General features: G+C 45.1%; 162 protein-coding genes, 1 tRNA gene and 2 pseudogenes (1 of these 165 cut by a window edge). 116 read left to right on the top strand and 49 right to left on the bottom strand.

Annotated elements, in window-relative coordinates; genetic code table 11:
* Nucleotides 1–315 precede the first annotated feature (315 nt).
* The 3 genes from IEV16_RS02065 (at nt 316) to IEV16_RS02055 (ending at nt 4,857) form a co-directional block, all read left to right on the top strand.
* Nucleotides 316–2,877: an N-6 DNA methylase gene (locus tag IEV16_RS02065; RefSeq protein ID WP_188363995.1), complete on the top strand. Its 2,562-nt coding sequence runs from the start codon at nt 316–318 to the stop codon at nt 2,875–2,877.
* A gap of 254 nt (nt 2,878–3,131) precedes the next feature.
* Nucleotides 3,132–3,929 carry a DODA-type extradiol aromatic ring-opening family dioxygenase gene (locus IEV16_RS02060; RefSeq protein WP_188363994.1) on the top strand — a complete coding sequence of 266 codons (798 nt, stop codon included), beginning with the start codon at nt 3,132–3,134 and terminating at the stop codon, nt 3,927–3,929.
* A gap of 262 nt (nt 3,930–4,191) precedes the next feature.
* Nucleotides 4,192–4,857 (top strand): hypothetical protein, encoded by a 666-nt coding sequence (locus IEV16_RS02055; protein WP_188363993.1) that lies wholly within the window; start codon nt 4,192–4,194, stop codon nt 4,855–4,857.
* Nucleotides 4,858–4,917: 60 nt separating this feature from the next.
* Here IEV16_RS02055 and IEV16_RS02050 read toward each other — a convergent pair whose 3' ends face one another.
* Nucleotides 4,918–6,375, bottom strand: coding sequence for a phospholipase D family protein (locus IEV16_RS02050; RefSeq protein WP_188363992.1), 1,458 nt, complete (start codon nt 6,373–6,375; stop codon nt 4,918–4,920).
* A gap of 181 nt (nt 6,376–6,556) precedes the next feature.
* Between IEV16_RS02050 and IEV16_RS02045 the strand changes: the two genes are divergently transcribed.
* From IEV16_RS02045 to IEV16_RS02000, 10 genes are all read left to right on the top strand, one after another.
* Complete coding sequence (locus tag IEV16_RS02045) at nt 6,557–6,748, top strand: DUF924 family protein (RefSeq protein WP_188363991.1); 192 nt, start codon at nt 6,557–6,559, stop codon at nt 6,746–6,748.
* A gap of 239 nt (nt 6,749–6,987) precedes the next feature.
* A complete protein-coding gene (locus tag IEV16_RS02040; protein ID WP_188364015.1) occupies nt 6,988–7,359 on the top strand; it encodes a DUF924 family protein in 372 nt (123 codons plus the stop codon).
* A gap of 103 nt (nt 7,360–7,462) precedes the next feature.
* Nucleotides 7,463–7,966 (top strand): hypothetical protein, encoded by a 504-nt coding sequence (locus IEV16_RS02035; RefSeq protein WP_188363990.1) that lies wholly within the window; start codon nt 7,463–7,465, stop codon nt 7,964–7,966.
* A gap of 127 nt (nt 7,967–8,093) precedes the next feature.
* A complete protein-coding gene (locus tag IEV16_RS02030; RefSeq protein ID WP_229728207.1) occupies nt 8,094–8,435 on the top strand; it encodes a hypothetical protein in 342 nt (113 codons plus the stop codon).
* Between the two features lie 109 nt (nt 8,436–8,544).
* The gene (locus tag IEV16_RS02025) at nt 8,545–8,991 is read left to right on the top strand and encodes an NnrU family protein (RefSeq protein WP_188363989.1); all 447 of its coding nucleotides are present in this window, start codon (nt 8,545–8,547) and stop codon (nt 8,989–8,991) included.
* 333 nt (nt 8,992–9,324) lie between these two features.
* Nucleotides 9,325–10,746: a rhomboid family intramembrane serine protease gene (locus IEV16_RS02020; RefSeq protein WP_188363988.1), complete on the top strand. Its 1,422-nt coding sequence runs from the start codon at nt 9,325–9,327 to the stop codon at nt 10,744–10,746.
* Nucleotides 10,746–12,086, top strand: a complete 1,341-nt coding sequence (locus IEV16_RS02015) for a hypothetical protein (protein WP_188363987.1) — start codon at nt 10,746–10,748, stop codon at nt 12,084–12,086. The genes IEV16_RS02020 and IEV16_RS02015 overlap by 1 nt, the downstream gene beginning before the upstream one ends.
* Nucleotides 12,087–12,238: 152 nt before the next feature.
* On the top strand, nt 12,239–12,541 hold the full coding sequence (locus tag IEV16_RS02010; protein WP_188363986.1) for a type II toxin-antitoxin system HigB family toxin: 303 nt from the start codon (nt 12,239–12,241) through the stop codon (nt 12,539–12,541).
* Complete coding sequence (locus IEV16_RS02005) at nt 12,538–12,909, top strand: helix-turn-helix domain-containing protein (RefSeq protein WP_425562593.1); 372 nt, start codon at nt 12,538–12,540, stop codon at nt 12,907–12,909. Before IEV16_RS02010 ends, IEV16_RS02005 begins: the two co-directional genes overlap by 4 nt.
* 23 nt (nt 12,910–12,932) lie before the next feature.
* Nucleotides 12,933–13,331: a hypothetical protein gene (locus IEV16_RS02000; protein WP_188363985.1), complete on the top strand. Its 399-nt coding sequence runs from the start codon at nt 12,933–12,935 to the stop codon at nt 13,329–13,331.
* A gap of 36 nt (nt 13,332–13,367) precedes the next feature.
* Here IEV16_RS02000 and IEV16_RS01995 read toward each other — a convergent pair whose 3' ends face one another.
* Complete coding sequence (locus IEV16_RS01995; RefSeq protein WP_188363984.1) at nt 13,368–14,033, bottom strand: hypothetical protein; 666 nt, start codon at nt 14,031–14,033, stop codon at nt 13,368–13,370.
* Between the two features lie 83 nt (nt 14,034–14,116).
* Nucleotides 14,117–14,995: a phosphoribosylaminoimidazolesuccinocarboxamide synthase gene (locus tag IEV16_RS01990; RefSeq protein ID WP_188363983.1), complete on the bottom strand. Its 879-nt coding sequence runs from the start codon at nt 14,993–14,995 to the stop codon at nt 14,117–14,119.
* A 60-nt stretch (nt 14,996–15,055) separates the two neighbouring features.
* On the opposite strand from IEV16_RS01990, the gene djlA reads away from it, so the two are divergent.
* The 6 genes from djlA to mazG all read left to right on the top strand — a co-directional run bounded on the left by djlA (nt 15,056) and on the right by mazG (nt 19,925).
* Nucleotides 15,056–15,844, top strand: a complete 789-nt coding sequence (gene djlA, locus IEV16_RS01985) for a co-chaperone DjlA (RefSeq protein ID WP_188363982.1) — start codon at nt 15,056–15,058, stop codon at nt 15,842–15,844.
* Between the two features lie 71 nt (nt 15,845–15,915).
* A complete protein-coding gene (rpe, locus tag IEV16_RS01980) occupies nt 15,916–16,599 on the top strand; it encodes a ribulose-phosphate 3-epimerase (RefSeq protein WP_188363981.1) in 684 nt (227 codons plus the stop codon).
* A gap of 11 nt (nt 16,600–16,610) precedes the next feature.
* A complete protein-coding gene (locus IEV16_RS01975; protein ID WP_188363980.1) occupies nt 16,611–17,081 on the top strand; it encodes a hypothetical protein in 471 nt (156 codons plus the stop codon).
* A 9-nt stretch (nt 17,082–17,090) separates the two neighbouring features.
* A complete protein-coding gene (locus IEV16_RS01970) occupies nt 17,091–17,768 on the top strand; it encodes a response regulator transcription factor (protein ID WP_188363979.1) in 678 nt (225 codons plus the stop codon).
* Between the two features lie 3 nt (nt 17,769–17,771).
* A complete protein-coding gene (locus IEV16_RS01965) occupies nt 17,772–19,130 on the top strand; it encodes an ATP-binding protein (protein ID WP_188363978.1) in 1,359 nt (452 codons plus the stop codon).
* A 12-nt stretch (nt 19,131–19,142) separates the two neighbouring features.
* A complete protein-coding gene (gene mazG / locus IEV16_RS01960) occupies nt 19,143–19,925 on the top strand; it encodes a nucleoside triphosphate pyrophosphohydrolase (protein ID WP_188363977.1) in 783 nt (260 codons plus the stop codon).
* Here mazG and mutT read toward each other — a convergent pair.
* From mutT to IEV16_RS01945, 3 genes are all read right to left on the bottom strand, one after another.
* Nucleotides 19,913–20,353 (bottom strand): 8-oxo-dGTP diphosphatase MutT, encoded by a 441-nt coding sequence (gene mutT, locus IEV16_RS01955; RefSeq protein WP_188363976.1) that lies wholly within the window; start codon nt 20,351–20,353, stop codon nt 19,913–19,915. The genes mazG and mutT overlap by 13 nt on opposite strands.
* Nucleotides 20,332–23,067 (bottom strand): preprotein translocase subunit SecA, encoded by a 2,736-nt coding sequence (secA, locus tag IEV16_RS01950; RefSeq protein ID WP_188363975.1) that lies wholly within the window; start codon nt 23,065–23,067, stop codon nt 20,332–20,334. The genes mutT and secA overlap by 22 nt, the downstream gene beginning before the upstream one ends.
* Nucleotides 23,068–23,185: 118 nt before the next feature.
* A complete protein-coding gene (locus IEV16_RS01945; RefSeq protein ID WP_188363974.1) occupies nt 23,186–24,118 on the bottom strand; it encodes a M23 family metallopeptidase in 933 nt (310 codons plus the stop codon).
* Nucleotides 24,119–24,193: 75 nt separating this feature from the next.
* Between IEV16_RS01945 and IEV16_RS01940 the strand changes: the two genes are divergently transcribed.
* The 14 genes from IEV16_RS01940 to IEV16_RS01875 all read left to right on the top strand — a co-directional run bounded on the left by IEV16_RS01940 (nt 24,194) and on the right by IEV16_RS01875 (nt 36,322).
* A complete protein-coding gene (locus IEV16_RS01940; RefSeq protein WP_188363973.1) occupies nt 24,194–24,502 on the top strand; it encodes a DciA family protein in 309 nt (102 codons plus the stop codon).
* 89 nt (nt 24,503–24,591) lie between these two features.
* Nucleotides 24,592–25,410, top strand: coding sequence for a 2,3,4,5-tetrahydropyridine-2,6-dicarboxylate N-succinyltransferase (dapD, locus tag IEV16_RS01935; protein ID WP_443093936.1), 819 nt, complete (start codon nt 24,592–24,594; stop codon nt 25,408–25,410).
* Entirely contained in the window at nt 25,407–25,712 is a 306-nt protein-coding gene (locus IEV16_RS01930) for an ArsC/Spx/MgsR family protein (RefSeq protein WP_188363971.1), read from the top strand. The genes dapD and IEV16_RS01930 overlap by 4 nt, the downstream gene beginning before the upstream one ends.
* On the top strand, nt 25,709–26,842 hold the full coding sequence (gene dapE, locus IEV16_RS01925) for a succinyl-diaminopimelate desuccinylase (RefSeq protein ID WP_188363970.1): 1,134 nt from the start codon (nt 25,709–25,711) through the stop codon (nt 26,840–26,842). Before IEV16_RS01930 ends, dapE begins: the two co-directional genes overlap by 4 nt.
* Nucleotides 26,839–27,822 (top strand): tRNA dihydrouridine(20/20a) synthase DusA, encoded by a 984-nt coding sequence (dusA, locus tag IEV16_RS01920; protein WP_188363969.1) that lies wholly within the window; start codon nt 26,839–26,841, stop codon nt 27,820–27,822. The genes dapE and dusA overlap by 4 nt, the downstream gene beginning before the upstream one ends.
* Nucleotides 27,800–28,720 carry an arginine deiminase-related protein gene (locus IEV16_RS01915; RefSeq protein WP_188363968.1) on the top strand — a complete coding sequence of 307 codons (921 nt, stop codon included), beginning with the start codon at nt 27,800–27,802 and terminating at the stop codon, nt 28,718–28,720. Before dusA ends, IEV16_RS01915 begins: the two co-directional genes overlap by 23 nt.
* Nucleotides 28,721–29,320: 600 nt before the next feature.
* On the top strand, nt 29,321–30,199 hold the full coding sequence (locus IEV16_RS01910; protein WP_188363967.1) for a GIY-YIG nuclease family protein: 879 nt from the start codon (nt 29,321–29,323) through the stop codon (nt 30,197–30,199).
* An 11-nt stretch (nt 30,200–30,210) separates the two neighbouring features.
* On the top strand, nt 30,211–30,546 hold the full coding sequence (locus IEV16_RS01905) for a hypothetical protein (protein ID WP_188363966.1): 336 nt from the start codon (nt 30,211–30,213) through the stop codon (nt 30,544–30,546).
* 258 nt (nt 30,547–30,804) lie between these two features.
* Complete coding sequence (locus tag IEV16_RS01900; protein ID WP_188363965.1) at nt 30,805–31,896, top strand: hypothetical protein; 1,092 nt, start codon at nt 30,805–30,807, stop codon at nt 31,894–31,896.
* Between the two features lie 165 nt (nt 31,897–32,061).
* The gene (locus IEV16_RS01895) at nt 32,062–32,337 is read left to right on the top strand and encodes a hypothetical protein (protein ID WP_188363964.1); all 276 of its coding nucleotides are present in this window, start codon (nt 32,062–32,064) and stop codon (nt 32,335–32,337) included.
* A gap of 153 nt (nt 32,338–32,490) precedes the next feature.
* Nucleotides 32,491–33,354: a mechanosensitive ion channel family protein gene (locus IEV16_RS01890; RefSeq protein WP_188363963.1), complete on the top strand. Its 864-nt coding sequence runs from the start codon at nt 32,491–32,493 to the stop codon at nt 33,352–33,354.
* Complete coding sequence (locus IEV16_RS01885) at nt 33,347–34,303, top strand: CorA family divalent cation transporter (protein ID WP_188363962.1); 957 nt, start codon at nt 33,347–33,349, stop codon at nt 34,301–34,303. The genes IEV16_RS01890 and IEV16_RS01885 overlap by 8 nt, the downstream gene beginning before the upstream one ends.
* A gap of 10 nt (nt 34,304–34,313) precedes the next feature.
* Entirely contained in the window at nt 34,314–34,622 is a 309-nt protein-coding gene (locus IEV16_RS01880) for a 7(1) septoil knot domain-containing protein (protein WP_188363961.1), read from the top strand.
* Nucleotides 34,623–34,630: 8 nt separating this feature from the next.
* Nucleotides 34,631–36,322, top strand: coding sequence for a SulP family inorganic anion transporter (locus tag IEV16_RS01875; RefSeq protein WP_188363960.1), 1,692 nt, complete (start codon nt 34,631–34,633; stop codon nt 36,320–36,322).
* On the opposite strand, the gene IEV16_RS01870 is transcribed toward IEV16_RS01875, so the two are convergent.
* Nucleotides 36,268–38,673, bottom strand: coding sequence for a M14 family zinc carboxypeptidase (locus IEV16_RS01870; protein ID WP_188363959.1), 2,406 nt, complete (start codon nt 38,671–38,673; stop codon nt 36,268–36,270). The genes IEV16_RS01875 and IEV16_RS01870 overlap by 55 nt on opposite strands.
* 316 nt (nt 38,674–38,989) lie before the next feature.
* On the opposite strand from IEV16_RS01870, the gene IEV16_RS01865 reads away from it, so the two are divergent.
* Entirely contained in the window at nt 38,990–39,862 is an 873-nt protein-coding gene (locus IEV16_RS01865; protein WP_188363958.1) for an NIDO-like domain-containing protein, read from the top strand.
* Nucleotides 39,863–39,937: 75 nt separating this feature from the next.
* Here IEV16_RS01865 and IEV16_RS01860 read toward each other — a convergent pair whose 3' ends face one another.
* Together IEV16_RS01860 and typA are read right to left on the bottom strand one after the other, a co-directional pair.
* On the bottom strand, nt 39,938–41,218 hold the full coding sequence (locus IEV16_RS01860; protein ID WP_188363957.1) for an amidohydrolase: 1,281 nt from the start codon (nt 41,216–41,218) through the stop codon (nt 39,938–39,940).
* A 127-nt stretch (nt 41,219–41,345) separates the two neighbouring features.
* Entirely contained in the window at nt 41,346–43,163 is a 1,818-nt protein-coding gene (gene typA, locus IEV16_RS01855; RefSeq protein ID WP_188363956.1) for a translational GTPase TypA, read from the bottom strand.
* A 148-nt stretch (nt 43,164–43,311) separates the two neighbouring features.
* Between typA and IEV16_RS01850 the strand changes: the two genes are divergently transcribed.
* Entirely contained in the window at nt 43,312–43,743 is a 432-nt protein-coding gene (locus IEV16_RS01850; protein ID WP_188363955.1) for a hypothetical protein, read from the top strand.
* Between the two features lie 70 nt (nt 43,744–43,813).
* Complete coding sequence (htpX, locus tag IEV16_RS01845) at nt 43,814–44,707, top strand: protease HtpX (protein WP_188363954.1); 894 nt, start codon at nt 43,814–43,816, stop codon at nt 44,705–44,707.
* Nucleotides 44,708–44,870: 163 nt separating this feature from the next.
* Here htpX and IEV16_RS01840 read toward each other — a convergent pair whose 3' ends face one another.
* The 3 genes from IEV16_RS01840 to IEV16_RS01830 all read right to left on the bottom strand — a co-directional run bounded on the left by IEV16_RS01840 (nt 44,871) and on the right by IEV16_RS01830 (nt 47,426).
* A complete protein-coding gene (locus tag IEV16_RS01840) occupies nt 44,871–45,134 on the bottom strand; it encodes an alpha-ketoglutarate-dependent dioxygenase AlkB (protein WP_188363953.1) in 264 nt (87 codons plus the stop codon).
* 235 nt (nt 45,135–45,369) lie between these two features.
* The gene (locus IEV16_RS01835; RefSeq protein WP_188363952.1) at nt 45,370–45,756 is read right to left on the bottom strand and encodes an alpha-ketoglutarate-dependent dioxygenase AlkB; all 387 of its coding nucleotides are present in this window, start codon (nt 45,754–45,756) and stop codon (nt 45,370–45,372) included.
* Complete coding sequence (locus IEV16_RS01830) at nt 45,756–47,426, bottom strand: aminotransferase class V-fold PLP-dependent enzyme (RefSeq protein ID WP_188363951.1); 1,671 nt, start codon at nt 47,424–47,426, stop codon at nt 45,756–45,758. Before IEV16_RS01830 ends, IEV16_RS01835 begins: the two co-directional genes overlap by 1 nt.
* A 351-nt stretch (nt 47,427–47,777) precedes the next feature.
* Between IEV16_RS01830 and IEV16_RS01825 the strand changes: the two genes are divergently transcribed.
* From IEV16_RS01825 to IEV16_RS01815, 3 genes are all read left to right on the top strand, one after another.
* Complete coding sequence (locus IEV16_RS01825; protein ID WP_188363950.1) at nt 47,778–48,602, top strand: MipA/OmpV family protein; 825 nt, start codon at nt 47,778–47,780, stop codon at nt 48,600–48,602.
* Nucleotides 48,603–48,807: 205 nt separating this feature from the next.
* Nucleotides 48,808–49,209 carry a GFA family protein gene (locus IEV16_RS01820; RefSeq protein ID WP_188363949.1) on the top strand — a complete coding sequence of 134 codons (402 nt, stop codon included), beginning with the start codon at nt 48,808–48,810 and terminating at the stop codon, nt 49,207–49,209.
* A 432-nt stretch (nt 49,210–49,641) separates the two neighbouring features.
* A complete protein-coding gene (locus IEV16_RS01815; RefSeq protein ID WP_188363948.1) occupies nt 49,642–50,145 on the top strand; it encodes a hypothetical protein in 504 nt (167 codons plus the stop codon).
* 60 nt (nt 50,146–50,205) lie between these two features.
* On the opposite strand, the gene IEV16_RS01810 is transcribed toward IEV16_RS01815, so the two are convergent.
* The 7 genes from IEV16_RS01810 to metK form a co-directional block, all read right to left on the bottom strand.
* Nucleotides 50,206–50,502 carry a type II toxin-antitoxin system RelE/ParE family toxin gene (locus tag IEV16_RS01810; protein WP_443093934.1) on the bottom strand — a complete coding sequence of 99 codons (297 nt, stop codon included), beginning with the start codon at nt 50,500–50,502 and terminating at the stop codon, nt 50,206–50,208.
* Complete coding sequence (locus IEV16_RS01805; protein ID WP_188363947.1) at nt 50,489–50,710, bottom strand: TA system antitoxin ParD family protein; 222 nt, start codon at nt 50,708–50,710, stop codon at nt 50,489–50,491. Before IEV16_RS01805 ends, IEV16_RS01810 begins: the two co-directional genes overlap by 14 nt.
* Before the next feature lie 128 nt (nt 50,711–50,838).
* Complete coding sequence (locus IEV16_RS01800) at nt 50,839–51,156, bottom strand: helix-turn-helix domain-containing protein (RefSeq protein ID WP_188363946.1); 318 nt, start codon at nt 51,154–51,156, stop codon at nt 50,839–50,841.
* Nucleotides 51,143–51,481, bottom strand: coding sequence for a type II toxin-antitoxin system RelE/ParE family toxin (locus IEV16_RS01795; protein ID WP_188363945.1), 339 nt, complete (start codon nt 51,479–51,481; stop codon nt 51,143–51,145). The genes IEV16_RS01800 and IEV16_RS01795 overlap by 14 nt, the downstream gene beginning before the upstream one ends.
* A gap of 87 nt (nt 51,482–51,568) precedes the next feature.
* Nucleotides 51,569–52,411: a methylenetetrahydrofolate reductase [NAD(P)H] gene (metF, locus tag IEV16_RS01790; RefSeq protein ID WP_188363944.1), complete on the bottom strand. Its 843-nt coding sequence runs from the start codon at nt 52,409–52,411 to the stop codon at nt 51,569–51,571.
* A gap of 72 nt (nt 52,412–52,483) precedes the next feature.
* Entirely contained in the window at nt 52,484–53,905 is a 1,422-nt protein-coding gene (gene ahcY, locus IEV16_RS01785) for an adenosylhomocysteinase (RefSeq protein ID WP_188363943.1), read from the bottom strand.
* Nucleotides 53,906–53,937: 32 nt separating this feature from the next.
* Entirely contained in the window at nt 53,938–55,098 is a 1,161-nt protein-coding gene (gene metK / locus IEV16_RS01780) for a methionine adenosyltransferase (protein ID WP_188363942.1), read from the bottom strand.
* A gap of 171 nt (nt 55,099–55,269) precedes the next feature.
* On the opposite strand from metK, the gene yihG reads away from it, so the two are divergent.
* Both yihG and IEV16_RS01770 read left to right on the top strand, forming a co-directional pair.
* Entirely contained in the window at nt 55,270–56,157 is an 888-nt protein-coding gene (yihG, locus tag IEV16_RS01775) for a 1-acylglycerol-3-phosphate O-acyltransferase, YihG family (protein ID WP_188363941.1), read from the top strand.
* On the top strand, nt 56,138–56,803 hold the full coding sequence (locus IEV16_RS01770; RefSeq protein ID WP_188363940.1) for a hypothetical protein: 666 nt from the start codon (nt 56,138–56,140) through the stop codon (nt 56,801–56,803). The genes yihG and IEV16_RS01770 overlap by 20 nt, the downstream gene beginning before the upstream one ends.
* Nucleotides 56,804–56,817: 14 nt before the next feature.
* Here IEV16_RS01770 and IEV16_RS01765 read toward each other — a convergent pair whose 3' ends face one another.
* Both IEV16_RS01765 and IEV16_RS01760 read right to left on the bottom strand, forming a co-directional pair.
* Nucleotides 56,818–57,549 carry a sulfotransferase-like domain-containing protein gene (locus tag IEV16_RS01765; protein WP_188363939.1) on the bottom strand — a complete coding sequence of 244 codons (732 nt, stop codon included), beginning with the start codon at nt 57,547–57,549 and terminating at the stop codon, nt 56,818–56,820.
* The gene (locus IEV16_RS01760) at nt 57,546–58,472 is read right to left on the bottom strand and encodes an aminotransferase class IV (RefSeq protein ID WP_188363938.1); all 927 of its coding nucleotides are present in this window, start codon (nt 58,470–58,472) and stop codon (nt 57,546–57,548) included. Before IEV16_RS01760 ends, IEV16_RS01765 begins: the two co-directional genes overlap by 4 nt.
* Before the next feature lie 277 nt (nt 58,473–58,749).
* On the opposite strand from IEV16_RS01760, the gene IEV16_RS01755 reads away from it, so the two are divergent.
* The gene (locus tag IEV16_RS01755; RefSeq protein ID WP_188363937.1) at nt 58,750–59,358 is read left to right on the top strand and encodes a DUF2238 domain-containing protein; all 609 of its coding nucleotides are present in this window, start codon (nt 58,750–58,752) and stop codon (nt 59,356–59,358) included.
* On the opposite strand, the gene IEV16_RS01750 is transcribed toward IEV16_RS01755, so the two are convergent.
* Genes IEV16_RS01750 through gshB form a run of 5 tightly spaced genes read right to left on the bottom strand, consistent with a single transcriptional unit; the run spans nt 59,347 to nt 62,983 of the window.
* Nucleotides 59,347–60,243: an aspartate carbamoyltransferase catalytic subunit gene (locus IEV16_RS01750; protein ID WP_188363936.1), complete on the bottom strand. Its 897-nt coding sequence runs from the start codon at nt 60,241–60,243 to the stop codon at nt 59,347–59,349. The two genes, IEV16_RS01755 and IEV16_RS01750, sit on opposite strands and share 12 nt — an antisense overlap.
* Nucleotides 60,240–60,662 carry a Holliday junction resolvase RuvX gene (gene ruvX, locus IEV16_RS01745; RefSeq protein WP_188363935.1) on the bottom strand — a complete coding sequence of 141 codons (423 nt, stop codon included), beginning with the start codon at nt 60,660–60,662 and terminating at the stop codon, nt 60,240–60,242. Before ruvX ends, IEV16_RS01750 begins: the two co-directional genes overlap by 4 nt.
* Nucleotides 60,655–61,200 (bottom strand): YqgE/AlgH family protein, encoded by a 546-nt coding sequence (locus IEV16_RS01740; RefSeq protein WP_188363934.1) that lies wholly within the window; start codon nt 61,198–61,200, stop codon nt 60,655–60,657. The genes ruvX and IEV16_RS01740 overlap by 8 nt, the downstream gene beginning before the upstream one ends.
* Nucleotides 61,197–62,048, bottom strand: a complete 852-nt coding sequence (locus IEV16_RS01735) for an energy transducer TonB family protein (RefSeq protein WP_188363933.1) — start codon at nt 62,046–62,048, stop codon at nt 61,197–61,199. Before IEV16_RS01735 ends, IEV16_RS01740 begins: the two co-directional genes overlap by 4 nt.
* Nucleotides 62,045–62,983 carry a glutathione synthase gene (gene gshB / locus IEV16_RS01730; protein ID WP_188363932.1) on the bottom strand — a complete coding sequence of 313 codons (939 nt, stop codon included), beginning with the start codon at nt 62,981–62,983 and terminating at the stop codon, nt 62,045–62,047. Before gshB ends, IEV16_RS01735 begins: the two co-directional genes overlap by 4 nt.
* A gap of 348 nt (nt 62,984–63,331) precedes the next feature.
* Here gshB and pilG point away from each other — a divergent pair, with 348 nt between their 5' ends.
* The 7 genes and pseudogenes from pilG to IEV16_RS01695 all read left to right on the top strand — a co-directional run bounded on the left by pilG (nt 63,332) and on the right by IEV16_RS01695 (nt 74,802).
* The gene (pilG, locus tag IEV16_RS01725) at nt 63,332–63,712 is read left to right on the top strand and encodes a twitching motility response regulator PilG (protein ID WP_188363931.1); all 381 of its coding nucleotides are present in this window, start codon (nt 63,332–63,334) and stop codon (nt 63,710–63,712) included.
* Between the two features lie 5 nt (nt 63,713–63,717).
* A complete protein-coding gene (locus tag IEV16_RS01720; RefSeq protein WP_188363930.1) occupies nt 63,718–64,260 on the top strand; it encodes a chemotaxis protein CheW in 543 nt (180 codons plus the stop codon).
* A 1,023-nt stretch (nt 64,261–65,283) separates the two neighbouring features.
* Nucleotides 65,284–66,300, top strand: a pseudogene (locus tag IEV16_RS13580) (methyl-accepting chemotaxis protein); the annotation flags it as partial.
* A 29-nt stretch (nt 66,301–66,329) separates the two neighbouring features.
* A complete protein-coding gene (locus tag IEV16_RS01710; protein WP_188363928.1) occupies nt 66,330–67,181 on the top strand; it encodes a CheR family methyltransferase in 852 nt (283 codons plus the stop codon).
* Nucleotides 67,182–67,183: 2 nt separating this feature from the next.
* On the top strand, nt 67,184–73,390 hold the full coding sequence (locus IEV16_RS01705; protein ID WP_188363927.1) for a hybrid sensor histidine kinase/response regulator: 6,207 nt from the start codon (nt 67,184–67,186) through the stop codon (nt 73,388–73,390).
* Nucleotides 73,383–74,324 (top strand): chemotaxis protein CheB, encoded by a 942-nt coding sequence (locus tag IEV16_RS01700; protein WP_188363926.1) that lies wholly within the window; start codon nt 73,383–73,385, stop codon nt 74,322–74,324. The genes IEV16_RS01705 and IEV16_RS01700 overlap by 8 nt, the downstream gene beginning before the upstream one ends.
* A gap of 4 nt (nt 74,325–74,328) precedes the next feature.
* Nucleotides 74,329–74,802, top strand: a complete 474-nt coding sequence (locus IEV16_RS01695) for a chemotaxis protein CheW (protein ID WP_188363925.1) — start codon at nt 74,329–74,331, stop codon at nt 74,800–74,802.
* Nucleotides 74,803–74,808: 6 nt separating this feature from the next.
* On the opposite strand, the gene IEV16_RS01690 is transcribed toward IEV16_RS01695, so the two are convergent.
* Nucleotides 74,809–75,546, bottom strand: coding sequence for a 16S rRNA (uracil(1498)-N(3))-methyltransferase (locus tag IEV16_RS01690; RefSeq protein ID WP_188363924.1), 738 nt, complete (start codon nt 75,544–75,546; stop codon nt 74,809–74,811).
* 71 nt (nt 75,547–75,617) lie between these two features.
* Between IEV16_RS01690 and gspG the strand changes: the two genes are divergently transcribed.
* From gspG to IEV16_RS01650, 8 genes are read left to right on the top strand one after another with little or no spacing between them, the layout of a single operon-like run.
* Nucleotides 75,618–76,064 (top strand): type II secretion system major pseudopilin GspG, encoded by a 447-nt coding sequence (gene gspG / locus IEV16_RS01685; RefSeq protein ID WP_188363923.1) that lies wholly within the window; start codon nt 75,618–75,620, stop codon nt 76,062–76,064.
* Nucleotides 76,058–76,561 (top strand): prepilin-type N-terminal cleavage/methylation domain-containing protein, encoded by a 504-nt coding sequence (locus tag IEV16_RS01680; protein ID WP_188363922.1) that lies wholly within the window; start codon nt 76,058–76,060, stop codon nt 76,559–76,561. Before gspG ends, IEV16_RS01680 begins: the two co-directional genes overlap by 7 nt.
* On the top strand, nt 76,554–76,913 hold the full coding sequence (gene gspI, locus IEV16_RS01675) for a type II secretion system minor pseudopilin GspI (RefSeq protein ID WP_188363921.1): 360 nt from the start codon (nt 76,554–76,556) through the stop codon (nt 76,911–76,913). Before IEV16_RS01680 ends, gspI begins: the two co-directional genes overlap by 8 nt.
* Nucleotides 76,906–77,535, top strand: coding sequence for a PulJ/GspJ family protein (locus IEV16_RS01670; RefSeq protein WP_188364012.1), 630 nt, complete (start codon nt 76,906–76,908; stop codon nt 77,533–77,535). Before gspI ends, IEV16_RS01670 begins: the two co-directional genes overlap by 8 nt.
* A complete protein-coding gene (gspK, locus tag IEV16_RS01665; RefSeq protein ID WP_188363920.1) occupies nt 77,529–78,506 on the top strand; it encodes a type II secretion system minor pseudopilin GspK in 978 nt (325 codons plus the stop codon). Before IEV16_RS01670 ends, gspK begins: the two co-directional genes overlap by 7 nt.
* 4 nt (nt 78,507–78,510) lie before the next feature.
* Nucleotides 78,511–79,266, top strand: coding sequence for an NAD kinase (locus IEV16_RS01660; RefSeq protein WP_188363919.1), 756 nt, complete (start codon nt 78,511–78,513; stop codon nt 79,264–79,266).
* Between the two features lie 3 nt (nt 79,267–79,269).
* Complete coding sequence (locus tag IEV16_RS01655) at nt 79,270–80,172, top strand: 5'-nucleotidase (protein ID WP_188363918.1); 903 nt, start codon at nt 79,270–79,272, stop codon at nt 80,170–80,172.
* Entirely contained in the window at nt 80,169–81,194 is a 1,026-nt protein-coding gene (locus IEV16_RS01650; protein WP_188363917.1) for a peptidylprolyl isomerase, read from the top strand. Before IEV16_RS01655 ends, IEV16_RS01650 begins: the two co-directional genes overlap by 4 nt.
* Here the strand turns inward: IEV16_RS01650 and gluQRS are convergent.
* The 3 genes from gluQRS to epmB form a co-directional block, all read right to left on the bottom strand.
* Nucleotides 81,176–82,069, bottom strand: a complete 894-nt coding sequence (gene gluQRS, locus IEV16_RS01645) for a tRNA glutamyl-Q(34) synthetase GluQRS (protein WP_188363916.1) — start codon at nt 82,067–82,069, stop codon at nt 81,176–81,178. The two genes, IEV16_RS01650 and gluQRS, sit on opposite strands and share 19 nt — an antisense overlap.
* A complete protein-coding gene (locus IEV16_RS01640) occupies nt 82,062–84,116 on the bottom strand; it encodes an EAL domain-containing response regulator (RefSeq protein WP_188363915.1) in 2,055 nt (684 codons plus the stop codon). The genes gluQRS and IEV16_RS01640 overlap by 8 nt, the downstream gene beginning before the upstream one ends.
* A 127-nt stretch (nt 84,117–84,243) precedes the next feature.
* Entirely contained in the window at nt 84,244–85,209 is a 966-nt protein-coding gene (epmB, locus tag IEV16_RS01635; protein WP_188363914.1) for an EF-P beta-lysylation protein EpmB, read from the bottom strand.
* A gap of 138 nt (nt 85,210–85,347) precedes the next feature.
* On the opposite strand from epmB, the gene efp reads away from it, so the two are divergent.
* The 10 genes from efp (at nt 85,348) to gspN (ending at nt 98,455) form a co-directional block, all read left to right on the top strand.
* Entirely contained in the window at nt 85,348–85,920 is a 573-nt protein-coding gene (gene efp, locus IEV16_RS01630) for an elongation factor P (RefSeq protein ID WP_268234388.1), read from the top strand.
* Between the two features lie 2 nt (nt 85,921–85,922).
* Nucleotides 85,923–86,888: an EF-P lysine aminoacylase EpmA gene (epmA, locus tag IEV16_RS01625; protein WP_188363912.1), complete on the top strand. Its 966-nt coding sequence runs from the start codon at nt 85,923–85,925 to the stop codon at nt 86,886–86,888.
* A 204-nt stretch (nt 86,889–87,092) separates the two neighbouring features.
* Nucleotides 87,093–89,201: an Ig-like domain-containing protein gene (locus IEV16_RS01620; protein WP_188363911.1), complete on the top strand. Its 2,109-nt coding sequence runs from the start codon at nt 87,093–87,095 to the stop codon at nt 89,199–89,201.
* A gap of 46 nt (nt 89,202–89,247) precedes the next feature.
* Nucleotides 89,248–91,110, top strand: a complete 1,863-nt coding sequence (locus IEV16_RS01615) for a DUF1302 domain-containing protein (protein ID WP_188363910.1) — start codon at nt 89,248–89,250, stop codon at nt 91,108–91,110.
* Nucleotides 91,111–91,125: 15 nt separating this feature from the next.
* Nucleotides 91,126–92,490 carry a DUF1329 domain-containing protein gene (locus IEV16_RS01610; protein ID WP_188363909.1) on the top strand — a complete coding sequence of 455 codons (1,365 nt, stop codon included), beginning with the start codon at nt 91,126–91,128 and terminating at the stop codon, nt 92,488–92,490.
* Nucleotides 92,491–92,652: 162 nt separating this feature from the next.
* Entirely contained in the window at nt 92,653–93,597 is a 945-nt protein-coding gene (locus IEV16_RS01605; RefSeq protein WP_188363908.1) for a WD40/YVTN/BNR-like repeat-containing protein, read from the top strand.
* A 12-nt stretch (nt 93,598–93,609) separates the two neighbouring features.
* Nucleotides 93,610–95,979: an efflux RND transporter permease subunit gene (locus IEV16_RS01600; RefSeq protein ID WP_188363907.1), complete on the top strand. Its 2,370-nt coding sequence runs from the start codon at nt 93,610–93,612 to the stop codon at nt 95,977–95,979.
* A 69-nt stretch (nt 95,980–96,048) separates the two neighbouring features.
* On the top strand, nt 96,049–97,218 hold the full coding sequence (gspL, locus tag IEV16_RS01595; RefSeq protein ID WP_188363906.1) for a type II secretion system protein GspL: 1,170 nt from the start codon (nt 96,049–96,051) through the stop codon (nt 97,216–97,218).
* Nucleotides 97,215–97,697: a type II secretion system protein M gene (locus tag IEV16_RS01590; protein WP_188363905.1), complete on the top strand. Its 483-nt coding sequence runs from the start codon at nt 97,215–97,217 to the stop codon at nt 97,695–97,697. Before gspL ends, IEV16_RS01590 begins: the two co-directional genes overlap by 4 nt.
* Nucleotides 97,694–98,455 carry a type II secretion system protein N gene (gspN, locus tag IEV16_RS01585; protein WP_188363904.1) on the top strand — a complete coding sequence of 254 codons (762 nt, stop codon included), beginning with the start codon at nt 97,694–97,696 and terminating at the stop codon, nt 98,453–98,455. The genes IEV16_RS01590 and gspN overlap by 4 nt, the downstream gene beginning before the upstream one ends.
* On the opposite strand, the gene lgt is transcribed toward gspN, so the two are convergent.
* A complete protein-coding gene (lgt, locus tag IEV16_RS01580) occupies nt 98,449–99,339 on the bottom strand; it encodes a prolipoprotein diacylglyceryl transferase (protein WP_188363903.1) in 891 nt (296 codons plus the stop codon). The two genes, gspN and lgt, sit on opposite strands and share 7 nt — an antisense overlap.
* Nucleotides 99,340–99,616: 277 nt before the next feature.
* On the opposite strand from lgt, the gene IEV16_RS01575 reads away from it, so the two are divergent.
* The 3 genes from IEV16_RS01575 (at nt 99,617) to IEV16_RS01565 (ending at nt 103,650) form a co-directional block, all read left to right on the top strand.
* Complete coding sequence (locus IEV16_RS01575) at nt 99,617–101,662, top strand: sodium-translocating pyrophosphatase (RefSeq protein WP_188363902.1); 2,046 nt, start codon at nt 99,617–99,619, stop codon at nt 101,660–101,662.
* Nucleotides 101,663–101,739: 77 nt separating this feature from the next.
* The gene (locus IEV16_RS01570; protein ID WP_188363901.1) at nt 101,740–102,900 is read left to right on the top strand and encodes an EAL domain-containing protein; all 1,161 of its coding nucleotides are present in this window, start codon (nt 101,740–101,742) and stop codon (nt 102,898–102,900) included.
* A 267-nt stretch (nt 102,901–103,167) separates the two neighbouring features.
* Nucleotides 103,168–103,650: a glycine zipper 2TM domain-containing protein gene (locus IEV16_RS01565; RefSeq protein WP_188363900.1), complete on the top strand. Its 483-nt coding sequence runs from the start codon at nt 103,168–103,170 to the stop codon at nt 103,648–103,650.
* A gap of 66 nt (nt 103,651–103,716) precedes the next feature.
* On the opposite strand, the gene tkt is transcribed toward IEV16_RS01565, so the two are convergent.
* Nucleotides 103,717–105,714 (bottom strand): transketolase, encoded by a 1,998-nt coding sequence (tkt, locus tag IEV16_RS01560; RefSeq protein ID WP_188363899.1) that lies wholly within the window; start codon nt 105,712–105,714, stop codon nt 103,717–103,719.
* Nucleotides 105,715–105,868: 154 nt separating this feature from the next.
* Complete coding sequence (locus IEV16_RS01555; protein ID WP_188363898.1) at nt 105,869–106,381, bottom strand: hypothetical protein; 513 nt, start codon at nt 106,379–106,381, stop codon at nt 105,869–105,871.
* Between the two features lie 115 nt (nt 106,382–106,496).
* Between IEV16_RS01555 and IEV16_RS01550 the strand changes: the two genes are divergently transcribed.
* Nucleotides 106,497–106,808: a hypothetical protein gene (locus IEV16_RS01550; RefSeq protein WP_188363897.1), complete on the top strand. Its 312-nt coding sequence runs from the start codon at nt 106,497–106,499 to the stop codon at nt 106,806–106,808.
* A 128-nt stretch (nt 106,809–106,936) separates the two neighbouring features.
* Here IEV16_RS01550 and IEV16_RS01545 read toward each other — a convergent pair whose 3' ends face one another.
* Nucleotides 106,937–108,691 (bottom strand): GGDEF domain-containing protein, encoded by a 1,755-nt coding sequence (locus IEV16_RS01545; RefSeq protein WP_188363896.1) that lies wholly within the window; start codon nt 108,689–108,691, stop codon nt 106,937–106,939.
* A gap of 306 nt (nt 108,692–108,997) precedes the next feature.
* On the opposite strand from IEV16_RS01545, the gene IEV16_RS01540 reads away from it, so the two are divergent.
* Nucleotides 108,998–109,615, top strand: a complete 618-nt coding sequence (locus tag IEV16_RS01540; RefSeq protein ID WP_188363895.1) for a phasin family protein — start codon at nt 108,998–109,000, stop codon at nt 109,613–109,615.
* A 37-nt stretch (nt 109,616–109,652) separates the two neighbouring features.
* Here the strand turns inward: IEV16_RS01540 and IEV16_RS01535 are convergent, their stop codons facing one another.
* The gene (locus tag IEV16_RS01535; RefSeq protein WP_188363894.1) at nt 109,653–110,861 is read right to left on the bottom strand and encodes a patatin-like phospholipase family protein; all 1,209 of its coding nucleotides are present in this window, start codon (nt 110,859–110,861) and stop codon (nt 109,653–109,655) included.
* A gap of 709 nt (nt 110,862–111,570) precedes the next feature.
* Here IEV16_RS01535 and IEV16_RS01530 point away from each other — a divergent pair.
* From IEV16_RS01530 to dnaE, 23 genes and pseudogenes are all read left to right on the top strand, one after another.
* On the top strand, nt 111,571–112,224 hold the full coding sequence (locus tag IEV16_RS01530) for a response regulator (RefSeq protein ID WP_188363893.1): 654 nt from the start codon (nt 111,571–111,573) through the stop codon (nt 112,222–112,224).
* A 212-nt stretch (nt 112,225–112,436) separates the two neighbouring features.
* The gene (rpsP, locus tag IEV16_RS01525) at nt 112,437–112,688 is read left to right on the top strand and encodes a 30S ribosomal protein S16 (protein ID WP_188363892.1); all 252 of its coding nucleotides are present in this window, start codon (nt 112,437–112,439) and stop codon (nt 112,686–112,688) included.
* A gap of 4 nt (nt 112,689–112,692) precedes the next feature.
* Nucleotides 112,693–113,214: a ribosome maturation factor RimM gene (rimM, locus tag IEV16_RS01520; RefSeq protein ID WP_188363891.1), complete on the top strand. Its 522-nt coding sequence runs from the start codon at nt 112,693–112,695 to the stop codon at nt 113,212–113,214.
* Nucleotides 113,204–113,896 carry a tRNA (guanosine(37)-N1)-methyltransferase TrmD gene (gene trmD, locus IEV16_RS01515; protein ID WP_188363890.1) on the top strand — a complete coding sequence of 231 codons (693 nt, stop codon included), beginning with the start codon at nt 113,204–113,206 and terminating at the stop codon, nt 113,894–113,896. The genes rimM and trmD overlap by 11 nt, the downstream gene beginning before the upstream one ends.
* Before the next feature lie 72 nt (nt 113,897–113,968).
* Nucleotides 113,969–114,325 (top strand): 50S ribosomal protein L19, encoded by a 357-nt coding sequence (gene rplS / locus IEV16_RS01510; protein WP_188363889.1) that lies wholly within the window; start codon nt 113,969–113,971, stop codon nt 114,323–114,325.
* 20 nt (nt 114,326–114,345) lie between these two features.
* The gene (rpmB, locus tag IEV16_RS01505; RefSeq protein ID WP_188363888.1) at nt 114,346–114,582 is read left to right on the top strand and encodes a 50S ribosomal protein L28; all 237 of its coding nucleotides are present in this window, start codon (nt 114,346–114,348) and stop codon (nt 114,580–114,582) included.
* A gap of 2 nt (nt 114,583–114,584) precedes the next feature.
* On the top strand, nt 114,585–114,740 hold the full coding sequence (rpmG, locus tag IEV16_RS01500; RefSeq protein WP_188363887.1) for a 50S ribosomal protein L33: 156 nt from the start codon (nt 114,585–114,587) through the stop codon (nt 114,738–114,740).
* A gap of 154 nt (nt 114,741–114,894) precedes the next feature.
* A pseudogene (gene rpsB, locus IEV16_RS01495) lies at nt 114,895–115,686 on the top strand (30S ribosomal protein S2); the annotation flags it as partial.
* Nucleotides 115,687–116,002: 316 nt separating this feature from the next.
* Nucleotides 116,003–116,881: a translation elongation factor Ts gene (gene tsf, locus IEV16_RS01490; protein WP_188363885.1), complete on the top strand. Its 879-nt coding sequence runs from the start codon at nt 116,003–116,005 to the stop codon at nt 116,879–116,881.
* Complete coding sequence (pyrH, locus tag IEV16_RS01485; protein ID WP_188363884.1) at nt 116,871–117,602, top strand: UMP kinase; 732 nt, start codon at nt 116,871–116,873, stop codon at nt 117,600–117,602. Before tsf ends, pyrH begins: the two co-directional genes overlap by 11 nt.
* A gap of 14 nt (nt 117,603–117,616) precedes the next feature.
* Nucleotides 117,617–118,174 (top strand): ribosome recycling factor, encoded by a 558-nt coding sequence (gene frr / locus IEV16_RS01480; protein ID WP_188363883.1) that lies wholly within the window; start codon nt 117,617–117,619, stop codon nt 118,172–118,174.
* A gap of 16 nt (nt 118,175–118,190) precedes the next feature.
* Nucleotides 118,191–118,904, top strand: a complete 714-nt coding sequence (uppS, locus tag IEV16_RS01475) for a polyprenyl diphosphate synthase (protein ID WP_229728206.1) — start codon at nt 118,191–118,193, stop codon at nt 118,902–118,904.
* Nucleotides 118,897–119,691: a phosphatidate cytidylyltransferase gene (locus tag IEV16_RS01470; protein WP_188363882.1), complete on the top strand. Its 795-nt coding sequence runs from the start codon at nt 118,897–118,899 to the stop codon at nt 119,689–119,691. Before uppS ends, IEV16_RS01470 begins: the two co-directional genes overlap by 8 nt.
* Nucleotides 119,688–120,860: a 1-deoxy-D-xylulose-5-phosphate reductoisomerase gene (gene dxr, locus IEV16_RS01465; protein WP_188363881.1), complete on the top strand. Its 1,173-nt coding sequence runs from the start codon at nt 119,688–119,690 to the stop codon at nt 120,858–120,860. Before IEV16_RS01470 ends, dxr begins: the two co-directional genes overlap by 4 nt.
* 4 nt (nt 120,861–120,864) lie before the next feature.
* Nucleotides 120,865–122,229, top strand: coding sequence for an RIP metalloprotease RseP (rseP, locus tag IEV16_RS01460; protein WP_188363880.1), 1,365 nt, complete (start codon nt 120,865–120,867; stop codon nt 122,227–122,229).
* Between the two features lie 10 nt (nt 122,230–122,239).
* Nucleotides 122,240–124,711 (top strand): outer membrane protein assembly factor BamA, encoded by a 2,472-nt coding sequence (gene bamA, locus IEV16_RS01455; RefSeq protein WP_188363879.1) that lies wholly within the window; start codon nt 122,240–122,242, stop codon nt 124,709–124,711.
* A gap of 44 nt (nt 124,712–124,755) precedes the next feature.
* Nucleotides 124,756–125,238 (top strand): OmpH/Skp family outer membrane protein, encoded by a 483-nt coding sequence (locus IEV16_RS01450; RefSeq protein WP_188363878.1) that lies wholly within the window; start codon nt 124,756–124,758, stop codon nt 125,236–125,238.
* Between the two features lie 8 nt (nt 125,239–125,246).
* Nucleotides 125,247–126,260, top strand: coding sequence for a UDP-3-O-(3-hydroxymyristoyl)glucosamine N-acyltransferase (gene lpxD, locus IEV16_RS01445; RefSeq protein WP_188363877.1), 1,014 nt, complete (start codon nt 125,247–125,249; stop codon nt 126,258–126,260).
* On the top strand, nt 126,253–126,714 hold the full coding sequence (gene fabZ, locus IEV16_RS01440) for a 3-hydroxyacyl-ACP dehydratase FabZ (protein WP_188363876.1): 462 nt from the start codon (nt 126,253–126,255) through the stop codon (nt 126,712–126,714). Before lpxD ends, fabZ begins: the two co-directional genes overlap by 8 nt.
* The gene (gene lpxA, locus IEV16_RS01435) at nt 126,711–127,481 is read left to right on the top strand and encodes an acyl-ACP--UDP-N-acetylglucosamine O-acyltransferase (protein WP_188363875.1); all 771 of its coding nucleotides are present in this window, start codon (nt 126,711–126,713) and stop codon (nt 127,479–127,481) included. Before fabZ ends, lpxA begins: the two co-directional genes overlap by 4 nt.
* Nucleotides 127,481–128,620, top strand: a complete 1,140-nt coding sequence (gene lpxB / locus IEV16_RS01430; RefSeq protein WP_188363874.1) for a lipid-A-disaccharide synthase — start codon at nt 127,481–127,483, stop codon at nt 128,618–128,620. Before lpxA ends, lpxB begins: the two co-directional genes overlap by 1 nt.
* Entirely contained in the window at nt 128,617–129,183 is a 567-nt protein-coding gene (gene rnhB / locus IEV16_RS01425; protein WP_188363873.1) for a ribonuclease HII, read from the top strand. The genes lpxB and rnhB overlap by 4 nt, the downstream gene beginning before the upstream one ends.
* Nucleotides 129,180–132,638: a DNA polymerase III subunit alpha gene (gene dnaE, locus IEV16_RS01420; protein ID WP_188363872.1), complete on the top strand. Its 3,459-nt coding sequence runs from the start codon at nt 129,180–129,182 to the stop codon at nt 132,636–132,638. Before rnhB ends, dnaE begins: the two co-directional genes overlap by 4 nt.
* 1 nt (nt 132,639) lies before the next feature.
* On the opposite strand, the gene IEV16_RS01415 is transcribed toward dnaE, so the two are convergent.
* Together IEV16_RS01415 and hemH are read right to left on the bottom strand one after the other, a co-directional pair.
* Nucleotides 132,640–133,212, bottom strand: coding sequence for a hypothetical protein (locus IEV16_RS01415; protein WP_188363871.1), 573 nt, complete (start codon nt 133,210–133,212; stop codon nt 132,640–132,642).
* Nucleotides 133,213–133,215: 3 nt separating this feature from the next.
* Nucleotides 133,216–134,298, bottom strand: coding sequence for a ferrochelatase (hemH, locus tag IEV16_RS01410; RefSeq protein WP_308610915.1), 1,083 nt, complete (start codon nt 134,296–134,298; stop codon nt 133,216–133,218).
* Between the two features lie 142 nt (nt 134,299–134,440).
* On the opposite strand from hemH, the gene IEV16_RS01405 reads away from it, so the two are divergent.
* The 6 genes from IEV16_RS01405 to IEV16_RS01380 all read left to right on the top strand — a co-directional run bounded on the left by IEV16_RS01405 (nt 134,441) and on the right by IEV16_RS01380 (nt 144,904).
* Nucleotides 134,441–135,115 (top strand): arylesterase, encoded by a 675-nt coding sequence (locus IEV16_RS01405; protein WP_188363869.1) that lies wholly within the window; start codon nt 134,441–134,443, stop codon nt 135,113–135,115.
* On the top strand, nt 135,112–135,789 hold the full coding sequence (locus IEV16_RS01400) for an ABC transporter ATP-binding protein (RefSeq protein WP_229728205.1): 678 nt from the start codon (nt 135,112–135,114) through the stop codon (nt 135,787–135,789). Before IEV16_RS01405 ends, IEV16_RS01400 begins: the two co-directional genes overlap by 4 nt.
* Nucleotides 135,786–138,290 carry an ABC transporter permease gene (locus tag IEV16_RS01395; RefSeq protein ID WP_188363868.1) on the top strand — a complete coding sequence of 835 codons (2,505 nt, stop codon included), beginning with the start codon at nt 135,786–135,788 and terminating at the stop codon, nt 138,288–138,290. The genes IEV16_RS01400 and IEV16_RS01395 overlap by 4 nt, the downstream gene beginning before the upstream one ends.
* 68 nt (nt 138,291–138,358) lie before the next feature.
* Complete coding sequence (locus IEV16_RS01390; RefSeq protein WP_188363867.1) at nt 138,359–139,351, top strand: branched-chain amino acid aminotransferase; 993 nt, start codon at nt 138,359–138,361, stop codon at nt 139,349–139,351.
* 276 nt (nt 139,352–139,627) lie between these two features.
* On the top strand, nt 139,628–142,855 hold the full coding sequence (locus IEV16_RS01385; RefSeq protein ID WP_188363866.1) for a TonB-dependent receptor plug domain-containing protein: 3,228 nt from the start codon (nt 139,628–139,630) through the stop codon (nt 142,853–142,855).
* 36 nt (nt 142,856–142,891) lie between these two features.
* A complete protein-coding gene (locus IEV16_RS01380) occupies nt 142,892–144,904 on the top strand; it encodes an alpha/beta hydrolase family protein (protein ID WP_188363865.1) in 2,013 nt (670 codons plus the stop codon).
* 62 nt (nt 144,905–144,966) lie between these two features.
* Here IEV16_RS01380 and IEV16_RS01375 read toward each other — a convergent pair whose 3' ends face one another.
* Nucleotides 144,967–145,575: a fasciclin domain-containing protein gene (locus IEV16_RS01375; protein WP_443093933.1), complete on the bottom strand. Its 609-nt coding sequence runs from the start codon at nt 145,573–145,575 to the stop codon at nt 144,967–144,969.
* Between the two features lie 80 nt (nt 145,576–145,655).
* Here IEV16_RS01375 and IEV16_RS01370 point away from each other — a divergent pair, with 80 nt between their 5' ends.
* Nucleotides 145,656–146,135, top strand: coding sequence for a CIA30 family protein (locus IEV16_RS01370; protein WP_188363864.1), 480 nt, complete (start codon nt 145,656–145,658; stop codon nt 146,133–146,135).
* 14 nt (nt 146,136–146,149) lie between these two features.
* On the opposite strand, the gene IEV16_RS01365 is transcribed toward IEV16_RS01370, so the two are convergent.
* A complete protein-coding gene (locus IEV16_RS01365) occupies nt 146,150–147,352 on the bottom strand; it encodes an MFS transporter (protein ID WP_188363863.1) in 1,203 nt (400 codons plus the stop codon).
* Between the two features lie 148 nt (nt 147,353–147,500).
* On the opposite strand from IEV16_RS01365, the gene IEV16_RS01360 reads away from it, so the two are divergent.
* Nucleotides 147,501–148,385 (top strand): cation diffusion facilitator family transporter, encoded by an 885-nt coding sequence (locus tag IEV16_RS01360; protein WP_188363862.1) that lies wholly within the window; start codon nt 147,501–147,503, stop codon nt 148,383–148,385.
* Nucleotides 148,386–148,605: 220 nt separating this feature from the next.
* Here the strand turns inward: IEV16_RS01360 and IEV16_RS01355 are convergent, their stop codons facing one another.
* Both IEV16_RS01355 and IEV16_RS01350 read right to left on the bottom strand, forming a co-directional pair.
* Nucleotides 148,606–150,078 carry a potassium/proton antiporter gene (locus IEV16_RS01355; RefSeq protein WP_188363861.1) on the bottom strand — a complete coding sequence of 491 codons (1,473 nt, stop codon included), beginning with the start codon at nt 150,076–150,078 and terminating at the stop codon, nt 148,606–148,608.
* Nucleotides 150,079–150,187: 109 nt separating this feature from the next.
* Entirely contained in the window at nt 150,188–151,627 is a 1,440-nt protein-coding gene (locus IEV16_RS01350) for a bifunctional 2-methylcitrate dehydratase/aconitate hydratase (protein WP_188363860.1), read from the bottom strand.
* 144 nt (nt 151,628–151,771) lie between these two features.
* Between IEV16_RS01350 and acnD the strand changes: the two genes are divergently transcribed.
* The 4 genes from acnD to IEV16_RS01330 all read left to right on the top strand — a co-directional run bounded on the left by acnD (nt 151,772) and on the right by IEV16_RS01330 (nt 159,847).
* A complete protein-coding gene (acnD, locus tag IEV16_RS01345; protein WP_188364008.1) occupies nt 151,772–154,369 on the top strand; it encodes a Fe/S-dependent 2-methylisocitrate dehydratase AcnD in 2,598 nt (865 codons plus the stop codon).
* 167 nt (nt 154,370–154,536) lie between these two features.
* Entirely contained in the window at nt 154,537–154,776 is a 240-nt protein-coding gene (locus IEV16_RS01340; RefSeq protein WP_188363859.1) for a type II TA system antitoxin, ParD family, read from the top strand.
* A gap of 693 nt (nt 154,777–155,469) precedes the next feature.
* Nucleotides 155,470–156,933: a right-handed parallel beta-helix repeat-containing protein gene (locus IEV16_RS01335; RefSeq protein ID WP_188363858.1), complete on the top strand. Its 1,464-nt coding sequence runs from the start codon at nt 155,470–155,472 to the stop codon at nt 156,931–156,933.
* Between the two features lie 124 nt (nt 156,934–157,057).
* Complete coding sequence (locus IEV16_RS01330) at nt 157,058–159,847, top strand: InlB B-repeat-containing protein (protein WP_188363857.1); 2,790 nt, start codon at nt 157,058–157,060, stop codon at nt 159,845–159,847.
* Between the two features lie 93 nt (nt 159,848–159,940).
* On the opposite strand, the gene IEV16_RS01325 is transcribed toward IEV16_RS01330, so the two are convergent.
* Nucleotides 159,941–162,013, bottom strand: coding sequence for a cadherin-like domain-containing protein (locus tag IEV16_RS01325; protein ID WP_188363856.1), 2,073 nt, complete (start codon nt 162,011–162,013; stop codon nt 159,941–159,943).
* 182 nt (nt 162,014–162,195) lie between these two features.
* Here IEV16_RS01325 and IEV16_RS01320 point away from each other — a divergent pair, with 182 nt between their 5' ends.
* Both IEV16_RS01320 and prpF read left to right on the top strand, forming a co-directional pair.
* Entirely contained in the window at nt 162,196–164,481 is a 2,286-nt protein-coding gene (locus IEV16_RS01320; protein ID WP_188363855.1) for a winged helix-turn-helix domain-containing protein, read from the top strand.
* A gap of 23 nt (nt 164,482–164,504) precedes the next feature.
* Nucleotides 164,505–165,674, top strand: a complete 1,170-nt coding sequence (prpF, locus tag IEV16_RS01315) for a 2-methylaconitate cis-trans isomerase PrpF (protein ID WP_188363854.1) — start codon at nt 164,505–164,507, stop codon at nt 165,672–165,674.
* 205 nt (nt 165,675–165,879) lie between these two features.
* Here prpF and IEV16_RS01310 read toward each other — a convergent pair.
* From IEV16_RS01310 to IEV16_RS01290, 5 genes are all read right to left on the bottom strand, one after another.
* A tRNA-Val gene (locus tag IEV16_RS01310) sits at nt 165,880–165,954 on the bottom strand.
* 61 nt (nt 165,955–166,015) lie between these two features.
* Nucleotides 166,016–167,179: a PDZ domain-containing protein gene (locus IEV16_RS01305; RefSeq protein WP_188363853.1), complete on the bottom strand. Its 1,164-nt coding sequence runs from the start codon at nt 167,177–167,179 to the stop codon at nt 166,016–166,018.
* A 15-nt stretch (nt 167,180–167,194) separates the two neighbouring features.
* Nucleotides 167,195–167,665 carry a hypothetical protein gene (locus IEV16_RS01300; RefSeq protein ID WP_188363852.1) on the bottom strand — a complete coding sequence of 157 codons (471 nt, stop codon included), beginning with the start codon at nt 167,663–167,665 and terminating at the stop codon, nt 167,195–167,197.
* Nucleotides 167,662–168,222: an RNA polymerase sigma factor gene (locus IEV16_RS01295; RefSeq protein WP_188363851.1), complete on the bottom strand. Its 561-nt coding sequence runs from the start codon at nt 168,220–168,222 to the stop codon at nt 167,662–167,664. The genes IEV16_RS01300 and IEV16_RS01295 overlap by 4 nt, the downstream gene beginning before the upstream one ends.
* Nucleotides 168,223–168,289: 67 nt before the next feature.
* Nucleotides 168,290–169,369, bottom strand: a complete 1,080-nt coding sequence (locus IEV16_RS01290; protein ID WP_188363850.1) for a glycosyltransferase — start codon at nt 169,367–169,369, stop codon at nt 168,290–168,292.
* An 85-nt stretch (nt 169,370–169,454) separates the two neighbouring features.
* On the opposite strand from IEV16_RS01290, the gene IEV16_RS01285 reads away from it, so the two are divergent.
* Genes IEV16_RS01285 through IEV16_RS01270 form a run of 4 tightly spaced genes read left to right on the top strand, consistent with a single transcriptional unit; the run spans nt 169,455 to nt 173,365 of the window.
* Nucleotides 169,455–170,135: a glycosyltransferase family 2 protein gene (locus tag IEV16_RS01285; protein WP_188363849.1), complete on the top strand. Its 681-nt coding sequence runs from the start codon at nt 169,455–169,457 to the stop codon at nt 170,133–170,135.
* Nucleotides 170,132–170,497: a DUF2304 domain-containing protein gene (locus tag IEV16_RS01280; protein ID WP_188363848.1), complete on the top strand. Its 366-nt coding sequence runs from the start codon at nt 170,132–170,134 to the stop codon at nt 170,495–170,497. The genes IEV16_RS01285 and IEV16_RS01280 overlap by 4 nt, the downstream gene beginning before the upstream one ends.
* A gap of 7 nt (nt 170,498–170,504) precedes the next feature.
* Nucleotides 170,505–171,644 carry a glycosyltransferase gene (locus tag IEV16_RS01275; RefSeq protein WP_188363847.1) on the top strand — a complete coding sequence of 380 codons (1,140 nt, stop codon included), beginning with the start codon at nt 170,505–170,507 and terminating at the stop codon, nt 171,642–171,644.
* Entirely contained in the window at nt 171,641–173,365 is a 1,725-nt protein-coding gene (locus IEV16_RS01270) for a DUF8614 domain-containing protein (protein WP_188363846.1), read from the top strand. Before IEV16_RS01275 ends, IEV16_RS01270 begins: the two co-directional genes overlap by 4 nt.
* A gap of 16 nt (nt 173,366–173,381) precedes the next feature.
* On the opposite strand, the gene IEV16_RS01265 is transcribed toward IEV16_RS01270, so the two are convergent.
* Both IEV16_RS01265 and IEV16_RS01260 read right to left on the bottom strand, forming a co-directional pair.
* Nucleotides 173,382–174,698, bottom strand: coding sequence for a hypothetical protein (locus IEV16_RS01265; protein ID WP_188363845.1), 1,317 nt, complete (start codon nt 174,696–174,698; stop codon nt 173,382–173,384).
* A gap of 80 nt (nt 174,699–174,778) precedes the next feature.
* A complete protein-coding gene (locus IEV16_RS01260; protein WP_188363844.1) occupies nt 174,779–175,924 on the bottom strand; it encodes a hypothetical protein in 1,146 nt (381 codons plus the stop codon).
* Between the two features lie 244 nt (nt 175,925–176,168).
* On the opposite strand from IEV16_RS01260, the gene IEV16_RS01255 reads away from it, so the two are divergent.
* The 3 genes from IEV16_RS01255 to rpmA all read left to right on the top strand — a co-directional run.
* Nucleotides 176,169–176,918 carry an FHA domain-containing protein gene (locus tag IEV16_RS01255; RefSeq protein ID WP_188363843.1) on the top strand — a complete coding sequence of 250 codons (750 nt, stop codon included), beginning with the start codon at nt 176,169–176,171 and terminating at the stop codon, nt 176,916–176,918.
* A gap of 95 nt (nt 176,919–177,013) precedes the next feature.
* Nucleotides 177,014–177,322 carry a 50S ribosomal protein L21 gene (rplU, locus tag IEV16_RS01250; protein ID WP_188363842.1) on the top strand — a complete coding sequence of 103 codons (309 nt, stop codon included), beginning with the start codon at nt 177,014–177,016 and terminating at the stop codon, nt 177,320–177,322.
* 10 nt (nt 177,323–177,332) lie between these two features.
* Nucleotides 177,333–177,379, top strand: the beginning of a protein-coding gene (gene rpmA / locus IEV16_RS01245; RefSeq protein WP_188363841.1) for a 50S ribosomal protein L27. It continues 214 nt past the right edge of the window; the window shows 47 of its 261 coding nt (coding positions 1–47); the start codon lies at nt 177,333–177,335; its stop codon lies off the right edge, out of view.

The raw sequence follows: 177,379 nt of genomic DNA, 5'->3' as shown, positions 1-177,379 counted from the left end.
TGTCACTTGTTTTGCCAAAAAGCCGGCAAAACAAGCGCCAATTTTGTCGGCAGCTGTGCCAGGCGTTACAGGAGACGCTTTCGCGCCTCCTGTAACGAGCCCCGCTGAATGCCTTCAGGTTGTCCCGTCGCGCAAGCGCTCCGTAACAACCTGAACCAGCAGACATGACCTGTGCTAAAATCAAGATTTTAACTCAAGCCATGCTGCTGTTCAGCGTGACTCGTTATGCCCCTAATTAGCCAGCGCAGTCATCTGTCGCCTAATGCCCTCATTAAAAGTACAATACGTTTTTATCGATAATCAGTAAGGTCGGAAATGTCAGCAGAAATAGATAAGTGGCTTGAAGCCCAAGAATTCCAAGTCCCATTAAATGAAAAAGGCCTAATAGTCGATTATTTGGAGCCAGAAAAGACTCGTGAGAATAAGCCGGAGGAGAGAGTTCGTCAGAAAACCACCCACATTCTCCACGAGGAAATGGGATACCCCAAAGAGCTAATTGCTCACGAGAGAACAATAAATATGGGGCGAGAGAAAAAACGAGCGGATATTATCATTTATGAAAATAAAAGAGCCTGTATAGAAAATGACCAGGGGCAAATAAGGCTAATCATCGAGGTTAAAGCCCCGAATGAAAAGGAGCCTGATGGTCAGCTTCTTGGATATATTTCTTCCACTTCGGCAGATGGTGGCTTTTGGACAAACGGCGAAAAAATTGTCTACTTCAAGAAAGATAGCTCAACGAATAATGTTTTAAAGTGGATTGGAATTCCACGTTATGGTCGAACGTGGGACAGCATAGGTCGTTTTACAAAATCTGAATTAATTGCACCTGTTGACCTTAAGTTGGCCTTTAAACGCTGCCACAATGCAATTTATAGGACAGGAATTGACTCTGAAGATGTAGCGTTGGACATGGTTCGAATAATCCTGGCTAAACGAGAGGATGAATCTAGCGCTGACGAAGAATGTAAATTCTATATCACTCCTGAAGAATTTGAAGATGAGAAATTAAAGCAGGCCGCTTGTGCGCGTGTTAGAACTCTCTTTTCCATCGTAAAAGACCAATATCCAGACGTATTTTCAGAGCATGAAAAGATCACTGCGTCAGATAATCAATTAGCGACCGTAATATCGTATCTGCAACAGTATTCATTTCTGGATGCAGAGCATGACGTTATTGGAACAGCGTACGAAGTCTACGTTGCTTCTCATCTAAAAGGTGAGCGAGGTCAGTTTTTTACGAATCGTCTTGTCGTGGATATGATGGTAAAAATGCTTGACCCTGATGACAAAACAGTGCTTCTAGATCCATCCTGTGGCTCTGCAGGGTTCTTAATTACCTCTATGAATTATGTCTTCAAAAAAATTGATAGTTCAAAAAGATCTGATTCGGCAAAAGAGATATTAAAACGAAATGTAGTACATCAGCTCTTTGGTTTAGACATATCTCCAAAGCTAGTGAAGATTGCTAAAGCCAATATGCTTATCGGAAAGGATGGACATGGCGGCATTGAGCAAGCAAATAGCCTAGATGCTGTTACCAAGCTATCAGCTAGCTTTCAGGAAAAGGCTGGGCTAGAGAAGCCCACAATGATTCTTACCAACCCTCCATTTGGTGCAGGTCACGACCTAAGAATAAAAGAGCCAACAATTCTAGCTCAGTATGACAATGGCTATGCTTGGTCAACGAATGAAGATGGAAAAATTGAATTTGATGACAAACTAAATTCGAAGCAGGGGTTGGCGCCAGAAATATTGTTCTTGGAGAAATGTGTTCGCTGGCTAAAGCCAGGCGGGGTTCTAGGTATCGTTATGGCAAAGGGCCAGCTTGATAATAGAGAGGCTCTAAGTATAAGAAAGTGGGTTCTAGAAAAGTCACAGCTCCTTGCTGTAGTCAATCTTCACGAAGATACTTTTGAACCATTTTGTGGGTCAAAAGCGTCCGTCATATTTCTTAAGAAAAATGAAAAGAAACAAACTAAAAACTATAAAGTTTATATGGCAATCTCAAATAAAGTTGGCCAAACAAGTAGAGGAGAACCAATTTTCAAGAGGGATTCTGAGGGAAGGCCAGTTGTTGTCAATGGTGGCTTTCTAATTGATCAGGATCTATCTTTGATAGCCGATGATTTCAAAGCCTTCCAGTCTGGCATCTTGGATGAAAGTGCATTTAGATTTTCTGTTGATGTGAGTGCAATAAAGACTGATAGCTACTCCTTCAACCCAATTCAGTATCTACCAAAACATAATGCTGCTTTTGAGAAAGTGCTTAAGCTTGGAGATAGAGATGATTTCGAAATCCATCGATTAGCGGACTTAGGATTGGTTTTCAATGGTCCTCGTTTTAAAAGGCCTTATGCTGAAGTGGGGGTAACAGAAGGTCCGACTATACGAAAGTACTTTACAGGCACGGCTTTAACTCAGCTGAATTCGGATAATGTTAAGTATCTAGATGAAGCTGTTGCGAACAAGCAAACAAAAGCTCATTTAGAAAAGTTAACTATCTATAAGGGTTACATCCTTATTTCCGACTCAGGAACTTTAGGTAGGGTTACATATGCGTTAAATCAGCATGATGGTCATGTGGCAACGAACAACCTAATACGAGTTGTCATAGATGATCTAGCGCTTAGGGGATATGTATATCAGTTTTTGAAAAGCGAAATTGGTCAGAGCCTAATGCTTAAAAGCGCTTACGGTACAAACCAAGAACATTTAGAGCCAGATGTCATTGGTGAAATACCGGTTCCAGTTCCTAAGTCGAAAAAAATAATTAGCAAGATTGGAATGCAGGTTATCAAGTCTATCGACGAATTAGAAGCCTCAATTAAGGACAATACTGAGTCGTTAAAGTCTCTTCTTGATATGCTGGAATAGTCTGGCATAACAAGGCGCTGCACACGGACAATTTTACGCTGCGCTCCAAATTGCCGGTGAGCGCGGCGTTACCGGAGACGCTTGCGCGCCTCCGGTAACGAGCCCCGCTGAATGCCTTCAGGTTGTCCCGTCGCGCAAGCGCTCCGTAACAACCTGAACCAGCAGACATGACCTGTGCTAAAATTAAAATTTTAACCCAAGCCATGCTGCTGTTCAGCGTGACTCGTTAGCATTTACCAAATAAGGAAGTCATTATGAGCTCTAAACCTCAAATATTGTTCTTGTCGCATGGCGGCGGGCCAATGCCTCTTTTGGGCGATGCTGGGCATACAGAAATGGTTGATTGCTTAAAAAGCATAACATCTTTATTACGTAAACCATCGGCCATTGTGGTTGTGAGTGCACATTGGGAAGAGAAATTGCCAACAATTACTGCTGGCGAGAGCCCATCGCTTATATATGATTATTATGGATTTCCAGAAGAATCTTACAGTATTACCTATCCCTGCAAGGGCGAGGCACTGCTTGCAAATAAAATCCACGAAAAGCTAGAGCGTGTTGGCATTGCTTGCAATCTCGATAAACAAAGGGGCTTTGATCACGGTTTGTTCATACCGCTAAAAATAATGTACCCAGATGCTGATATTCCTTGTATTCAGTTGTCGCTTCTTAATAACTTAAGTCCTGCCGAGCATATTAGTATTGGTCAGGCGCTACAGGGCTTAGACTATGAAGAATTACTTTTGATAGGGTCAGGATTTTCTTTTCACAATATGAAGGCCTTTTTTGCTCCAGAAACTACGGAGTCAAAAGATTTGAATGAAGCATTTGAGTCTTGGTTATTGGATACTTGTTCAAACACAAATATCTCTGAAGAAGAAAGAAAACAAAGACTGTGTGAATGGGTAAAAGCGCCGGGTGCTCGGTTTTGCCACCCTCGAGAAGAGCACCTATTGCCTTTGCATGTCTGCTACGGCTTAGCAGGCGGCGCATGTGCAGAATCGTTCGAGCTGAAGATTCTCAATAAGAAGTCAAGTATGTACCTATGGTAAGCAGAATGCTAACAAGGCGCTCAAAATCGGCCACAAAATACGTGGCCTCGGACGCTCACAGCTTTAACGTTACAGGAGACGCTTTCGCGCCTCCTGTAACGAGCCCCGCTGAATGCCTTCAGGTTGTCCCGTCGCGCAAGCGCTCCGTAACTCCAGCGTTAAGTTCAGACCATAAAATAGATACCAATTAAAATTGTAAACATGAAGTCGGATAAAATATTAAAATGTAAACCAGCATTTTAATCTGTGGGGCTTCGGTCTTATGAACGACATTGAAAATAAAAACCAGGACGAACATGCTCAATCAATCGATGTGAGAGAATCAATTGATATTAAAGAATCGATTATAGAAATTGAAAATAGATTTTTAAAGCTGGCCTCTATTCAGACAATACTTTCTGTTGCGGCTGTTTTCACCGGAGCGATTGCACTTTACGCTGCATTAACTGAGTCACATGCTGTTCGAAAACAAACAGCAGCCTCTGTTTGGCCTTATGTGCAGACCGTCATTAATGATACGAACACCAGTGAATCGGCTTATATAAAAATATCGCTGAATAATGTCGGTGTCGGACCGGCCAAAATGCAAGGGGTCTTATTACATTACAAAGGCGAGTTTATGCGTGATTGGGATTCTTTTGTCCGGCAATTAGATGATAACGCTGAATTGGGCGTGACTTACGGGAAAAGTGATGTCAATGATCGGGTTCTGGCACCGGAAGAATCCCTGGTTATATTTCAAACCAGTGAGCGTAAGCTGGTGCAGCGTTTGCAAGATACGATATACCAGGGAGAACTTGGATTGAGTTATTGCTACTGCTCTATATTTGATGACTGCTGGCTTAAACCACTGCCCGATTCAGAGGGCACGCAAAAAATAGAGTCTATTGATCAGTGCCCTGACAACGCGGATGATAATTTTCTTTAATGTTAGTTAGAATGTGGGCACAGACCAGCCTACGTCTTATACTCGGTCCAGAACAAATCTCTAAAACGTCGATAAACCGGTGAATTCCATTAACCGATAACGCCAGTAGCGCCAGCGGCTGTCATCGGCGTAGTATTCATAGGAGCGGCTGAAGTTTTGATTGGGGGCGTTATGCCAGCGGAGATTAAAGAAGGCTGTGGCATCTTTGATGGCTGGGGTGTCCGGGGCGCCGACCAGGACGACATTGGTTTCGAGGTTTAAATCGTCGAGATTTCGGCGGGTGAAGTTGGCGGAGCCTAATAGCAATTCTGCGGGACCATTTATCGGGCGGGTTAGCATTAATTTGCTGTGGCATTGTTCGCCGTGGGTATCGCACCAGCGGATCGGAATCCCGATCTTGGTTAACGCCAAGGCGACCTGTCGGTTCGGGATGCCGTTTTTCTTGTTGCCAAAAGCATCTTCATTTGGATCGAGCAATAGGCGCAGGTTTACGCCACGTGAATGGGCGTCGATAAGTGCTTTAATGATGCCACGATGGGACAGGTAAAACATGGCCAGATCAATGCGGTCACCCGAGTTACTTTTATTTAAAGTTTGAATAACCCGATCACGGATTTTAGCTTCGGTCAGGACTTGTAGGGTTGGCGATGCGAATGAAGGTAAATTGATTTTAGGGCTTATTGACAGGGGTTTTATATCGGTATCGGAAAAATTTAAGACCGCCTGTTCAGTGGCCAGTAAATCGCGAACGCTTGGCCCCATAAACTCAAGGGCGATATTGCCATGGACGCTGCTGGCGTCGTGTGGATTGCCGGACGTGACTAAGCCAACAAGGCCTTGATCTGAGTCCGCCACCAATGTCTTACGATGGTTGGCTTTGAAGTTGACCAGTTTCAGCCAGGTGCGCAAAGTGACTTTGCCGGGTCCCACCGGGTTCGGTAACCAACCGCCGTTACTCGAATTACCCAGCCACCGGCAGCACAGGCGCCAGAATCCCGACCAGAGCGGGTTGGAATCCCGCAAGCGATCTAAATCGGTGATGACCACTTCAACACCGGTTTCGCGCAAGGCGTTAAATCGTTCTGATTCCAGGCCGCCGTATAATTGATTAATTGGATCGGTTATTAGGACGATACGCAGATTGGTGACTTGGGCTTTACGTTCAATCAGGGCCGCTGTCAGCTCGGCAGACAGTGGCCGTAAATTAGCGTCCATCTTGGTTGCCTCTGAATCCCCGGCAAAGTCATTGTATAAAAACATATCCAAGACAATCAGTCGCTCGGCCTTGTTAATCAATTCGAAAATCCGGTTAAAAATACGCTGATCGGTATGTCGCACATCGTTCGCATCAACCCAGGTGTAGTCGGCCAGAAAACGCACATTCTGAACCGGTAAGGCCGGCGTTGCCACGCTGATGCCCGGTGGCAGCGGTTTATAGCTGTGATAGATACCCAGGCTAATCCAGAGCAGGAAAAAAACCAGCAGTAGCCAGCGAATAATGGACTTAAATTTTTTCATCCAATTATTGTAACTGAAATTTCAAAATCATGATTAAGAGAAAAGGAAGAAAATGGATGACACAGATGGTTTTAGGTGGTGCCATGAAAATTATCAGTTGTGGCCTGTGCTAAAATAAAAATTTAAGTCATTCGATTATGCTATTCAGCAGGGGGCTGTTAATAATATTTATGAATCAATCGTGTTAGAAGAAATATTAAAATTTTGGTTTGAGGACATCGATGCAGATCAGTGGCGGCGTTTTGATTCGGCTTTTGATGATTTACTGAAGGAACGCTTTTTACCTGTCTTGCAGCAAGCCGCTGCAAGTGAGTTGTTTACCTGGCGTGATACAGTTAAAGGTCGTCTGGCTGAAATTATTATCCTAGTGTAGTGTATTGAACTAATATGCCCTATGAGTGAATCATAAAATAGTCAGCTACAAGGCTTGTTTTCTTCGTAATAGTTATTCATATTACATGGAAACATAACGCCGTAGATGGCTGTTTTAGGGTTCACCCTTCGGGAGACTGCCACAAGCCTCATTACGGCGTTATCGTTCTTGATAAGGACTATGGCCATTATCTGCAAACGATGCCTTGTTATGAGACTTGTGGCGGTCTCTCATAGGGCATATTAGTTCAAAACACTACACTATATCAGTTTTCACGGAATATTTATCGCGACACGCCCCTGGCTTTTGCTCAAGATGGTATGGCGCTGGTGTTGACGCAAGAAGCCATCACTGCCGAGGCTCTATCCGAACTGAATGAAATGGAGCGCAATTTCTTTTTGATGCCTTTTATGCACAGTGAGTCCCGGGTGATTCATGCCCAGGCGGAAGCATTGTTCAAACAATATGCACCGGCTCGTTATGAAGCTGAATTAAAGCACAAGGTGATTATAGATCGATTCGGCCGCTATCCTCATCGAAATAAGATATTGGGACGTGTTTCGACACAAGAAGAAATTGAATTCCTGAAATTGCCGGGTTCCAGTTTTTAACCGTTTTATCATTTTATGACTGTTTGCTGATAGTCACACATTAATTGAATGCGCATAATCAATGTCTTACAATAAATTTAATAATTTTTTCAGGTGTTAATAAATGCTTAGATATCTATTCATTGTCTTCATTGTCATGTTTTTGTCAAACGAGCTTTTGGCTTGTAGCTGTGTAAATACAACAGAAATGGAGTTGGTCGATGATGCAGAATTAGTTTTTGTGGCGAGAATTACTGCTGCCCATGAAATAGCTAATTCGGAACATGACTCAAAATCAATGGGTGTAAAAGCTGAGTTTGAAATTATCGAAGTCCTCAAAGGAAATAGAGCTGAAATTCCGCATGTTATTGAAGGCGGTTACGGGGGTGGAGATTGTGGACTGCCTTTTATTATTGGTCGTCACATCTTGGTACATACCGATTACACAGGGCAAGTCAATATTTGTAATGGGACGAGGTATGTTATTAGCGATAATAAATTTCGGAAAGATCCAGTCCTCGAAAAGTATCGCAGATATATCATTTATAAAGAACCAATAGTTATTGAGCCTGTGGATGACATTCTTGACGAGAAAAAGAATGAAAGTTGTGGAATTAAAAATAATTAAAAAAGATTATTGCTCTTTAGCTAATCATGTTTCAAGCTAATGTGCGGAACATCCAAAACTAATAATTTTGAGGTATTTTGATCAAAGGACAGCTCTTTATCAACCATAATAAAACAGACGGTTTAGTATGAAAATTATTAGTTATTGTCTGTTTATTATACCCATCACAATCATAGGTGTTACGCTGAGTGCTTGCGACTCAGGTATCGGAAAAAGCATGGAGGTCACCGCAACTGCTTACACTTTGCGAGAAGCTGAAACTAAAAAGGGGCATAAAGGCTTAACTGCCTGGGGCGATCAACTTAAACCGGGGATGAAGTCCATTGCAGTATCAAGGGATCTCATTAAATTAGGATTAAGTCATAAAACAGAAGTTAAAATTGAAGGATTTGAGGGTACTTACATTGTTCGCGATAAAATGAACAAACGGTGGAAAAAAGAATTGATATCTTTATGGGAAAAGACTTAGAAGCCGCGCGTCAATGGGGTAAACGCAAGCTTGTTATCAGGTGGTATGAAGACAAGAGTGAGTAAATCAGTTAAGATTATTTCTTAATATATTTTGGAGACATATTGTTATGTGGAAACTCATTCTTGGTTTGGTGTTGTTTTTGGGGATTCATTCAATATCCATTGTGGCCTTGTCTTTGCGTAATAAGTTCGCTGCGAAAAGTGAGCTTGGCTGGAAATTGTTTTACAGTGTTGTTTCATTGGCAGGCATTATCCTGATCGTAAAAGGCTATGCTGAACTTCGGCAAACGCCGACATATTTGTATGTAACACCGCTCTGGTTACGGCATGTAGCCGCCACTTTAATGCTGCCCATTTTTATACTCTTTCTGGCGCCTTATTTCCCCGGGCGAATCAAGAATGTGATTAAGCATCCGCAATTGCTGGCGGTGGCGCATTTACTGGTGAACGGCACAATGGCTGATGTTATTGTGATTGTAGCTGGTTTAGGCCTGTATCTGGTCATGGCCTTTTGGTTGCATGAGGTGCTGTTTGGCGTCAGGGCGTTTGTTTAAGTTAAATACAATCCAATCATTCAGGATGTACGTATCGATTAATTTGTTTTTGATGGGTCAAAATATGCGAAATGGTTTTAAAATAGCCGGTCTCAGAAGGAACAAAAATAACCGGCAATCGGCTTGTTAGTCAGTATCGGTTGTCAAGGGTGTTGTATATCTTTGCCATTATCGCTCCTGAAAACAGATGGTAGTATCTAACTAATTAAACGCTTATCAAAAATAGCTATTTTAAAAATTTATTACGAAAACCAAGCCGAATCCAATAATTGTATGATTTATTGCCCTCAGCTAAAATAAAACGCTTTCACAGCACGCCTTCTTAAATCCGGCATGATTATTGTCCCCACTGAAAAGCGTTTTGATTGGCAGAACGCCCCCGTCGTTTTGTTTTTTATTGTGATTTTGAATGTGCTGGTTTTTTATGCTTACCAAAGTGGTGATTCAGATCATTTTGAAGAAGCGCTGCGTATTTATGTCAGCGACGGCATCTATGAAAAAGAATTACCGCATTACCGGGATTTTTTAAAGCAGGAAGCGAATCAGGAAAAAACCGCGTATTTTAACAAGATGGTCGAACATCCGAACCCCGGCTATGCGGCGGCTTTTATTTTGCAGGATGAAACATTTTACGATCATATACTCAGCCATGGTACTGAATATTTTACGGCTGATTATTACACCTATTGGCGCTATCAGCGTGAATACATTCATGAGCTCATCTATGAAGTCAGTTTTAAGAAATACGGGCTGGTACCCAATGATATGAGCGTAACGACCCTGATTACCCACCAGTTTTTACATGGTGGTGTGATGCATTTGCTGGGCAATATGTTCTTTTTAATTATCTGTGGCTTTGCGGTTGAAGCGAGTTTAGGACACCGGAATTTTCTGGTTTTTTATTTGTTGTCGGGTGTCGGTGCCGGCCTGGCGCAGTCTTTGATGGATTTAAGCAGCTCCATGCCCTTGGTCGGTGCATCGGGTGCCTTGTCCGGTGTGATGGCCATGTATTTAGGCATTTTCCGCTTAAAGAAAATTGAGTTTTTCTATTGGTTTTTTGTATTTGTGGGCTATTTTCGTGCCCCGGCCTTGCTGATATTACCCTTTTATATTGGTAATGAATTGTTTTCACTGTGGATGAATCCGGAATCGAATATCGGTTTTATGGCCCATGTGGGTGGCTTTGTTACCGGTGCGGCTTTAATTGCTTTTGTGCTTTGGCGCAAACCGGAGGTCTTAAATGAGGATTACATCGAACAGGATCAAGTTGCCACACCGGAACAATTGAGTCTGGATAAAATCTATCAATCACTGGATAAATTTCAGTTTGAAATGGCGCTCAAACAGCTTAACAAACACCTGGCCAACTTTGAGGGTGATTTTTATTTAAAAGTGTTAAAACTAAAATTATTACAGACATTGAACCCCGATGAGGGGCGGCTTTATTTTAGTCAATGGATGAAAACCGTACGACCGAACAAAACACAATTACAGAAAATCGGTGCCATTTGGCAGGATCTACCCAAAGAAAACAGACACTTTGACCGGGATACCCGTTATAAGCTGGCCTGGCACTTTATCACTTCTGCGGAGTATGTTGAACAGGCAGTTAAGCTGTTTGAGGATTTGTACCATGAAGAAGACAAGCACCCTTCATTACATCTGCTGGCCCAGAAGCTTGCCACGGCATATAAGCGTCTTGAGAATCACACGGAAACACAGAAGTACCAGAATCTGGCACAGGAGCTTAGCTGATGGAACAAAGCTGCCAATTCCACCCCTTAGAACCGGCCACCTATTTCTGTGTGGAATGTGACATCAATTGTTGCGATGAATGTGTCGATGATTCGCGGTTTAATCCGGAGCCCCGTTGTTTTCGATGTAACCGCACACTTGACACTTTGGGGCCGGGTAATATTGAGCCCTTTTGGCGACGCTTACAACAAAGCTTTCGTTATCCGCTGTCGACCCAATCACTGTGGTTTATTTTGATTTTATCGGTGTTGTGCTCGGTGGCCTTTTACATACCATTTGCCCTGTTAATTTATCTGGCCTTGTTCGGATCGGTTTTTAAATATTGTTTAAGCTGCTTAAGTTTTACCGCTGAGGGCTATTTAACGCCGCCGGATATCACCGAAGCCTATGAAGGTGGTTTCAGGAAAATGCTGGTCTTGATTGCCATGCTGTTTGTCACCGGGCTGGTGGTTAATTTAGCGAATACCTTCTTGGGCTCCGCCATCGGCGGCATTGTGGCTTTGTTGGTGACCTTGTCTTTTCCGGCCATTATTATTCATTACGCCATTTCTGAAAGTATGATTGAGTCGTTGAATCCACGCAATATCTTTGATTTGATACATTCAATCGGTCTGCCCTATGGCTTAATTTTGGCTTTTATTTTCATCATGATGGGTTCAGTGGCCGTGCTGTATCAACTGGTGATCATCATTCCATCCAGCCTCGATGCCATCTTTTTATTTGCTGTCACCTTTTACTATGCCATTGTTCTGCATCATCTGATGGGCTATATGGTGTTTCAGTTTCAGACTGAACTCGGTTACAGCGCCCGCCTGCAAGATGGCTCGAACACACGGCGCGGTGGCCACGCCATCACCATGGCAAAAATATCGACTCTGATTAAACAGGCTGAATTTAAAGATGCGACAAAACTATTTCAGGAACAAATCAGTTTAAATTCCGATAAACTTTCACTGCACAACCGGTTTTTTGATTTTCTGCTGGCCACCAAAAACTCAGAAGTCATGGCTGAATTTTTACCCAAGTATTTTCGACTGCTTGAAAACAACAACCGCCGTGACTTGATTAGTCGCAGTTATAAACGTTTAATGGCTAAAATTCCCGATTTTGAACTGAGCGATCCTGATCTTAAATTCATCATATCAAAAGCAAGCTTTCACCAAAATGACGCCCGAATCGCCATTAAATTACTCCACCGCATCCATAAAAAACACCCGGATTTTAAAGACCTGATCCCGGCATTAACCTTACTGGCACAAGCGCTTGATGAATACCCGAAATATGAAAATCATGCCACGGCTTGTCGGAAGTTGATTGGTAAGTTAGACAATGCTCAATAAGGTAGTCAAGAACTGTGGTAGGTTGGCGCTGAGCCTTGCGAAGCCCAACATGGTGTGCGGCAAACCGTTGGGTTCCGCAAACTCAGCGCCAACCGTTAGCATTAAATGATTTGTTACTTGCTCCCATATCGGGAACAGTGTAAACTCAGAAAATGCGTGTTATTTCAAAACGGACGTTACGAGAATTTTGGGAGTCCTCTCCGAAATACCTTGATGCAAAGCCTGCCATTGAAGCGTGGCATGCAGAAGCGCTGAAAGCCGAATGGCAATCGCCGCAAGAACTGAAGGCTCAATTTAGACATGCCAGTATATTGAAAAACAGTCGTGTTGTTTTCAACATTGGCGGCAATAAATACCGACTGGTTGTTGCTATAGATTATCCGCGGCAAGTCATGTTCGTTAAGTTTATTGGCACACATGAACAATATGATCAAATTAATGTAGATAAAGTATGATGAAAATTCGACCCATAAAAACTGAAGCCGATTATAAGGAGGCCCTGAGTGAAATCAACCAACTGTGGGGCGCTGAAGTCGATACGCCGCGTGGTGATAAATTGGATGTTTTACTCACCCTGGTAGAGGCATATGAGGATAAACATCATGCAATCAATCCGCCCGACCCAGTCGAAGCCATTAAATTTCGAATGGAGCAGTTGAGTTTAAGCCGCAAAGATTTGGAATCTTCAATCGGCTCACGAGGCCGGGTTTCTGAAATTCTGAACCGCAAACGGGATTTATCACTTAAAATGATTCGTCAACTTCACCATAATTACAATATCCCATTAGAAAGTCTTATCGGGGATCCGCATGCAAACAGTTAAAGAAAAAAATTATAAGTATTAAAATGGCCCCATCGTCAGAAATAAAATTCTCTGTTCGCTATGGTCTTGGTGAATACTTAGGCATTGTGAAGGAACATGCTTTTGATACAGCGGATGCGCTGCGAGAGTTGAGAGGCTTTAAACGTAAGTTGAGTTTATTCTTTCTTCAATCATTTGCTACAGTCATGTTTTTGTATAAATCGGCTCGTGTGGGACAGTGTGATTTCACGATTAATTCTGAAAGCGTAACGAGGCAATCTAAAAGCGCAACAGGATCTGTCTCTTGGTCCAAAGTGAAAATTATTCATAGCTATAACTTGGGCTATCTTATTGAGCTAGAAAGTGGCGCTATGCCAATACCTTATCGTGTATTGAGTGATATTCAGCGTGATCATTTTTTGAAATCTTCGCAGGAGATTTGATGGTCGATTAGCGTCAAGTTACAGAAGCGACTAAAATTATTTCCACCCACAAACAACAATCACCGCCAGCGCGCAATTAATCTTGGTGCCGTATTTTGTGGTGAAGGTTTTGGTGAGGATGACTTTGTCGAAAAAGCGTTCAATGTCGCCGCGGTAGCCGGCTGAGTAGAAATTCATATCAACAGCGAGCTCGTGGATGGGTAGGTAGGGGATGTCGTCGTAGGGATCGTGGGCTTTAATCGTGGGCTGTTGGAAATTTACTTGATGAGCTGCTTTAAATTCATCGGTGATTTGGACGTCGGTTAAGGACTTTGCCCGGCTAAGTATTTGTCCGGTACTGATGGTGACATTGGATTGGTTTTCGTTATCGATGGGTTCCGACGTCGGCTTGGGTTCTTGTTTCGGTTGCTGTTTGACCGGTTCTGACTGTTTTAGTCGGGGGCTTGTGACGGTTTCGGTTTTGGCTTTGATTTCGGTTTCAGCTGCGGGCTTGGGTTTCGCTGTTAACTTTGGCGGTGCTGTTGGCTGAGTGTGCGGTTGTGTTAGGGTAATATTCAGGGTGTTTTGTGATGTTCTGTTTATTGTTAGAGGTTCCAGCCACAGAAAAAGACCCGCAAAGACCATCAACGGCAACCAGAGATGCGGCAGCCAATGTCGAATGGGGTGGGGTTGATGCCAGTTGTGGCCGGATGGATGGGACAAGTCACGTTAATTTTTAAACAAACGTCATTATAGCCATGGCGGGTTAAAAGACTGTAAAACCAATGGCTGTTACATTGCCTGTGTCATCCATTCACGCGGTCAAAATCAATGCCGGTGATTCGTCGGTAAGCTTCGCGGTATTTGTCGGCAGTTTTGTTAATCACACCGGTGGGTAAATCAGGGCCCGGCGGGGTTTTGTCCCACAGCACAGTTTCTAAATAATCCCGCACAAACTGCTTGTCAAAACTATCAGGGCTGGTGCCGATTTGGTAATGGGCTTTGTCCCAAAAGCGTGATGAGTCGGGGGTAAAGACTTCATCCATTAAGTGTAATTCGCCGTCTTCATCCAAGCCAAATTCAAATTTTGTATCAGCAATAATCAGTCCGTTTTTATCGGCATGTTGTTGCGCCTGTCGATAAAGTGTTAAAGAAACGTCGCGAACCTGTTCGGCACGTTTCTGGCCAATTAAATCAACCAATTGAGCAAAAGAGATGTTTTCATCATGACCGCCGACGGCTGCTTTGGACGAAGGTGTAAATATGGCCTCTGGCAATTGTTCGGCTTGTTGTAAGCCGGTGGGTAGTTCAATGCCACAAACTTGGCCGGTTTCCTGATAATCTTTCCAGCCTGAACCGATAATATAACCACGAACGATGGCTTCGCAGGGCAGGGGTTTAAGTTTTTTCACCACCACTGCCCGTTGTTGTAAATCTTTATCAGCATCGGCTATGACTTTTTTCACTGGTATATGGGTGAGGTGATTCTTTATAATAGGCGCCAACATTTGGAACCAGAAATTAGACAATTGAGTCAAAATGGCGCCCTTTGCCGGAATGGTGTCCGGTAACACCACATCAAAAGCACTGAGTCGGTCGCTGGCAACCATAAGTAAATGCTTGTCATCGATTTGATAAACATCACGGACTTTACCTTGATGAATTTTGGGCAGAGAAATGTCCATGGAATTTGGCCAAAAAGGCTATTTTAACCATCTAAATATACACACGCAAACGAAATAAATATGGGAATTTTAATCGGTGGCCTGATTGGCTACAGACTGGGTGGCTTTATCGGTATGCTCCTGGGGGCCTGGCTGGGGCATCAAGTCACACAATTTATCAGCGGTGACCGTCGTTTTACCAAACAAAACCGCTCCGCCATACAACACAGCTTCTTTAAAGCCTTGTTTGTCAGCATGGGTAAGCTGGCGAAATTAGACGGTGTGGTGTCACGGCAGGAAATTGATCGGGCAGAAATCATCATGAACAAGATGAAACTAACGCCGGAGCTGCGACAACAAGCGATTAATTATTTTAATCTGGGTAAACAAGCACATTATAAAATTGAACGGGACTTAACTGATTTCCGGCAAAAATCCCGCACGTCATTGTCCTTAAAGCAGTTTTTCCTGGAAATGCTGATTGATATGGCCACAGTGGATGGTGACATTGACAACGCTGAACAGCATTTAATTGAGCAGATTTGCCAGCTTATCGGGTATCCGCTGGCTATGTTGCATGCGATGTTTAAGATGCGCAGTTCAAGCTATTATCAACAGCACGATAATCAAAATCACCGACAAGACCAGACCAGACCTGCGTCTCTCAATGATCCATACCGGGTTTTAGGCGTTGCTAAAACTGCCGATAAACAAACTGTCCGTCGCGCCTATAAAAAATTGATGAGTCAACACCACCCCGATAAACTGGTGTCCAAGGGTTTGCCGCCTGAAATGATGAAAGTGGCTGAGGAAAAAGCCAAAAATATCCAGCTGGCCTGGGAAGAAATCAAAGATTTACGGGGTTGGTAAGACGTTCATATGGTTTGACTTTTTAATCGGCTGATGCCAAACTAATTACTTTAATCAATCATCGGTTTTTCATGAAACAACCCATCATTGCACCATCTATTTTGTCGGCCGATTTTGCCCGTTTAGGGGCAGAAACCGAAGCCGTGTTAAATGCCGGTGCCGATTGGGTACATTTTGATGTGATGGACAATCATTATGTGCCGAATTTGACCATTGGCCCGATGGTGTTAAAGGCGCTGAGAAAATATGGTATCAGCGCGCCGATTGACGTGCATTTGATGGTGAAGCCGGTGGATCGTATCATTGGCGATTTTATTGAAGCCGGTGCCAATATTATTTCATTTCATCCTGAAGCCAGCGAGCATGTGGATCGCTCCCTGCAAATGATTCGAGAAGGCGGCTGTCGTGCCGGACTGGTACTGAATCCGGCGACCCCGATTCAGTGGCTCGATCATGTGCTGGATAAACTGGATTTGGTGTTGCTTATGGGTGTAAATCCCGGATTCGGCGGGCAGTCTTTTATTCCCGAGACACTGAATAAATTAAAATTAGTGCGCGATAAGATTGATGCCAGCGGTAAAGAAATTCGATTAGAGGTGGATGGTGGTGTTAAAGTGGATAACATCGGAACCATTGCGGCGGCAGGGGCGGATGCTTTTGTGGCCGGTTCCGCTATTTTCAACAGTGGTGATTATGCTAAAACCATCACAGAAATGCGTTGCCAAATTCAGCATCAATTCAGTCAGTTAACTTAAAATAGATGACCATGAAGCCACATCATCTCATTGCACTTTTTGTTGGCCTGATGCTGTCAGGACCGCTTGTTTGTGCCAACAGTTTAAATGAAGTGGTCAAAGAAGCGCGTCAGCACGGACAGGTGTTGTCGGCCAAAACACGGCAGGGTGTGCACGAGGTTCGTGTGGTGACCCCGCAAGGCAGTGTTAAAACTATCCGCAAACCGGCCACCACACAAAAACAATCACCTCAGACACCGCATCCGAGGTCATTTTACAATCAAAACCGTCCGGATACTTACGGGCAGGACAACAAAGCGACACTTTATCGGCGTCCACACCCCAATTCGCGGCAACCCGAATTTCGGCGTTTTCAACGCCCTGCTCAATCAAGTGCGGCCACCGGAAACAGCCGCCCGACGCAACGCCCCGTTCAGCGACCAGCCCCTCAACCCCGTCGCCAGGCTCGGCCCCGGCCATCTGACGACCGTGATCCGGATTAAATTTAAATTATGCGTGTATTATTGATAGAAGATGATGATAGTTTACGTTCCATTTTAGTCAAACGATTTGATGAAGTGGGTTATGTGGTGGATGAAGCCGATAACGGCGAAGACGGTTTGTTTAAAGGCCGTGAATACCCGGCTGATGTGGCAGTGATCGATTTGGGTTTGCCGCGAATTTCAGGGATGGAAGTGATTCGGACATTGCGTGAAGAAGGCATCGATTTTCCGATTATCGTACTCACCGCACGAGGTTCCTGGCAGGATAAAGTTATGGGACTGGATGCCGGTGCCGATGATTATTTGGTCAAACCGTTTCATTTTCCTGAGCTTTTGGCGCGGGTTAATGCGCTGGTGCGGCGTTCAAGCGGCAATGCCACGCCCGAAATAACCTGTGGTGACCTGGTTATGAATACCAGCCATCAGGATGTAAAATCAAAAGGCGAACTGCTTTCGCTGACCTCCTACGAATACAAGGTTATCGAATACTTGATGTTACATCAGGATGAAGTGGTATCTAAAACCACCCTGACTGAACACATTTATCATCAGGATTATGACCGTGACAGCAATGTGATTGAGGTCTTTGTGGGTCGGTTACGCAAAAAATTGGCTGAAATTGATCCCGACACCAGTTACATCGAAACCCTGCGCGGGCGCGGATACCGGTTGCGACGTCGGGACTGATTCATGTTAGGGTTTGGACAACGCACCGCGTTAAAAACCCGGGTACTGCTCACTTCCAGTTTGGCCTTAATTCTGGCTTTAAGTTTGATGGGCGTTTTAATGCAGCAAGCCTTCAAAGAAAAAACTTTGCAGTTGGTGGAAGAGCGGCTGGAAGGTTATCTGTACGCCCTCATTGCCTATATTGAATACGATGAAAACCAGCTGGTAATGCCCGATAATTACCCGACACCGCGTATGGAGCAGCCCGCTTCAGGAATTTACGGACAAATTCTGATACGGGATTTTTTATGGCAAACACCGTCCGTACTGGGTCAGGATATTCCGGATATTGAACCGTTAGACATTAATCAGCGGGTTTTTAATGCCCGTGAAGAATTGGATGATGTGCCTTATTTTTATCTCAGTCAGGGTGTGGCCATTGAAACCGATGATGAAGTGATTCATGCCACCATTGCGGTGTCAGAACATGCCGGTGATTTTTATCAAGAGCTGGCCGCTTTTCGCGACAGTTTACTGACCTGGATTATTATCATCAGTGGTGCTCTTTTGGTGGTGCAATGGGTGATTATGTATTGGGCCACAAGGCCCTTGAAGCGGCTGATGACTGACTTGTACCGTTTGGAGCAGGGTGCAGGTGCCATTTTTTCTGAAGATTATCCGTTGGAATTACGCGGCTTAACGACCAGTTTAAACCGTTTGATTGAAAATGAGCGCAGTTCTCTGGCACGCCAGCGACGCACCCTGGGTGATCTGGCGCATTCTTTAAAAACACCTCTGGCCATTGTCCACTCTGCCCTGGACAATCAACCCATTGATAAAGAGGTGATTCAACAACAAATCACACACATGGATGAGATTGTCGCTTATCAACTCAAACGCGCAGCGGTGGCCGGTCACCGGACGTTTGTTCGGGGAGTACCGGTGATTGATGTGGTGGATAAAATCATCGGCTCTTTGCAAAAAGTGCATCACCGCAGAAACGTCCGCGTAAAAACGGCGGTGGCGCCGGGTGCCGAGTTTTTTGGGGAGCAGGGTGATTTGATGGAGTTGCTGGGTAATTTATTGGAAAACGCTTTTAAATGGTGTGATATGCATATTCATGTGACCATTAAAACCCTGATCAAAACCGGAAGACAGCGTACCGGTTTAATAATCACCATTGCCGATGACGGTCCGGGCATAGCCGAACAAAAACGAGAAACATTATTACAACGTGGAGTACGCGGTGATGAGAAGGTGACCGGCCATGGTATTGGCTTGTCCATCGTTACCGATATCGTAGAGTCGTACCAAGGTGAGTTAAGCATTGATCGTGACCCTGAGCTAAAAGGTGCTCAATTTAAAATTATTCTACCACCCTAAATAACAGAGACTATGCACAAAGAAATTGATGATTTATTGGAGGTGATGGCGCGCTTACGCGATCCCCAGACGGGCTGTCCCTGGGATTTGGCCCAGGATTTTGATAGTATTGCGCCTTACACGGTGGAAGAGGCTTATGAGGTGGCGGATGCCATTGCTGAAAAAGATTGGTCAGGTTTACAAGAAGAGCTGGGTGATCTGTTATTTCAGGTGGTGTTTCATGCCCGAATGGCCGAAGAGCAGGATATGTTCACATTGGCGGATGTGGTGCAGGGCGTGTGTCAAAAAATGATCAGCCGACACCCGCATGTATTTAATAACTCACATCCAAATCCTCGTGATGCCGATGCGCAGACCGAAGTATGGGAACAACAAAAAAACCGACATAAAGACAGTGTGTTTGACGGCATAGCGCAATCATTCCCGGAATTGCTCAAAGCCATGAAAATGCACAAAGCCGCGGCCACAATCGGTTTTGACTGGCCGAATATTGCGCCGGTTTTTGATAAATTGGATGAAGAGAAAAAAGAGCTTCAGGAAGCCATCAAAACCGGTGACAAGAAAAACATTGAAGGTGAGGTGGGGGATTTGCTGATGGTGTGTACCAGTCTGGCGCGACATGTGAATGTTGACCCGAATCTGGCTCTGCGCAGGGCCAATCAACGCTTTGATGCCCGTTTTCGGATTGTTGAACAACTGGCCAAACAGGAAAGCCCCAACCAGGATAAATATGATTTAGACTATCTCGACGGTCTGTGGTTGCGAGCAAAGCAGCAGTTGGGTCAGGATGGCTGATTATTGCCGGGATAGGTTTTTTGTTGTTGTATCAAGGCTTCCACAATGCCCTGATTGGCCGGCGGAAGTTGTTGGCGGTTTAAATCTTCGATTGAGCACCATTGCATATTCTGTTTCTCATTAGCCGTCACTTCAGGGTGCTTAACGTGTTCTTTGAAAATATGTAACCGCACGGCGCATTCAGGGTAATTATAATCTATGGTTTGCCAGGGTTTGATTTGTGCGGGGAGATAAGCCAGTTCTTCCCGGATTTCACGGCACAAAGCCTGTTCAGCTGTTTCACCTGGTTCAACTTTACCACCCGGAAATTCCCAGTATTCAGGGAGATGAACGTCAGACCGTCGCTGGGTAAGAAGGACGCGGTTTTGGTGGTTAATCAGCACCAAAACCGCTACATCAACAATTTTTAATTGAGCTTGCCGTGGCATTTTTTGTATTTTTTACCCGAGCCACAAGGGCATGGGTCGTTTCGCCCGACTTTTTCACCGTCCCTGACAAAGGTTTCGACTTTTTCATCGGATTGTCGTGAAGTTTCACCGGCACTTTGGTGTTGATAGGTGACATTTTTATTTTCACGGTGTTCCATGGCTTCCACGTCTTCATCCTGACGGACTTTGACTCGGGCAATGATGCGGATGGTTTCGTATTTAATGCGGTCGAGTAAATCTTTGAACATTTCAAAAGATTCACGTTTATACTCTTGCAGGGGTTGTTTTTGGGCATGGCTGCGCAAGTTAACCCCATGACGTAAATGGTCCATCTGCGCCAGGTGCTCTTTCCATTGCTGGTCGAGCGTGTTCAGATAGGCGGCTTTTTCAAACTGCCGCATGACATCGTTGCCTGTGAGGGCTTCTTTTTCTTTAAAGAAGCGCTCTATGTGACTGAGGATTTTATCGGTCAAACCATCATCGTTGAGGTCTTCATCGCGCTCTAAAATACGCACAATATTGATTTCAATACCGAATTCGGTGGCCAGAACCCGTTCAAGAGAGGCAATTTGCCATTGCTCTTCCACACTTTCTAAAGGCACGTATTGACGGATGATGTTGTGAAACACTTCTTCACGGATGTCCGCTATGTAGTCACCGATGTCATCAGACTCCAGCAAATCAGCACGTTGCTGATAAATCACCAGTCGCTGATCGTTGGCGACATCATCAAATTCCAACAGGTTTTTTCGGATATCAAAGTTATGAGATTCCACTTTGCGCTGGGCATTTTCGATGATGCGGGTAATCCATTTATGCTCAATATACTCGTCTTCTTTCATGCCAAAACGCTTCATGTTATCCATCATACGCGACTGACCAAAGACCCGCATCAGATTATCTTCTAAGGAAATATAAAAGCGTGAAGATCCGGGATCACCCTGACGTCCGGCGCGGCCTCGCAACTGGTTGTCAATCCGCCGTGATTCATGGCGTTCGGTGCCGATGATACGCAATCCGCCATTGTCCAAAACCTGCTGATGACGCTTTTTCCAGTCTTCTTTGATTTTTTTGGCTTGTTCTTCTGATAAATTCTTATGCGATTCCAGTTCCATGGATAAATTACCGCCAAGCACGATATCGGTACCACGGCCGGCCATGTTGGTGGCAATGGTCACCGCGCCGGGCAGGCCGGCTTCAGCCACAATATACGCTTCGCGTTCATGCTGTTTGGCGTTGAGCACATTGTGTTTAATCTTATGTTTATTTAATTCACGGGAGATGTGCTCAGACACCTCAATGGATGCGGTACCCACCAGCACCGGTTGTCCACGTTCATGGCAGTCTTTGATGTCTTCGATGATGGCATCAAATTTTGCTTTTTGGTTAAAATACACCAAATCGCCCTGATCATCACGAATCATCGGTTTGTGTGTAGGGATAACAATCACTTCCAGATTGTAAATACTTTGAAATTCATAGGCTTCGGTATCGGCGGTACCGGTCATGCCGGATAATTTGGGATACAGCCGGAAGTAGTTCTGGAAAGTAATGGATGCCAGGGTTTGATTTTCCTTTTGAATCGGCACATTTTCCTTGGCTTCCACCGCCTGGTGTAAACCATCAGACCAGCGGCGGCCTTCCATGGTTCGGCCGGTGAATTCATCCACAATCACAATTTCTCCTTGTTTGACGATGTAGTCCACATCTTTTTCAAACAAATGGTGGGCTTTTAAAGCAGCTGACACATGGTGCATCAGGTTAATGTGCTGTGAATCATACAGTGAATCATTTTCTTTCATCAAGCCATGCTTTTTGAGCAGGTTTTCAGCATTTTCCATGCCTTGCTCAGTCAGGAAAACCTGTTTGGATTTTTCATCCACGGTGAAGTCGCCATCAGGTTCCGGCAGGGCCTGTTTGGCCAACATCGCTTTGGTGACTTCTTTGGGGTCGGGTTCTTTGGTGGAGCGCTCAAGTTGTGGTACCAGTTTATTAATGCGGTTATACACATCCGGTGACTCATCCACCTGTCCGGAAATTATCAAGGGCGTTCGGGCTTCATCAATTAAAATCGAATCCACCTCATCAATAATGGCATAAAAGGGTTCTCTTTGCACTTTGGCATCGAGGCTGAAAGCCATATTATCACGCAAGTAATCAAAACCAAGCTCATTATTGGTGGCATAGGTAATGTCGGCCTGATAGGCGGCGCGCTTTTGTTCGTGGCTTAATGACGGTATCACCACACCCACAGTCATACCCAGATACTCATACAGCGGCCGCATCCAGTCGGCATCACGTTGTGCCAGATAATCGTTGACGGTTACCACATGCACCCCCTGACCGGCCAAGGCGTTGAGGTAGGCCGCCAGGGTGCACATCAGTGTTTTACCTTCACCGGTGCGCATTTCACTGATTTTACCGCGGTGCAACACAATACCACCGATTAACTGCACATGGTAATGGCGCATTTCCAAGGTTCTCACTGCGGCTTCGCGAACCAGCGCAAAGGCTTGTGGCAAAATATCATCCAGTGATTCGCCATCGGCTATGCGTTGTTTAAATTCAGCGGTTTTTTGTTTAAATTGTTCCGCCGATAATGTCTGCATATCCGGTTCCAGGGATTCGATGTGATCAGCTTCCTTGTCGAGTTGGCGAATATAGCGGTCATTGCGACTACCGAATACTTTGGTAAAGAGTGAGTTTAATGCCATAGTTTTATTTGCTTGTTGTGCTGCTGTAAGCCATTTATGTGGTTTCGATTGGCCTGATATTCAAGACCAATCGCAGGCGATTCAATAAAATAATGCTTGCCGATAAGTGAACGACGGATCAGGAATGAATAAACGGCAAGGGGTTTACTTTATGACCATTTTTCAAGACTTCAAAATGTAAGTGTTCTGAAGTGGCACGACCGGTTTTACCCATGGTGGCGATGTGATCGCCGGCCGTCACCCGTTGTCCCAGCTCAACTTCTACTTTTTCAGCGTGGGCATAGCGGGTCATGAAACCGTTTCCGTGATCAATTTCGACCATCCGTCCATAGGACCCACGGGGTCCGGCCCAGACCACCACACCATCGGCGGCGGCACGGATTTTGGATTGGTACGCACCGGAATAATCCATACCCGAATGGCTGGCCTGTTTACCGGTAAAGGGGTCAATGCGTTTGCCGTAATAGGAAGAAATCCAACCGGACTCCAGCGGCATCATGTGGGGCGTGACGTTTTGTTCAATTGATTGTTCATTAAGCAATCGAGAAAGTACGTCAAACTGTTCCTGTTGTTGCTCAAAACTCTGTTCCAGTGAGAATAAATTGCTGTAAACAGTTTGTGGTGTGTTGATTTCACCGGTGAGTTCAAGCTCGGCACCCCCTAAACCGGGCATCGCATTGAGGTCAAAATCATCGAGATTAATATCACTGGCAGCGGTTAATCGACTGCCCAAAGCATTCAGGCGGGTGGATTGAGCCATCAGCTGTCCAATTTGCAAAGTCATGGCATCGATGTCGTTTTGAACCCCTGTTTTCAAGGCATTCAGTTCGGCCTGGCCGGCTTCAACACGTGCTTGCAGTTGCTGGATGGTTTGTTTGTCATTGGTGGCGGATAAATCCAATACCAATGGGGCTGCCAGCAATCCCAAAGAGAAAACCAGGCTGATGCCAAGAGCCGTTAATGCGTAGATTTTTAGTCTCAGAGAGCGGTCGGATAAGGCATATTTCTTAATGCCGCTGTGATCTTGTTTTAATATGGTTAAATTTTGCATGGTAAAACTTACCCGTTGTGTTTGTTAATGGAGCGGTTTATTGCATTTACTCAAAACCTGCTTCAAAATAAGCCCATGAGTCGAACCAAAAAATTACAACCCCTTAATGAGCGAATCGCACAAGACAAGAGCTTGTCTGCCCTCATCCAACGCGCCAATCATATAACTGATGTCAATAAACGTCTCCAGCCGATGTTGCCGGCACCCGTCAAGGGGCTCTGTCAGCTGGCCAATATACGCCATGAAATGGCCGTTTTTACTTGTCAAAATCAAGCCGAAGCCGCCAAAGTGCGCATGTTCAGCCGAGACATTTTACAGATATTGCAAAAAGAATACAAAATATCTGTGAAAAAATTAAGGGTCATTGTTGAGCAAGCACTATAGGCAAGTGTTGAAGGGTCGGTGCAAAACGGCTGTTTTCAGACACCATCCACCTTTCATTTGGTTATAATAAGCGATTTATTTTTGGAATACTGATGAGTTTAGCAGAAAAAATTAACCGGGCGTGGGCACAACGTGATGAACTGGAAGCGGTGGATTTAAAAGACCGTTATGGTGCAGATGTACAGGCATGTTTAGACGCACTGGAATCTGGTGAGGCGCGGGTGGCTGAACCGGTCAATGGTGATTGGCAGGTGAATGAATGGCTGAAAAAAGCGGTTTTGTTGTATTTTAAAATTTCCCCCAACCGTGTGATGCTCGGCGGTACCCACCATTACTGGGATAAGGTGCCGTGTCGTTTTCAAGAGGCTGGTGTCGATGAGTTTCGCAAGGTCGGTGCCCGGATTGTACCCCCGGCCACCATCCGTCGCGGTGCATTTTTAGGTAAAGGCGTCGTCTGTATGCCATCCTATGTCAATATCGGTGCTTATGTCGGGGCCGGCACCATGGTCGATACCTGGGCCACCGTAGGTAGTTGTGCGCAAATTGGAGACAACGTCCATTTATCCGGCGGTGTCGGTATCGGCGGTGTCTTAGAACCACTGCAGGCGGCCCCCACCATTATTGAAGACAATTGTTTTATCGGTGCCCGCAGTGAAGTGGTGGAAGGCGTCCGGGTTGGTGCCGGCAGTGTGATTTCCATGGGCGTTTTCTTAGGCATGAGCACCAAAATTTATGACCGCGAAAAAAATGAGGTCAGCTATGGCTATGTGCCTCCGGGTTCGGTGGTGGTGCCTGGCAGTTTACCGGCCGATAACGGAAAATATGCCCTGAATTGTGCGGTAATTGTTAAAAAAGTGGATGCCAAAACCCGGGCCAAAACCTCGATTAATGAATTACTGCGCACATGATTATTTACGGCATTAAAAATTGTGACAAAGTCCGCGCCGCACTTAAACAAGCCCAGCAAGCCGGTCATGATGTGCGCTTGCATGATTTTCGCAGTGATGGCATTGATGCAAAATTGGTACAAGCCATGCTGGCAGACATTGACAAAAATAAGCTGGTAAATAAACGCAGCGCTTCTTATCGTCAGTTAGATAAAGATACCCAACAGCATATCGGCATTGAAACGCTGGTTGCTCACCCAACCTTAATTAAACGACCGGTGGTGTATTTCAATGGTCATTATCAGATTGGATTACCCGCATGAATGCTGAAGTCATCACATTGGCACAACAATTGGTTCAAAAACCATCCATCACCCCCGATGATGCCGGCTGTATCCCCTTATTAATGAATCGCATGTCAGGTCAGGGTTTTCAGGGCCACCATCATCGCTTTGGTGAGGTGGACAATGTCTTAATTTGGCATGGCAATCAGCCGGGCCCGGCATTATTATTTCTTGGGCACACTGATGTGGTGTCGCCGGGTAATGAGGCTGACTGGACGTACCCGCCTTTTAGCGGACAGTTGGCTGAGGGCCTGTTGCACGGGCGCGGAGCGGCAGATATGAAAGGCGCTGTGGCGGCCATGGTACTGGCTATGGAAAAGTTTGTCGCCACCCATAAAAATCATCCCGGCAAAATTGCCATTATGCTGACTTCAGACGAGGAAGGCGAAGCCACCGACGGCATACAAAAGTTTATGCCGATGATGGCCAAAGACCATCATTTTGATTATTGCCTGGTGGGTGAACCCAGCAGTTCAGAACAGGTCGGTGATACGGTGCGGGTCGGCCGTCGCGGTTCATTGCACGTGATTATCACCATCGAAGGCAAACAGGGTCATGTGGCTTATCCTGAACTGGCTGAAAATCCGGTTTTTACCGCAGCACCTTTTCTGGCTGAAACCGCAGATTATGTTTGGGATCAGGGTAATGCCGATTTTCCACCCACCAGTTTTCAAGTCTCCAATATCCGCGCCGGAACCGGTGCCGCTAATGTCATTCCCGGTCGCTTGCACATCACCGCCAATTTTCGTTATTCGCCGGAATCAAGCCAAACCAGTTTAGCGAAACAGCTTAAAGGCTTATTGGACAAGCATGGATTCGACTATCAGCTTGACTGGGCGTTATCAGGTGAGCCGTTTCATTGTAAAAACGACACCTTTAAAACCGCGCTTAAAAAAGCCATTCAGCGTTTTAGTGACGTTGAGCCTGAATTTAATACCCAGGGCGGCACCTCAGATGGTCGTTTTGTGGCGCCTTTGGGCATTGCCACCATGGAACTGGGGCCGATTAATAAAACCATTCACCAGGTCAACGAATGTGTGCCGGTTAAACAACTGCTGCAGTTAGAAAATATTTACTTGGATTTAATTAAACGCTTACTGCTGCCATGAGTCTCAACCATCGTTTGTCGGTGGCGCCCATGCTGGATTGGACCGATCGCCATTGCCGCTATTTTCATCGCTTAATTTCACCGAATATAGTCCTGTACACCGAAATGTTGACCACCGGGGCTTTATTAAACAGTGAACGCACTGATTTATTGGCTTATGATCAATCCGAACATCCGCTGGTGATTCAGTTGGGCGGCAGTAACCCTGAAGAATTGGCGGTCTGTGCCAAAATGGCGGAAGATGCCGGCTTTGATGAAATCAATATCAACATCGGTTGCCCCAGTGATCGGGTGCAAAGCGGTCGCTTTGGTGCCTGTTTGATGCGCGAGCCTGAATTGGTGGCCGAATGTGTTAAAAAGATGCAACAGGCGGTGTCAATACCCATTACCCTGAAAACCCGGATTGGCGTTGATGATGAAGCCGATTATGACTTTTTTAAACGTTTTGTGACCATTAACCGCGACGCCGGTTGTGAAACCTTTATCGTGCATGCCCGTAAAGCGCTGCTCAAAGGCCTCAGCCCCAAGCAAAACCGCACCATACCGCCACTGCTTTATCATTTTCCTGAACAGTTAAAAGCTGATTTCCCTGATTTAACCGTGGTGGTTAATGGCGGCATCGACACTGTTCAAAAGGCGCAAAATCATCTACAATATGCGGATGGTGTGATGATTGGGCGGGCCTTCTGGAACGCCCCGTGGCTCATCAGAGACATGCATAACGCCCTGGGTTTTCAACCCCAACAAACAAATCACGATGATATACTCTATGCTTATCAGGATTATTGTGCCCGGATGCTGACACAAGGCGCAAACCTGCATTGGTTAATCAGACCCATCTTGGGATTATTTCACGGATTTCCCGGCAGTAAAAAGTGGAAATCTTATTTAGTAACCGAAGCACCCAAACGCAAGAATGACATCCGGGTGCTGAGCGAAGCCAGGACCCTAATTAATTATGTTAGTGAAAACCGTAGCTGACTTTAAAGAAGCACAAAAATACGCCAACTACCCGATAAAACAAGCCGTTGCCATGAAAGCCGCGTTCATGGTGTCACCGGTGGGTTTTTCCCTCAACGAACAAACCGCCCAGGATAATGAATACATGCAAATGGATGAATCGGTGGACGAAAAACTCGCCATTTACCAGCAAATGCATCTGGCCCGGGTTCTGACAGATTTTGATATCCCGGTGATATCTTTTCCAGGTTCGGTGCATACACCGGATGCGGTGTTTCCGAACAATTCCTTTGCCACAAACCACAATCGCCGTTATATCGTCGGCTCCATGCGCTACCCCAACCGGCAACTGGAAACAGAACGCAAAGACATCCGAAAATTCTTCAACAGTGTGTTGGATTATGATGAATACATCATCGAACACCCCAAAGCCATCGCCGAATTGACCGGTGTGCTGGTGCCCGATCGAGGACGTAATATCGGCTTCGTCGGTATGACTGAACGGGTTAATGACGAAGGTGCCGTGGCATTGGCTGAGGGATTTCAGTTGGATTTAACCTTCCAGTTTGATCTTGCTGAAGGTGAGTACCACACCAACGTGGTGATGGCCAATTTGGCCGGCGCAGCCGTGGTTATGCACAAAGATTCCTTTGCCGACCCTGAGGTGGTACAGGCCATCGATGATTTTTACGAAGGCAACATTCTGTATTTGTCCGATGAAGAAAAAATGGCGTTCTGCGGTAATTGTATTTCCATCACCGAACGGGATGTGTTATTCAGTCAGACCGCCTTTGATACCTTGTCCACCGCTTCCAAGAAGAAATTGGATAAATGGGGATTTCGCATTCATGGGGTGGAGGTTTCGGAACTGGAAAAAGCTGGAGGATCACTCCGCTGCATGATCGGCGAAATCTTCTGAGAAAAAATTTGGCTTAGAATCTCTGCGTTGTCGCCGATTTTTGCAGAAATCACGCACAAGCTTGTGCGCTCAGGCTGTCAAAAATCGGCTCCGCCTTGATCTTCAAAGCCAAATTTCCCCTCAGTTCCAGGGTTTAGCGCGTCATTATCGGGCTCCGATCCGATAATCTCGGCCAGTTTAACGGATACACAACCCCTGCGTTGCTACTCACTTTTGCAACAATCACGCACAAGTATGTGTGCTCAAGCTGTCAAAAGTGAGTTCTGCCTTGGGCCGCTAACGGATCCTATCTAACGCGGCACACCTCCATCCCTGGAGTCGCTTTCACGGTCACTTACCCCACATCACCATGATTTGATGGTAAATTTTCTTGTACAGTCCTCAGTCTTCCGTCCACCGTCTTCTGATTCCGCGACGTCTTCGGGCACCGACCCGGAGACCCATGATAAAATTGCTTTATCTTTCAATTCTTGGCGGACTCTTACTTTCAACTTTCTTAATGATTAATCTTTCTTTTTTCATGCAAAGTTTTTTGATTTTTGTATACTTAATAATTGTATGAATTTATAAATTAGAGTTTATTAAGAGTAAGTGAAAATAATGGGAAAAAAATTAACAGTATACATGATAGATGGAACAGCTTATGGTCCAAGATTAAGTGAAATTGGAAACTGGGTTGGAAAAGCTATTTATAGCCCGAGAGCATCAGTTAACAAAATTATAAATCGACCAGAGCTCGAAAGTCCGGGCATTTACTGTTTAAAAGGAGATCCGACTGATGAAGCTTTTGATGAGAAAATATATATTGGTGAAGCAGAAAATATAAAAATAAGACTTAAAAAACATTTAAGTGATCCAAACAGAGATTTTAAAGAGTTGATTTTTTTTATCAGTAAGGATGAGCTCTTAACCAAAACACAGATTAAATACTTAGAGTCAAGACTTGTTCAGCTTGCGTTAGAAGCTAAAACCGCACAAATTGATAATGGAAACTCTCCAGGCCTTCCTACTTTGCACGAAGCAGATATTTCAGACATGGAGTATTTTTTAAAACAAATTAAACTCATACTTCCCGTGATGGGGTTTAATTTTTTAATTTCTTCAACTGTTCTTCCAAAAGAGGTTGAACAGTCTGATACAAAGTCTGAAATACATGAAACCTATTACATCAAAACTAGAACATTCGATTCAACCATGATTGAAACTGATCAAGGATACATTGTTTTAAAAGGAAGCGAAGCAAAGAAAAAACTTACAAACTCATGTACTGAGACATATAGAAACATGAGAAGAAAGTTGATAGAAACAAAAATCTTGATTGATTCCGGTGATAGATTAATTTTCTCAGAAGATGCAATCTTTAATAGCCCAAGCGCAGCTTCAAATATGGTTTTAGGTAGAAATTCAAACGGATTTTCAGAGTGGGTGAATGGTCAGGGTTTGACGTTTAAAGAAGTACAGGAAAAAATTAATAATTGAAAATAACATCCATGAACAAAATCAACAATTACATCACTGCACTCGAATCTGTTATTAAACCTCGTGATATTAAAGGTTCAAGAGTAGAGCTAAGAGACTATACTGACCTATTGGGACAAGGGTATATTTCTTCACCAATGGAAGCTATCACTGATATGGATGATAATACAAGCATTCATCAAGCTTCAATTACACCGAAAGGCGCATTGGCTTTGGCCCAATGGAAAGATTATATGTCCGAAAAAAGTATCTGGGGGCAATCTAAGAAAACTTTAGGGCGGTTATTTTGGTTGTTAATTGGTGCAAGTTTGCCGTTATTTATCAAATTATTTGAATCATTGCTATAAGTTCGCTCCTCACCTAACTCAATTTCAATTCCGTGAAATTGCTCACATGTAAATTCATTTCTGCAATGTTATAGTTGTCTCTAATTTAGAACATATCATATAGCTAGGGAAGTCTGGATTCAATTTGCACAGCATCTTGTGTCAAAAGTTATGGGTTTATCCTAAGATCACATCAAAGCAGATGATGTGTTTGTATTGTGTATTATATTTCTTAATAAGATTTTCCGATACAAATCAACAAAATCAATGAGAGTAACTATGAATTTAACAACATTTCTTGCAACAACAATGATGCTGATGTTTTCGGTCAGTGGTATCGCTTCGGCCGAGGATAATGAACAGACCACCAGTGGCTTTTCCTATACGCTGCATACCGCCAGACCGGATGTTGAGGACTTGGGCCAGTTTCCACCGGCTTATGAGAGCCCGACCACTGAGTATGTTTTGCAGGGGCCTGAGCATACTCTGATCTGGCGTGATCGGGTTTCTGAGCGTACTGTGGATAAGGCGTCTTTTGCGCTTGGGGAGCGGCATATGGGTTTGTTTATTCCGCGCTGGGAGAAGGGTAAGCCGGTGTCAGAGTCCACTGGCTGGACGGAGTTTGGTTACCCGCTGGTCTATCTTGATTTTAATGTGCGGGTTGAGCGCGGTGAAGGAGCGCGTGCTTTGGCCGGTGGTCAGGCTGAGCATTATGTGCTGACTGCAGATTTTAACAGTAAGCGTGAAACAGATCCGGGTAGTTCGCGCTATCAGGTACACGCTGACTTGTGGGTTTTAAGAGATAAACCATTTTCATTTGCACCGTTTCATACGCCGGGATTTTATGGTGATCCCCGTTTCGGTGCGGCGATTGTAGAAGAGCTGAGTAAATTGGGCATGGTGGTGCGCAGTGACGCCCGCTATTCACGCGTCACCATTGACAGGGATGGGAATGAGACTAACAGCAAAAGCAAAGGCACCTGGACAACCTGGATTACAGACCTGAAACCCGCAGAGGTGCCGGTGATTGATATGCCTGTCGCTGATGAAGCCACTTTACAGGTTTTACAAGATGAATTCAGAAAAAAACCCGATGAAGCATGCCAGACTGTCATTAATGGCACGACACCTGATTTTATTGCAGAAAATCTGAACAGCGCGCAACAATCTGCGGTGCTCGAAGATTTGGGCAGGTCATGCAAACGTCAGGCCATGAAAGGATACTTTCGAACCATGAAAAAGAACCCGGCGTCTGTTTGTGGTGATATTTTGGCCGGTCAATTACCTGAAATTGCCAAGAAGACTTTTAATCAAAAAGAACAAAAAGAGTTTATGCAACTGGCATCATCATTTTGTGAAAAGCAAAATTAATTGCTTATTGCATTAAAATGTCGTTACAAATCAGTTCTTTAGACGTTAAAAACGGCCGGTTGTTTAAAATTTGTGACAGCGGTCAAATTTTAGGGTTGTGCCGGTGATAAATTGAAATTCCTTTTAAATTTGTGTAGTTCAAAACACTACACCAGGAATGAGAAAATGAAAAAAATGTTAACCGTTAGTTTGTTTATGTTTTCAGCGTCTGTTTTTGCCATGGATGCGGAACAATTAAAAGAAAGTGATTTGCAGGCATGTCAATCTAAAGCACAATCCGTGCCTGAAGGTTCGCTGGATCAATTTAATAAGACCTGTGAATGTGAGGTTGAAAACACCGATTATGAAGCGCTTGCCGAAGCACGCAAATCCGGCGATCTGAAGAAAGTCAAAGCACTGAAAGCGGAAGCGGCTGAAAAATGTGAAGTCGATGTGATGTAATGTATGTGCCCTTATTGCGGCACTCGGAAAACGCCCCTGATGATTCGACATCAGGGGCGTTTTTGTTTGTAGTGATAAGGATTTATTATTCGGACTAAAAATAGATTTTTAGTCATGGCTGTTTTGTTCTATACTTAATCTATGATGGATTTCTTGAATAAAACAGCGTTTAGTTTGAGTGCAACGCAGGTCATCACCTGGGGGCAGATTGTGTATGCGCTGCTCTTTTTGGTTATTGCGTGGTTTTTAAGCCGTTTAATGGCTTATTTGGTGGTGAAGAAATTGTTGTCGTCGCTGCGGATCAGTGCCGATAGCCGGGCGGTGATTCAGCGGGTATTGTTTTTTGTACTGCTGATTTTGGTTTTATTGACGGTGCTGACTTATTTGGGCATTCCGCTGGCCACCTTTGCCTTTATTTCAGGTGCTGTGGCAATTGGCTTTGGCTTTGGCGCAAAAAATATTATTGAGAATTTTTTAAGCGGCTGGATTTTGATGTCTGAGCGGCCGATACGAATCAATGATGTGGTAGAAATTAATGGATTGATCGGGCGAATTATGACGGTTGGTCACCGCTCAACATTGATTAAGCGCAATGACGGCGCGGATATTGTGGTGCCCAATAGTCAGGTGCTGGAATCCCGGCTTGTGAACTGGACCTTACATGATCCCTATATCCGAACATCGGTACGGGTTGGGGTGGCGTATGGTTCGGATGTGCAGAAAGTCCGATCGGTTTTACTGGCGGTCATGTCAGAACATGAATGGGTGCAAAAGGAGCCGGAGCCGGTGGTGGTGTTTGAAGATTTTGCGGACAGTGCATTGCTGTTTGATGTTTTTTTCTGGGTGTCGATGGATTCAGGACGCGAGATGCGTTTAATACGCAGTGATGTGCGGTTTTTGATAGAACAAAAGTTCAAAGATGCAGGGATTGTGGTGGCTTTCCCGCAGCGGGATGTGCATGTGAATTTTACCAATCCGCAGCAATTGGCCGGATTATCGGAGAGATCTCATGATTGAATCAAAAATCACCCACTTTGCCCTGGATGGTCTCGGCAGTGGTGAGGAGTTAAAACCACAAGAAAGTGCCAACACCCCGTGGCAGTGGTTTCACGTTAAATATACGGACAAAAAAGCGGTGCAATGGATTAAACAGCGCGCTGAATTGTCTGAACAGGCCAAAGTGACTTTACTCAATCATGAAACCCGGCCGCGGGCGGTGATTAATGAACAAGAGGTGTTGATTTGTTTGCGCGGTATTAACCACAACGAGGACGAACAGCCTGAAGACATGGTATCAATTCGGTTGTGGTTGGGTGATGGTTTGATTGTCAGCAGCAGTGATGCCGGTAGTCGGTCGGTTAATTTTATTCGGGAACAATTAAAGCAGCAGGCGGGGCCAAAAAACGGCGAAGAGTTGTTGTTGATGTTGTTGGACCGTCTGGCTTATTCCACCGATGATTTCGTAGATAAAATAGATGAAAAAATAGATCAGGCAGAAGATCAGGTGGATGACAGTTCGCTCTCTGAATTTAACCCGCAGATGAATGATTTGCGACGTCAAATTGCGCATATCCGCCGTTACTTGTTACCGCAACGAGAAGCCATTGACCAGTTGTATCGCATTAAATCGCCGCGCTTAAGTGAGGGCTTTTATGAGCGTATTTATTTACATGTGGATAAATTTATACAGTTGGTGGAAAACCTTGATCTGATGCGAGAACGGGCTTTGATGTTGCAGGAGCATTTTATGGCCAATATCAGCCATGAACAAAACAGCCGTTTGTATTTACTGGCCATTGTTTCGGCGATTTTTTTACCGCTGACCTTTTTGTCGGGCTTGTTCGGTATGAATGTTGCCGGGATGCCGGGTTTGCAAAACCCCTGGGCATTCTCTTTCGTGGTGATATTTAGCGCGATACTGACAGTGGGCTTATTAATCTGGTTTAAAAAAAGCAGGTGGTTTTAAGGAGGTAAAAATGATTAGAATAAAATGTATTGTGGGGCTGATGATTGTTTTAATGGCTGGTGTTGCAATGGCGCAAGATTGTGAAATAAAAGGCATCAAATTGATGGGGAAAGTTCAGTTTGTCGATTCATTTCCGGATTTGAAAATTCAGTATGTGGATGTGTTCCCTGATATTAAGGTAAAAATGGTGGATTCATTTCCCGATAAATGCGGGCTGTGGCAAAAAGTGGATGCCTTTGCGGACTTTAAAGTGCAGGTGGTGACCTCGTTTCCGGATATTAAAGTTAAATTGGTGGATTCTTTTCCGGGCATGGATTAACTCACTCCATGAAAATTGAATTCACACCTAAGCTTTTTAGCCTGATTAAAGCCGGTATTTCTCGGGAAACAATACTAAAAGATGTGATGTCCGGGGTGATTGTCGGGATAGTGGCTTTGCCGCTGGCGATTGCCTTTGCCATTGCCTCAGGAGTGTCACCGGAAAAAGGGTTGATTACAGCCATTGTGGCGGGGATTATTATTTCTGTGTTTGGTGGTTCGCGGGTGCAAATCGGTGGGCCCACCGGCGCCTTTATTGTGATTGTGTACGGTATTGTGCAGACCCACGGCGTCGATGGATTAATTCTGGCCACTTTTATGGCCGGCTTTATTATGATGGCGTTTGGTCTGGCACGTTTTGGTGGTTTTTTAAAATATATTCCTTATTCTTTGATTGTCGGTTTTACCAGTGGCATTGCACTGATTATTTTCTCATCCCAAGTGAATGATTTTCTCGGTTTGAAGTTAACGGATGTGCCGGCTGATTTTTTATCCAAATGGATTTTATACGCGCAGAACTTGAATCAAATTAACCCGTATGCCATCGCTATCGCCATCAGCACAGTCATTATGACCTTGTATTTTCAAAAGCTGATTAAGTTGATTCCCGGTTCCATTGTGGCGATTATTTTAGCCACTTTGTGTGTCCAGCTATTCAATGTTCCGGTGACCACCATTGAAAGCCAGTTTGGTGAGATTCCCAATGCCTTGAGTCTACCGAGTTTACCGACCTTTGATTTTGCGACGATGAAATCATTAATTCAGCCGGCGTTTGCCATTGCTTTGCTGGGTGCCATCGAATCTTTATTATCCGCGGTGGTGGCCGATTCCATGATGGGCGGTAAACACCGGTCCAATATGGAACTGGTGGCACAAGGTGCGGCCAATTCAGCTTCGGCTTTGTTTGGTGGTATTCCGGCCACCGGCGCCATTGCCCGCACCGCCACCAATGTCAATAATGGTGGTCGTACCCCAATTGCCGGTATTGTCCATGGCGTGGTTTTATTGTTGATTATGCTGTTATTTGCACCGTTAGCAAAACTGATTCCCTTGTCTTGCCTGGCCGGTATTCTGGTGGTGGTGGCTTATCATATGAGTGAGTGGCGGCAGTTTAAGTCAATCTTAAAAGGCGACAGAATGGATGTTATTATCCTGCTGACCACTTTTTTTCTCACTGTTATATTTGATTTAGTCATAGCCATCCAGGTCGGGATTGTGTTGTCGAGTTTTATGTTTATGTACCGTATGAGTCGGTCTGTGGAAGTCAATAACATTAATATTGAACAAGACAGGGTAGAGCGTCTGTTCGATGAAGAAACTCTCGATGTGCCTGAAGGCGTTGTTTTATATGAAATTAATGGGCCACTGTTTTTTGGTGCGGCGCGTCAATTTCAACAAACCGTCACCAGTATCCCCTCCACATCGGTGAAAACCATCATTTTGCGGATGCGCTATGTACCCCTGATTGATGCCACCGGTTATCAGTCCTTAAAAGACATTATCAGTAATTTTCAATCGCAAGGCATTCAGGTGATTTTATCAGGTGTGCGTGATGAGCTGGTAAATGACTTTGAGCGGCATCAAGTTTTTCAAATACTTGACCGACAAAATGTGGTGCCCAATATAAAACAAGCGCTCGCGCTGGTTCATTGGTCAAAGCCATCTACAAAGATTAAATCATTGTTGTCACAGCTGTGGTAACCGCTGACTTCAATATCGTCGATGAGCCAATCACCGGCACCTTGTGAGCTGTCGGTGCCCATACGCCAGCGAAAACGAACAGTTTGGTTGGCATAAGCCGATAAATCCACTTTGACCTGTTGGAAGGTGCCCAGGTTATCAACAAAGGCGGGTCGCGCCCCAAGTGGCTGACCATAGCCACCATTTAAGGTACCGTTATAACCGTTTTGAATCATGGAAGGCCCTAAATCATTCCAGTTTTGACCGTTGTCGGTGGATATTTCCAGGACACCACCATCGTAATAATCATTACCCGCTTCAAAATCATGTTTGTGCCAGAAGTTGAGTTCAGCGTTATTGACTAAAGCCACTTCCGGTGAAATAATGAATTTATCGGTTTGGCTGCTTACATCAGCGGAGCCAAAGGCATTGCCCTGACCGGTGGTATGGTCATCGCCGCTCACAATGGCCCAGTCATCGGTGCCGATATGACTACCGCTTTGCCAACCTGCGCTCAGGGCATCTGCGATGGTTGCGTAGGCTTCTAAATTATTTGAAATATCACCACAGGTGGCCTGTAAAACAACGTTTTGCGTGTTGCTTTGTTGGGCGGTGATGCTGACGCCGGTGAATGATTGTGGTTGATAGCCCGGTTTGCTGACTGTGAGCTCTGCGGTTCTGGCAGTGGCCTGAAATTCATAAAAACCATTGTTATCCGTGGCGGTGATTAAATCATCATACATCACCTGAGCCGATTCAATGGCCAAACCGCTGTCCTGATCGGTGACAGTGCCGTTTAGGGTGCCAATCAATAACGGATCGATAACGTCGACAAACACCGCAGAGGGCACACCCGTAATACCACTGGCATCTGTGGCGGTCAACCAAACCCTATGGCGACCGGTTGTTAAACCTGATGTCGGTAAGCTACCGGTGAAATATTCAGCCGTACTGTTATAAGAACCATCCTGGGCGGACAATGAACTGGCCACTGCACCGGAGTGCCAGGGAGGAACATCAATATAAGCTTGTACAGCCGTGATGTTGTGGGTGGCTTCGGTGCCATTGTTTTGGTAATAATTCTCGTCTGTGGCCAGGCCTTGTATAGCAACATTTTGACCTTGTGCCACTTGTACAGCAGTTTGGGGTAACTGTTCTATGCTGGGACCTGAAGCCATCACATAAGGTTGGCGTGACACTTTGGCGGCATACAGCAGGGCTTTTAAATTATCCGGCCAAATGGTGTTTTCAAAAGCATTGCAACTGGAATAAAAGCTGCCTTCACCGAGTTCAATGGTGAATGCCGCGACGCCCAATGTGCCATAAGCATTATCATCTGAGGCACCATCGGCACCATACAGTTCATTGGATTTTTGCGAGCGATAGCCATTAAAGTAAGACAGCCTGCGCGCCAGGGTTTGGAGTTGATCGTGATTAGGGGCTTGCGGTGTGTTGTCCGCATAACCCCAGGGAAACATGGTGAGTTCGGCGACATTATGGATATCGATATAAACCCCGGGCTTGGTCAGCGGTGCCGGTGTGGTGATATCGTCCGGGCGGTCATCGGGAAACAAAGTGCGAATATAGGCATCTATGGCATCGGTTTCAGGTTCGCTGTAAGCAGCAGTGCCTCGGTACACCTCGCTGCATGAATTACCACTGGAGCCATTACCCTGATTCCAGTAAAAGCCAAAATTGCGGTTCATATCGACGCCTTGTTGATTGCCATTATAACAATGGTTTTCATTGCGGTTTTTGCGCTGATCGGGATAACTTTGGTTTTCAGCAATCTCGCGACCATCGGGATTGCCCTGTAATAATAGATGAATTTCATGCTCATCCACCAGCCAGGTGACATCCGCATCATTGCCGTAATTGCTTAATAAATATTCGGCAAAGCGTGTCACCAGTTCAGCCGGCGGGTATTCACGGGCATGAATGGAACCCATGGCATAGAGAATCGGTTTATTGGCCACCGGATTATTTTGATTGGTGATTTTAACCACTTGCATATCATGACCCGGATCACCGCCGGCGGTGGCTTTGTGCCAGGAATCACCAATATCCACCAGTTCAACCAAATCAGGATAATTGCTTTCCATATCATTCATGGCTGAAAAAGTCTCCGCGACAGTCCGATAACAGGCAAAGCCGTTGATACTTTTAACACCGAACCAGGCCTTTTCCTGTCGTTTTAAAGCTTCTTCATAAAGTTTTTGATGAATAGACAACACAAAGCCTTGTTGTTGCAATTGTCGGTATTCTTTAAGGTCTTGGACTTGCATCAAAACAGTTTGGTTTTTCTCATCAATTTTCCAGAAATCATGTTGTTCTTTAATGGCCAGAATATCGGCTTTGTTTTGATAGCTCATCAAAACCGGCCAGGGCCCGGAACCGGCAATAGGCATCTGATATTTTGAAGTGTCAGTGCTTTGACCGACACAAAGTTGAGATTCTGTCAAAAGTAAACTAACTAAAAGAATATAAACGACAAGGTATTTATAATTGTTAAGCATACAGTAAGATTGCCGAAGAAGACGGCTGTATTATTTGGTGGTGTGTTCCAGAAAGCAAATAAAAATTCAATGAATTTCTCAAAATGTGATTTGATTGGTGTCTTTAAAAGAATAAAAGTCATTGTAAAACCTAATAAAATCTGCTAATTTCAAACAAAAATTGGAGGAGATTATGAAAAACATATTTAGTATTTTACTTTTAGCGGCAGTTCCTTTTGTGATGGCACAAGAACCACCGAAAGGTGAGGACTCCACCACCAGTGGTTATCGTGGCGCTGGCGGCACGGGAGGTCCGGATGCCTTTGGTTATACCTATAACGATTCATCGACTGGTCTGTGTTCAAACCAGTTTATCGATATCAGTGCCACCGGCAGCAGTATAATTACAGGTGATGATGCCGGGGCGCCGGTGACTTTAGCGGGCAGCTTTGATTTTTACGGTAACACCGTTACTGAGTTAGCGGTCACAACCAACGGTTATCTGTCCACAGACACCACAGATGGTGGTCCTGATTTATCGAATGATTGTCCTTTGCCTGCATCTCCCAGCACCGGTGGCGGAGCCCGGATTTATCCCTTACACGATGATTTACAAGTGGCCAATGTCTTTTATGAATTTTTTCCTGTGTGTCCACGGCCTTCTGATAATTACCCGAGTAATAATTTAGGCTGCCATGTGTTTCATTGGGATGAGGCCAACCATTATTCTGATACCACGTTATTCGATATAGAAGTGATTATTTATGAATTAAGCTATGAAATTGTGATGGTGCATGATGATCGTAACCCTGAATTGGGCAGTGGTTCAACCACGGGGTTGCAGAATGATGGTGCCACCATCGGCTTAACCTATGCTTGTGATACGGCCGCCAGTATCCCGGCCTCATCAGCACAATGTTTTGTGCACCCAAATCCGGATTCATCGTTAACAGCAGGCGCGCCGGCCTTACCGGTGCCCATGAATAATAAGTTGATGTTAGTAACCTTAAGTTTGCTATTGGCGATGATGGCTTTCGCAGTGATACGCAGACGTGAAAATGTGTAACTGAATCACGCTGTTAAAAAGTAAAAAGCCAATGTCAAAAGCATTGGCTTTTTTTAGGGGTGTTTGATAGTGTAATTATTTGTAATCTTGAACCAGCTGCACAAAAGCGCGAACACCGTTTAATAAAGCATCTTCATCTATATAAAACAAGGGTGAATGGTTACTTGGGGCATTTTTATAATCGCTTTCCGGAGGTGAAATACCGAGGAAAAAGAACAGACCGGGGACTTCTTGTGCCAAATAGGAAAAATCTTCGGCACCGGTGATTAAACCCGAATCAAGCACATTGTCAGCACCAAAAACCGCCTCCAAAGAACTGTTCATTTTAGCGCTTAATTTGCGATCATTGACAGTCACCGGATAACCGGGATAAATATTAAATTCAACCTCAGCCCCGTTGGCATGGGCAACATGGGTGGCGATTTGCTCGAGTTGTTGGTGGATATTGTCACGGGTGTCCATATTAAAATTACGGATGGTGCCGATCATCTCCACTTCATCGGGAATAATATTGTTGCGAATACCGCCTTTGATGGCACCAAAGGACACCACGGCCGGTGCCTGGGTGATGTCAGTGCGGCGCGAAATAATGGTTTGCACCGAATTAATAATCTGTGCTGAAACCACAATCGGATCAATACCGCCCCAGGGTCTGGAGCCGTGGGTTTGGCGGCCTTTAACTTTAATACCCAATTCATCGACTGCCGCCATCATCGGACCCGGTCGATACGCAATCACGCCGGTGGGTAAACCGGCCCAGACGTGTAAACCAAACACGGCTTCGGGTTTTATTTCATCGAACAAGCCTTCTTTCAACATCAGTTCCGCGCCGCCTTCTTCACCTTGCGGTACGCCTTCTTCAGCGGGTTGGAAAATAAACATCAGGGTGCCGGCCAAATCGGCTTTATTGTGTGCAAAGACTTCGGCTGTGGCCATCAAAATCGCCACATGGGCATCGTGTCCACAGGCATGCATCACGCCCACTTCTTCACCGCGGTATTCGGTGGTCACTTTTGAGGCAAACGGCACATCCACTTGTTCAGTGACCGGCAGCGCATCGGTGTCCGCGCGCAAGGCTAAAACCGGACCGGGCTTGTCGCCTTTCAAAATACCCACCACCCCGTGATAAGCAATGCCTGTTTGTACCTCAAGACCCAGTGACTTTAAATGTTGTGCGATATACTCAGCTGTTTTAACTTCACGGTTACTGAGTTCCGGGTTGGCATGTAAATGGCGACGCCATTCAATCAGTTTTGGTTCAATATTGTCTATCGAGGTGTTTAATTCCGCTGAATCAATTTGGGCGTGGGCTAAGCCTGTTAATAAGCTGAGTAAGCATACGATGCGTGTTTTCATAGTTATTGTGGATGGCATAAAACAACCATAATAATGAGTTGTCAGTTTTGACGCAAGTGGATAATTTTTCCAGCACAAAAAAAGCCACCCTGGTATGAGGTGGCTTGATTATTTTTATATAACGATTTTACGCTTCGCGGCTGGCGCGTTTTCTTTCGTGTTCCAGTAAATGTCGCTTTCGGATACGAATTTCATCAGGTGTCACTTCCACCAACTCATCATCTTCGATAAATTCCATTGCCTGCTCCAGCGATAATTTAATCGGCGGTACAAGATTTAAAGCGTCGTCTTTACCGGCGGCACGCACATTGGTGAGCTGCTTGCCTTTTAAGGGATTAACGGTTAAATCATTGTCCCGGGAATTAATACCAACCACCTGGCCTTCATAGACATCCACATTGGCATCAATCAGCAAGCGACCGCGCTCCTGTAAATTAAACAAGGCATAGCCGAGGGCCTTGCCAGTGCCATTGGATATCAAAACGCCGTTTTTACGGCTGCGTTCGATGGTATTGAGCTTGCGATCATAATGATCAAAAACATGGGTCAGAATACCGGTGCCGGATGTGGTGGTTTTAAATTCGGACTGATAACCAATCAATCCGCGTGCCGGAATAATGAAATTCATGCGCACACGACCGGTATCATCGGGCACAATATTTTTCACTTCAGCCCGGCGTCCCAATAACTGTTCCATCACCGCACCCTGGTGTTCGCTGTCAATGTCCACCACCAGATCTTCGTAAGGTTCACACAACTGACCGTCAATTTCACGATAAATCACCTGAGGTCTTGAAATCGCCAATTCAAAACCTTCGCGCCGCATGGTTTCAATCAGTACCGATAGGTGCAATTCACCGCGACCGGAAACCTTAAACTGATCGGCATTTTCTGTGTCTTCGACACGCAGGGCCACGTTGTAAGTGGTTTCTCGCGCCAGCCGGTCACGAATTTGACGGGAAGTCAGGAATTTACCGCTCTGACCGGCAAAGGGTGAGTCATTCACACAAAACAGCATGGAAATGGTGGGTTCGTCCACCGTCAGTGGCGGCAGCGCGCTGACATGCTCACGATCGCATAAGGTGTCGGAAATGGCCAGTTGATCCACCCCGGACACCGCCACAATATCACCGGCAGCAGCTTCATTAACTTCAATACGTTCCAGTCCTTTAAACCCAAAGATTTTTAAAATGCGGGCGTTGCGGGTGTTGCCATCAACATCAATCACACTGATGGGCGTGTTGGTTTTAACACTGCCCTGTTTGATGCGACCAATCCCTATCAGACCCAAAAAGCTGTTGTAATCCAGGGTGGAAACCTGCATTTGAAAAGGGGCGTTAATGTCCACATCCGGCGCACTGACTTTGTCCACTATGGTGTTAAATAAGGGTGTCATATCGCCATCACGTTTGTCATCTTCCAGATTGGCATAGCCATTGATGGCTGAGGCATAAATCACCGGAAAATCCAGTTGTTCGTCGGTGGCTCCGAGTGAATCAAATAAATCAAAGGTCTGCTCAATGACCCAGTCCGGACGGGCGCCGTCGCGGTCAATTTTATTAATCACCACCACCGGCGTAAATCCCATTTCGAAGGCTTTGGCGGTTACAAACCGGGTTTGCGGCATGGGTCCATCGACGGCATCCACCAGCAACAACACCGAATCAACCATACTCAACACACGTTCCACTTCACCGCCAAAGTCCGCATGACCCGGGGTGTCCACGATGTTTATTTTGTAATCCTGCCACGCTATTGAGGTGTTCTTTGACAAAATGGTGATGCCACGCTCTTTTTCCAAATCATTGGAATCCATGAGACGGTTGGGGTCATCGGCACGTTCATCAAAGGTGCCCGATTGTTTTAACAGGCAATCAACAAGGGTTGTTTTACCATGATCAACATGGGCTATGATGGCGATGTTTCTGATGTGTTGTGTGGACATAAAAAGCCGGGCGCAGCGCGTAAAGGCGCGCACTATAGCACACTGAGCGTTGCCACAAGACATTTTCTTTGTTTTTTTCATGGAGTTTGTGCGATTGAATCCCGGCTCAATGCTATAATAATTTTTCTAATCAACTCAGGAGTCAAACATGATAGATGGCATAATGAATCAGCTGAAGCAACAAGTCGGCGGAGAATTACAACAAAAAGAAAACGTAAGTGGCGCAGAATTAAACGGTATTTTTGAGGTGGTTAAAGAACAAGCGACCGGGAAAATCGGTGAAAATTTGCTGGATCAGGGTCTTGACGGCGTCATGAGTCTGTTCAGCAAAAATGACAACAATAAACAAGCCGACTCGCTGCAAGCATCGATCACCGGCGGTATTGTGGACAGTTTACAGAAAAAACTCGGTTTTTCCGGTGCCAAAGCCACCGGTATCGTGGCGATTATCATGCCTTATTTGTTGCGATTACTGACCGAAAAAAATTCAGAAACCCCGGATGATGATCCATCACCCATCAAGGACATCCTTGGCGGTAGCCTTGGCAGCATCGGTGATAAATTAGGCGGTTTGTTTTAAGTTGATTTTTGAAACCAGTCTGAACTTTTAAGGTCTAAGCCATGTTTTTAGTTTGTTTTTTGAGAATACAATGAAAAGAGTTTTGTTGTTTGTTGCCACCAATATTGCCATTTTGGCGGTGATTACGATTTTTATGCGGTTATTTGGTTTCGATCATTATTTAACCGAAAATGGCCTCGATTACCGGGCTTTGGCGGTCTTTTCCTTGTTATGGGGTTCAGTGGGTTCATTTATTTCACTGGCCATGTCCAAGTGGATGGCGAAAAAAGCCATGGGTGTGCAGGTCATTGAACAGCCGCGAACCGCCGATGAACAATGGTTGGTTGATACCGTCAAACGACAAGCCCAGGCGGCCGGTATCGGCATGCCGGAAGTGGGCATATTTCCGTCCGACTCACCCAACGCTTTTGCCACCGGTATGAAAAAAAATGATGCCCTGGTGGCAGTCAGTACCGGCTTATTGCACTCCATGCGACGCAACGAAGTGGAAGCGGTGCTCGGCCATGAAGTGGCCCATGTTGCCAATGGTGATATGGTGACCATGGCGTTGATACAGGGAATTCTCAACGCTTTTGTGATTTTCTTCTCGCGCATTATCGGCTATGCCATTGCCGCAGCCACCCGCGATGAACGCGGCGGCGGTTACACCATGGGTTCTTTTATCGGCACCTTGATAGCGCAAATTGTGCTGGGATTCCTGGCCGCGATGATTGTCAATGCCTTTTCCAGATGGCGTGAATTTCATGCTGACGAAGGTGGTTCACGTTTGGCGGGTAATCAAAATATGATTGACGCCTTAAAAGCCTTGCAGCGCAGTTCCCGAACCGAGCCACTGGAAGGTGAATTCGCCGCCTTCGGCATCACCAGTGGTGGTCAAGTGCGGCAGGTGCTGTCCAAATTGTTCGCCACCCATCCGCCGTTGGAAGACCGGATTGCTGCACTGGAGAACAATCAGCGGGCTTAACTCAGATCTTCCTGTCAACCACACCGAAACAACCTCGTCCCCATGCTCTGCGTGGGGACGCATGCTTTATTGAATACTAAAATTAACCTATGGGTTCCCACGCCGGAGCGTGGGAACGAGGTGGTCATTACTGAGTTACTCTATGGTGTATGAAATTGTTTCCTTATTGCTCTATTGTACGAAACGTCAGATTAATTCGTGGGTCAGTGACTTTTACAGTCGGCGGTAATCGGTGTAGCCAGTGCTGTTGGGTTTCGCCTTGCATAATTAGTAAGCTGCCATGCGCTAAAGGTATGGCGACTTTTTCTTTACTTTGTTTGTGTTTGAACATAAACCGGCGTTCAGCACCAAAACTCACCGAGGCAATGGCCGCACCCTGTTTGAGGTCCTTCTCGCCATCACTGTGCTTGTGTAGTGCATTGAGCAAATGTACGTTATGAGTGAATCATAAAACAGTCAGCTACAAGGCTTGTTTTCTTCGTAATAGTTATTCATATTGCAAGGAAACATAACGCCGTAGATGGCTGTTTTAGGGTTCACCCTTCGGGAGCCAGCCACAAACCTCATTACGGCGTTATCGTTCTTGATAAGGACTTGGGCCATTACCTGCAAACGATGCCTTGTTATAAGGCTTGTGTCTGGCTCTCATAATGCACATTTGCTCAATGCACTACACCGACCATACCCTCAGATCCATCGTGGTATAAATTTAATAAACAGCTGTTATAGGTTGTTTTACTTTTCTTTTCGATGATTTCTTTTATTGACAATAAAGTCGGCGTCCACGGCTTAGCAATTTTTTCCACACCTGAATAGCGATAACGAAAATCACGTTCACCATGCCAGGCGACTTTGCGCGCGGTTTTAATGATTTTGCCACCAAACTGTGCCTGGTCTGCTTGCCAATTGATTTCCGTAAACAAGCGTTGAAAATAATCATCGGCTTGTTGCTGGCTAAAAACCACACCGTGGTAATACACTTCGCCTTCCCGGGGCAGCAGATTGCTGTCTGAGGTGTTCAGTGCCGCAAAGATATCGCCGGTGTTCATCACACAATAAATTGATTCAGATGCTCAATTTCCGGCAGGTTCTGAGGTTGTCGGACCGGTAAGGATTTGGCTTCGGTTTTAAAGCGCTCGGCTTCTTGTAAAAATTGTGCATACAGTGATTTTCTGATGTGCGCAGACAATGGCTGCGGGGTTTCATCATGACGGTCAAAAGCCGCTTTGAGGGACAATTTCGGGCACTTGTTGTCATCTTTAATATGTTCCCAGGCCGCTTGTTTTAAGCAGAATTTATACCAGGGCAAAAAATCTGTGCCGTTATCGGCAATAAATCGCACGCAATCGATGATGTACTGAATTTCTGCCTCATCCATGACATAGTGAAAACTCACCCGACACCAGCCTGGTTTTATCCCGTGATAGCCTTGTTCAATCAAGGCCCGATATTGTTCGGAGGTGTTTTCATCGATACCCAATAACTGATGGCCATAAGGTCCGGCGCAGGAACAGCCCGCTCGCGACTGAATACCAAACAAATCATTCAGCAATACCGTGACGAATTTTGGGTGAAGGTATTTACCGGATGCGGTTTTGATATTAAAGGAAACAATCCCGACCCGGTTTTCGGGGTTCTGATCACCCAGAATTTCAATCCGTGGGTGGGCTTGCCAGGCACTGAAAGCCTGTTTTAACCAGCCTTGTTCACGCTGATGTATTTTTTCCACCGAAATCTGTTCTTTGACCGCAAAACATAAAGCCGCCCGTAGGATTTGCAAGACACCTGGTGTGCCGGCTTTTTCGCGCTCCTCAATATCATCGACAAAATCGTGATCATGACGGGCGACATAGCTCACGGTGCCACCGCCGGAAACGGTTGGATTTAATTCCGGGTTGTAAATTTTCTTGTTAAAGACCAACACACCTGATGAACCCGGGCCACCTAAGAATTTATGCGGCGACATAAACACCGCATCGTAATAACCTTGAGGATCATCATTTGGGTGCATGTTTATGTCCACATAGGGCGCACTGGCGGCATAATCAAAAAATGCCAGACCGCCATACTGGTGCATCAGTCGCGACAGGTCACGTGTGTGCGAGATTAAACCGGTGACATTGGACGCCGCTGAAAAGGTGCCGATTTTAAGCCGGTCTTTATAGGCATCTTTTTGTAATAATTGTTCGAGTTGTTTGATGTCCGCATGACCGTGTTCGTCGAGGTCTAATTCCACCACCTCACATAAACCATCACGCCAGGAAATCTCATTGGAATGGTGCTCATAAGGCCCTAAAAATACCACCGGTGCCTGAGCCTTAATTTTATCCAGATCACAATCCGCCGAGGCTCCAATTTGAGCCCGCGTGGCCGGCGGTAAATAAGTCCCTAAAATCTGTTGAAGTTTTGTAATGGCACCGGTAGCGCCGGTTCCCACGCAAATAATGCGGTCGTCCTTATTGGCGCCGACCGCATCTTTAATTTGCTGTTCAGCCTCTTCCAAGAGTTGCGTCATCGACCGCCCGGTCATATCATCTTCCGTGTGGGTATTGGCGTAATTCCGCTGTAAACGCATTAAATATTTTTCAATAAACAACAAGGTCCGACCTGAAGCGGTGTAATCGCAATAGGTCATCAGACGCTCACCAAACGGCGTACAAAATGGGGCATCGACACCAATCATGGCGCTCCGCAAAAATTCAGGGGTTATTTTTTTCATGGGTACGGTCTAAACATAAACAGCGCAATGAATGTGCATTTTAGAGAGGCCAATGGTTAAATGCAATGACCTTTGATTTGTTTACTCAAGACTTCGGATAACGCCAAGGTATTGCTCGACCAAACTAGTCTTTTTATCCACGCTAGCAGATAATCGAGCAGTGTAATTTTGTCAAAAGAAGGCAAAGTTAAGTGACCAGGACGCAGAGGAGTACTGCTTAGCAGCACGATTCGCCGAGCCGATTAGGCCAGGTAATTGAAGTCCCTAGAACACACCTTTGTTAATATCTAGTCATGAACAGAATTTTCACAGTCAGAGTCTATAATAATTTAAAAATTTTAGGAGTTTATAATGTCTAAATTTATAAGTTATCTTACTGTGTTTTTATTACTGGCTTTTTTTAGTCAATTGGCTTATTCACAAGAAGACAGAGAAGTTATGGTTCCTCTCCCATCAATTAATGACTTTACCGACGGTGATGGCTGGGGCTTTGGTTTGGGTTTAGGTGTTGAATATGAGACCGCTTATGAAGGCTCTGACGAGTTTGAATTTGAACCGGATTTGGCCGGTGGAATCCAATGGCGTTCGGGCAACAACATGTTTTTCTTTGCCGGTGAAGCATTGGGTTGGCGAGGTTTAAGAAATGAAACCTGGTTATTGCAAGCCACATTGGCATTTGAAGAAGGTCGTGAAGAAAGTGACTCAGATGACGGTCGTTTAGCCGGTTTGGGCGATACAGATGAAAGTACAGAAGTGGTTTTTGAAGTTCGAAAATCGCTGACTTCAGATTGGCGTTACTGGTTGGATGGCCGGCTACTGGCCGGAGACGAAGGCAACTTCTTACTTCTCGGCGGTGGTTATCGGTTTGGCAATCAAATGGATGGCAGTGGTTCTGAAATTGGCATCGGTGTTACCTTCCATGATGATGATTATGCTAACCGGGATTTTGGCATAACTGCTGAACAATCAGCGGCTTCCGGCCTGGCTGAAACAAATTTGGATGGTGGATACCGATCCATCGGCATAAATTATATTTACAGACACTATGTGACTAAAAACTGGCAATTTTTTGGTGAAGCGGTGTATGAACATTATGGCAGTGACATCAAAAAAAGCCCGATAGTTCGCAGTGACTACGAAGCTGAAGTCGGCATCGGCTTTATCTACATCTTTTAAATAGTTTTTTGGCTCGATAAGGCTCGTTCCCATACGCTGCGTGGGAACGTATCTGGGATATTGTACTAGATAGAAACAGGTGTTCCCACGGTGGCGCATGGGAACAAGAAAAACTGTAAAATGTTCTACTAAAAGATAAATATATTCAGTTTTCTTTAGTGTGAGAAAGGTTTAAAACATAAAAAAATAATTTGAGGAGAAATGAATGGCTGATGTAAAGGGTTCATGTCTGTGTGGTAGCGTCAGGTTTGAGGTGGCGGGGCGTTTTGACAGTTTTTACCTGTGTCATTGTCAGTATTGCCGGAAAGATACGGGATCTGCCCATGCGGCTAATTTATTCTCGCAGTCTGCCCGATTAACCTGGCTGAGCGGTGCAGAAGCGGTGGTTTCATTTACGCTTCCGGGCACCCGCCACCAAAAAAGTTTTTGTCAAACCTGTGGCTCAGCCTTGCCCAGCGACCAGGACACTGATGGTCTCGTCGTTCCCGCCGGCTGCTTAGACACCGACATCTCGCTGCAACCAACAGCGCATATTTTTACCGCCAGTAAAGCAAGCTGGTATATAAAGCTCGATAAAGCACCGAAATTCAAACGTTTGCCGGAGTAAAGTGAGCGGCTATCACGCGTCTATTAAGTCTGTGTTGCCGTGTAACATTGATGCCTCAAATTATCTAAAATGCGTTTTTATCCGGCTACATCGATGTTAATAGCACACTAATGCGTTTTAATCTCGAATAGGCCGGATAAAAACGCAAAAATCAAAGGAAAATTTGTGTTTAAACTGGCTGTAAGGTACTAAAAGCCCCAAAAAAGCTAAAATTAACCCGGAATAACGGCTAAAATGCATGTTTAATAAATTGTTACAGGAGACGCTTTCGCGCCTCCTGTAACGAGCCCCGCTGAATGCCTTCAGGTTGTCCCGTCGCGCAAGCGCTCCGTAACAACCTGAACCAGCAGACATGACCTGTGCTAAAATTAAAATTTTAACCCAAGCCATGCTGCTGTTCAGCGTGGCTCGTTATGCACCCAAGGGTTAATCATGGTCTTCGATCAATATTTTATGGTAATACCAGTCTATCGATTGTCTGAAGATAAGTATTATTCGCAAATGAAAGAAGACTTCAAAAAACTTGTTTCGAGATCATGGGATGTGAATTTTCAGAGAAACAACCCGGGAATGGTAGAGGGCTGGAGAAGAAGTCACCGTTCATCCTATGGTGGCGACTGGGAATTTAATGAGGTTGTTGGGCACATCAAGCTTTTCTTTATGGGTAGCCAAATTCGAGGTGAGTATTGGAGTACTGAGTCACGAAGAAAGGTGAGGACAAGAAAGAAGAGATTTGAATTCAAAGCACACAAACTAGTTGCTGAAGGTGAAATATGGGAAAAAACGAGCGACGGTGTACTGGCGGCTATCGAAGAGTATTTATCTCGTTGTAAAAAGGAATTGAAAGACCGCCACATTGACTTACGAGAATTTGAAGCACTAAAAAATCACGTCAATTGGCTTTCAGTTCATAAAACTACAAATGTATTTGCATAACAAGGCGCTGCTGCCGGAGAAATTTTCCGATGCGCTCCAAATTTGCCGCATAGCGCGGCGTTATGTCTTTCGCTTAACATTGCGGTAGAAATTTTCATGTGCGCCGAGAGCCATGAGTTCAAGAACAAGTGTGCCTTCGTTATAACTGTAACCTAAGAGGGTTAATTGTTTGTTCATTTTGAATTTATAAACACGCAAGAAGGCCAAATCACCCTTCTTTTGTTCTCCGATTTTGGGGTTTTTCATTAGTGCTTTGACGGCTAAATCAAGGTCTTTTTTCTGATTGGGTTTGAGTTTTTTAACCACTTTCTTGAAGGTGGGTGTTTGTAAGACTTGCGTGGCTTTAGTCAAAGTCATACGTCTCAAGTTTGCCGGCGTCGCGTTCGGCCTGAGCAATAATGGCTTGTTTAACAAATTCGTAGGGTAAATCGGGATTGTCTTCCATGATTTGGCCTATTTTTGCCCAATGCTCAATTTGCTTGGGTGTGCTGCGATTAAGGGCTTTTCCTATGATGGCGGCTTGTTCAATCAGTTCCTGATCTAAGCGAATACTGTTGCTGGGCATAATGATTTATATTTTTAAAAGTCACTAATTGTAGCAGGATGCGTCATATGTGGCAAGATGCTGCATTATAATGCGAGGATGTTAAACAGCCAAGTAGGATGGGTTCAGTCCATCAAAAATCCTTACCATTAAGCTCCTGAAGAAATTGCTTTTGCTAAGTCACGATTTGATGCGCCAACCGCCAGAAGTGATTTAATTAACAGATCCAGGCTCACCGAAGCATCACCCGATTCCATTTTCGCAACGCGTGATTGGCTTGAGTGAATTTCTTTTGCCAAAGCTGTCTGACTCATTTTTTTCTGGGTTCGCATTTCCTTCAAGCGCTTGGACAAAGAAAGCTTCAAGTCAATGTACGCAGCTTCTTCCGGACTAAGCGCCAAAAAATCTGCGGCTGAGCCTACTTTCCAGCCCTTGGCTTCAAGTTTTTTCTTTTTAGCTGCTTTCATCGTCATACCTCATATATCTTTCTTTACAAAGGGCTATAATCTTCTTTGGAGTCGTCTGGGTTTTCTTTGCAAATACCTCAGCAATCACAATGGCGTCATCGTCAATCCGGTACATGATTCGCCAAGTCACATCCTCATCAATGATACGAAGCTCATGACAATGTCGACCAATCGTCTTCATGGGTCGTGAGTGTGGCAGGCTTATTTTTTCACCTGACTGAAGTCTGCGAAGTAAAAACCCTGCTTCTAATCTGGCTTCTAATGAAAACGGCGGTGTTTTCACCTCGCCATGCAACCAAACCAGTGGTTTATCTTTTGGACTCATAACGGTTATAATATGTCAGATTTGACATGGAGTCAAGCAGTCAGGTGGGTTGGGCTGCGCGGTTCTCAGCCCAACTTACTAAAATTATCACCCACTCAAAGCCCGCACCACATCCAAAGTCGCTTTAGCCCGATTCAGGGTATAAAAGTGGATACCGGGGACGCTCTGTTCTAATAATTGCTGACACAGGCGGATGGTGTAGTCGGTGCCGAAGGCCTGGATGGCTTTGCGGTCGTCGCCGTAGCTTTGCAGTTTGTAGTGCAGCCAGCGGGGCATGTCGGTGCCGCAGAAGCCGCAGAAGCGTTTGATGTTACTGTAATTGGTGATGGGCATAATGCCCGGGGTGATGGGCACATCGATACCGTTTTTTTCGCATAAATCCACGTACTGGAAGTAGGCTTCGGGATTGAAAAAGAATTGGGTGATGGCGCGGTCGACGCCGGCGTTGACTTTGCGTTTAAAGTATTTCAGTTCAGTATCCAAAGATACAGATTCGGGGTGGACTTCGGGGTAGCAGCCGACGGTGATGTTAAACGTGTCGGGGAATTCCTGGTGGATAAATTCAATCAGTTCATTGGCGTAGCGGAAATAACCCACCGAACCCATGCCAGAAGGCACGTCACCGCGTAAGGCCAGAATATCAGTGATACCATGATCGAGGTATTTATTCAGTAATTTTTTAATGTCATCCGGGGTGCCGCCCATGCAGGATAAGTGTGGGATGACTTTCGGGGTGTCGTGTTGTTTTAAGCCAATCACGGTTTCAGCGGTGGCGGTGAGGGTGGAGCCGCCGGCGCCAAAGGTGACGGAGAAAAAATCCGGATGGGTTTCGCGGAGTTTTTTCTGGGTGTCTTTTAAGATGACTTTTTGCTCGTCGCTCTTGGGCGGGAAAAATTCATAGCTCAGACCAAATTTAGGTTTATTCATCATGGAACCTCATAAAAAAAGCCGAACGCGGGGGTCGGCTTTTGATTTCAAACGGTTTGTTGGTAACCGCACACATCAGTAACGGTAGTGCTCCGGCTTATAAGGGCCTTCAACGTCGACGCCGATGTATTTGGCTTGTTTTTCGGTCAAGGTGGTGAGTTTTGCACCAACGCGTTCTAAGTGCAGTTTTGCTACTTTTTCGTCCAAATGTTTCGGTAAGACATACACCTGGTTTTCATAGTTGTCGCCATTTTTAAACAATTCAATTTGTGCCAATACCTGGTTGGTGAATGAATTGGACATCACAAAACTTGGGTGACCGGTGCCACAGCCTAAGTTCACCAGACGGCCTTTGGCCAGTAAGATGATGCGTTTGCCGTCTTCGAAAATCACGTGGTCAACCTGGTCTTTAATACCTTCCCATTCGCAGTTTTTCTCTAAACTGGCCACATCGATCTCATTGTCAAAGTGGCCAATGTTACAGACGATGGCCTGGTCTTTCATGGCTTTCATGTGCTCGAAGTTAATAATCTGGTAGTTGCCGGTGGCGGTAACAAAGATATCGGCTTTATCCACCACATCATTTAAGTCCACGACTTTAAAGCCTTCCATCGCCGCTTGCAGGGCACAAATCGGATCGATTTCAGTGACCCAGACAATGGCGCCCAGTGCGCGTAATGATTCGGCGGAGCCTTTACCCACATCACCATAACCACAGACCACCGCAGTTTTACCGGCAATCATGACATCAGTGGCACGCTTTATGGCGTCCACCAGCGATTCGCGACAGCCGTAGAGGTTGTCAAATTTTGATTTGGTTACAGAGTCGTTGACGTTAATGGCCGGGAAGGGCAGTTCGCTGCCTTTAGCCATTTCGTACAACCGTTTCACACCGGTGGTGGTTTCTTCGGTTACGCCCTGAATTGAATCCAGGGTTTTTTGATACCAGCCCGGTTTGGTTTGCAGGCGTTTTTTAATTGACGCGTACAAGTAGGTTTCTTCTTCAGATTCGGGATTATCCAGAATGGACGCGTCTTTCTCGGCGCGGGCCCCTAAAATTAACAATAAGGTGGCATCACCACCGTCATCAAGAATCATATTCGGTGCGCCACCGTCAGACCATTCCATGATCTTATGGGTGTATTCCCAGTATTGTTCCAGGGTTTCGCCTTTAATGGCATAAACCGGAATGTCCTGGTCAACCATGGCGGCGGCCGCGTGATCCTGGGTGGAATAAATATTACAGGAGGCCCAACGGACATCGGCACCCAATGCGCGCAGGGTTTCAATCAGTACCGCCGTCTGGATGGTCATGTGCAGGGAGCCGGCGATGCGGGCACCTTTCAGTGGTTGCTGATCTTTGTATTCTTCACGAATCTGAACCAGACCCGGCATTTCGGTTTCGGCAATGCGAATTTCTTTATGGCCCCATTCAGCCAGGCCCAAATCGGCAATGGCGTAATCGGGTTGGAGGTTTTTTACGTTGTCTGTTGTCATAATTAACTCTTAAATTTTTTAATGTGAATGGGTTACTTAAGGCCGGCTTCTGAACGCAGTAAGTCGGCTTTATCGGTACGTTCCCAGGTTAAATCAATGTCGTCACGACCCATGTGGCCATATACGGATGTCTGTTGGTATATGGGTTTTAACAGATCAAGTGAGGTGATGATGCCATAGGGACGCAGGTCAAAATGGTCTTTAATCAGTTGTTCGATGGTGCTTTCAGGTACTTTGTTGGTGCCGAAGGTGGTGACACTGATGGATGTGGGTTCAGCCACGCCGATGGCGTAAGACACCTGAATTTCACAGCGATCGGCCAGGCCCGCGGCGACAATGTTCTTGGCCACATAACGACAGGCATAAGCCGCCGAACGGTCCACTTTTGACGGATCCTTACCGGAAAAGGCGCCACCACCGTGACGGGCCATGCCACCATAGGTGTCAACGATAATCTTGCGGCCGGTTAAGCCACAGTCACCCACCGGGCCGCCAATCACGAATTTGCCGGTTGGGTTAATATGATATTTGGTGTCTTTGGTCAGCCATTCAGCCGGCAGGACCGGTTTAATAATGGTTTCCATCACCGCTTCGCGCAGGTCAGGCAAACGCACATCTTCATCGTGTTGGGTGGATAACACCACCGCATCGATGGCCACCGGTTTATCATCTTCATAGCGGAAGGTGACTTGCGATTTGGCATCGGGTCGTAACCACGGCACCTGTTTGGCGCGGCGCACATCGGATTGTTGTTTCACCAGACGATGGGCAAAGGTAATTGGTGCCGGCATCAGGACATCGGTTTCATTCGAGGCATAGCCGAACATCAGGCCCTGGTCGCCGGCGCCTTGTTCTTCGGGTGATTTACGATCAACACCGATATTAATGTCATAGGACTGTTTACCGATGAGTGACATCACCGCACAGGTTTTACCGTCAAAGCCGACATCGGAAGAATCATAGCCGATACCGGTAATCACATCACGTACCAACTCATCAAGATCAATCCAGGTGTTGGTGGTGATTTCACCGGCAACAATGGCGGTGCCGGTTTTGACCATGGTTTCACAGGCCACACGGGCTTTGGGGTCATCTTTAATGATGGCGTCGAGGACGGCATCGGAAATTTGATCGGCCACTTTATCCGGATGGCCTTCGGATACAGATTCCGAGGTAAACAGGTGGTTGCTCATGGCAATATATCTCTTAATGCGAATAAAGAGATATATTGTATTTTTTTTTGGCTGAATGTCCAGTTTAAAAGACAATAAAGTGTAAATTAATACCCATAAGCCGTGATTGACTTGCAAAATTAGATGTCGCCTATATTTTGATTTATTGGATTTGTACTTATTAAGGGCTCTATGAAATTTATTAAAGGTGTTTTATCGGCACTTATTTTACTTATCAACACGCTGGTGATGGTCACGATTCTGATGTTGGTTGCATTGTTAAAACTGTTGATTCCGATTCGGGTCTTGCGGGTGTTATTTTCAAAAATCCTGGTGTTGATTGCAGAAACTTGGGTTGCCATCAACAGCCTGAGTTTTCGGTGCATTCATGGTTCAAAAATAGAAACAGCAGCTTTGCCCGAACTCAGTCGAGACGACTGGTATCTGGTGGTGGCGAATCATCAAAGCGTCACCGACATACCGGTTTTGCAGGCGGTGTTTAACCGCCGCATTCCATTTTTAAAATTCTTTTTAAAACAAGAACTGATCTGGGTGCCTTTTTTAGGTCTGGCCTGGTGGGCGCTGGATTTTCCCTTTATGAAACGTTACAGCCGGGAGACACTGGCGAAAAAACCACACCTTAAAGGCAAGGACATGGAAGCCACGCGAAAATCCTGTGAGCAGTTCAGACATTTTCCCACTTCAGTGATTAATTTTGTGGAAGGCACGCGTTTTACGCCGACTAAACATGACAAACAGAATTCTCCTTACCGCTACTTGCTGAAGCCCAAAGCCGGTGGAGTGGGTTTTGTGTTGGGTGCTTTGGGTGAAAAAATGCAAACTTTATTACTGGTGACGCTGGCCTATAAGCCGAAACCGCCAACCATGTGGCAGTATTTATCGGGCGATTTTGAAAAAGTTCGTATTAAAGTGGAGAAAATAGCGATTCCTGCCTCGCTTTTACAGAAAAATTACATGACGGATGCTAAATTCAAACAAGAACTGTTTAACTGGCTTGAGCAAATGTGGTATAAACAAGACAGTAACTTGGGTGATTTTTATGGACAATCAGACATTTAAAGTGGTTTTTAAAGGCAAAAAGGTGCGCGGCGTTGATGCAGACCAGGCACGTGCCAACTTTGCCAGGTTGTTTAAGATGCCGGCTGAAAAGGCGGCGGTCTTTTTCGATGGCAAAACCCGTGTGTTAAAAAAATCCCTGCCTATGGATAAAGCCAGTCACTTTCGAAGTGTCCTGAAAAAGGCCGGTATTCGGGTCAGTTTAGTCAAAAACGAAGTTGAGTCGGCCAATCAAAAACAAAAAGAATGGGAACTCAGTGAACCGGGGGTGGTTATTCTGCGACCGATACAACCGCCGGAAACCCACATAGAAACGTCTCATATTAAATTGTCACTTGATTTTGATCGCCTGGAAGACAAAGCGGGTGTCGAACCGCCCGAAGTAAACATTGATCATATTCGGATTTATGAAAATGCGGAAAAACCGATTGTTGAGCCAAAGGAAGTTGAAGTGCCTGACATAAATATTGATGAATTGTCCACAGCTGAGGTGGGTGCCATTATGGTGGACGCCAAACCAGTGGAGACACCGGATATACCGGTGGATGGCATTGAATTGGACGATTCCGATGAGCCGATTGTTAAAAAGGTTAAGCACAAAGAACCGGAAGTTGATATTTCTAATATTTCACTGGAAGTGGAAGATTAACCTGAGTATTCGGGTTAAAGCTTACATTCTTTTAAAAATTCATAATCAGCCTGACAAGCCGCTGCCACTTCGGCTTCGCGTTTGGTCAGTGGTGTGTCTTTTTTTCGGTAAGGTTTAAAACCGGTGGATTCAATCACCCGGTTATACCAATGACTGGCCCAGATGCCGTCTGAATCGCGATAGCCGGTTGGCCAGCTTAGCATGGCATCATCAAATGGAACCCCCAGTGCGATACATAATTTTTCTAAGGTATCTTTCGGCCGGTTTAATACATCCACAGATTCAATCACCGGCGGGTTTTGGTTCAGGTATTGCTGAACTTTGTTAAATATCTTAACCTGGCGACCATAGCCCAGGGCTTCGGCCGTTATGTTTGGGTATTTACGTACATAAGAACGGACCACGTCTTTCGGATCGCGGATAAGAAAAGCATGGCGAAAGGGTTTAATCAGATAATCGTTCACAAACGTCATATCAAGCATATGATGTGCCATGTGTTTTTGATAGAAAATATCGACTGCATCGGCTTGTGACGCCAATAATGTGTCTAAAACAGGCGCATATTCCCGGCCTTGATGTTTTATAACCGCTTCTTTCATCGGGTGATTTTCACCACTATGGGCTAAAAATGGGCCATAAAAAGGTTCGTCAATGACCACGGTGTCGGCGCGATTTTCCCAGGCGCGCATCATGGCAGTTGAGATGTTACGTGGTCCTGACCACATGGCAATGCGCGTTAGACTCATGATTTTCTGTGTTGTCTGACTTGTTCGTAAATCAAAGCCTGATAGCCGGTTTGGAGTTTTTTCATCACGGCATAGTGATCGGGTTCACCAATGTTACGGCCATCCACGGATACGACCGGTGTGACGCCGGCAAAGGTGCCGGTGATAAAGACCTCATCGGCACTGTAGACATCAAATAAAGAAAAGTTTTTCTGATGTACCGGGATGTTTAACTGGCTGCATAAATCAATTATTTTGCCCCGGGTAATGCCGCCGAGGCAAAAATCACCAGTGGACGTCCACACTTCACCGTCCACCACGATAAAAAAATGGGTGGAATTACAGGTGGCGACAAAACCATGCGGATCCAGCATGAGAGCCTCATCGGCCCCGGCTTCAATGGCCTGAATACAAGCCTGAATGCAATTGTGTTTCGAGTGTGAATTAATTTTATGGTCCTGGATGTCCGGATAACCGCGTCGAACATGGGCGGTGAATAATTTGACGCCCTGGTTTTTTTTGCGTGATGAGGGTGTTTTGTACTCCGGAATAATCACCACGGTGGTACCGGGCTCGGTGGCCGCCGGTGACTGATAGGGTGTGGTTTTTATGCCGCGGGTCACCATTAAACGTAAATGCACGTCATCATGCATGTCGTTGGCTTCCACCGTTTGGTACAGCATACGTTTAAAATCATCGGCACTGTACTCGAGATCCATGGCCAGCGCTTTAGCCCCTTTAAACAAGCGCTTTAAATGGTCATCAATAAACACCAGTACACCTTCATGCAAACGGGCACTTTCCCAAATGCCGTCACCCATAATAAAACCGCTGTCGAATACGGAGATTTTGGCATCCTTTCTGGGCACCATTTCGCCGTTAATATAAATAAGGACATCCTGATTGCGTGAATCGTTCTCTGCTGCGTGGCTGCCTGTTGTCATGGTGATTTTTAGATTAAAAAGTTTATGGTAGAATTTTTGGGTCGGTTTGGCAAATAAAATTTAGTCAGGGAGTCAAAGACAAGGGTAATAACATTTAGAGACCTCTGCATAAGTCGTGAATCATGTTAAAAAGTTTGAAAAGCTAAATTTCTGCGTTAGAAAACTAATCAATAGCCCTGCTATTACTCGCGTTTCCTGCCTTGAACTTTAGCTTTTCAATTCTTTTTTCCAAAGATCCAGACTTATGCAGAGGTCTCATTTAAGTGAGGCGGTTATAATGACAGTTCAGTTTTTGTGGTTTTTACTGGCGGTGTTCCTGCTGGTTTTGGGGTGGTCGGCTTATCAGCCGTATGATCTGGCGACCTGGGCATTGGAAGCGTTACCGGCGATTTTAGGGGCTGTCATTTTATTGCTAACGTTCCGGAGATTCCGTTTAACCGGATTGCTGTATGTGTTGATATTTTTACATGCCATTGTGTTGGTGGTTGGGGCACATTACACCTATGCCAGGGTGCCTTATTTTGACGGTTTTATGCAGTTTATTTGGCCGGAGCGCAATAACTACGATAAGCTGGGTCATTTTTTTCAGGGTCTGATGCCGGCGATATTGTGTCGGGAGTTGGTGGTTCGTTTTAATGTGTTTAATTCACGCGCCTGGATGAACTTTTTTATTGTCAGTTTTTGTCTGGGATTTTCGGCGTTTTATGAATTGATTGAGTGGTGGGTGGCTTTGCTGAGTGATGAGGCCAGTGAGTCATTTTTGGGAACACAAGGTTATGTTTGGGATACCCAGTCGGATATGTTTCTGGCTTTGATTGGGGCGGTATTGGCTTTGGGACTGTTTTCGCATTGGCATGACCGTCAGTTACGGGCATTAAGACAGTAAGCAGTCCAAAACCGCCTGGCGCATCAAGACGCCGTTACGGACTTGTTGCAGAATCACCGATTGAGGGCCATCAGCCACCGCAGAGCTGATTTCTATGCCGCGGTTTAAAGGACCCGGATGCATCACAATGGCATCTTTTTGGGCAAGGGAAAGTTTTTCCTGATCAAGACCATATTGAGCAAACCAGCGGTCGATATGCAGCGATTCATGTTGTTCAAAACGTTCTTTCTGGATGCGCAGCATTACCACCACGTCTGTCTGATCTAAAGCAGCACGCATATCCGGTGCTTTTAAAGGGGTATATGGCTCAGGGATTAAATGATCAGGACCATACACATGGATGTTTGATGTGCCCAGCGTGGTCAGGCCGTCAATCAATGATTTGGCCACACGTGAGTGTTTAATGTCGCCGATAATGACCACTTTGAGCCCCTCAAAACGGCTTTTGTGCTGACCGATGGTGTAAAGATCCAATAAAGCCTGGGTGGGGTGTTGGTTCTGGCCATCGCCGGCGTTAATCAGGTGTACGTTTTCGGGCAATAAATCCACGATGTCCCTGTGGACATGGTCTTTGGGGTGTCTCATTACCAGCGCATCCGGGGCCATGGCAGCAATGGTTTGGATGGTGTCGGTAAAACTTTCACCTTTCTGGGCCGATGAATGCTGTAAGGGTAAGTTGAATACAGACGCCCCCAGCGCATCAGCGGCCAACTGAAAAGACAGTAGCGTGCGCGTGGAATTTTCATAAAATAAACACACCACCTGACGTCCGGTTAAGCGTTGAATACGTTCTGTTGAAGTTAATGCTTTGAGCTTGTCGGCCCGTTCAAACAGTTGTTTCAGGTCGGTTTTGCTCAGGTCTTTAATGTCCAGTAAATGTTTCATGATGTTTGCTGATCAAACCAGGATTGTAAAATGATGGCCGCAGCCTGGGCATCTAAAATGTTTTTATGCTTGGCCTTGCGGGTGTTTTGGGCGCGTTGTTGTTGGAAACTGCGTTCCGCTTCATAGGAGCTTAAGCGTTCATCGCTCAATGCAACAGGTCGTTGGGTTTGGTGGCGAAGTTTATTGGCAAAGTTTTTGACCTGTCGGGTAATGAGTTGTTCTTCACCATCCATGGTTAAAGGAAAACCCAAAACGATTAAATCAATGTGCCATTCATGCACCACTTGTTGTATCTGGTTTAAGGTATCTTTGTTATTGCCAATCACTTTTAAGGGGTTGGCGGTGGCAGTCAGGGTTTGACCAACAGCCAGGCCGATGCGTTTGTGGCCGTAGTCAATACCCAGCACGGTCTTAGGCATGGCCGCCTGTATCTACCAGCTGGTGGGGCTTGATGCCCAGTAAGGCCAAGGCCTTTGACCATTTGTTTTCACTCAGGTCAAACACCAGATTCTCATCCACCGGTCCCGAGAGCCAATCATTGTTGGTGATTTCCTCCTCCAGCTGCCCGGCATCCCAGGTGGCGCAGCCAAGTGTCATCAGCCACTCACCCTTAAGGTTATTTTCGGCGATGGCCTGAATAATGTCTTTTGAGGTGGTCAAGGCCAGAGAAGGGGTGAGTTGTAAAGAGCTGTCAAATTGTTTTTCGCCCCGATGCAAAATAAAACCGCATTCGGCATTCACCGGGCCGCCGTCAAAAACCGGCTGATTATTGACCGCCCGGTTTTTTTCAATATTCAGTCCAATCAAAACCTCTTCAAAATCAATGTCACTCATGCGATTCACACGGATGCCCATGGCCCCGTGTTCATTGTGTTCGCAAATCAAAATCACGGCCTCTGAAAACCGTTCATCCGGCATATGGGGTTGGGCGATTAAAAATTGATTGGTTAAATTCATTTTTGTCTCAGTAAATGACCGGGTAGAAACTGCCATGTGCGGGTGATATATAAAATATCAACCGGTTCCTGAGTTTCCGGAAGTGGCTCAAAAGGTTGTGCCAACTCCACGATGTGCTTGGCGGCTTCATTTAAAAATCGGTATTTTGATGGTTTTATGATTTTAATTTCATGCAATGAGCCGTCTTTGTTGATGCCCACCGTGAGCATCACTTCACCCTGGAATGATTTTTTTTTGGCCTTTTCAGGGTAGTTTAAATCGCCGGTTCGTTCAATGGTTTTCACCCATTTATTAATGTAGGGCGCATATTCATAGGCTTTGGTGCTGCTGGAAACATATTTGGTGCGGGGTTTTTTGGCGTAGCGTTGTATTTTTCGGGCAATTTCCTCTTTCATTTGCGCCAGTTTCTGTTGTTTTAAATTGTTTTGATGTTCTTGCGGACTCGGTTTTCGCGGTTGTTGCTGTTTTTCTGAGACGCGCTTGTGTTCCGCGTTTGTCTGGGTTATCACAGCGGTATCTTGTTGTTGTGTGCTTTTTTGCTGAGCGTTTGTCTGCTGTTTTGACAGGCCTTCTGGATTGACTGCAGGGCCACTTGCAATGTCAGTCGGCCGGCTCTTATTCTCTGTCTGACCACCTCCCAACTGATTGTTGGCAGACAGATAATCGGCTTTTTCGGGAATATCCGTGTGGGTTTTTTGGGTCAGAATGACATCCATACTATGAATCACGTGGGGCGAACGCGATTGAAATGAAAAGGATACCCCGAGAATAACCATGGCCAAAAGCAACACCGCCAATGTAAAGGTCATGACATTTTTGTCTTTGACAGTGATGCGACGGTCATTCATAACAGGGTTTCTAAGGTGTCGATCAGATCACCTGCAATATCCAATCCGTAGATTTGATCAAGTTCACGGATGCAGGTAGGACTGGTGACATTGATTTCTGTGAGGTAATCACCGATCACATCAATCCCCGCGAACACGATACCCATGGATTTTAACACCGGCCCCACGGCTTCACAGATGGCATAATCGCGCCGGCTTAGTTCCACACCTGCTCCTCGACCTCCTTTAGCTAAATTACCACGAAAATCGTGTGACGAAGGGATACGGGCCAGTGCATAGGGAACGGGCTCACCCTGAATCAGCAAAATACGTTTATCACCGGCACTGATTTCGGGAATGAATTTTTGCACAATTGTGGTTTTTGTGCCGTTTTGTGTCACTGTCTCCAAAATCACGTTGAGGTTTTTATCATTTTTGGAAGTTTTGAAAATGGATTGCCCGCCCATACCGTCCATGGGTTTAATAATAACCTCATCCAAATCATGAACCGCTTGTCGGAGTAATTCAGGGTTGCGGCTGATACGATTAGCCGGTGTGAAATCGGTAAAAAATTCAGTAAAAAATTTCTCGTTAGCATCCCGCAAAGCCTGTGATTTGTTAAACACCAACACCCCTTGTTTTTCGGCCAGTTCAAGTATATAAGTGTCCATGATGTATTCCATGTCAAAGGGCGGGTCCTTACGCATGGCAAGGCAATCGAACTCAGTCAGGGGTTTGGTTTTGACGGTGTCCAGGGAATAATAATCGTGGCTTTGATCGGTCACGGTTATGGTTTGACACAGGGCGGCCGGGCAGCCGGCTGAGGTGTATAAATCCTCGGGTCGGATATAGTCTATTTGATGACCGCGTTTTTGGGCGGCCAGTAGCATCGCAAATGTTGAATCTTTGTGCGGTTTGATGGATTCAATGGGGTCCATCACGAAGGCTATTTTCATTTTTTATCCGGTTAATAAATTGTTAATTGTCTCGAATTATAATATGCTAATGACGAGATTTTACCGCACCCGATAAAATCTTATCAGGGATAATGCCGTTCAATGGCGAAAATTCATGATGAATTGTAAACGTCAGGCATAATTATTGTCACTGTGTACCGTTTTTTTTGCGTTGTCATGGTTGTCATGTAAAAAATGAGGAATAAAAAGGGTATTTTGAGAAAATTGTTTTGTAATCGTCAATTAAATCGGTTATTTTCTTGAGAATGACATACTTAGACGATTTAGTTAATAATAAATGTAAAATGTTAAACGTCGAATAATATTGCTAATGAGCTTGGAGAGAATATGAATTTAGAAGGTCTTAAAGTGATGGTTATTGACGACAGTAAAACCATCCGCAGAACCGCCGAAACACTCTTAAAAAAAGAAGGTTGTGACGTCATTAGTGTTGATAATGGTTATGAAGCCCTGTCCCAAATTGCCGATTTAAATCCAGATATTATTTTTGTGGATATTATGATGCCGCGTCTTGATGGCTATAAAACCTGTGCCTTAATTAAAATGAACAGTGAACATAAATCCACGCCGGTGATTATGTTGTCCAGTAAAGACGGTTTATTTGATAAAGCTAAAGGCCGGGTGGTGGGTGCCGAAGAATATTTGACCAAACCATTTACCAAGGAAGAATTGATTGACGCCATCGAAAAACATGTGAAACAGGATTAATCATCATGACCAAGCAAATCATTAAACCATTTGAGTTGTTGCTACAATATGAGCAACGAAGCCTGGCCCATGCATTGAGTGCCACCAGTGATGAGGCCGATCGGGGTGACTGGTCAGGCATTGGATTCAGAATTGGTGATTTTCATCTGGTGGCCGAAGTGGATGATGTTAATGAGGTGGTTATTTTGCCGGAGTTAATCCGTATTCCGGGCATTGATACCTGGGTGCTGGGCCTGGTAAATATTCGAAGCAACCTCATACCCGCCATTGATTTAAAAGCATTTTTAACCGATGAATCAGCCAAAATCACCAAACACAGCCGCATGTTGGTTATTAACCAACCGGGTGGTCAGGCCGGCCTGGTGGTGGATGAAGTGTTTGGTCAACGTCATTTTAATGTCAGCGACCGGCAAGATGTTGAGGGCGATGATGATTCCCGGGTTTATTTATATTGTGATAAGTATTTCAGTCATGATGGGGTGACTTGGAATGTGTTTGAGATTGATCATCTGGTCTCTGACATTAAATTCCAGAATGCCGCCGTTTAGTTTAATAGAGGTAGTGATAATATGAGCAGTGCAGCTGTAGATATAGACCAACGAACACGTACCCTGCCCTTATGGCAGTTGATGGTGTTGGTAATTTTGGTAATGGCTTTCTTTGGTCATTCTGTGTGGCTGGCCTCGGTGGAGTCGAACCGGGCTGAACAGATTCAGGAAGTGGATAAGATTAACATCAAAGCCCAGCAGTTGTCGCAATATGCGCAACGGGCCAGTGGTGGTGACATCGACGCCTTTGATGCGCTGATAAATGAACGCCGCATTATCAATGATACGGTTAACTCTTTAGATAACGGTGGACCGAGTTATCCGGCATTACCGGTTGCCGTGAGTCCTCAGTTCAGCGCCCTCAAGGAAAATTGGCAAAGCATCAACGCCAATACATTGGTCATTATCGAACAAAGAGATCGCATTGTTGAACTGGCGGATATATCAGATAAATTCGCCTCTGAAATCCCGATTCTGCAAGCCAGTTCAGATGCTGTGGTTAAACGGCTGGTGGCGATAAACGGTGATCGCGATTTAATTTATCTGGCTTCGCAACAGCTGGTTTTGGCGGATCGGATGTTACGACGCATGAGTGAAATCCTAAAAGGGGGTGCAGCTTCCATTCAGGCGGCGGATAGTTTGGACACAGATGCCAAACGTTTTCAGGAAGTGCTGAATATTATGTTTAATGGTTCAGATGACATTGATGCCATTTCAGATGACCGTGCGATTGAATCACTGGGTGAAGTGTTCAGTGCTTTTGACAGTGTGCAAGAGGATATATCGACTGTTTTGGGGGCCATGGAATTATTTGATGCGCAAACAGCGGCTTCAGACATCGAAATCGATGTGGAGTTGTTTGTTACCAATGCCGAACAGTTACGCAACGGCCTGAACAATATTAGACAAACGGTGCCCTCTGAATTGATTGGTTGGGTGATTGCCGGCTTGTCTTTCCTGTGGTTGCTGTGGATATTCAGAACCTTGTCTCGCAATGACCGGGTCCGGGCAGCGGTAGCCCAAGAACAAAATGAACGAAACCAACAGGCGATTTTACGCTTACTGGATGAGATGGGTTCATTGGCGGATGGTGACCTGACGGTGAATGCCACCGTATCTGAGGACATCACCGGCGCCATTGCAGACTCGGTTAACTTTGCGATTGAAGCCTTGCGTTCATTGGTAAAAACCATTAATGATGCTTCAGTGGGTGTGACATCGGCGGCACAGGAAGCACAAGCCACGGCGATGCATCTGGCGGAAGCTTCTGAACATCAAGCCACCCAGATCACCAATGCTTCAGCGGCGATTAATGAAATTGCGGTGTCCATTGACGAGGTGTCTAAAAACTCTTTGGAGTCGGCCGACGTGGCACAAAGATCGGTATTGATTGCCCACAACGGGGCCGAAGTGGTGCGTGACACGATTAAAGGTATGAACAACATCCGAACCCAAATTCAGGATACTTCAAAACGAATTAAACGCCTGGGTGAAAGTTCTCAGGAAATTGGTAACATCGTAGAATTGATTAACGACATTGCCGAACAAACCAATATTTTGGCATTGAATGCCGCCATTCAGGCGGCCTCATCCGGTGAGTCCGGACGTGGTTTTGCGGTGGTGGCCGATGAAGTACAGCAATTGGCGGAACGGGCTTCCAGTGCGACCCGACAGATTGAGGGCATTGTGAAAACCATTCAAACCGATACCAACGAAGCGGTTAAATCTATGGAGCAAACGACCACTGAGGTGGTGGGTGGTGCCCGGAAGGCGGAGGATGCCGGTGAGGCTTTGACCGAAATTGAAACGGTATCAAATGACCTGGCGGAACTGATTCAGAATATTTCAGAAGCCGCCCGTCAGCAATCGGTGGCAGCCACCAATATTTCCGGAACCATGAACGTGATTCAAGAGATTACCACACAAACATCTGCCGGTACCCAACAAACGGCCGAGTCGATTGGTAATCTGGTGGAACTGGCTACTGAACTGAGAAAATCAGTTGAAGACTTTAAATTACCGGAAGATGAATTTTATTAATAGATTGCCGTGCAATTGAAATGTATCAAATGTATAAACAGCAACCGTTTGTTCAGATATCGCCACTGACCGAAGCCGAATACCAACGTTGGGCCGGATTATTGGCAGAGCGTCTGGGGATTATTGTTCCCAAAGAGCGCAAAATGTTCCTGCAATCCAAGATATGGTCACGGATGCGTGAAATCGGCTACCAGCGTTATGATAAATACTGGGCGTTTATCAACTCGGGTGTTGAAGGCAATCTGGAGTGGTCCCAACTGGTCGATCGACTGACGGTTCATGAAACCTCTTTTTTCAGACACCAGCCATCTTTTGAACTGGTGGCTGAAGATATTCAGTCACATTTAGCGGACTGTGATGATGTCTTAAAGTACAAGATGTGGTCAGTCAGTTGCGCCACTGGTGAAGAGGCTTATTCTCTGGCTTTGGTGGCCCATCATATCTGTCAACAAACCGACAAGAAATGCTATTATGGGGTGACAGCCACGGATGTCAGCAGTCCTGCCATTGCCTTGGCCAAACAAGGCATTTACGGCATCGACAAAAAAAAGCAAATCAATGACATTTATCATCCTTATTTAAATGAATTAAATAAGGAAATGTTCACACTGTCCGCAAAAATTAAGCGTCGCATCGCGTTTGGTGTGTTTAATTTACTGGATGTTAAACGGCCTTCGCAGGTCAAATACGATTTAATTTATTGTCAGCATGTGCTGATGTATTTTGAGCGCCACGTGCGGCGACAAATTTTAGATGGATTGGTGACCCACTTAAATCGCGGTGGATTATTAATTCTGGGTCAAACTGAGATCAATGCATGGTCACACGCAGACATGCAACGGGTAGAAAAAGGGCGAACTTTGGCATTTAGGCTGACATAATTATGAGTAATAAAGACAACATAGATTTCTCTACTTTAACCTGGGTTAAATCAGAACTAGATGAAACCTTAAATCGCGCCAAAGAAGCTTTGATGGCGTATATCGAAGAGCCTGAAGACAGCAATCAGTTGCAATTCTGCATCACCTATCTGCACCAGATTCAAGGCACCTTAAAAATGGTGGAACTGTACGGTGCCGCCATGGTGGCTGAAGAAATGGAAGCGGTGGCCAAAGCCCTGTCAGAAGACAGTATTGATGATAAAGATGCCGCCTTTGATGTATTACTGCGCAGTATTTTACAGCTGCCTGATTACTTAGAGCGCATTGAGCTGGGGCACAAAGATGTGCCCATCGTCTTGTTGCCGTTGGTGAATGATTTGCGGGCAGTTCGCAGTCAACGTCTGTTATCTGAAAGTGCTTTGTTCAATCCCGATCTGAATCTGGGTGTTCCTGAACAAATTCAGCAACAGGACATCGCTTTACAGGGCAATCAGTTGAAAACCGCCTTAATGAAACTCCGTTCAGCCTACCAAATGGCGTTGTTGAAATGGATCAAGCATGAACAAACCCAACAGACCATAAATCAGCTGCAACAGATTTTGTCTAAATTGCGGATGATTCTACCGCAGACTGACTTTAAACAACTTTTTTGGGTATACAGCGGCCTGTTGCAAGGTTTGGCTGATAATCGACTTAAAGACAGCATTGCCATAAAATCGCTGGCCGCTAAAGTGGATTTGTTTATAAAAGACATCGCCCAAAAAGATGCTCAGGTTAAATCAACAGGTCGGGCCTTAACGCGTAATTTTTTGTATTACATTGCGCTTGGAGAACCCGGTGCCGACAAAATGGATGTGATTAAAGACTATTTTCATCTGGATCAATTTATACCTGATGAAGCCGAAATTAAACATGCTGAAGGCAGCTTATCAGGCAAAAATAAAGAACTTTTGCAAACTGTTTCATCGGCCATTAAGGACGATATTTTGGTGGTGCAAGAATCACTGGATTTATTTATTCGCAATAAATCAGCACAGTTAGATGAACTCACACCTTTGCTGGGCAATTTACAGAAGATAGCCGATACCCTGGGTATTCTGGGGCTGGGGGTGTCGAGGGATGATGTGTTGACGCACCAAAGTGAATTGAAGCAATTTATTGAAGACAATGAACGACCTAAGGACAGTGTATTGCTGGATGTGGCACAAACCTTATTACGAATTGAAGCGGATTTGGGCGATCATATTCAGTCACTGGGTATTACTTCTGATACGGATGATAAACAAGATCATCAAATACCCCGTTCCGAACAAAAGCAAATTGTCAAGCAATTGGCCAAAGAGTCTATTGTTAACCTGCAACAGGTCAAAGCCAATTTTGTGGCGTTCATAGAAGCCCCCTGGGACAAGCATCAAGTCGAAGATAATCCGGTCTTGCTCAAGCAAATTGCCGGTGCTTTAAATATTTTAGATCTGAGCCAGGCCGGAGAACACATTCAGCAAATAATTCGTTATGTTGAACAGGAAATTCTGACCAAATCCGCCAAACCTTCGGCCGCAGAATTAGAGCAGCTGGCGACGGTGGTGTCATCCATCGAATATTATTTAGAAAACCTTGATCAGGGTAACCGCATCAGAGAAAACCTGCTGCAGGAAGTGGGTCGTCAGATTGATCTTCTGCAACAACACGTGGCCGATGATGAACGGATGATTGAGACCATACCGGAAACTGAACAGGTGGCCAATGATCAGGACGATGAGCGGGCTGAACAAACACAGGCACAAGACACAGCGTCTGTCGAAGGAGAAACGCCGCTCAAAGAGACTCGAATTTCAGCAGATGAGCCGGTGAGCCATAGTGCGGATGAAAGGGTTACTTTTGGTGATGATGCCGACGATTTTATTAAAGAAGTCTTTGTGGAAGAGTTTGAAGAGGAACTGCCGCACCTTCAGTCACAACACCGTGCCTGGCAGGAAGATCCAGACAATAACCAGGAAAATCTGATAGAAGTCCGCCGCATTTTTCATACCTTAAAAGGCAGTGGTCGTCTGGTGGGGGCTGAGGTTATCGGGGAATTCGGCTGGAAATTAGAAAATATGTGTAACCGGGCACTGGATGGTGCCATCACATACAGTGATAATTTTAAGTCTGTGTTGTCTTCCGGTATCCAGCTTGCTCAGGCGTTATTGAAAGCCTTAAAAGATAGTGGTCCGGTGCCGGCGGCGTATCCGGTGGTGTTACAAAATGCAGACAATGTGGCCGGTGGCAGTGAGCACCTGATTTCACTGGATGATATCCATCAAGTTCAAGATGAGGAAGACACTGATGTTGATGAAGTTTTTGCCGAAGATGTTTCTTTTGATGAAGGTTCCGACAAGCAGGAATTAACCGATGAATTCGTTTCTGAGGCTGCCGATGACAACGAAGATTCGGTCACTGAAGACAGCGAGCCGGACCTTGATAGGGTTGATGAACAGGCTGATGATGTGGATGTGGATGAATTGGACAAACCCATCGAATATGAACCACCCACTGAAACGTTGGCGCAAGCTGCATCCGGCGCAGCGTCCTCAATGTTTGAAGAAACTGATGATGAGAGCCTGCAAAAATCAGATGGTGACGAACTGTCCTGGGAAGCTGATGATGAAGACATCACGGAATCAGAAGATGACAGCTTTGATTTTGCGGACAGCGATGATCTAGAAGCCGAACTGGCGGCTTTGGACCAAGATTCTGATGATGAACAGCTTGAAACACCAGAAGATGAAGCACAATCACAGTCAGCAGAAGATTTGGACGAAGATTTGACCGCTCTGGATGAAGCCACTGAAGAATCGGAAGATGTTTTCTTGGATTTTGAAGAAGATGAAGATTTTGACGTAGATATGGATCAAATCATGGATGAAGATGTGCCGGCTGATGCAGAAACGGAACAAGCACAGATGGATGAAACAGACGTGGATGATTGGGAACATGATACGGCATTTATCCAGATTCTTCAAAAAGAAGTGGGTGGCCATTTAGAAGATATGGAAATCCAGCTGAATGAATACCGTGCCGGTTCAAATGAAGCAGTCAATGACGATTTTGTGCGAACTGTTCATACCTTAAACGGCGCAGCCAGTATGGCCAATGTCAAAGCCATCACCAACATGACAACACCCCTTGAAAAACTGGCTTTACATTTACATGACAGCAATCAGCAGTTCAGTGAACAGGATATTGAAAAAATAGAGGCTCTTATCCGGCATACCAAGGGTCAGCTGGCATCGCTGGGCAATGGCGAAATGCCCAATGATGAAGATGTCAGTGTTTATTTTAGAGAGCGGGTGGCCGCTCTCAAAACGGTTGATACACAATCCGATGCCGAGGATTTGTTGTTAGATCAGGCGCTGACGGAAGAAAGTGACGACGGGTTAACGGAATCAGATGGGCTCTCAGATACACAAAGCGATGGTGATGAATTAGAAGCCGACGAAGCTGAAACTGACGAAGCTGAAACTGACGAAGCCGAAACTGACGAAGCTGAAACTGACGAAGCTGAAACTGACGAAGCCGAAACTGACGAAGCCGAAACTGACGAAGCCGAAACCGAAGAAGCCGAAACTGACGAAGCCGAAACTGACGAAGCCGAAACTGACGAAGCCGAAACTGACGAAGCCGAAACTGACGAAGCCGAAACTGACGAAGCCGAAACCGAAGAAGCCGAAACCGAAGAAGCCGAAACCGAAGAAGCCGAAACCGAAGAAGCCGAAACCGAAGAAGCCGAAACCGAAGAAGCCGAAACCGAAGAAGCCGAAACCGAAGAAGCCGAAACCGAAGAAGCCGAAACCGATGAAGATAAAACACCGGCTTATGAATTGGATGTTGATGAAGAGCTGTTGGAGATTTTCTCTGAAGAGGCTGCTGAAATCTTCGATCGGGCCGAGCATTTGATGGCTGAATTGGAAGATAAACCGGATAATACCGCCACTGTTCAGGCCTTACAGCGTGATTTACACACCCTCAAAGGGGGTGCCAGAATGGCCGGTCTGAATCAGATTGGTGACTTATCCCACCAGTTAGAATCTTTACTGGAAACCATCGCCGGAAAAGAAATGGAGGTGAGCCCACGTCAATTTCAAGTTATTTCAAGCACCATGGATCAATTGCTGGAAATGATCAGTTCTGATGATTATGGCCAGTTAACCGCGATTGACGAAGCCACCACACAAATTGAAAACCTGTTGTCCTCAGAGGGCGAGGAGGTCAAAGAGGAATCTGAATTGGATCAGAGTTTCTTTGATCCCTTAAATCGCATGGAAGACCAGGCAGACTCTTTACCAGAGACAGGTTCCGATAAACCTGAGGCAGCACAGCGACAAACCCGTAGGTCCAATGTGCTCTCCGGTGGGCAGATCAAGGTGAATTCAGAATTGCTGGACAAATTGGTAAATTTTGCCGGTGAGGTGAGTATTTACCGGTCGCGCATGGAACAGCAATCGGCGGAATTGCGCTTGAATATTGACGAACTGGAAAACACCGTTGAACGGGTACGTCGTCAGTTGCGTGACCTGGAACATGAAACAGAAGCGCAGATTATTTCAAACTATCAACTGCAGGATGAAGAACTTGAAGAAGACTTCGATCCGCTTGAATTAGATCAGTTCTCTACCATCCAGCAGTTATCGCGTTCTTTGTCTGAATCGGTGTCGGATTTGACCAACATTCAGAACTACCTCAAAGAATCGGTGCGCTCGTCTGAAACTTTATTGATACAGCAATCCCGGGTAAACACAGAGCTGCAAGAAGGTTTGATGGAAACCCGCCTGGTGACCTTTAATTCCCTGGTACCACGTTTACGCAGGGTCTTGCGGACCGCTTCCCAGGAACTGGGTAAAAATGCGAAACTTGTTATCCATGGTTCTGAAGGTGAAATGGATAAAACGGTGTTAGAGGGTATTCAGGCGCCGCTTGAACACATGATTCGAAACGCGGTTGTTCACGGTTTGGAAGAAGACCGGGCAGCTGTGAATAAGCCGGAACAAGGTGAAATTGAAATCAATATTTCCCGGGAAGCCACTGAGGTGGTGATTACGGTGCAGGATGACGGTGCCGGAATTGATGTGGATGCGGTGCGTGCCAAAGCCCTGAAACGCGGACTCATTCAAAAAGATGAATCTTACAGCGATAACGATATTGCTCAGTTGATTACCCACAGTGGGCTGTCAGCGGCGGATAAGGTCACTAAACTGGCCGGTCGCGGTGTGGGTATGGACGTGGTGAATAACGAGATTAAACGCCTGGGGGGTGGATTGGAAATCAGTTCCACAGCCGGCAAAGGGTCTTTATTCACCATTCGATTGCCCTATACTTTGGCGCTGACACAAGCCCTCATTGTGCAAGTGGCCGATCACCGTTATGCGATACCGGCTTCCGGTGTGGAAGGTCTGGTTCGGATGACGGTGGATGAATTTAAGCGTCGGCTGGAAGATGATGATTTAAATTATGATTACGCCGGAGAGCAATACCGAATTCAGGAGCTCAATAAACTGTTAAATGTTGATTCAGACATTATGGCCGAAGGTGATCAAGTGCCTTTGGTGATGATAAAATCCGGTGATCAGGGTGTGGCTTTGCGCGTTGATCAGACCTTCGGCGGTCGCGAAATCGTGGTGAAATCCGTGGGCATCCAGGTGGCCTCGGTACCCGGTATTTTCGGTGCCACCATTCTCGGTGATGGTGCGGTGGTACTTATTCTGGATATCATTCCGATGCACCGTGATTACATGCAGAAACTTGAGCGCATGAAAGCCGAAGGTATTGATGTTCAGGAAGTTCATGAAGAAGAGGATGTGACCACCATTATGGTGGTGGATGACTCGATTACCATGCGTCGGGCCGGTGAACGGATTCTGACCCGTAATGATTTTGAGGTGATGACCGCTAAAGACGGTTTGGACGCCTTGAATAAACTGCAGGAACAGGTCCCTGATTTGATGTTGTTGGATATTGAGATGCCACGAATGGATGGTTATGAGCTGGCAACTGCCATGAAACAATCGGAAAAATTCAAAGACATACCCATTATTATGATCACCTCACGAACCGGTCAGAAACACAAAGACCGGGCCAAAGCCATTGGCGTAGATCGCTATCTGGGTAAACCTTATCAGGAATTGGAACTGTTGGAAAACATCAAAGAGCTGCTTAATTTGGAAGATGTCTGAGGTCAAAACAATCGGGCTTATTCATGTGGGTAAGCCCCAGCCCTCAGCGGTGTATTTAGCCGATCAGCTCAAAGCACATGATTATAAAGTGGTCACTTTGGATGCTGATGACTTTAGCATGGATTCACAGCTTGATGCTTATGTGATTAATTTGATTGATGATGACTATAACATTGAACCGTTGGTACACGAACTGACAGATGCCGGTGCTAAAATCGTTTTTAACGACACCCAGGTCAGTAATGATTTGGTTGGTTGGAATAAGAACCGTTGGCTCCGACATTTACTGCATAAAATAAATCCCAAACATGATTTATTACCTATAGTTAGTCACCCCGGCCGGCAGGATAAACTCAAGTTAAAATCACTGGGTATTGAACAGGTTTGGATTCTGGCGGCCTCCATTGGCGGACCCGAGGCCATTGTCCGGTTTTTGGCGGAATTTGAAGGAGATGAGCCCATTTTATTTGTGGTTGTGCAGCATATGGACAGTGAATTTGTCGGCATGATGGCAAAACAGCTTAATAAAAATCAAAAAATTCCGGTCAGTTTAGCCACATCGGGTTTAAACATCAAGCCCGGTTCTGCGCTGTTAATTCCGGTGGATGAAAGCATTGTCTTTCAAAGTGATGGTCGGCTTGCGGTTAAAGATGTGAACCCGCACCGCACGGCCACGCCTTGTATTGATGATGTTTGTGGTGACCTTATAAACCAGTTAAAATCCGTTAATTTGGCGGTATTCAGCGGTATGGCCTCTGATGGTGTGGTGGGTGCCACCAATGTGTTTGATAATGGTGGTACAATCATAACCCAAAGTGCAGAAAGCAGTGTCGTGTCATCGATTTCGGATGAAGTGAGGGCTTTGAAAATGTCTCGCTTTGACGGAATCCCGAAAGAGATGGCACAATTTATTAAAGAACGATTAAACAGGTGATTAAATGGCCAATGAAATACGTGCGGTGCTGATACCCATAGAAGCTAACAGAAAATTACTTCTACCCAATGCGATGGTGGCTGAAGTGATGGCCATGCGCAGTATTGACGACATCGAAACTGATCAAAAATGGTTGTTAGGAACCGTCTCGTGGCGAGGCTGGGATATTCCACTGATTGATTTCGGTTTACTGACCGGTTATCAGCATGAAGAACCGACGAATTTGGTTAGCACCGACAACATCGCGGTACTGAAATGTATCAACCATCCGCAAGATTTGCCTTATTTTGCGGTATTGTCTCGTGGAATTCCTAAATTACAGCTGGTTTCTCGTGGTGATATTCAGCTGCACGAAGAACAAGAAGTGATTCACCATGCAATCGCTTCTCTGGTGTCCATTGAAGATGAGATGGCGGATATTCCGAATATGAACTATCTGGAAACACAGTTAATCAGCCTCACTGCTGAACCTGCCTGAATACCGTTAAGGCTTAAAATCGCCGTATAAACTGTGCATGGCACTGAGCACAACCGGTGCCATGGTTTCTGTCCGTAACACCCGCTGCCCGAGTTGAACACCAAACAAACCCTGTTCTTCCATGTGGTCTAATTCAGTGGGTGAAAAACCACCTTCAGGGCCGATATACACCGCGCAGGTGTGTTGTAATGCTGTGGGAAGACTGTGAATGCTGTGTCTGGCCGTTGGTTCTAAATAAACACCCGAAGGGTACTCTGACAAAACCTCTATAAAGGTCTTAATCGGCAATACCTGCATCAAATCTGCACGACCTGACTGTTCACAAGCACTGATGGCCACCCCTTGCCAGTGTTGTTGTTTTTTTTCATATTTATGTGCTGCAATCCGTTGTGAACAAAATTCAGTCAACACAGGCTGTAAGGTAACGCAACCTAATTCAGCGGCTTTTTGTACCGAATAATCCATTCGGTCGCCGGCGTTGATGCCTTGAATCAAGGTAATGGCCAGGCGGCTTTGCGGCACTGTTTCCTGACATGGCTGAATGTCTTTAATCACCACATCATGTTTATTGACCGAATCTATAAGCGCATTATATTGTCGTCCGCTGGCGGTGAAAAACTGTAAAGTGTGACCGGGTTTGAGACGCAGCACATTCCGAATATAATGGGCTTTGGGTTGTTCAATCACCCAATGATCCGTCAGAGAATGGTGGTCAATGGGTAAATAGATACGCGATACTCTCATAAAAATAAGGATTCACTCTGGTAGATAATTTAAAATTGCCTATAATCAGTTGGGTCTTGTTCAGGTATTAAATGATGAAACAAAGAAAAATACAACAGCCGATACCCCATCAATCGGGTTTTACTTTAATGGAAGTGCTGATTGTGGTGGTTATATTAAGTATTTTGGCGGTTGCGGTGGTGCCACAGTTTTTGGATGCACCGGATAAAGCCCGCCAGGCGCGGGCGCAAGCAGATGTTAAAAATATCGAAACCGCCTTAAGCATGTATAAATTAGACAACATCCAGTATCCATCCACATCACAGGGATTACAGGCTCTGGTGGAAAAGCCCAGCGGCCGTCCGGAGGCTAAAAACTGGAAACCCGGCGGTTACCTGAAACAACTTCCCGAAGATCCATGGGGCAATCCTTACCAATACCTCAACCCCGGAAACCGCAGTGATGTGGATGTTTATTCATTGGGTGCCGATGGTCAGCCCGGGGGAGACGGTCTTAACCAAGATATCGGCAATTGGTAACACATCAGCACAAAAAATTATCGGGTTTTACACTGATAGAAGTGTTGTTGGTTGTCATCATTATTGGCATTATGACCACAGTGGGGGTGGGGCTGGTTAACAGTCAGTCCGGTGAGCGCACATTGCAAAACAAAGCCCAACAATGGCAGCAGCTATTGACTTATTTATGTCAGCAATCGGTGCTCAATAACCGTCCTTACGGCATTGAGTTTGCGCAACAAACAGCCGGTGTTTTTGTTTTTGAAGACTTTAGATGGCGGGAATTGCCTCGTTGGAGCGTGGTTTTAGCGGTGGACACTCTATCCTGGGAAGTGAGTTTGGATGGACACACCCAACCGTTAGAGACTGAATTATCCGCTCTGCCGCATCTGGTTTGTTACAGCGATGGTCGTATTAACCCTTTTCGGCTGAAATTATGGTTGACCCAATTACCGGCGTCTGCCTATGAACTGACTTCACAATCCCCTTTCAAAATCAGCGGTCACTGGCATGAGTAAAGGGATGCGCGGCTTTACATTGTTAGAAGTCCTGTTGGCACTGGTGGTTATCTCTGTGGCTTTGGTGGCTTTAGTTGAAGCCACCGGCCTGGCCCATCAACAAACCGCCCAAATGGCGCAAAGGCAACAGGCACTGCAATTGGCTGATGAAATGATGATGCAGTTTTACCAACGGGCTCAGGTGAATGATGAACAGGGCAGTGAACAAAGACAGGATCACACCTATTACTGGTCCGTGGACGTGTCAAATACCGACAACCCAAGAATCATACGTTTGGATGTGCGTGTCGGCATGAGCAGGGATTTTGATTATGTGCTGGCCAATTTAAGTGGATTTAAACGCCATGAGTGATTTAAACCAGCTTAAATATCAACAGGGTATGACCTTACTTGAAGTGCTCATCGCTGTGGCTTTGTTGTCAGTCATTGCGGTGATGGCCTATGCAAGCCTTTTTACTTTGACGTCTTCGAATCAACACCTGGCTGAAACGGTGGAACGCATCAATCAGGAAAACACCGCGCTGGCTTTATTTAACCAGGACATTAAAATGGCCCTGGCTTCTGCAAATCCAGGACTGCAAAAAAAACAACCCGATTTTGTGGCTGACAGCCGATCTTTGCTATTACAGCGACTCAATCCCATGCAGGAAGTGCCAAGACATGGTCTCATCAATTCGGTCAAAAATAAACCCCTTGCCGTCCTCGCTGTACGATGGTTTGTGCGCGACGGTGTCTGGTACCGGGCCACGCGGTCTGCTGCTGCCACCCAATTTGCTGCGTGGCAGGAAAGGCCTATGATGGTGTTGTCGCACATGCAATGTCAATATCTGAATTTTAATGGCCGCCGCGAGGAATTCTGGCCACCCGAACAAGGGCCTGTCAGTAGCCTGCCAAAATCAGTGCATTGCACGTTGCGCTTTGAAAATAACCGCCAAATTCGGATGCACATCACACCCTGGCAACAAATATGGTAAACCGTTATCAGCAAGGTATGGCTTTAATGATGGCGCTGGTGATGATGGCCATCGCCATATCACTGGCTGTGGGTATTTGGTACAGCAGTCGACTGGCAGTGGCCAGAACCATGAACATGCAAGCGCATTTACAGGCACAACACCTCAGTCAGGGATTGCTGCTGTGGGCCGGTGATATCCTTGAAAAAGATGTCATCGAATCCAATCCGGCTTACGATGACAACAATGAAAGCTGGCAGCAGGGCATACGGGGATTGGTGGTGGAACAAGCGGTTTTGTCCGGTGAGTTAACCGGCATGAACCACTTATTTAACCTCAATAATCTGGTGATAAACCATCAGGACTCAACGGAACATGCGGCTTATTTCAGGCGCTTATTGAACGCCCTGAATTTAGATCTGTCACTGGCAGATAAAATTATGGACTGGATTGACTCTGATCAGGAACAACGGCCCGGTGGTGCTGAAGATTTTGTCTATGCGGCCGCGCGGCCGCCATACCAGACAGCCGACAGCGGCTTTCGACACATCGATGAACTCAGACTCATTGCAGGCATAGATGATTCCTTGTTTAATCAACTTGCGCCTTATGTCACGGTTTTACCTTTGCAGCAAGGATCCACCTTGATGAATATAAATACCTTGCCGCCGGTCATGATAAAAGCCCTTAATCCCGCGATTAGTGAAGAACTGGCGGTACGTATTTATCAGCAGGGACAGGCAAGTTTTAGCCGCCTGGAAGATTTTTTTACGTTTGATGACATGGCGTATATCAGCACCGGAGAAGAGGTAAAACCCGTCATATCTCAACTGATTGGGGTACAGACAAACTTTCTGCAGGCGCGCAGCGAAGTGGCCATCGAGGATCGTCGCTATCAGCAGTATGCCTTATTGTTTAGACGTACAGGTGGTGCCACTCAGGTTTTAATGCGCTCACCCATTCCTTTCCTACCCAAAGATTTGCTACACTAAAGACATGAAAATAGCTTTTGTTGCCAGCCAGTCAGACAACGCCCAAAAATCACTCAAGAAATTGGTTGAACGCTATGGGCAGTGTGATCCACAACAAGCAGAAGTGATTGTGGTGTTGGGTGGTGATGGTTTTATGTTGCACAGTCTGCACCAGTTCATGTACCAAAAAACACCTTTGTTTGGTTTGCGCCGGGGGACGGTGGGTTTTTTAATGAATGATTACCGTTCGGACCATCTGGTTGAACGCCTGCAGCAAGCCCAGAAAACCATTTTACACCCGCTGTCGATGACCGCTGAAAAAATTAACGGGGAAACCTTTAAATCATTGGCCATCAACGAAGTGTCCTTATTACGACAAACCAAGCAATCGGCCCATATTGAAGTACAAATCAATGGCCAGACCAAGATTGAGAATCTGGTGGGCGATGGGGTGATGGTGGCCACACCGGCCGGCAGCACCGCTTATAATTTATCTGCGCACGGACCGGTGATACCGCTTGGAACACAAGTTCTGGCGGTGACACCCATCAGTCCATTCAGGCCCCGACGCTGGCGTGGTGCGATTATTCCGAGCCATGCGGAGGTTTGTTTTCGTGTTAAAAACCACCACAAAAGGCCGGTGGCAGCGACCGCTGATAATTTTGAAGTGCGTGATGTGAAACAGGTCACTATCACCGAAGAACGCGAGATTGAAATTGAAATGCTATTTGACGTACACCATAATCTGGAAGACCGCATTATTAATGAACAATTTGCCTGAATCATGTTAACCCTGGCGATTTCATCGCGAACCTTATTTGATCTTGATGAGGCCCATAAAATCTTTTTAACAGAAGGTTTATCGGCTTATCGCGATTATCAGCTGGCCCGTGAAGACGAGCCTTTAGAACCCGGTGTGGCTTTTATGCTGGTGCAAAAACTGCTCAACATCAAACACCCGGAAAACGGCGGAGACCTGGTGGAGGTGGTGCTGGTCTCAAGAAATAACGGTGACACCGGTCTGCGCATTTTTAATTCCATCGAACACCATGGTCTGAATATTTCCCGGGCGGTTTTTTCCAATGGCGGTTCGCCCTATGATTACTTACCGGCTTTGGGTGTTGAGCTGTTTTTATCTGCACATAATTCCGATGTGGTTGGTGCCATTAAAGCCGGTCACGCCGCCGCCCATTTAATGACCCGAAAGTCGATTAAGTCCCAAGATTCGCAAGTTCGTATCGCTTTTGACGGGGATGCGGTGATTTTTTCCGATGAGTCTGAACAAATTTACCAATCCGGTGGTCTGGAGGCGTTTCGGGAGAATGAACATAATTTGCGTAACCAGCCATTGACGCCGGGGCCTTTTGAGCGGTTTTTAAAAAAATTACACGATTTGCAAACCCTGTTTGCACCCGGAGAGTCCCCGATTCGCACCGCCCTGGTCACAGCGCGTTCAGCCCCATCTCATAAGCGCGTTATACTGACTTTACGCAGCTGGGGTATTCGCATTGATGAGGCCTTATTCCTGGGCGGTCAGGACAAATCTGATTTTTTAAAATCATTTCGGGCCGATATTTTCTTTGAGGATCAGCTGACTTATGTTAAAACGGCCTCTGAACACACCGCCACAGGCCATGTACCTTACGGTATCACCAACCATCAACCCATAATTAAAAAAGAATCATGAAAAAATTAAATCTAATGCTGTTAGCAATTTGTGTTGTTTTTACCGTTTCGGTGAACGCAACCACTGTCCGTTTTGAAACAACACTTGGCAATATTGATATTAAAATGTTAGAACAGGATGCGCCCAAAACGGTCGCGAATTTTCTCAATTATGTGAATGACGGAGATTACGATAACTCCATTTTTCACCGTTTGGCCTATGGTTTTGTGCTGCAGGGTGGGCAGTATTATTCTGACGGCAACAGCTTGCAAAATATTCCCGCCGATCCGCCGGTGATGAACGAATTTAAAGTGTCCAACACCCAATACACCGTTGCCATGGCAAAGCTCAATGATCAGCCAAACAGTGCAACCAATAACTACTTTATCAATTTGAAAGACAATTCTGAAAATCTTGATAATACTAACGGCGGTTTCACGGTTTTTGGTGAGGTGGTGGCGGGATTTGATGTGGTGGATAATATTGCATCACTGATCAATTACCGATCTCGGCCTTTATACAATTATAACCACATCAATTCACCTGGATTGGGGGATTATGTTTATATCAATCGAGCGTTTATTTTGTCCGATAAGTTTCAAATTAATGCCGGACTATCCGGCGCCTGGTTTAATCCTGACACCAATGGTCAGGGGGTTTATTTAGAAGTGCTGCCGGCGAATAATTTACTGATTTCAGCCTGGTTTACTTATGATTTACTGCCACCGGAAGTGGTTCAGAAAAGTGAATTTGGTGCTGACGGCCACCGCTGGTTTACCATGGAGGGTCAATACACGGACAACCGTATGGAAGGAATCATTATTCTCTCCGAAGGGGGTGCTTTTGACAGCGGCGAGCCGGTTTCCAACAGTTTATTCGGTTCGGTCAGTATTGAATTCAGCGCTTGTGATCGCGCCTTACTGACTTATGAAATCACTGAGCCGGCCTTGTCCGGGAGTATTGCATTAAACCGCCAATCCAATGCCAATGTGGCCTTGTGCCAGAAGTTAGCTGCCGAAGCCAATCAGGGCGTGTCGCCGTAAGTTATACGGGTTTGATTCTTGAATCTGTCCGGTTGCCAGTGATCAACAGCCCATTGAATCAGTTGCTGTTGGTTCATGGGTTGATTGGTTACCACCTGATTTAATAATTGCAATGCCAGGCGAGTAACTTTGACCGGGTCTTCACATCCCACTGCGCTGGCGTGATTTTGTTTGCTGAGTTTATGGCCTTGCGCATTAACCATAATCGGAAAGTGGGCGTAGTTTGGTGGCTTTAAGCCCAGTTTTTGGTGTAAATAAATTTGTCGGGCGGTGGAATCGAGAATATCGATACCTCGCACCACATGGTTGATACCCGCCGCATGGTCATCGAGAACCACCGCCAGTTGATAGCAAAACAGGCCGTCTTTACGGACAATATTAAAATCTCCGCATTGTTGATAAAGATTCTGTTGTTGCCGGCCCTGATAGGTGTCATGAAAGGTTATGACTTCATCGTCAACCCTTAAACGGATGGAATGTGGTTGGGCTTTGTCGATTGTTTGGAAGCGGCAATTGCCGGGGTAAGTTGAATAGCCCGACAGTTGTTTGCGGGTGCAGCGACAGCGATAGATGAGGCCTGAATTGTTGAGGTAAGTTAAGGCTTCCCGGTAAATTTGTTGTTGCCGTTCATTCGTTTGGTAGATAACAGGACCATCCCACTGCAACTGATAGGCTTTTAGCGTATCAAAAATACGTTGATCGGCACCGTCAACGGTGCGGGTACTGTCCACATCTTCAATCCGCAGATGCCACTGTCCATTGTGACTGCGGGCTTCACAATAACTGACCAGTGCCGCCACCAGAGAGCCAAAATGCAAATCGCCGGTGGGTGAGGGCGCGAAACGGCCGCGATAAATCGGGCTTGCGTTATTCAACGGGCTCCATGGATTCGGTGGGCTCTCCAATAAAATTACCCTGAATATAGTTCACCGACATTTTCCACATAATGCTCATGGTGTTGGCATCTTCAATGAATTCACAAATCACTTGTTTACCCTGATTGTGGGCTTTTTGAACAATGGTTTTGACCTTTTCCTGGGTGTCCTGATTGTCCACCAGATCCGTCATAAAGGCTGAGTCGATTTTTAATAAATCCACCGGGAAATGTTTTAAAATACTGAAAGAATTTAAGCCGGAACCGAATTTTTCCACAACAATTTTGCAATTCAGGGCTTTCACTGCCTTAATGATGGGCTTCATTTTGGTTGCATGGGTAACCAGTTCGCTTTCTTTAATTTCCAGGGCCAGCTTTTGTCCCGAAACACCCGCTTGTTTTAATTGTTCAGCGAGCCAGCCGGGGAAAGCTGAATCACTGAGCGACTCAGAAGACACTTTGATGAATAAGGTGACATCGAAATCGGCTTGTTTAATGGCTTCAATGGCTTTACTCAAAACCCGGCGGTCAATGTCGTTGATAAAACCGTATTTGATTGCCACCGGAATAAACTGCTGCGGATAAATGAGCTGATCATCATCCGATTTTAAGCGCACCAGACATTCATAGGATTGGCTGTCATCGCCGTCGATATTAACAACCGGTTGATAATGAAGCACAAAGCGGTCATTCTCAAGCCCGCCGGTGATGCGGTCGATCCAGGCTTGTGAGGCGGCACGGGCTTGTTTTTCTTCTTCAGCCGGGTCAAACACAGCCACCTGATTGCCGCCTTTTTTGAGGGTGTTTTCCAATAAATCAGTTAATGTTTTTATGACATTATTTACTGACTGGCTCTGCTGGGTGAGTTGTGTGACCGCAATGCTGACCGTGCAGTTGGTTGAGGTGTCACCGGCATCAAAAATCTGCTCAGTGATTAAGTGTGAAATTTTTTCAGCCGCCTTTTCCGCTTTTTCGATACTGGTGTTCACTTTTAAAATGAACAAAGCATCGCTGTAACGACAATAGGTGGTGTCATCACCAAATTTACTCTCTAAATATTCAGCCAGATTAGCGATAAATAAATCAAAGTTACCGATGCCCAGTTTTTTTTCTAATTCATGTTCGTTATCAACGCCAATCATCAGCAGACAGTCGCCGGGCTGACTGCGGGCCTGATCAATGTCATCGCTAAGCAATTCATGGAAATAACTGCGGTTATAGAATTTGGTCAGCAAATCCTTGTTTTTTATTTCAAAAAGTTCTTTCTCAACTTCCGGATCCACTGCCGGTAAATTAATGATAAATTGAGCACATTGTTCACCATTTAAAGTGGCTTTTGAGACATCAATGAGGCCGTCAAATTTATCCCCCTGTGCGGTAATCATCTCAAAGCTGAGTTGCTCATCGGGCAGGATGTTCTTATTGATATCCCGCAGTACTTTTTTGGCTTTGGCGACATCCTCTTTGGCAATCATGTTTAAAAACGGTGTGACTTCCAGCTCCTCAAAATCATCATATTTAAACAGTTCCTGGTAAGACTGATTGGTGTAAGCGTGCATGCCGTCATGGATGTAGGCAATGGCCTGTTTAGAAGAATCCAGCAAGCTGTTGACACGTTTTTCCGTTTGCCTCAATTCCTGAGTCAGGCGAATATTTTCGCGCCGCTGGTGTAAATTTTTCATGTCGCGCAGAATCACATGGCGCATATGTTCAGGTAATTTGGGAGAACAGTAGGAATTGGCACCGGCATCAATGGCATCACTGATTTGGTCGATGTCAAAATCATCAATCAGGGCGATGACCGGTAAATCCTGACCCATGCGTTTGATGTGATCAATCACCGTTTGGGTGGGTAATTGTTGCTGTATCTGTTGGCACAACACCATATCAATTTGTTTACGCTCCAAAATACCCAGTAAGCTTTCTTCGTCGATACAGCGGGTAGGACGCACCGCAATTTGATAGTTGCGTAACAAAGATAAAATGCGTTCAGCTTCTTCTTCTGAAGGATGAACAATCAATAGATTGATGGATTTTTCTGAGGCCAAGAAATCACTCCTGTTTGTCTAATGAATTTTAGAATACCTGACCATTATAGTCATTGTGTAAGAATAAAAGAAGTCAGGCAAAAAGCAATTTGTGGGATGCGGGTTGATGGTTGCATGTAAATCAGGCTTATATCAAGGGCGTTTTTGAATGCTCGCCGGCTTCTTCTTTAACCAGTTTAGGCAACAAATAACCGGGTAACTGTGATCGCATGCGGGCATATATACGTTGCGCCCGGCTTAAAGACACCTCAAAATGAGCGGCGTTTTGAACCCGGTCAAAAAGATGTAGGTAATAAGGTAAAACACCTTCATCAAACAGCTTGTGACTGAGATTGATTAATGTATCTGCATCATCATTCACATTTTTTAACAGCACGCTTTGATTGAGTAAAGTGATGGAATGTTGTTTTAGGCGATGAAGACTGCCCATGGCTTTGTGGGTTAATTCATCGGCATGATTGATGTGGGTTACCAGCACTTTTCGCCAGGGCAAGGCATCCAGCCAATTTAAAAATTCACCATCAATGCGGTCAGGTAGCACGGTCACCATGCGGCTGTGGATGCGCAGGGTTTTGATATGAGGTAAATCAATTAACCGGTCTGTCAGTTCAGTTAAGCTTTGGGTGGTCAATGTCAGCGGATCACCGCCGCTTAAAATAACTTCATGAACTTCCGGGTGGTTATGCAGATAAGACACCACCGCTTGCCAGTTGCGCCGTGAGGCAAGTTGTTTTTGATAGGGGAAATGGCGTCTGAAACAATACCGGCAGTTAACGGCACAACTGCCGGAAGCCACCAGCAGCACCCGGCCGTGGTACTTGTGAATGATACCCTGTTGGGCCAGTGCGTTGTGATCGCCCACCGGGTCCTGGTTAAAATCCGGATGGATGTTTGTTTCCCGGTTGATCGGTAAAAACTGGTTCAGCAAGACATGTGGTTGACTAGATTCTTTTATCGCGGTATTGACTTCATCGGTGATGACAGTTTTGAACAGGCCGTCACCTGCATGGCTGAAATCCGGGTGCTGACGCAGTTTTTCAGATGTCCGGCCGCTGAGGGCCTGTTTAAGTTGTTGTTGCCAGATATTATGCACAATGGGTTGCGTAAAAAACCGTGTATTTTAGCATGGCGGTACCACCGGAATACAGACCGGTTCCGGACTCACAAAAGCCATTTAACCACTCAGGTGGCCTGTGTTATAATGCCGTTCTTTTATTATTTAGGAGTCGCTGTGTCAGACACTTACAGCACCAATCAATTCAAAAACGGTCTTAAAATTATGCTTGACGGTGACCCATGCAGTATTGTTGAAAATCAAGAGGTCAAACCGGGCAAAGGCCAGGCGTTTAACCGGGTTAAAGTCAGAAATTTAAAAACCGGGCGGGTGATTGAGCGTACCTTTAAATCCGGTGAAAAAGTCGATGCCGCTGATGTCTTGGAAACTGAAATGCAGTTTTTATACAGTGACAGTGATTTTTTCCATTTTATGGATCCTGAGAGCTTTGAGCAGTTTCAGGCTTCCAAAGAAGCCGTCGGAGATCAGAGTAAATGGCTCAAAGAGCAGGACATGTGCATGATTACTTTATGGAACAATGTACCGATTCTGGTGATGCCGCCTAATTTTGTTGAACTCACCATCACCGAAACCGATCCCGGCGTGCGTGGAGACACCTCAGGCGGCGGCAGCAAACCCGCCACTTTAGAAACTGGGGCGGTGGTGAATGTGCCTTTGTTTGTGCCGCAGGGTGAAGTGATAAAAGTGGATACCCGCAGTGGTGAATATGTGAACCGGGTCAAACAATAGTGATGCACAGTTGGTCTTTTCAAAGCCCGTTGGAGCGCTTGCAACAACGGGCTTTTTTACTGTCTAAAATCAGATCTTTTTTTGCTGAACGCAATGTACTGGAAGTGCAAACACCGATATTATCATCAGCCGCCAACACGGATCAGCACATAGAAGTGTTTTCGACAGAACCGATTGTGGGCACAAACAAAGCCGCTTTTTTGCGCACATCGCCTGAGTTTTTTCATAAACGGCTGTTGGCTTCAGGCAGTGGTGATATTTTTGAGATTGCCCCTGTTTTTCGTCGGGAAGAATGTGGTGATCTTCATAATCCTGAATTCACCCTACTGGAATGGTATCGCCTGGACTTTGATTTGCAACAGCTCATGAATGAGGTGGATGACTTTATTCAGTCAATGGCTTCGCATTTTCATAAAAAAACAGCCGCGACGGAATCTATCAGTTATCAGGAGTTGTTTATCTCCTGTGCCCAAGTTGACCCGTTTGATGTTTCTTGCGAGTACTTGAATAAATTGTGTCGGCAACATGGTTACCGGGGTAATGTGCTGAGCCGATCACAGGCACTGGATTATGTCTTTGCGCTGATGGTTCAACCAAGTTTAACCGAAAAGGATGGCGTGTTGGTTTATCATTTTCCCATTGAACAGGCGGCATTGGCACAGCCACATCCTGACGATCCCGCCTGTTGTCTGCGTTTTGAATATTTGTTTCGAGGTATTGAACTGGCCAACGGTTACCGGGAATTGTCAGATGCTCAGCTGCAAAGGCAACGCTTTGAACAGGATCTGTTGTGGCGAAAACAGCAGCACAAACCCACATTACAGTTCGATGAAAACTTGTTAACTGCGTTGAGGCATGGTTTGCCTGATTGTTCAGGTGTGGCCATAGGAATTGAGCGTTTGTTGATGTGTTTATTGGGTCTGGATAAGCTCAACCAGGTCATGGGTTTTACCGCACAAAACAGCTGATATTGAGTCTTTAAGAACATTTTTAAAATAATAATGGGACTGCCGTCAAGCTGATTTACGGACTGATGACAGGCAGGGGTCCTTTAAAACAATCGTTTGTAACAAAACAGCCCCTTAATTTAATGTTTTTTTAATAATTCTGCTTGTAATTTAAGCCCATAAATTCGTAAGATAATAGGCAATAATTTTTTTGGGGACAAATGAATGAAATTTAGCCTACGTTTACTCTTATTAACCGCTGTTGTTTTTATCCAAGCTTGTAGCAGCAGCAGTAACGCGCCGCGTGCCACCGATGCACCGCCGGCAACCAACCCCGGCGGCGGCGTGGTAACCGGTGTTATCACCGCTGTTTTTGATCCGGCATCAGGTGACCCCACCAAAGTGCCGATTCCGACCAATTTGTTTTTAAAAGGGACCACGGATTTAACCTTAAATATTCCGGTGGCTGATCCGACCGATTACTCTGATCCTTTGGTCGCATTGAATGGTTTAGACGGTTTCAGTACCGTTGCACCCTGGGCCACCAATTTCTCGGTCCCGATTGCCCCCGCATCCGTTAATCCCGGTAGCGTAAAAATCTATGAAGTGTCCTTAACCGGTCCCGGTGGTGCCGTAACCGGTGTCAAGAGACAACTGGTATTTGGTCAGGATTTTGTGGCTGTGGCGAATGATACAAGCCTCAATATTGTGCCGTTAAAACCCTTGCAGGAATTAACATCGTACATGGCGGTTTTGACAGAAGGCATTACTGACAGTGACGGCAATGCCGCCACCCCGAGTCAGACCTATTTTCTGGCCAAAAGAACCTCTCCTCTGGTGGATGGTAATGGACAAAGCACCGATCCTTTGTTAGATAATGCCACTGCCAACGCATTGGAGCCTTTGCGACAACTGACTAATGCCCAGGAAGCGGCGGCCGCCTCTCAGGGTGTTAATCCGGACACCATTGTGTTGTCCTGGACCATGACTACCCAATCAATTTCACCGGTGCTGGCGGCAGTACAAAGTATTTCCGGTAGTACCGCAACCACGCTGGCACCCACCGGTGCAACAACGCAGTTAATCGGAGGTGCCGGAATTGCCGATATTTACATCGGGATTATGTCGACACCTTATTATTTGGGCGCGCCGTCTCAAGCCAATCCGATTGCACCGTTAAACACCTTTTGGCAGGCAGCTCCCGGTGGCTATGCACCACCGTTTGATCAGGCTGGTTTGGATCCGACTTCACAACATGTGACCTTTGCCAATCCGGTTCCGGTGGCCAATTCCATGCAACAAATTCCGGTATTAATGACGGTGCCGAACGCCAATTCAGGTATGAGTAAACCGGCATCAGGGTGGCCTGTGATGATTTTTCAGCACGGCATTACCCGTAACCGGACCGACATGCTGGCTTTGGCCGACACCATGGCGTCAATTGGTGTGGCCGTGGTGGCGATAGATCTGCCTTTACATGGTCTTACCGATACACAAAGTCCTTTTTATATCGGTAATACACCATTCGGTGCCGTGGCTTCTGAGCGCACCTTTAATGTGGACTACACCGACAATGCCAGTGGCGCCCCGGGTGCCGATGGTATGATTGACGGTTCCGGTGCGCATTATATTAATTTACAAAATCTACTGGTTTCCCGGGATAATGTTCGTCAGGGTGTGGCCGACTTGTTTACCCTGACATCTAATCTCCCGTTGATGGATATTGACGGCGATCAAGCCGGTGATTTTGACAGCAGTCAGGTGAGTTTTGCCGGACAATCGCTTGGTGCCATGACCGGTGTAAATTATTTGGCTTTTAATCCCGATGTCAACAGTGCCGTGTTGTCGGCACCCGGTGGCGGGATTGCCAATCTGTTACTGGGTTCACCCACGTTTGGTCCGCGCATAGTGGCCGGACTGGCTGCTGCCGGTGTTGAGCAGGGCACCACAGCATTTAATCTGTTTATGCTGGCGACCCAGACTGTTATTGATTCGGCGGATCCGGTTAATCATGGCGCCAAAGCCAGTTTAGTGAACAATGTCTTGCTGCATGAAATCTTGGGTGATCAAGTGGTTACCAACCGGGTACAAGGTGCACCTTTATCCGGGACCGAACCACTAATTGCGGTGATGGGTCTGACTGCCTATTCAGAATCGGCTTTTGATGCCGCCGGTATTGATGGTGCGGTGCGCTTTACCGAAGGTGATCATGGCAGTTTATTGTCACCGGTGGCCTCTTTAGCAGCCACGCAGGAAATGCAGCGTCAACTGGCTGCGTTCCAGGCAACCATGGGCACCACGGTTAATATTACTGACACCAGTGTTGTGCAATAAGGAGGCTGCAATGACTATTCAAACTAAAAAGTGTGGAGTAACAAATATGACTCACAATAAAAAACTGATGCTCAAGCCATTACAGGCTGCCATGATGATGGCGGCCTTATCGGTTTCAACCGGTGGTTTGGCAAAAACCTGGTATAAAGGCGATTTGACTTTTAGCATTGACACCACCATTTCCTATGGTGCCTCGGTGCGTGTTGAAGAACGAGACGACCGTCTGGTGGGTAAATCCAATTTAAACCCCTTTGTCGCTTTGGGCGATTTAGACGACCGCATTGCCGCACCGGGTCGCTGGTCAATTAATTCAGATGATGGGAACTTAAACTATGATGATGGTGATTTATTTTCTAATGCCATCAAACTCACCAGTGACATCGCCTTTTCTTATAATACCTGGGGCGGTTTTTTCCGGGTTAATTATTTTTATGATTTTGAAAACGCCGATCGAGAAGATTTGTCACCCACGGCCAGAGAATTTGTGGGCGAAAAATTCAGGCTGTTAGATGCCTACGTCTATAAAGATTTCGATATTGGCGATCAATATGCGTCGGTTCGATTAGGCCGACAGGTGGTGAGTTGGGGTGAATCGACATTCATTCAACAGGGCATTAATGTGATTAACCCGATTGATGTGTCTAAAATCCGGGTGGCCGGTGCCGAATTGAAAGAAGCGTTTCTGCCGATTGACATGATTTCCTTTTCATCAAGTCTGACCGAAAACTTATCGATGGAAGCGGTTTATCTGTTTGAATTTGAACAAACCGATCCGGATCCGGCAGGCACCTATTTTGGTACCAATGATTTTGCCACACCGGGTGGTGAGTACGTGGCATTGGGCTTTGGTATTATTCCAGAATACTCATTAATACCCTATTTGCAGTCACTTCCGGGCACAGACGCGCTGGTTCAACAAACCAGAGATTTTTCTATTCAGCGAAAACAGGTGCCCGGTGCCAGTGATAGTGGTCAGTATGGTCTTTCATTTAAATATTTCTCTGAACCCTTAAATAACACAGAGTTCGGGTTTTATTACTTAAATTACCATTCACGTTTTCCGTTAATCAGTGGTGTCGCTCTGGGTGATCCAAATCGGGGCACCAGTCCTTCATCACCGAACTCAGGTGCCTATTTTACTGAATATCCTGAAGACATTGATCTGTATGGAATAAGCTTTAATACAGTTATTCCGAATATCGGCTGGGCCCTGCAAGGTGAATTATCTCATCGTGATAATATGCCATTACAGATTGATGACGTGGAAGTGTTGTTTGCAGCACTGTCTCCGCTTAATCCATTGATTGAAGCACCCTATAACCGGTTTACCTCGCAATTGGGTAATTTCGAACCACAAGACTACGTCAGAGGCTGGGAACGTCATAAGGTTTCACAACTTCAGTTAACGACAACCAAGTTGTTTGGCCCAAATGATTTCTTTAAAGCAGACTCCATTGCTTTGGTCGCTGAGGTTGGATTTACCAATGTATGGGATTTACCCGCACAGGATGTTTTACGTTATAACGGGCCGGGCACCGATACAGGCGGTGGGGCTTCGACAGAAACAGGTGGCAGTGGCCGCAATCCGGTGACTGAACCGGCGGCCGGTTTTGCCACAGACTTTTCCTGGGGCTATCGCATGGCGGCCCGATTTGATTATTTTGGTGCCTTTGGCTCACCCTGGAATATCTCTCCGCGGATTGCCTTTAATCATGATGTTAATGGCACAACCCCGGGCCCGGGCGGGAACTTTGTGGAAGGCAGAAAGTCTTTAACTTTGGGTGTTAATGGTACATATCTTGAAAAATGGAGTGCAGATTTAAGCTACACCCGTTTTTCCGGTGCAGGTATTTATAACCTGATATCCGATCGGGATTTTGCTTCATTTAACATTAAATATTCATTCTAAGGCAGGTAGTATTCTATGAAATCATTAACCAGAACATTAATCACCGGCTTAACCGGTCTGTCCATGGCCATGACTGTGGCTTATGCCGGTCCGAAACCGGATGAAATTGACAGATTATCTAACGACCTCACTCCTATGGGTTCGGTACGAGCGGGCAATGAAGCGGGTACCATTCCGGCTTGGACCGGTGGTATCACCAAACCACCGGCCGGCTATCAACCGGGTGATCATCATCCGGATCCTTTTGCGGATGACAAAGTCTTATTCACCATTGACAGCAGTAACTTTAAAGACTATCAAGATCAATTATCGGTCGGTCAGATCGCGATGTTTGAGCGTTACCCGGATACATTTAAAATGCCGGTTTACACAACCCGCCGAAGTGCATCTTTTCCTGAGCAAGTTTATGAAAAAACCATCGAAAACGGTAAAACCGGTACATTGGTGGCCAATGGTGAAGGGGTTGAAAATGTAGCCATAGGATTTCCATTCCCATTTCCGGAAAATGCCTATGAATTGATGTTTAACCATAAGCTGAAATACAAAGGTACCGGTGGTGTTCGTTACAACAACCAAGCCGCCGTTACCACCGGTGGAAACTACACATTGGTACGTCTGCGTGAAGAGCTCTATGGCAAATATTATGTGCCGGGAAATACCATCGATGACATTGACAATATTTTGTTATATTTCTACCAAGTGGTTGAAGCCCCTGCACGGTTGGCCGGTGAGATTTTGTTGGTGTATGAAACCATGAACCAAACCGAATCCCCACGTAAAGCCTGGATTTATAATCCCGGACAACGCCGTGTAAGACGCGCCCCCAATGTGGCCTATGACAACCCCGGTACAGCCTCTGATGGTTTGCGCACCAGTGATATGATTGACATGTTCAATGGTGCCATGGATCGGTTTACCTGGGAATTTGTGGGAACCAAAGAAATGTATGTGCCATATAACTCATATAAAGCACACAGCAGTGACTCCATGATTGGTGACATGATTAAACCGGGTCATTTGGATCCAAGCTATATGCGATACGAATTACACCGTGTTCATGTGGTTGATGCCAAATTACGCGAAGGATTTCGCCACATCAACAGTCGCCGTACGTTTTATTTAGACGAAGACAGTTATCAAATCCTTTTAATTGATCATTATGACAGCCGTGGTGATATTTGGCGCTTTTCAGAAGCACACAGCATTAACTACTATGATGTGCCGACTTTCTGGTCAACCATTGAGTCACACCATGATTTACAATCCGGTCGATACATTGCGGTTGGTTTAGATAATCAAGATCAGGTGAACACCTTTAACACCCCACTGGATGAAAGCAATTACTCACCCAGTGCGCTGCGCAAACGTGGTCGCAGGTAGTTATTTTCTCAGGGTGGCTTAACGCAAAGGCCATGGGCATCTGCCTTTGGCCTTTTTTATATCAACCACCTCAGAAAAGAAATGAAAAGGTGTTTTTAAGATGCCGATGATTGTTATTTAAAAAAACAGCACGGCTATTTATCCACAAATGGGGACGAAATTATGATGATAAAAAGGTTAATGACAGCATTGGCATGTTGTTTAATGGCTGTGGGTTTAGGTGCACAGGAAGTCAGTCAAATGATGCCATTGTCCGATAAAGTCTTGTTACTGTCAGCCACTCAGGTTGATGATGGTATTGTGGCTGTTGGTGAACATGGACATGTTCTGAAAAGTTCAGACCAGGGTAAAAGCTGGCGACAAATTGAACATGTTCCTATCAATGTCCTTTTGACTAAAGTGGTTTCAGTGGGACAGTCTGTTTGGGCCGTTGGTCATGACACTTCAATCATTTACAGTGCGGATGGCGGGGAGAGCTGGACGTTGCAGTTTTATGATCCGGACCGTCAGCTACCCTTATTATCGGCCTACTTTATTGATGATAAGAGTGGTTTTGCCATTGGCGCTTATGGCACAATCCTGACCACCCATGATGGCGGGGAGAACTGGCAGGATGACATTATTCATGATGAGCTGGATTACCACTTAAATGACATCACCCAATCTGAAGATGGTTATTTATATATCGCCGGTGAAGCGGGTTACGGATTTATGAGTGCGGATGCAGGCGAATCCTGGGATGTTATTGAATTGCCCTATCCCGGCTCGATGTTTGGTGTTTTGGCTTTATCCGATGAAGTGGTTATGTTTGGTTTACGTGGCCATGTTCTGGTTTCTCAGGATCAGGGACAATCCTGGCAGAATGTTCCCAACAGTAACCTCAGCAGTTTATTTGGCGGTGACCAGTTAAACCCAAGCGAATTGATTTTGGTGGGCGCCAATGGTGCCAGAGTGCGCTACCGAGACGGTCAGTTAACCACCTTGTCAGGAAGTTCAGCACTTGAAATTGGTGATGATTATGGTGCGGTATTGGTTTTAGACAATGGTAGTAAAATGTTATTACTGGGTGAAGAAGGCACAGATATACAATCTTTAGATACGCCCTAAAAGAGGTTAAACATGAACACAAAACAGAATAAAACAACACGCACTGAAAGCCTGGCCAACGGTTTGTTTGGCCACAAAAAACTGTTACTCGGTCTGTTATTTATAACAACGCTGGTTATGGCCTGGTTTGCTTCACAGTTAAAAGTGGATGCCGGATTTGAAAAGCAGCTGCCCTTAAATCATGAATACATGAAAACATTCATGGAACACACCGAGTTCAGAGGGGCCAACCGCATTTTGGTGGCGCTGATGGATGACAGCGGCGACATGTTTAATGATGATTTTTTCGAGAAATTTGAACAATTAACGGATGAAGTGTATTACGTCACCGGTGTTTATCGACCCAGTGTTAAATCCATTTTTACGCCCAATGTCCGGTTTGTAGAAGTTGTTGAAGATGGTTTTGCCGGCGGAAATGTGATTCCGTCAGATTATGTGCCGGGTCCTGAAATGTTTAAAACCATTCGTGCCAACATTGTCAAAGCCGGTATCGTTGGCCGTTTGGTGGCTGAGGATTTTAATGGGGCGATGATCTGGGCCGATTTACAGGAAATAAACCCCGAAACCGGTGAGAAAATTGATTACCAGAAAGTGGCCGGAGAATTAGAAGCCCTGCGCCAAAAATACGAAGGTGATGGGCAAACGGTTCATATTATCGGCTTTGCCAAAGTGATTGGCGATGTGGCGGCCGGTGCAAAATCGGTGTTGTACTTTTTTGCCCTGGCGATATTGATCACTGCATTGCTCATGTTTTGGTATTCAAAAAATTGGAAACTGACGCTCTATCCAATTCTTTGTTCTCTGGTTGCGGTTATTTGGCAAATGGGTGCGCTCAAACTTATGGGCATGGGTATTGATCCGATGAATATACTCACACCCTTTTTAATATTCGCCATTGGTGTCAGTCACGGCGTGCAAATGATTTCACGGTGGACCAACGATTTGGTTCAGCATCCGGCTGAAAAAGACACCCGGCATGCGGCGAAGGCCGCTTTTATGGCGTTGTTGGTTCCGGGCATGATAGCTTTGTTGTCAGACACCATTGGATTTGCCACCATATATTTCATAAATATTGAAATCATTCAGGAACTGGCCATCACCGCAACGGTGGGTGTGGCCCTGATTATCATCACCAATTTAATTTTGTTGCCGCTTTTACTGTATGGCATGAAAATTAAAAATATGGATGAATTTGTGGCTAAATTTGAAGCCAAACAAAACAAAACCAAAGTCTGGGACAGCCTGTCCAATTTTGCCAAAAACCCATTGGCCACCACAGCGGTTGTCATCGCCATCGTGTTGTTTGTTTTTGGTTATTATAAAGGCGAACAAATGCAAATCGGTGATTCCGAAGCCGGTGTGCCTGAACTGCGTGCTGATTCTCGGTATAACCGCGATGCGATGACCATCAGTGATGAGTTCTCTTTGGGTGTTGATATGATTAACGTTATCGCTGAAACCACACCTTCAGCCTGTACCGAAAGTTATCAGGTTATGAACACCATCGATAACTTTGCCTGGAATATGGAGAATATTCAGGGTGTGCAACAGGTCATAACCTTGGCCGATATCTCTAAAATTATTACCGCCGGTTGGAATGAGGGGAACCCCAAATGGCGTGAGATATCGCGAAATAACTATGTTATGCGCCAGTCTTTATCAGGCATTGATACCTCTTCGGGTCTTTTAAACCGGGATTGTAGCGTGATGCCGGTTACCATTTTTACCGAAGACCATAAAGCCACCACCATTAATCGCGTGGTTGACGCTGTTAACGCTTATCAGCAAGCCCACCCGCCTGAGCTTAATGAATCCGGTGAATTAACAGAAGGGGCTGTGCGATTTCGACTGGCCACCGGTAATGCCGGGGTGATGGCCGCCACCAACGACGTGGTGAAAGGTGCGCAAATGCCCATGTTGATTATGGTATATGGGGCCGTTATTCTGTTGTGTTTAATCACCTTCCGATCAATCGCCGGTACTTTGAGTATTGTAATCCCCTTGGCGTTGGTGTCATTACTGGCCTATGCCTTAATGGCTTTTTTGGGCATTGGTTTGAAAGTAAATACCTTACCGGTGGTGGCATTGGGCGTGGGGATAGGGGTCGATTACGGCATTTATATCTTTAGTCGTTTGCAGAACCTGCTGAATAAAGGCATGAGCCTTGTGGATGCGTACCGTGACACCTTGCGATTAACCGGTAAAGCGGTGTTATTTACCGCGTTAACACTGGGTATTGGTGTTGGCACCTGGATATTCAGTGAATTACAGTTCCAGGCCGATATGGGCATTTTGTTGGCCTTTATGTTTATTGTTAACATGATCGGCGCTTTGCTGTTATTACCGGCATTGGCCTATTGGCTGATGCCCAAAGCCCGATAACCGCGCAAAAACTGATTGTGGTCACCGGCAAAGGTGACTACAATCAGTGTTTTTTCCAGACAAACCGGTATGGCTGAATTTCTGCTGATTCACATTGACAACTCATTTCAGGTCAGGCAACTTATCAGCTACGATGATGGTGATAAAAAAGCCGTCACACTGCCTGCAGAGCAGCTTAAATCAGCCATTTCAGTAAAAAAGCAGGTGGTCTTGTTGCTGCCGGCATCCTGGGTTTATTTAACCCACACCAATCTGGCGAGCCGATCATCGGATATACTGGAAAAATCAATTCCCTTTCATATTGAAGATGAACTGGCAAACGATGTCGAAGATAACGACTATGCCTGGAAAGTACTGTCTGATCACCGACAGTCAGTGGCAGTAATCAGTAAAGAAAAGCGCCATCAAATCAATGATTTCATTAAAAAGCAACAACTTTCAGTCACTGCCATTTATAGTGAAGCTATGTTCTGCCCCGCCCTGGAAAACCACTTAACTTTGTGGCAGGATACGGATCAGGTTATTTTGCGCTTTGGTTTAAAAGCCCCGATGGCGACAAGTGTGCAGCAGGCACCCCATTTAATTCGGGCTTTTGGTCAGCCATGTCAACATATGTTAACCAATCACCCCGACGACTGGGGTTCAGATAAATATGAAACAGTCAAAAAGTTGACGTTGGCTGAATGCTGTGATCATTTGTTGTTTGGGAATGAAGTTAATTTAAACCGCGCTGATTATGAGGACAATCATGACAAAACAACTGCATCAAACTGGCGTAAGCCTTTATGGACTGCCGCTGTACTTTTGTTGAGTTGGTTGTTCGTCACACTGTATCAAGGTTGGCATTTGTCTGAAGAGATTGCTGGTTTAAAATCAAAACAAACGCAGCTGTTAAAAAATCATTTTGGTCAACTCTCTGCGACAGAAGAGCGGGATCCTTATGCGGCCATGCAGTCACGCTTAAAACAATTGACTGCCCGCGATCAGCCCAACAATATTTTACTTGATGGGATTTATTTTCTGGGAGAAGCCCGCCAGCAAAACAAAACAGTCGCAGTCGAAGGTTTGCGTTTAACAGATAATAATTTAGAAATCCAGATAATCGCCCCAAGCATCAGTGTAATCAACAGTTACCGTGATCAACTGCAGGATTTAGCCGCAGATTACCGAATAAACATTGGTGTAAATGAATTAAACGATGGTGAATACCATTCCATTTTAACCCTTAAGCCCCGATGAAACTTTTTCTGAGTCAATTAAGTCACCGCGAACGGCAATTATTGAATGTGGGTGCTGTGCTGATACTGCTTACATTATTCTGGCTGTTGGTTTTTCGGCCTGTGTCCAACTATTTAAACCGACAAGCGCATTTAAAAATACAATTACAACAGCAATTATCGGCCATGCAACAATCCGCCGGACAGCTGGCAGGTCGTCAGGTCATCAGCCAACAAGTATTGCCTGCTGATAAAACTTTTTCAGCCTGGCTGGATGGGCAATTACAACAACTTAATCTGCAAAATGCCGTTAAACGATCTGAACCCATTGATGATAAAACAGTGACCATATGGCTTGAATCGGTGTCCTTTGATACCTGGGTTGACTGGTTGCAGGATATTCACCAAAAATATGGTGTGACAGTGGATCAGGCAGACATTATTATAAGTGATCGGCCCGCAGGGCTTGTGAACATCAGAATGAGGATAACAGCATTATGAAAAGTTCTTTAGATCGCCTAATGGGGCTGTTTAAATGGTTGCTGATTCTTGTATTTATTTTAGTCATTTTGATGGCTGTTGTTCCCATGCGTTGGTATTACAGTTATGTCAGTGATTATATGCGGCCGCTGGTATTGCGAGATGTGTCCGGTTCCGCCATCAAAGGCCGTGCTGATCAGCTGAGATATGATTTGATATCTTTGGGTCGGGCAGAATGGCTGCTGTATCCCGGCTCTTTGACCGGTATTGGCGGCCGTATCAGGGTTTATGATCAACACTATGATTTAACCTTTAAATTAAAAGACATTAATCAAAATCGGGCCCGCATTAAGCACATCACCGGTTATTTAAACTGGGACTACTTACAACCATATCTACAGTTTAACCAGGGTCGATTTGACGGCTACTGGCAGTTTAATATCAATCACATGATTTATACAAAGGACTCAGGGATCGAACGTTTAGACGGCAAGGTCACATTAAAAGATTTTAAATTACTGTCCCCTGCCAACATGTCATTGGGCGAGGTAACGATTGATCTTGAGACCAAAAAGACGGGTGTGATTGTTGGTACAGTCCATTCTGATTCAGACCGATTAATGGTTTCAGGCGCTTTTTACATTCAGCCAAACCGCTGGCAGTTGAATGTCGATATTGTACCCAAGCCGGGTTATTATCAGCTGGATGCCGCTCTGCGTGGTGTTGGCGACCCGCGTCCCGGCGGCGGTCGAAGATTAAATCGCGCGGGTTTTTATTGATGGCCGGATGACTGTCGCTCAGACCACAAAATCCAAAGCCCGAATGCCAGGATGGGCAGGGTCAGCAGGTGGCCCATAGTCATCCAGTTAAAAGCGATAAAACCCCGATTGGCATCCGGTTCCCGGAAAAATTCCACCACAAAACGGCTTATGCCGTAACTCAATAAAAATACCGCCGATGCGGTGCCCCGTTTACGGGCATAATGTGCTGCCAGCCAAACCACTGTAAAAGTGACAATGCCTTCTAAAAAGGCTTCATATAGCGGAGAAGGGTGACGGGCGTAAAGATTAAACTGGCCCTGCTGGTAAAGTTGATGCCAGGCGTTTTGTCCGATGACTTCAGGTTGCCGGTTATACGGTAAAGACTGCGGAAAAATCATTCCCCAGGGTTGTTGGGTGAATCGCCCCCACAGCTCGCCATTAATAAAATTACCGATGCGTACCGATGCGATGCCCAAAGGTGCCAAAGGGGCCACAAAATCACTCACCCGGTAAAAGGTTTTAGCGGTTTTGTTTTTGAAATAAATCATCGCCAAAATAACCCCGACCAGACCACCATGAAAGGACATCCCGCCTTCCCACACTTTGAAAAGTAACCAGGGATCTTCAATGGGTGAGGTGTCGTTATAAAACAAGTACCAACCGATACGTCCGCCAACAATCACGCCCAAGGCACCGTAAAAAATAAAATCGGATAACTGTTGTTTGTCCCAGCCGGTGTCATAATGCCTGATACGGTATCGTCCCAACAAATAAAACAGACCAAATCCAATTAAGTAAGTGACCCCATACCAATGGATGTCCAGAGGCCCCAGACTTAAAAATATGGGGTCATAATCAACCACATAGGGGAGCGAATGGGGGATGGCGTGTGCGTTTTCCATGGTTGTTGGTCAATCTGTCAGAAAATGGGCCTATTGTGCCATGAAAACGCCGATGATTCAGGTTTAATTCTCAAAACATATGAGCCTTTAGTCTCACAAAATGACTGTAAATCCCAACGTGCAAAGTATTCAGAATGTGTTAAAATCTTGAGTCAATCTGCGCTGTCGGGTTCAAATTCGACGGACAGCGCAACACGTTGCAGTCAACCGGTGGTTCAGGATATGGGAACGTTACCTTAGCACTGTATTCTCACGATTGTTCAAAAGAGGTTATTTTATGAATCAAGCATTTATTCCTTTGCTGGTCGGTGGATTTGGTCTGCTGATGGCGTTGATTATTTTTATGATGATATTAAAAATTCCGTCAGGAAGCGGTAAAGTCAAAGACATTGCCGAACAAATTCATTCCGGAGCGATGGTTTTTATGCGTCGTGAATACACATTGTTATTCAGTTTCGTGGCACTCTTACTGATTGGTTTATACGTCGGTTTTGGTAGTTGGCAGACACCCTTCGCCTTTTTAATCGGTGCCATCAGTTCTGCCATTGCCGGCTATTTTGGTATGTTTTCAGCCACCAAAGCGAATGTAAGAACCACCGTGGCAGCGAATGAAAATGGTGAAGCGGCAGCTTTGTCGGTGGCTTTTTACGGAGGGTCGGTGATGGGCTTAACCGTGGCCGCCATGGGTTTATTAGGACTCGGTTTACTGTATTATTTATTTGGCGGTGACCATGAGACAGTGCATGCCATACACGGTTTTGGTATGGGTGCTTCGGTGGTGGCCTTATTCTCTCGAGTCGGTGGCGGTATTTTTACCAAAAGTGCCGATGTGGGTGCAGATCTGGTGGGTAAAGTGGAAGCAGGTATCCCTGAAGACGATCCGCGTAACCCGGGTGTAATTGCTGATAATGTCGGTGATAATGTGGGCGATGTGGCCGGTATGGGCTCTGATATTTTTGAGTCTTATTGTGGTTCCATGATTGCCTGTATTGCGATTGCATCAACCATGCCGGTTGCTTTGTATTCACAAATGGCCGAACGCCAACAGGATCTGATGTTTTTGCCTTTGGGATTGGCCTCCGTCGGGTTGTTATGTTCCTTGATGGGGATTTTTATGGTCAAAATGTTCAGCGGCCAAAAGCCCGATGTGGCCTTGCGTTTTGGTACCATCGGCGCCACCATTATTTTTATCATTGCCGCATATTTCTTAATGGCTTATCTACAAATACAGAGTATGGTGTGGCAATGTGTCATTCTGGGTGCTTTTGGCGGCATTTTAATTGGACTGGTGACCGAGTATTACACTGGCGGTAAACCGGTGCGAGAGATTGCCAAAGACGGTGAAACCGGCCCTGCCACTGTCATGATTTCCGGTTTAGCGGTTGGTATGGAGTCGGTGGTGATTCCGGTGATTACTTTGGCCGCCATTATTTTAGGTACCTCTATATTATTACCCGAAGGTGCGGGTGTTTATGGTGTGGGTATTGCTGCTGTGGGCATGTTAGCCACTGTTGGTATCACCATGGCCATCGATGCCTACGGTCCGGTGGCAGACAATGCCGGTGGTATTGCAGAAATGGCCGAACTGGGTCCTGAAACCCGAGCCATCACCGATGGTCTGGATGAAGTGGGCAACACCACAGCCGCCATTGGTAAAGGCTTTGCCATTGGTGCAGCCGGTTTGGCTGCGCTGGCCATTATTGCTGCCTTTATTGAGGTGATTTCCCATAATGTGCCTGATTTTAGTTTAAATATTGGTGATCCACGGGTACTGATGGGGATGTTTCTGGGCGGCATCTTTCCATTTCTGGTATCTGCCATGACCATGCGTGCGGTGGGCTCAGCGGCTTTTGACATGATTAAAGAAATCCGACGCCAGTTTAAAGAAATCCCCGGTTTAATGGAAGGTACAGCCAAACCGGACAGTGAGAAATGTGTTGAAATCGCCACCACCGCGGCCTTAAAACGTATGGTTGGCCCCGGATTACTGGCGGTACTGGCACCGGTCGTGATTGGATTCGGTTTGGGGGCGGCGGCTTTGGGTGGTATGTTGGGCGGTGCGCTGATTTCCTGTGTGTTGTTGGCACTGACCATGGCCAATGCCGGCGGTGCCTGGGACAATGCCAAAAAATATGTAGAAAAAGGTCATTTCGGCGGTAAAGGTTCTGATGTACATAAAGCCGCTGTTGTTGGGGATACCGTGGGAGATCCCTTTAAGGACACTTCCGGCCCGGCCATGAATATTCTGATCAATGTGATGGCCATCGTGTCCCTGGTGATTGCCCCATTGCTGGCCAAAATGCCCGGTGGTCTTTTTGGCTAAATACTGCAAAGTGACGGACAAGGCGGTAATATCAGTGCCTTGTCCGTACTTGCTATTGAAGCCGGTGGCTTAAAACCATGGCTTTTCATCTCAGATATTTTCAGGCGGGTCAGTTTATTTTTCACGAAGGCGAAGCCTCTGATCGTGCCTATATCATCGAAAAAGGCTCGGTGGATATTTTGGTCGCTGATAATCAGGAAGTGATTCACAGTCTTTCTGCCGGTGAATTGTTTGGTGAAATGGGGGTGTTGGATCAATCGGTTCGTTCCACCGCCGCGCGCGCCAAAACCAAGGTTACCTTACTGGAAATAAAACCCGGTCAGATCACCGATCGTTTAACCGATACGGACCCGATTATTCAGGCCCTTATCGGGGTGCTGTTAAAACGTTTGCGTGCTTTACTGCCCAAAAATGGTGAACAGCAAAATGATGATTTATTGTCTCACGTGGCATCGGTTATTGAACAAAGCGGCTTATCCAAATTCAGACTCGAAAGTGAGTTGAGAACGGCGGTTAACAGTGAAAAAGTACAAACCGTGTTTCAGCCGATTGTGGATTTAAACACACATAAAGTCGCCGGCTTCGAAGCCCTGAGCCGTTGGTTTCACCCGAAGCTGGGGGTTATTTCACCTTTTGAATTCATCACCTTGGCAGAAGAAACCGACATGATTATAGAAGTCGGATCGCTGGTCTTTAGCCGTGCCATTGATTTATTGTCACAGTTACCGGAATCTGTTTTTATCAGCATCAATGTATCGGCTAAACAGTTAAACAGTGCTGAATTTTTACCGTCCCTGTCACAACGCTTAAAAAATCAGGGCATCAATCCGGCACGGTTAAAATTAGAAATTACAGAAACCATGATGGTGGATATTAATCAGGCAGCAACCTGGATAGATCGCTGCCATCAGGCAGACTTTTTAGTGTGCGCAGATGACTTTGGCACCGGTTATTCGGGTTTACGGCAATTGTTAGATTTACCTTTTGATGTGCTGAAAATTGACCAGGTTTTTATCCAATCGGTTCTCAGCAATTCGGTTAATATAACCTTGGTTGAAACCATGGTTTCTCTGGCCAAAAAATTAAACATACAATTGGTGGCTGAAGGTATTGAAGATAAATCACAACACCAGCTTCTAAAAGACATGTCGGTGGATTATGGCCAGGGATATTATTACGGAAAAGCCATCTCAATACCGGATATTCTCGCCCAAAAGGCCCAGTCATTTAAAAAATAATTTCTTTTCTTTTAAGACTGCTTTTCATAAAATAATTACGTGGGTAAGTGTCGCTACTCAACGAAGCCCGGTCAAAGCTTCTGTAGCGACCATGGATAATGTGTCAGCTTGACGCTGAACACATTATCGTTGTTGGCCGGACGGCTTTGTCCGGCCAACCTTTTCATATTTACTGTTCATATCATTTTATCTGAACGTTTGCCAACGGTTCAGATTGAATTCATTTAAAACCGATAGACTGGTTTTTATTTAACGGAAAATACTGTCATGAAATACTACATTCTTATTATCGGTTTGGTTTTTAGTGGTTTGTCTCTGGCTCGAGATTACAACAACAATGTGGCTTACGGTAAAGTGATTGATGTTCAGCCTGTTTATGAGCGTGTTTCCGTTACAGAGCGCCAGCGTGTCTGTGAGCGAACGCATTATCGCGAACAACGGGCCAATACCGGCGGCGCCATATTAGGCGGTATCATCGGCGGAGTTTTGGGTAATCAAATCGGTAGTGGCTCTGGTCGGGATGCAGCCACGGCTGTGGGTGTGATTGCCGGTGCCACCGTGGGAGCCAATCACCCCTCACATCGCAAGCACCGTCCGCGTTGTTATACCGATGTGCGTTACCGCGACCGGCGTGAATTGGCCGGTTATGATGTGACCTATGAATATAAAGGTCAATGGTATGACACTTTTATGACGCGCCATCCCGGCGACCGGGTGCGTTTAGCGGTGGATGTTCAGGTGATTGAATAAATTGCTTAAACATAAAAAAGCCTCGGCCGCTTAAGTTGCTGAGGCTTTTTTTATGACTGAAACGAATCAGGCCAACAGTGCTTTGGCTTTATGTAAAACCGCTTCTGTGGTGATATTAAAATAGGCGAACAAATCATTGCCCGGTGCCGATTCACCAAAGGTATCCTGGCCAATAACCGCACCATCCAAACCCACAAACTGATACCAGGTATCACTTTTAGCCGCTTCTACCGCTAATCGACGGCGGCAATGATGGGGTAAAACTTTATTTTGGTAGTCAGGAGTCTGCTGTAAAAATACTTCAACACAAGGCATGGAAACCAGACGCACCAGATGACCTTTGTTCTGTAATTCTTCCGTGGCTTCAGCAGCAATACCCACTTCTGAACCGGTGGCAATAATGATTAACTCAGGGTCCTGGTTACAATCATTCAAAATATATCCGCCTTGAGCGATTAAATCTAATTGCGCCTCATGCCGGGCTTGATGCGGTACGCCCTGGCGGGTGAATAATAAGCTGGTGGGGCCATCACTGCGCTTAATCGCTGCGTGCCAGGCGGCCACTGATTCCACCGCATCGCAAGGACGCCAGACATGCATATTCGGAATCATGCGTAAAGCGGGTAGTTGTTCCACCGGTTGATGGGTGGGTCCATCTTCTCCGACGCCAATGGAATCATGGGTGTACACAAAGATGTTGCGAATTTTCATCAGCGCAGCCATACGCAGGGCATTTTTGGCATAATCAGAAAACATCAAAAAAGTGCCGGTGTAAGGAATTACACCGCCGTGTAAACTCATGCCACTGGCAATGGCACTCATGCCAAATTCACGTACCCCAAAGGATAAATAATTACCGCTAAAATCTCCGCCGTTGATATGTTTTGAACCGGACCAAAAGGTGTTGTTAGAAGGTGTTAAATCTGCAGAACCGCCAAATAACTCCGGTAACATCGGACCCACACCCTCTAAAGCGAGTTTGGAGGCTTTTCGGGTGGCCATCTGGGGTGCATCTTCACTGACTTGACGTAAATAAGCGTTCATCTTGGCATCAAAATCAGCCGGTAATTCATTGTTGATACGGCGACTTAACTCAGCGGCCAGTTCAGGATAATCCTGTTGGTAGGCGTCCATTGCATCTTGCCAGGACTGTTCAAGCGCAGCGCCCTTGCTTTCGGCATTCCATCCCTGATAGATTTCATCGGGTATTTCAAAGGGCTTATAGGACCAATTGAGGGCCTCTCGCGTCGCGGCGATTTCATCCTCACCCAACGGCGCGCCATGGGTTTCATGAGAACCGGCTTTGTTCGGCGCACCGGCCCCAATGGTGGTTTTACAGCAGATTAAAGTGGGTTGTTCCGTATTATTCTTGGCTTTTTTTATGGCCGCATCCACCGCCGCCGGATCATGGCCGTCAACGGCTTCAATCACATGCCAGCCATAAGCTTGAAAACGCTGTGGCGTGTTATCGGTGAACCAACCGTCCACCTCACCGTCAATGGAAATATTGTTGTCATCATAAATGGCAATCAGTTTACCTAAGCCTAACGTGCCCGCTAAAGAACAAACCTCGTGTGAAATGCCTTCCATCAAGCAGCCATCACCTAAGAACACATAACTATGATGATCAATAATGTTATGACCTTCACGGTTAAATTGTTCTGCCAGCATTTTTTCGGCCAGTGCCATACCCACTGCATTGGCCAGACCTTGTCCTAAAGGTCCGGTGGTGGTTTCCACACCCGGCGTATAACCGTATTCCGGATGTCCCGGTGTTTGAGAATGTAATTGTCTAAAGTTTTTCAGTTCTTCCATGCTTAAATCATAACCACTTAAATGCAAAGCCGCATACACCAGCATCGAGCCATGCCCATTCGACATCACAAAGCGGTCGCGATTAAACCATTTAGGGTTTTTTGGGTTATGGCTTAAATGGTGGTTAAACAAGACTTCAGCGATATCCGCCATACCCATGGGTGCACCGGGGTGTCCTGAGTTGGCTTGTTGAACCGCATCCATGGCCAAAAACCGGATGGCATGGGCTAATTGAGTTTGATTTGACATGAGATTTATGAATTAAGTTTTAGTTAGAAGAAGCTATACAGCCAGCAGCGGCTTATTTTATGAATAAACCCGGCGATAAACAACTGACAATCACAATGTCTGCAGTTTTTTGTGTGGGTTCAGTCAGACTGTTGTGTTTTCATTCGCATGTTTTTCATTCAGGTGTGGTTTTTTCCCAAAGCCAGTTGTTTTTGATTAAATCACTTATTCGTTTTTCCGAACCCAAACAACCTAAGACTTGATGAACCGATTGTTGGCTATTGGAAAAATAGGATTCAATTTCATTAAACACAGGTGAGTTGATGGTTTGAAGGCCTTTCATAGCATAAACTTTTGTGACCTTATTGTTTTCGGATAGCAAGTGTTTGAATATGAGCTCTGCTTCGGGTGCTGCGAGTAGGGTTTGATAGGCATAAAATATTTTTGAGCGACTTCCGCTTGCGCCAACTTTGGGTGATTCTATTCTTTGCGCCTGTTTTAGTATCTGAATTTGATGGCTTAAACGCATAGGAAGCTCATCTTTTGCCACCTGTTCAATTTGGAGAGCCTCAATTGAATCGGGTGTTTTCTGCCATGGAAAATCAGCGAAGGCCATCCACGAAAAAGTGACCATCAAAATGATAATAATAAAAGAATGCACTAAAGCAGATGTGGTTTGATTATTCATGTGTAGATCCTTTAATAGTTAGTCCTTTCATTGTTAAAAAAGTTTAATTATTGTATAAGTAGGGATGTAAACAGATTTTTATCAGGAGCTAAATTATGTTATTAGTGTCAACTTTATGCGTCTAAAATTAAGTAAAAGGATGGGAGGATTTATTCAAAATGCTGCAGGAAGGTTAAGCACTGTCGTGTTTCTGTGTGCTTTGACTCCTTATGCAATGGCTGCCAATAAAGGTAATATCTCTGCGGCAGTTAACACTTTTATGATTGGCGCCATTGTGGCGGTTCTGATTTCGCTTGTTTTTGCTTTACAAAAAAATCAAAATGGTCAATTAGCTGACTTAAAAACGGGCAAGTTCTTTTTGCTTTTATCTATTCTGCTACTGATAGTTTTCGTTACGGCGACGGCCGCATTTTTTATCTTTATGTGAGCATTCGTTACATTATTATGTAAGAAAATAAATTGTGTTTAGCGATTGCAATGGGTTAATAACCAGAAAAGCCTGCTTGTTTTTACGATCAGACAGTTTATTCAATGACTTAAATACTGTGATTTGGATTAAAAAACAGTGGATTTGTTTCTGCCCTGTTGTTTTGATTGATACATGGCTGAATCTGCCTGTTGAATCCAGTCCTGTGAAGATTTCATTGCCGGATTAACGAGAGAAATCCCAATACTTACAGTGACATGAATGGGATTATTGTTATAGTTGATTGGGTGCTGTTCAATACTTTGGCGTATATTTTCTGCAAATTCCAGGGCATTATCTGTACCTAAGTTGTGCAATAGGATTAAAAATTCCTCACCACCATAACGGCCACATATATCGCTTTTTCTGACTCTGTCATTAATGATTTGCGCCACATGATTTAAAACAAAATCACCGGCAAGGTGACCGTAAGAATCATTAATCTGTTTAAAATGGTCAATATCAATCATTATCAAGACCCGATTATTATTGTTGTCTCTTAAAAATTGCTCAAACTCATGATCCAGGCGGTTCTGTAAATAACGCCGATTAAACATATTGGTCTGATCATCTATTCTGGTTAATGCTTTGAGCTTTTTGCCTGAAGCGGCCAAAGCCCGCGCATCACGTTTGGTTCGCAGGATTAATATACCGATAAAAATACCGAATAAAATGAGTAAACCGGTCAGCCATTTAAACTGAACAAGTCGATATTCGGCTAATTGAATATTTTGGTTTTTTTCATCAACTACAGTTTGTAATTCAGCTCTGACGGCATCCACCTGTTGTTGCTGTGATTGTAAAACATGGTTATAACGATGCCACCAATAATCATTGAATGTATTAAAAGCCTTTAAGTGGTTTTGTTGATTAAAGGCTAGATGCGCTTCAAGATATTGGGGTAAGGCATATTGTTTAAGATCCGGACTATTTAAAAAGTCATAGAGTCGTTTATAGGTGTTTTCTGCGTCTGCTAATTGTCCCGTATAAGCATGAGCAATCGCTTCATAATAATCGATAAAGTTCTGCCAAAAAAGCGGCGGTTTGTAGCCGGAGCTTTTGATCTTGTCAGTCAAATTAATAATGCCTTGATAATTTTTTTCTTGATCCAGTTGTTCAATCATTCGTGCCCGTGCAAAAAATAATTCTTCGGGGTTGTTATTTTCGTGCGCTATCTGTAGCTGAAGATCAGCGCACTGCCTTGACTTCTTAGTCATACGACGAAAATGATAATAATATCCAATGTTGTGTATGATTGTGGCTCTGTTGACTGGCAGTTGATGTTCGTTAGCATAACGGAGTAACTTGTTAGCGTAAAAAAGCATATTATCAATTTGTGACTGTGAAGATGACAGTGCTTTTATGATAAGGAATTCAAAAGGTGTGTTCAGATTTTGTTCTCTGATTTTTGTTAAGTGATTGATGAGAATTTGCTCCCGTGAAAACTTAAACGCTTCTGGAGCCAGTATTAATAAAATGATGTCAAGCTGTAGATTTTTTACATCAAGTGGATTGGTTTGCAAGGCAGCTTTTTTGTCTAGAATAAGTTGATAGTATTGTTGGCTTTTAAAGTTAATTTTTAATTGTTGTGCCATTAAAAACAAATCAGCAATGTATCTATCATTTTTATTATCTGATTGTACAGCGTGTTGCTTTAGCCGTTGAGCAAGCGGTATAAATTTATCCTGGAAACCATCTGAAAAATAAACATTTATAATTAATCTAAGAAGGTTAGATCTTTCAATGTCCGAGAGCTTTGAATCTAATTTGGATTCAAAAACAGGACCCAGGCGATTAATGTCAATGTCATGGCTATCTGCGATGAGTGATAATGTATCTTCCAAAGTGATGTCTTCTGATGCCGTGACGTTATAAGACGTCACGAACAATAAAGTAGCTAACAGGACATTAAACTGAAGTATTTGTTGGATTCTCACCGAATATTTTTAAGTAATTAATAATTTGATTATAGTTTTGTTATTAATCAAATTAAAAGATTATTCTTAACATTTTTGCGTTTATAAACTTTCAGATTGTTCGTTTAATTAAGATTAGAACTTATAAGGTATCTCTCAATGGTAGGCAGCTTAGTGTGAATGCTCTATAATATTATGGCACAATTGCATCAATTGAATAAAACAGAGAACACTATGGCTAAAAAGAAAACATTGAAACAAGCATCTGAAGAGAAAAAATCACCGCAACTGGCGGAGAATTTAATGGGTTCGGCCAATGAAATTTGGCTGGCAGGACTGGGGGCTTTTTCAAAAGCTCAGACTGAAGGCAAAAAGATTTTTGATAAATTGATTGAACAGGGTAAGGATTTTGAAGAAGCGTTTAAGTCACACTCTCAAAAAGCCACCAAAAACGTCAAACAAACAGTCACCGGATCGGTGGATTCCGCCCGAAAAAAAGCCGCTGAAAGCTGGGATAAATTAGAATCTGTATTTGAAACGCGGGTTGAAAAGTCACTTCATCGATTGGGTGTGCCCACCAATGATGAGCTGAATAAGCTGGTTGACCGCATTGAAAAACTCACAGAGCAAGTGAGCGCGCTCAGTGCAGAGAAAAGCGGTGGCAGTGAACATACCGCTGCTAAATCCACCCGGAAAAAAACCACAAAGAAAACCACTAAGAAAAAGGCAACAAAGAAAAAGGCAAGTGGCCAGAATGCAGTCGCTTCTGATAAGTCAAGTGACGGAAAATCAACCCAAAAGAAAACCACAAAAAAGAAAACAACGAAAAAGAAAAACAGCAAGAAGTCCTAAGACTAAAATCTCAATGTCAAGTATATAAAGCCGGCCATTAACCGGCTTTTATACTCTGTTCTAACTCAGTCAATGAATCATCAAGCCGTTCACGCCAGCCATAGGTTGCTTGTGAGTTGGTCATGTAATGGTTTAAATCACGTTGTTTGGTTTTTAGTTTTCGCAGGTCAAGTTGCAAGCCGTGGCGTTTCAAAATTGGCTTCAGTTGGTGTTGCTGCTTTTGTAAATGTTGACGGGTGACCCGATAGGCATATGCACACAGTTCATCCCGGTGAGAATAACTAAACAAATTAGAGGCGAAAAGTTTTTCATCATCGGCATCCGGTTCTGCCAGCAATATATCCGCTTGAGGGTATAAAGATTCATATTTATCCAGGCCGGATTTAAGCCTCGACTGCACGATGGATCGAAAGGTTTGGGATAACACCATCGGTAAACCACCTGATTCAAGTCCCTTTTTTGTTGACTCAGGGGCTCTGGAAAAAGGTACAATCGGATTGACGGCAAACAATAAGTGGGTATTTTGCTTTAATGCCGCCGAGGCATTCATGGTGCGGCGCAAGGCGCCATCCACATAATAACGCCCTTTGATATTTACAGGCGCGTACAAGCCCGGTAACGCCGAAGAAGCCTGTACGGCTTTTGAAATCGGCACATCCTCGTTGATGTTATTGCCGAAACCGGCAATTTTCCCGGTGTTTAATTCACAGGCGACAATATACAGCTGTTTGTCGAGTTCTCTGAAATCATTGGTTTGACCGTGCTCAAGCAATACAGTTTTTAAAAAATGTTCCAGCTTTTTATTGTTAAAAACACCGGTGGGGAGCGCCGTACCCAAACTTTCCAATAAATCCACCACCCCGGTTTTAAACGGGTTTTTGGCCCATTTCAACAGTGTTTTTGTCAGAAGTCCCGGTGATTTGGCCAGGTTAATCAGGAAATCACGATAAGCCGGCTGTAAAAAGTGATCAGGATTAAACGGCGTCAAAGACTGGTTGTCAAAAATAAAAATCTGCACCATCTGCCGCAAAGAAACACCATTGGCAAGCCCGGCCGCCAGAAAAGCCCCGGAACTGACACCCACATAAATATCCATGTCATTCATGGACAAATCGACTATATGGTCTTCCAAAGCACTCAAAGCACCCAGCTCATAAAAGCCACCCAAAGGCCCACCACCGGCCAGCGCCAGGCCAAACTTACGGTTACTGCTGATAGGGTCAGCTGCAGGTTTAATTGTTATCATGGCGCTATTATAACCGCTGACGCATCAAGAAAATAGTTGTAAACAATAAATGGAAATTGAACTTTATTTATTCATCGCTTGTTTAATTTTAATGAGCCAAGACTAATTAAACCCATTTAAAGCAGTACAACCAATGTGCTGGCAAGAGTTACTGTCAAAGAGCAGAATTAAAAACGAATAACCAGCATTCAAGAAGTACATAAGTCAACATTAATTCAAAGCTGACGTCTGATATCATAAATGTGTATTTATAAATAATCCGCAAATTTTTCAGGCTTAGAATTTGGCAGCACTGTTAAATAAAAATCAAAATAATTTGTTATTTTTTTACTAATTAAGCTTAGAATGGTGATACGCTCCTAATGATATTATTGCTATGCTTACATTGACCACCCGTTTCGGATGCCACGTATTGTTTTTGTTAACCTTTGGTGCATTTAGGGAAAATCTAAATAAAAACTGTCATATCGACCGAATGAAGCGCATAGAGATATCTCCATGCGCTTGGTTTAGTCTTGGACAAGGCGTTTTTAGGTATTAAAAATAGGTTTATGAAACAATTATTAATCCAAATGCACCACGGGTATTTTTTATATATATGATAAGTACAAAATAAGTGAAGTAACTTTTTTTGATACCATTACTGAATTCAAGCGAGGCTTTATAAAAATATGCTAAGATATCTGCCAAAAGAGTAGGTTTTAAACGCATGAAGATTAAGGTTTTATTGGTGGATGATCATGATATTGTCCGGACCGGTATTCGGATGGTGGTGGAGAAGATGGCTGACATTCATATTGTCGGCGAGGCCACCAATGGTCAGGAGGCGATTGATAAGGCGTTGGATTTAAAACCGGATGTGGTTTTGATGGATATCAATATGCCACGCATCAGTGGTTTGGAGGCGACCCGGCAAATCACCCAGTCAGATCCCTATATTCGCATTATTATTCTGACCATTCATGCCCAAAACCCTTATCCAAAACAATTATTGGATGCCGGCGCCATCGGTTATTTAACCAAAGGCTGTGCCGCGGATGAGTTAGAGCATGCCATTCGCCAGGTTTATGCGGGGCAGCGCTATGTGGGTGCTGACATTGCTCAGCAAATGGCGTTGTCGATGTTGCCGGGTGGTAAAAATGATTCGCCTTTTGATGTCTTGGGTGACCGTGAAATTGAAGTGGTGATGTTGTTGGTTCGGGGTAAAAAAGCCAAGCAAATCGGTGCCATTTTGGATTTAAAGGAGAAAACGGTGGCCACCTATAAATACAGAATTTTAGAAAAGCTGGATGTTAACAATGAGGTCCAGTTAACCCACCTGGCCATTCGCCATGGTCTGATTGAAGCCAAAGAGGTTGATTAGGGCCCGATTGCCGGCTGTTTACGGGGGTTGAGAAAGTGTGTCATTCATGCCATGTATGGTGTACAATGCGCGGCAATTGATGTGTTGGTACGGGTTAAAAGCCCGTGGCGACAAGATTTCGCTAAAAAAGCCAAGAAAAAACTGTTATCTGCGGGCTGTTTCTTATAAAATTGCCCGTCTTTTTTAGTGCCCTGAATTTTTTTGAGGTAAATATGGTTAAAATTAAACTGGTTAGACACGGTGCCAAACGCGCGCCTTTCTACAAAGTTGTTGCCACGGATTCGCGCAATGCCGGTGACGGTAAAGCGTTGCAACGGCTGGGTTTTTATAACCCCATGGCCCGTGGACAGGAAGTTAAGTTGAATTTGGATATGGAAGGTATCGAAGCTTGGGTGGCGAAAGGCGCACAAGTGTCTGATCGTCTCAACACATTAATGAAACAACAAGCACAGCAATCCGCTTAATGTCGTGAACAATGACTTGTTAACCGTTGGTAAGATAACGGGTCATTTTGGTGTGCAAGGCGGCGTCAAGGTTTTTTCTTATACGCAGCCGATGGAAAACATAACGCGCTATGGCCAGTGGCACATAGGTGATCGTTTATTCAAAGGAATCAAAGCCAAAAAGCATGGTAAGACCATTGTTGCGCAAGTGCCGGACATCAACAGCCGCGAGGATGCGCAGGCATTAATTGGTCAAATGGTGTCGGTGGATATGACACAATTGAGTCCGTTGTCTGCGGATGATTATTATTGGTATCAATTGATTGGTTTGTCGGTTATTGACCAAAACAACCAAGTTTTGGGTCGGGTTGAGTCGATGTTTGAGACCGGTGCCAATGATGTGATGGTGGTTAAACCCACTGAGTCGGCAGATGACGAAACGCTGTTAATACCTTACTTGTATGGACAAACCGTCACGTCGGTAAATTTGCAGACCGCTGAAATGCGGGTGGACTGGACCGATTCGGATCAGCCTGATGATCTTTAATGTCATTACGCTTTTCCCGCAGGAATTACTGGGCATGATGTCTTTTGGTGTGATTGGCCGGGCTGTGAATGATCAGCGCATAAAAGTGCGGTGTTTTAATCCGCGCGATTGGGCGGATAACAAACACCGGCGTGTGGATGATCGGCCTTTTGGAGGTGGTGCCGGCATGTTGATGATGTATGATCCGCTGTACCGAACCCTGAAGGCCATTAAAGAACAGGATGCTGACACCCGGGTGATTTATTTATCGCCGCAGGGCGTACCACTGAAACAGGCTGTTTGCAACCAGATGGCAACGCAAGGCAGTGTGACTTTGTTGTGTGGCCGTTATGAAGGTGTCGATCAACGGTTTATTGATCAGCATGTTGATCAGGAATTGTCGTTGGGCGACTATGTTATCAGTGGTGGTGAGCTGGCAGCTGCGGTATTCATAGATGCCGTTTCACGGCAACTGCCGGGTGTTTTGGGTGATGAGACGTCTGCTCAAAGTGATTCGTTTATGGCGGATCAGTTGGCTTATCCGCAATACACGCGGTCAGAAATTTTGGGACAGTCAGGTGTCCCTGAGGTTTTGTTAAGTGGTGATCATCAGAAGATTGCTGCCTGGCGAGCGGCCCAGTCGCTTGTTATGACAAAACAACGAAGACCTGATTTATTGGAAGGCACCTCTGAGGGTGAATAAAGACCGCTCACGTGCCCATAATTAATCAAAAGCTGTCTAAAGCAGTTTTGAAATGATTGAAGAGATTAAATCATGAGTGACATTATTAAAGAATTAGAAGCGGCGCAATTACGCAGTGATTTGCCGAAGATTAATCCCGGCGACACCGTTGAAGTGGGTGTTAAAGTGGTTGATGGTAACCGCGAGCGTGTTCAGAACTTTGAGGGTGTGGTCATTGCCGTGCGTAACCGCGGTATTAATTCAGCCTTTACCGTGCGTAAAATTTCATACGGTGAAGGGGTTGAGCGTGTGTTTCAGACCCACAGCCCGATGATTGCTGATATTAAAGTGAAGCGCAGAGGTAAAGTGCGACGAGCCAAACTTTACTACTTACGTGGTCTTGAAGGTAAAGCGGCGCGCATCAAAGAAAAGCTGGGCGCTAAAAAATAACACGATAAGAGAGAATAGTTATGTCAAGAGTATGCCAGGTTACTGGAAAAAGAACGGTTATGGGCAACAATGTATCCCATGCCATGAACAAAACTCGCAGACGCTTTCTGCCAAATATTCAAACCCATCGTTTTTGGGTTGAAAGTGAAAACCGATGGGTGAGATTGCGTATTTCGGCCAAAGGTATGCGGGTTATCGATAAGAAGGGAATTGATGCCGTATTGGCTGAAATTCGTCACCGTGGAGAAAAGGTGTAATTATGCGAGATTTAATTAAACTGGTGTCGAGTGCCGGAACCGGTCATTACTACACCACCGACAAAAATAAAAAGAACACACCTGACAAAATGGAAATGAAAAAATATGATCCGGTTGTCAGAAAGCATGTTATTTATAACGAAAAGAAAATTAAATAAGCCGATTGCGGCTGAAATGATCGGTAACAATTGTTTTTGAGTTGTTACTTAATGTCTGCAAAGATCAGCATTTATAACCGGGTGCCCGATTCAAAGTCGGGTTGTTATGATGGATCTTTGTATTGAATTAACCCTAACAATAGGAAAATAAACTATGGCAAACGTCACTGTCCAACAGCTGCTGGAAGCTGGTGCTCATTTTGGGCACAATACCAGATACTGGAATCCCAAAATGGCCCCTTATATCTTTGGTGCCAGAAATAAAATCCACATCATTGATTTACGCGAAACCCAATCACTGTTTAATGATGCCTTAAATTTCATGGGTACCATCGCATCACGACGCGGCAAGATTTTGTTTGTGGGCACCAAGCGTGCTGCCAGCAAAGCCATTCGTGAAGAAGCCATGCGTTGCGGTATGCCTTTTGTTTCACACCGCTGGCTGGGTGGTATGCTCACTAATTACAAAACCGTTAAAGCCTCGATTAACCGTTTAAAAGACATTGAAGCCATGCAGGAAGACGGTCGCATGGAGCGTTTTGTGAAAAGAGAGCAACTGGCTTTGGATCGTGAACGTGAAAAATTAGAAAAAACCCTGGGCGGTATAAAAGACATGAAAGGTCTGCCGGATGCTTTATTTGTGGTTGACACGAAGTTTGAGTCGATTGCCATCAAAGAAGCCAAAGCGCTGGGCATTCCTGTTGTGGCTGTGGTGGATACCAACAATTACTATAAAGACGTGGAATACATGATTCCGGCCAATGATGATGCCATGAAAGCGATTCGTTTGTATGCGGCCACAGTGGCTGATGCCATCCTTGAAGGTAAAGCCTCAATGCAAATATCGGGTGCTGATGAAGCGTCAGAGAAAAAAGATAAACCTGCGGTGAAAAAGGCCAAAACCACGAAAAAAACGGCCCCAAAACAAACTGATAAAAAAGAAGACACTGAGTCTAAAAAAGCGGATGATGATAAAAGCGACGAGAAAAAAGCCGATAAGGCCGATGCTGATGCAGATAAGAAATCCGCTGAATCAGAAGAGTCCGCAGTTAAGGTGACCAAAAAGAAAACCACCAAGAAAAAAACCACCAAAAAAACAACGAAGAAAAAAACCACCAAAAAGAAAACCACCAAGAAAAAAGTCGCTAAAAAAGAAGGTGACGAGTAATTGAGGTTTTGGGCAGGCTCGTTACCATGAGTCTGCCAATTGATTTAATCTAAATGCAGTTAAAAACTGCGGTTTACACAGTGAGGTAATGATTATGAGTATTACAGCAGCAATGGTCAAAGAACTGCGAGAAATCACAGGTGCCGGCATGATGGAATGTAAAAAGGCGCTGGTGGAAACCAATGGTGACATTGAAGTGGCCGTTGAAAATTTAAGAAAATCAGGGGCAGCTAAAGCCGCCAAAAAATCGGGTCGGGTTGCCGCTGACGGCATTATCAAAGTGGCCACAGCCGATGACAACAAATCAGCTTATATTGCTGAAATTAACTGTGAAACCGATTTTGTGGCCAAAGACAGCAACTTTTTGCAGTTTGCAGATACCTTAATTCAAGCTGCTTTAGACAACAATGTTGATTCTGTGGAAGCACTGATGGCTTGCGAAGTGGACGGTAAGAACTTGGAGCAGGCGAGAACCGACCTGGTGGCTAAAATTGGTGAAAACATCCAATTGCGTCGCATTCAGAAAGTGGTTGCCGCAGATGGACAGGTTGGCAGCTATTTGCATGGAAAAAACATTGGTGTGTTGGTGGCGGCCACCGGTGCCGATGAGGATTTAATCAAAGACTTGGCCATGCACGTGGCCGCCTCAAATCCGCAGTATGTGGATGCAGATGAGGTGCCCGCAGATGTATTGGAAAAAGAAAAAGAAATCTTAGTGGCGCAAGCACAGGATTCAGGTAAACCGGCTGAAATCATTGAAAAAATGGTTGAAGGTCGTATCCGTAAATACCTGGCAGAAATCACTTTAAAAGGTCAGAATTTTGTCAAGGATCCGGATGTAACCGTGGCTAAATTGTTGAAAAATAATCAGGCAGATGTGCTAAACTTTGTTCGGTTTGAAGTGGGCGAAGGCATCGAGAAAGGTGAAGACAACTTTGTCGAAGAGGTCATGTCGCAAGCACGTGGAAAATAATAATACTGATACGTTAAAATATAAGCGCATTCTCCTGAAATTATCAGGAGAAGCGCTACTGGGTTCTGAAGATTACGGCATTGATCCGGAAGTGATCAATCGTTTATCTCATGAAATTAGCCGGGTTCATCAGTTAGGTGTTGAAATCGGTATTGTCATCGGTGGTGGCAATATTTTTCGTGGTGAGGGCCTGAGTAAATCGGGTATTGACCGAGTCACCGGCGATCACATGGGCATGCTGGCCACCGTGATGAATGCCCTGGCTTTACAAAATGCGCTGGAAAAGCAAGGCAATAAAGTGCGGGTGATGTCAGCCATTGGCATCCATGAAGTGTGTGAAGATTACATTCGCCGACGTGCCATTCGTCATTTAGCCAAAGGTAATATCGCCGTATTTGCCGCCGGCATCGGCAATCCTTTTTTTACCACGGACTCTGCTGCCAGTTTACGTGCCATAGAAATCAATGCGGATATTGTTTTAAAAGCCACCAAAGTGGACGGCATCTATTCAGCCGATCCGGTCAAAGACAGCAAAGCCTTTAAATACGATCATTTAACCTATGATGAAGTGATTGAGAAAAAACTGGCGGTGATGGACACCTCGGCTGTTGTCCTGTGTCGTGACCGCAATATGCCGATTCGAATTTTTGATATCAACCGAGAAAATGCCTTGATGGACATTGTACAGGGCAGTAATATCGGCACCATTGTAACCGCCTGATAAACGGAGTAACTATGATTAGTGATGTGATTAAAGAAGCCAAACAGCGTATGGATAAAACCATTGAGGCTTTGCGCAATGAACTTAAAGGCGTCCGCACAGGTCGTGCTAACACCAATTTACTCGATGGTATTATGGTCGACTATTACGGCACCGCATCAGCCTTGAATCAGGTGGCCAATGTGGCGGTTCAGGATGCCAGGACATTAACCGTGACCCCCTGGGAAAAGAACATGATTGAGCCGATTGAAAAAGCCATTATGGCATCTAATCTGGGTTTGAATCCGGTGAGTGCCGGTATGGTGATCCGTATTCCCTTGCCACCGTTAACAGAAGAGCGTCGTAAAGAGCTGGTTAAAATGGTGGGTCAAATCGCGGAGAACTCCAAAATCAGTATTCGCAATCTGCGGCGGGATGCCAACAGTCAATTAAAAACCATGGAAAGTAATAATGAGCTAACCGAAGATGATCTGCGCGGCGGCGAAAAACAAGTTCAAGAAGTCACCGATGAATACATAAAGAAAGTTGAAAATGTGGTGGCAGAAAAAGAACACGAGTTGATGGATATATAAGCATTGGGAGTCAGCCGTGAATATTCAGCACATCGCCATTATCATGGACGGCAATGGTCGCTGGGCAGCCCTTCGAAAACGTCCCCGCAGCTGGGGGCACAAGGCCGGCGTTAAAGCCGTCAAATCCACCCTTGAAGCCTGTGTTAAAGCAGGCATCGGTCACCTCACATTATTTGCTTTCAGCAGCGAAAACTGGCGTCGTCCGCCGACAGAAGTTAATCGTTTAATGACCCTGTTCTTAAATTCGCTGGAAAAAGAAAGTCCCGAATTAAACCAACAGGGTGTGGTGATTCGGTTCATTGGAGACTTAACGGCATTTTCCGATAAATTACAAAGCAAAATGGCTGAAGTGTCTGCCTTAAAACCACTGAAACAAAAACTGATGCTCAATGTCGCCGTCAATTACGGCGGTCGCTGGGATATAACCGAAGCAGCCAAAAAACTAGCCCAAGAACATAAACAAGGCAAAGTTGCTTTGTCTGATATTAATGAATCAAATTTCAGTGCCTACACTTGTCTGGCGAATCAGCCGCCGGTGGATATTTTGATACGAACCGGTGGCGAACTACGCATCTCCAATTTTTTGCTGTGGCAGTCTGCTTACACGGAACTGTTTTTTATAGACACGCTGTGGCCGGATTTTGATGAGACGGTGTTACAATCGGTGTTAACAGATTTTCAAAAACGTGAACGCCGATTTGGCCAAACCAGTGAGCAAATCAATGCTTAAACAACGCATCATCACCGCATTGGTGTTAGCCCCTTTATTTTTACTGGCAGTTATTTATGGTCAAAAGCTGTGGTTTGCCGCAATGGTTTTACTGATTGGCTCGGTGGCTATTTATGAGTGGTTGAAAATTAACCGGCTTCCGCCGGCCTTGGCGATATTGAATGCGCTGGTTGTCGGGGTGTTAACCGCTTTTTTGATGCAGTTTTTGCCGCAGCCGGTGACCCACTATGTTGTTGCCGCTGTACTCATATGGGTGCCGGTCAGTGTGTGGTTGGCCCGTCACCGTTGGGGTTATGCACAAACCGGCATGCAGATTATGGTGAAAACCTTGTGCGGGGTAACGGCAATCGTCTTGTTTATGCTCAGTCTGCAACAGCTGCATCAGCATGAAATGGGTGTATTTCGAGTTTTGAGTGTGGTGTTTTTAATATGGGTGGCTGACATTGGTGCTTATTTTAGCGGAAAAAATTTTGGGCGGCGCAAATTGGCCCCCGCTATATCACCGGGCAAAACCTGGGAAGGGGTGATCGGCGCCCAGATTGCCGTGGCGATTTATGCAGGTGTATTGGCCGTATTGTTTGATTTAAATGCCCTGAAGCTGGTGCCGGTGATGATGCTCGTGGCCTTACTTTCGGTGGTGGGTGATTTGGCCGCCAGTCTGGGTAAACGCCAGGCTAAGGTTAAAGACAGTTCACATATTTTGCCGGGACACGGTGGCGTCCTGGATCGTTTTGACAGCATGATTATTGCAGGGCCTGTTTATTTAATTTTATTGAGTGTGCTATGAAGCAGGTGGCCATACTGGGTGCGACCGGATCCATCGGAGACTCGACCCTCGCCGTGATTCGCTGTCACCCAGATAAATTTAACGTCCACACCCTGAGTGCACACCGCAACAGTGACAAGATTCTGGCACTGATTGAAGAGTTCGCGCCCAAGCACGTTATCATAACCGATGAGACGGCTTACCGGACGGTGGCTCAATCCTGTAACCAGACCCATACATCTTTGTATTGTGGCGCAAATGCGCTGAATGCGGCGGTGCAGGACACAGCCATTGATATGGTGGTGGCTGGCATTGTGGGTAACGCCGGCATGGCCTCGGTGATGTCAGCGGTTGAGGCCGGTAAAATATTGCTGTTGGCGAATAAGGAATCGATTGTAACGGCCGGGGCTTTGGTGATGCCGCTGGCCGAAAAAAGCGGGGCCCAAATTATTCCTTTAGACAGTGAGCACAATGCCATTTATCAGTGTTTACCAAATCAATACCGCACCGGTCACAGGCCTCAATCTGTGGCACATCTCACCCTGACCGCATCCGGCGGGCCGTTTTGGAATACCCCGGTATCGGATTTTGAATCCATCACGCCGGCACAGGCGGTGGCCCATCCGCAATGGGATATGGGTGCAAAAATATCTGTTGATTCAGCCACCTTAATGAATAAAGGTCTTGAAGTAATAGAAGCCCATTGGTTGTTTAACATGCCGGTTGAACATATTCATGTACTTATCCACCCGCAGAGTATCGTCCATTCGATGGTCAATTATGCAGATGGTTCCGTGCTGGCGCAAATGGGTACACCGAATATGCAAATCCCTATTTCACATGGTCTGGGATTGGGACAGCGCTTAAGCAACCGGGCTGATTTGCTGGAACTGTCAGAAATTGGTGCGTTACAATTTTTTGCGCCTGATGTGAAGAAGTTTCCGAATCTGGCACTGGCACGTCAGGCGATAAAAACCGGCGGTACCGCACCGGCTATTTTAAATGCCGCCAATGAGGTGGCTGTGGCGGCCTTTTTAGAAGAAAAAATTCACTTTACGAAAATTTCCGATATCAATGATAGAATGCTGAATTCCATGCAAATAGAAGACGTTGAATCTGTGCCACAACTCATTGAATTAGACAGTATCGTTCATCGCCGGACACGTGATTTTATCAGACGTTTAGGGTGATGGTATGCTGACGGTATTAACAAGTGTATTCTGGCTCATCATCACCCTGGGGGTTTTGGTGACTTTCCATGAACTGGGCCACTTTCTGCTGGCCCGTTTGTTTGGTGTTCGGGTGTTGCGATTCAGTGTTGGTTTCGGCAAACCCTTGTGGTCCCGCTTTGACCGTCATGGTACTGAAATCGCGGTGGCCCCCATTCCTCTGGGTGGTTACGTTAAGTTGTTGGATGAACGGGACTGCGAAGTCAGTGCGGCGGATAAGCACCGGGCCTATAACCACAAACCCGCCTGGCAGAAATTTCTGATTATGTTTGCAGGTCCCGCGTTTAATTTTATTCTGGCTTTTGTCTTGTATTGGATGATGTTTGTGGTGGGAAAACCGGAAATAAAACCCACCTTGGGAGAACCCGTTAAATTGATGGCAAGTGCCGGATTTTCAGATAAAGATCAATTGATTGAAGTGGACGGTGAACCAATTAACACCTGGTCCGATGTTTCCATGTATCTGATCACCGCCGGCTTGGATCATCGCGATATCAAGGTCACGGTAAAAACAGCCCGAGGCAGTTTACAGGAAAAAACTTTGCCGTTATCCAAACTGCCACAGGGTATTAAAGAGACCGAGATGATGACAGCCATAGGCTTGCAACCCTGGCGTATGCCGGTGCCGGCCATTATGGGTGATTTGTCACCACAATTGCCAGCCGCACAAGCGGGTTTACAATCCGGAGACCTCATAACAGAAGTCAATGGAACGACCGTGAAGGATTGGTATGACTTGAGTGAAAAAATCGGTCAGACCACAGCGCCGGTTCGCTTGAGTTATATGCGCAATGGTCAGACAAAAAAAGCGGTTATCGAAACGTTTGCCACAGACCCGGACAACCCCAAACGCCAAGTAATCGGAATCCGACCAATGCAGCCTGATGAACAGGTGCGTGAATATGCCCAAAGTCTGTATTATGAATTATCTTATGGTCCGGTTAAAGCGATTCCCATGGCCTGGCAAGAAATGCTGAAAATAACTGGTAAATCCATCGAGATGATAGGTAAACTGTTGCAAGGTAAAGCCTCGTTAGATAATTTATCCGGACCGATTACCATTGCCCAGGTGGCCGGCGACTCGGCGGCCCGTGGTTTTTCCTGGTATTTGTCATTTCTGGCATTGATCAGTTTGAGTCTGGGTATAATTAACTTGTTGCCGGTGCCGATGCTGGACGGAGGTCAGATTTTATTTTTGCTGTTTGAAAAAATAAAAGGCGCTCCCCTAAGCGAACGTTTTGAAGTCCGTGCTCAATTGGTGGGTATGATGTTATTGGTCAGTTTAATGACCTTGGCAATATACAACGATATTTTAAGAACATTATCCTAAAAAATAGTCTATGAAAAAAATAATTTTACTTGTGCTGTGTTTGGCCAGCTTTGCGGTCAATGCGTTTGAACCTTTTGTGGTAGAAGACATTCGTATTATTGGCGCCGACCGTATTTCCCAGGGCACCATTTTTTCACATTTACCGATGGAACGTGGCGATGAAATAGATGCGCAAATGGTCAGAAACGGAATTCAGGGACTATTTTCGACCGGCTACTTCAGTGACATTAAAATGTCCAGAGACGGTCAGGTTCTGATTATCACTGTGGAAGAGCGTCCTGCGATTGCCACCATCAGTATCAGCGGAAACAAAAGTATAAAAACCGAAGAGTTATTGGTTGGTCTTGAAAATATTGGTCTGGCTGAAGGGGAGGTTTTTAATGAATTGGAATTGGAACGTGTTAAAAATGAATTGATTCAACAGTTTTTTTCGCGCGGTAAATACAATGTTAAAGTGGACACAAAATACAAAAACCTGGACCGCAACCGGGTTTTAATCACCATCAATATTGATGAAGGAAAATCGGCCAAAATCAAGCACATTAAAATCGTCGGAAACACTATTTACAGTGATGAAGAACTGATTGATGGTTTTGAATCGGACACCAGTAACTGGTTGTCATGGTATTCACAAGATGACCAGTACTCAAAAGAAAAACTCAACGGTGATCTGGAAAAACTAAAATCTTATTATATGGACCGCGGGTATGTGAACACCGAGATTGAATCTGTGCAGGTCACCATCAGTCCAAATAAAAAAGATATATTTATCACCATTAACATCCAGGAGGGCGATCAGTATACTTTTGGTGAACAAAAACTCACCGGAGAATTGATTTACGACAAAGCGGTGATGGAAAAATATTTGTTTACCAAAGAAGGCAATACCTTTGCCCAAAATTTAATTGAAATTTCGGTCAATAATTTCAAAGGGGTGTTATCGAACCGCGGTTATGCCTTTGCGGAAATTGAGCCGGTGACCCAGATCAATGAAGACGATAAAACTGTGGACGTCACTTACTACGTGAAACCGGGTAAACGGGTTTATGTCAGACGCATTAATTTTATTGGTAATATCAAAACCAAAGACGAAGTGTTAAGACGTGAAATGCGTCAGTTCGAAGGTGCCTGGTTCTCTCAGGCTCTGGTGGACCGTTCTAAACTTCGGTTACAGCAAAAACCCTATGTGGAAGAAATTGAAATTGAAACCCCGCGGGTGCCCGGCAGTGAAGATCAGGTGGATGTGAATGTTAAAATTAAAGAACGTAATTCCGGGCAGTTTCAGTTTGGTCTGGGTTATTCACAGGTCAGTGGTTTAAATTTATCCGGCAGTGTTTCACTGGCTAATTTTTTAGGCAGTGGCAATTCAGTGTCGGTGGCCGTCAACACCAGTGATTATTACAACCGGGTCAATCTCTATTATGAGAACCCTTATTTTACGGATGACGGTATTTCTTTGGGTTACAGTTTGAATTTCACTGACATTGATCAGGGCGAGGCCAATATTGCCAGATACAATGCCACCAATGGTAGTTTGGGCGTCAATATGTCATTCCCCTTAACTGAATATGACCGATTGTACACGTCGATGGCATATGAACGTGTCTCACTGCGAGCCAGACAAGGCTCTACGGCTGACGCCATTATTGATGAATTACTGGATTTAGGCGGTTATGCGTATTATTGTTTGCCCACAACGCGACCTGAAGATGATGCGGATCTGCCACCATTAACAAGTCAATGTTTTGCAGATGGCATCATTCCACCAGCCACCGGTGTTGAAGGTGAAACCATCTTAAGTCCTTATCAATACCGACGCGCTTTTACACTATACAAAACCACCGCCCGATGGGCCCGTGACAGCCGTAACCGGTTTTTTAACCCGACACGAGGCGCCTATCATTCAATTGGTTTCGAAGCCAGTTTACCCAGCAGTACCGCTGAATTCTATAAAATCAATTTCAAAGAAAATATCCTGTTCCCGCTGACCGATAAATTAACCCTTTCATTGCGGGGTGAAATTGGATATGGTGAGGGTTACGGTGACACCAACAGTCTGCCATTTTTTGAACATTTTTTTGCCGGTGGTGTGAACTCAGTACGTGGGTATGATGATAATACCCTGGGCCCTAAATCATTGGTCGGTGAAGTGCCAGGAACTTACGATCACTTACCGTTGACTTCACGGCCCGGTGATCCGGTGGGTGGCCAATTTAAGGTTATCGGTTCAGCCGAAGTGGTGTTTCCCACACCGTTTGCAAAAGATTCGAATACCGCGCGATTAGCGTGGTTCTTTGATGCCGGTAACGTGTTTGATTCTTATGATGATTTTGAAGCCAGAGAGTTGAGAATGTCCACCGGAATTGCGTTAAAATGGCAGGCGCCGGTGGGGCCGATTGTGATTAGTTATGCCTATCCGTTTAATTCGGATAAGTACGATCGCAAGGAGCGATTGCAATTTACCTTTGGTAATACGTTCTAAATATGAAACAGGTGAGTGCTCAATTAATATGTATGATAGGCCTGATGACCTTGATTCATTCAGGTGTCCGCGCTGCCGATAAAATCGGTTACGTGGACATGAATATATTGATCAATAACTCGCCCCAAATTTTGGACGCCAACCAGTCACTGACCCGTGAATTTGAAGCCCAGAACAATGAAATTTCGCAGCAGGAATCGGATTTGCAGGTGTTGGAAGACAGCATTCGTCAGGAGGGTAATTTTATGACCCCTGATGAGCTCGCAAAATTACAAGAACGGGCCCGTATTTTAGAACGCCAGGTGCGGCGTTCTAAAGAGGATTTAAAAGACGCCATCACCATCCGCAATTCACAATTGGTGGATGAAGTCCAGAATGAAATAAAGCGTGTGGTGGCTGATTATGCCAAAGCCAACGGATATGATGTGATTTTAATCAGTGCCATTTTGTATGCCAATGAACGCATTGACATCACCGACGAAATTCTGGCTCAGTTACGCCGGGAATATAACAATCCGCAACCTTAGTTAATCTCATGACCTCTCTGGCACAACTGGCATCTCATTTTGATTTGGCTTATGAAGGCGACGGTGAGGTTGACATTAGCCGGGTGGCCACTTTGTCAGGCGCACAACCCGGCGAAATCAGTTTTTTAAGTAACCGCCGATATTTGGGGGATCTGGCCAAAACGACCGCTTCTGCAGTTATTCTGGCGCCTGAATTTTCAGGCAAATACAGCGGCAATAAACTCATCAGCAATCAGCCTTATGTCACCTTTGCCAAAGTCGCTGAATTTTTTGCGCCCCACCGGGCCAAACCAGATGGGATTCACCCCAAAGCCCATATTGACGCCACCGCTGAATTAGCCGATGATGTCAGTATCGGTGCTTTTAGTGTGGTTGGTGCGGATGTGAGGATTGATGCCGGTGTGCAAATCGGTAATCGGGTTTCGATTGGAGCAGGCTGTTACATCGGTGCCGGCTGTGTGATTAAATCCGGGGTGGTGATTGAACATGATTGTCAACTGGGTGAACGGGTCACCTTGCATCCCGGGGTGGTGATTGGGGCCGATGGCTTCGGTTTAGCCCGCGACCATGACCGTTGGCTTAAAATCCCCCAGACCGGCCGGGTTATTATCGGCGCTGATTGCAGTGTTGGGGCCAATACCACCATTGATCGGGGTGCCATTGAAGACACGGTTTTGGCCGAAGATGTGCATTTAGATAACCAGATTCAAATTGGCCATAATGTGAAGATTGGCGCACATACCGTCATTGCCGGCTGTGCTGCAGTGGCCGGTTCGGCTACAATTGGTGCCAACTGTTTGATTGGCGGTGGTGCCGGAGTGGTCGGTCATATTTCTGTATGTGATGGCGTCACCATTCAGGCCATGGCACTGGTGACTAAAAGTATTCGCCAGCCCGGCATTTACGGGTCAGTGGCACCCCTGCAGGAAAACAGCCAATGGCGTAAAACAGCGGTGCGCATCAAACAATTGGATGACATCGCCAGACGACTCAATAAAATAGAGAGAACAACTGATGACTGAAGAACTCACAAGCCCCAAAAGTATCGATGTCGAACACATCATGGCGTTAATTCCGCACCGTTATCCATTTTTACTGGTTGATCGTGTTTTGGACTACCAGGCGGGTGAGTGGATTAAAGCAGTCAAAAATGTAAGCTTTAATGAACCGCAGTTTACAGGTCATTTTCCCGGTCATCCGGTGATGCCCGGTGTTATGGTGATTGAAGCCATGGCGCAAGCGTCGGGGGTATTGACCCAGCTCAGTCGTTCCGGTCGCAGTGACGATGCCTTATTTTATTTGGTGAAAGTGGATAATGCCAAATTTACGCGTGTGGTGGTGCCAGGTGATCAGCTTATTTTTGAATGTCAGATTAAGAAAGTGATCAAAAATATGACATTGTACCAATGTAAAGCCACGGTTGACGGTCGGATGGTGGCCAAAGCCGAATTGTTGTGTGCTGAGAAATCAAAATGATTCACCCCACCGCCCTGATTGATGACAGTGCTGAAATTGGCGACAACGTGCGTATTGGTCCTTATTGTGTGATTGGTGCCGATGTAAAAATTGGCGCAGGTTGTGAACTCAAGTCGCATGTGGTTATCGGGCCGCACTCAGAATTGGGTGAACACAATGTGGTCTATCCTTTTGCCTGTTTGGGTGAAGCGCCGCAGGATAAAAAATTCAGCAATGAACAAACCCGGTTAAAAATTGGTAACCATAACACCATTCGTGAATATGTCACCATGAACCGGGGTACGGTGGATGACCGGCATATAACGGAAGTGGGTAACGATAACTGGATTATGGCTTATGTGCACATAGCCCATGATTGCGTGGTGGGCGATCACACCATCATGGCCAATGGCACAACCCTGGCCGGTCATGTTCACATTGGCAACCATGTTATTTTGGGCGGTTTTACTAAAATTCATCAATTTTGCCGTGTGGGGGACCATGCTTTCACCGCCATGGACACCGCCATGCAAAAAGATGTCCCGCCTTTTGTGATGGCGCATGGCAGTCCGGCCAAACCACGCGCGATTAATTTTGAAGGTTTAAAGCGGCGGGGGTTTTCCAAAGAGCGCATTCGTGCCATTAAAAATGCCTACAAAACCATTTATCAATCAGAAATGAGCTTGCGTGAATCGCTGGACGCGTTAGCGGATTTAGCGGATGCGTCTGAGGACATGCGTTTGATGGTTGATTTTGTAAAGGCATCCAAGCGCAGTATTATTCGCTGATGTCTGCAAGACACCAGACCATAGCGGTGGTGGCCGGGGAAGCTTCCGGCGAATTGCTGGCTATTGACCTCATTAAACAACTCAAATTACTGCGACCTGAATTACACATTATCGCAGTGGGCGGAGACAAAATTGCCCAATTGGATGTGGCTATGCTGGCCGATAATGCCGCTTTTCAAGTCATGGGTCTGGTGGAAATACTGGCCGATTTACCGGCATTAATCAAAGCCAAAAATCGACTGGTTGATCAATTATTGGTTAAAAAACCCGATTTATACATCGGCATTGATGCGCCGGAACTTAATTTTGCCATTGCCAAAAAATTACACCGAAAAGGCATTCAAATAGTGCATTATGTCAGCCCCTCTGTGTGGGCCTGGCGTCCCAAGCGGGTGTATAAAATGGCCCGCTTTATTGATTATTTATTAACCCTGTTGCCCTTTGAGCCGGCTTTGTATGCTGACACCGCCATCAAAACCCGTTTTGTGGGTCATCCTTTGGCACAACAAATCCCGCTTAAAATAGACAAAAACCGGGCGAAAAATGATTTGGGCTTAAAGCCAAATCAAATGACGCTGGCCCTGATGCCGGGCAGTCGTCGCCGTGAAATTGAAATCCTGATGCCGTATTTTGCCGCGTGTGCACAGCAGTTGGTACAGCCGGATTGGCACATTATCAGCAGTGCGGTGAGCCCTGAAAAACAACAAATGGCGGCTGACATAGCACAACAATATGGATTGAATGTGCACTGGGTTGAAGACAGTCAGGCGGTGTTAAAAGCGGCTGATTTTGCTTTGGTTGGTTCAGGGACCGTGGCCTTAGAAGCCATGTTGTGTAAAACACCGATGGTGGTGGCTTACAAAATTGCTGCTTTGAGTTATCATATTGTGCGTTTATTTAAGTTAATGCAATTACCTTATTATTCATTGCCGAATGTTTTATATGGCGGTTTTTTGGTACCTGAAGTGATGCAAAAAGATTTATCCGTGGCGCAATTGTTGTTAACCACCCGGCAATGCTTACAACATCAACAACGCCAATCAGTGCGGGCAGATTTTGAACGACTGCACCGTCAACTGCTGCCCCCGGTCAATGGCAGTGCCGCTCAGGCAATTGCTGACATTCTGGGAGACTTATGATAGCCGGTGTGGACGAGGCCGGACGCGGGCCACTGGCAGGACCGGTGACGGTGGCTGCGGTGATATTAAAAACCATTCCTGCCGGCCTCAATGATTCTAAAAAACTCAGTGAAGCCAAACGCCTGGCATTGTTACCGGCCATCAAAGCTGCGGCCGTCAGCTGGTCAGTGGTGGATGTTTCGCCAAAAGAAATTGATGCCAGGAATATTTTGCAGGCCACGTTATGGGGCATGCAGCAAGCGGTGTTGCAGTTAAAAAAAACGCCACAAGAGGTGCTGGTGGACGGCAACCGCGAGCCTAATCTGGTGATACCCTGTCGCGCCATTGTGGGTGGTGATGGCCTGGTGGCTTGTATTTCAGCGGCCTCAATTATTGCCAAATGCCACCGCGATGCGCTGATGCAAGCCGCACATCTTCAGTTTCCGCAATATGGTTTTCATCAGCACAAAGGTTATCCGACCCGGGCACATATGACGGCCTTGCAACGTTATGGGCCCTGTGATATTCACCGACGCAGCTTTGCGCCGGTGAAAGCGGCACAACAGTCGGGGTTATTTTTATGAGCGAATCTCGGTTTGTTCATTTAAATGTACACAGCGAGTACGCCATCACCGATTCAACCATCCGTATTCCGCAGCTGGTTGAAACGGTTCGGGCTATGGGTATGTCGGCGGTGGCACTGACAGACACCAATAACCTGTTTGCCGCCCTTAAATTTTACCAGGCCGCCAAGAAAGCCAAAGTCAAACCGATTATCGGCGCCGATATTACGGTGCTGGATCCGGCCCTGGACATCGGCACCTTTGAAGTGACTTTATTGTGCCAGAATCGCATCGGCTATCTGAATTTAAGCCGCATCATTTCCCAGGCCCAACGGCACAGTGATGACCGGGGTCAGGTGTATGTTGAAAAGGCTTTTTTGCAGTCACATTCCGAGGGATTAATTTTATTGGCGGATTCAATGGTCAGCGACCTGGGCTGCCTAATTCAGCAAAGACAATTAGAAGCGGCTTTGGAAATCATGTTGGATTGGCGGTCGGTATGGGGCGATCGCTTTTATGTGGCAATATCAAAAATTGAGCGCAGCGGAGAGTCTGCTTGTCATGATGCCGCCTTATATATGGCAGCCCATCAAAACATACCGTTGGTGGCCAGCGGGCGTTGCCGGTTTTTACAGCCGGAGGATTTTGAAGCGCATGAAGCGCGGGTGTGTATCAACAGCGGTCATATCGTGGCCGATCGAAATCGGCCCCATCATTATACCGAACAACAATATTTAAAAACACCGGAACAAATGGCGCAGCTGTTTGCAAAATTTCCCTGTTTGCTGGAAAACACGTATTACATTGCTCAGCGTTGCAATTTTGATTTTGACGGTGAAGAATATTACCTGCCGGATTTTCCGATTCCTGAAGGTGAAACCATTGACAGTTATTTTGCCCGGCTTTGCCGATCGCAACTGGCTGAATTCCTGTTGTCGGATCGGCGCGATCCGAATTACAGTGACGAGGACTATAAAGAACGCCTTGAACTGGAAATTAAGGTCATTTTGGACATGGGGTTCCCGGGCTACTTTTTGATTGTATCGGACTTCATCCGGTGGTCAAAAGACAACAAGATTCCGGTGGGGCCGGGACGTGGTTCCGGCGCCGGCTCGCTGGTGGCTTATATGCTCAAAATCACCGCGCTCGACCCGCTCACCTATGAATTGTTATTTGAGCGGTTTTTAAATCCCGAACGTATTTCCATGCCCGATTTCGATGTGGACTTTTGCATGGACCGGCGTGATGAGGTGATTGCTTATGTGGCGGATAAATACGGCCATGAAAAAGTCAGTCAGATTATCACTTTTGGATCCATGAACGCCAAAGCGGTGGTGCGTGATGCCGGTCGGGTACTGGGTTATCCCTATCCGGTAACCGATGGCATTGCCAAACTCATCCCCAATGATCTGGGTATGACCTTATCAAAAGCCATGACCGCAGCACCTGATCTGGCTGCCTTGTATGAAGATGACGATGAAGCCAGAGAAATCATTGATTTATCCTACAAATTAGAAGGTTTAAAGCGTAACGTCGGTAAACACGCCGGCGGCGTGGTGATTGCCCCCAGTGCCATCAGTGATTTTTGTCCGATTTATATTGAGCAACAATCACAAAGTGTGGTCAGTCAGTTTGATAAGGATGATGTGGAAAGTATTGGACTGGTTAAATTTGACTTTTTGGGTTTGCGGACACTCACCATAATTGATTGGGCCGTACAGGCCATTGTCGCCGAGACCGGAAAGCAATTGGACATTGAAAAAATACCCTTGGACGATGCCAAAACCTTTCGTCTGATGCGCACCGGCAACACCACCTCAGTGTTTCAATTGGAGTCACCGGGGATGCAATCTTTGATTGGCCGCTTAAAACCGGGCACTTTTGAGGACATTATTGCTTTGGTGGCCTTGTACCGACCCGGACCGTTGGATTCCGGAATGGCAGACACCTATGTGAAATGTAAGCATGGGCAAGAAACGCCTAATTACATGCATGAAGATCTGACTGAAATACTAGAACCCACCTACGGCGTGATTTTGTACCAGGAGCAGGTCATGCAAATTGCCCAGGTACTGGCCGGATTCACTTTGGGTGGTGCGGATATTTTGCGCAAAGCCATGGGTAAGAAAATTGTTGAAGTGATGGAACAACAAAAGCAGGTCTTCATTGATGGTGCGGTGGCACGTGGTGTGGATGAAGCCCTGGCTGCCCATATTTTCTCGCAGATCGAAACTTTTGCCGGTTATGGTTTTAATAAATCTCACTCAGCCGCATATGCCTTAGTGGCTTACCAAACCGCTTATTTAAAAGCCCATTATCCGGTGCATTTTATGGCGGCGGTGTTATCAGCGGATCTGAATAACACGGATAAAATTGCCAAACAGTTGTATGATATCCGTGCCATGGGCATTCATGTTAACCAGCCGGATGTCAACCGATCATTCTATCGCTTTAAAGCAATAAATGGCGCCATTCAATATGGTCTGGGCGCCATTAAAGGGGTCGGTGAGGGCGCAATAGAAGATATTGTACAGGCACGAGAGAATGAGGGCGACTTTACCTCGTTCAGCGATTTATGTGGTCGCGTCAACTTAAGTAAAGTCAATAAACGCAGTTTAGAAGCACTGATAAAAGCCGGTGCTTTTGATCAGTTGCATGACAATCGCAGTCAACTGTTGGCAGGAATGGAGCAGGTCATTAAAGCCTCAGAGCAACAAAATAAAGACAAGCAGGCCGGACAGTTTGATTTGTTTGGTGGTGGACAGGCCAATACCACGTATAGCGATATCAAGCTGCCAGCGGCACAAAAAGAAGCCTCTTTAAAGAGGTTATTGGCAGAAAAATCTGTTCTTGGATTTTTCTTAAGCGGTCACCCCATGGACGATATCCGCGAATGTCTACAACATGTCCTGAGTTTTCCGCTGGATCATTTTCACCAGATGAAAATCAACAGCGAAAAACCACGAGGCTTTCGGGTGTTGGGCATGGTGGCGGGTGTACGTCCGGGATTTAACCAAAAAATGAAACTGCTTTTAAATGACCACAGCGGTGATTTCGACTTTACCTTACCGCCGCAGCTGTATGCCGAATGTGAAGAACAATTAAAGCAACACGCGGTGGTGATGGTCAGTGGAGAAGCCGGTCTGAAAACATTCAAAAACCGCCAGGGTGACGGTGATAACGAAGTTTTTGTGGTTTCGGTGAATGAGCTGTTGACACTGGATCAGGCATTGGCTATGTATTGTAACCACATTTGTTTGGTGTCTTATAAAAACAGTCATCGGTTAATCGATGATTTGACTGACTTATGTGGACAATTTGGTCCCGGAAAAACCAGACTCTATGTTCATTATCGTCACCAGGGCAAACAAACCAATCTTGAAATAGGTGAGCAGTTTTCCGTTCGCGTCAACCAGCAATTTATCCAACAGGCGCTTAGTGCACCGTCCATACAAAAAGTACTGGCCAAAAAATAACTTATTCCGCGTTGACGGGTAACTCTTTTTGCTGTGGATGATAGCTTAATCCATGGTCATCAATATTGACTTCAAATACCCTATTCTTGCCCAGTCGTTTCACCAGATGTTTGATGTTTAATATCTGTGGTCTGGTTTTTTTATCCCCGTAATGGATTGTGATGGTCGGGTTGGTTGTGAGAATACCGATGGTGATGTCTTCGTTTGTTTGTGCGGCAATGTGGGTTTTAAAACGTTGTCTGTTGTGTTTAACCAGCACCTCAACAGCCTTCTGTTGGCCGATGTAACTGATATGAAGCGTGACTTTCGGTTGGCTGAATTGGTAAGCATGTTGAGCCAACCACCACGCCATTCCGGCATGCGGTACAAACCGGGACATGATATCCACCCCGAAATAACGGATAAACAGCATGAAAAGAGCGAACATAAAAGCGCTTAATGAAAACAGCAGTAACAACCCTCGCAAAAAGTCTGTGAAGCTCAATTGACCGGGCGTGGCGTCAGGAATATAGACCCAAAGCAAAACCCAAAACAAGGCCACTAAGGCAAAAAAAGCAACGGACTTTCTGAACATGGTTTAATTGTCTCGGTTGAAGGGATGCTGTTTATGGCGTTTGGCTGTGTCTTTTTGAAAGCCAGTTTCAGTTTTATCAAGCCCTCGACTGTGTTGTTTGATGAGTTCTGACAACAAATGAATATGCTCTTTTCGATCATTTAATGCCGGAATATAGCTGAAAGATTCGCCACCTGCAGCCATAAAGTAATCCCGGTTCTCAACAGCAATTTCTTCCAGGGTTTCTAAACAGTCCGCGGCAAACCCCGGACAAATGACCTGGACAGCTTTTATGCCCTTTTCAGGCAGGCTTTTTAAAGTGGCATCGGTGTATGGTTGCAGCCAGGGTTCACGACCGAAAATGGACTGAAAACTGACACGGTATTCATCGTCTCTTAACCCCAGACGTTCCGCCAGCAAACGGCCGGTTTTATGGCATTCACAATGGTAAGGATCGCCGTTGTGCAAGTATCGTTGCGGTATACCGTGAAACGACATCAGTAAAAACTGTTTGCCATGGTGTTGCTGGTGTTCAACGACACTTTTCGCCAGAGCGACGATATACAAGTCGTGGTCATGGTAATGGCTGATAAACCGGATATCCGGTAACCAGCGACGCTGTTGGTACACCTTTGAAACGGCATCAAAAATAGACGCCGACGTGGTGGCTGAATATTGCGGATAGAGCGGTAAAATGATGACGGACCGTGCACCTTGTTGTTGCAAACGATCAAGGCCTGTGTCGATGCTCGGTTCGCCATAACGCATGGCCAGTTCAACAACGTAGCCATCGTCTAAGACGTGTTGTAAAGCCTGATGTTGCAACTGGCTAATGTGCAGTAAGGGCGACCCGGTGTTTTCGCCCAGTTCATCCCAGATACCGGCATAGGCTTCGGCCGATTTCTTTGGTCGGATATTGAGAATGACGGCATTTAAAATCAACAACCACAACCAGCGCGGCCCTTTAAACTCAACCACCCGCGGATCGGATAAAAAGGATCTTAAATAGCTTTTCAAGGCGGTTTTGGTGGGGGCTTCCGGGGTGCCCAGATTGACCAGTAAAACGCCTGTTTTTCCGGGGGCGCCGTGTTCATAACGGGGATTCATAAATTCCATGATACAGTCAATAATAAAAAACACCTATTGTAACGGTTAGACGCCAAAAAAACGTCGATATTGACACTTCATTAACGCCACACAGGCATAATAACATTCTTGTTAAAACAAAAATCGTCACCACATTAAATTTATGAAAATAATTCAATATGGACTGTGGATGATTTTGGCAATGGGTATGACGGCTTGCCAGGAATCAACACCACCCAATCAACCCCAAGAAACAACAAGTCAGACGGCTCATAGTGATTATGTCATTATGGCTTTGGGAGATTCTCTGACCGAGGGCTTGGGAGTCGATGAAAATCATAACTACCCGGCCATTTTGCAACAGCAAATAAGCGCTGAAGGCTTTAAAAATGTTCAGGTGGTGAATGCCGGATTAAGCGGTGAAACCAGTACCGGTCTGTTGAATCGGCTGGATTGGGTGATGCAATTAGAACCGGACTTAACGGTTTTGAATATTGGCGCCAATGATGCCATGCGTGGTCTGGATTTGGCTTTGACTGAACAAAATATTCGCACCATTATTAAAAAACTGCGTAACAATGACAGTGATGTGATACTGGCGGGAATGGAAATTTACGATAATTTAGGACGTGACTATGTCAGTGGATTTAAAGACATGTATGTACGCATTGCCGAAGACTTAAAGGTGCCATTCATTCCGTTCTTTTTAGCCGGTGTGGCCGGTCAGACGGAATATAACCAGAAAGATGGCATCCACCCGAATCAAGCCGGTTACCGGCTTATTGTTGAAAATAACATCTTACCCATAGTCTTAGATCACTTAGAAAAAAACAAATGATGACTCAAATTCAATCCGCGGTTCTGCAGGCCGAGCATTTAAGTAAATCCTTTCAAATCGAGCAAACCGGTATTTCGGTGATAAAAAACGTGTCTTTAGAAGTCAAGGCCGGAGAATTTGTCGCGATTATGGGTAAATCAGGTTCGGGGAAATCCACCTTATTAAGTTTATTGGCCGGTCTGGATTATCCTGACAAGGGTCGTGTCCTTTTAAATCAGGATGACTTAACTTTGATGGATGAAGAACAACTGGCATTGAAACGTCAACGCGATATGGGCTTTGTGTTTCAATCGTTCCACCTGATTCCCACACTTACTGTGACTGAAAACGTCTCATTCCCATTACAAATTGCCGGTCTTGTTGATGATGACCGTGTCGATGAACTGCTCAATGCCGTCGATTTAAACCACCGTCGTGACAGTTTGCCGCATCAGTTATCCGGTGGTGAAAAACAACGCACCGCATTGGCCAGAGCCCTGGTATCAAAACCAAGTATTGTCTTTGCCGATGAGCCCACCGGTAATCTGGATGAAAAAAACGCTCAACAGGTGATGGACTTATTGATTAACCTCCAGCAAAGCTTCGGTAGCGCATTGGTGGTGGTGACCCATGATCAGGCGGTGGCTGACCGGGCTGACCGGGTGATAACCATTGTTGACGGGCACACCGTATGATGGGCAGTTTGGGCCGTAAAATGCTTAACCGTGCCTGGTTTGGTCAGCCAGTGTACCCTTTGTTATTCGGATTAAGCCTGTGGGTTTCTCTGGCCGCTTATCTGACACTGGATTCTCTGCAACAGTCCGTGGATGATTACATTGAACACAATCAGTTAGCCATGGTCGGCGGTGATTTAATCATGTCGGCCAGACAACCCTGGCCGGATGATGTGCAGCAAAAGATGGCAGAATTGCCGGCATCCGATGTGGTTTATGATTATCAATTTAATGCCATGTTGTATGCCAATGAACAGTCCTTATTGGCACGAATCAAAGCAGTCACACCCAGTTATCCACTGTATGGTGAAGCCACGGTGGCTTCAGGACAGGCGTTGTGGCAATCGGTGCAACCGGGCCAGGTGGCTGTGGAAGCACAGGTACTCAGTGGATTAAATCTATCGGTCGGTGATCGCGTACAACTGGGCGAAGCATCTTTTATCATTGCCGATGAGTTAACCGCTGAACCCGATCGGCCCTTAACCGCATTCGGTTTTGGTGCACGGGTGTTAATGCATGCCGATGACTTACCCCAAACTGAGTTAATGGGACAGCGCAGTCGCGTTGGTTACCGGATTGAAATGAAGCTAAACCCGGCGCAACTAATCCGCTGGAAAAATGAACTGACAACACTGATTGGCAGCCGAGAAATCAAAGTGCAGACAGCTGCTGAATCCGATACCGCCCTGGCCAATGTGTCCACAAATTTTCTGGTTTTTTTGAAATTGTTGGTGGTGGCTGTGGTGGTATTGTCCGGGGTCGGATTATTCAGTGTCATGAAAGCATTTATCCGCAGTCAACAAAACAGCAATGCCATTCGTCGTGCTCTGGGTGAACAGATGCGACCCATGAAACAAACTTATTACCGCTTATTTATTGTCATGGCGCTGTTATCTGCGCTGGTGGCGTTTGCGCTCAGCTATGCTTTTTTAATATTTTCTGAAGATAGTTTTAGTCAGTTTTTACCGGCGGATATTGATATTTATATCGCCTGGCAAAGCGTACTAAAAATAACCGTGATAGCCGTGGCCATGACCTTATTGGTCAGTTATCAAAGTCTACGGTTACTGGCGCGGGTTAAGCCGGTGGCCGTGTTACAGCAGCAAAAAATTCCCCGCCACAGGCAAACTCGTGCCTGGGGCTGGTTTATGATTGTGGTGCTGGCGGTTTTAACTTTAATGGTCATTGAACTGGATTCTGTATGGCGTGCCTTGCAGCTCACCGGCGGACTGATTGCTGTATTAGTCATTTTTTGGTTATTAAGTTTGCTGTTATTAAAGGGACTGAAATGGTTGGTCAACCATGGATGGATTAGGCACTGGTTAAGTCGCTTAGCGATTCAAAATGTGTTCCGTAAAGGAAACCATTCTGTGTTGTTTTTCACGACTTTATCTCTGGCGGTCATGGTGATGATGATTGTGGCGTTATTAAATCACAGCATTGATCGTCAATTAATCAGCACGTACCCGGAAGATGCGCCGAATATGTTTTTACTGGATGTCCAGACTGAGCAGCATGAAAAACTGAATGACATGATTAACGCTCCGGTGACTTATTATCCGGTGGTCAGAGCGCGTATTAAGACAGTGAATGGTGTCAGTGCAGACGTGCTGAAAGATCAACTTGGGACGTATGATGATATTGGACGGGTCTTTAACCTCAGTTATGCCAATGAATTACTGGACACAGAATACCTCAAAGCCGGCCATAATAACCAGTTATTCACTGATTGGGCTGATGATGCGGTGGTACCCTTGTCGATTTTGGCCAGTATAGCCGAATATTTGCAGGTGGATATTGGCGATGACATCACCTTTAATATACAGGGGGTCTACCTGACCGGCCGTATCAGTAGTATTCGGGCCCGCTATGAACGCGGCCCCAATCCGTTCTTTTATTTTATTTTCCCGCCTGAGGTGTTGGCAAAAGCACCCCAGATTCAATTCGCCACCACCCGTGTAGCCGATGAACGCGTGGTGGCTTTACAAACCCAAATTGCCCAAACTTTTCCGGGAATCACCACCTTAGATGGTGCCGCCATTGCCCGTCAGGTGAAATCCTTTGTCGGACAACTCAGTCAGTTGGTCACCTTATTCACCGGATTGGCGGTGATCGCGGGTTTTATGGTTCTGTTGACATCGTTATTATCCACTTCCCAGGATCGCTTACAGGACAGTGCCTACTTTCGTTTATTGGGCATGCGCACCCGGCACCTGTATGCCATTAATGTCATTGAAATGAGCGTACTGGGCCTACTGGCCGGATTCTTGGGTACACTATTGGCGATATCTGTCAGTTATTGGATGGTAACCGTTTGGTTTAATTTGCAGTTCAGTCTACCCGTGACCAAAGTTGTCATAGGCGGGTTTATTTTGTGGTTTCTGTTGGCCGCTATTGCATTAATATACGGACGTATGGTCATCGGTCGTCGGGTCATGCAAAGAATCAGACAAATGGTGTAAGGAAGCGGCCAACATCGCCTGCGTAATTGCGGTAAAATACGGCCAATTTATAACAATGGAACAAACCTATGGGTGCATTTGGCAAAGACTTTACCTCATTAATGGCGTTCAGCCGGTATTCGGACAATCAATGGCAGACACCAAGTTTACAGCCGCTTGATGATTTTAAACTCACCCCGGCTTCTCATGTATTACACTATGCCAGTACCTGTTTTGAAGGTTTAAAAGCCTATCGCTGGGCCGATGGACGTATCCGGCTGTTTCGTTATCGAGATAACATCAAGCGCTTAAGAGCCAGCGCCAAAGCCTTATGTTTGCCGATACCTGATGAGGCATTGCTGGATACCATGATAAAACAAGCGGTGCTGGCTGTGGAGTCCGAAATCCCTGATCTACCCAAATCACTCTATATTCGCCCAACTTTAATTGGCACGGAAACTAATATCGGTGCCGCAGGTCGGGCATCATCAGAAGCTTATCTTTATATTATGACTTCACCGGTGGGCGATTATTTTAGTGGTGGAATACGACCGTTAAAACTGTTGATTGATGAACTTAATATGCGTTCAACACCGACATTCGGGCAGGTGAAGACAGGGGGCAATTACGCCGCTGCCTTATCCTCCGTGATTCGTGCACGTGAACAGTATGGCGCCGATCAAGTGCTCTATTGCCCCCAGGGTAATGTTCAAGAAACCGGTGCCGCGAACTTTTTTGTACTTAAAAGCAAGACCCTTATTACCAAAAAACTGGACGGTTCAATTTTACCGGGCATTACCCGTGATTCGATTATGCAATTGGCTGAAAATCAAGGTTTTGAAGTTGTTGAGCGAGATTTTACAGTGAAAGAGCTGATCAGTTGGTTACCGGAAAGTGAAGCCTTCTTGTCCGGTACCGCCGCCGTCATTTCACCCGTAGGCCATCTTATCCACAACAATAAAACCCATGCAGTGGGTAACGGTGAAATCGGTCAGCACACACTGGCATTCAGAAAACAATTAACAGATATTCAGCACGGTCAGGCTGAAGACAACAATAGTTGGATAACCGTCATCAGCTAATTACATCAAATAGTCATGTAAACCAATTAAGTTTAGTTATGGTCTGATGTCCGTCTTTGTTGGACTTGATTGGATTCGTTTGGATAGATTTTTGAAGCAGGCTCAATAAGTGGAAAAAAATAAAATAGTTGTTATCGTTTTTTCACGTGTAAAAGTTAAAAAAACGTAAAAATTGCTTGATTTGCCATTTCGCTTAGAATTAATATAGTTGATGCTACAACCAAAAATGCGTTTAAAAGCATTGGTATTTTTTAATTTACAGAAAAGAGGACATTTATGACTACGCAAGATAAATCAACAGGTACGCTGTCGCTCAGTCTGATTTTGCTGATATTGTTTCTATTTGCATGTGCACCTGTTTGGGCACAAGATAATGATGATAATCAGGATCAAACGGATTCAGCCCAGGTAGATGAAGACAGTGATGAAGAAGATGTGGAGGAGTTGGCTCCGGTTGTCAGTACCGGTTCACGACTTCTGCGTCAAACCTATGACAGTATTTCACCCATGCAGGTAATTACTGCCGAAGAATCGCGTGAAGTAGGCCAAATTGATGCGGCTGATATTATTCAAAACGCTTCTGCATCTACAGGTCAGCAAATTGATTTAACTTTTTCAGGATTTGTATTAGACAACGGTCCTGGTGCCAGAACAGCCAGTTTGCGCGGCTTGGGTGCTAACCGAACTTTGGTTCTTGTCAATGGTCGACGTTTGGGTGGTTCCGGTGTCGAAGGGGCGCCTTCAGCTGCTGACCTTAATACTATTCCAGGTGGTTTAGTACAACAATACGATATTCTGTTAGACGGTGCGTCCTCAATTTATGGTTCAGACGCCGTGGCCGGTGTTGTTAATACCATTTTAAGAAAGGACTTTAACGGCTGGGAAGTTGACTACAATACCACTGTACCTGAGCAGTCAGGTGGTGTTGAGCAGCGATTAAACTTAACCTGGGGTAAGAATTTTGACCGCGGTTTTATCGGTTTTGGTGCTGAAGTTTATGATTTGGAAGAAGTCAAATATAAAGACCGTGAATGGACCAATAAATGTCCAGAGCATTATGAAGTGACTGAAAGCGGTGAAATACGTCAAAACGACATTTATAATGAAGATTTTAATTTACGTTTCCACGGAAATTGTTATTTTCAAGGTTTGGTGGGACGTGTCAGTGTTCCTGAAGTAGGCAGTATTTATTATACACCTGGCGTCACCAATGGAGGATGGCCTAATTTTTCTGAAAGTGTTTCTCCTTTTGGTGGACCGATTGACACCGATGGTGATGGTGTTGCGGATATTGGCAGTTATGTGCCTTATTCACTGTATGACCATCAAACAGGCGCCAGTTTGTTTGCTGAATTAAAAACCCAGGCGTTGATGACTTACGGTGAGTATACTTTTGAAGGCGATGCTAACATTACGCCATTCTTTGAAGCCAGTTATACGCGTCGTGATACGTTTCAGGATTCAGGTCAGCCCCAGTTTTTCCCCTGGGTTCCGGCAGACAATCCCTATAATATTTGTAACCCGAATGGTTTAAATGGTGTTGATTGCGGATTGGCCTTTGATGCTTTAATGAGTAATCCTGACATTATTGCCAGTGTTTTGGAGCGGTTTGGTTGCGATCCGAGTGCAGGCGGTAGCTGTGATCAAACCATTGGTGCCATTGGTCCACAAAGAACACGTCCTATTATCGCCATTGATGGTGATCGTGACCAAACCAGCACCACTGTTGAGTTAACACGTTTTATTGCCGGTGTTCGGGGAGACTTACCCTTTATGAATTTTGGCAGCCTCGATAACTGGAACTTTGAGACTTCTTTCTCTTACCATGAGTCTGATGGTGTGTCTTCACGTCGAGGTATTCGGCAGGATCACCTGGACTATTCTTTAAACACATCTCGAATTGATCCGGTCACAGGTGAAGTGGTTTGTGGTAACAATGACGGTTGTGTGCCTATAAATTTATATGACCCGTCATTATACTCTCCAATTGTAAGTGACTTTACAACGCAGGCTCAGAGAGATTATTTGTTTGATTCTCGAGACTTTAGAACCAAAGTTGAACAAACGATTTTCTCAGGTTTTGCCTCAGGTTATTTAGCTGATTTGCCGGCAGGACCTATGTTGGGTGGTTTGGGTTTTGAGATTCGTAAAGATGAAATCCAATCCATTCCTGATGACATTGCCCGTGAGGGTTTGTTCTTTGGGTTTTTCGCTGACGGTGGTGCTTCGGGTTCTAAGTTTACCCGAGAAGCGTTTGCTGAACTAGAAATTCCGGTTCTGGCGAATATGACCATGGCTGAAGAATTAACCGTGAATTTATCCGGTCGGTACACCAAAGATGAATTCTTCCCGAGTGCCAATACTTACTCAGCGAAAGTCGGCTGGCGTCCGGTGTCACAATTATTGATTCGTGCGACCAAAGGCACTTCTTACCGAGCACCTAATTTAAGGGAAAACTTCTTACGTGCACAAACAGGATTTGTCAATGTATTTGATCCTTGCCATGTACCTGAAGAAGCTTGGGATGCCATTAATGATGTCTATATACCAGATCAAGACGATAGACGCCCTGAAGTGTTAGAGAATTGCCGTCAACAGGGTGTTGACCCCACCGCGTTGTATAACAACGGCTTTAACACCTTCAGCACGGAAGTCGCCACAGGTGGTGTTACAGACATTACGGAAGAAGAATCTGATTCGTTCACCTATGGTTTTGCCTGGGATGTGCCGTTTGATGCATTTAATCTAACTTTAGGTGCAACCTATTACGAAATCGAAATCAACAACACTATTGTTGAACCGAGTGCACAGTTTATTGTGAATGACTGTTATAACGATCCGGAATTTGATTCGACTTTCTGTAATCGGATTACCCGGGATGCGGATGGTGTCTTTGATATTATCGATTCCGGTTTTATTAACCGTGATAATGCCACGGCCCGAGGTATTGACGTGAATGTCAATTATGATCAATCTTTTGCATTGTTTAATAGACCAGTTGATTTGGGTGTTGATTTAGTCTTAACTCATACCAAAGAAAACTCTGATTTATTTACCAATGAAACAGGTGAAATTAATTATGATGATGATGCCGGTGAATATGGTTACCCTGATTGGCAAGGCACGCTTAATCTCCGCGCTGATTTTGGTAAATATCGTTTTGCCTGGCAGACCCGTTATATTGGCGATGTGCATCATGATGTTGATACTCTAAATGAATTTGATGATTATAATGGTGCCATGTACACCTGTGCAGGCCCTGATAATGGTGATGAATTGTGTAAATTTATCTGGGATATTGGTTCCTATACAAATCATACAGCATCGGTTAGTTATCGTGGTGATGCCTGGAATATTAGATTTGGTGTGGTTAATATCTTTGACAAAGAGCCACCACAATTGGATGCCGGTGCACCACCCATCTTAGCCACCAATTCACCCATTGGTTACGGCTATGATTTGAACGGAAGGAGATACTTCCTGAATGTGGGGTATCGTTTTTAAGATAATAACCAACAAAAAAATGTAAAAACCGGCCATATGGTCGGTTTTTTTTTGTTAAAATATTTATCTCTTAATGCCAAAACAATCTTCCTGAAAAAAATGAAAAAATATTTTCTTATTTTAATTGCGCTCATATCTACTAATCTGCTGGCAAAAGTTGATCATGATCCTTATCCACTGTCCTATTTTGCATTGCGAGATATTATTAGTCAGGTTAATGTTTCGCCGGATGGTAAGCATTTGGCTATGATGAAGATAGCCACCAAAGAGGGAGATCCTGTTTTGGAGATTTATGAAACAAACGACTTAAGCAAAGAGCCGTTTCGAGTTAATGCTGATCCCATGGAAATCATGGGTTATTCATGGATAGGTAATGATAATGTTTTACTAAGCTTACGACAAAAAGTTCGCGATAAAATTGAAGGTTTTAACGAGGGCGTGTACGAAGGAAAGCTCGCCAAACTAGATATCCGCAAAGAAAAAATCAAGGAATTTAGAGTGCTCAATCCGCGTGTTGAAAATTTGTTGCCGTTTAAACCCAATAAAGTTATTCTCTCGTTCAATGCCGATAGTGCTGTCAATATGAGGCTCCCAAGACAATTCAGACCCCGTCAATATTATGAACTCGATTTAAAAAGTGGTCGAAAGAAGTTAATTATTAATGGGAAAATATCATTGGCAACCATTGTCTTTGACGGCCATGGCAATCCAAGAATAGGGTATGGATTTGATCAAAAAAATGGTGAATATGTCTATTATTACCGTGGTATAAAAGATGAAAAATGGGAAGAAATTCACAGGCAAAGTGAAGACAGTTTTGAAAATTTTCAGATTCAGGGTATTGATCAAGAGGCAGCAGATACTTTGTTTGTGGTTGCCCATAATGGTCGTGATAAACAGGCATTATGGACATTTGATACCCGTAAAAAAGATTTTGGTGAAATGGTTTATGCAAGAAATGATGTCGATGTAATAGGAGTACGGGGTCATAGTGATCGTTGGAACAAACCTGATGAAGTTGTGGCTGTTTCTTATGCCACTGACAAGCCTTATTATGAATATTTTGACGCTGAGGAAGCAAAACTTTATGCCTTGTTAGAAAAGAGTATTCCGAACAGCCACTACGTACAGATAACCAGTCGATCAAAGGACAATGAAGCCATTGTTGCCTATAATAGTGGACCGCAAGATCCGGGTACTTATTACTTATTACAAGATAATAAACTCAAAGAGATCGGCAGTAAACAACCATCCTTTGAGCACGATCAATTAGCCGAGGTTAAATACATTAAATATAAAGCCCGTGACGGAAAAACTATTCCCGCTTATATCACCATACCCAATGGTGAAGCGCCTTTTCCAACCATCGTCATGCCACATGGTGGGCCGTTTGTTCAGGAAGTGGTGGGTTATGATAAATGGGCACAATTATTGGCCAGTCGAGGTTATTTGGTACTACAGCCTCAATACCGCGGTTCAAAAGGTTATGGTTTGGAATTTTATAAGTCTGCATTCATTAAAGGTGGTCAAGGTGGTAAAGCCATGCAAGATGATAAGGACGATGGTGTTAAGTATCTGATTGAAGAAGGCTTAAGCGATAAAGACCGGGTGGCGATGTTCGGCTGGTCCTATGGTGGTTACGCTGCCTTAATCGCAGCTTCAAGAACGCCACAGCTGTATCAATGTGTGGTGGCCGGTGCAGCTGTGACTGATAATATGCTGCAGGTAAATTTTTATCGCGATCAAATGCGTGGTGCCGGTAAAATAGAACAGGAAAATATGTGGATGGATAGTTTGTCACCCATCAAAGAAGTGGATAAAGTCAACATTCCGGTATTACTGATACATGGTAGTGTGGATCAACGGGTACCACCACGCCACGCAAAAGATTATTTGGAAGTCATTGAAAAAGCTGGAAAACCCTATAAGTATGTGGAACTTGAAGGAGCCGATCATTTTTACAATACCTTATTTTATCGCCATCAACTTAAGTTCTTTAAAGCAATGATTGATTATCTTAAAAATGATTGTGGACCCGAAGGTCTATAACTTATACAAATAAAACCCGCGAAATTCGCGGGTTTTTATTGTGGGTAAATGCCGCTTAATTTTTAGGGCATGAGAACTGCGTCAATGACATGAATCACACCATTGCTGGTTTTGATATCTGTTTTAGTGACTGTGCTGTTTCCGTCTAATATGACCTTGCCGTCTTTAACTTCAATGGCAATATCGCTGCCTTCAACGGTGGTGGCTGAACTAAGATCGACTACTTGTTTGGCATACACTTTTCCGGCCACGACGTGATAGGTTAAGATAGCTGTTAATTTGTCTTTGTTTTCAGGTTTCAGTAAACTTTCCACTGTGCCTTCAGGTAATTTTGCAAACGCTTCATCAGTGGGAGCAAACACGGTAAATGGACCGTCACCTTTCAGGGTATCAATCAATCCCGCAGCTTCTAAAGCGGTTGCCAGGGTACCAAAGCTGCCTGCCGCGACAGCGGTATCAACGATGTCTTTTTTGTCGCTTTTATAGCTTCCACCGGCAACAGCCATGGTCGTCATTAAAGTTAATGTCATTATAATTAACAATGTGGTTTTAAATAATTTCATAATAAGCCTCTGTAAGTTAGAAAATGAAATCGCATTATGCGATGTCATGGGAAATTTTAACCAAGCTACTGTTGATGATGTGTGAGTAAAACTGTCCATTCTATTCACGACTTTTTCACCGTAGTGTCGTCACAATTTAAATAATTTTTTATTTACTATTTTAAATTTATAATATGCCAGCAGTTGTTATGCCATTACCCCACCATATTAAAATTTTTAACGATACTGTTATGGGCGGTCGGTCCAACAGCCAGGTACGCATTTCGAATCAGGCGATTCATTTTAGTGGTGAAGTTTCACTGGCTAACAATGGTGGATTTGCTTCCATGCGCAGCCAGTGGCCCTGGGTGCATCGACCCGTGATTTCTCAACATATTGATACAATTCAAATTACTGTACAAGGCGATGGCAAACGCTATCAATTCCGATTATTCACCGCTGACAACAGTGATGGCTCAGCCTATGTTTATGATTTTGAGACTGTAGACAAAGAAACCGCGGTTATTACCATTGCTCTGAGCGTCTTTTCAGCCCGATTTCGTGGTCGCGCCATTCAAAAACCAGACCTTAAATTAGATAACATTCTTGAATACGGTCTTTTGATTGGAGATAAACAGGTTGGTTGCTTTAGTTTATGTTTCAAGGGAATCGAACTCATTGGAAACTAACTTAGCAATGGATATTATTCTCTTATCTTGTTTTTTGTATTGTAGAAACGAATTAATGTCATAACGGCTAAAATGACAACAAAAGGTATACCAATCATGACAATGCCATGCCATTGATAGCGATATATCACCCAGCCGGCTATCAATGAAGAGCCCGCCTGAAAACCAAACACCAGAAAATCATTGAGCGCCTGTATTTTATGTCGCTCATGAGGTCGATAACTGAGTGGTAACAAGGTGGTGCCGGTATAAAACAGAAAGTTCCAGCCAACCCCCAATAAAACCAAAGACAGCCAATAATGACCAACGGCGATACCAGTCATGGCGATGATGAGCACCAGTATATAAAGTAAGGTGCCGCTCAGTAAAAAATATTTGGTGGGGATTTTGGGGCCAAGCCACAGCGTCAAAAAAGATGGTAAATACATGGCAGCCACATGTGATTGGATGACCCATTTGGTGTCTTCGAGAGAATGTAAGTGTATCTGGTGCATACTGAGTGGTGTCGCTGTCATCATAAAGCTCATTAGTCCATAGCCCAGCGCACCCGATATTACTGCGACCCATAATACCGGTTGTTTGAGTAAAGTTGCCATGGGCCGTTCAGGTCTTTGGTCTTTACAGACAATCACCGGTGGTAATTGTAGACGTGAGATAATCAGCATCGCTATCAATGCCATTGTAATTAGGCCGACAAAGGTCGCAAAATAAGGAGGTTTTTGAGGCCATAAATCCCGGGTAACAACGGCCAGTTCAGGTCCTATCATGGCTGAGAATAAACCGGTTAACATCAATAAGGCCACTGCTTTTGGAATATCCCGATCAGTCTGCAAATTTTCAATGGCGGCGAATCGTAACTGTTGGGCAAAAGCGCCGGCAAGACCCATTAAAAATGCTGCTGTTACAAATAACCAGAACGCCTGGTATGTGATGGCCAGCAAGACAATCAATCCACCAATTATACTCATAGAAAAACCCAATAAAGTGGCTGTTTTTCGGCCCAAGCGTCGTGCCAACATGGCTGCAGGTACGGTGGCAGTGGCGGTGCCTACAATCAGCATGGTTAGCGGTAAGGTAATCCAATCTTTATGCGATGTCATTGGTTCGGCAATAAAGCCACCGACAAACACCATCACCGGAGCCATCGAAACAATCAGTGGTTGGGCTAAAAATAATAAACTGATGTTCCTGGGTAAGCGCGCATATTGCTGTATCAAGAGGCTTGCTATAATCAGGAGAAACCCATAAAGTAATAAAGTCAGCATCGTTTCGTTGGGGACTATTAGAACATTAGCCTTTTATTCTAACGGATACGTTAAAATAAGCCTGCTTTTAATTTTCACCACTCAGTAATAAATATTAAACATGGATAAAGACAAAAAGGTTCAGCAGATTATTACCATCGAAGGTATTTATAATTTTATTGTTTTGATTTTAAAAACAGTGGTGGGTTTTGCCACCGGATCGTTGGCTATTTTAAGTGACGCGGTGCATTCACTGACCGATGTCATGAACAATGTGGTGATTTGGATGGTGATGCGGGTGGCCAGTAAGCCACCGGACTATGATCATCCTTACGGACATCGGAAATTTGAAACCATTGCGGTATTTGCGCTGGCCTCTTTATTGGTGGTGCTGGCGGTCGAATTAATTATTCGTGCGTTCAGTGCTGAAGCCGAAGTGCCGATTACCGAGCCCTGGGCACTGGGGTTAATGGCGTTGGTTTTGTTTTTAAACATAACCGTGACCATTTGGGAACGTTATTGGGCGAAAAGGTTAGATTCTGATATTCTTATGGCTGATGCCCAGCACACTTTGGTTGACGTACTCACCACAGTGATGGTGATTGTTAGTTGGCAGTTATCGACTTTAGGTTGGTGGTGGATAGATAAATTGGCCGGTATTGGGGTGGCGGCCATGGTTTTGTATTTTGCCTATGGTTTATATCAAAAAGTATTCCCGATATTGGTTGATGGTTATGCTATTGATCCTGATGAGCTGAGCAAAGCCGTGGCTGAGGTGCCCGGAGTCAAGGAAGTGCGTCAAGTCCGGTCACGTTGGATCGGCTCAAAAAAAGCGGTGGATATGCGTATTGCCGTGGACGCTGACATGCCTACCTTGGAATCCCACGATCTGGCGCATCAGGTGGAAGATCATATATGTCAACGATTCAATATTGTTGATACGTCGATTCATGTGGAGCCCTATTTGGGAAAAGAGAACAAGCGCTCAGGTGGGAAAAATAAATAAATCCAGCCCGATAGGTTTATCTGACTGTAAAAAAACATTGTTATAGAGACCTTTGCATTAATCCAGGTGGTGGAATTTTAGATGTTATAACTCGATTCATGAATATGGCAAAGGGCTCTTACAGGATTGTGGTGAGAGCAATCAATGATATTTCACCTTTTATTAGCTGTCATAAGCTGTGTTGTCTCTCATTACTGGCAGTTTAAAACACAGGTCATCATCATGAACAGGATTGACGTAAACATTTTTCCGCTTTAATAAGGTCATTTTTACTGTCTGAAATAACCACCAGGGTATCATTGGCAGAAATGACAGTAAAACCGGTGGGTGTCATGTATTCGTTATCACGGATAATCATGGTGATGTGGGCATTTTTCGGGAAATTTAAATCCACGAGTTTTTTATTGACTGCATAAAAGTCAGGTTTTATGTCGATTTCTTTAATGGCAGATTTTGGTATATCAGGCTGCCATTTTTCAATCTCATCATAAGGTGATGAGATGTTTTCAGGTGATCCGACATTAAGCCATTTGGCGACAACTGTTAAAGTAGTGCCCTGAATGAGTACCGATGTCACTGAGATAAAAAATACAATGTTAAAAATCATATCAGCTTTATCAATCCCGGCCAATAAAGGGTAAGTGGCAAATACAATCGGCACGGCACCCCGTAAGCCGGCCCAGGAAATATACAAGCGTCTTCTTAACCGCATTTTAAAAAACATGAGACTGATAAAAACGCTTATCGGCCGGGCAACAACAATCAGAAACAAAGAAATAATCAGGCCAATGCCAATAACAGGCACAATATGTGAGGGAAATACCAGTAAGCCTAAAGTTAAGAACAACACAATTTGCATCAGCCAGGCCAATCCGTCATACATCTGTAAAATGGTGTTTTTGTGAATTAAATCCTGATTACCCAGATAGACTGCGCTGATATAAATGGCCAAAAAACCATTACCGCCAAAAAAGTCCGTGGTGGAAAATATGATAAACATAATGGCAATCACCAATACCGGGTAAAGTCCCTCAAAACCCAGCTTGATTCGGTTAATTAATTTCTTGCTGAGTTTGCCGAAGACATAACCAAAGACGCCGCCCAAAATCATTTGTTGAAGAAACATTGGAATAATTGAAGCAATACCCTGGTCCTGGTGAATAACCAACGTTAAAAAAGCCAGCGTTAGTACGTAGGCCATGGGGTCGTTACTGCCGCTTTCGAGTTCTAAGGTTGGTCTTAAATTTTTTCGTAGAACCAGGTTGTTTGAGCGTAATATTGAAAAAACTGCGGCTGCATCGGTGGATGACACAATCGAGCCCAGCAACATACTTTCATAGATGGTGAAGTCGGTCACCAGCCAAACAAAATAACCCAGTGAAATTGCGGTTAATAAAACACCGAGCGTCGACAACACAAACCCTTCTTTAAGTATGGGTTTGACTGCAGTCCATTGAGTGCTCAGTCCACCTGAGAATAAAATAAAGTTAAGCGAGACGATGCCGATAAATTGGGCTGCTTTCGGGTCATCAAAGTGGATACCGCCGATGCCCTCAGAACCTGCCAGCATACCAATACCCAAGAATAACAGCAGTGTCGGTACGCCAAACCGATAAGAGGTCTTTCCGGCGACAATGCTGATGAATAACAATAGAGAGCCGACTAATAAGATATTTTCAGTTGTTAAATTCATCGATATAAAATCCTCTAAAAAAAATAGCCAACTCACATTATGAGTTGGCTATTTTAGCCGTGTTAATAAATTGTGTCCGTAAAATTAATCGCATTAATTTAGCAGTGCACTATAGATACCATAAGTCCATGAATTCATTCACTGACATGGCAGCCATCTGTTCTTTGTTTTGAGCGACTGCTTTGATTTTGGTGGCTTGTTTATGTGAGAAATGATCGTCTAAAGCCCGTTCGAATTTATTGATGAGCACCGGAATGCCCTCTTCACGGCGATTGCGATGGCCGATGGGGTAATCGACGGATATTTTTTCAGAGCTGGTACCATCTTTAAAATCAATCTGGATGCTGTTGCCAATCGCGCGTTTATCGGGATCAAAGTAATCTTTGGTAAATTGCGGATTTTCTTTCACAGTCATTTTATCGCGCAATTCATCTATGATGGGCAGTTGCGCGATATCGTCTTCATAATCATCAGCGGTTAAACGCCCAAAAGCCAAAGGCACAGCCACCATATACTGTAAACAATGATCGCGGTCCGCCGGATTATCGAGCGCGCCGGTTTTATCAATGATACGGACACCGGCCTCCTGAGTCTCGATGGCAATACGTTCAATGTCATCCAATCTGTCTTTAACACTGTCATGCAATGTCATGGCACATTCCACCGCGGTCTGGGCATGAAATTCTGCCGGAAAAGACAGTTTAAACAGAATATTCTCCATCACATAGGCGCCATATTTTCGCTGGAATTTAAAAGCGTGTCCTTTAAAAAGTACATCATAAAACCCCCAGGTTTTCGCCGTTAAAGCCGATGGGTAACCCATCTCACCGGTTTTGGCCATTAGCGCCAATTGCACAGCCCGCCGACAGGCATCACCGGCAGCCCATGATTTGCGGGATCCGGTATTGGGCGCATGGCGATAGGTTCGCAAAGCACCGCCATCAATCCAGGCATGTGACACGGCATTTTGAATTTCTTCCCGATTACAGCCGAGCATGTGTGCTGCCACTGCCGTGGAGGCAATCCGCACCAGAATAACATGGTCAAGTCCGACCCGGTTAAAAGAGTTCTCCAGAGCCAGGCAGCCTTGAATTTCATGGGCTTTAATCATGGTGGTTAAAACATCCTTGACAGTGATGTTATCAGAATCATTCTGTCGGCCAAGATAGTCAGCCACCGCCAGAATGGCACCCAAATTATCCGATGGATGGCCCCATTCAGCCGCCAACCAGGTGTCATTAAAATCAAGCCAGCGAATTAAAGCACCGATATTAAAGGAAGCTTGTACCGGCTCTAACTGGTGAGATGTGCCCGGAATCTTGGCGCCCTTGTCTAAGGTTGCGCCGGGCACCACAGGTCCGAGGTGTTTGACGCATTCGGGAAATTTCAGGGCCATTAAAGCACAAGCCAGGCTGTCGAGTAAACAATAATGAGCGGTGCGATAAGCCTCATCTGAGTTTATTTGATAATCGACCACATAATCGACGATATCAGTGATTACTTTATCAAAGTCAGGACGATCTGCGGCGCGAATGTCGGTGGTATTCATATTTGTGCTCCATTGGGTGTCTTAATTAGTCTAAACCTTCTGAATGCAAAAGTAAAATCAGCGACGTGGATAAGTTTGTGACTGGTTGTTTGGTTCGTAAACCGTTAAAATACCGCGTTTTTAACGGATCCCGGAATGAACAAGATGAATCAAAAATACCGCAAAAAGCTAGCAAATACCGATTTGGAATTTTTTGATGCCCGTGAGGCGGTGAATGCGATTCAACCGGGTGCCTATGAACAGTTGCCGTACACCTCAAAAGTACTGGCAGAAAATTTAGTGCGCAAATGTCCACCGGAAGATTTAACTGATTCTTTAAAGCAAATTATTGAACGTAAGCAGGATTTGGATTTTCCTTGGTATCCGGCGCGGGTGGTGTGTCATGATATTTTGGGACAAACGGCATTTGTGGATTTAGCCGGTTTGCGCGAAGCGATTGCCAAAAAAGGCGGTGATCCGAAACAAGTCAATCCTGTGGTGCCGACGCAGTTAATTGTGGACCATTCATTGGCGGTGGAACATGCCGGTTTTGAAAAGGATGCCTTTGAAAAAAACCGCGCCATAGAAGAACATCGAAACAAAGATCGATTTCATTTTATTAACTGGTGTAAAACCGCCTTCGAGAATGTCAATGTGGTGCCGCCGGGTAATGGCATTATGCACCAAATAAACTTAGAACGGATGTCGCCGGTGATTCAAGCCCAGGACGGTGTGGCGTTTCCCGATACCCTGGTCGGTACCGACAGTCACACACCCATGGTTGATGCCTTAGGCGTCATTGCCGTGGGTGTCGGTGGCTTAGAGGCAGAAAGTGTGATGTTGGGGCGCCCGTCCTATGTGCGTTTACCGGATATTGTCGGCGTGCATTTAACCGGTAAACCTCAGGCCGGTATCACCAGTACAGATATCGTTCTGGCCATCACTGAGTTTCTGCGTAATGAACGCGTAGTCGGGGCTTATATTGAATTTTATGGCGAAGGTGCTGACAGTTTAACCCTGGGTGACCGAGCCACCATTTCTAACATGACCCCGGAATTCGGCGCCACTGCCGCCATGTTTTATATTGACCAACAGACCATCGATTATTTACGTCTCACCGGTCGAGAGGAAGCGCAAATAAAATTGGTTGAAAACTACGCCAGACAAACCGGCTTATGGTCTGATGGCATGAAAAATGCACAATATGAACGGGTTCTGACCTTTGATTTATCGTCAGTGGGTCGTAATATTGCCGGACCATCGAATCCGCATGCCCGGGTTTCAGTCAATGACCTGGCCGAGCATGGCATCACCGGTGATTATTCAGCTGAAGGTGATGAGATGCCCGATGGTGCTTGTATCATTGCTGCCATTACCAGTTGTACCAACACCAGTAACCCCCGCAATATGATTGCTGCCGGATTGATTGCTAGAAATGCCAATAAACTCGGTTTAACGCGAAAACCCTGGGTGAAAACCTCCCTGGCGCCGGGTTCCAAAGCCGTGACTTTGTATTTAGAAGAATCCAAATTATTACCTGAATTAAAAAACTTAGGCTTCGGTGTCGTTGGCTATGCCTGTACCTCCTGTAACGGCATGAGTGGTGCCTTAGATCCGGAAATCAACAGGGAAATAGAAGAGAGAAATCTCTATTCGACCGCGGTGTTATCGGGTAACCGAAACTTTGATGGTCGTATTCATCCTCAGGCTGATCAGGCCTTCCTGGCGTCACCACCCCTGGTGGTGGCTTATGCCATTGCCGGTTCAATCCGTTTTGACATTGAAAAAGATGTTTTAGGCTATGATGCGGATGGTAATGCCATTAAGCTCAAAGACATTTGGCCGGATGATGCAGAAATTGATGCGGTGATTAAACAAAGTGTGAAACCTGAGCATTTTACAAAAGTGTATGAGCCGATGTTTAACATCGAAGACATCCTGCGTAAACACACGGAACCTTTATATGCCTGGAACCCCAAATCCACGTATATTCAATGTCCGCCCTATTGGGAAGGTGCACTGGCGGCAAAACGCACCATGACCGGCATGCGGCCTTTGGCGGTGCTCGGTGATAACATCACCACCGATCATTTATCGCCATCGAATGCCATTCAAATGAACAGTGCCGCCGGTGAGTATTTGCATAAAATGGGTCTCCCTGAGGAAGACTTTAATTCCTATGCCACCCACCGCGGTGATCATTTAACAGCGCAACGTGCCACCTTTGCCAATCCCAAATTATTGAATGAAATGGTGCGAGACGAACAGGGCGAGATTAAACAAGGTTCACTGGCGCGGTTAGAACCCGAAGGTCAAGAAATGCGCATGTGGGAAACCATTGAAACCTACATGGAACGCAAACAGCCCCTCATTATTATTGCCGGTAAAGACTATGGTCAGGGCTCTTCCCGTGACTGGGCCGCCAAAGGTGTACGCCTGGCCGGAGTCGAAGTCATTGTCGCCGAAGGCTTTGAGCGGATTCACCGCACCAACCTGATTGGTATGGGTGTTTTACCGTTACAATTTATTGATGGAGAGTCACGCAAAACCTACGATATCGACGGCAGTGAAACTTACGACGTTAAAGGTGATATTGAATCAGGCGCTGAAATGACGGTCATAATGCACCGTAAAAATGGCGAGCAAGTCGAAATCCCGGTTATTTGCCGATTAGACACCGCCGATGAAGTTGTTACGTATAACGAAGGCGGCATCTTACAGCGCTTTGCCAATGATTTTATGCGTGATGAACTAACCGTTTAGCAAAATTAACTAAGTTTCCCAGATTAAAGCCGTTATTGATTAACGGCTTTTTTGGTTGAGTCTCTTAAGATTTGAGTTGTCTTTTAACTCGACAACAAATGTGACATTTGTACAGCTGCTGTGAATTAGGTATAATTTAGTTTTATTAAGATAAATTTATTTCAGTCATGCGATTATCAATTGAAATAACCCCTGAACAGCATCAGCTTCTAAAAGTGGCTGCGGCTTTACAGGGTGAAACCATCAAAGACTACGTTTTAAAAAGAACATTGCCAGCCTTGTCTGAGCAAGAAGCCCTGCAAAAGCTTGAGGCTTTTTTAAGACCAAGAATAGAATCTGCACGAAAAGGAGAACTGACTTCTGATTCTGTGGATTCTATTTTTAATGATGTTTTAAAGCAAGGCTGAGTTTTGAGTCAGTATTTGATATCAAAAGAGGCTAAACACGATTTAATTGAAATTGCTGAATATACGCTTTCCAATTGGGGTGAAAAAAATATTTCATGAATATCGAAATGGATTAAAAGATAAATTCAAAGCCATTGCCAATCAAGAAGTCATTAAAACATCATTCTCCAATCGAATGTCAGATGTTTTCGTGACTAAATACCGATACCATTTTATTTTTTACATTTATAAAACCAAAACACCAATCATTATTGCAGTTGTTCATGAGCAACGAGATATCATTAGACATTTATCAAAACGATTGGAATAAGCATCATGTTGTCACACATCCTATGATTACCTATCATTTGCCATTGATTTTATGCGTTACGACGGGTCTGTTTTAAAAACATCTTAATTAAACCCTTTTAAAGCCGCTTTTATTCAGCGGCTTTTTTTATACCTGAAAAAAACATGAAATTCTGGGTCAATTATGAATTCATGATTAATTCATTGTTAATTATTGAGTGCTCACAAAATATTGCAGTTAATCTCATTTAATATGAACCATGTTCTTTAAATGCTAATGACTTTAGAGGACGGGGAGTAATCGCTTGATTGGCTTTAATAATTTTATCCGCAATCATTTGGAATTGAATTTATAAGGTCAAATTTCAGTAAAACAAAAAAATTAAAAATTTAACGGAAAAAACAATGAATCAAATAACAGTAAAACATAAGTTGCTTATCAGTGCGATATTTATCTTAATGCTGATAAATTCACCACATGCCGCCGAGTTTGTGGTGCAAACTGATTTGGATCTCAGCGGTGGCACTGTCATTGCTGAAATCAGTCCGGACGTTTATACCATTCAGACTTTGCGCTCTGCGGTCGAACAGGCGAATGATGAAGTGAATTTTCCTGGCCATGATCTGATTCGTTTTGATGAGAACATTACGACAGTCAATCCAGGGTTAAACACAACCATTATTTTAGGTTTGATTGGCGATCAGTTTAACTATCAAACCCAGAGTAGCCCTTCTGCATTGGGAATTGACAGTACCATAACGATTCAGGGCACACTACCGGGTGCACCCGAGGCTGACATTACCATTGAGGCTTTGGGTCTGCGCCACTTCCAGGTAAATGATGGTGGCAGACTCAGGCTTTATGATTTAACGTTATCTGATGGCGAAACACCTTTAAACAGCGCCGGACGTGGCGGTGCCGTGGTGGTGGATGACAATGGTCAATTAGAAATTAAAAACAGCTCATTTTCATTTAATAAAGCGGTCAATGGCGGGGCCATCGCTTTTCAGTCAGGTGCATTGGATGCCTTGATAGAAAACAGTAAATTTCGTTTCAACGACGCCAGTGATAACAACCCCGGGACATCAAGTTTAGGGTTGGGCGGTGCCATTTTTATTGATTCAGGCGCACAAACTGTAACCATTGAAAACAGCTATTTAAGTCATAACTATGCAGATGCTCATGGAGGCGCCATTTATACCGATCAGTCAATCGTGATTAAAAACACAGAGCTAAATCATAACGACGCTGATAACAACGGAGGTGCTTTGTATGTATTAACTCAAGGCAATGCCACCATAAGCAACAGCATATTTTATAAAAACAAGGCTTTAAAGAGTGGTGGCGCTCTATATACCAACAGCCAAGATATGGACTCCATTGTAATGGTTAATTCAACCATAGCCAAAAATGATGCCGGATTAGATTTAGTCTTACGCGGAGCACAAACAGCCGGAGGTGGCATTTACTCGGGTATTGATAATAATTTATTGTTGCATAACAACATTGTTGCAGATAATCGTGAGGCAGGTACGGATGATGATGATATTTCTGCAGATTTGAACGAGGCCAGCAGTTATAACTTAATCGGGCTTAATAACGGCAGCTTGTTTGGCGTCATCGATCATGACAATGGCAATCTGGTTGGCACTATAGCAGAACCCATTAATCCACGACTTAAAATAAGTCAGCTGTTAACCGTTATTGGCTTAGAATCAGACAGCCCCGCCGTTAACAGTGGCAGTGATGCACAAGCCATTGCGGCGGGACTAGTTTATGACATTATTGGCAATGACCGAATCATTGGTACAGCCGTGGATCGCGGTGCTTTTGAGTCCGATGTTATTTTTATCAATGGGTTTGAATAACAGATCCTTCCCAATGGCAATTTCTTGAAATAATTAATAATTAAGCATGAATTCAGCATGGCTTCATTATTCAAGGATACTTAAAACGTATGATTAATGGTTCGTACTATTGGAAATTTAAACTATGAAAAAGATGAGATTAAGCGGTTTTATTTTAATGGCTTTAATGGTGAGTTTATCAGCACAGGGACAAGCGCTCCATTGGTTGGCGCAGCCGGATGCTGATATTGGTCCTGTCATTAATCATTACAGCAGCTCGCCCAAAATATCCACCAATGGCAGGTATGTTAGTTTTTCTTCTTATGCCACAAACTTAATACCTGATGACACCAACAATGAGCGCGATATTTTTTTAAAAGATCTGGTGACCGGTGAAATTAAACTGGTCACCAGTACTCAAAGCGGCGCACAAATAAATTTTATCGGCAGTGCATTCAGTGCGCCCACTTCAGATGGTCGCTTTATTGTTTTTGCAAGCGGCAGTGCCGCTTTACCCAATGGCAGTGGGCTGTGGAATGATGAGTATTTATACCTCAAAGATATGGTCACCGGCCAGGTCACCAACCTCAGTGTCTATGGCGCGGGTGACTACTTCGAAGCGACCGGTGGGGTGCACTTAACCGATGATGCCCGATACATCACCTTTGGTACTTATGATGACATTGACCCGAACTTCAGCGCCTCCAGAGCGCAGGTTTATCGCAAGGATTTACTCACAGACACCTATGAACTGATCAGTGTCTCTGAAGACGGCTTGAGTGCCGCGGATGATACCAGCAGTTTAGCCTCTGTTTCGCCGAATGGCCGGTATATTCTGATGAGTAGTGAAGCCCATAACTTAACGGCCGATGTTATCAATAATTCAAGAGATAATTTGTTCCTGCGGGATATGAACACAGGCACCACCCAACTCGTTAATGTCACACCCAGCGGTGATTCCTCGGCCTTTGATGACTTTTCACCGTCGGGTTCTGTGAGTAATATTGGTACGGTGGCCTTTAAAACGTCACAGTCAGACATTGTCGTGAACGACACCAATGGCCTGTCGGATTTATTTTATTATGACGGCACAAATATTCAGCGTATTAACCTAACGCCAGCCGGAAACGAAGTCAGTGATGCTTCACCGGTGCCGGTTATCAGCGGTGACGGTTCCCGCATCGTGTTCAGCAGTTATTCTTCTGAATTGGTCAACAATGACAATAACGAGACCGGTGATTTGTTTTCTTATGACACGGCAAGTGGTCAGTTAACGGTGGTCACAGTGAATAACAGCAATGAAACGGCCAATGCATCCAGCACCCAGCCCAGTTTGTCTCTGGATGGCAGTCGTTTGGCGTTTGTGTCCACTGCCTCAGATTTAAGCAATGAACCGGTTTCGATCTTACATCCCGAAGTATTTGCCTATCGATTTGCGCAGCAGCAATTTAAAAAATTAACAGAACCTGCCTTTAATCCACATACCATCATCGAAGCTGTCTATGGTGGCTATCTCAGCAGTGATCAGCAAACGGTCTTATATCACACAAAATCGTATAATTTAACGGCAGATTCGGTTGAACCCAACACTTCACATTTATATCGCCTGGATCGCAGTGATAACAGTCACCATTTAGTGGCCCTAAAATCCAGTGCTTCGGATATATCCGCAAACGGTCGTTATGTGGTCGTGAACTCAGATTACTTTCAACCCGGTGGGCTGATTGATTTGGGCAGTAACCATATATTTCTCTATGATCGATTAAACGATGTGTTTACACAAATTGATGAAGGGTATTCGGGTCGTGTTAATAATGACGGTGTGGTGGTTTTCTATACCAGCAAAGACATTGCCGCCAATGACAGTAACGGCGAATATGATGTCTATTTATATGACCCCGTTTCTCAAGTCATCAGTCTAATCAGCGAGGGACTGGATGGTATGGCGGCCGGTGGTGAGTTTCCGGATATTGGCGGTCAAGGTAATAATACCTGGGTGGTTTTTGAGTCAGAAGCAGATAATCTGGTACCCGCTGACACCAATAACCGTCCAGATATTTTTATGAAAAAAGTGCCATCGGGCACCATCACACGTGTCAGTCAAACACCGGCTGGTGTTGAGGCCAATGAACGGTCTGATTATCCACGTATTTCAGAAGATGCTTCCACCATTGTGTTTTCTACCCAGGCCGATAATTTAACATCAGATGATTACAGCCAGGCCGGCACCGGTCAGATTTTGTACTATGATCGGGTTAACACATTGCTGCATCTGGCCAGTAAAAATGAATCTGGACTGCCGCTTTATGGACAAAACTATTCCATGCTGCCGAGTGTTTCAGAAAGCGGTCGGTATATCAGCTATGTTTATGAGGATGAAACCTATGTTGGCGTGGATTTTGCAGGCGATGATGATTTTCGAGAAGATGCGGTGCTGTTTGACATAGTTACCCAAACCCCGAAAATCATCAGTGTCACCCCGCAAGGCGACCACACGGATGATTCGGTGAATAACTTGGTGACTGTGGTCGAAGATGAAGCCCTTAATCCACCGTTAATCGGCGTCACTTTCAGTGCTTACGGCCCCAATTTTTCAGGGGTGGACAATCATCCCGGGCATCTGGATATGTATTTGTATCAGCAAGGCGGTCCGGATTTGGATTTGCATATTCAGGTCGTGGGCGCAGGGACAGTGTCCGGCACCTCAGGCATCAATTGCAGCAGCGACTGTCATTATGACTTTTCTTTGGGCACGGAACTCACACTGGTGGCAAACGCATCAACCGGTGCCACTTTTACAGGCTGGCAGATGGATTTTGGCCACTGTCAGGATGACACAAACCCCTGTCAAGTCACCATGGATCGCGCCAAAACCCTGACTGCTTATTTTGTTGACCCCAATGACATTATATTTATCGATGGGTTTGATAATTAACTTTTAGCAATCCGCGCCAAGCGTGTGTTTAAAATCGGACAGTGGATGGCATCCACTGTCCGAAATTCCTTTATGTTCAGATCGATACCCGCCTTACGGCTCAAAACCATCACGGAATATAACATCATCGGCCTGAATCCACAGGGTGACTGGTGCCGATTGATTCTGACCACCATTTTGAGTACCACCACTGTCTTGTAAAATAACACTGAGTTCAGCGGTTCCTGTGGCATTGGCTTGCAGATCCAGGGTCAGGTTGCCGTTGTTGGCATTGATTGTGGGAATTTGATTGAAAAAGCCGGTCGGACCATTGACCACACTGACAATGAAGTTCAGTGTCTGACCGGATTCGTTAACCGGCCCGGGACTGATATGTGTTGCCCAGCCGGTAATCACATGGGGCACGCCGGTCTGGCTGACCAGGTTTGTACTGAGTGCTTGAAAACCCGGTGGATCATTAACCGGGAGAATATCCAGTGTGACGGTGGCCTGGTCGGCATTAAAGCCGTCAGTAGCCCAGTAGGTAAAGGTCGTTTGACCGTTGGCATCCGCTTCGATGCCGGTGAATTGAAAAGCACCGTTAGCGGACAATTCAAGCAATCCATCAACATCACCGCCGGTCACATTAACTGAACCCGAATCACTGATGATTAAAGTATCATTATCTGTGTCATTCGCTAACAGGCCGTTCAGTTCGGACACTGTAAATATGACGTCTTCCAGAAGGTTATAGCTGTCATCGACCGTCACCGGTATTGGATTGCTGCTGTCTGTACTGAGCTCAACCGCGCCGATATCACAGCCGTTGAGGGCATTATTGATACTCGGTATGTCATAGGTTCTGAAGTTTGTTGATGGATTGTGAAAATGTCTTTGATCCATGGTTTGGCTGTTGCATTTGCCCTGATCAAGCACGATGCTGTTGGGCTCCGGTAGATGGCTTAAGGTGGGGCCGCCATTATCTGCCAGAGGCTCTAACATAGGATCCAGTTCTGCAAAAGGCACACCCACCCAGTCATTATTTGGATTGGGTTGGCCGGCCGGAAACGTGCCTGCAGCACCGGAATTGTTGCCAATTAAGTTATAGCCAAAAGTATTCATAGGGGCATTTAAATCATTATCCGGCATCTGTGATAAATCCGTGTTTAAGGCAATGATGCTGTTGAAAATGTTGGTGGAATTTGCCGATGATGACCACAGGCCACCGCCACTACCCAGTGTGCCGGTTTGATCGTCATTACTGTCGGCCTGATTTAAAGTGAGCGTGCTGTGTTTTAACGTCAGTTGTGTCCACTCTGACGGATAACCCGGGCCACCTAACGCAATCGCACCGCCGACACCGGTGGTGTGGTTATTAGAGAAAGTGCTGCGTTCAATGCTGACCGTGGTCGGCACTGTTTGATTAGAACGCACTAAAATGGCACCGCCGGCGGCATCACTTTGTGGTTGGGTTAAGGGTGAATGGGCATTAAAATTGTCATAAAAACTTGAATTTTCAATCACCACGTTTTGGTTGGCGCCAATAAATATGGCACCGCCGCCAACGGGTGTTGTGGTGTTATAGTTGGTGGTGTTATTGGCTTCAAATGTACTGTTTCTGATGGTGATTAAATTATCATTGCCGCCATAAATTCCAATGGCGCCACCGCCAACTTCAGATGAATTCTGATAAAAGTTCAAATGATCCAGCAACAGTTCGCTGCCTGCGGATAAAGACACCAGCAAAGCGCCACCGTATTGTGAAAAATTTTCACGCAAATGATTAAACTCAAAAGTCATGCCACTGATTTCGAATGTGGCATTGGTTTGCATATTCTGAACAACAAATACCCGTGTGTTGGCGATACTCGACAGCGACATGATGTCAGCCCCCGGGCCAATAACACGCACTGGCTCATTCAATTCAAAAGGTGCAAAGGGGAAAAAATAGCCCGGAAAAAGTCCTAAATCAAAGGTGATGTCATCCACCGCCGGATAAGGGTCGCCAGCCATGCATTCACCGGCGGATAAACCACTGGCCACATTAAGATTGGCGGCATCCACTGCTTCGGTTAAAGTACATAAACCATCATCGGCAACCACCGTCAAATCATCGGTATTGACGACAATGGTGGCCGCTCCGGCCGGCAAACTGATTAAACAAATTAAGCCTAAAATAATACGCATTATTTACTCTCTGATTAAATAAATTCAGCATAAACAATCGCCACTAAGCAATCCTGAGCAGAGTCTGAATTCATACTTAATTCTTAATGCCTCAAGTGTTTAAATGGGTTGAACGGAATGATTGCGTCGTTGTTAACGTCGATGCTAAAATTTAGACATGACACAACAACCACCCACACCGCATGAAAATAGACTGTTTTTCTGATTTTAAATACGATTTGAATCAGAAAATCCTTACATTCCAGGGTGAAGTGGTTGAGTTAACCCGAAAAAATCATGAGCTTTTAGCTTATCTGCTGCAAAATCCCAACAGGCTTATTTCGCGCGATGAACTCATCGAGCATGTCTGGAAAGGCCGCGTGGTCACCAATAACACCATTGATCAATGTATCTTAAAACTCCGCAAAAGTCTCAATGAATACCGTGAAGGTGACTACATTGAAGCGGTTTATGGCCAGGGTATTCGGTTTTTACCCACCATTCGTTCACTTGATTCTGATCAGACCGTTGTCAATAAACCCATTAAATCTAAAACCTGGCTTGTTGCCGTATTGCTGATGGCCATTTTGTCATTGGGTACTTGGGTATTAATTTATCAAGTTAATAAATCCACCATTCACATTGATGCAGGGATTGCACCACCTGAGAACATCCCGGCATCACCATTCAAGTCGTCAGCAAAAAACGACTGGTTGTTGCATGGTGGCAGTGCCTACCTGGGGTATTTATTGCATTTATACCCCAATCTTATGTTACAAAAGAGCCACCGGGTCAAAACCAGTGAAACGCAAAAACCGCATATTATTCTGGATGTGTTGACACGCGATGAGGTTCCATGGAGTGTCCGGATTGATCTTGACCAGCAACCGGCCAATGACAACCGTTTAAAAAGTTACTATGCGGATGTGAGTCTTTCATACAATGATGGTCAAATGGCTCAAAACCGGTTTAAATCTGACAAATTAACCGAATTATTCCCACAAATAGCTGCCTGGCTGGCGCGGTATGATGGCCTGGAAACAGCGCAACAAACCATCGACCCGCATGTTTTTACTGAACATGAAACGGCATTATTGAGCTATTTCAGGGGTTTGGCTTTACAAATCAACGGGGATGCGGAAGCCGCTCTAATGCATTTTACCCAAGCCACAGAGCAGGATGCTGATTTCAAACTGGCCTGGTATGAAATGGCCATCGCCTTACGTAAACAAGGTAATCTGAAAAAAGCCATCAGCATACTCAATGCCATTAACAGCCAGGATTCCTGGATGGTATTTCGGGTGTCCGTGGCTAAAGGCATTACCTACAATCTGCTTGACAACCCTGAGGCCGCCAACGCATCCTATGATTCGGCGTTGCAGCATGCCAAAGCCAACCGAAATTTTGATGCGATGGCGGCCATCTATGTTAACCAGGCGATTTTATACAGCAACAACCAACAACACCTGCAGGCTGAGCAACGCTTGTTATTGGCGCTTGAATTACCCGGCATGTCTGATCAGCACCCCGGATATGGCGGACTCATGAATACTTATGCCAAAGTGGCTGCCGACCTGAACAACCTGCCGCTGGCCATTGAAAAATCACAATCAGCGATTAAAGCTTTTCAAACATCGGGCAATCAGCGTTATGAAATGAAGGCCAAAAGCCGATTGGCCGGTTTTCTATTACAGACCAACGAACTGAATCGGGCTGAACTTTTGGTTAAAGAGAGCCTGTCCTATGCCACAACCATCAATAATCCCCATGCCATCATTAGTAATCAAGAAAAACTGGCGACGCTGTACCAAAAAACCGGTCGTTTTAAATCAGCTTTATCGCAATGGGAACAGGTTGTTGTCATGTCAACAGAACAAGAACTGTACAATCTGGCAGCCAATGCATATTTGCATCAAATAAAAATCAATCTGTATCAACAAAACCCGGTACAGGCAGAAGTCACGTTTAATTTATTGTCGCAACTTGTCCGGGAACAGGACAATGAGTCGGTTAACCCGGTGCGCACAGAAGCCGAGCTTATGCTGGCGTTATTTAATCAGGATATTGAAGCAAGCCGGCATTATTTAGACATGTTATCAGCTGCTGACATTGAATTAATTGACATCTATCATGGCGATGTGGCCAGGCTGTTACAGCAGTCAGATAAAGCCGAACAACATTATCTAACAGCGCTTAAAGCGGCTGAGAAGACAGGGCGTTTTGATCAGATGGTGCGGGTCATGAACAAACTTAATGATTTGTATGTGATCCATAACACCCATAAGTTGGCTGAGAATGTGCAACAAACAGCCAAGCTCAAGCCTTTTATTTACCCGTACCAGAAATACCGGGCCATTGCAGCCCATACCAAAGGCAATCACATCAAAGCCTTGAGTTTGATGCAAGAACTCAAATTGAAAGCCGGTGATTTCTGGCAACAAGCAGATCAAGCGTTATTGGAAAAATATAAGGCGTTGGTTTCTCACTAATTTTATTTAAATAATATATACCCATGAATCACAAACCCCAAATCACAATCCCGGCCACCTATATGCGCGGTGGCACCTCTAAAGGCGTTTTTTTTAATCTCACAGATTTACCCCAAGCGGCGCAAGTGCCCGGTGAAGCCCGTGACCGTCTGTTATTACGGGTGATTGGCAGTCCCGATCCATATGGCAAGCACACCGATGGCATGGGTGGTGCCACCTCCAGTACCAGTAAAACCGTGATTTTATCGAAAAGCAGTCAGCCTGATCACGATGTGGATTATCTGTTTGGCCAGGTGGCTATTGATAAAGCTTTTGTGGATTGGAGCGGCAACTGTGGGAATTTAACCGCAGCGGTGGGGGCCTTTGCGATTAAATCCGGTTTGGTTGATAAAGTGCCTGTTGATGGTGTGGCGGTTGTACGAATCTGGCAGGCCAATATCAAACAAACCATACTGTCGCATATACCGATGACCAATGGACAAGTTCAGGAAACCGGTGATTTTGAGCTCGATGGTGTGACTTTTCCGGCGGCCGAAGTGAAGGTTGAATTTGTTAATCCGGTGGGTGATGCAGAACTATTTCCAACGGGTCAACTGGTGGATACTTTAAAAGTGCCCGGAGTCGGTACCTTTGAGGCCACTTTTATTAATGCCGGTATTCCAACCATATTTCTGAATGCCGAGGCCATTGATTACCACGGCACTGAATTACAAGGTGATATCAATGGTGATCAGGACGCTTTGACGATGTTTGAGACCATTCGTGCGCATGGTGCGGTGAAAATGGGCTTGATTCAAGACATCGCAGAAGCCGCTGACCGTCAACATACACCGAAAGTCGCCTTTGTGGCACCGCCGAAGAGTTACACCTCATCCAGTGGTAAGTCCATTAGTGATGATGATATCGATTTAAATGTCCGGGCTTTATCCATGGGCTTATTGCACCATGCCATGATGGGTACCGCCGCTGTGGCGATAGCCACGGCTTCAGCCATACCAGGCACTTTGGTGAATTTAGCGGCCGGTGGCGGTGATCGCACAGAAGTGCGTTTTGGTCATCCTTCAGGAACCCTCAAAGTGGGCGCTGAAGTGTCCAGGCGAGATGGTCTATGGCAAGTCAATAAAGTGATTATGAGCCGCAGCGCCCGAATCCTGATGTCAGGCCAGGTGCATGTGCCGGATGTGCTTGGATGACTTTGACAAAACAAATTGCTTCGTCCTCGGATCAAGTCCGAGGACGTCGGATATGAGAGTTTTGTTATGTGTTCTCTCGCTCACACGCTCCGGCGTGGTCGCGCGTATTTATCAGGCGCAAAATATTTTTCGTTTGTTGTTAATTTTGTTGCAGGAAATTTCGGTATGCATTCCCACGCTGGAGCATGGGAACGAGGGAAATCAGTGGTGGGCACGACTGGGATTGAACCAGTGACCCCTTCGATGTCAACGAAGTGCTCTCCCGCTGAGCTACGCGCCCGCTGATTTGGGATGTGAGCGGAGCCGCTCACCAAAGAAGCGGTATTCTATCGCAAGATGATTTAGGATGCGATAGATATTTTTTCTTTTTTACGCATCACTTCGATGTTAAATCCATCGCTTAATTTTAAAGCTGACAAAGCTTTGACCGCTTGCTTAGGCGTGGTCACTTGTTCGCCGTTAATGGACAAAATCACATCACCTTCCGCCAGTGCCAGTTTGTTGTTGGCATCGACATGGACGATTAAAACGCCCTTATCTGTTCCAAAATACGTTTCCAGTCCCGGATTAACGGCAATGAATTGATGTTGTTCACCCAGCCAACTTTGAAGTTTTTTATGGCGCATGATAATGTGGGGTGACATGATGCCATCACCATCCATGGTGATGATTTCATATAAACCACCGACAGTGGGTGGAATGGGTGGAATCGGGGGCAGTACAGCATCACTTAATGTGCGTTTTTGGGGAATAATTTTTAATGTTTTTGTTTTGCCCTCACGAATGATTTTAAATTTAGATTGTTCGCCCGCTTTGGCTTGTTTGGTCAGGTTTTTTAGTTCAATACCACCGGCGCCGGTTTTTTGTCCGTCCACGGCAATGATTAAGTCGCCTTCCATCAAACCGGCCTGGTCAGCACCGCTGTCTGGAATGACGGTTAAAACCTGCCAACCGGCTTCTTCTGCAGAGGCCATAAATCCATAGTAAGCGCCTTCAATTTCGATGTTATTAAAATAATTTCGGTCAATTTGAATCACTTGACGTTTGGCGTCAGAATCAAATTCTATTCCGTGTTTTTTCATGATCTGATCAATCATTGGGTCAAGATCCTCATCATCATCCAAATGTAATTTTTCCTCAATAACCCGGACTGAACCGTTGTTATCTTGTTGAATGGTAATAATGGCCGTGTCATCAATAATTTCAACATCAACATCTTCAAGATGTTTGACCCAGGTATGATGCGGTGGCGCCGGTGCTGTTGGCGGGATGGGGGCTTCAATGTTGTGTTTCTCCAAGATATCGGCAATCACCTGATCCACATTGGTGTCGTCATTGACTTCAAAGGATTCTTCAATTTTATTCGGTTTGCCGTCTTTATCTTGAATGATAATGACACGGCCCTGACCGTCTTCAATTTCAGTGTTGATATCAAGTTGCTGGTTCTGCTGTGACCAGGCTGTTGCCGTGGCAAGTAATAAGGCTGAAATAATCAAATTTTTCATGGTAAGCTCCTGTGGTTAAATAAGTTCAATTGATTGGTTTATCGGGGCCAAGCGCTGTAAAACCGAACGTTTGGCTTGCATTAACTGTTGTTGCTGGTGTGGATTATGCTTCTGTTCCAGTTTGGCATTGATAATTGCCAGCCACTGTTCCAGCTGAACCTGGTTTTCCAATTGCGCTGAACCGGGTTGACTCACCGGCGCTGTGGCGTCAGATTGCAGATTTTGTTCAAGCGCATGAATGTGTTGTTTCAGCTGAGCCAACTGACTATTGCTGGCGGGTATATCAGTTGAATTCAGAGTCGGTTTAAACATCATAAGGCTGATGATTAACAGGGTAAAAGTGGCTGCCAGTGCCCATGGAATGATGTGTTTATGACCGGCTTTAGGTGCTTTGATTTGTTGATAAATGAACGCAAAATCATCGGTAGGCGGTGTCACCGGTTCTTGTTGTTTAAGCCATTGGCTGAAATTAAAAGGGGTGTTCATAGCTGTTTCACCTGTGGGGTTTGTTTGTTCATAATCCGATTCAGCTGTTGTTTTGCCCGTGCCAGACGGGATTTTGAAAAACTCTCGCTGCGATTAAATAAGTCACCGATTTCCCGATGGGTCAATCCCTCGACTTCATACAGCCACAGAACACTGCGCATCATCGGTGATAGATGTTGTAAGTAATGGTTGGCGTCGTGGCGGTGGTCATAGGTCAGACTTTGAGGATCGGCTAAGTCATCCGGTGCCTGTGCGGTGTCACTGGCATACATTTCAGGCGTCTGTTTCTTCAATAAATCCAGCGCTTGGTTAATCACGATTCGTCTGAGCCAGAAACCAAAAGCCACCTGTTCAGACCATTGTTCAACTTTGTTGAAAGCGGTGATAAAACTTTGTTGGCTGATGTCCTGGGCATCTTCCGGGTTTTGTAACAGCCGGTAGGCGAGGTTATAAACCGGTGTGGCAAACTGATCATACACTTGACGACAGGCTTTTTGTTGCCGCCTGAGCAGCCCTTGGTGGGTTTGTGTATTAATGTTGTGTTTAAAAGGGCTCACTTCGTCTCTGTCATTGAATTTAATCCGGTTAGTTAATAAGACGACTCAAGTGAATAAAAGGTCGCAATTATTTTAAAAATTGTTTGATGCCTTCGATAAACCGTTGCCGATTAAAAACTTCAGCTCGGGCTTCACAGGCCATTCGCATGGCGGCGGCTTTGTTGGGTGTGAGGGATTGGACAGACTGAATGAGTTTTTCTTTAAGGTTTGAGCCACTGATCAATAAACCGGTCTCTTGGTCAATAACAGTTTCTTTGATGCCGCCTTGACAGCTGGCAATAACGGGTTTACCGGCAGCCATGGATTCCACCGGAGTCATGCCAAAATCTTCATCTTCAGGAATATAAATTGTGGCCAGACAATTGCCCAGTAAATCCAGTAATTGGGGTTCATCTAACCAGCCGGTAAAACGAATATTGTTATGTCCGGCCGCTAACTTTTTCAGTTGATTGCTTTGGCTGCCACCGGAAGCCACCACCAGTTGTTTATCCGGCAAGGCTTTAAAAGCTTCGATTATCACATCGATACGTTTGAGCGGGTCGTGGCGACCCAAAGACAAATAATAGTTACCTTGCGATTGCCAGTTAAAATAATCGGTATCACAAGGTGGATACACCACTTGAGCTTCTTTATCGAGGTGTTGCTTAATCCGTTGTTGAATGTGCCGGGAATTGGCGATGATCACTTCCATATTGTTAACGGCGGCCTCGTACTGCGGTCTGAACCAGCGAATCAATGCTTTTAAAGCGGGTCTTTGCCAAACAGGCAGGCTTTTTAGGTAATGATTCTTTTTGTCATAGACAAAACGTGGCGGCGTGTGGCAATAAAATACATTGTTGGCTTGATTAAAGTGACACTGAGCCAAAGGTGCGGCGACACCACTGTAAATGATGTTCAGATAGTGTCTTTGAACGGGTAAAGGTTTTTTAAAGGCTTTTGCCAGCTGCCAGGTTTTAATCCCCGGTATTCTGCCCAGGGCATTCAAGTTATAGACCTTTGATTTTAACTGATTGATATCAAAGCTATTTTCACCTGTTTCGGCGGTCAATAGATCGCTCGGAAGATGTTCACACAAGGTCATCACCAACCGTTCTCCACCACCTTTGATGTAAAACAAGTCATGAACGGTTAAAATGTCGTCTGTCATATGAATTGAGGAATAATATGCACCAAAAAAACCAGTCAGCCAAACCATTGCTTAAACAACGGTATTGTACCGCAAGCCGGCCGCAATGAAGACCTTGATTGTGATTCCGGCGTTTAATGAAGCCGGTAATTTAGCGCAGTTACTGCCTAAACTGCGACAAGCAGTGACCGCTGATATTCTGGTGGTGGATGATTTCAGTACGGATGATACGTTTCAGGTTGTCAGAAATTATGGTTTGGCCTGTTTGCGTTTGTCAATTCAACTGGGGGCCTGGGGTGCCACCCAAACCGGTATTCGCTATGCCAAACGACATGGCTATGACTATGTGCTGACCATGGACGCTGACGGCCAGCATCTGCCTGAAGAAATAAGCCGAATACTGCGGGCTATCTCAGATCAGCATGGTGATGTGATTATAGGTACCTGTCCGCATCGGGTCAGTCGCTTAAAGAAAATAGCTTGGCGTTTTTTTAAATTAATTTCACGCATTCGGATTGAAGACCTTACCTCGGGATTTCGGGTTTATAACCAACAAGCCATCAAAGTGCTGGCAGATAAAACAGCGAGCTTGCTGGATTATCAGGATGTGGGTGTGTTGTTGTTATTGTTGCGTTCAGACTTAAAAATCAAGGAAATCCCTGTTAAAATGGCCCTTCGACAGGACGGCAAATCACGGGTTTTCAGTTCATGGGTGGTGGTTTTTAAGTATATGTTGCAGACCACCACTTTGTGCATTGCCAATATTGGAGCCAAAAAATCACAATGACCACCCTCACCATTTTTATCATCGGCGCACTGCTGTCGATCAGCATCCTTTATTTGGTGCGTAAAGGCAAATTACACGGTCCTTATGCCACCTGGTGGCTGATGGTGGCTGTTATTGCCATCGTATTATCTTCGTTTCCGAAAATCATTGACTGGGTGGCTTTGCACGTCGGTATCACCTACCCACCCACCTTATTACTGGTTCTGGCCATCAGTTTTATCCTTATACGCATGTTGACCATGGATCTGGCGCTTTCCCGTAAGGAACAAAAAATCAGGCGACTGACACAACGTCTGGCGATGCTTGAAGCAGGCTTGGAAGCGTCAGAAAAGGACAAGTCACCCGGCGGTAAAGCCGACTGATTCAGGCATGAACATTTTGCATATCGGCAAATTTTATCCGCCATACCATGGCGGCATGGAAACCTATTTGCGTGATTTGGCTGAAGCCCAGGTTAAACAAGGCCATCAGGTCGCGGTTCTGGTGCATAACCACCATTGGCACGGTATTAAATCAAACACCGTTACAGAACAGCCCATGCCGGGTTTGACACTGATCCGGCAAGCCTGTCTGCGCCCGGTTTTATTTACCCCATTGATGCTGGGTTTGAACAGACAAGTGAAGCGACTGATACGGCAGCAATCGGTTGATGTTATTCATCTGCATGTGCCCAATCCCGGTTTATTTATGTTATTGATCAACCGATCGGCCAAAAAAGTACCCTGGGTGCTGCGCTGGCATTCGGACATGGTAACCGAGCGCGCATCAAGGTGGCTGCGTTTTATATATGGGTGTATAAAGCCCTTTGAAACAGCGTTACTCAAAAACAGCCGAAAAATACTGATCAGCACCCCGGAATACATAAAAAAATCGCACCGATTACAACAATTCCGGCCACATGTCATGGTTGTGCCTTTGGGTCTGAACACCCAACACATCCTGCTGCCAAAGCCACTGACCCTGAATAAAAAACCCATGCAGATATTAACTCTTGGGCGTTTAAGTTTTTACAAAAACCACCGCATGTTAATCCATGCCATGCAACAGTTACCGGATATGCACTTAACCATTGCAGGTGGCGGAGACTTGCACCAGGATTTGCAGCGACTTATTCACAAGCTGAAATTAACTGACCAAATCCATTTAACCGGACCAGTTTCCGAAACCGAAAAGGAGCGGCTGTTGGGTGGCTGCCATGTGCTGTGTTTGGCTTCTAATGACCGTGCTGAGTCTTACGGCATGGTGTTATTGGAGGCCATGGCGCGCCATAAAATCATTCTGGCGGCAGACACACCCGGTTCAGGAATGCGTTGGCTGGCCGAACACTATGAAAGAGGTTTCACCTTTAATTACCAGGAAGTGAATGATTTGGTCGAAAAATTGCAGTTGATTCGGCATAATTATCAAAATATCATGCAACAGCCGGTTAAATTTGCATTAAGCATCGAGCAAACCGCTGCGGCACTGAGTCCAATATATAAAGAAATATGTACGGAGAAATCACCATGAAAAACACACTTTTCCTGATACCTTTGATACTGCTGCTGGGTGCCTGTCAGCAGTCATCAGAGACAGATCAATCTGAAATTAATCAGCCGGTAGCAGCCGAAGAAATAACCGTAAAAGAAGTCGCCTATCAACATGACCCCAAACCCGAGGACATGAAAAAGGCAATTAACAAAAGTGAAGGCGCGTCCTTATTGGCCAAATATGCACCTTTTACGCTGACTTCTGATCTGAGTCACCTCAGTGAAAATCAACAAAAAATGTTGTCTTACCTCATCAAGGCAGCCAAAGTCATGGATGATTTGTTTTGGTTGCAAAGTTATGGTGATAAAGACGATTTGCTGGACAGTATTGAGGACCCTGCATTAAGACGATACGCCGAAATCAATTACGGTCCATGGGACCGGTTAAACGGTGATGCGCCGTTTATTGAAGGCTACGGCCAAAAACCACCGGGCGCCCGGTTTTATCCGCCGGAAATGACCAAAGAACAGTTTGATGAACAGGCAACGGATGCTTTAAAAGACTTATACACCTTGGTGAGAACCGACGAGGACGGTCGTTTACAGGCTATTCCTTACCATGTGGCTTATCAGGACCGTGTATCCAAAGCCGCTGATTATTTACGCAAAGCCGCCAAATTAGCTGAGGACGATGACTTTAAAAACTACTTACAATTACGAGCCCAGGCCTTGTTAAATGATGAGTACCAAGCCTCAGATCGGGCCTGGCTTGATATGAAAAACAATGCCGTTGATGTGGTTATCGGACCCATTGAGACTTATGAAGATCAGTTATTCGGGTATAAAGCGGCCTATGAAGCTTTTGTGCTTATAAAAGATAAACAATGGAGCAAAAAGTTAGCCAAATACGCTCAGTTTTTACCGCAGTTACAGGCTGAATTACCGGTGGCGGAACAATATAAACAAGAAACACCCGGAACTGATTCGGATTTAAACGCCTATGATGCGCTGTATTATGCCGGTGACGCCAATGCCGGCAGCAAAACCATTGCCATTAATTTACCCAATGATGAGCAGGTGCAGTTGGAAAAGGGCACCCGGCGTTTGCAATTAAAAAACGCCATGCATGCTAAATTTGAGAAAATCCTGTTACCCATTGCCCGGGAACTGGTGGTGCCTGAGCAACGAAAGCACATCACCTTTGAGGCGTTTTTTGCCAACACCATGTTTCATGAAGTGGCCCATGGTTTGGGTATCAAAAACACACTGGACGGAGCCGGTACTGTCCGCGCTGCCTTAAAAGAGTATGCCGGCGCCGTGGAAGAGGGCAAAGCCGACATTCTGGGTTTGTATATGGTGGAAAAGCTTCACCGAATGGGTGAATTGGAGGGCGGTGAGCTGATGGATTATTACACCACTTTTATGGCCGGTATCTTTCGTTCAGTGCGCTTTGGTTCAAGTTCAGCCCACGGTGTTGCCAATTTATTGCGCTTTAATTATTTTGCTGAGCAGGGGGCATTTAATTATGATGAACAAAGCGGACATTATTCGGTTAACCCTGAAAAAATGTCGGCCGCCATTGCCGCTTTATCCGATAAAATATTAACCTTACAGGGTGACGGTGATTATCAGGCTGTGGCAAACTGGTTTAAGCAGGACGGTCAGCAAAGCCCGCAACTTGAAAAAGCCCTGAACACCATACACAAAGCCGGAATTCCGGTTGATATCGTGTTTCAACAAGGTGAAGAAAATCTGAAATAAAAAACGGTGCGCCGGGTCAGTCTGATGAGCTTGACCCGGCTTTATTAATGAACACAGTCAGTAAACTAAACAAAAGAAAGATATAACACGGCATCAACTGCAGGATAACGCGGTTAATGGCGGTAAAATCCAGCGCGTATTTGGCGGCCGGTGTTAAATAAAACAAGCTAATAATCAGTGCCAGCGCCAGACCAAAAAACAAATGGCTTACCTGTTGGGCTTTGTTGTGTTTAAAAGCCACCATATAAACCACTAAAAAAGGCAGACCAAGCCACAGCAAAGACCAGTTAAACTGCCATAATAAGCCGGCAATCAGCGCACCGCTGACATCGGTGAACGCAAAGGACACATAAGCCTTGTTCAATAAATTAATTTCCTGCGGCGTGATGATGAGCGGACCAAACGGGGTGTCCCAAGATATACCACCAGTCAGCCACCAAAGAACAAAAACAGCGGCCATGACTGACAATATGAGCAATCGCTGCCTTATGTTAAACCACATAATAAACGTGTGGCTAAACACAAAAACCATAAGCCAGACCCAACCTTCCAGTTTTATCATGGGTAACATCAATGCGTAGGCGATAATGACCAGGCGTAAAGCGGGCTTGGGCATATCATTGTAATCCAGCAGACTCAACATAATCAGCAAGATATAGACCGCCATGATTAAATCGGCGTAACCCGGCAATAACAAATGATTGACCATTAGAGGTGTGCTGTACATGACCAGCACCAAAAACAGCCGCGTGGTCAAAGGTGCTTGTAATTTCTGTAAACGATTGCACATCAGTAAAACCAAAAATCCGTATATAACCAGATACAAACCCAAAAGCATGGGCTTGGCGGTGTCACTGACATATAACATGGGATAGATAATCAATGACAGTCCGTCGGGATAATGTGAGGATAAATTAAGCAGACTTTCGTTTAATTTTAACCATTCATGCGGTTGCACAAAATTCACAGACAAGCCATGAAAATACCATTGTTTGGCACGTGCAACCCACACGGTCCAGGTGTCCCAGGCCAAATTGGGCACATAATAACTGTTGTAAATCATAACACCGGAAGCCAACATGATGGCTGTGATGGTGATGACCTGTTGGTGGTTAATACGGGTTGAATTGTGAATAGTCCCACTTTTAACAGTGACATAAAACGTATAAATCACGCAAGCCAGAAAAATTAGAGCCATAACGCTCAAAACCAATGCGTTGTGGCTGCCTGACAGTTGTAACAGATTGAGTATGAGCACATGGATTAGCAATCCGGTGAATAAACCATGGGCCAATAAGTTGGATAAGCGCCGCTTATGGAGATCAATTCCCATAAACTTAATAACCGCAAGTCTGAAGCCAATGCCCAGCGACATAAAATATAGGGTGTAAGCAAAAATGAAAAAAAGTGTTTTCATCGGTGTTTTAAACAATAGCGGGTGGTGTTTTTTAGTCTGTTTTCTATGCTGTTCGTTGCGGGGGTGGTCGCTTCTGTATCACACAGTTCATTAAATGGTGGCAGTAAAATAGCATAACTGTCCGATTCGGCAGGGCGTTGTTGCCAGGATTCTATGTCGCCAATAATTCCCGTGTTGTGGTTTAATAAATGGAAATTCAAACGTTTTTTACTGAAATCGTCCCCACCCATGATCATGATTTTGGTTTCCTTTGTCGGTGTTGCATGCTGACCGATCATGTTTTGAATTTCATCAGCCATGGCGAATAAAAGCCGATCAGTCTGATTGAGAAATGGACTGTTTTCTGCAAACCGTTGTTCATTAAACTGACTTTGATGAATAAAATTAAATCCGTAAGGAATGCTCGCAAGCAACCACAATAAAACAACCCCGGCCATCAGATGACCGGCCTTTGGTTTAAGCATAAGATATAAGACAACCATAATAAAGAGGCTGACCGCAATGACGGTCAATAACTTTTGAAATGAGGCATTGTTATCCAGGTTGTATATATTGATTGACGCATAACTCAAGGGATTGAAGGACAACAATCCGGCGGTTATCTGTTGTGTGGAAGAAACCATATCATCGGACATAAACTGAATGGACGACCAGCCAATTTGATTGTCAGTGGACTGAGAAAAACCCAAGGCATCATTTTTTTCAATCACCAGTCTTACATCGGACAGGTTTTCAGTCTTCAACCATACTGAATCCAGTGTGTTAATGGAGTTGGCGTTATTGACAAGTTTTTGTCTGTAAGATGTGGTTGCTTGTCCTTCGGACTCTATTTCTGCGGTTAAATAAAGGTGCACGCGCTGATAACCATGAAAATCCTTAATCACCAGATAAGCGTATTGGGAAGGTGTGAGTGGCCATTTCTTTAACGGCAGCGATAAGTGGTTGATCCCGGATAAATCGAGGTGAAAAAGACCATTGGATTGGTAATAAAGTCCCGGTAAAACTTCAAATGAGGTGGTCACATTAATCGGCGACAGCGGCTGGCTTAAATCTGACTGGACGCTTTGTTGTCTTGTTACGATGAACGCCGTCAGCAAAGACATCACAATAAAGAGAATCCAATAAATAATTTGTCTATGCATCAATGACAATGTCTTTTCCCTGAGTTCTAATAAGAAAACCTTTACCGTGATGAGGTGTCAGCAAGGGTTGTGAAGTTATTTTATTGAAATTTATGAAAAAAGCCAATGAAAAGACCAATTCTGACTAATGGGTCACAATTTTAGTGTGAATCAGTCACCTCAACCCAAATATATGCTATTTTATTTCGTTTTGGTGGCTTAATGTTTGGCACTCTTTTTCTAATCAGTCTAAAATCACAGGTCTATGAAGTTAACGATAGAACACAGTGATGCAGCTTTTGACATACCTCTAAAAGGTGTGTTGCGCATTGGCAATGATGAGGACTGTCAGGTTCAGCTGAATCGGCCGGAAGTCTGGGGTGTTCATGCTTCAATCACCGACACAGGCTACGGTTATGTTTTAAAGATCGAGTCGGCACCCATTCGTGTCAATGGTGAACGCATTGAAAACGGTTGTTTGTTGTATGCCGGTGATGGTATTGAGGTTTCAGACATTAAAATGTATTTAGTGGATGATAACTATATACCCAAAACCGTTAAACAAACGGATGCCTTTGAAGACCAGCAATCGGCCGATGAGCATTCATCCGTGTTTGGCATCAGACCCTTGTCCGGCGCTCACAACGGACAATTTGTTAAGTCACATTTTCACCATGCGGATGGTTGGCATATTTATCGGTCCGAAGGACAACTGGCCCTGGTGACAAATAACCAATCCATACGGGTCAACGGCCAATCGGTTGAAAATATCTGGCTCAAAAACGGTGATCGCATTGCCTATAAAGATTTGTTATTGCGCGTTGAATGTCCCGGTCACTCAGGCTTTTCAAAATTCAGTCCGTCACATCCCCGCAATGTGATGTTGAGCGAGTCCCTGAATGAAACCTCACCACAGCCAGCAAAAACAGCCCAATCCTGGCGCACGCATTCTTGGTGGATAACGTTGTTGCTTGGTTTGTTGCTATTGATTGTGGTCATATTATCATTATCCTGAAGGGTGATTAAAATCACCAATAATGAGTTGACCTGAGCGATTAAGTTAAGTAAAATCCCCGCTCTTTGAAAGAACAACCGAATTGGAGTAGTTTCATGCACGCAGTTGTAGCGACAGGCGGCAAGCAATACCGCGTTAAAGCCGGCGACATTATTAAAGTTGAAACCTTGAAAGCAGAAGCGGGTGATACCGTGGAATTGGATCAGGTGCTGATGCTGTCTGACGGCGAAAAATTTGAAATTGGCACACCTTTGCTGGACGGTAAAAAAGTCTCGGCTGAAGTGTTGTCTCACGGTCGCGGTAAAAAAGTACGCATCATTAAATTTAAGCGACGTAAGCACCACATGAAACGCATGGGTCACCGTCAGAATTTTACTGAATTAAAAATCACAAGCATAGGATAAGGGGTTAGTCATGGCACATAAGAAAGCAGCAGGTAGTACAGACAACGGTCGCGATTC

Source organism: Marinicella pacifica, from assembly GCF_014636635.1.
In the GTDB taxonomy this organism is placed as follows: Bacteria; Pseudomonadota; Gammaproteobacteria; order Xanthomonadales; family Marinicellaceae; genus Marinicella; species Marinicella pacifica.
The sequence above is the reverse complement of the archived record's forward strand: the minus strand, read 5'-3'. Positions and strand labels throughout refer to the sequence as shown.

Bases quoted from the DNA above. Each gene is read 5' to 3' on its own strand.
- IEV16_RS01575 (WP_188363902.1), top strand. From the start codon at position 99,617: ATGAATCAAGCATTTATTCCTTTGCTGGTCGGTGGATTTGGTCTGCTG.
- IEV16_RS01710 (WP_188363928.1), top strand. From the start codon at position 66,330: ATGTATAAACAGCAACCGTTTGTTCAGATATCGCCACTGACCGAAGCC.
- IEV16_RS01350 (WP_188363860.1), bottom strand. From the start codon at position 151,627: ATGAATACCACCGACATTCGCGCCGCAGATCGTCCTGACTTTGATAAA.
- gspG (WP_188363923.1), top strand. From the start codon at position 75,618: ATGATGAAACAAAGAAAAATACAACAGCCGATACCCCATCAATCGGGT.
- rpe (WP_188363981.1), top strand. From the start codon at position 15,916: ATGAAACAACCCATCATTGCACCATCTATTTTGTCGGCCGATTTTGCC.
- IEV16_RS01825 (WP_188363950.1), top strand. From the start codon at position 47,778: ATGTCTAAATTTATAAGTTATCTTACTGTGTTTTTATTACTGGCTTTT.
- IEV16_RS02055 (WP_188363993.1), top strand. From the start codon at position 4,192: ATGAACGACATTGAAAATAAAAACCAGGACGAACATGCTCAATCAATC.
- fabZ (WP_188363876.1), top strand. From the start codon at position 126,253: ATGACTGAAGAACTCACAAGCCCCAAAAGTATCGATGTCGAACACATC.
- IEV16_RS02035 (WP_188363990.1), top strand. From the start codon at position 7,463: ATGCTTAGATATCTATTCATTGTCTTCATTGTCATGTTTTTGTCAAAC.
- tsf (WP_188363885.1), top strand. From the start codon at position 116,003: ATGAGTATTACAGCAGCAATGGTCAAAGAACTGCGAGAAATCACAGGT.
- IEV16_RS01590 (WP_188363905.1), top strand. From the start codon at position 97,215: ATGAAACTTTTTCTGAGTCAATTAAGTCACCGCGAACGGCAATTATTG.
- htpX (WP_188363954.1), top strand. From the start codon at position 43,814: ATGAAAAGAGTTTTGTTGTTTGTTGCCACCAATATTGCCATTTTGGCG.
- IEV16_RS01550 (WP_188363897.1), top strand. From the start codon at position 106,497: ATGCGTCTAAAATTAAGTAAAAGGATGGGAGGATTTATTCAAAATGCT.
- IEV16_RS01555 (WP_188363898.1), bottom strand. From the start codon at position 106,381: ATGAATAATCAAACCACATCTGCTTTAGTGCATTCTTTTATTATTATC.
- IEV16_RS02025 (WP_188363989.1), top strand. From the start codon at position 8,545: ATGTGGAAACTCATTCTTGGTTTGGTGTTGTTTTTGGGGATTCATTCA.
- rplS (WP_188363889.1), top strand. From the start codon at position 113,969: ATGAGTGACATTATTAAAGAATTAGAAGCGGCGCAATTACGCAGTGAT.
- IEV16_RS01415 (WP_188363871.1), bottom strand. From the start codon at position 133,212: ATGTTCAGAAAGTCCGTTGCTTTTTTTGCCTTAGTGGCCTTGTTTTGG.
- IEV16_RS01900 (WP_188363965.1), top strand. From the start codon at position 30,805: ATGAATTTAACAACATTTCTTGCAACAACAATGATGCTGATGTTTTCG.
- IEV16_RS01565 (WP_188363900.1), top strand. From the start codon at position 103,168: ATGAAATACTACATTCTTATTATCGGTTTGGTTTTTAGTGGTTTGTCT.
- IEV16_RS01615 (WP_188363910.1), top strand. From the start codon at position 89,248: ATGACTCACAATAAAAAACTGATGCTCAAGCCATTACAGGCTGCCATG.
- typA (WP_188363956.1), bottom strand. From the start codon at position 43,163: ATGTCCACACAACACATCAGAAACATCGCCATCATAGCCCATGTTGAT.
- IEV16_RS01300 (WP_188363852.1), bottom strand. From the start codon at position 167,665: ATGAACACCCCTTTTAATTTCAGCCAATGGCTTAAACAACAAGAACCG.
- IEV16_RS01600 (WP_188363907.1), top strand. From the start codon at position 93,610: ATGAACACAAAACAGAATAAAACAACACGCACTGAAAGCCTGGCCAAC.
- mutT (WP_188363976.1), bottom strand. From the start codon at position 20,353: ATGCCACGGCAAGCTCAATTAAAAATTGTTGATGTAGCGGTTTTGGTG.
- frr (WP_188363883.1), top strand. From the start codon at position 117,617: ATGATTAGTGATGTGATTAAAGAAGCCAAACAGCGTATGGATAAAACC.
- IEV16_RS01530 (WP_188363893.1), top strand. From the start codon at position 111,571: ATGAAGATTAAGGTTTTATTGGTGGATGATCATGATATTGTCCGGACC.
- IEV16_RS01765 (WP_188363939.1), bottom strand. From the start codon at position 57,549: ATGAGTCTAACGCGCATTGCCATGTGGTCAGGACCACGTAACATCTCA.
- IEV16_RS01370 (WP_188363864.1), top strand. From the start codon at position 145,656: ATGCCATTACCCCACCATATTAAAATTTTTAACGATACTGTTATGGGC.
- IEV16_RS01450 (WP_188363878.1), top strand. From the start codon at position 124,756: ATGACCTTGATTCATTCAGGTGTCCGCGCTGCCGATAAAATCGGTTAC.
- IEV16_RS01260 (WP_188363844.1), bottom strand. From the start codon at position 175,924: ATGCATAGACAAATTATTTATTGGATTCTCTTTATTGTGATGTCTTTG.
- lpxD (WP_188363877.1), top strand. From the start codon at position 125,247: ATGACCTCTCTGGCACAACTGGCATCTCATTTTGATTTGGCTTATGAA.
- IEV16_RS01660 (WP_188363919.1), top strand. From the start codon at position 78,511: ATGAAAATAGCTTTTGTTGCCAGCCAGTCAGACAACGCCCAAAAATCA.
- prpF (WP_188363854.1), top strand. From the start codon at position 164,505: ATGAATCACAAACCCCAAATCACAATCCCGGCCACCTATATGCGCGGT.
- rpmG (WP_188363887.1), top strand. From the start codon at position 114,585: ATGCGAGATTTAATTAAACTGGTGTCGAGTGCCGGAACCGGTCATTAC.
- dnaE (WP_188363872.1), top strand. From the start codon at position 129,180: ATGAGCGAATCTCGGTTTGTTCATTTAAATGTACACAGCGAGTACGCC.
- rnhB (WP_188363873.1), top strand. From the start codon at position 128,617: ATGATAGCCGGTGTGGACGAGGCCGGACGCGGGCCACTGGCAGGACCG.
- IEV16_RS01880 (WP_188363961.1), top strand. From the start codon at position 34,314: ATGATTAGAATAAAATGTATTGTGGGGCTGATGATTGTTTTAATGGCT.
- epmA (WP_188363912.1), top strand. From the start codon at position 85,923: ATGCACAGTTGGTCTTTTCAAAGCCCGTTGGAGCGCTTGCAACAACGG.
- IEV16_RS01800 (WP_188363946.1), bottom strand. From the start codon at position 51,156: ATGAAAGCAGCTAAAAAGAAAAAACTTGAAGCCAAGGGCTGGAAAGTA.
- IEV16_RS01760 (WP_188363938.1), bottom strand. From the start codon at position 58,472: ATGACAACAGGCAGCCACGCAGCAGAGAACGATTCACGCAATCAGGAT.
- IEV16_RS01540 (WP_188363895.1), top strand. From the start codon at position 108,998: ATGGCTAAAAAGAAAACATTGAAACAAGCATCTGAAGAGAAAAAATCA.
- IEV16_RS02015 (WP_188363987.1), top strand. From the start codon at position 10,746: ATGGAACAAAGCTGCCAATTCCACCCCTTAGAACCGGCCACCTATTTC.
- rplU (WP_188363842.1), top strand. From the start codon at position 177,014: ATGCACGCAGTTGTAGCGACAGGCGGCAAGCAATACCGCGTTAAAGCC.
- IEV16_RS01870 (WP_188363959.1), bottom strand. From the start codon at position 38,673: ATGAGCTATCAAAACAAAGCCGATATTCTGGCCATTAAAGAACAACAT.
- rpmB (WP_188363888.1), top strand. From the start codon at position 114,346: ATGTCAAGAGTATGCCAGGTTACTGGAAAAAGAACGGTTATGGGCAAC.
- IEV16_RS01810 (WP_443093934.1), bottom strand. From the start codon at position 50,502: ATGACTTTGACTAAAGCCACGCAAGTCTTACAAACACCCACCTTCAAG.
- IEV16_RS02010 (WP_188363986.1), top strand. From the start codon at position 12,239: ATGCGTGTTATTTCAAAACGGACGTTACGAGAATTTTGGGAGTCCTCT.
- IEV16_RS01830 (WP_188363951.1), bottom strand. From the start codon at position 47,426: ATGAAAAAAATAACCCCTGAATTTTTGCGGAGCGCCATGATTGGTGTC.
- IEV16_RS02060 (WP_188363994.1), top strand. From the start codon at position 3,132: ATGAGCTCTAAACCTCAAATATTGTTCTTGTCGCATGGCGGCGGGCCA.
- IEV16_RS01380 (WP_188363865.1), top strand. From the start codon at position 142,892: ATGGTCGGTTTTTTTTTGTTAAAATATTTATCTCTTAATGCCAAAACA.
- IEV16_RS01895 (WP_188363964.1), top strand. From the start codon at position 32,062: ATGAAAAAAATGTTAACCGTTAGTTTGTTTATGTTTTCAGCGTCTGTT.
- IEV16_RS01670 (WP_188364012.1), top strand. From the start codon at position 76,906: ATGAGTGATTTAAACCAGCTTAAATATCAACAGGGTATGACCTTACTT.
- IEV16_RS01930 (WP_188363971.1), top strand. From the start codon at position 25,407: ATGATTATTTACGGCATTAAAAATTGTGACAAAGTCCGCGCCGCACTT.
- IEV16_RS01975 (WP_188363980.1), top strand. From the start codon at position 16,611: ATGAAGCCACATCATCTCATTGCACTTTTTGTTGGCCTGATGCTGTCA.
- IEV16_RS01915 (WP_188363968.1), top strand. From the start codon at position 27,800: ATGTTAGTGAAAACCGTAGCTGACTTTAAAGAAGCACAAAAATACGCC.
- IEV16_RS01320 (WP_188363855.1), top strand. From the start codon at position 162,196: ATGAAAATAGACTGTTTTTCTGATTTTAAATACGATTTGAATCAGAAA.
- IEV16_RS02030 (WP_229728207.1), top strand. From the start codon at position 8,094: ATGAAAATTATTAGTTATTGTCTGTTTATTATACCCATCACAATCATA.
- IEV16_RS01820 (WP_188363949.1), top strand. From the start codon at position 48,808: ATGGCTGATGTAAAGGGTTCATGTCTGTGTGGTAGCGTCAGGTTTGAG.
- IEV16_RS01605 (WP_188363908.1), top strand. From the start codon at position 92,653: ATGATGATAAAAAGGTTAATGACAGCATTGGCATGTTGTTTAATGGCT.
- IEV16_RS01940 (WP_188363973.1), top strand. From the start codon at position 24,194: ATGAGTCGAACCAAAAAATTACAACCCCTTAATGAGCGAATCGCACAA.
- IEV16_RS02020 (WP_188363988.1), top strand. From the start codon at position 9,325: ATGATTATTGTCCCCACTGAAAAGCGTTTTGATTGGCAGAACGCCCCC.
- dusA (WP_188363969.1), top strand. From the start codon at position 26,839: ATGAGTCTCAACCATCGTTTGTCGGTGGCGCCCATGCTGGATTGGACC.
- IEV16_RS01285 (WP_188363849.1), top strand. From the start codon at position 169,455: ATGAAGACCTTGATTGTGATTCCGGCGTTTAATGAAGCCGGTAATTTA.
- IEV16_RS01650 (WP_188363917.1), top strand. From the start codon at position 80,169: ATGAAAAAATTAAATCTAATGCTGTTAGCAATTTGTGTTGTTTTTACC.
- IEV16_RS01865 (WP_188363958.1), top strand. From the start codon at position 38,990: ATGAAAAACATATTTAGTATTTTACTTTTAGCGGCAGTTCCTTTTGTG.
- gshB (WP_188363932.1), bottom strand. From the start codon at position 62,983: ATGAAAATAGCCTTCGTGATGGACCCCATTGAATCCATCAAACCGCAC.
- IEV16_RS01280 (WP_188363848.1), top strand. From the start codon at position 170,132: ATGACCACCCTCACCATTTTTATCATCGGCGCACTGCTGTCGATCAGC.
- IEV16_RS02005 (WP_425562593.1), top strand. From the start codon at position 12,538: ATGATGAAAATTCGACCCATAAAAACTGAAGCCGATTATAAGGAGGCC.
- IEV16_RS01690 (WP_188363924.1), bottom strand. From the start codon at position 75,546: ATGAGAGTATCGCGTATCTATTTACCCATTGACCACCATTCTCTGACG.
- gspL (WP_188363906.1), top strand. From the start codon at position 96,049: ATGGCTGAATTTCTGCTGATTCACATTGACAACTCATTTCAGGTCAGG.
- metF (WP_188363944.1), bottom strand. From the start codon at position 52,411: ATGATGAATAAACCTAAATTTGGTCTGAGCTATGAATTTTTCCCGCCC.
- IEV16_RS01755 (WP_188363937.1), top strand. From the start codon at position 58,750: ATGACAGTTCAGTTTTTGTGGTTTTTACTGGCGGTGTTCCTGCTGGTT.
- IEV16_RS01395 (WP_188363868.1), top strand. From the start codon at position 135,786: ATGATGGGCAGTTTGGGCCGTAAAATGCTTAACCGTGCCTGGTTTGGT.
- pilG (WP_188363931.1), top strand. From the start codon at position 63,332: ATGAATTTAGAAGGTCTTAAAGTGATGGTTATTGACGACAGTAAAACC.
- IEV16_RS01535 (WP_188363894.1), bottom strand. From the start codon at position 110,861: ATGATAACAATTAAACCTGCAGCTGACCCTATCAGCAGTAACCGTAAG.
- IEV16_RS01875 (WP_188363960.1), top strand. From the start codon at position 34,631: ATGAAAATTGAATTCACACCTAAGCTTTTTAGCCTGATTAAAGCCGGT.
- acnD (WP_188364008.1), top strand. From the start codon at position 151,772: ATGAATCAAAAATACCGCAAAAAGCTAGCAAATACCGATTTGGAATTT.
- IEV16_RS01400 (WP_229728205.1), top strand. From the start codon at position 135,112: ATGATGACTCAAATTCAATCCGCGGTTCTGCAGGCCGAGCATTTAAGT.
- secA (WP_188363975.1), bottom strand. From the start codon at position 23,067: ATGGCATTAAACTCACTCTTTACCAAAGTATTCGGTAGTCGCAATGAC.
- IEV16_RS01740 (WP_188363934.1), bottom strand. From the start codon at position 61,200: ATGAATTTAACCAATCAATTTTTAATCGCCCAACCCCATATGCCGGAT.
- djlA (WP_188363982.1), top strand. From the start codon at position 15,056: ATGGGAATTTTAATCGGTGGCCTGATTGGCTACAGACTGGGTGGCTTT.
- IEV16_RS01990 (WP_188363983.1), bottom strand. From the start codon at position 14,995: ATGGACATTTCTCTGCCCAAAATTCATCAAGGTAAAGTCCGTGATGTT.
- IEV16_RS01390 (WP_188363867.1), top strand. From the start codon at position 138,359: ATGGGTGCATTTGGCAAAGACTTTACCTCATTAATGGCGTTCAGCCGG.
- dapE (WP_188363970.1), top strand. From the start codon at position 25,709: ATGAATGCTGAAGTCATCACATTGGCACAACAATTGGTTCAAAAACCA.
- IEV16_RS01275 (WP_188363847.1), top strand. From the start codon at position 170,505: ATGAACATTTTGCATATCGGCAAATTTTATCCGCCATACCATGGCGGC.
- IEV16_RS01695 (WP_188363925.1), top strand. From the start codon at position 74,329: ATGGCCAATGAAATACGTGCGGTGCTGATACCCATAGAAGCTAACAGA.
- IEV16_RS01735 (WP_188363933.1), bottom strand. From the start codon at position 62,048: ATGAATGACCGTCGCATCACTGTCAAAGACAAAAATGTCATGACCTTT.
- mazG (WP_188363977.1), top strand. From the start codon at position 19,143: ATGCACAAAGAAATTGATGATTTATTGGAGGTGATGGCGCGCTTACGC.
- IEV16_RS01965 (WP_188363978.1), top strand. From the start codon at position 17,772: ATGTTAGGGTTTGGACAACGCACCGCGTTAAAAACCCGGGTACTGCTC.
- lpxB (WP_188363874.1), top strand. From the start codon at position 127,481: ATGTCTGCAAGACACCAGACCATAGCGGTGGTGGCCGGGGAAGCTTCC.
- gspK (WP_188363920.1), top strand. From the start codon at position 77,529: ATGGTAAACCGTTATCAGCAAGGTATGGCTTTAATGATGGCGCTGGTG.
- IEV16_RS01815 (WP_188363948.1), top strand. From the start codon at position 49,642: ATGGTCTTCGATCAATATTTTATGGTAATACCAGTCTATCGATTGTCT.
- IEV16_RS01265 (WP_188363845.1), bottom strand. From the start codon at position 174,698: ATGGGAATTGATCTCCATAAGCGGCGCTTATCCAACTTATTGGCCCAT.
- IEV16_RS01405 (WP_188363869.1), top strand. From the start codon at position 134,441: ATGAAAATAATTCAATATGGACTGTGGATGATTTTGGCAATGGGTATG.
- IEV16_RS01885 (WP_188363962.1), top strand. From the start codon at position 33,347: ATGATTGAATCAAAAATCACCCACTTTGCCCTGGATGGTCTCGGCAGT.
- IEV16_RS02065 (WP_188363995.1), top strand. From the start codon at position 316: ATGTCAGCAGAAATAGATAAGTGGCTTGAAGCCCAAGAATTCCAAGTC.
- IEV16_RS01330 (WP_188363857.1), top strand. From the start codon at position 157,058: ATGAAAAAGATGAGATTAAGCGGTTTTATTTTAATGGCTTTAATGGTG.
- IEV16_RS01570 (WP_188363901.1), top strand. From the start codon at position 101,740: ATGGCTTTTCATCTCAGATATTTTCAGGCGGGTCAGTTTATTTTTCAC.
- ahcY (WP_188363943.1), bottom strand. From the start codon at position 53,905: ATGACAACAGACAACGTAAAAAACCTCCAACCCGATTACGCCATTGCC.
- lpxA (WP_188363875.1), top strand. From the start codon at position 126,711: ATGATTCACCCCACCGCCCTGATTGATGACAGTGCTGAAATTGGCGAC.
- IEV16_RS01750 (WP_188363936.1), bottom strand. From the start codon at position 60,243: ATGAAACATTTACTGGACATTAAAGACCTGAGCAAAACCGACCTGAAA.
- IEV16_RS01335 (WP_188363858.1), top strand. From the start codon at position 155,470: ATGAATCAAATAACAGTAAAACATAAGTTGCTTATCAGTGCGATATTT.
- rpsP (WP_188363892.1), top strand. From the start codon at position 112,437: ATGGTTAAAATTAAACTGGTTAGACACGGTGCCAAACGCGCGCCTTTC.
- IEV16_RS01905 (WP_188363966.1), top strand. From the start codon at position 30,211: ATGAACAAAATCAACAATTACATCACTGCACTCGAATCTGTTATTAAA.
- IEV16_RS01835 (WP_188363952.1), bottom strand. From the start codon at position 45,756: ATGAACACCGGCGATATCTTTGCGGCACTGAACACCTCAGACAGCAAT.
- IEV16_RS01360 (WP_188363862.1), top strand. From the start codon at position 147,501: ATGGATAAAGACAAAAAGGTTCAGCAGATTATTACCATCGAAGGTATT.
- IEV16_RS01970 (WP_188363979.1), top strand. From the start codon at position 17,091: ATGCGTGTATTATTGATAGAAGATGATGATAGTTTACGTTCCATTTTA.
- IEV16_RS01385 (WP_188363866.1), top strand. From the start codon at position 139,628: ATGACTACGCAAGATAAATCAACAGGTACGCTGTCGCTCAGTCTGATT.
- IEV16_RS01305 (WP_188363853.1), bottom strand. From the start codon at position 167,179: ATGAAAAATTTGATTATTTCAGCCTTATTACTTGCCACGGCAACAGCC.
- IEV16_RS01910 (WP_188363967.1), top strand. From the start codon at position 29,321: ATGGGAAAAAAATTAACAGTATACATGATAGATGGAACAGCTTATGGT.
- IEV16_RS01860 (WP_188363957.1), bottom strand. From the start codon at position 41,218: ATGAAAACACGCATCGTATGCTTACTCAGCTTATTAACAGGCTTAGCC.
- IEV16_RS01795 (WP_188363945.1), bottom strand. From the start codon at position 51,481: ATGAGTCCAAAAGATAAACCACTGGTTTGGTTGCATGGCGAGGTGAAA.
- IEV16_RS01720 (WP_188363930.1), top strand. From the start codon at position 63,718: ATGACCAAGCAAATCATTAAACCATTTGAGTTGTTGCTACAATATGAG.
- yihG (WP_188363941.1), top strand. From the start codon at position 55,270: ATGAAATTTATTAAAGGTGTTTTATCGGCACTTATTTTACTTATCAAC.
- IEV16_RS01770 (WP_188363940.1), top strand. From the start codon at position 56,138: ATGGACAATCAGACATTTAAAGTGGTTTTTAAAGGCAAAAAGGTGCGC.
- IEV16_RS01850 (WP_188363955.1), top strand. From the start codon at position 43,312: ATGATAGATGGCATAATGAATCAGCTGAAGCAACAAGTCGGCGGAGAA.
- ruvX (WP_188363935.1), bottom strand. From the start codon at position 60,662: ATGCCTAAGACCGTGCTGGGTATTGACTACGGCCACAAACGCATCGGC.
- IEV16_RS02000 (WP_188363985.1), top strand. From the start codon at position 12,933: ATGGCCCCATCGTCAGAAATAAAATTCTCTGTTCGCTATGGTCTTGGT.
- IEV16_RS01355 (WP_188363861.1), bottom strand. From the start codon at position 150,078: ATGAATTTAACAACTGAAAATATCTTATTAGTCGGCTCTCTATTGTTA.
- IEV16_RS01945 (WP_188363974.1), bottom strand. From the start codon at position 24,118: ATGCAAAATTTAACCATATTAAAACAAGATCACAGCGGCATTAAGAAA.
- bamA (WP_188363879.1), top strand. From the start codon at position 122,240: ATGAAAAAAATAATTTTACTTGTGCTGTGTTTGGCCAGCTTTGCGGTC.
- IEV16_RS01620 (WP_188363911.1), top strand. From the start codon at position 87,093: ATGAAATTTAGCCTACGTTTACTCTTATTAACCGCTGTTGTTTTTATC.
- dxr (WP_188363881.1), top strand. From the start codon at position 119,688: ATGAAGCAGGTGGCCATACTGGGTGCGACCGGATCCATCGGAGACTCG.
- IEV16_RS01700 (WP_188363926.1), top strand. From the start codon at position 73,383: ATGTCTGAGGTCAAAACAATCGGGCTTATTCATGTGGGTAAGCCCCAG.
- IEV16_RS01340 (WP_188363859.1), top strand. From the start codon at position 154,537: ATGCGATTATCAATTGAAATAACCCCTGAACAGCATCAGCTTCTAAAA.
- IEV16_RS01705 (WP_188363927.1), top strand. From the start codon at position 67,184: ATGAGTAATAAAGACAACATAGATTTCTCTACTTTAACCTGGGTTAAA.
- IEV16_RS01255 (WP_188363843.1), top strand. From the start codon at position 176,169: ATGAAGTTAACGATAGAACACAGTGATGCAGCTTTTGACATACCTCTA.
- IEV16_RS02050 (WP_188363992.1), bottom strand. From the start codon at position 6,375: ATGAAAAAATTTAAGTCCATTATTCGCTGGCTACTGCTGGTTTTTTTC.
- IEV16_RS01470 (WP_188363882.1), top strand. From the start codon at position 118,897: ATGCTTAAACAACGCATCATCACCGCATTGGTGTTAGCCCCTTTATTT.
- trmD (WP_188363890.1), top strand. From the start codon at position 113,204: ATGATCTTTAATGTCATTACGCTTTTCCCGCAGGAATTACTGGGCATG.
- IEV16_RS01805 (WP_188363947.1), bottom strand. From the start codon at position 50,710: ATGCCCAGCAACAGTATTCGCTTAGATCAGGAACTGATTGAACAAGCC.
- rseP (WP_188363880.1), top strand. From the start codon at position 120,865: ATGCTGACGGTATTAACAAGTGTATTCTGGCTCATCATCACCCTGGGG.
- IEV16_RS01290 (WP_188363850.1), bottom strand. From the start codon at position 169,369: ATGACAGACGACATTTTAACCGTTCATGACTTGTTTTACATCAAAGGT.
- metK (WP_188363942.1), bottom strand. From the start codon at position 55,098: ATGAGCAACCACCTGTTTACCTCGGAATCTGTATCCGAAGGCCATCCG.
- tkt (WP_188363899.1), bottom strand. From the start codon at position 105,714: ATGTCAAATCAAACTCAATTAGCCCATGCCATCCGGTTTTTGGCCATG.
- gspI (WP_188363921.1), top strand. From the start codon at position 76,554: ATGAGTAAAGGGATGCGCGGCTTTACATTGTTAGAAGTCCTGTTGGCA.
- lgt (WP_188363903.1), bottom strand. From the start codon at position 99,339: ATGGAAAACGCACACGCCATCCCCCATTCGCTCCCCTATGTGGTTGAT.
- IEV16_RS01325 (WP_188363856.1), bottom strand. From the start codon at position 162,013: ATGCGTATTATTTTAGGCTTAATTTGTTTAATCAGTTTGCCGGCCGGA.
- IEV16_RS01610 (WP_188363909.1), top strand. From the start codon at position 91,126: ATGAAATCATTAACCAGAACATTAATCACCGGCTTAACCGGTCTGTCC.
- gspN (WP_188363904.1), top strand. From the start codon at position 97,694: ATGAAAAGTTCTTTAGATCGCCTAATGGGGCTGTTTAAATGGTTGCTG.
- IEV16_RS01270 (WP_188363846.1), top strand. From the start codon at position 171,641: ATGAAAAACACACTTTTCCTGATACCTTTGATACTGCTGCTGGGTGCC.
- IEV16_RS01655 (WP_188363918.1), top strand. From the start codon at position 79,270: ATGTTAACCCTGGCGATTTCATCGCGAACCTTATTTGATCTTGATGAG.
- hemH (WP_308610915.1), bottom strand. From the start codon at position 134,298: ATGAATCCCCGTTATGAACACGGCGCCCCCGGAAAAACAGGCGTTTTA.